At 29.2% G+C, this 230,686-nt stretch carries 233 protein-coding genes and 1 riboswitch (2 of these 234 cut by a window edge); of the genes, 126 read left to right on the forward strand and 107 right to left on the reverse strand.

Translation table 11 applies throughout. The annotated features are described in order from the left end of the window. Window positions 1–916, forward strand: partial view of a serine hydrolase gene (locus Q0958_RS04680; protein WP_299120307.1) — the 3' portion only. Its footprint begins 731 nt before the window's first position; the window shows 916 of its 1,647 coding nt (coding positions 732–1,647); the start codon falls outside the window, past its left edge; its stop codon occupies window positions 914–916. Here Q0958_RS04680 and Q0958_RS04685 read toward each other — a convergent pair whose 3' ends face one another. Further along, window positions 917–1,690 (reverse strand): sulfite exporter TauE/SafE family protein, encoded by a 774-nt coding sequence (locus tag Q0958_RS04685; protein ID WP_299120310.1) that lies wholly within the window; start codon window positions 1,688–1,690, stop codon window positions 917–919. 107 nt (window positions 1,691–1,797) lie between these two features. Between Q0958_RS04685 and acs the strand changes: the two genes are divergently transcribed. Further along, entirely contained in the window at window positions 1,798–3,705 is a 1,908-nt protein-coding gene (acs, locus tag Q0958_RS04690; RefSeq protein ID WP_299120312.1) for an acetate--CoA ligase, read from the forward strand. Between the two features lie 216 nt (window positions 3,706–3,921). Here acs and Q0958_RS04695 read toward each other — a convergent pair whose 3' ends face one another. From Q0958_RS04695 to Q0958_RS04705, 3 genes are all read right to left on the reverse strand, one after another. After that, window positions 3,922–4,605, reverse strand: coding sequence for a response regulator (locus Q0958_RS04695; RefSeq protein WP_299120315.1), 684 nt, complete (start codon window positions 4,603–4,605; stop codon window positions 3,922–3,924). Then, the gene (locus Q0958_RS04700; RefSeq protein ID WP_299120318.1) at window positions 4,598–6,628 is read right to left on the reverse strand and encodes a tetratricopeptide repeat-containing sensor histidine kinase; all 2,031 of its coding nucleotides are present in this window, start codon (window positions 6,626–6,628) and stop codon (window positions 4,598–4,600) included. Before Q0958_RS04700 ends, Q0958_RS04695 begins: the two co-directional genes overlap by 8 nt. Before the next feature lie 74 nt (window positions 6,629–6,702). Beyond that, window positions 6,703–6,924, reverse strand: coding sequence for a hypothetical protein (locus Q0958_RS04705; RefSeq protein WP_299120320.1), 222 nt, complete (start codon window positions 6,922–6,924; stop codon window positions 6,703–6,705). 1,541 nt (window positions 6,925–8,465) lie between these two features. On the opposite strand from Q0958_RS04705, the gene Q0958_RS04710 reads away from it, so the two are divergent. From Q0958_RS04710 to Q0958_RS04720, 3 genes are all read left to right on the forward strand, one after another. Continuing rightward, window positions 8,466–9,233 (forward strand): DUF6503 family protein, encoded by a 768-nt coding sequence (locus tag Q0958_RS04710; protein ID WP_299120322.1) that lies wholly within the window; start codon window positions 8,466–8,468, stop codon window positions 9,231–9,233. 110 nt (window positions 9,234–9,343) lie between these two features. Next, a complete protein-coding gene (locus Q0958_RS04715; RefSeq protein WP_299120326.1) occupies window positions 9,344–11,185 on the forward strand; it encodes a sodium:solute symporter in 1,842 nt (613 codons plus the stop codon). After that, window positions 11,182–11,637: a GNAT family N-acetyltransferase gene (locus Q0958_RS04720; protein ID WP_299120329.1), complete on the forward strand. Its 456-nt coding sequence runs from the start codon at window positions 11,182–11,184 to the stop codon at window positions 11,635–11,637. The genes Q0958_RS04715 and Q0958_RS04720 overlap by 4 nt, the downstream gene beginning before the upstream one ends. 38 nt (window positions 11,638–11,675) lie before the next feature. Here the strand turns inward: Q0958_RS04720 and Q0958_RS04725 are convergent, their stop codons facing one another. Further along, entirely contained in the window at window positions 11,676–13,100 is a 1,425-nt protein-coding gene (locus tag Q0958_RS04725; RefSeq protein ID WP_299120331.1) for an L-serine ammonia-lyase, read from the reverse strand. Between the two features lie 89 nt (window positions 13,101–13,189). Next, window positions 13,190–13,531 (reverse strand): DUF2853 family protein, encoded by a 342-nt coding sequence (locus tag Q0958_RS04730; protein WP_299120334.1) that lies wholly within the window; start codon window positions 13,529–13,531, stop codon window positions 13,190–13,192. A gap of 207 nt (window positions 13,532–13,738) precedes the next feature. On the opposite strand from Q0958_RS04730, the gene Q0958_RS04735 reads away from it, so the two are divergent. Then, window positions 13,739–15,109, forward strand: coding sequence for a tetratricopeptide repeat protein (locus Q0958_RS04735; protein ID WP_299120337.1), 1,371 nt, complete (start codon window positions 13,739–13,741; stop codon window positions 15,107–15,109). Window positions 15,110–15,166: 57 nt separating this feature from the next. Here the strand turns inward: Q0958_RS04735 and Q0958_RS04740 are convergent, their stop codons facing one another. Beyond that, a complete protein-coding gene (locus Q0958_RS04740; protein ID WP_299120339.1) occupies window positions 15,167–16,894 on the reverse strand; it encodes a sodium:solute symporter family protein in 1,728 nt (575 codons plus the stop codon). A gap of 128 nt (window positions 16,895–17,022) precedes the next feature. On the opposite strand from Q0958_RS04740, the gene pfkA reads away from it, so the two are divergent. From pfkA to Q0958_RS04760, 4 genes are all read left to right on the forward strand, one after another. Beyond that, window positions 17,023–18,006: a 6-phosphofructokinase gene (gene pfkA / locus Q0958_RS04745; protein ID WP_272148821.1), complete on the forward strand. Its 984-nt coding sequence runs from the start codon at window positions 17,023–17,025 to the stop codon at window positions 18,004–18,006. Window positions 18,007–18,030: 24 nt separating this feature from the next. Beyond that, window positions 18,031–19,023, forward strand: a complete 993-nt coding sequence (gene gap, locus Q0958_RS04750) for a type I glyceraldehyde-3-phosphate dehydrogenase (RefSeq protein ID WP_299120344.1) — start codon at window positions 18,031–18,033, stop codon at window positions 19,021–19,023. Between the two features lie 154 nt (window positions 19,024–19,177). Next, window positions 19,178–20,170 (forward strand): type I glyceraldehyde-3-phosphate dehydrogenase, encoded by a 993-nt coding sequence (gap, locus tag Q0958_RS04755; RefSeq protein WP_299120346.1) that lies wholly within the window; start codon window positions 19,178–19,180, stop codon window positions 20,168–20,170. A 69-nt stretch (window positions 20,171–20,239) separates the two neighbouring features. Further along, on the forward strand, window positions 20,240–20,602 hold the full coding sequence (locus tag Q0958_RS04760) for a methylglyoxal synthase (protein WP_150899033.1): 363 nt from the start codon (window positions 20,240–20,242) through the stop codon (window positions 20,600–20,602). A 121-nt stretch (window positions 20,603–20,723) separates the two neighbouring features. Here Q0958_RS04760 and Q0958_RS04765 read toward each other — a convergent pair whose 3' ends face one another. The 3 genes from Q0958_RS04765 to Q0958_RS04775 form a co-directional block, all read right to left on the reverse strand. Continuing rightward, window positions 20,724–21,404, reverse strand: a complete 681-nt coding sequence (locus tag Q0958_RS04765) for a YceI family protein (protein WP_299120351.1) — start codon at window positions 21,402–21,404, stop codon at window positions 20,724–20,726. A 200-nt stretch (window positions 21,405–21,604) separates the two neighbouring features. Beyond that, window positions 21,605–21,985, reverse strand: a complete 381-nt coding sequence (locus tag Q0958_RS04770) for a RidA family protein (protein WP_299120354.1) — start codon at window positions 21,983–21,985, stop codon at window positions 21,605–21,607. A gap of 28 nt (window positions 21,986–22,013) precedes the next feature. Beyond that, window positions 22,014–24,704, reverse strand: coding sequence for a putative LPS assembly protein LptD (locus tag Q0958_RS04775; RefSeq protein ID WP_299120357.1), 2,691 nt, complete (start codon window positions 24,702–24,704; stop codon window positions 22,014–22,016). Window positions 24,705–24,797: 93 nt separating this feature from the next. On the opposite strand from Q0958_RS04775, the gene Q0958_RS04780 reads away from it, so the two are divergent. The 10 genes from Q0958_RS04780 (at window position 24,798) to Q0958_RS04825 (ending at window position 34,619) form a co-directional block, all read left to right on the forward strand. Then, window positions 24,798–26,054 carry an N-acetylmuramoyl-L-alanine amidase gene (locus tag Q0958_RS04780; protein ID WP_299120360.1) on the forward strand — a complete coding sequence of 419 codons (1,257 nt, stop codon included), beginning with the start codon at window positions 24,798–24,800 and terminating at the stop codon, window positions 26,052–26,054. Between the two features lie 69 nt (window positions 26,055–26,123). Beyond that, window positions 26,124–27,089 (forward strand): MlaD family protein, encoded by a 966-nt coding sequence (locus tag Q0958_RS04785; RefSeq protein WP_272148831.1) that lies wholly within the window; start codon window positions 26,124–26,126, stop codon window positions 27,087–27,089. A gap of 89 nt (window positions 27,090–27,178) precedes the next feature. Then, window positions 27,179–28,495, forward strand: coding sequence for a (Fe-S)-binding protein (locus Q0958_RS04790; protein ID WP_150899027.1), 1,317 nt, complete (start codon window positions 27,179–27,181; stop codon window positions 28,493–28,495). Window positions 28,496–28,584: 89 nt separating this feature from the next. Next, the gene (locus Q0958_RS04795) at window positions 28,585–29,364 is read left to right on the forward strand and encodes a (Fe-S)-binding protein (RefSeq protein ID WP_299120364.1); all 780 of its coding nucleotides are present in this window, start codon (window positions 28,585–28,587) and stop codon (window positions 29,362–29,364) included. A gap of 57 nt (window positions 29,365–29,421) precedes the next feature. Next, the gene (menA, locus tag Q0958_RS04800) at window positions 29,422–30,360 is read left to right on the forward strand and encodes a 1,4-dihydroxy-2-naphthoate octaprenyltransferase (protein WP_299120366.1); all 939 of its coding nucleotides are present in this window, start codon (window positions 29,422–29,424) and stop codon (window positions 30,358–30,360) included. Window positions 30,361–30,391: 31 nt separating this feature from the next. Continuing rightward, the gene (locus Q0958_RS04805) at window positions 30,392–31,069 is read left to right on the forward strand and encodes a metal-dependent hydrolase (protein WP_299120369.1); all 678 of its coding nucleotides are present in this window, start codon (window positions 30,392–30,394) and stop codon (window positions 31,067–31,069) included. A 4-nt stretch (window positions 31,070–31,073) separates the two neighbouring features. Continuing rightward, entirely contained in the window at window positions 31,074–31,589 is a 516-nt protein-coding gene (locus Q0958_RS04810; RefSeq protein ID WP_299120370.1) for an SRPBCC family protein, read from the forward strand. Window positions 31,590–31,598: 9 nt separating this feature from the next. Beyond that, window positions 31,599–32,639 (forward strand): o-succinylbenzoate synthase, encoded by a 1,041-nt coding sequence (locus Q0958_RS04815; RefSeq protein WP_299120372.1) that lies wholly within the window; start codon window positions 31,599–31,601, stop codon window positions 32,637–32,639. After that, the gene (locus Q0958_RS04820) at window positions 32,639–33,586 is read left to right on the forward strand and encodes a CPBP family intramembrane glutamic endopeptidase (RefSeq protein WP_299120375.1); all 948 of its coding nucleotides are present in this window, start codon (window positions 32,639–32,641) and stop codon (window positions 33,584–33,586) included. Before Q0958_RS04815 ends, Q0958_RS04820 begins: the two co-directional genes overlap by 1 nt. Next, the gene (locus Q0958_RS04825) at window positions 33,573–34,619 is read left to right on the forward strand and encodes an AMP-binding protein (RefSeq protein WP_299120378.1); all 1,047 of its coding nucleotides are present in this window, start codon (window positions 33,573–33,575) and stop codon (window positions 34,617–34,619) included. Before Q0958_RS04820 ends, Q0958_RS04825 begins: the two co-directional genes overlap by 14 nt. Before the next feature lie 905 nt (window positions 34,620–35,524). On the opposite strand, the gene Q0958_RS04830 is transcribed toward Q0958_RS04825, so the two are convergent. Beyond that, window positions 35,525–35,677 (reverse strand): hypothetical protein, encoded by a 153-nt coding sequence (locus Q0958_RS04830; RefSeq protein ID WP_299120381.1) that lies wholly within the window; start codon window positions 35,675–35,677, stop codon window positions 35,525–35,527. Between the two features lie 107 nt (window positions 35,678–35,784). Here Q0958_RS04830 and Q0958_RS04835 point away from each other — a divergent pair, with 107 nt between their 5' ends. Continuing rightward, a complete protein-coding gene (locus tag Q0958_RS04835) occupies window positions 35,785–36,822 on the forward strand; it encodes a hypothetical protein (RefSeq protein WP_299120383.1) in 1,038 nt (345 codons plus the stop codon). A 42-nt stretch (window positions 36,823–36,864) separates the two neighbouring features. Here the strand turns inward: Q0958_RS04835 and Q0958_RS04840 are convergent, their stop codons facing one another. From Q0958_RS04840 to Q0958_RS04880, 9 genes are all read right to left on the reverse strand, one after another. After that, window positions 36,865–37,026 (reverse strand): hypothetical protein, encoded by a 162-nt coding sequence (locus tag Q0958_RS04840; protein ID WP_299120386.1) that lies wholly within the window; start codon window positions 37,024–37,026, stop codon window positions 36,865–36,867. A gap of 501 nt (window positions 37,027–37,527) precedes the next feature. Then, window positions 37,528–39,273: an efflux RND transporter periplasmic adaptor subunit gene (locus Q0958_RS04845; RefSeq protein ID WP_299120389.1), complete on the reverse strand. Its 1,746-nt coding sequence runs from the start codon at window positions 39,271–39,273 to the stop codon at window positions 37,528–37,530. Window positions 39,274–39,398: 125 nt separating this feature from the next. Beyond that, window positions 39,399–39,653, reverse strand: a complete 255-nt coding sequence (locus Q0958_RS04850; RefSeq protein ID WP_299120391.1) for a heavy metal-binding domain-containing protein — start codon at window positions 39,651–39,653, stop codon at window positions 39,399–39,401. A 35-nt stretch (window positions 39,654–39,688) separates the two neighbouring features. Further along, window positions 39,689–40,924 carry a TolC family protein gene (locus Q0958_RS04855; RefSeq protein ID WP_299120394.1) on the reverse strand — a complete coding sequence of 412 codons (1,236 nt, stop codon included), beginning with the start codon at window positions 40,922–40,924 and terminating at the stop codon, window positions 39,689–39,691. Further along, window positions 40,914–44,678: an efflux RND transporter permease subunit gene (locus Q0958_RS04860; RefSeq protein WP_299120397.1), complete on the reverse strand. Its 3,765-nt coding sequence runs from the start codon at window positions 44,676–44,678 to the stop codon at window positions 40,914–40,916. The genes Q0958_RS04855 and Q0958_RS04860 overlap by 11 nt, the downstream gene beginning before the upstream one ends. Window positions 44,679–44,788: 110 nt before the next feature. After that, entirely contained in the window at window positions 44,789–45,202 is a 414-nt protein-coding gene (locus Q0958_RS04865) for a hypothetical protein (protein ID WP_299120400.1), read from the reverse strand. A gap of 131 nt (window positions 45,203–45,333) precedes the next feature. Next, the gene (locus Q0958_RS04870; protein WP_299120403.1) at window positions 45,334–45,516 is read right to left on the reverse strand and encodes a hypothetical protein; all 183 of its coding nucleotides are present in this window, start codon (window positions 45,514–45,516) and stop codon (window positions 45,334–45,336) included. Window positions 45,517–45,742: 226 nt separating this feature from the next. Next, window positions 45,743–45,922, reverse strand: a complete 180-nt coding sequence (locus Q0958_RS04875) for a hypothetical protein (RefSeq protein WP_299120405.1) — start codon at window positions 45,920–45,922, stop codon at window positions 45,743–45,745. A gap of 368 nt (window positions 45,923–46,290) precedes the next feature. Then, window positions 46,291–46,446, reverse strand: coding sequence for a hypothetical protein (locus tag Q0958_RS04880; RefSeq protein ID WP_299120407.1), 156 nt, complete (start codon window positions 46,444–46,446; stop codon window positions 46,291–46,293). Between the two features lie 666 nt (window positions 46,447–47,112). On the opposite strand from Q0958_RS04880, the gene Q0958_RS04885 reads away from it, so the two are divergent. Continuing rightward, window positions 47,113–48,510 carry a hypothetical protein gene (locus tag Q0958_RS04885; RefSeq protein WP_299120410.1) on the forward strand — a complete coding sequence of 466 codons (1,398 nt, stop codon included), beginning with the start codon at window positions 47,113–47,115 and terminating at the stop codon, window positions 48,508–48,510. Between the two features lie 85 nt (window positions 48,511–48,595). On the opposite strand, the gene Q0958_RS04890 is transcribed toward Q0958_RS04885, so the two are convergent. The 5 genes from Q0958_RS04890 to Q0958_RS04910 form a co-directional block, all read right to left on the reverse strand. Next, window positions 48,596–48,781 carry a hypothetical protein gene (locus tag Q0958_RS04890; protein WP_299120414.1) on the reverse strand — a complete coding sequence of 62 codons (186 nt, stop codon included), beginning with the start codon at window positions 48,779–48,781 and terminating at the stop codon, window positions 48,596–48,598. Window positions 48,782–49,617: 836 nt separating this feature from the next. Further along, window positions 49,618–49,839, reverse strand: a complete 222-nt coding sequence (locus Q0958_RS04895) for a hypothetical protein (RefSeq protein ID WP_299120417.1) — start codon at window positions 49,837–49,839, stop codon at window positions 49,618–49,620. Window positions 49,840–49,975: 136 nt separating this feature from the next. Continuing rightward, window positions 49,976–51,895 carry a DUF3857 domain-containing protein gene (locus Q0958_RS04900; protein ID WP_299120420.1) on the reverse strand — a complete coding sequence of 640 codons (1,920 nt, stop codon included), beginning with the start codon at window positions 51,893–51,895 and terminating at the stop codon, window positions 49,976–49,978. Window positions 51,896–51,899: 4 nt separating this feature from the next. Further along, entirely contained in the window at window positions 51,900–53,834 is a 1,935-nt protein-coding gene (locus Q0958_RS04905) for a transglutaminase domain-containing protein (protein WP_299120422.1), read from the reverse strand. A gap of 415 nt (window positions 53,835–54,249) precedes the next feature. Beyond that, on the reverse strand, window positions 54,250–54,477 hold the full coding sequence (locus Q0958_RS04910; protein WP_299120425.1) for a hypothetical protein: 228 nt from the start codon (window positions 54,475–54,477) through the stop codon (window positions 54,250–54,252). Between the two features lie 194 nt (window positions 54,478–54,671). Here Q0958_RS04910 and Q0958_RS04915 point away from each other — a divergent pair, with 194 nt between their 5' ends. Beyond that, complete coding sequence (locus Q0958_RS04915; RefSeq protein WP_299120427.1) at window positions 54,672–56,066, forward strand: GyrI-like domain-containing protein; 1,395 nt, start codon at window positions 54,672–54,674, stop codon at window positions 56,064–56,066. A 39-nt stretch (window positions 56,067–56,105) separates the two neighbouring features. On the opposite strand, the gene Q0958_RS04920 is transcribed toward Q0958_RS04915, so the two are convergent. After that, the gene (locus Q0958_RS04920; protein ID WP_299120430.1) at window positions 56,106–56,303 is read right to left on the reverse strand and encodes a hypothetical protein; all 198 of its coding nucleotides are present in this window, start codon (window positions 56,301–56,303) and stop codon (window positions 56,106–56,108) included. A gap of 288 nt (window positions 56,304–56,591) precedes the next feature. Continuing rightward, the gene (locus Q0958_RS04925; protein ID WP_299120433.1) at window positions 56,592–56,804 is read right to left on the reverse strand and encodes a hypothetical protein; all 213 of its coding nucleotides are present in this window, start codon (window positions 56,802–56,804) and stop codon (window positions 56,592–56,594) included. Between the two features lie 277 nt (window positions 56,805–57,081). Here Q0958_RS04925 and Q0958_RS04930 point away from each other — a divergent pair, with 277 nt between their 5' ends. Beyond that, window positions 57,082–57,600 carry a hypothetical protein gene (locus tag Q0958_RS04930; protein WP_299120437.1) on the forward strand — a complete coding sequence of 173 codons (519 nt, stop codon included), beginning with the start codon at window positions 57,082–57,084 and terminating at the stop codon, window positions 57,598–57,600. Between the two features lie 301 nt (window positions 57,601–57,901). On the opposite strand, the gene Q0958_RS04935 is transcribed toward Q0958_RS04930, so the two are convergent. The 4 genes from Q0958_RS04935 to Q0958_RS04950 form a co-directional block, all read right to left on the reverse strand. Then, window positions 57,902–58,147 carry a hypothetical protein gene (locus Q0958_RS04935; RefSeq protein WP_299120440.1) on the reverse strand — a complete coding sequence of 82 codons (246 nt, stop codon included), beginning with the start codon at window positions 58,145–58,147 and terminating at the stop codon, window positions 57,902–57,904. A gap of 338 nt (window positions 58,148–58,485) precedes the next feature. Then, entirely contained in the window at window positions 58,486–58,647 is a 162-nt protein-coding gene (locus Q0958_RS04940; protein WP_299120443.1) for a hypothetical protein, read from the reverse strand. 496 nt (window positions 58,648–59,143) lie between these two features. Further along, the gene (locus tag Q0958_RS04945) at window positions 59,144–59,539 is read right to left on the reverse strand and encodes a hypothetical protein (protein WP_299120445.1); all 396 of its coding nucleotides are present in this window, start codon (window positions 59,537–59,539) and stop codon (window positions 59,144–59,146) included. A gap of 179 nt (window positions 59,540–59,718) precedes the next feature. After that, window positions 59,719–59,922, reverse strand: coding sequence for a hypothetical protein (locus tag Q0958_RS04950; protein WP_299120448.1), 204 nt, complete (start codon window positions 59,920–59,922; stop codon window positions 59,719–59,721). Between the two features lie 263 nt (window positions 59,923–60,185). Here Q0958_RS04950 and Q0958_RS04955 point away from each other — a divergent pair, with 263 nt between their 5' ends. Further along, window positions 60,186–60,512, forward strand: coding sequence for a gamma-glutamylcyclotransferase (locus Q0958_RS04955; RefSeq protein WP_299120450.1), 327 nt, complete (start codon window positions 60,186–60,188; stop codon window positions 60,510–60,512). Window positions 60,513–60,633: 121 nt separating this feature from the next. Here the strand turns inward: Q0958_RS04955 and Q0958_RS04960 are convergent, their stop codons facing one another. After that, window positions 60,634–60,783, reverse strand: a complete 150-nt coding sequence (locus Q0958_RS04960; protein ID WP_299120453.1) for a hypothetical protein — start codon at window positions 60,781–60,783, stop codon at window positions 60,634–60,636. 1,399 nt (window positions 60,784–62,182) lie between these two features. Between Q0958_RS04960 and Q0958_RS04965 the strand changes: the two genes are divergently transcribed. Continuing rightward, window positions 62,183–62,818, forward strand: coding sequence for a CPBP family intramembrane glutamic endopeptidase (locus tag Q0958_RS04965; protein WP_299120455.1), 636 nt, complete (start codon window positions 62,183–62,185; stop codon window positions 62,816–62,818). A gap of 254 nt (window positions 62,819–63,072) precedes the next feature. Here Q0958_RS04965 and Q0958_RS04970 read toward each other — a convergent pair whose 3' ends face one another. Together Q0958_RS04970 and Q0958_RS04975 are read right to left on the reverse strand one after the other, a co-directional pair. Beyond that, a complete protein-coding gene (locus tag Q0958_RS04970) occupies window positions 63,073–63,231 on the reverse strand; it encodes a hypothetical protein (protein WP_299120460.1) in 159 nt (52 codons plus the stop codon). Between the two features lie 123 nt (window positions 63,232–63,354). Further along, window positions 63,355–63,549 carry a hypothetical protein gene (locus tag Q0958_RS04975; RefSeq protein ID WP_299120463.1) on the reverse strand — a complete coding sequence of 65 codons (195 nt, stop codon included), beginning with the start codon at window positions 63,547–63,549 and terminating at the stop codon, window positions 63,355–63,357. A gap of 243 nt (window positions 63,550–63,792) precedes the next feature. On the opposite strand from Q0958_RS04975, the gene Q0958_RS04980 reads away from it, so the two are divergent. Further along, window positions 63,793–64,230, forward strand: a complete 438-nt coding sequence (locus Q0958_RS04980; protein ID WP_299120466.1) for a hypothetical protein — start codon at window positions 63,793–63,795, stop codon at window positions 64,228–64,230. A gap of 233 nt (window positions 64,231–64,463) precedes the next feature. On the opposite strand, the gene Q0958_RS04985 is transcribed toward Q0958_RS04980, so the two are convergent. The 4 genes from Q0958_RS04985 to Q0958_RS05000 all read right to left on the reverse strand — a co-directional run bounded on the left by Q0958_RS04985 (window position 64,464) and on the right by Q0958_RS05000 (window position 67,365). After that, on the reverse strand, window positions 64,464–64,706 hold the full coding sequence (locus Q0958_RS04985) for a hypothetical protein (RefSeq protein ID WP_299120469.1): 243 nt from the start codon (window positions 64,704–64,706) through the stop codon (window positions 64,464–64,466). Window positions 64,707–65,395: 689 nt separating this feature from the next. Further along, complete coding sequence (locus Q0958_RS04990; protein ID WP_299120471.1) at window positions 65,396–65,545, reverse strand: hypothetical protein; 150 nt, start codon at window positions 65,543–65,545, stop codon at window positions 65,396–65,398. 173 nt (window positions 65,546–65,718) lie between these two features. Beyond that, a complete protein-coding gene (locus Q0958_RS04995) occupies window positions 65,719–65,883 on the reverse strand; it encodes a hypothetical protein (protein ID WP_299120473.1) in 165 nt (54 codons plus the stop codon). Between the two features lie 1,131 nt (window positions 65,884–67,014). After that, window positions 67,015–67,365 (reverse strand): DUF4352 domain-containing protein, encoded by a 351-nt coding sequence (locus Q0958_RS05000; protein WP_299120474.1) that lies wholly within the window; start codon window positions 67,363–67,365, stop codon window positions 67,015–67,017. 410 nt (window positions 67,366–67,775) lie between these two features. Between Q0958_RS05000 and Q0958_RS05005 the strand changes: the two genes are divergently transcribed. The 4 genes from Q0958_RS05005 (at window position 67,776) to Q0958_RS05020 (ending at window position 69,049) form a co-directional block, all read left to right on the forward strand. Continuing rightward, complete coding sequence (locus Q0958_RS05005) at window positions 67,776–67,982, forward strand: hypothetical protein (protein ID WP_299120476.1); 207 nt, start codon at window positions 67,776–67,778, stop codon at window positions 67,980–67,982. Window positions 67,983–68,097: 115 nt separating this feature from the next. Continuing rightward, on the forward strand, window positions 68,098–68,562 hold the full coding sequence (locus Q0958_RS05010; RefSeq protein ID WP_299120478.1) for a hypothetical protein: 465 nt from the start codon (window positions 68,098–68,100) through the stop codon (window positions 68,560–68,562). A 98-nt stretch (window positions 68,563–68,660) separates the two neighbouring features. Then, window positions 68,661–68,798 (forward strand): hypothetical protein, encoded by a 138-nt coding sequence (locus Q0958_RS05015; RefSeq protein WP_299120480.1) that lies wholly within the window; start codon window positions 68,661–68,663, stop codon window positions 68,796–68,798. A 77-nt stretch (window positions 68,799–68,875) separates the two neighbouring features. Then, window positions 68,876–69,049, forward strand: a complete 174-nt coding sequence (locus Q0958_RS05020) for a hypothetical protein (RefSeq protein ID WP_299120482.1) — start codon at window positions 68,876–68,878, stop codon at window positions 69,047–69,049. On the opposite strand, the gene Q0958_RS05025 is transcribed toward Q0958_RS05020, so the two are convergent. Further along, window positions 69,050–69,268 carry a hypothetical protein gene (locus Q0958_RS05025; RefSeq protein WP_299120483.1) on the reverse strand — a complete coding sequence of 73 codons (219 nt, stop codon included), beginning with the start codon at window positions 69,266–69,268 and terminating at the stop codon, window positions 69,050–69,052. It abuts the gene before it with no gap. A 267-nt stretch (window positions 69,269–69,535) separates the two neighbouring features. On the opposite strand from Q0958_RS05025, the gene Q0958_RS05030 reads away from it, so the two are divergent. After that, the gene (locus Q0958_RS05030; protein WP_299120485.1) at window positions 69,536–69,778 is read left to right on the forward strand and encodes a hypothetical protein; all 243 of its coding nucleotides are present in this window, start codon (window positions 69,536–69,538) and stop codon (window positions 69,776–69,778) included. 7 nt (window positions 69,779–69,785) lie between these two features. Here Q0958_RS05030 and Q0958_RS05035 read toward each other — a convergent pair whose 3' ends face one another. From Q0958_RS05035 to Q0958_RS05055, 5 genes are all read right to left on the reverse strand, one after another. Then, window positions 69,786–69,950, reverse strand: coding sequence for a hypothetical protein (locus tag Q0958_RS05035; protein WP_299120487.1), 165 nt, complete (start codon window positions 69,948–69,950; stop codon window positions 69,786–69,788). A 335-nt stretch (window positions 69,951–70,285) separates the two neighbouring features. Beyond that, window positions 70,286–71,008, reverse strand: coding sequence for a YebC/PmpR family DNA-binding transcriptional regulator (locus Q0958_RS05040; RefSeq protein WP_272148881.1), 723 nt, complete (start codon window positions 71,006–71,008; stop codon window positions 70,286–70,288). A gap of 58 nt (window positions 71,009–71,066) precedes the next feature. Next, window positions 71,067–73,064 carry a DUF3352 domain-containing protein gene (locus tag Q0958_RS05045; protein ID WP_299120490.1) on the reverse strand — a complete coding sequence of 666 codons (1,998 nt, stop codon included), beginning with the start codon at window positions 73,062–73,064 and terminating at the stop codon, window positions 71,067–71,069. A 17-nt stretch (window positions 73,065–73,081) separates the two neighbouring features. Further along, complete coding sequence (locus Q0958_RS05050; protein WP_150898983.1) at window positions 73,082–74,710, reverse strand: carboxyl transferase domain-containing protein; 1,629 nt, start codon at window positions 74,708–74,710, stop codon at window positions 73,082–73,084. Window positions 74,711–74,769: 59 nt separating this feature from the next. After that, window positions 74,770–76,248 (reverse strand): helix-turn-helix transcriptional regulator, encoded by a 1,479-nt coding sequence (locus tag Q0958_RS05055; protein ID WP_299120492.1) that lies wholly within the window; start codon window positions 76,246–76,248, stop codon window positions 74,770–74,772. Between the two features lie 150 nt (window positions 76,249–76,398). Here Q0958_RS05055 and aceB point away from each other — a divergent pair, with 150 nt between their 5' ends. Both aceB and Q0958_RS05065 read left to right on the forward strand, forming a co-directional pair. Continuing rightward, window positions 76,399–77,994 (forward strand): malate synthase A, encoded by a 1,596-nt coding sequence (aceB, locus tag Q0958_RS05060; protein WP_299120493.1) that lies wholly within the window; start codon window positions 76,399–76,401, stop codon window positions 77,992–77,994. A gap of 82 nt (window positions 77,995–78,076) precedes the next feature. Beyond that, entirely contained in the window at window positions 78,077–79,705 is a 1,629-nt protein-coding gene (locus tag Q0958_RS05065) for an isocitrate lyase (RefSeq protein WP_299120495.1), read from the forward strand. A 155-nt stretch (window positions 79,706–79,860) separates the two neighbouring features. Here Q0958_RS05065 and Q0958_RS18945 read toward each other — a convergent pair whose 3' ends face one another. Continuing rightward, the gene (locus Q0958_RS18945; RefSeq protein WP_333909533.1) at window positions 79,861–80,820 is read right to left on the reverse strand and encodes a bifunctional helix-turn-helix transcriptional regulator/GNAT family N-acetyltransferase; all 960 of its coding nucleotides are present in this window, start codon (window positions 80,818–80,820) and stop codon (window positions 79,861–79,863) included. Between the two features lie 161 nt (window positions 80,821–80,981). Here Q0958_RS18945 and Q0958_RS05080 point away from each other — a divergent pair, with 161 nt between their 5' ends. The 7 genes from Q0958_RS05080 to Q0958_RS05110 all read left to right on the forward strand — a co-directional run bounded on the left by Q0958_RS05080 (window position 80,982) and on the right by Q0958_RS05110 (window position 84,551). Next, window positions 80,982–81,338 carry a DoxX family protein gene (locus tag Q0958_RS05080; RefSeq protein ID WP_299120497.1) on the forward strand — a complete coding sequence of 119 codons (357 nt, stop codon included), beginning with the start codon at window positions 80,982–80,984 and terminating at the stop codon, window positions 81,336–81,338. Then, window positions 81,331–81,738 carry an OsmC family protein gene (locus Q0958_RS05085; RefSeq protein ID WP_150898977.1) on the forward strand — a complete coding sequence of 136 codons (408 nt, stop codon included), beginning with the start codon at window positions 81,331–81,333 and terminating at the stop codon, window positions 81,736–81,738. Before Q0958_RS05080 ends, Q0958_RS05085 begins: the two co-directional genes overlap by 8 nt. Before the next feature lie 4 nt (window positions 81,739–81,742). Continuing rightward, window positions 81,743–82,273 (forward strand): NAD(P)H-dependent oxidoreductase, encoded by a 531-nt coding sequence (locus tag Q0958_RS05090; RefSeq protein ID WP_299120500.1) that lies wholly within the window; start codon window positions 81,743–81,745, stop codon window positions 82,271–82,273. A 17-nt stretch (window positions 82,274–82,290) separates the two neighbouring features. Beyond that, complete coding sequence (locus tag Q0958_RS05095; RefSeq protein ID WP_299120502.1) at window positions 82,291–82,722, forward strand: (4Fe-4S)-binding protein; 432 nt, start codon at window positions 82,291–82,293, stop codon at window positions 82,720–82,722. 108 nt (window positions 82,723–82,830) lie between these two features. After that, window positions 82,831–83,079: a glutaredoxin domain-containing protein gene (locus tag Q0958_RS05100; protein WP_150898974.1), complete on the forward strand. Its 249-nt coding sequence runs from the start codon at window positions 82,831–82,833 to the stop codon at window positions 83,077–83,079. 5 nt (window positions 83,080–83,084) lie between these two features. Then, entirely contained in the window at window positions 83,085–83,522 is a 438-nt protein-coding gene (locus tag Q0958_RS05105) for a MarR family transcriptional regulator (protein ID WP_299120537.1), read from the forward strand. 159 nt (window positions 83,523–83,681) lie between these two features. Then, the gene (locus tag Q0958_RS05110) at window positions 83,682–84,551 is read left to right on the forward strand and encodes a pirin family protein (protein WP_299120540.1); all 870 of its coding nucleotides are present in this window, start codon (window positions 83,682–83,684) and stop codon (window positions 84,549–84,551) included. Between the two features lie 191 nt (window positions 84,552–84,742). Here the strand turns inward: Q0958_RS05110 and Q0958_RS05115 are convergent, their stop codons facing one another. From Q0958_RS05115 to Q0958_RS05125, 3 genes are all read right to left on the reverse strand, one after another. After that, window positions 84,743–85,393, reverse strand: a complete 651-nt coding sequence (locus Q0958_RS05115; protein WP_299120543.1) for a YceI family protein — start codon at window positions 85,391–85,393, stop codon at window positions 84,743–84,745. A 92-nt stretch (window positions 85,394–85,485) separates the two neighbouring features. After that, a complete protein-coding gene (locus Q0958_RS05120) occupies window positions 85,486–86,520 on the reverse strand; it encodes a helix-turn-helix domain-containing protein (RefSeq protein WP_299120545.1) in 1,035 nt (344 codons plus the stop codon). A 117-nt stretch (window positions 86,521–86,637) separates the two neighbouring features. Next, window positions 86,638–87,297: a hypothetical protein gene (locus Q0958_RS05125; RefSeq protein ID WP_299120548.1), complete on the reverse strand. Its 660-nt coding sequence runs from the start codon at window positions 87,295–87,297 to the stop codon at window positions 86,638–86,640. A gap of 121 nt (window positions 87,298–87,418) precedes the next feature. On the opposite strand from Q0958_RS05125, the gene Q0958_RS05130 reads away from it, so the two are divergent. Then, window positions 87,419–88,360: a nitronate monooxygenase gene (locus Q0958_RS05130; protein ID WP_299120551.1), complete on the forward strand. Its 942-nt coding sequence runs from the start codon at window positions 87,419–87,421 to the stop codon at window positions 88,358–88,360. A gap of 124 nt (window positions 88,361–88,484) precedes the next feature. Next, window positions 88,485–90,512 carry an NADPH-dependent 2,4-dienoyl-CoA reductase gene (locus Q0958_RS05135; protein ID WP_299120554.1) on the forward strand — a complete coding sequence of 676 codons (2,028 nt, stop codon included), beginning with the start codon at window positions 88,485–88,487 and terminating at the stop codon, window positions 90,510–90,512. On the opposite strand, the gene Q0958_RS05140 is transcribed toward Q0958_RS05135, so the two are convergent. Both Q0958_RS05140 and Q0958_RS05145 read right to left on the reverse strand, forming a co-directional pair. Then, window positions 90,513–91,475, reverse strand: a complete 963-nt coding sequence (locus tag Q0958_RS05140; RefSeq protein ID WP_299120556.1) for a glycogen-binding domain-containing protein — start codon at window positions 91,473–91,475, stop codon at window positions 90,513–90,515. Window positions 91,476–91,521: 46 nt separating this feature from the next. Then, complete coding sequence (locus tag Q0958_RS05145) at window positions 91,522–92,493, reverse strand: aspartyl protease family protein (RefSeq protein WP_299120558.1); 972 nt, start codon at window positions 92,491–92,493, stop codon at window positions 91,522–91,524. 181 nt (window positions 92,494–92,674) lie between these two features. Between Q0958_RS05145 and Q0958_RS05150 the strand changes: the two genes are divergently transcribed. Then, window positions 92,675–92,851, forward strand: coding sequence for a CAL67264 family membrane protein (locus Q0958_RS05150; RefSeq protein WP_175578649.1), 177 nt, complete (start codon window positions 92,675–92,677; stop codon window positions 92,849–92,851). Between the two features lie 21 nt (window positions 92,852–92,872). Further along, entirely contained in the window at window positions 92,873–94,564 is a 1,692-nt protein-coding gene (gene ettA, locus Q0958_RS05155) for an energy-dependent translational throttle protein EttA (RefSeq protein WP_299120562.1), read from the forward strand. A 271-nt stretch (window positions 94,565–94,835) separates the two neighbouring features. On the opposite strand, the gene Q0958_RS05160 is transcribed toward ettA, so the two are convergent. Continuing rightward, entirely contained in the window at window positions 94,836–95,543 is a 708-nt protein-coding gene (locus Q0958_RS05160) for a LytTR family DNA-binding domain-containing protein (RefSeq protein ID WP_299120565.1), read from the reverse strand. Window positions 95,544–95,545: 2 nt separating this feature from the next. Next, a complete protein-coding gene (locus Q0958_RS05165) occupies window positions 95,546–96,592 on the reverse strand; it encodes a histidine kinase (RefSeq protein WP_299120568.1) in 1,047 nt (348 codons plus the stop codon). Between the two features lie 209 nt (window positions 96,593–96,801). Here Q0958_RS05165 and Q0958_RS05170 point away from each other — a divergent pair, with 209 nt between their 5' ends. Then, the gene (locus Q0958_RS05170; protein WP_299120571.1) at window positions 96,802–97,674 is read left to right on the forward strand and encodes a DUF5694 domain-containing protein; all 873 of its coding nucleotides are present in this window, start codon (window positions 96,802–96,804) and stop codon (window positions 97,672–97,674) included. A gap of 11 nt (window positions 97,675–97,685) precedes the next feature. After that, the gene (locus Q0958_RS05175) at window positions 97,686–98,546 is read left to right on the forward strand and encodes a DUF5694 domain-containing protein (protein WP_299120573.1); all 861 of its coding nucleotides are present in this window, start codon (window positions 97,686–97,688) and stop codon (window positions 98,544–98,546) included. A gap of 624 nt (window positions 98,547–99,170) precedes the next feature. On the opposite strand, the gene Q0958_RS05180 is transcribed toward Q0958_RS05175, so the two are convergent. The 6 genes from Q0958_RS05180 to argS all read right to left on the reverse strand — a co-directional run bounded on the left by Q0958_RS05180 (window position 99,171) and on the right by argS (window position 105,509). Next, window positions 99,171–99,626: a heavy metal-binding domain-containing protein gene (locus Q0958_RS05180; RefSeq protein ID WP_299120576.1), complete on the reverse strand. Its 456-nt coding sequence runs from the start codon at window positions 99,624–99,626 to the stop codon at window positions 99,171–99,173. A gap of 48 nt (window positions 99,627–99,674) precedes the next feature. Then, window positions 99,675–100,949 carry a S41 family peptidase gene (locus tag Q0958_RS05185; RefSeq protein WP_299120580.1) on the reverse strand — a complete coding sequence of 425 codons (1,275 nt, stop codon included), beginning with the start codon at window positions 100,947–100,949 and terminating at the stop codon, window positions 99,675–99,677. Window positions 100,950–101,042: 93 nt separating this feature from the next. Beyond that, window positions 101,043–102,431 carry a dihydrolipoyl dehydrogenase gene (gene lpdA, locus Q0958_RS05190; RefSeq protein ID WP_299120583.1) on the reverse strand — a complete coding sequence of 463 codons (1,389 nt, stop codon included), beginning with the start codon at window positions 102,429–102,431 and terminating at the stop codon, window positions 101,043–101,045. Window positions 102,432–102,457: 26 nt separating this feature from the next. Further along, window positions 102,458–103,027, reverse strand: a complete 570-nt coding sequence (locus Q0958_RS05195; protein WP_299120586.1) for a hypothetical protein — start codon at window positions 103,025–103,027, stop codon at window positions 102,458–102,460. 83 nt (window positions 103,028–103,110) lie between these two features. Beyond that, window positions 103,111–103,722: a hypothetical protein gene (locus tag Q0958_RS05200; protein WP_299120589.1), complete on the reverse strand. Its 612-nt coding sequence runs from the start codon at window positions 103,720–103,722 to the stop codon at window positions 103,111–103,113. Window positions 103,723–103,733: 11 nt separating this feature from the next. After that, entirely contained in the window at window positions 103,734–105,509 is a 1,776-nt protein-coding gene (gene argS / locus Q0958_RS05205) for an arginine--tRNA ligase (RefSeq protein WP_299120592.1), read from the reverse strand. 108 nt (window positions 105,510–105,617) lie between these two features. Here argS and Q0958_RS05210 point away from each other — a divergent pair, with 108 nt between their 5' ends. The 3 genes from Q0958_RS05210 to Q0958_RS05220 are packed head-to-tail and all read left to right on the forward strand — an operon-like array spanning window position 105,618 to window position 107,645. Continuing rightward, window positions 105,618–106,367 carry a hypothetical protein gene (locus Q0958_RS05210; RefSeq protein WP_299120595.1) on the forward strand — a complete coding sequence of 250 codons (750 nt, stop codon included), beginning with the start codon at window positions 105,618–105,620 and terminating at the stop codon, window positions 106,365–106,367. A gap of 19 nt (window positions 106,368–106,386) precedes the next feature. Next, window positions 106,387–106,929 (forward strand): YkgJ family cysteine cluster protein, encoded by a 543-nt coding sequence (locus Q0958_RS05215; RefSeq protein WP_299120598.1) that lies wholly within the window; start codon window positions 106,387–106,389, stop codon window positions 106,927–106,929. Window positions 106,930–106,967: 38 nt separating this feature from the next. Then, window positions 106,968–107,645 carry a class I SAM-dependent methyltransferase gene (locus Q0958_RS05220; protein WP_299120601.1) on the forward strand — a complete coding sequence of 226 codons (678 nt, stop codon included), beginning with the start codon at window positions 106,968–106,970 and terminating at the stop codon, window positions 107,643–107,645. 103 nt (window positions 107,646–107,748) lie between these two features. Here the strand turns inward: Q0958_RS05220 and Q0958_RS05225 are convergent, their stop codons facing one another. After that, window positions 107,749–108,141, reverse strand: a complete 393-nt coding sequence (locus tag Q0958_RS05225; protein ID WP_299120603.1) for a hypothetical protein — start codon at window positions 108,139–108,141, stop codon at window positions 107,749–107,751. A 197-nt stretch (window positions 108,142–108,338) separates the two neighbouring features. Here Q0958_RS05225 and Q0958_RS05230 point away from each other — a divergent pair, with 197 nt between their 5' ends. Further along, a complete protein-coding gene (locus tag Q0958_RS05230; protein WP_299120605.1) occupies window positions 108,339–109,175 on the forward strand; it encodes a sterol desaturase family protein in 837 nt (278 codons plus the stop codon). 47 nt (window positions 109,176–109,222) lie between these two features. On the opposite strand, the gene Q0958_RS05235 is transcribed toward Q0958_RS05230, so the two are convergent. The 3 genes from Q0958_RS05235 to Q0958_RS05245 all read right to left on the reverse strand — a co-directional run bounded on the left by Q0958_RS05235 (window position 109,223) and on the right by Q0958_RS05245 (window position 111,207). Next, window positions 109,223–109,456 carry a hypothetical protein gene (locus tag Q0958_RS05235; protein ID WP_150898954.1) on the reverse strand — a complete coding sequence of 78 codons (234 nt, stop codon included), beginning with the start codon at window positions 109,454–109,456 and terminating at the stop codon, window positions 109,223–109,225. Window positions 109,457–109,571: 115 nt separating this feature from the next. Beyond that, window positions 109,572–110,627, reverse strand: a complete 1,056-nt coding sequence (locus tag Q0958_RS05240; RefSeq protein ID WP_299120611.1) for a serine hydrolase domain-containing protein — start codon at window positions 110,625–110,627, stop codon at window positions 109,572–109,574. 4 nt (window positions 110,628–110,631) lie between these two features. Beyond that, window positions 110,632–111,207 (reverse strand): adenylosuccinate lyase, encoded by a 576-nt coding sequence (locus Q0958_RS05245; protein WP_299120614.1) that lies wholly within the window; start codon window positions 111,205–111,207, stop codon window positions 110,632–110,634. A gap of 63 nt (window positions 111,208–111,270) precedes the next feature. On the opposite strand from Q0958_RS05245, the gene Q0958_RS05250 reads away from it, so the two are divergent. The 4 genes from Q0958_RS05250 to Q0958_RS05265 all read left to right on the forward strand — a co-directional run bounded on the left by Q0958_RS05250 (window position 111,271) and on the right by Q0958_RS05265 (window position 114,952). Then, window positions 111,271–111,966, forward strand: coding sequence for a toxin-antitoxin system YwqK family antitoxin (locus tag Q0958_RS05250; protein ID WP_299120615.1), 696 nt, complete (start codon window positions 111,271–111,273; stop codon window positions 111,964–111,966). Between the two features lie 8 nt (window positions 111,967–111,974). Then, the gene (locus tag Q0958_RS05255; RefSeq protein ID WP_299120618.1) at window positions 111,975–112,673 is read left to right on the forward strand and encodes a hypothetical protein; all 699 of its coding nucleotides are present in this window, start codon (window positions 111,975–111,977) and stop codon (window positions 112,671–112,673) included. A 17-nt stretch (window positions 112,674–112,690) separates the two neighbouring features. After that, the gene (mnmA, locus tag Q0958_RS05260; protein ID WP_299121746.1) at window positions 112,691–113,929 is read left to right on the forward strand and encodes a tRNA 2-thiouridine(34) synthase MnmA; all 1,239 of its coding nucleotides are present in this window, start codon (window positions 112,691–112,693) and stop codon (window positions 113,927–113,929) included. A gap of 81 nt (window positions 113,930–114,010) precedes the next feature. After that, on the forward strand, window positions 114,011–114,952 hold the full coding sequence (locus Q0958_RS05265; RefSeq protein ID WP_299120621.1) for a nitronate monooxygenase: 942 nt from the start codon (window positions 114,011–114,013) through the stop codon (window positions 114,950–114,952). Window positions 114,953–115,023: 71 nt separating this feature from the next. Here the strand turns inward: Q0958_RS05265 and ribB are convergent, their stop codons facing one another. From ribB to tpx, 6 genes are all read right to left on the reverse strand, one after another. Continuing rightward, entirely contained in the window at window positions 115,024–116,166 is a 1,143-nt protein-coding gene (ribB, locus tag Q0958_RS05270) for a 3,4-dihydroxy-2-butanone-4-phosphate synthase (RefSeq protein ID WP_299120624.1), read from the reverse strand. 2 nt (window positions 116,167–116,168) lie between these two features. Next, window positions 116,169–117,614 (reverse strand): LptF/LptG family permease, encoded by a 1,446-nt coding sequence (locus Q0958_RS05275; protein ID WP_299120626.1) that lies wholly within the window; start codon window positions 117,612–117,614, stop codon window positions 116,169–116,171. 90 nt (window positions 117,615–117,704) lie between these two features. Further along, window positions 117,705–118,361, reverse strand: a complete 657-nt coding sequence (locus tag Q0958_RS05280) for an outer membrane lipoprotein carrier protein LolA (protein WP_299120629.1) — start codon at window positions 118,359–118,361, stop codon at window positions 117,705–117,707. A gap of 40 nt (window positions 118,362–118,401) precedes the next feature. Continuing rightward, window positions 118,402–120,852, reverse strand: coding sequence for a DNA translocase FtsK (locus Q0958_RS05285; protein WP_299120631.1), 2,451 nt, complete (start codon window positions 120,850–120,852; stop codon window positions 118,402–118,404). Between the two features lie 27 nt (window positions 120,853–120,879). Continuing rightward, window positions 120,880–121,260 carry a diacylglycerol kinase family protein gene (locus Q0958_RS05290; RefSeq protein ID WP_150898943.1) on the reverse strand — a complete coding sequence of 127 codons (381 nt, stop codon included), beginning with the start codon at window positions 121,258–121,260 and terminating at the stop codon, window positions 120,880–120,882. A 4-nt stretch (window positions 121,261–121,264) separates the two neighbouring features. Next, entirely contained in the window at window positions 121,265–121,762 is a 498-nt protein-coding gene (tpx, locus tag Q0958_RS05295) for a thiol peroxidase (RefSeq protein WP_299120635.1), read from the reverse strand. Between the two features lie 111 nt (window positions 121,763–121,873). On the opposite strand from tpx, the gene Q0958_RS05300 reads away from it, so the two are divergent. Together Q0958_RS05300 and Q0958_RS05305 are read left to right on the forward strand one after the other, a co-directional pair. Then, complete coding sequence (locus tag Q0958_RS05300) at window positions 121,874–123,262, forward strand: MATE family efflux transporter (protein WP_299120637.1); 1,389 nt, start codon at window positions 121,874–121,876, stop codon at window positions 123,260–123,262. Then, window positions 123,249–123,473 (forward strand): hypothetical protein, encoded by a 225-nt coding sequence (locus Q0958_RS05305; RefSeq protein WP_150898941.1) that lies wholly within the window; start codon window positions 123,249–123,251, stop codon window positions 123,471–123,473. Before Q0958_RS05300 ends, Q0958_RS05305 begins: the two co-directional genes overlap by 14 nt. Window positions 123,474–123,510: 37 nt before the next feature. Here the strand turns inward: Q0958_RS05305 and Q0958_RS05310 are convergent, their stop codons facing one another. Continuing rightward, the gene (locus Q0958_RS05310; protein WP_299120641.1) at window positions 123,511–124,788 is read right to left on the reverse strand and encodes a C1 family peptidase; all 1,278 of its coding nucleotides are present in this window, start codon (window positions 124,786–124,788) and stop codon (window positions 123,511–123,513) included. Between the two features lie 39 nt (window positions 124,789–124,827). Beyond that, window positions 124,828–125,460 carry a TetR/AcrR family transcriptional regulator gene (locus Q0958_RS05315; RefSeq protein WP_299120643.1) on the reverse strand — a complete coding sequence of 211 codons (633 nt, stop codon included), beginning with the start codon at window positions 125,458–125,460 and terminating at the stop codon, window positions 124,828–124,830. Between the two features lie 90 nt (window positions 125,461–125,550). Between Q0958_RS05315 and Q0958_RS05320 the strand changes: the two genes are divergently transcribed. Beyond that, window positions 125,551–127,335, forward strand: a complete 1,785-nt coding sequence (locus Q0958_RS05320; protein ID WP_299120646.1) for an acyl-CoA dehydrogenase family protein — start codon at window positions 125,551–125,553, stop codon at window positions 127,333–127,335. Window positions 127,336–127,405: 70 nt separating this feature from the next. Here the strand turns inward: Q0958_RS05320 and Q0958_RS05325 are convergent, their stop codons facing one another. The 3 genes from Q0958_RS05325 to Q0958_RS05335 all read right to left on the reverse strand — a co-directional run bounded on the left by Q0958_RS05325 (window position 127,406) and on the right by Q0958_RS05335 (window position 131,123). Beyond that, complete coding sequence (locus Q0958_RS05325) at window positions 127,406–127,882, reverse strand: hypothetical protein (protein ID WP_299120649.1); 477 nt, start codon at window positions 127,880–127,882, stop codon at window positions 127,406–127,408. A 13-nt stretch (window positions 127,883–127,895) separates the two neighbouring features. Next, window positions 127,896–128,825: an OmpA family protein gene (locus tag Q0958_RS05330; protein WP_299120652.1), complete on the reverse strand. Its 930-nt coding sequence runs from the start codon at window positions 128,823–128,825 to the stop codon at window positions 127,896–127,898. Between the two features lie 90 nt (window positions 128,826–128,915). Beyond that, window positions 128,916–131,123, reverse strand: coding sequence for a DNA mismatch repair protein MutS (locus Q0958_RS05335; protein WP_299120656.1), 2,208 nt, complete (start codon window positions 131,121–131,123; stop codon window positions 128,916–128,918). Window positions 131,124–131,160: 37 nt separating this feature from the next. Here Q0958_RS05335 and Q0958_RS05340 point away from each other — a divergent pair, with 37 nt between their 5' ends. Next, entirely contained in the window at window positions 131,161–131,826 is a 666-nt protein-coding gene (locus Q0958_RS05340) for a uracil-DNA glycosylase (RefSeq protein WP_299120658.1), read from the forward strand. Here Q0958_RS05340 and Q0958_RS05345 read toward each other — a convergent pair. The 6 genes from Q0958_RS05345 to Q0958_RS05370 form a co-directional block, all read right to left on the reverse strand. Next, a complete protein-coding gene (locus tag Q0958_RS05345; RefSeq protein ID WP_299120660.1) occupies window positions 131,813–132,829 on the reverse strand; it encodes a glycosyltransferase family protein in 1,017 nt (338 codons plus the stop codon). The genes Q0958_RS05340 and Q0958_RS05345 overlap by 14 nt on opposite strands. Before the next feature lie 9 nt (window positions 132,830–132,838). Further along, a complete protein-coding gene (locus Q0958_RS05350; protein WP_299120662.1) occupies window positions 132,839–133,711 on the reverse strand; it encodes a UDP-2,3-diacylglucosamine diphosphatase in 873 nt (290 codons plus the stop codon). 169 nt (window positions 133,712–133,880) lie between these two features. After that, window positions 133,881–137,231 (reverse strand): preprotein translocase subunit SecA, encoded by a 3,351-nt coding sequence (gene secA / locus Q0958_RS05355; RefSeq protein ID WP_299120665.1) that lies wholly within the window; start codon window positions 137,229–137,231, stop codon window positions 133,881–133,883. Window positions 137,232–137,355: 124 nt separating this feature from the next. Beyond that, window positions 137,356–137,577 (reverse strand): DUF2795 domain-containing protein, encoded by a 222-nt coding sequence (locus Q0958_RS05360; RefSeq protein ID WP_047789198.1) that lies wholly within the window; start codon window positions 137,575–137,577, stop codon window positions 137,356–137,358. Between the two features lie 100 nt (window positions 137,578–137,677). Further along, window positions 137,678–138,250 carry a cob(I)yrinic acid a,c-diamide adenosyltransferase gene (locus Q0958_RS05365; RefSeq protein ID WP_299120668.1) on the reverse strand — a complete coding sequence of 191 codons (573 nt, stop codon included), beginning with the start codon at window positions 138,248–138,250 and terminating at the stop codon, window positions 137,678–137,680. Window positions 138,251–138,260: 10 nt separating this feature from the next. Beyond that, a complete protein-coding gene (locus Q0958_RS05370) occupies window positions 138,261–138,674 on the reverse strand; it encodes a thioesterase family protein (RefSeq protein WP_299120671.1) in 414 nt (137 codons plus the stop codon). Window positions 138,675–138,852: 178 nt separating this feature from the next. Here Q0958_RS05370 and dnaA point away from each other — a divergent pair, with 178 nt between their 5' ends. From dnaA to Q0958_RS05385, 3 genes are read left to right on the forward strand one after another with little or no spacing between them, the layout of a single operon-like run. Continuing rightward, window positions 138,853–140,277: a chromosomal replication initiator protein DnaA gene (gene dnaA, locus Q0958_RS05375; RefSeq protein WP_150898930.1), complete on the forward strand. Its 1,425-nt coding sequence runs from the start codon at window positions 138,853–138,855 to the stop codon at window positions 140,275–140,277. Between the two features lie 9 nt (window positions 140,278–140,286). Next, window positions 140,287–140,742: a low molecular weight protein-tyrosine-phosphatase gene (locus tag Q0958_RS05380; protein WP_299120674.1), complete on the forward strand. Its 456-nt coding sequence runs from the start codon at window positions 140,287–140,289 to the stop codon at window positions 140,740–140,742. Next, on the forward strand, window positions 140,742–141,446 hold the full coding sequence (locus Q0958_RS05385) for an SAM-dependent methyltransferase (RefSeq protein ID WP_272148937.1): 705 nt from the start codon (window positions 140,742–140,744) through the stop codon (window positions 141,444–141,446). The genes Q0958_RS05380 and Q0958_RS05385 overlap by 1 nt, the downstream gene beginning before the upstream one ends. A gap of 53 nt (window positions 141,447–141,499) precedes the next feature. Here the strand turns inward: Q0958_RS05385 and Q0958_RS05390 are convergent, their stop codons facing one another. Then, window positions 141,500–142,096, reverse strand: a complete 597-nt coding sequence (locus tag Q0958_RS05390; protein ID WP_235274180.1) for a peptidoglycan-binding protein LysM — start codon at window positions 142,094–142,096, stop codon at window positions 141,500–141,502. Window positions 142,097–142,402: 306 nt separating this feature from the next. Next, on the reverse strand, window positions 142,403–142,618 hold the full coding sequence (locus Q0958_RS05395; RefSeq protein WP_299120682.1) for a helix-turn-helix transcriptional regulator: 216 nt from the start codon (window positions 142,616–142,618) through the stop codon (window positions 142,403–142,405). A gap of 199 nt (window positions 142,619–142,817) precedes the next feature. Between Q0958_RS05395 and Q0958_RS05400 the strand changes: the two genes are divergently transcribed. The 3 genes from Q0958_RS05400 to Q0958_RS05410 all read left to right on the forward strand — a co-directional run bounded on the left by Q0958_RS05400 (window position 142,818) and on the right by Q0958_RS05410 (window position 146,565). Further along, a complete protein-coding gene (locus Q0958_RS05400; RefSeq protein ID WP_299120685.1) occupies window positions 142,818–143,111 on the forward strand; it encodes a hypothetical protein in 294 nt (97 codons plus the stop codon). A 62-nt stretch (window positions 143,112–143,173) separates the two neighbouring features. Then, window positions 143,174–143,911: a GLPGLI family protein gene (locus tag Q0958_RS05405; protein ID WP_299120688.1), complete on the forward strand. Its 738-nt coding sequence runs from the start codon at window positions 143,174–143,176 to the stop codon at window positions 143,909–143,911. After that, window positions 143,899–146,565 carry a carboxypeptidase-like regulatory domain-containing protein gene (locus tag Q0958_RS05410; protein ID WP_299120691.1) on the forward strand — a complete coding sequence of 889 codons (2,667 nt, stop codon included), beginning with the start codon at window positions 143,899–143,901 and terminating at the stop codon, window positions 146,563–146,565. Before Q0958_RS05405 ends, Q0958_RS05410 begins: the two co-directional genes overlap by 13 nt. On the opposite strand, the gene mltG is transcribed toward Q0958_RS05410, so the two are convergent. Genes mltG through dapF form a run of 3 tightly spaced genes read right to left on the reverse strand, consistent with a single transcriptional unit; the run spans window position 146,566 to window position 148,884 of the window. Further along, entirely contained in the window at window positions 146,566–147,594 is a 1,029-nt protein-coding gene (mltG, locus tag Q0958_RS05415; RefSeq protein WP_299120693.1) for an endolytic transglycosylase MltG, read from the reverse strand. Then, entirely contained in the window at window positions 147,587–148,111 is a 525-nt protein-coding gene (locus tag Q0958_RS05420) for a GNAT family protein (protein WP_299120696.1), read from the reverse strand. Before Q0958_RS05420 ends, mltG begins: the two co-directional genes overlap by 8 nt. After that, window positions 148,111–148,884, reverse strand: a complete 774-nt coding sequence (gene dapF / locus Q0958_RS05425; RefSeq protein WP_299120698.1) for a diaminopimelate epimerase — start codon at window positions 148,882–148,884, stop codon at window positions 148,111–148,113. The genes Q0958_RS05420 and dapF overlap by 1 nt, the downstream gene beginning before the upstream one ends. Window positions 148,885–149,017: 133 nt before the next feature. Here dapF and Q0958_RS05430 point away from each other — a divergent pair, with 133 nt between their 5' ends. The 10 genes from Q0958_RS05430 (at window position 149,018) to Q0958_RS05475 (ending at window position 158,221) form a co-directional block, all read left to right on the forward strand. Beyond that, on the forward strand, window positions 149,018–150,391 hold the full coding sequence (locus Q0958_RS05430; protein ID WP_299120700.1) for a trypsin-like peptidase domain-containing protein: 1,374 nt from the start codon (window positions 149,018–149,020) through the stop codon (window positions 150,389–150,391). Between the two features lie 133 nt (window positions 150,392–150,524). Then, window positions 150,525–151,967: a glyceraldehyde-3-phosphate dehydrogenase gene (locus Q0958_RS05435; protein WP_272148942.1), complete on the forward strand. Its 1,443-nt coding sequence runs from the start codon at window positions 150,525–150,527 to the stop codon at window positions 151,965–151,967. A 94-nt stretch (window positions 151,968–152,061) separates the two neighbouring features. Then, window positions 152,062–152,436 carry a hypothetical protein gene (locus Q0958_RS05440; RefSeq protein WP_272148943.1) on the forward strand — a complete coding sequence of 125 codons (375 nt, stop codon included), beginning with the start codon at window positions 152,062–152,064 and terminating at the stop codon, window positions 152,434–152,436. Window positions 152,437–152,557: 121 nt separating this feature from the next. After that, on the forward strand, window positions 152,558–153,136 hold the full coding sequence (locus tag Q0958_RS05445) for a hypothetical protein (RefSeq protein WP_299120704.1): 579 nt from the start codon (window positions 152,558–152,560) through the stop codon (window positions 153,134–153,136). Continuing rightward, window positions 153,137–153,673 (forward strand): hypothetical protein, encoded by a 537-nt coding sequence (locus Q0958_RS05450; protein ID WP_299120707.1) that lies wholly within the window; start codon window positions 153,137–153,139, stop codon window positions 153,671–153,673. It begins immediately after the preceding gene. Beyond that, window positions 153,673–155,670: an NAD-dependent DNA ligase LigA gene (gene ligA / locus Q0958_RS05455; RefSeq protein WP_299120710.1), complete on the forward strand. Its 1,998-nt coding sequence runs from the start codon at window positions 153,673–153,675 to the stop codon at window positions 155,668–155,670. The genes Q0958_RS05450 and ligA overlap by 1 nt, the downstream gene beginning before the upstream one ends. 312 nt (window positions 155,671–155,982) lie before the next feature. Continuing rightward, the gene (locus Q0958_RS05460) at window positions 155,983–156,639 is read left to right on the forward strand and encodes a lysoplasmalogenase (protein WP_299120713.1); all 657 of its coding nucleotides are present in this window, start codon (window positions 155,983–155,985) and stop codon (window positions 156,637–156,639) included. Between the two features lie 7 nt (window positions 156,640–156,646). After that, window positions 156,647–157,366 carry a YafY family protein gene (locus Q0958_RS05465; RefSeq protein WP_150898916.1) on the forward strand — a complete coding sequence of 240 codons (720 nt, stop codon included), beginning with the start codon at window positions 156,647–156,649 and terminating at the stop codon, window positions 157,364–157,366. Window positions 157,367–157,405: 39 nt separating this feature from the next. Further along, entirely contained in the window at window positions 157,406–157,864 is a 459-nt protein-coding gene (locus Q0958_RS05470; RefSeq protein WP_299120725.1) for a GyrI-like domain-containing protein, read from the forward strand. Further along, on the forward strand, window positions 157,865–158,221 hold the full coding sequence (locus tag Q0958_RS05475) for a DUF1801 domain-containing protein (protein WP_299120728.1): 357 nt from the start codon (window positions 157,865–157,867) through the stop codon (window positions 158,219–158,221). A 45-nt stretch (window positions 158,222–158,266) separates the two neighbouring features. Here Q0958_RS05475 and Q0958_RS05480 read toward each other — a convergent pair whose 3' ends face one another. Then, complete coding sequence (locus Q0958_RS05480) at window positions 158,267–158,656, reverse strand: DoxX family membrane protein (RefSeq protein WP_299120731.1); 390 nt, start codon at window positions 158,654–158,656, stop codon at window positions 158,267–158,269. A gap of 136 nt (window positions 158,657–158,792) precedes the next feature. Here Q0958_RS05480 and Q0958_RS05485 point away from each other — a divergent pair, with 136 nt between their 5' ends. From Q0958_RS05485 to Q0958_RS05525, 9 genes are all read left to right on the forward strand, one after another. Continuing rightward, window positions 158,793–159,809, forward strand: a complete 1,017-nt coding sequence (locus Q0958_RS05485) for an esterase-like activity of phytase family protein (protein WP_299120734.1) — start codon at window positions 158,793–158,795, stop codon at window positions 159,807–159,809. Window positions 159,810–159,837: 28 nt separating this feature from the next. Beyond that, the gene (locus tag Q0958_RS05490) at window positions 159,838–160,350 is read left to right on the forward strand and encodes a hypothetical protein (protein ID WP_299120737.1); all 513 of its coding nucleotides are present in this window, start codon (window positions 159,838–159,840) and stop codon (window positions 160,348–160,350) included. Beyond that, window positions 160,350–161,225 carry a 4-hydroxy-tetrahydrodipicolinate synthase gene (gene dapA, locus Q0958_RS05495; protein WP_299120739.1) on the forward strand — a complete coding sequence of 292 codons (876 nt, stop codon included), beginning with the start codon at window positions 160,350–160,352 and terminating at the stop codon, window positions 161,223–161,225. The genes Q0958_RS05490 and dapA overlap by 1 nt, the downstream gene beginning before the upstream one ends. Window positions 161,226–161,308: 83 nt before the next feature. Next, on the forward strand, window positions 161,309–161,857 hold the full coding sequence (locus tag Q0958_RS05500) for a hypothetical protein (protein WP_299120742.1): 549 nt from the start codon (window positions 161,309–161,311) through the stop codon (window positions 161,855–161,857). Window positions 161,858–161,869: 12 nt separating this feature from the next. Then, on the forward strand, window positions 161,870–162,385 hold the full coding sequence (locus tag Q0958_RS05505; protein WP_299120744.1) for a ferritin: 516 nt from the start codon (window positions 161,870–161,872) through the stop codon (window positions 162,383–162,385). 121 nt (window positions 162,386–162,506) lie between these two features. Continuing rightward, window positions 162,507–163,328: an outer membrane protein assembly factor BamD gene (bamD, locus tag Q0958_RS05510; RefSeq protein ID WP_299120747.1), complete on the forward strand. Its 822-nt coding sequence runs from the start codon at window positions 162,507–162,509 to the stop codon at window positions 163,326–163,328. Window positions 163,329–163,331: 3 nt separating this feature from the next. Then, the gene (locus tag Q0958_RS05515) at window positions 163,332–163,652 is read left to right on the forward strand and encodes a DNA-directed RNA polymerase subunit omega (RefSeq protein ID WP_299120748.1); all 321 of its coding nucleotides are present in this window, start codon (window positions 163,332–163,334) and stop codon (window positions 163,650–163,652) included. A gap of 1 nt (window position 163,653) precedes the next feature. Next, entirely contained in the window at window positions 163,654–164,865 is a 1,212-nt protein-coding gene (coaBC, locus tag Q0958_RS05520) for a bifunctional phosphopantothenoylcysteine decarboxylase/phosphopantothenate--cysteine ligase CoaBC (protein WP_299121748.1), read from the forward strand. Beyond that, entirely contained in the window at window positions 164,858–165,748 is an 891-nt protein-coding gene (locus Q0958_RS05525) for a DUF4835 family protein (protein WP_299120750.1), read from the forward strand. Before coaBC ends, Q0958_RS05525 begins: the two co-directional genes overlap by 8 nt. Before the next feature lie 73 nt (window positions 165,749–165,821). On the opposite strand, the gene Q0958_RS05530 is transcribed toward Q0958_RS05525, so the two are convergent. Continuing rightward, window positions 165,822–166,031 (reverse strand): helix-turn-helix transcriptional regulator, encoded by a 210-nt coding sequence (locus tag Q0958_RS05530; protein WP_299120752.1) that lies wholly within the window; start codon window positions 166,029–166,031, stop codon window positions 165,822–165,824. A 337-nt stretch (window positions 166,032–166,368) separates the two neighbouring features. Here Q0958_RS05530 and Q0958_RS05535 point away from each other — a divergent pair, with 337 nt between their 5' ends. The 8 genes from Q0958_RS05535 (at window position 166,369) to Q0958_RS05570 (ending at window position 173,635) form a co-directional block, all read left to right on the forward strand. Then, window positions 166,369–166,563 carry a hypothetical protein gene (locus Q0958_RS05535; protein ID WP_299120755.1) on the forward strand — a complete coding sequence of 65 codons (195 nt, stop codon included), beginning with the start codon at window positions 166,369–166,371 and terminating at the stop codon, window positions 166,561–166,563. Between the two features lie 12 nt (window positions 166,564–166,575). Beyond that, window positions 166,576–166,779 (forward strand): hypothetical protein, encoded by a 204-nt coding sequence (locus Q0958_RS05540; RefSeq protein WP_299120758.1) that lies wholly within the window; start codon window positions 166,576–166,578, stop codon window positions 166,777–166,779. A 246-nt stretch (window positions 166,780–167,025) separates the two neighbouring features. Next, window positions 167,026–167,190, forward strand: a complete 165-nt coding sequence (locus tag Q0958_RS05545) for a hypothetical protein (RefSeq protein WP_299120760.1) — start codon at window positions 167,026–167,028, stop codon at window positions 167,188–167,190. 1,577 nt (window positions 167,191–168,767) lie between these two features. Next, complete coding sequence (locus Q0958_RS05550) at window positions 168,768–169,184, forward strand: hypothetical protein (RefSeq protein WP_299120762.1); 417 nt, start codon at window positions 168,768–168,770, stop codon at window positions 169,182–169,184. A 135-nt stretch (window positions 169,185–169,319) separates the two neighbouring features. After that, a complete protein-coding gene (gene recN, locus Q0958_RS05555) occupies window positions 169,320–170,972 on the forward strand; it encodes a DNA repair protein RecN (protein ID WP_150898896.1) in 1,653 nt (550 codons plus the stop codon). Window positions 170,973–171,022: 50 nt separating this feature from the next. Further along, window positions 171,023–171,835: an SDR family oxidoreductase gene (locus Q0958_RS05560; protein WP_150898895.1), complete on the forward strand. Its 813-nt coding sequence runs from the start codon at window positions 171,023–171,025 to the stop codon at window positions 171,833–171,835. A 67-nt stretch (window positions 171,836–171,902) separates the two neighbouring features. Then, window positions 171,903–172,682 (forward strand): DUF3050 domain-containing protein, encoded by a 780-nt coding sequence (locus Q0958_RS05565; RefSeq protein ID WP_299120765.1) that lies wholly within the window; start codon window positions 171,903–171,905, stop codon window positions 172,680–172,682. Then, entirely contained in the window at window positions 172,682–173,635 is a 954-nt protein-coding gene (locus Q0958_RS05570; RefSeq protein ID WP_299120767.1) for a glycosyltransferase, read from the forward strand. The genes Q0958_RS05565 and Q0958_RS05570 overlap by 1 nt, the downstream gene beginning before the upstream one ends. 48 nt (window positions 173,636–173,683) lie before the next feature. Here the strand turns inward: Q0958_RS05570 and Q0958_RS05575 are convergent, their stop codons facing one another. The 3 genes from Q0958_RS05575 to prfB all read right to left on the reverse strand — a co-directional run bounded on the left by Q0958_RS05575 (window position 173,684) and on the right by prfB (window position 178,060). Continuing rightward, window positions 173,684–176,512 (reverse strand): pitrilysin family protein, encoded by a 2,829-nt coding sequence (locus tag Q0958_RS05575; RefSeq protein WP_299120770.1) that lies wholly within the window; start codon window positions 176,510–176,512, stop codon window positions 173,684–173,686. Window positions 176,513–176,624: 112 nt separating this feature from the next. Then, window positions 176,625–176,966: an arsenate reductase (glutaredoxin) gene (gene arsC / locus Q0958_RS05580; protein ID WP_299120773.1), complete on the reverse strand. Its 342-nt coding sequence runs from the start codon at window positions 176,964–176,966 to the stop codon at window positions 176,625–176,627. After that, entirely contained in the window at window positions 176,966–178,060 is a 1,095-nt protein-coding gene (gene prfB, locus Q0958_RS05585; protein WP_150898890.1) for a peptide chain release factor 2, read from the reverse strand. Before prfB ends, arsC begins: the two co-directional genes overlap by 1 nt. 34 nt (window positions 178,061–178,094) lie before the next feature. On the opposite strand from prfB, the gene Q0958_RS05590 reads away from it, so the two are divergent. Then, window positions 178,095–179,114, forward strand: coding sequence for a GntG family PLP-dependent aldolase (locus Q0958_RS05590; protein WP_299120776.1), 1,020 nt, complete (start codon window positions 178,095–178,097; stop codon window positions 179,112–179,114). A gap of 35 nt (window positions 179,115–179,149) precedes the next feature. On the opposite strand, the gene Q0958_RS05595 is transcribed toward Q0958_RS05590, so the two are convergent. After that, complete coding sequence (locus tag Q0958_RS05595) at window positions 179,150–179,800, reverse strand: hypothetical protein (RefSeq protein ID WP_299120780.1); 651 nt, start codon at window positions 179,798–179,800, stop codon at window positions 179,150–179,152. Window positions 179,801–179,806: 6 nt separating this feature from the next. After that, the gene (locus Q0958_RS05600) at window positions 179,807–180,301 is read right to left on the reverse strand and encodes an RNA polymerase sigma factor (protein ID WP_235273750.1); all 495 of its coding nucleotides are present in this window, start codon (window positions 180,299–180,301) and stop codon (window positions 179,807–179,809) included. Between the two features lie 150 nt (window positions 180,302–180,451). On the opposite strand from Q0958_RS05600, the gene Q0958_RS05605 reads away from it, so the two are divergent. From Q0958_RS05605 to Q0958_RS05640, 8 genes are read left to right on the forward strand one after another with little or no spacing between them, the layout of a single operon-like run. After that, entirely contained in the window at window positions 180,452–180,868 is a 417-nt protein-coding gene (locus Q0958_RS05605) for a DUF2141 domain-containing protein (protein WP_299120787.1), read from the forward strand. A gap of 23 nt (window positions 180,869–180,891) precedes the next feature. Next, window positions 180,892–182,259 carry a 2TM domain-containing protein gene (locus Q0958_RS05610; RefSeq protein ID WP_299120790.1) on the forward strand — a complete coding sequence of 456 codons (1,368 nt, stop codon included), beginning with the start codon at window positions 180,892–180,894 and terminating at the stop codon, window positions 182,257–182,259. Window position 182,260: 1 nt separating this feature from the next. Then, entirely contained in the window at window positions 182,261–182,548 is a 288-nt protein-coding gene (locus tag Q0958_RS05615) for a 2TM domain-containing protein (RefSeq protein WP_299120793.1), read from the forward strand. A 2-nt stretch (window positions 182,549–182,550) separates the two neighbouring features. Then, window positions 182,551–182,838 (forward strand): 2TM domain-containing protein, encoded by a 288-nt coding sequence (locus tag Q0958_RS05620; protein ID WP_299120796.1) that lies wholly within the window; start codon window positions 182,551–182,553, stop codon window positions 182,836–182,838. 1 nt (window position 182,839) lies between these two features. Further along, window positions 182,840–183,169: a 2TM domain-containing protein gene (locus Q0958_RS05625; RefSeq protein WP_299120799.1), complete on the forward strand. Its 330-nt coding sequence runs from the start codon at window positions 182,840–182,842 to the stop codon at window positions 183,167–183,169. Continuing rightward, entirely contained in the window at window positions 183,153–183,464 is a 312-nt protein-coding gene (locus Q0958_RS05630) for a 2TM domain-containing protein (RefSeq protein WP_299120802.1), read from the forward strand. The genes Q0958_RS05625 and Q0958_RS05630 overlap by 17 nt, the downstream gene beginning before the upstream one ends. 6 nt (window positions 183,465–183,470) lie before the next feature. After that, window positions 183,471–183,779, forward strand: a complete 309-nt coding sequence (locus Q0958_RS05635; protein ID WP_299120804.1) for a 2TM domain-containing protein — start codon at window positions 183,471–183,473, stop codon at window positions 183,777–183,779. A 9-nt stretch (window positions 183,780–183,788) separates the two neighbouring features. Continuing rightward, window positions 183,789–184,544, forward strand: a complete 756-nt coding sequence (locus Q0958_RS05640) for a LytTR family DNA-binding domain-containing protein (protein WP_299120806.1) — start codon at window positions 183,789–183,791, stop codon at window positions 184,542–184,544. Here Q0958_RS05640 and Q0958_RS05645 read toward each other — a convergent pair. From Q0958_RS05645 to hutI, 4 genes are all read right to left on the reverse strand, one after another. Beyond that, window positions 184,541–185,332 (reverse strand): AraC family transcriptional regulator, encoded by a 792-nt coding sequence (locus Q0958_RS05645; RefSeq protein WP_299120808.1) that lies wholly within the window; start codon window positions 185,330–185,332, stop codon window positions 184,541–184,543. The two genes, Q0958_RS05640 and Q0958_RS05645, sit on opposite strands and share 4 nt — an antisense overlap. A gap of 7 nt (window positions 185,333–185,339) precedes the next feature. Beyond that, window positions 185,340–185,618 carry a putative quinol monooxygenase gene (locus Q0958_RS05650; protein WP_299120811.1) on the reverse strand — a complete coding sequence of 93 codons (279 nt, stop codon included), beginning with the start codon at window positions 185,616–185,618 and terminating at the stop codon, window positions 185,340–185,342. Between the two features lie 68 nt (window positions 185,619–185,686). Further along, the gene (locus tag Q0958_RS05655) at window positions 185,687–186,697 is read right to left on the reverse strand and encodes a formimidoylglutamase (protein WP_299120814.1); all 1,011 of its coding nucleotides are present in this window, start codon (window positions 186,695–186,697) and stop codon (window positions 185,687–185,689) included. A gap of 2 nt (window positions 186,698–186,699) precedes the next feature. Beyond that, the gene (gene hutI, locus Q0958_RS05660; RefSeq protein WP_299120817.1) at window positions 186,700–187,932 is read right to left on the reverse strand and encodes an imidazolonepropionase; all 1,233 of its coding nucleotides are present in this window, start codon (window positions 187,930–187,932) and stop codon (window positions 186,700–186,702) included. A 50-nt stretch (window positions 187,933–187,982) separates the two neighbouring features. Here hutI and Q0958_RS05665 point away from each other — a divergent pair, with 50 nt between their 5' ends. Next, complete coding sequence (locus Q0958_RS05665; protein ID WP_299120820.1) at window positions 187,983–188,408, forward strand: DUF3995 domain-containing protein; 426 nt, start codon at window positions 187,983–187,985, stop codon at window positions 188,406–188,408. Window positions 188,409–188,467: 59 nt separating this feature from the next. On the opposite strand, the gene Q0958_RS05670 is transcribed toward Q0958_RS05665, so the two are convergent. Beyond that, a complete protein-coding gene (locus tag Q0958_RS05670; protein WP_299120823.1) occupies window positions 188,468–189,115 on the reverse strand; it encodes a DUF937 domain-containing protein in 648 nt (215 codons plus the stop codon). 188 nt (window positions 189,116–189,303) lie between these two features. On the opposite strand from Q0958_RS05670, the gene Q0958_RS05675 reads away from it, so the two are divergent. The 7 genes from Q0958_RS05675 to Q0958_RS05705 all read left to right on the forward strand — a co-directional run bounded on the left by Q0958_RS05675 (window position 189,304) and on the right by Q0958_RS05705 (window position 199,359). Then, a complete protein-coding gene (locus Q0958_RS05675) occupies window positions 189,304–193,569 on the forward strand; it encodes an immunoglobulin-like domain-containing protein (protein WP_299120825.1) in 4,266 nt (1,421 codons plus the stop codon). A 127-nt stretch (window positions 193,570–193,696) separates the two neighbouring features. Further along, window positions 193,697–195,022, forward strand: a complete 1,326-nt coding sequence (locus Q0958_RS05680) for a dicarboxylate/amino acid:cation symporter (protein WP_299120828.1) — start codon at window positions 193,697–193,699, stop codon at window positions 195,020–195,022. A gap of 126 nt (window positions 195,023–195,148) precedes the next feature. After that, the gene (gene gshB / locus Q0958_RS05685; protein WP_299120831.1) at window positions 195,149–196,183 is read left to right on the forward strand and encodes a glutathione synthase; all 1,035 of its coding nucleotides are present in this window, start codon (window positions 195,149–195,151) and stop codon (window positions 196,181–196,183) included. Then, the gene (locus tag Q0958_RS05690) at window positions 196,173–197,012 is read left to right on the forward strand and encodes a sulfurtransferase (protein ID WP_299120832.1); all 840 of its coding nucleotides are present in this window, start codon (window positions 196,173–196,175) and stop codon (window positions 197,010–197,012) included. Before gshB ends, Q0958_RS05690 begins: the two co-directional genes overlap by 11 nt. Continuing rightward, window positions 197,013–197,339: a hypothetical protein gene (locus Q0958_RS05695; protein ID WP_150898872.1), complete on the forward strand. Its 327-nt coding sequence runs from the start codon at window positions 197,013–197,015 to the stop codon at window positions 197,337–197,339. Between the two features lies 1 nt (window position 197,340). Further along, window positions 197,341–198,171: an N-formylglutamate amidohydrolase gene (locus Q0958_RS05700; RefSeq protein ID WP_299120835.1), complete on the forward strand. Its 831-nt coding sequence runs from the start codon at window positions 197,341–197,343 to the stop codon at window positions 198,169–198,171. A gap of 30 nt (window positions 198,172–198,201) precedes the next feature. Beyond that, the gene (locus Q0958_RS05705) at window positions 198,202–199,359 is read left to right on the forward strand and encodes a tyrosine/phenylalanine carboxypeptidase domain-containing protein (protein ID WP_299120838.1); all 1,158 of its coding nucleotides are present in this window, start codon (window positions 198,202–198,204) and stop codon (window positions 199,357–199,359) included. Window positions 199,360–199,376: 17 nt separating this feature from the next. Here the strand turns inward: Q0958_RS05705 and Q0958_RS05710 are convergent, their stop codons facing one another. Next, entirely contained in the window at window positions 199,377–199,889 is a 513-nt protein-coding gene (locus Q0958_RS05710) for a hypothetical protein (RefSeq protein WP_299120840.1), read from the reverse strand. Between the two features lie 172 nt (window positions 199,890–200,061). Here Q0958_RS05710 and Q0958_RS05715 point away from each other — a divergent pair, with 172 nt between their 5' ends. Genes Q0958_RS05715 through murA form a run of 3 tightly spaced genes read left to right on the forward strand, consistent with a single transcriptional unit; the run spans window position 200,062 to window position 204,391 of the window. Then, window positions 200,062–202,386, forward strand: a complete 2,325-nt coding sequence (locus Q0958_RS05715; protein ID WP_299120843.1) for a UvrD-helicase domain-containing protein — start codon at window positions 200,062–200,064, stop codon at window positions 202,384–202,386. A gap of 46 nt (window positions 202,387–202,432) precedes the next feature. Further along, window positions 202,433–203,077, forward strand: a complete 645-nt coding sequence (locus tag Q0958_RS05720; protein WP_299120846.1) for a DUF4290 domain-containing protein — start codon at window positions 202,433–202,435, stop codon at window positions 203,075–203,077. Further along, the gene (gene murA, locus Q0958_RS05725; protein WP_299120849.1) at window positions 203,078–204,391 is read left to right on the forward strand and encodes a UDP-N-acetylglucosamine 1-carboxyvinyltransferase; all 1,314 of its coding nucleotides are present in this window, start codon (window positions 203,078–203,080) and stop codon (window positions 204,389–204,391) included. Window positions 204,392–204,470: 79 nt separating this feature from the next. Here the strand turns inward: murA and Q0958_RS05730 are convergent, their stop codons facing one another. Beyond that, complete coding sequence (locus tag Q0958_RS05730; protein ID WP_299120851.1) at window positions 204,471–204,977, reverse strand: hypothetical protein; 507 nt, start codon at window positions 204,975–204,977, stop codon at window positions 204,471–204,473. A 193-nt stretch (window positions 204,978–205,170) separates the two neighbouring features. On the opposite strand from Q0958_RS05730, the gene Q0958_RS05735 reads away from it, so the two are divergent. The 3 genes from Q0958_RS05735 (at window position 205,171) to Q0958_RS05745 (ending at window position 209,567) form a co-directional block, all read left to right on the forward strand. Continuing rightward, entirely contained in the window at window positions 205,171–207,618 is a 2,448-nt protein-coding gene (locus tag Q0958_RS05735; RefSeq protein WP_299120853.1) for a M1 family metallopeptidase, read from the forward strand. Between the two features lie 82 nt (window positions 207,619–207,700). Then, window positions 207,701–208,897 (forward strand): hypothetical protein, encoded by a 1,197-nt coding sequence (locus tag Q0958_RS05740; RefSeq protein WP_299120855.1) that lies wholly within the window; start codon window positions 207,701–207,703, stop codon window positions 208,895–208,897. Between the two features lie 61 nt (window positions 208,898–208,958). Next, window positions 208,959–209,567, forward strand: a complete 609-nt coding sequence (locus Q0958_RS05745) for an alpha-ketoglutarate-dependent dioxygenase AlkB (RefSeq protein WP_299120856.1) — start codon at window positions 208,959–208,961, stop codon at window positions 209,565–209,567. Here the strand turns inward: Q0958_RS05745 and Q0958_RS05750 are convergent, their stop codons facing one another. Genes Q0958_RS05750 through Q0958_RS05770 form a run of 5 tightly spaced genes read right to left on the reverse strand, consistent with a single transcriptional unit; the run spans window position 209,568 to window position 213,529 of the window. Beyond that, window positions 209,568–210,686, reverse strand: a complete 1,119-nt coding sequence (locus Q0958_RS05750; RefSeq protein ID WP_299120859.1) for an ABC transporter substrate-binding protein — start codon at window positions 210,684–210,686, stop codon at window positions 209,568–209,570. It lies immediately after the preceding gene. Window positions 210,687–210,691: 5 nt separating this feature from the next. Next, a complete protein-coding gene (gene cobC, locus Q0958_RS05755) occupies window positions 210,692–211,219 on the reverse strand; it encodes an alpha-ribazole phosphatase (protein ID WP_299120861.1) in 528 nt (175 codons plus the stop codon). Beyond that, entirely contained in the window at window positions 211,204–211,971 is a 768-nt protein-coding gene (locus Q0958_RS05760; RefSeq protein WP_299120863.1) for an adenosylcobinamide-GDP ribazoletransferase, read from the reverse strand. The genes cobC and Q0958_RS05760 overlap by 16 nt, the downstream gene beginning before the upstream one ends. A gap of 7 nt (window positions 211,972–211,978) precedes the next feature. Continuing rightward, entirely contained in the window at window positions 211,979–213,019 is a 1,041-nt protein-coding gene (gene cobT / locus Q0958_RS05765; protein WP_299120865.1) for a nicotinate-nucleotide--dimethylbenzimidazole phosphoribosyltransferase, read from the reverse strand. A 6-nt stretch (window positions 213,020–213,025) separates the two neighbouring features. Next, a complete protein-coding gene (locus tag Q0958_RS05770) occupies window positions 213,026–213,529 on the reverse strand; it encodes a bifunctional adenosylcobinamide kinase/adenosylcobinamide-phosphate guanylyltransferase (protein ID WP_299120867.1) in 504 nt (167 codons plus the stop codon). 100 nt (window positions 213,530–213,629) lie between these two features. On the opposite strand from Q0958_RS05770, the gene Q0958_RS05775 reads away from it, so the two are divergent. Both Q0958_RS05775 and Q0958_RS05780 read left to right on the forward strand, forming a co-directional pair. Then, entirely contained in the window at window positions 213,630–214,568 is a 939-nt protein-coding gene (locus Q0958_RS05775; protein WP_299120869.1) for an ABC transporter substrate-binding protein, read from the forward strand. A 9-nt stretch (window positions 214,569–214,577) separates the two neighbouring features. Beyond that, a riboswitch (cobalamin riboswitch) is annotated at window positions 214,578–214,771 on the forward strand. Window positions 214,772–214,852: 81 nt separating this feature from the next. Beyond that, entirely contained in the window at window positions 214,853–216,751 is a 1,899-nt protein-coding gene (locus Q0958_RS05780) for a TonB-dependent receptor (RefSeq protein WP_299120872.1), read from the forward strand. A 50-nt stretch (window positions 216,752–216,801) separates the two neighbouring features. On the opposite strand, the gene Q0958_RS05785 is transcribed toward Q0958_RS05780, so the two are convergent. Beyond that, entirely contained in the window at window positions 216,802–217,218 is a 417-nt protein-coding gene (locus Q0958_RS05785) for a thiol-disulfide oxidoreductase DCC family protein (protein ID WP_299120875.1), read from the reverse strand. Window positions 217,219–217,378: 160 nt separating this feature from the next. Here Q0958_RS05785 and Q0958_RS05790 point away from each other — a divergent pair, with 160 nt between their 5' ends. The 4 genes from Q0958_RS05790 to Q0958_RS05805 are packed head-to-tail and all read left to right on the forward strand — an operon-like array spanning window position 217,379 to window position 221,703. Further along, a complete protein-coding gene (locus Q0958_RS05790; RefSeq protein ID WP_299120878.1) occupies window positions 217,379–218,086 on the forward strand; it encodes an ABC transporter ATP-binding protein in 708 nt (235 codons plus the stop codon). Window positions 218,087–218,088: 2 nt separating this feature from the next. After that, window positions 218,089–219,318 carry an ABC transporter permease gene (locus Q0958_RS05795; protein ID WP_299120896.1) on the forward strand — a complete coding sequence of 410 codons (1,230 nt, stop codon included), beginning with the start codon at window positions 218,089–218,091 and terminating at the stop codon, window positions 219,316–219,318. A 2-nt stretch (window positions 219,319–219,320) separates the two neighbouring features. Beyond that, window positions 219,321–220,538: an ABC transporter permease gene (locus Q0958_RS05800; RefSeq protein ID WP_299120898.1), complete on the forward strand. Its 1,218-nt coding sequence runs from the start codon at window positions 219,321–219,323 to the stop codon at window positions 220,536–220,538. Between the two features lie 37 nt (window positions 220,539–220,575). Next, a complete protein-coding gene (locus Q0958_RS05805; RefSeq protein WP_299120900.1) occupies window positions 220,576–221,703 on the forward strand; it encodes an efflux RND transporter periplasmic adaptor subunit in 1,128 nt (375 codons plus the stop codon). Between the two features lie 70 nt (window positions 221,704–221,773). Here Q0958_RS05805 and gcvT read toward each other — a convergent pair whose 3' ends face one another. Beyond that, window positions 221,774–222,856: a glycine cleavage system aminomethyltransferase GcvT gene (gcvT, locus tag Q0958_RS05810; protein ID WP_299120902.1), complete on the reverse strand. Its 1,083-nt coding sequence runs from the start codon at window positions 222,854–222,856 to the stop codon at window positions 221,774–221,776. 163 nt (window positions 222,857–223,019) lie between these two features. On the opposite strand from gcvT, the gene Q0958_RS05815 reads away from it, so the two are divergent. The 3 genes from Q0958_RS05815 to Q0958_RS05825 are packed head-to-tail and all read left to right on the forward strand — an operon-like array spanning window position 223,020 to window position 225,437. Further along, the gene (locus tag Q0958_RS05815; RefSeq protein WP_299120905.1) at window positions 223,020–224,642 is read left to right on the forward strand and encodes an aminopeptidase P family protein; all 1,623 of its coding nucleotides are present in this window, start codon (window positions 223,020–223,022) and stop codon (window positions 224,640–224,642) included. Next, window positions 224,642–225,187: a TlpA disulfide reductase family protein gene (locus Q0958_RS05820; protein WP_299120908.1), complete on the forward strand. Its 546-nt coding sequence runs from the start codon at window positions 224,642–224,644 to the stop codon at window positions 225,185–225,187. The genes Q0958_RS05815 and Q0958_RS05820 overlap by 1 nt, the downstream gene beginning before the upstream one ends. Before the next feature lie 31 nt (window positions 225,188–225,218). After that, the gene (locus Q0958_RS05825; protein ID WP_150898846.1) at window positions 225,219–225,437 is read left to right on the forward strand and encodes a VF530 family protein; all 219 of its coding nucleotides are present in this window, start codon (window positions 225,219–225,221) and stop codon (window positions 225,435–225,437) included. 7 nt (window positions 225,438–225,444) lie between these two features. Here the strand turns inward: Q0958_RS05825 and Q0958_RS05830 are convergent, their stop codons facing one another. After that, window positions 225,445–226,296, reverse strand: a complete 852-nt coding sequence (locus Q0958_RS05830; protein WP_299120913.1) for an alpha/beta hydrolase — start codon at window positions 226,294–226,296, stop codon at window positions 225,445–225,447. A gap of 57 nt (window positions 226,297–226,353) precedes the next feature. On the opposite strand from Q0958_RS05830, the gene Q0958_RS05835 reads away from it, so the two are divergent. After that, window positions 226,354–227,055, forward strand: a complete 702-nt coding sequence (locus tag Q0958_RS05835; protein ID WP_299120917.1) for a hypothetical protein — start codon at window positions 226,354–226,356, stop codon at window positions 227,053–227,055. Then, window positions 227,055–229,499, forward strand: a complete 2,445-nt coding sequence (gene priA / locus Q0958_RS05840) for a primosomal protein N' (protein WP_299120920.1) — start codon at window positions 227,055–227,057, stop codon at window positions 229,497–229,499. The genes Q0958_RS05835 and priA overlap by 1 nt, the downstream gene beginning before the upstream one ends. A 73-nt stretch (window positions 229,500–229,572) precedes the next feature. On the opposite strand, the gene Q0958_RS05845 is transcribed toward priA, so the two are convergent. Further along, window positions 229,573–230,686: the 3' portion of a SusD/RagB family nutrient-binding outer membrane lipoprotein gene (locus Q0958_RS05845; protein ID WP_299120923.1), read on the reverse strand. Its footprint extends 308 nt past the window's final position; the window shows 1,114 of its 1,422 coding nt (coding positions 309–1,422); the start codon falls outside the window, past its right edge; it ends in the stop codon at window positions 229,573–229,575.

A 230,686-nucleotide genomic window follows, 5' to 3' on the forward strand; every position in this document is an offset into this window, starting at 1 on the left:
TTATGCAGCAGGATCAATAATGTCTAATATAGATGATATGTTAAAATGGCAATCAGCTATAACAAATAATACATTGGTAAAAAAAGAAACAATAGCTAAGGCTTTTAAAAATTACACTCTAAACAATGGAGAGAAGATAAACTATGGATATGGTTGGAGTTTAGATGAAATCAAAGATGTTCCAACAATAGAGCATGGAGGGGCTATACCAGGATATATATCAATGGGGATTTATGTGCCAAGTAAAAATGTATACGTAATAGCATTTTCAAACTGTGGATGTATCTCACCAAGAAATAGCGCTACAGAAATTGCAGCTTTGGTAATAGGTAAACCTAAGTTTGACAAAAATAATGTGATTAAATTATCTACTGAAGAATTGAAAAAATGGGTTGGAGCTTACCAATTTGATAATGATGTTGTAAGATATATTACATTAAAAGATAACCAATTGTATAGTAAAAGAGAAGGTAGTAGTAAAGACTTTAAAATTTATCCAACCTCAGCAACTAATTTTTCTTTTGAAGATGGATTTATAGAGTATGAATTTTCTGATAAAGGAGGAAAAAAAGAAGCACATTTCAAGAATAGAATTAATAAAGAAAAAGGAGTGTGGATAAATAAAAAAGCTCCAAAAGAGAAAAAAGAAATAAAAGTAGCAGCTGATATTTTAAAAAAATATGAAGGAGCTTATGAGTTACAACCGAATTTTATAATTACAATAAGAACTAAAAATAATCAAATATTTGCACAGGCAACAGGGCAACCTGAGTTTGAGATATTTGCTGAAACTAACAAGGAATTCTTTTTAAAAGTAGTAAAAGCAAGTATAGAGTTTCATACTAATGATGCTGGAGTAATTGATGCATTAACCTTATATCAAGGAGGAAGAGCAATGAAAGCGAAAAAGAAATAGTTAAAACAAGTATTTAAGTAAAATACGAATACTAACAAAGGCAATCAGTAAAGCGGTTGCCTTTTTTAATTGAATAGGACTAAATAGTCTAGTACTCATTCTACTACCAATTTGACCACCAATAAAAACAGTGATTAATAAAATAGAAGTCAAATGCCAATTGATTGTAAATTCAGGATTTGTATACTGTCCAATTAATCCAGCAATAGAATTCAATAAAATAAAAAAACTAGCAGTGGCAGCAATTTTTTTAGGGCTATCCCAATTAGTTAAATGAAGTAAAGGTGCTAAGAAAATTCCACCACCAATACCTACCATACCAGAAATAAAACCAATAATACCACCGTAACTAGCATTTTTTGAAATACTTAAAGATTTTGACTCAGTTTCAGAAGAAACTATTTTTTTAGAAATCCACATGGTAATCGCGGCAAATAACAAAGTAAATCCTAGAAGTATAAAAAAGAAGGTTTGACTTATACGTAAATAGCCTCCAATAAAAGCTAAAGGAACACTAAATAATACTAATGGAAGTACTTTTTTCCAATTGTATTTTTTGCTTTGGATGTATAAAAAAACATTTCCACTTACAACCATTATATTACACAATAAAGCTGTAGCTCTAATTTGAGAAAAAGCTAAACCAGTTAACGCCAAAATGGCTAAATAACTTGAACCTCCACCAAAGCCTACAGATGAGTATAACACAGCAACTGTAAAGAATAACAAAACGATATGCCAGTTTTGTAAAAATGTTAGTATGAGAAAATCCATAGAAAATCGAAAATAATAAAATAGCGTTTCTTAAAAGCTTTTTTAGATAAAAACTATTATAAAATTTTAAAAAATTGTAGATTAGTTCGCCAAAAAAATAGCAAATAATGAGTAACTACCATGTAAAAACCTTAGAGGAATATTTTCAAGTTTACAGAAGATCAGTACGAAACCCTGAATTATTTTGGGAAGAAATAGCTGAAGAACACTTTGTTTGGAGGAAAAAATGGGATTCTGTTTTAGAATACGATTTTTCAAAACCAGAAGTAAAATGGTTTGATGGAGCAGAATTAAATATAACTGAAAACTGTATCGATCGTCATTTACAAATTAGAGGAGATAAAACAGCAATTCTTTTTGAACCCAATGATCCCAAAGAAGAAGCAGAGCATATTACATATAAAGAATTATATAAGAGAGTATGTAAGTTTGCTAATGTTTTAAAAGAAAATGGCGTACAAAAAGGAGATAGAGTTTGTATTTATTTACCAATGATTCCAGAGTTAGCTATCTCTGTATTAGCATGTGCTAGAATTGGAGCCGTACATTCGGTAGTATTTGCAGGTTTTTCATCAACAGCGTTATCAACTAGAATAAATGATTGTGAAGCGAAAATGGTAATTACTTCTGATGGATCTTACAGAGGAGCAAAAACAATCGATTTAAAAGGAATTGTAGATGAAGCGTTGAACGATTGTGAATGTGTTGAAACTGTACTGGTAGCAAAAAGGATTAATTCTGACATTCAAATGAAAGAAGGTCGCGATAAATGGTTACAACCGTTATTAGAAGAAGCATCAGATTTTTGTGAGCCAGAAATAGTAAAAGCAGAAGATCCTTTATTTATCTTATATACTTCAGGTTCAACAGGAAGTCCAAAGGGAATGTTACATACCACAGCAGGATATATGATATATTCAGCATATACTTTTAAAAATGTATTTAACTATAAAGAAAATGATGTGTATTGGTGTACTGCCGATATTGGTTGGATTACTGGGCATAGTTATATAGTATATGGGCCTTTGGCTAATGGAGCAACTACAGTAATGTTTGAAGGAGTACCAAGTTACCCAGATTTTGGGCGTTTTTGGGAAATAGTAGAAAAACATAAAGTAAGCCAGTTTTATACTGCACCAACAGCTATTAGAGCTTTAGCAAAAGAGAAGTTAGAATTTGTTGATAAGTACGATTTATCTTCTCTAAAAGTTTTAGGAACCGTAGGAGAACCTATAAATGAAGAGGCGTGGCATTGGTATAATGACAATGTAGGGAAAAAGAAAAGTCCTATTGTAGATACTTGGTGGCAAACAGAAACAGGAGGAATGATGATTTCTCCAATTCCTTATGTGACACCTACAAAGCCAACTTATGCAACTTTACCATTACCAGGAGTGCAATTAGCGTTAATGGACGAAAATGGAAAAGAAATAGTAGGAAACCAAGTAGATGGGCGTTTGTGTGTAAAATATCCGTGGCCATCAATGGCAAGAACTATCTGGGGAAATCACCAACGTTATAAAGAAACCTATTTCTCTGCTTTTGAAAACAAGTATTTTACAGGAGATGGAGCTTTACGTGATGAAGTTGGGTATTACAGAATAACGGGTAGAGTAGATGATGTAATTATTGTGTCAGGACATAATTTAGGAACAGCACCGATAGAAGATGCTATCAATGAGCATCCAGCTGTAGCAGAAAGCGCTATTGTAGGATATCCGCATGATGTAAAAGGAAACGCATTGTATGGTTATGTAATATTAAAAGATGTAGGAGAGGGGAGAAATCACGATAATTTACGTAAGGAAATTAACCAAATTATAACCGAGCATATAGGGCCTATTGCCAAATTGAATAAAATCCAATTCACTATAGGATTGCCAAAAACACGTTCAGGTAAAATTATGCGAAGAATTTTGCGTAAAATAGCGCACAACGAATTAGATAATTTAGGAGATGTTTCTACTTTGTTAAACCCAGAAGTGGTACAAAGTATTATCGACGAACGATTGTAATAAATTATTAGAGTAAATAATAAAACAGCTACAGTTTGATTTCCTATTGAACTGTGGCTTTTTTTATTGTTGAAATGATAGAGTAGAAGTTTTTAAAGTAAGAGTACCTTAAAAAATTAAAAGTTTAGAGAAGAGATGACTATACTCATGGGGGACGCACTAACTTCTTTTAAATAGGTTAGCATGAGGTAGACGTGTTAAAAATGCTTAAAAAGCTTAAATAAAGCCTTTGTCTCTAGCTATTAGAATAAGATCTTTGTCATCAGAGCTATTTACACCAAACATTTGTTTAATTTGACGTTTTCTTTTTTCAATACCAGCAAAAGAAAGCGGAATAATATCAGGTAAATCTTTCATTTTTGTACCAATAGACAGCTCATATAGCATTTTTCTATCTAAATCGTCAATAAGATATTCACTAGTAACTTCATTTCTAAGAAGTTTCGTAATAGTTTTGCTATAGTATGGAGGATCGTTTAAAACTTCTTGTATAGCAGTTACTAACTCTTGAGGAGTAATATCATTTTTAACTAAAAAACCATCAGGGTTTATGCTTTTAAAAATGCTATGTACTCTATAATTATCGTTAAAAGTAGTAGAAACAATTATTCTAGCATCAGGTAGCATTGTGTTTATTTTTAAACCTAAGTCTTCACCAGATAAAATAGTGCCATCAGAAGAAGCTGGTAATCGCATGTCTAAAAAAATGATATCTACTTTTTTAGAGGTATCAGCATGTTGTTTTATAAGCTTATAAGCTTCATCGCAATTGTGAGCAACGTGGATTTCAAAGGCAATATGTTCGTTTTGTTGATCAATGTAATTAAAGGCACTTTTGTAGGCTTCAGAAATTAATGGATGATCATCAATAATTAAAGCAGTGTATTGTTTACTATTCATTATTCATTTTATAAGGGGTTGAAATTAAAAGGGCAGTACCTTTACCTACTTCCGATAAAAACTGTACTGTTCCGTTTAATTTGTCTACTCTAGATTTTATGTTTTTCATTCCAATACCTTTTTTACCCTTTTTAGGATTAAAGCCAATGCCGTCGTCTTTTAAATTGATAATAAGGTTTTGGTTTTCGTTAGAGAATACTAAAGTAACGTTTTTTGCTTTTGCATGTTTTATAATATTTTGCAAAGCTTCTTGTATAATTCTATAAATATTAGCTTTGGTAATTTCATTAATGTTTTTCCAAACAATATTTTTATCAAAAGAAAATTTATAGTTAAAGTTACCAATGGTACTTTTATCTTTTAGTAATTGTTCTATAATACTGGTAAAGTTAATATTAGAGCTATCAAAATTATCGCTCAGTTTGTGAGATACGTCTCTAATTTCCTTTTCAATTTCTTGAAGTTCATCTAAAAAAGATTGGTGTTTTTCAAGGGTTTGTTCATCACCTTTAAGAGGTAAAAAACCTAAGCCAAAACGAGTTCCAAACAGTTTACCTAGAATACCATCATGAAGTTCTTCGGAAATTCTGTTACGTTCTTTAACTTTTTCTTCTTCTAGTTTGGCTTGTTGTTGTAGGGTTAATACATATACTTCTTCGTTAGCTTTTTGCTGTTCAGCTTCTAGGCTAAGTTTTTCGTTTTTTACCTTTTGAACACGTAAAAAATATAGTAAACTTAAAATAAGGATTCCACCAATACTGGTAACAATAATCCAAATACGTTGTTGGTTTAAACGTTTAGTTTCTTCTATGTATTCATCAGTTTCAAACTCAATACGTGTAAATTTATTTTGAGTTCTACGTTCAGCGCTAATTAAACTATCATTAAACACTATATAGCGATCTAAGTATTTTTTAGAATTTTGTTTGTCTAAATTGGCTAGTTGTTTTAAAGAAGTTAAATAATCGCCACCATTTTTTATTTGTTTGGCTAAAGTATTGGCTTCTTTGGCATATTTTAAGGCATTGATAGTGTCTTTATTGTATTTAAAGTAATCGGATATGCATATCTTAGAGTTTAAGATATTAGTTTTGTCACCAATACTATCTCTAATGGATAAAGCTTTAAAAAAATCTTTCTTTATACCAGTAGTATCTTTCATTAATAGTTTACAATAGGCTTTGTTGTTAAGTAATATAGCATATTGACTTCTGTTTATCTTTTTGTTATTTAAATCTTTATTATAGTATTTAAGGGCGGTTTGATAGTCTTTTTTTTCTTGATAAGCATGCCCTATATTGTTATATATTATAATATAGCTTTTTACTCTAGTTTTTTTAGGGATTTTATCAAAATACTCTAGGGCTTTTATATAATACTCTATGGCTTTATCATATTCTTTTATATCATATTGTAATAAACCTAAATGGTTATATGAATCGTAAAGTTTTTTATGATTTTTTAATTCCTTAAATAATTCTATTACTTTAATATTTAAAATTTCACTACCAATATAATCTTTATAGCGTCCTTTAATACGTGTCATTCCCCATAAAACTGTAGAAGCTTCTTTTTTATGATTTTCTTTAATAAAGTTTTCATAAGCTTTGTTAAAATGAAAGTATGCTTTATCAAATATTTCTAGTTTTACGTAATAACTAGCATAATTCCAATGAGCATCTGCTGTAGCATATGTATGTTTATTTTTTATAGCAGAGTTAAGAGCTTTTTTATTTACTTTAAAAAATGAAGTAGTATCTTTCAATCTATAGAACTCATAGGCTATAGAACTGAGTTCTAAAGGGAATTGTTTGTTGTGGTTTAAAATATAATTGTAAGATTTTACTAAAAGTTGAGATCTGGAAGTACTATCTAGTTTTTTATTTTTAGCTTTTTTTAACCAAGTTTTTATACTATCGTTTTTTAGTTTAAACACAGTATGTTTATTAGAGGAAGAAAAGCATAGTTGATTTCCTATGGATAAGAAAAATATAAATGCTGCAATTTTTTTTAAAGCTTTCAAATAATCTGATTTTAAGCAAAGCTAAAAAAAAAGCCTTTAACATTTGTTAAAGGCTTGTATTTATAAAAAAATGATTAAGATCCAGCACCACGACCATTTCCTTTACCTCCATCATCATTACCTCCATCATTACCACCACCAGTATCGCCTCCGTAGATATTATCATCATCGCCTATACCAGTTGTTAATTCTGTATTGTTTTTTTCAGGAACTAAATCGTCTTTTGTTAAGTCTGTACAACTTGTAGTTAAAAGGATTAGCATGCTGATTAGTAAAGTAGTTTTTAAAGTTTTCATAATTTTCAATTTTTAATATTTGACATTAGTTTTCCATGCCGCATATGCAGCAGTAATAGCATCGAATTGGTTATGTTCGATTTTTTTTGAGCCTTGGTAAAATCAAGGCAATAGTCATCTAGCCCAAGTAATTTGGGTAGTTAGTAGAATTAAGTTGATATGGAACATCAACTCGTGAAGACTCATTACTACTAAGGCCTATTGAGTACAACAGACTTCAGGAATTCTACATTGTCATAAATAAAGGAAGCGTTTTTGCAATTTTTAATGAACGCTAGTTGATTCTGTCACTAAAATAGTGACATAGATTGTGTAAACGAACACAATTTTAGTAAGCGTTGTTGTTTAATGAGTAAACGTCCTTTTTCATTTAGTTTGTGCAATTTTAATATAATCATAGCTTTCAATTTCGTTCAATTAAGATAGTGAAAAATAACGAATTACACAAGTTTTTTAATACTTTTTTTACTGTGTTCGTTTTTATTTTTTGGAATAAAAAAAGGCGCCCTTTTAAGGCGCCTTTTGTATATATACTATATTAATGACTTGTTGTTAACTCATCTTTAAATATTGCTTCTTACAATAAACATCCTTACTCATTTTTATATAACTGCCATCACCTCCTATAATTAGTCTTTCGATGATTGGGTTTAAATAAAATAGTTTCATAATCTTTAAATATTAATTTGTTAAATAATCATTCAAATACTTCTGAATGATTACGGTACAAATATACAAAATATTTTAATAAAAACAAGGAAAATAACGAGTTATTTTATTGGTAATCAGTAAGTTAAGTTGTTTTTAAGGTAGGAAGGTCCTGTCCAGATATTATCTAGATTTTAGCTATTTAGCAACAGTTTGTAATTCAGTTCTTTACGAGTCAAAGTGTGTTTTTTGTATGTTTAAATTAAAAATGTCATTTTTTAAAAAAAATTATAAAAAAAGCGTCCAATTTATAGTTGGACGCTTTATATATTGTTAATTTATGTATTGAATCATATTCGAAAATTGTCAGAAATAAACACATTACGTCCGTTTTTATAAAATTGTCCATCAACAACTTCACGAAAACTGCAAGTTGGCTTCATTAGCCCATTAGCGATATGTAAATTTATATTCATCATTTAAGAGGCAAATATACATTATTTTTTGAAATGTTAAAGAAATGCTAATATCAGAAGTTTAAGTACTGTAAACTAGTTTGTTTTGAGTGTTTTTATAAAAAAGTAAGTGTTTCACTTACTAAAAGTAAGTGAAACACTTACCAGTTTGTTAAAAGGATAAAATATCTTTGTAGTGGTTAAAAATTAAACTCTCGCTAGAGTTAGATATGGATGGGGGTCCGTATCGCGTCGTCAGGGAAAATTATATGAAAAAAGAAAACAAAATGAATGTTTTACTCTAACCAAAGTAAAAAATTTAAAATGCATGTCACAAAAACGCCTAATCGGGCGTTTTTTGTTTTTTATATTCATAAACTTATGTAAGTTTACCTTCAATATACGACGTATGTTGCATCAACATAAACATTATTTAAAATGAAAAAACTAGTTTTATTAGTCGCTATTGCTATTGTTTCCATAGCATGTAAGAACGAGCCTAAGAAAGAAACTCAAAAAGTAGAAGCTACATCAACAGAGGTTAAAGAGAAAAAATATCCTAAAGAATTAGCAGAAGTTTTTAAAAAGCATGGTGGAATTGAGGAGTGGAATAAAATGAAAACTTTATCATATACACTTAATAAAGAAGAACACACAGTTGATTTACATTCTAGAAAAACTGTAATAAATTCACCAGAATATTCTTTAGGTTACAACGGTAAAGATATTTGGGTATCTGATACTACTGCTTATAAAAAAGATCCTAAGTTTTATTATAATTTATATTTCTATTTTTATGCTATGCCATTTGTTTTGGCTGATGATGGAATTGTATATTCTGAAACTTCACCAATTGAGTTTGAAGGAAAGAAATACCCAGGAATTAAAATATCTTATAAAGGAGCTATAGGTTCTTCTCCAGATGATAACTATTTTATATATTACGATCCAACAACTAAAGAAATGACTTGGTTAGGGTATACAGTTACTTATTTTAGTAAAAAACCTTCTGATAAGTTTAGTCTAATAAGATATAACGATTGGGAAAATGTTAACGGTTTCTTATTACCAAAATCAATAACTTGGTACCAGAAAAATGAAGAAGGTAATCCTACTGTACCTAGAGGAGAACCAACTGAATTCAAATTACCATTATTAAGTCAAGCATCATTGGCTGATAGTTTTTTCGATAAACCAAACAAATAAATGAGTCAACAAAAATATACTTGGAAAAAAGAGTACACGCTAGTACTGTTTGCAAATCTGATTTATATATCAATATTTTATATCATCACAAATTTATATACTAGTTAATTATGCAAACAATTGATTGGATTGTACTCTCTTTAACATTATTGTTTATTGTATTTTATGGAGTATGGAAAACACGAGGAAGCAAAAATGTAGAAGAGTATATTAAAGGTGGAAACGAAAGTAAATGGTGGACCATAGGTCTATCTGTAATGGCAACTCAAGCGAGTGCCATTACTTTTTTATCAACTCCAGGGCAAGCATTTCACAGTGGGATGGGCTTTGTGCAATTCTATTTTGGATTGCCTATTGCTATGGTTATTATTTGCTTAGTTTTTATTCCTATTTATCATAAATTAAAGGTTTATACGGCCTATGAATATTTAGAAGGTCGTTTTGATAAAAAAACAAGAACGCTTACCGCAATTTTATTTTTAATTCAAAGAGGTTTAGCAGCAGGGATTACCATTTTTGCACCAGCTATTATTTTATCGGCTGTTTTAGGATGGGATTTGATAACACTAAATATTATCATAGGGTTTTTAGTAATTGTTTATACAGTTTCTGGAGGAACAAAAGCAGTAAGTGTTACACAAAAGCAACAAATGGCTGTAATCTTTGCAGGAATGTTTATTGCTTTTTACTTAATATTACAATATTTACCTGACGAAATTACATTTACAAAAGCTTTAGAAATAGCAGGGGCTTCAGATAAAATGAAGGTGCTTGATTTTTCTTGGGATTTGAACAATCGTTATACTGTTTGGACAGGTATTTTAGGAGGTACTTTTTTAATGCTTTCTTATTTTGGTACTGATCAAAGTCAGGTACAACGATATTTGTCAGGAAAATCAGCTAGAGAAAGTCAATTGGGTTTAATTTTTAACGGTTTGTTAAAAGTTCCAATGCAGTTTTTTATTCTGTTAGTAGGGGTAATGGTATTTGTTTTTTATCAGTTTAATACCTCACCTTTAAACTTTAATCCAAAAGCAAACGAAGTTGTAGAGAAATCTCAATATGCTAATGAATATAAAGAACTACAATTAAAACATATTCAAATAGAGAATAGTAAAAAGACATTAATATTTGAAGGTTTAACAGAAGAGAACAAAAAACAACTTCAAGAGTTAAATGAACAGGACAAGAGTTTAAAAGCTGATGCAAAAGCTATAATTAAAAAGGCAAATGCAGAGGTAGAAACAAATGATAAAGACTATGTTTTTATTCACTTTATATTACACAACTTACCTAAAGGGTTAATAGGTTTATTGTTGGCAGTAATCTTATCGGCAGCTATGTCGTCTACAGCATCAGAATTAAATGCTTTAGCATCTACCACAGCAATCGATTTATACAAGCGTAATGTAACTAAAGAATACAGTGAAGAGCATTATGTAAAAATGTCTAAGTGGTTTACACTAGGGTGGGGAGTATTAGCTATTCTAGTTGCTTGTGTCGCCAATTTATTTGATAATTTAATCCAGTTGGTAAATATTATTGGGTCCATTTTTTATGGAAATGTATTGGGGATTTTCTTATTAGCGTTTTTCTTTAAAAAAGTAAAAGGAAATTCGGTGTTTGGAGGTGCGTTGTTGACTCAGATTATAATTTGTTTAATATATTATTTTGGTATTTATAAATTAGAGCAAGGAGGAGGACAGCCAATAATAAGTTATTTATGGTTAAACTTTATAGGTTGTATTTTAGTTCTATATTTCTCTCTGATGTCTATTATAAAATCAATAGACAAGAAAAGTAAAATCACTTTATTATTAATTTCAATAGGTATTTTAAAGATTATATACGATTTATTTAATGACAGTCCATTAAGTGTATTACATGTAGTTTATTTAATAATCTTATTTATTTACCTTGGATTTATTAATGTTGAAAAAGATAAAGAATGATTACAACAAGAAAAGCAAATTTAGAAGACTTACCTATTTTACTCGATTTTGAACAAGAGTTAATTAAGGCAGAGCGCCCTTTTGATGAAACATTAAAAGAAGGAAAAATATCTTATTATGATATTAAAGCGATGATTTTGTCTGATGAAGTTGAGGTGATGGTAGCGGTTGAAAACGATGAAATAATAGGCTCAGGTTATGCTAGAATTGTGATACCAAAATCGTACTTCAAATTTGATAAGTTTGCTTATTTAGGTTTTATGTATGTAAAACCTACTCATAGAGGAAAAGGAGTGAACAAAAAAGTAGTTGAAGCTTTAAATACATGGATACTTTCAAGAAATGTTTTTGAAGTAAGACTTGATGTATATGCAGAAAATCACGGAGCAATTAGAGCTTACGAAAAAGTAAATTTCAAAAAGAACTTGATAAATATGAGAATGAGTTTATAAGAAGTGCTATTTCTTATAAACTCATTTTACATATAATTTTAGCAATCTGCTAAACCAACAGTAACAGCTAAACCTCCTTCAGAGGTTTCTTTATAGTTACGGTTCATATCTTTAGCAGTTTCCCACATGGTATCAATAACTTTGTCTAGAGGAACTAAAGATTCTTTAGGATTGGTTTCTAAAGCCATTTCAGCAGCATTAATAGCCTTAATAGCTCCCATAGCATTACGTTCTATACAAGGTACTTGTACCAATCCTCCAATAGGATCGCAAGTAAGTCCTAAATGGTGTTCCATTGCTATTTCAGCAGCAACTAAACATTGTCCAGGTGTACCTCCTAATAATTCAGTAAGAGCAGCAGCGGCCATTGCAGAAGAAACACCTATTTCGGCTTGACATCCACCCATAGCAGCAGAAATAGTTGCGTTTTTCTTAAAAATACTACCAATTTCTCCAGCAACTAGTAAGAACTTTTTAATATGTTCAAAATCTCCATCATGATTTTCAATTACAAGGTAGTACATTAAAACAGCAGGAATTACTCCCGCACTTCCATTTGTAGGAGCGGTAACAACTCTACCTAGAGAAGCATTTACTTCGTTTACTGATAAAGCTAAACAACTAACCCATTTAAGTATTTCTCTAAATTTTACCTCAGTACCTCTAATAGCGGTAAGCCATTCTTCTTTACTGTTATAAGTAGCCTCTTTTATTAATTTTTGATGAGTTTCAAAGGCTCTTCTTTTTACGTTTAAACCTCCTGGTAAAACTCCTTCAGTATGGCATCCTATATACATGCATTCAAGCATTGTATCCCAAACGCGTTTTAATTCAGAATTTATATGATTCTCGTCGTTTAGAATTAATTCATTTTGAAAAACTATATCAGAAATATTTTTTCCTTTGTTTTCACAATACTCTTCTAGTTCAGTAGCTCTATTTATAGGAAAAGGAAAGTTCTTTTTGTTTATTTCTGTATCAGCAGATTCACTTACCTCTTCTTGAACAACAAAACCACCACCAATAGAGTAATACGTTTCTGTAGATATTTCTTTTCCTTTAGAAAAACCTCTAAAGGTTAAACCGTTTGAATGAAATGGTAAAAAGTCTTTATTAAAAACAACATTATCAGTAGAAAAAATAATTGTTTTCTCTGCATTGAAATCTAAACGAGTAGTAGTTTTTATTTTATTGATAATAGTGTCTATATCATCTACAGGAATGTACTCAGGATCGGTACCGCTTAACCCTAATAATACAGATAAATCGGTAGCGTGTCCTTTCCCTGTTAAAGATAAGGAACCATATAAATCAATTCTAATACCATCAATGTTATCAAAAAGATTGTTGTCTTTTAACTTTTTAATCCATTGTTGTGCGGCTCTCCATGGCCCTAAAGTATGAGAACTAGAGGGACCAACGCCAATTTTTAGCATATCGAAAACACTAATAAATTGCGACATAATATAGGTTGTTTGTTGACGGCTAAAATAGAAAAAGTCCTGTATTTATTGAATACAGGACTTTATTTTTTATATCAATGAAGAAAATTTTACATTCCGTAAATAGATTCTTTATCAAATTTCTTAGTAAGCATGTAGTATACAACTGCACGATACTTGTTTCTTTCAGATCTTCCAATTCTTTCCATAACGTCATCGATAGCTTTGTCTAATTCAGGACTATCATCTAATCCTAATTTTTTCATTAAGAAGTTCTTCTTAACAGTTTCCAATTCTTTAGGGTCTGAACCAGAAACAGTTTCAGCATCTTTTTTATAAATAGATGGCCCTAAACCTTTTGTCACAGCTTTTAATAAATCAGTGTTAGAACGGATATCTCTATCGTCCATAAACTTTTTATACAGTTCTACTTTTTCGTCAAATTTACTCATGATTTTTTGTTTAAAATTAGATTTTAATTTTTTGTAGATTTCTTTAATCCTTTCAAATATAGAAAAATAATTTGTTCTTTCAAATACCTAAAATAGCAAGGGAATTCCTAGTTAAAATTGTTAATTAAATTGTTGAAAACAAAAAGAGGATTGAGTAAAAAGGCACTGTTCTTGTAGTAAATTTATATAAATTCAAATCTGTTGCCTATGTCATTATCAAAATTTGAATCAATGTTAAAGACCAATGATGTATATTTTTTTGATGCTGCTGAGTTTGAAACAATTATAGAGCATTACTTAAATATAGGTAAACATTCATTGGCAAAAAAAGCTGTACAGCTGGGGTTAGAACAGCATCCTACTTCAATTCAACTTAAACTCATGAAAGTTGAACTTTTAATATTTGAAGATGAATTAGAGGAAGCTGTAAAGATGTTAACAAACATTGAAGCAGTAGAACCTCATAACGATGAGGTATACATTCAGAAAGCTGTTATTTTATCAAAAAAGAAAAAGCATATAGAAGCTATTTCAATACTAAAAGAGTCTTTACAATATATTGAAGACCCTGTAGATATATGGTCTATGCTGGGAATGGAATATTTGTATTTAGACGATTTTGAAAATGCTCGTTTAAACTTTGCTAAATGTATTGATGTTGATTATGAAGATTATTCTTCATTGTATAACATTGTGTATTGTTTTGATATGCAAGGAAACCATGAAGATGCTATAAAATTCTTAAATTCTTATTTAGATAAAAATCCTTATTGTGAAGTCGCTTGGCATCAATTAGGAAGACAATATTTTGAAATAGGAATGTTTAAAGAAGCCTTAACTTCATTTGATTATGCTGTACTTATAGATGATAGCTTTATTGGAGGGTATTTAGAGAAAGCCAAAACTTTAGAAAAACTAGATCGTTTTGAAGAGGCTATTGAAAATTATTTAATAACATTAGAATTAGATGATCCTACTGCTTACGCTTATGTAAGAATAGGGGAGTGTTATGAAAAGTTAAATAACATTCATACAGCAATTCATTTCTATAAAAAAGCAGTACATGAAGATCCTCTTTTAGATAGAGGGTGGATTCTGTTAACAAATGCTTGTTATAGTAATGAAAATTTTCAAAAGGCATTATACTACATTAATAAAGCAATTCAAATAGATGAAAGTAATGCTCTATATTGGAGGAAGTATGGAGATATTAATTTAAAATTAAACTTTTACGAAGAGGCTGTAAAAGCTTTTTATAACTGTATAGAGTTAGGAGATAAAGAGATTGAAATATACATAGCTTTAACAGATATCTTATTGTTCTTAGGAGAATTTAATCAAGCTTTAAAAGTTTTAATTAAAGCTAAAAAGATATATAAAGAATTTGCAGAGGTTGAATATCGCCTATGTGGGTTGTTTATGATTTTAGATAAAGAGGAATATAGTTTAACGCATTTGAAAAATGCCTTAGCTATAGATTATGAATATCATTCAATCATAAAAGAGTTGTATCCTTCAGTTTATGAAAAAGAAAGGGTACAGGAAATTATATCCAATTACAAAAAAGTAATAAAGTAAAAGAAAAGCTCCAAAATGTAAATCTTGGAGCTTTTTTATTGTTTGTTATATGTTAACTTAAGAAATATGTTTCCATATTTTACGTAAAATTATAATACAACCTAGTGTTAAAACAGAGAGTATAGTAGCAATTAAAGTTTTTCCGTAAATCCAGTTTCCAGTTGCAAATAGAAAACTATATACTCCAATAGTACCAGTTACAAATCCAACAATTTTAGCACCAATGTTTTTAAACTTATCTTCTCCTTCAAAAATTAATTGATTAAAGTTATTTATTGTGCTTTGATCAGTTGGAGAAGTTAAAAAAGTAACTAAAATCCATCCGATAGTAGTAATAAGCACACCTATAATTAATTGCCAATAACCAGCTATTTCAATCATAGGAGTTTCCATTTTACCATTGATAAAAAAGAAAACAGCAATAAAGAAAGAGATAGCCATTGCTGCTATTTCACTATAAGGATTTATTCTACTCCAAAACCATCGTAAAATAAATAGTAAGCCTGTTCCAGCACCAATTTGAAGTAGTAAATCAAAAACATCTTTTGCCGATTGTAAATAAAAAGAAAAAAGAGCGGCAAATAGCATTAATAAAGCTGTTGATATTCTTCCGATGACTACTTTTTGTTTTTCTGAAGCATCTTTATTGATAAATCGGCTATAAAAATCATTTACTAAATAAGAACTTCCCCAGTTTAATTGAGTAGAAATAGTACTCATAAAAGCAGCGATTAATGATGTTAATACAATACCTAATAAACCAGCAGGTAAATAAGTCATCATTGCAGCATATCCAACATCGTGACCTTGCATTTCAGCAGATAGGCTAGGAAAAGCCTGATTCATACTTTCTAATGAAGGAAATATAATTAATGAAGCTAAACCAACTATAATCCACGGCCAAGGACGTAAAGCATAGTGCGCAAAGTTGAAAAATAAAGTAGCCCAAGTAGCATTTTTTTCATCTTTAGCAGCTAGCATTCGTTGAGCAATATAACCACCTCCACCAGGTTCAGCTCCAGGGTACCAAGTACTCCACCATTGAACGGCAAAAGGAATGATAAATAATGTAATTAAAGCTTCTGTATTAGAAAAATCAGGTAACATTGCTAATTTAGAACTAACATTTGGATGCGATAATAAGTTAGAAAGACCATTGATTTCTGGAAGGTTTACAATATATACAGTAGCCCATACAGAACCTACCATGGCAATTAAAAATTGAACAAAATCGGTAAGTAACACACCTTTTAAACCTCCTAATGAGGAATAAATCACTACAATTATAGAAGAATATAAAAGCATTTCTCCTTGAGAAATACCTAATAATATGTTTGCAATTTTTGCTCCAGCTAAACAAACCCCAGCCATGGTTATAATATTGAAGATAACTCCTAAATAGATAGCCCTAAATCCTCGTAAAAAACTAGCTGTTTTACCAGAGTATCGCAATTCATAAAATTCTAAATCGGTTGTAATACCCGATTTTCTCCAAAGCTTAGCATAGAAGAAAACAGTAAGCATACCAGTAAGTAACATGGCCCACCATACCCAGTTACCAGAAACACCATTTTTTCTAACAAGTTCAGTAACTAGTCCAGGAGTATCTGCGGCAAAGGTCGTTGCAACCATAGATACTCCTAATAACCACCAAGGCATATTTCTACCAGATAAAAAGAATTCGGAACTATTTTTTCCTGCAGATTTAGAAGCCCAAACTCCTATAAGTAAAGAGATTATAAAAAATCCTACAATGATTATATAATCAATAGTGGTTAAAGTCATAATTTTTTGGTTTATTGGCTAATGTAATTAAATATTTTCAAACGTTAAATTGCTATTAAAGTCGAAAACGATTTCGCAGTTTTTTGTTAGAGAAGCACTATATTTATTTAATTTTGAACCTGAGATTTATGAGAAAAATAAAAAAAATAGCAGTAATGACTTCTGGTGGAGACTCGCCAGGAATGAATGCAGCAATTAGATCAGTTGTTAGAGCTTGTGCTTATTATAGAACTGAATGTGTAGGAATATATAGAGGATATCAAGGAATGATTGAAGGAGATATGATTCCTTTAACAGCAAGAAGTGTAAACAATATAGTTCATAAAGGAGGTACTATATTAAAGTCTGCAAGATCTAAAGAATTTAGAACAGAAGAAGGACGTAAAAAAGCATACGAAAACCTACTAGAAAATAATGTTGATGCTCTTGTTGTAATTGGAGGAGATGGATCTTTTACAGGAGGGGTAGTGTTTAATAAAGAGTATAACTTCCCAATCATAGGAATCCCAGGAACTATTGATAACGATATTTTTGGAACTACTCACACTTTAGGTTATGATACCGCTTTAAATACAGCTGTAGACGCTATAGATAAAATTAGAGATACTGCATCTTCACATAATAGGTTGTTTTTTGTTGAGGTTATGGGGCGTGATGCAGGTTTTATAGCATTAAATGCAGGTGTTGGAGCAGGTGCTGAAGAGATTTTAATACCAGAAGAAGATTTAGGATTAGATAGGTTATTAGAATCTTTAAAAAAGAGTAGAAGAGCAGGAAAGTCTTCTAGTATTGTAGTAGTTTCAGAAGGAGATAAAACAGGTAAAAATGTTTTTGAATTAGCAGACTATGTAGAAGAGAATTTAGAAGACTATGAAGTAAGAGTATCTGTTTTAGGGCATATGCAAAGAGGAGGAACCCCATCTTGTTTTGATAGAGTTTTAGCAAGTAGGATGGGAGTAAAAGCTGTTGAGTTGTTAATCGATGGAAAAACAAATTTAATGGTTGGACTCAACAATAATGAAATAGAAACGATAGATTTAGAGAAAGCAATAAAAGGTCAAAATGAAATTAATAAGGAACTTTTAAGAGTTTCTGATATAATGACCACGTAAAATTTAGTAATTAAAATAGTAAGTATGATAAAAATAGGAATTAATGGATTCGGTAGGATAGGAAGAATCGCCTTTAGAGCAGCAATAAATAGAGCTAATGTAGAAGTAGTTGCAATAAACGATTTACTAGATGTAGATTATTTAGCATATTTATTAAAGTATGATTCTGTTCACGGGCGTTTTGATGGTGATGTTGAGGTAAAAGACGGTCAATTAATTGTTAATGGAAAACAAATAAGAGTAACAGCAGAAAGAAACCCTGAAAATTTAAAATGGGATGAAGCTGGAGCTGAATATGTTATAGAGTCTACAGGTTTCTTCTTAACAAAAGAAGCAGCAGGTTTACATTTAAAAGGAGGAGCTAAGAAAGTATTCATTTCAGCACCATCTAAAGATGCTAAGATGTATGTGATGGGAGTAAACCACACAGAAATGACTGCTGATGAAACTGTAATGTCTAATGCGTCTTGTACAACAAACTGTTTAGCACCATTATCTAAGGTGTTAGATGAAAACTTCGGAATTGTAGAAGGATTAATGACTACAGTACACGCTGCAACTTCTGGTCAAGGAGTAGTAGATGGACCAAACAAAGATAGAAGAAGAGGAAGATCAGTTCTTAATAACTTAATTCCTGCTTCTACAGGAGCAGCAAAAGCAGTAACAAAAGTAATTCCTGCCTTAGAAGGTAAATTAACAGGTATGGCTGTAAGAGTTCCTGTAGCAGACGTTTCTTTAGTAGATTTAACATTTAGAACTGAAAAAGCTACTTCTTTAGAAGAAATTAAAAAAGCTTTAAAAGAAGCTTCAGAAGGAAAGTTAAAAGGAATTTTAGGTTATACAGAGGATGAAGTTGTATCACAAGATTTTGTTTCTGATGCAAGAACTTCAATAGTAGATGCTGATGCAAGTTTAGAGTTAAATAGTAACTTCTTTAAAGTAGTATCTTGGTATGATAATGAATTTGGATATGCTACTAAAATTGTTGACTTATTAGAATATTCAGCATCTTTATAAAAATTTGTTAAATTCAAAACATTAACCTGATAGTTTTTAAAGCTATCAGGTTTTTTTATTCGGATAAGTTTTATATTTGTAGGTTCACTTTATTAAGCAAGTGGGGCGTATAAAATTAAAAAAAACGACCCATAGAACACAAAAATAGAAACAAATGATTAAAATAGGGATTAACGGATTTGGAAGGATTGGTAGACTAGCTTTCCGTTCGGCAATTAATAGAGATAACATAGAGATAGTTGGGATTAATGATTTATTAGATGTCGATTATTTAGCTTATTTATTAAAGTATGATTCTGTTCACGGACGTTTTGATGGTGATGTTGAGGTAAAGGATGGGAATTTAGTGGTAAATGGTAAGGTTATTCGTGTTACAGCTGATAGAAATCCTGAAAACTTAAAGTGGAACGAAGTAGGAGCTGAGTATGTTATAGAATCTACTGGTTTTTTTACAGATAAAGAAAAAGCAGAGCTACATATAAAAGGAGGGGCTAAAAAAGTAATTATTTCGGCGCCATCAAAAGATGCAAAAATGTATGTGATGGGAGTAAATCATACTGAAATGACAGCTGAAGAAACTATCATTTCAAATGCTTCTTGTACTACAAATTGTTTAGCGCCATTAGTAAAAGTTATTAATGATGCTTATGGAATGACAGAAGGTTTAATGACTACTGTACATGCAGCTACATCTACTCAGAATACTGTAGACGGACCTAATAAAAAATGGAGAAGAGGTCGTTCAGTTGTAAATAATATTATTCCAACTTCTACAGGTGCAGCAAAAGCAGTAACCAAGGTAATTCCGGAAATGTTAGGAAAGTTAACAGGAATGGCTGTAAGAGTTCCAGTAGCAGATGTGTCTTTGGTAGATTTAACATTTAGAACTGAAAAATCAACTTCTTTAAAAGATATCTTAGCAACATTGAAAGAAGCTTCAGAAGGAGAGTTGAAAGGAATTTTAGGTTATACAGAAGATGAGGTTGTATCTCAGGATTTTGTGTCTGAAACAAGAACTTCAGTTATTGATGCTGATGCAAGTTTGGAATTAAATGAGAACTTTTTTAAAATTATATCTTGGTATGACAATGAGTTTGGATATGCAACTAAAATTGTTGATTTATTAGAATATTCTGCATCGTTATAAAAGCATAAAATATTTTGTAAATTGTATTCCCGCATCAAATGCGGGAATTTTTTATTTAATATAGATTATATGGAAATAGCAATTATAGCACATGATGGTAAGAAAGCTGAAATGGTTCAATTTTTAAATGAGAATCAAGTAATTCTTCAGCAAAAGAATATAAAATTAATATCAACAGGAACTACGGGGTCAAAAGTTGAAAAGGCAGGCTTTGAAGTAACAAAATATTTATCTGGTCCTTATGGAGGTGATGCACAAATAGCCAGTAGAGTTGCGGAAGGTAAATGTAATATGGTGTTGTTTTTTAGAGACCCACATGAGAAACACCCACATGAACCAGATATTTCTATGTTATTACGTTTATGTGATGTTCATGATGTTCCATTAGCTACAAATCCAGCAACAGCCGAATTATTGATAAAAGCTGTTTAAAATTTCAAATAAAAAACCGAAACAATTTGTTTCGGTTTTTTGTTGTTATTTTTTAAAGGGATTAAGGGGTGTTAAAAAATAACAACATCTTTAAAAATTATCAAAAATTAAAGAAAAAGCATTACTCAATAACTAAAGAAATAATTAAATCAAATTGGTCTTTAATTATGTTGTCTCCTAAGTTTTTGAAAAAAGAACCAGAGCCATATTTTATTCCAAAGTCGGTTCTGTTAATTTTAATATGAGCTTTTAGTGTTTGTGCAGTAATGGTAGCATCAAAAGAGATTTCTTTCGTAATTCCTTTAATAGTCATATCTCCTTTTATTTTATAAGAGTTACCATTATTAGTAGCTTCTTTAATTGTAAAAGTTGCTTCTGGGTATTTGTTAACATCAAAAAAATCTTCATTTTTTAAGTGGTTAGCTAAATCATCTCTATCATCGTGCTCTTCTCCTTCATTATTTTCTTCTTCCTCTTCATTATCATCTCCATCTTTCATAAGTTCAACAGCTTTAATCGTATTCATATCTACAATAAAACTTCCTTTAGTTAAAGTGCCATTGTTAAAAGTTAATCCAGCATTTTTTAATTTAATTTCACCAGTATGGCTACCTAATATTTTATGGCCTTTCCAAATAATAGTACTTTTATCAATGTTAATTGATTTATTGCCAGAAAGGGGAGTTTCTGTTGTTTGAGTAACTTCTTTTTGGGTTGCTTTGTTTTCGGCTTGATTTTCTTTGTTGTTTTTACATGATAACATTATGAATGCAATCAAAAGAATCGAATAGAAGTATTTCATTATTTCTGTTTTAATAGATTACAAGTTTGCGTTATAAAAATCAAACCATCAAAATAAATCTATAAACAACAGAAGTAATATGGTAAACAACAATAAAGGGTAAGGTTGAGGTTTTTATCAAAAAGACTAAAAAAAGCGTTAAGAAAATAATTCTCAACGCTTGTGAATATGATAATGAATTGATAGTTATTCTAATAAAGTTATTTAATAGCTATCATGCTTATTTCAACATTAACAAACTTAGGTAAGTTTGCTACTTCAACAGTTTCTCTAGCAGGAGCAGTATTTTCATCGAAATATTCTGCGTATACCGCATTAATTTTAGAAAAGTTATGCATGTCTGAAATGAAAATAGAAGTTTTTACTACATTTTCAAAAGTCATTTCAGCAGCAGCTAAAACTTCTTTCATGTTTTCCATTACTTGTTTAGTTTCAGCTTCAATAGAGTCTTGAACTAGCTCACCAGTTTCAGGATTAATTGCGATTTGACCAGATGTATAAAGTGTATTACCACTTAATACAGCTTGGTTATATGGTCCAATAGGAGCAGGTGCTTTTGTTGTTGTAATTATTTTTTTCATTGTGTTTGATATTATAAATTAACTAAGATTAGAATAAAACTCTATCAGGAGGTCTGTTTTTATCCCATTTTAAATCGCTTAAAGCAGAAGATTTTACTCCTATAAAAAAGTAATATGAAGTATTAGGTCCAAATGGTGTCCAGTTAAAATTAAAACGCCAACTATCTAGGTCTCTTGAAAAGCTAAGTCTAGTATATGTGAAAGCATTGTTTTTAATATCATAACCAGATGAAAAACCAACATTCCATTTAGGAGATAGTTCTACATCACCGCTAAACATCAACGAATTACTACCAATGTTACTTGTTAATCCATTATTGTTGTAATTCATAGCATATGCTAAATTTAGAGTCCAAGGAATTTTTAGTCTATATAATTCGGTGTTTTTTGTATCACTTTTATTTTGCTTATTCTGAGGATTGTTAGCAAATGTATTAGTAGGATTTATATTTTGACCAAACACATCAGGCGTGTCTTGGGCTCCATTTCCATTTTTGTTATTTTGTTTTTCTTGTTTTTGAAAGTCTTTACTAGATATAGTGTAATTAGCTGTGACTCCTAAATTAGTAAGTCTTAAAATTCCGTCATTAAATTGGTTTATTCTTTGTCCTTTACTATTTACTTGATAAGGGTCGAATGTAGCGTTTGCATTTAAAGCTAATTTATCTTTAAAGAGTCGAGTACCTGCATTTACATTAAGAGGACTCCATCTTAAACTATCTGCAGCAATATTATAGCTGGTACTAAAATTTAAATTATTAAGAATGGTTATTTTCTTATCCTCTTCGTCACTATCCGGGTCTTTAGGAGCAACCTTAGCTTCAAGAACATTATTAACAGAAATTCCAATAGAATTTGTGATACCATTCCCTGGGGTTCCATAAATTCCATTTTCAAAAGGAGAATAAGTTAATAAATCATTTGGATCAGAGCTTTGTTGTACTTGGAGGTTGTAATTTTGAGCAAAATTAGGTCTGTATCCATAAGAAATTGTTGGTCTAATTGTATGTCTAATAGCTTTTAATCGTCCTTTTTTAAATTTAAAAGTACCGTATATGTTTGTAGATAAAGACATTCCAAAATTATATTCATGAAAACGATTAAATCCACTAATAGTATCGTTAACAACAGCACCTACGTTACCATTAGAATTAATGGCTGTAGGGTCGTATCTTTTATTAATTTTATCAAAATACCAAACATCTTTATAGGTAACATTTGGAGATAGTGTAAAATATTTAAATGCTTTTATATTAGTATTTGTACTTATGTTATGTTGGATACCTTTTTGAGCTGTTCTAAACATTTTTGGAGTAAAAAACTCATCATCTGTAGTGTTAATCCTATATTCTCCTTGTAAGCTATAATTCAATCCCATTTTTTGAATAGGGTTCCTCTTAATGCCTCCTTTACCTGCAAAAGGATATATACGATCCATATTTAATTGCAATGAAGGTAGAGTCATTGTAATTGATTGATTATTGGTGTTTTGAGAATGTGTGGCAGTTACATTCATATTAAAAGGAGTACCTACAAATTTTTTATAATATGAAATAGATGAATTTAAAGTGTTTGTTAAAAATTGAGAGCTGTTAAATTCATTTAAAGATTGCCTATAATATGTACTACTACCAAGATTAACAGAGGCTGAAAAGCGTGAGTTTGGATTAGATTTTGAATCTTGTGAATGACTCCAACGAATATTAAAGTTTGTAGATTTACTAAAATCGCTTAAACCTTTAATTCCTTGTATAATGTTTTCAAAACGGACACTAAAATTACCACTAAATTTATAGCGGACATAATAATTTGAATCAGCTCTTAATCCCCAACTTCCATTTGTATATATGTCACCTAGAAGAGTTAAATCAAAATAATCATTTATAGCAAAATAGTAACCACCATTTTGTAAAAAGAAACCTTGGCTATTACTATCTCCCCAAGATGGAATTATAAAACCAGAAGTTCTTTTATCTGTTAAAGGAAAGTAAGCAAATGGTAAATAAACAGGAGTTGGTACATCAGCTAATACTAAGTTACTTCCTCCAACAATTATTTTTTTTCCTGGTACTAATTTAGCTTTATTCGTTTGAATATAATAATCAGGACGTTTCTTTTTAGAGGTCGTAAAACGTAATCTACGCATATATATAGTAGAGTCATTAACACGCTTTGTTTTTTGAGCATAGGTTATAATTCCACTTTGTTCAGTTTTTACACCATATACCAATGCTTTTTTAGTTTTAAAGTTAAAAAGAATAGAATCTTGTTCAGACTCTTGTCCTCCTTGTTTAAAAATTGGTCTTTGATGATAACCTAAACTATCTTTAATTCCCTTAGCATATACAGTGTTGTTCTTATAATCTAAAATTATAATACCAGCTTGTAAGTCTATATTGGTATAGGTAACTCTAGCTTTGTTAAATAAAGTAACAGTTTTGTTTTTAGCATTTTGAATAGTATAATCCTCAGCATCATGTGTTATGATTCCATCAATAACTTCTTTAGGTTTAATAGAATCATTAGCAATAGTGTCTTTTTTTATGTTTAAAGCTTTTCTGTTTTTTAAATTAATCAAAGTATCTTTTGAGGTATTTAAAACAGGCTTTTTTTTAGCTTTTTGATTTGGAATACCCTTATCTCCAAACTCTTGTGCATTACCTATTTGAAAACAAAAAAGATAGAAAGCTAAAAGTATGTAAGTTAGATTTGCTCGCAATATTATAAATACTATTTTTGTGTTATATTTAAAACTTTGGCGTGTTATTTGAATGCCTATATTTTAGAAACCAAAAATAGTTAAATTTTATTGATGCAATTCTTAAAATTACCTAAATATAATCTTAGAAAAAAAACTCTTTTATTTTTAATCCTTTTCTTTATTTCCATAAGCTTTAATACAGAGGTTTATGCTCAGAAAAAGTATACCGTTGTTTTGGATGCTGGACATGGAGGAAAAGACTCGGGTAATATCGGAAATGGATATAGAGAAAAAAAAATAGCGTTGCGCGTTGCTTTAGATGTAGGGAAAGAGTTATTAACAGCTAAAGATGTTAATGTTGTTTATACAAGAAAAACAGATGTTTTTGTAGAGTTACACAACAGAGCTAAAATAGCGAATACCAAAAAAGCAGATTTATTTGTATCAATACATTGTGATGCTTTTACAAAAGAACATCCTCATGGTGCAAGTACTTTTGTGTTGGGTTTAAATGGTAATAAAGAAAATTTAGAGATTTCTAAAAGAGAGAATGCCGTAATTTTATTAGAGGATAATTATAAACAGAACTATAATTACGACCCTAATTCTCCTGAGTCAGTAATAGGATTATCCGTACTTCAAGAAGGAAACTTAGATAATAGTTTGAACATTGCAGGGATGATTCAAGATAATTTTGTTTCCTTGAGAAGAAATAACAGAAGGGTAAAACAAGCTAACTTCTTAGTGCTCAGAGAAACCGTTATGCCAAGTGTTTTAGTTGAGTTAGGTTTTTTAACAAATGTAAAAGAAGGAAGATTTTTAAATACAAGATCAGGGCAAATAAAAATGGCTAAAGCAATTGCTGAAGCTATTAAAAAATATATTAATGTATTAAAATTGAATAGAGTTAGAGATAACTCAAGTTCAGTAAATACTATTGCTGAAACACCAAAAAAGAAAGAAACCCCAAAGGTAACACCTAAAAAAGTTGTTCAAAAACCAAAGTCTGTTAAAAAAGATACTAAGGTTGTTACAAAAAAGGTCGTAACTAAAGCTCCTGAAAAGAAACCAGTAAAAAAGCTTTCAACAAAAATAATAGCTAAAAAACCGAGTTCAAAAGTAGAATTTAGAGTGCAAATTGCAGCTTCAAGAAAATTTATTTCTGAAAAGAACTTTAAAAATCTGAAAAACGTAAAGTATTTAATAATAGATGATTATTATAAATATTTTTATGGAAGTTCAGGAAGTTTGGCGGGTATAAAAAAACATTTGGCTACAGCAAGATCGGTTGGTTATAAAGATGCTTGGATAGTTGCTTTTAAAAATGGAAAAAAGATATCTATTAAAGAGGCCTTGAAAAACCAGTAATTTAGAGGTAATCTATCTTATTACTCTCAAAATATTTAGTATTTTCGCTGGTATAATTTTACTATGTTTATGTCAAAGGAATTAAAAACAGGAATTGTAACGGTAATAATTATAGCTTTATTTATATGGGGATATAATTTTTTAAAGGGGCAAGATTTATTCAGTGCAAATAGTAGGCACTTTTTTGTGGAATATAAAAACATCAATGGACTTAATACTGCTAGTTTAGTAACTATTAATGGCTTAAAAGTAGGAAAGGTTGATGATATTTCTTTTAATTCGAAGTCTGATAAAAGAGGAAGCTTAATAGTAAAAATATCATTAGAAAACGATTTTAAGTTTTCTAAAAATAGTGTAGCAAAAATTTACTCTGCAAGCTTAATGGGAGGGCAAAATTTAGCTATTGTACCAAAGTATGATGGAGAAACTGCTGTTTCTGGCGATTATCTAAAAGGTGAAGTAGAATCTGATATTTTTTCTTCGGTAGGAGAGAAGTTAAATCCAATTCAAGCAAAGTTAGAAAATGTATTAGTTGGAGCAGATTCATTATTAATAGGTTTCAACCAAGTTTTAAATCAAAAATCACGTAAAAGTTTAAATAGAAGTATACTTGGATTAGAAGGAACTATTTCTGATGTAAGAAAAACACTTTCTTCAGTAAATAGTTTATTAGCAGATAATAAGGTGAATTTAGATTCAACTATGATTAATGCTAAAAAAATTACAAAGAACTTTTCTAAAGTATCTGATGATTTAGCAAAAGCTGATTTTGGAGCAACTGTTAAAAAATTAGAAACAACATTAACTAACGTAAATGGATTGTTGGCTAATATGAAAGAAGGAAAAGGAACTCTAGGTAAATTGATGACGGATGATAAGATGTATACTAACTTAACAAATGCATCTAAAGAAATGGCAGAGTTATTAAGAGAGATGAAATTAAATCCAAAGCGATTTGTACATTTTTCATTGTTTGGTAAGAAACCTAAGCCTTACAATGAAGAAAACAATAAAAACAACACAAGCAACAACTAAACAATAAACAACTATAATATTAATTCATAAAAATCCTATAAAGAAAGAAGACAACGATTAACAAAAATTAATAATTTTATTTAAACACAATGGAGAAATACCTACCAAACATCATTTTTGCAATTATTCTAATTGCAGGTATAGGATATTTTGTAATGAATGTTAGAAAGCTTATCCGAAATATTAAGCTAGGAAAAGATATTGACAGAAACGATAGAAAGCCAGAGCGCTGGAAAAATATGGCTAAAATAGCTTTAGGTCAATACAAAATGGTTCGTCGTCCACTTTCAGGAATATTACATATAGTAGTATATGTAGGTTTTATTTTGATTAATATCGAAATGTTGGAAATCGTAATCGATGGATTGTTTGGAACACATCGAGTATTCCAACCAATACTAGGTAACGCTATTTATGGATTTTTAATAGGAAACTTTGAAGTGCTAGCTGCATTAGTATTTGTTGCTGTAGTTATTTTCTGGTTACGAAGAAATATTCAACGTGTTAAGCGTTTTTGGAATAAAGAAATGACAGGATGGCCTAAGAATGATGGAAACATTATTTTATATTTTGAAATGGTGTTAATGTCTTTATTCTTAGTGATGAATGCTACCGATGTTCCTTTTCAAGAAGCAGGAGCAGGAAATGTTATTTCACAATTTATAGCTCCTTGGTTTGATGGAAATTCACCAGAAGCATTACATACAATTGAAAAGACAGCTTGGTGGTTACACATTGTAGGAATTTTAATTTTCTTAAACTATTTATATTATTCTAAGCATTTACACATTTTATTAGCTTTCCCTAATACTTTTTATGCAAAGCTTGAGCCAAAAGGGCAGCTAGATAACTTGGAAGCTGTGACTAATGAGGTAAAAATGATGATGGATCCGGATGCAGATCCATATGCAATGCCAGAAGAAGGAGCAGAAGATGAAGTGCCAGCAAAGTTTGGAGCATCTGATGTAACCGATTTAAACTGGGTGCAGCTTATGAATGCATATACTTGTACAGAATGCGGACGTTGTACATCTTCTTGTCCAGCAAATCTTACAGGAAAAGAATTATCGCCACGTGCTATTATGATGAAAACACGTGACCGTTTAGAAGAAGTAGGTAAAAATATTGATGCTAACGGTGGTGAGTTTAAAGACGATGGAAAACAATTATTAAACGATTATATATCACCAGAAGAATTATGGGCGTGTACTAGTTGTAACGCTTGTGTACAGGAATGTCCTATTGGTATAGACCCTTTATCTATTATTATGGAAATGCGTCGTTATTTGGTAATGGAAGAATCTGCAGCTCCACAAGAGTTGAATATGATGATGACCAATATTGAAAATAACGGAGCTCCATGGCAGTATAGTCAGATGGATAGATTAAATTGGAAAGACGAATAGAAAATAATTTTTAATTAAAAGTTTTTAATTAAGAGTTATTTAAAAAATCTAAACTCTAGAATAAAGACTTAAAACTCAAACTTAGAGATATGAACGTACCAACAATGGCAGATATGATGGCTCAAGGAAAACAACCAGAAGTGTTGTTTTGGGTAGGAGCAGCAGGAAGTTATGACGATAGAGCAAAGAAAATAACAAAAGCGTTTGTTAAAATATTAAACATGGCAGGAGTAGATTTTGCTGTGTTAGGAACTGAAGAAAGTTCAACAGGAGATGCAGCAAAAAGAGCAGGAAATGAATTTTTATTTCAAATGCAGGCTGTAACTAATATAGAAGTATTAAATGCTTATGAGGTAAAAACAATAGTTACTTGCGACCCTCATTCATTCAATACATTAAAAAATGAATACCCAGGATTGGGAGGTAAATATGAAGTTTTCCACCATACACAATATATAAGTAAATTAATTAAAGAAGGACGCTTATCTATTGAAGGAGAAAATTTAAAAGGAAAACGATTAACATACCACGATCCTTGTTATTTAGGACGTGCAAACGATGTTTATGAAACTCCAAGAGATTTAATTCGTCGATTAGGAGTAAAAATGACTGAAATGAAGCGACATAAATCTACAGCTTTATGTTGTGGAGCTGGAGGAGCGCAAATGTTCAAGGAGCCAGAAAAAGGAGATATGGATATCAATGTACTTCGAACTGAAGATGCTTTAGAAACAAATCCACAAATTATAGCAACAGGATGTCCTTATTGTAATACAATGATGACAGATGGTGTGAAATTCAAATTAAAAGAAGACCAGATTGTTGTTAAAGATATTGCAGAATTAATAGCTGAGGCTAATAATTTATAAAAGCAAGATATAATATAATGTTTATTCCCGCGTAAGCGGGAATCTTATTTTTAAAGAATGATTAAAAATTATATAAAAGCAGCACGTTTAAGAACTTTACCGTTATCAGTATCAGGTATTATTGTTGGTGCATGTTTAGGATTGAATGATTATTTAAAATCACCAAATGTTTTTGCTGGATGCTTTGGTGAGCCAACAGTTTTAAATAGTGATATTTTCTGGCTAGCAATTCTAACAACCATAGGTTTTCAAGTACTATCAAATTTTGCTAATGATTATGGAGATGGAGTAAAAGGAACTGATGATAATAGAGAAGGAGAAGCACGTATGGTTTCTTCTGGGGCTATTACACCAAAGCAAATGAAAATAGCAATGATTATTACTGGAGCTATTACCTTAGTAATTGCTTTGCTATTAATTTATGTAGCATTTGGAAAGGATAACTTTTTATATTCAGTAATTTTCTTCGGATTAGGTATTGCCTCAATTATAGCAGCAATTAAATATACCGTAGGAAAATCAGCTTATGGTTATAGTGGGTTTGGTGATGTATTCGTGTTTGTATTTTTTGGTTTATTAGCAGTGGTAGGAACTTACTTTTTATATACTAAAGAATTAAACTTAACAATCTTTCTACCAGCAATTACAATAGGATTATTAAGTACAGCAGTATTGAACTTAAATAATATGCGAGATAGAGTAAATGATGCTAAATCAGGAAAGAATACATTAGTGGTAAAAATGGGAGCTAAAGCTGCAAAAAACTATCACTATTTGTTAATAGGAGTATCATTTTTATGCGCATTATCATATGTGTTTCTTAAGTATGAATCGCCATATCAATTCTTATTTATAATTGCTTACATACCCATTTTAAAACACATAGTTTTTGTATCTAAAAATAAAGAGGAAGCATTACTTGATGGAGAATTAAAAAAAGTAGCATTAAGTACTTTTTTATTTTCAATACTTTTTGGACTAGGACAAGTTTTGTAACTTGCCTATAAACTAACTTCAGAATATTATTATGAATATTACATTTTACGGACATGCATGTTTTGGTATCGAAATAAACGGAACACATGTATTAGTAGACCCATTTATAACAGGAAACCCTTTAGCATCAGAAATTAAAGTAGAAGATATAAAAGCAGATTATATCTTGTTAACTCATGCACATCAAGATCATATATTAGATGTAGAACTAATTGCAGAGCGAACAGGAGCAACAATAATTTCAAATTATGAAATTGTTATGCATTATGGAGCTAAAAATTTAAAAGGACATCCAGTAAATCATGGAGGAACTTTTAAAACAGAAGCTTTTTCAGCAAAATATGTAAATGCTATACATACATCTTCATTTCCTGATGGAACTTATGGAGGACAACCAGGAGGTTTTGTAATTTCAGCAGGAGATAAATCATTATACATAGCAGGAGATACTGCAGTTACCATGGATATGAAGTTAATACCGATGACAACAAAGTTATCTGCCTCAATTTTACCAATAGGAGATAACTTTACTATGGGAGTAGATGATGCAATTATAGCTAGTGATTTTGTAGAATGTGATAAAGTTATTGGTTGTCATTTTAATACATTTCCACCAATAGAAATTAATGTAGAAGAAGCAAAAGAAGCATTTACAAAAGCAAGTAAAGAGTTAACTATTATTGAAATAGGAAAAACAATAAGCATATAATCCAATGAAAGGCGTAAAAATAGTTTTAGGAATAATATCGGCATTAATAGTTATATTTTTCTCAACAGGGTTAGTCATTTCTGAAGTAAAATATACTACCGAAGTAGAAATAAATAAACCAGTAAATGAAGTTTTTGCTGATTTTGAGAATATTGAATTGATGAAAGAATGGATGCCAGAACTAAAGTCAATTCAAGTTTTAGAAGAAAAACCAGGAAAGGTTGGAAGTACTTATAAAATAGAAATAGACAATCAAGGAAGGTTGATAACTATGACAGAGAAAGTGCTAGCTTATGAGATGAATAAACGAATTAGCTTTCATTTTGATGCTGAAAATATGTTAAAAACAGACGATTATGTATTCACATCAAATGGTAATACTACAAAAATAGTACAAGAGTCAATTTGTACTAGTGACTCTTACATAATGAGATGTTTATTTCCTTATTTCAAAGGAGAATTAAAAAGGATAAGTCAAACATATTTAGACGCATTTAAAAAAGCATCTGAAGCTCAATAAACACGAATATTGATAACAGCAACTTACAAGAAGTATATTCTTAATTTTAAGCAGGCTAGTGGAACCTCACGAGGAGTTTTAAGAACCAAAGAAACATGGTTTTTAATGTTATCTGAAAAAGGTAAAAAAGGCTATGGTGAATGTGGTTTGTTTAGAGGCTTGAGCGCAGATGATAGAGATGATTATGAAGAAAAGCTTCAATGGGTTTGTCAAAATATTCATTTAGGATTAGAAAAGTTATTAGTTGAAACGATAAAATTTCCATCAATTCAATTTGGACTAGAGCAAGCGTTTTTGTCCTTAAAAGGAGATAATTCATTTGAATTGTATCCATCAAAATTTAGTCAAGGAATAGACAATATTTCTATTAATGGATTAATATGGATGGGTGATAAATCTTTTATGCAACAGCAAATAAAAGATAAATTGCAACAAGGCTTTACAACGATTAAAATGAAAATTGGTGCTATAGATTTTGATACTGAAATTGAATTATTAAAATCAATAAGAAAAGAGTTTTCACCAAAAGAAATAGAATTACGTGTAGATGCTAATGGTGCTTTTACTCCAGAGAATGCTTTAGGAAAATTAGAACGATTGTCTGAATTAGAAATGCATTCTATAGAGCAACCTATAAAGCAGGGGCAATGGCAAGAGATGGCAAAACTGTGCGAAAAAACACCTTTAGCCATAGCGTTGGATGAAGAGTTAATTGGAGTTTTTTCAAAAGAGGACAAAGAAAAATGTATTGAAACAATCAAGCCTCAGTATATTATTTTAAAACCAAGTTTAGTTGGAGGTTTTAAAGGAAGTGAAGAATGGATTTCTATAGCAAATAAATATAAAGCGGGAAATTGGATAACTTCAGCTTTGGAAAGTAATATTGGTTTAAATGCCATTGCTCAATGGACATATACATTAAATAACGCATTACCTCAAGGATTAGGAACTGGGAGTTTATTTACAAATAATATAGAAAGCCCATTAGAAGTTTCTAAAGGTAGTTTAGGATACAATAATAAAAAAGATTGGCAATTTAATTTAGAATAATGAATTTTATACAACAAGCATATAAAGGAAAAAACGATTGGTTTTATTATTTAGGAGTACTGTTTTTAGTATTGATTTGTTGGCAGTTTATAGGTGTTATACCACTAGCAATTACAGCTGTTTTACATGCAGAAAACATGGATGAATTTTTAATGGCTGCTAACGATAATTTCATGACTTTAGGAATAAATAAAAGCTTGTTTTTATTTATGATGATTTTAATGTTTGCAATTGGATTGGCTGCATTATTATTTTCAATTAAATACATCCATAAAAGAGCAATAAAAACCCTTGTAACAAGTAGAGAAAAAATAGATTGGAAACGATTTTGGTTTGGTTTTTTTACTTGGGGAATTGTTGCCATAGTAGTCATAGGAGCTGGAATAGTATTAGAACCAGACAACTATACATGGAATTTTAAACCAATCCCATTTTTTACATTAGTTTTAGTTTCTTTTTTGTTTTTACCACTACAAACAAGTTTCGAAGAATTGTTATTTAGAGGGTATTTTATGCAAGGTTTGGGTACTTGGTTTAAAAATAGATGGCTTCCATTAATAATTACATCAGTTGCATTCGGATTGCTACATGGAGCGAATCCAGAAGTTGAAAAACTGGGATACATTTCAATGGTATTTTATATAGGTACAGGATTCTTTTTTGGAATCACAACTTTAATGGACGAAGGAACAGAGCTAGCATTAGGATTACATGCAATAAATAATATAGTAGCAGCTTTCTTGGTAACAACAGATTGGACTGTTTTTCAAACAGATGCTTTATTTATTGATACTTCAGAACCATCAGTAGGGATAGAAATGTTTTTACCTGTTTTTGTTTTATATCCGTTAATGCTATTGTTATTTTCAAAAAAATATGGTTGGAAAAATTGGAAAGAAAAATTATTTGGAACAATAGAAAAACCATTAACTATTGAAGAATACTAGCTTCCATAAAAGATTTAAATTAAATAGTAAATCCTTTTCAGATAAGGATGAGTTGTTAGACTTTTCAAAAGATATTTCACAATCAATATTTAGTTTTTTAAACGATTGGTTTAATACGAACAATTTTGTAGTAGTTAATACATCTGGATCAACCGGAACTCCTAAGCCTATAAAGCTAAAAAAAGAGTTTATGAAAAACTCAGCAATAGCTACGGGCACATTTTTTAATTTAAGAGAAAGAACCACAGCTTTATTATGCTTATCAACCGATTATATAGCGGGAAAAATGATGTTGGTTAGAGCTTTAACACTTGGATGGGAAATAGATATAGTAGCTCCAGTTTCAAATCCTTTAGAAGGCTTAAAAAAGAAATATGATTTTTCAGCAATGGTTCCAATGCAATTAAGGAACTCATTAAATGAATTATATAAAATAGATAAATTAATTGTTGGAGGAGGAGTAGTATCGAATGATTTAATAGAGGAAATTCAAGAGAAAGAAACAAAAATATATGCCACTTATGGTATGACTGAGACTATTACTCATGTAGCCATCAAAAAACTTAATCATGTTGTGTTATCTGATTGTAATACATATGAAGCACTTCCAAATGTAAACTTTTCAAAAGATTCACGTAATTGTTTGGTGATAGAAGCTCCTAAAGTAACAGAAGAGAAACTTATAACAAATGATGTAGTTTCATTGATTTCAAGCAAAGAGTTTGACTGGTTGGGGCGTTTTGATAATGTAATTAATTCGGGAGGTGTAAAATTGCATCCAGAGAAGATAGAGGAGAAGCTATCAAAAATAATTTCAGAACGTTTTTTTGTAATTGGAGTTCCAGATACTATTTTAGGAGAAAAACTAATATTAATTGTTGAAGGAAAAAAGAAAAGTATACTTCTTAATAGTTTACAAGATTTATCTAAATATGAAGTACCTAAAGAGGTTTACTTTTTAGATAAGTTTATAGAAACAGAAACTAAAAAAATTCGACGAAAGAAAACACTAGATTTAACTTATAGAAGTTAGTTAAAATTAGAGTGAAACAAAAAAAGAAAAGAAGTTATCACATACAGACACTCCTTTTCTTAAAACTAACTAATCAATCAAATTGTTTATAATAAAAAAGAAAAAACTTTCAAATTATACTTCAAAGATAGTTTAGATTAATAGGTGTAATTTCAAAAATTAGATGAGAAAAGCTTTAGTAACGATGAAATGCGTTTTCCTATAAACGAAGTTAAATTATTATAAAAAACAAGTATTTATTAAGGAATAAAAAAAGCTCCCGAAGGAGCCACACATCCCTTGGCGGAATAAAATAAATTATCAAAATTTCAGCCGGGGGTAAGTTTCTACTTCGATAATTTACACAGTAATTAATTATTATAGGGGATTTCATTAATTACACTACAAATGTATGATGTAGATGTGATGTATATGTCTAATGAAGTGTAAGTGAAGTAGCTATTTTTAGAATAATTCTTATATTCAAAACTACTACATAAATAAAAAGGCTCCCTAAGGAGCCCATACACAAGGGGATAGTAAAACGAATCGTATACTTTAAAATTAAAGAGTTTTTTGTTTCAAAATAGTAATTGTAGGGTCAAAAGTTTTTTGATTTAGTTTAAAAGACAAAAAGTAAGGATAAAAGAAGTATAGATTAAGTTGCTATTCGTTTAATGGATTCTAGAAATGAAAGTTGAAATCTAACAAATTGATGTAATAAAAAAGAAAAGAAGTAATCCTCCCCAAGATACTTCTTTCCAATAATCGTTATAAAACTTTATATAGAGCCCCTCGCTCTCTATATGTGATAAAAGTAATGAGATATAGCTTATAATTATTTGATAATTAGACGATTTGAAGGTATCTTTAGATGAAATGTTAGCTTCTTAATATGAAAGTATTAAATAGTAGTGTAAGTTCTTTTAATCAAAATCGAAAAATTCACCATCATTATCATTTTCATATAAGTGAAAATCGATATCTGTATCATTTGGTAAATTGTTAAAAACCAAAACAATGATTATGAAGCCTATAATTATAGAAATAAACAATACATAATCCCAAGGAATGTTCATAAGAAAGCCATGTTTAATTGAGTAATAAAAATAATAAAACAAAACAAAGCAGTGTAACAATTGCTCAATAAGATTGTCTTTTATTTTGAAATCAACTAATTAACCATATGAGAAATTTATTAATAGCTTATTTGCTGGTTTTTTTATGCTATTCTTGTAAAACCAAAAAAGATGAAGAAGTACAAGTAGGTCAAAAATCTGTATTATTTATAGATGAATCAAGAAATAGACCTTTGGCAACAGAAATATGGTATCCTACTTTTGACAGTATTACTAAACAAGAAAAAAAGGAGAAGAAAAAGGAATTGTTTAAGACTATAGAAACAATTTCAAATGCCAGTATTACAAAGAAAAAACATCCATTATTATTAATCTCTCACGGTACAGGTGGGAATAGGTTTTCACTAACCTGGTTTATCGAAAAAATGGTAAAAGAAGGTTACATTGTTGTATCTCTTGATCATTATGGAAATTCTACATTTAATAAAATACCCAGAGAGTTTGTAAAATGGTGGGAGAGGGTCATTGATGTTCAATTTGTATTAACAGAAGTGTTAGAGGATAAAGAAATAGGAACAAAAATTGATACCTCAAAAATTGGAGGAGTAGGTTTTTCGTTAGGAGGATATACAAATATAGCTTTGGCTGGAGGGTACGTAGATAGAACTGTTAGAGAAAATGAAAAAGAAGAAGATAGAAAAATTCCTCCTGAGTTTCCAAAAACCGATGAGATTATTGATTTTGAAAAAGATAGTCTAATAGTTTCATCATATAATAAGTATAAAGATGTAGTTAAGGATAAAAGAATTAAGTCATTTTTTGTAATGGCACCTGCTATAGGTTTTGGTTTTCATACAAAAGAGCAAACAAAAAGCATTGATTCACCTATTTTTATTGTTGCTGGGAAGGGAGATAAAAACACACCGATTAAAAACAATGCAGAAAATTATCATAATTTAATAAATACAAGTCAATTATACTTATTTGATGAAAACGTTGGACATTATGTGTTTTTAAATGAAGCTACAGAGTTCGGTAAAAAAGTACTTCCTGAAATTACAATAGATAAGCCTTTAGTTGATAGAAAAAAAATCCATGATAAAACTTTAGAGTTGGCATTGGATTTCTTCCAAAAAACATTGTAAATAATTAAAAAATAAAAGCGAACATTAGTTCGCTTTTGTATTTTATAAACAAGGAGAGTTCATAGGAAGAGCACATAATATACCTCCCCATTCACCACCACATCTAAGACATTGCTCTTTAGTTGTTGGCCAAAAACCACCTTTAATTGTTTGTTGTTCCGATTTGTTTAAGATAGAACCTAAGTTTGAAATATTTTTTAGCATAACATATAAAATTTAAATTACTCAAACTTATATATAAATAACTAATAAAAGCTCAGAAAAACCGTAATATATGTAAGGTAACTCCTTTAAAATTAAATCTATAAATAAAAAAGGAAGTTGCCTCTTTAGACAACTTCCTTTCGATTCCCCCAAATCATATATTTTACTATTTTATTTGTATCGTTTTTTAATTATACAGTAAAAGTACTAATGAATAAGCGTTTAAATTTTCCCTTTTAGATGAAGAGGAATAAAGTATAGTTAAGCTGTAAATTTGTATGGTTAAGAATAGTTTTAACGAAATGTAACTTGTAAGTTGTTTTTAAAACTGTTGTAAAAAAAAAGAACCCACTCAAAAGAATTGAGTGGGAAAATTGCTATGAAAAAGAACTTAAGACGTCTCTTAAGTGGTGCAAATATAATAAGAATAAATTAAATAGTATAATATTTTTTTCTTTTTTTAATGATAGATAGAATTTTAATGAAAAATTAACTAAAAAATCATTCTAAAGTTTCTTTAATACTACCACAGCCTAACATTCCTCCACCAAAGTATGGATTGACTATTTTTTCTTCATTACTTAACCAATAAGCTCCTTTGTTATTATCAGCCATCGGACAAAATTGATGATATACCTTTTTATTAATACCAAATATTTGAATGGCAGCTTTAAAAGATGTAGTTAATTTGTTGAAGTAAATTTTCTGCTCTTTTACATCTGAGTTTTCTATTATAGAATTTATAGAAGAAGTAATTTCTTTATGAAGTTTCATCCATTTATTATGAGAATCTTTTTTTAATAATTTCATGTCAACTTCATCTAAGCTAATTAATAGTTTTTTAGCCTGAGTTATTATTTCTTTAGAATTATCGGTTAGTAATGTATCTTTTAAGTTGATATACTGGTTGAAAGTTTTATTTAACTGTTCTTGAAATTTAGAAGAAACTTTGATTCTTTCAATATTTTTAGAATCATGGGTTTGCATTCCCATATGTTCTTCATGCCCAGTCATAGTTTTACCACCATTTTTATTCATCATCGATTTTTTACCTTGTAATTGAGCAGCAGCATCGACTGTAAAAGTACCATTGGTTACTATAGCGTCACCAGTTTTCAATCCTTCTAAAACTTCATAATAATTACCTAAAGAAGTTCCTAATTTTACTTCTCTCATTTCAAAAATGGGTTTATCTGGGTTAGGTTTTAGATATACTACAGATTTTTTACCTGTCCATAAAATAGCTGAAGCGGGAATACTTATTGTTTGTGTTTTATTTGACTTTATGTTCTCAATTTTTCCTTCAACAAACATTCCTGGTTTAAAAATGTTCTTTTTATTATTTAAAACAGCTCTTAAAGAGGTGGTTCTAGTTTTAGTATTTAAAATAGGGTCTATAAACGAAACTGTAGCTTCAAACTTTTGGTTTGGATACGCATTGGTAGTAATAGAAATATTTTGACCTTCTTTAAATAAACTGATTTGATTTTCATAAACATCAAAATTTGCCCATACAGTACTTAAGTTTGATATTTTTAGTAGTGGCTGTCCTTGTTTTACAGATTCTCCTTGCGATACTAGTTTTTCATTAACTGTACCCGAAACAGTTGCATAAATAGGGAAGTTTGCTTTTGCTTTTCCAGATTTTTCTATTTGGTTAATTTGTTTTTCCGTCAATTTCCATAATTTCAGTTTATTTCGAACTGCTTTGTATAAAGCTGGTTGCGATTCTTTTAATGCTAAAGTGGTTAGTAACTCTTGTTGAGCAGCAAATAATTCAGGTGAATAAATAGTAGCTAATAGTTGTCCTTTGTGTACTTTTTCACCAGTAAAGTTTATGTTTAAACGTTCAATTCTACCAGAAAAGTAACTTACTTGTACAACATTTTTTTCTTCATTTTCTAAAATTTTTCCAGATAACTTAATGCTGTTATTCTCAATTTCATTATTACCTACAATAGAAGTTTGAATGTCAGCTAAGGCTATAGCATTTTTAGTAAGTTTAAATTGATCAGGAGCCAAACCATCAGCATTTGCTTCTGCAGGAATTAAATCCATACCACAAATAGGGCAGTCTCCAGACTCAGGTTGCATAATTTGAGGATGCATTGAGCAAGTCCACATTTGATTAACTTCTGTGGTTGAATTATGCTTATGAGAGTTATCATTATTTTGATTATTGAAAATAAAACTTCCTAGAAGTATTCCAATAACCAATATGATAATATATATGATATATTTTTTCATTTTATAACGTTTTTAATCGTTCTGTATAAATTATATTAACATGTATAAATTTAAAATGCTGTAAAATTTTTAAAAGTATAGCAACATTAGAATACATAAATTTAATGTTACTATACTTTAAGTAATTACATTTTTTTCTTGTAATCTTTGTTTTTTACATAGTCCATGTTACAAGTTGGACATTTACCTTCCTTGTCACTACCGCTACCTTTACAATGCATTGGGCAAACGTATGCAGATGTATACTCTTTACCTTTTTCTTTACTTTGTGTTTGTTCGGTTGTAGTTTTAGGTGTAGTAGAGTTTTCTTTCTGATTATTTTTACATGATATGGTAATGAATAATAATCCTATTGCTAAAATTTTGAAAGTTGCTTTCATTTTAAATCTATATTTAAGTTAATTAATAATTGTTTTTAGTTTGTTAAATAATTTATGATTGATGTTGTTGAATAATATTTTTGAACAGCTTCTATTTGATTCATTTGAAATTTTAATTGTAATTCCTGAATATCTAATAGGTCATTAAAGTTTATAGTACCGGTCTCATAGTTTTTAATTAAAATACTTTCAGCATCTTTAGCTTGCTTTAAATTCTTAACCTGAGTATCGTAACTAATTTTTGCAGAAGCTCGATTGTTAATAGCTTTATCTAATATTGTTTGTAAAGCATTAAAACGGTCTTGTTTTTGAGCTGTTATTTCTTGTTGTTTCAATTCGTTTTGCCTTGTTTTCGACTTGTGTTTTTTATTAAAAATTGGAATTGATAAAGAAACCATTGGCATTACAATATCTTTTCCATTATCACTAAAATTCATATTTGGACGTTCAGATACTGCTACATAATCTAACCCTAAACCAAACATCGGTTTACTTTCTTTTTGATTTACTAACTCTGATTGCTCAATGGATTTATAAAGCTTATCATATTTGGTTAATTCTGGATGAATTTTTAAGTTTTCAGAGATAATTAAATCGTCTTGTAGAGGAATACTTAACAGGTCCACTATATTAATTTTAATCGCTTTATCTCTATTTAAAAGCTTATTAAAAGTAGTTTGTTCAGCTAAGTACTGCTGTGTTAAGATTTGTTTTAATTGTTCAAGTTCATTTTGACGCATTTGTAAACGTAAAACATCAACAGCAGAAGCTTTACCAACTTCTACAGAAGTTAAAGCTAAGGTTTCGTAGGTTTTAAGTAAAGTAATGTTTTCAGACAAAACCTTTTGCTTAGCTCTCATGCTATATAAATTATAATAAGATTGAGATACAGAAGCTATTAATTTTCGTTTTGTAATAAGAATATCTTCATATTTTGCATTTGCAAGAGAATTTATATAGTTTTCTCTAGCTGTTATAGTTCCAAACCAAGGAAGCATTTGCTTAGCAGATATTTTAAAACGTTGCGCTCCGGTTCTAGTTTCAGGTTCACTTAAAAAATAACCGAATCCAAATTCTGTATTAGGAAGTGTGTTTACTTCTTTTATTTTTTCTGAAGCTATTTTATATTTTAATTCAAACCTTTGAATTTTTGGATTGTTAGCTAAAGCTTCATCAACTAAAGTTGTTAATTGTTGAGAGTTCATCAAATGACTCAAGAAAATAGTTACTAGAGTCAAGATTGTTTTTATATGTAATCTATTATTCTTCATCACTTAAAAATGTTTTATGATTCATTTTCAGTTTTCCATTTTTTATTTCTTCTCTCCAACTATATAAAACAGGAACAATAAAATAAGAGGTTATATCTATAATCATTCCTCCAAAAATCGGAATTGCCATTGGTATCATTATATCACTTCCTCTTCCTGTAGATGTTAGAACTGGAAGTAAAGCTAAAATTGTAGTTACTGTAGTCATTAAACAAGGTCTGATACGTTTATTAGCTGCTTCTAAAGAAGCTAATCGAATGGAATTTTTATCGGTAGGTTGTTTTTCTTTAAATACTTGAGTTAGATATGTTGCCATAATAACACCATCATCAGTAGCAATACCAAAAAGTGCTATAAAACCTACCCAAACGGCCACACTTAAATTAATGGTTTTCATATTAAAGAGCTCTCTAATGTTTTCTCCTAAAAAGTTGAAGTTTAAAAACCAATCTTGTCCATATAACCATATCATAACAAAACCACCTGCAAAAGCAACAGTAATTCCTGTAAAAATCATTAACGAAGTACTTATAGAACGAAATTGAAAATAGAGTATTAAAAAAATTATTAATAAAGCTAGAGGAACTACAATAGCTAAAGTTTTCTCTGCTCGTAATTGGTTTTCATAAGTTCCAGTAAATTGATAATTAATACCTTTTGGTATTGATAATTCACCAGAATCTAATTTTTGTTGTATTAATTTTTGTGCATTTTCGACTACATCTACTTCAGCAAAATCTTCCAATTTATCAAATAGAACATATCCAACTAAAAAGGTGTCTTCACTTTTTATAACCTGTGGACCTTGTTCATATTGGATACTAGCTAACTCACTTAAAGGAATTGGACTACCTTTTTCAACAGGAATATAAATTTGTTCTAAATCGGTTGGATTAGCTCTTAATTCTCTTGGATATCGTACACGAATTCCATAGCGTTCACGCCCTTCAACTGTTTGAGTAATTTGCATACCACCGACAGCTACTTTTAAAACGTTTTGAACTTTTTCAATTGAAATTCCATAACGAGCTATTTTTTCTCTATCAATGTTTATTAATAAGTATGGTTTCCCTACAATCCGATCGGCAAAAACAGCTTCTTTTTTTACTCCTTCTACTTGTTTTAAAATGTGTTCTAGTTCTACTCCAAAAGCTTCAATTTGTTTTAAATCTTGACCTTTTACTTTAACCCCCATTGGAGCACGCATACCTGTTTGTAACATAACCAAACGTGTTTCTATAGGCTGTAGTTTAGGAGCAGATGTAACACCTGGTAGTTTAGTTACTCTAACAATTTCATTCCAAATATCATTAGGAGTTTTTATAGCAGGTCTCCAATTACGATAAAATTCACCATTGGTATCTTCAATTAGTTGTTGACTGATTATTTCAGAATTTATAGTTGCTTTATCTTTAGTATTGTTAGGATTAGCTATAAAACTTCCATTTTTTAATTGGAATAATCCCTCATTATTAACTTTGTAGCGTTGTCGTTCACCATGTGAGTTTAACATGTATTCTGGCTTATACAGAATAATGTTTTCATACATTGAGAGTGGGGCAGGGTCTAAAGCCGATTCAGTTCTTCCTGCTTTACCAACTACAGTTTTGATTTCAGGAATACTAGCTACTGCCATATCTAATTGCTGAAGTACTCGTTTATTTTCTTCAACTCCAGAATGTGGCATTGAAGTTGGCATTAGTAGAAAAGAACCTTCATTTAAAGAAGGCATAAACTCTTTTCCTGTATTTTTCATAATATAAAATCCGAAGACTACAATTGATGTTGGAATGGTTAAAAAAGCTAACTTGTTTTCTAGTGCCCATTGTAAAATTCGAGTATAATATTTTTGAAATAGGCTAAAGGTTCCTAACAATCCGAAGCAGATAATTGAAACGAAGACAAGATTTACAAAAATACTTTTATCAACACCTAAGGGTCTCCAATAACTAGCTAAAAGGAATACAATAGCTATTACACAAATAATAATATTAATTACGTTTTTAGAAATTGTATAACTAAAATTGGAAAAAGAAATTTGAAAAGCTTCTTGTTTAATGATAGTAGTAATTCCAAAACCTACTATTACTAATCCTAACCAATTTTCATATATAAGAATAAGAATTCCTAATACAATTAAAAGTCCACCAATAATATATTTAGAGGTTTTTCTAATCTCTCTTTTTCTAAATAGATAGGCTGCAAAAGGAGGAATTAAAAATAGAGCAATTACCAATGCAGCAATTAGAGCAAAAGTTTTAGTAAAAGCCAAAGGTCTAAAAAGTTTTCCCTCAGCTCCAATCATTGTAAATACAGGTACAAAACTTATAATTGTAGTCATTACGGCAGTAACTATAGCCCCAGAAACTTCTGCTGTAGCATTATAAACAATAGTATTTATAGGTAGTTTTTTAGTGTCTTCATTTAAATGTCGAATTACATTTTCAGAGAGAATAACACCAACATCAACCATGGTACCAATTGCAATAGCAATACCAGATAAAGCTACAATGTTTGCATCAACATTAAATAGCTTCATTGCTATAAAAACCATTAAAACAGCTACGGGCAATAATCCAGAGATGAGTATGGAAGCACGGAGATTAAACACCATTACAATGATTACAAAAATGGTGATTAAAATTTCTAAAGTTAGTGCTTCATTAAGTGTTCCTAATGTTTCTTGTATAAGCTCAGTTCTGTCATAAAAAGGTACAATGGTAACTTGTGATGTTTTTCCATTAGACAAAACTTTAGAGGGTAATCCAGTGCTTAACTCATCAATTTTTTTCTTAACATTGTTAATCACTTCCATTGGATTTGCTCCATATCTAGCTACTACAACACCTCCTACAACTTCTGCACCTTCTTTGTCTAAAATTCCTCTTCGGGTAGCAGGACCTAAAGAAACTTTAGCAATGTCTTTAATCTTAATAGCAGTATAGTTTTCTGAAGTAACAACAGCGTTTTCTATATCAGAAATTGATTTGATATAACCTAAACCACGAACTAAATATTCAACTTGATTAATTTCTAAAGTCTGTGCGCCAATATCTTTATTACTTTCCTTAATGGTTTTTACAATTTGGCTTAAACTAATCTTGTATTGACGCATCAATTCTGGATTTACATCTATTTGATATTCTTGAACATATCCACCAATAGAAGCAACTTCCGAAACCCCACTCGCTGAGGATAAAGCATACTTTACATAATAATCTTGAATACTACGTAACTCATGTAAATCCCAACCACCAGTAACATTTCCGTCTTCATCACGTCCCTCAAGAGTATACCAATATATTTGTCCTAAACCAGTTGCATCTGGTCCTAGCGTTGGATTTACATCTTTGGGTAATAAATTGCTAGGTAAGGAATTTAGTTTTTCAAGAATTCGACTTCGACTCCAATAAAATTCAATATCTTCTTCGAAGATGATATAGATACTAGAAAAACCAAACATTGAAGAACTACGTATGGTTTTTACTCCAGGAATTCCCAATAAAGAAGTAGTTAAAGGATATGTTATTTGATCTTCAATATCTTGAGGAGAACGACCATCCCATTTTGTGAAGATTATTTGTTGATTTTCACCAATATCTGGTATGGCATCAACAGCTACCGGATTATTAGGAAGAAAACCTAAGTTCCAATTAAAAGGTGTATTTATTACTCCCCATCCTAAAAAAAGGATAAGTAATAGTATGGCTATGAGTTTGTTTTCTATTAGAAATTTGATGCTCTTATTTAGCATTGCTTGTAATTTTTAAACTTTAGAAAATAGGTGCTTATAAAACACCGAATACAAAAAAGTACTCCAATGAATTAGTATTCATTAGAATAAAAGGATCTAAAATTTAAAAATCATATTAAATAAGTTTCGTCTAGCTTATAAATAGCCTTGACGACCAGTGGAGGAGTGTAATCTTTATAAGAGTTGTTATTGTTAGACTCTTTTATGAAAAGATTAGCATAAGTGTATACAAATGAAAGTGCAAATAATTGTTGTTTTTTTGTAAGAAAATCAAAAGATGTTTTTAATTCATCTTGGCCTTCAACACTAATTTGTTTATCGTTACAACAGTTTTTTTTAGAAATAGAACATTCTTTAGTAGAAGTTTTTTCCATTTCCATTCCGCAATTAGTAGCAGAACCAAACATGGTAGAGTCAACTAAAGTATCACCACAATAATGCATATCAATACTAAATGACATAGTAGAGAATACTACTACAAATGCCATTAAAAAAGATAACATTTTATGACCTGTTGATTTCATAAGTGATTACAAAGGTATAAACTTTTAAATTAATAATTAAAAAAATATGTTAAATAGCAATAAATAGAGAAGAAAAAGATAGTGTTTTAATAAAAAAGTGGGATAATCCCACTTTCAATTATTGTTACGACTTAAAAAGAAGAATCTCCGCCACATACTTGAACAAGTTCACAACGTACCTGATCTACATGACATTCACATCCTGGAGGACACCATAAGTAGTTTAAATTACATTGCGTGGATTTTCCTCCATTAATACTTTGTTGTTCTTTTTTGTTTAAAGTAGTACCTAAGTTTGAAATATTTTTTAACATATTATAAATTTAATTTTCTCAAACTTATATAAAAACAAAAAAAAAGATTAAGAAAAAACCGTAATAAAAGTAAGGGGTACCCATCATTTTGTAATAGTGAAATATGATTGATATTAAAAAAGAAGACTCCCTAAGGAATCTTCTTTTTAAATAAAGAGGAAAGTATTATACACTAATATTTAAACAATTAGAATTATAATTACCCTACTCAATTAAAGTGAATTTATTATAACAAAATACATCCACCCCATGCATAACATCTACATGGCTCTCTTAGTTCGTGTCCACCAGGTAGTGTAAGGCAACAAGTTGAAGGACCACATTGTTGCCAACCAATACCACCATTGATTGTTTTTTGTTCTTTTTTGTTTAAGATCGTACCTAAGTTTGAAACGTTTTTTAACATGATTAGTTTTTTTAAGTTTCTCAAATCTAGGTAGTTAATTTTTTAAATAGACTTAAAAAACCATAATAAAAGTATGGATTTACCTTACTTTTTTATATGGATGAAATTAATTTAAACAAATAAAAATGAAAAGAAGCTGTCCCCCCGGAGCACTTCTTTTCCTATTTTAACTAACTAATCAATCAATTTATTAAAAATGAAAAAACAAAACTTTTAAAATTATACTTCAAAGATAATAGGAGATAGAAGTGTAATTATTGATGTTTAGATGAAAGAACCAAAGATATAGATGAAGGAACTTTAAGGTTATTTGAAAATCTAGTTAGGCTTTAAAAAATAAAAGCGGGATAATCCCGCTTAAAAACTTTTTAAAATGGTTGTGGACAACCTTGTGGTAAGTGACAACACCAATCAGTACTTGAATCCGCACTAAAAGTACAATCAATTATAGTAAAACCTCCATTGATAGTTTTTTGTTCTGTTTTGTCTAGAATAGTTCCTAAGTTTGAAATGTTTTTTAACATATTATATAATTTTAATTTTTTCAAAACTATAAAATGAATGTAGGCTGAATGATGCTAATTCAAAAAAGCAAGTAACTAATGCATAAACGAGACTAAAGTTTAATTTGGTATGAAATAGAATAAAAAGCAATGAGGTATATTGTTAATTAATTTTAGGTGAATTCTCATTTTTATTCCCTTAAAACTCTGTGAAGTTATTCACCTAATTAATAATTAAAAAAACTCATTAATGAATTTTTTTTTGAAACTTTATAAAAATAGATTTTATGTATAAAGCTTTTAAAATTTTAATTTAATCAGGGGACCAAATTTAATTTATCCACACCTCATTGCCAGATAAATATAGTAAAAAAAGAATACACTTTTTATAAAAAGATAAAAAAGATTTAATAAGTATAAAAAAGAAAAGAAGTAATCCGTTTTTAAAGGATACTTCTTTTCCAAACTAACTAATCAAATAAACAAACTATAATGAAACTTTTATTTCGTAATCTATATGGTAAAGATACAATAGGGAGGTAGTTTGTATAAGTATTATTCGATAAGATGAATAAAGGTATAGGTGAAATGTATTTAAATTTAAGTGAATAGAAAATACTTTATATATAGATAATGGTAATTGGTAAGAATCGATATTTTTGTTTTATTAATTAATAAAAAAATATTATGAAAAGGACAATTAAAATTACAGCTATTATTGTAATTGGATTTAGTTTAGTCGTTAATGCTCAAGACAAAGTTTCTACTGAGAATGGAAATAAAACAGATTTTGTTTATAATAATGGAAAGGTAGGAATAGGAATAAGCACTCCAGATAAAAAGTTGACAGTGCTAGATAATATAAAAATTTTAAAATCAGGAAGTGGAAGGACTCAAGGAGATAAAGCAGAATTAATTTTTGGAGAAAAAAACTTAAATACTTATACAGGAAGTATAAGATTAGAAAATACAAATTCAAATCCAGGTTATGTGAATCCAAAAATGGTTTTTTCACTTCAAGAAAGAAATACATCAGAACTTAGCGAAGTTATTGATAGAATGACAATATCCCCTAGAGGTTATGTAGGAATTGGAACTTCAGATCCAAAATCTCAATTTCAAATAGCAGGAGGTTCAAATAACTGGGATGAATTTAAACAAGGTCATGTTTTAGGTACAATTCATTTAGATCCAGAGAATACTAGTGATAATTATGGGAATGCTATAACTTTTGGGGCTTCCGATGCTTATGATGGAGAAACAGCGCAAGCTGGAATTTATGTTAGAAGTGATGGAAGTTATGGTACAAAAATGTACTTTTCAACAACAAACTCTTATGTGGCTGGACCAAAAACAGCTATGACTATTGATGCAAATGGTAAGGTGGGAATTGGATTAGGAGCTTTTAACCCTAAATCTCAACTGTACGTTACTGGAGGTTCAAATGATTGGAACGAATTAAGTCAGGGACATGCTTTAGGAACTATTCACTTAGATCCAGAAAATACTAGTGATAATCATGGTAATGCTATAACATTTGGAGCTTCTGATGCTTATGATGGAGAAACAGCGCAAGCTGGAATTTATGTTAGAAGTGATGGGAGTTATGGTACAAAAATGTATTTTTCCACAACAAATTCTTATGTAGCAGGACCAAAAACAGCAATGTCTATTGATGCTTATGGAAGAATAGGAATTGGAACTACTACAACTGGAAACCATAAATTAGCAGTTGAAGGTTCAATAGGAGCTAGAGAAATTAAAGTAGAGTCATCAGGATGGTCAGATTTTGTTTTTTATAAGGATTATAAATTACCAAGTTTAAAAGAGGTAGAAAATCATATTAAAGAGAAAGGGCATTTAAAGGATATTCCAAGTGCAAAAGAGATAGAGGAGAATGGGTTTTATTTAGGAAAAATGGATGCAAAATTGTTACAGAAAATCGAAGAGTTAACTTTATATACAATACAACAAGAAAAGAAAATTCTAAGTTTAGAAAAACAAAAAGTAAAATTACAAAAGCAAGAAAAACAAATAGAAGAGCTAAAATTGTTAGTTAAAAAACTTCTTGAAAAGAAAAATTAATTTAGAGATAAAATAGGATAAACAAAAAATCAGCATTTTTATAAATGCTGATTTTTTTTATAAAGTAACCATGCTAATTAAATATTTAGCATTTTTGAAAGAATCCTTCTACACAACAATAAGCATGAATTGTAATACAGTGTACAGGGCTTGGAAACATACTATTACATCTTTTTCCTTCGCTTGGACATATACTTGAAAGTCCACCATTAATACTTTTTTGTTCAGTTGCTTTTAAAATAGAACCTAAGTTTGTAATGTTTTTTAACATGATGTTAGTTTTTTAAGTTTCTCAAAATTAGATATAAAGAAATCTAGAAACGTATAAAAAACCATAGTAAAAGTAAGGATATTCCATAATTCTTAACCCAAAAAAAGGAGTTCAATAAAGAACTCCTTCAAATTGTTAAATTAACTCATTAGTATTATCCCCATAGCACTAACAAAGTATATTAGTAAGACACTATAAAAAATAAAAAGTCACAAAATAAAAAAAAGCTCCCTGGGGAGCCATGAAAAATAAGGGGTGTCACAATTTTATATACATAAGACACAGTTATTTATGTTAAGTCACATATTGTTTAAAAAAGAAAAGAAGTTATCACCTCCAGACACTTCTTTTCTTATAATTAATTTATTTTAATGGGAAAACAAAACCTTTAATTACACTACAAAGATAATATTGGTTTGAGTTTTGTATTTATAAAATTAGTTGAAGAGTATTAAAGTATAGATGAATGAAGTGATTCTGATAATAAAAACGAGTTTTAACTCATACATAATTTAGGTTGTAGTATTTTATGCGTTTTTTTAGAAAGATTAAAATTTTAAGAAAAATATTATGATTTTAAGAAAAATATATTGTATATTGTATTTGTCTTATTGAGACGTCTTTAAGACTTCTTTTTCATAGCAATTTTCCCACTCAATTCTTTTGAGTGGGTTTTTATTTTTAAAATAGTTTTCTTTTTGATTAAGTATTATCTCTTAATAATTCTAGATATTTCTAATACTTGATTGTTGTCAAGATAGGTTGGGGTAACGCTATGTTATAGCTATTTTAGTATAAGGTATTATTCAAGAGATTAAAATATGTGAAAAATTAATTTAAAACTGCGGTAATACACTAAGTTCGTTCTCAACACAAAAAAATTCATTATTACTTATAAGTGATTGTACGTAGTAATCATAGTTAGCTTTTAGCTTATTATTCTCTTCTTGAAAATCTTTTTTTGTTTGAAGAATAATAACAACATCTGTTTCAGTTTCAAAAGGGTTTTTATTTGTATTAGAGTCGTAACCTAACTGTTCACCAATTTGATATTTCATAATAATATTTTTTTTACTATGCTCAAAAATAGGATATTGTAAAAAAAATAAAAAAGGAAAAACCGTAATTATAGTATGGTTTTTCCTTAATTATAAAGTACTTAAAAAAATATATTGTTTAAATAGATAAACAAATCTAATTTTCTATTTTCTCGAATAGAATAATTTTTTTTGAAAAATCAAAAGCAGAATTAACAACATCTTTATATAAATCATAGTATTTCTTATCAATCTCTATTAAGGGATACTTTTCCGAAATTGTTATATTTAATATGTTTTCATCAACTTTATAATTAGAAACGAATTGAGCAGCTAATTTTTCATTGACTTTGAAAGAAGAAGAGTCTTTTAGTTTTTCAAGGTTTTTAATAGTATACCCATTAGGAATATGAACCTTAATATTATATTTATATTCATTAGGGTAAGATAATTCTATAGGATTTATACGTTTTTCTTCTTGGTATAATTCACTTTGATTTCCTATTAATTTCCCTATATTAAAAATATAATTACCATTAACTTCTTCTAAATATTCTTCTGAAGAATATTCATAATCTATAATAAATGGGGTATTATTAATATTTAATTTAGGCTTATGGTTTTTCACAGAAAACTGAGTAAATTCAGCATCATTAATTCCAGAAGCAGCTTCCATATCTCTAAACTTTTCTATGTTATTTTTTATAAAATATTGATATGCCATTCTAGAGTTGTTGGCTCTATAACCTGTAGTGGTATATGTACCTTTTACTTTTACATTCAAAAGATCAAAGTCAAGATTAGTTTCAATTTTTCTATCTATTAAAGTATGTTTTATATCTCCAGTTGGTATATGGTCAAATTCATAATTATCGCTATTAATAAAAATTCCTTCATTATTACTATAACGCACAGGAGGATAACCTAATGAATGGTTATTTATAGATGGACATAAGAATTTCTTATTATGAGGGAAAAATAGCATAGCTATTTCTAAATTAGTATTTGTAAAAAAATCTTTATCAAACTTGTTATAAAACCTATTTGAAGTTAAAACAATTTTATAAGGAATTTTATAATAATTAAATAAAGAGGTGTAAATTTTAATTATACCTATTTGACTTCCCTTTTTTTGTTTAAAAATAGTTTTAATATTTTCAAAAATACTACCTCCTCTTTCTATTGTATAATTTTTATTTACATAATCAGAAACAGCAACAATTAAACTGTCTTTGTTATTAGTATTTGGAGAGTTTTTTTCAAAATCTGAAATTAGCTTCTTATATTTTTTTGGACGAACATTTATTAGATTATTCCTAACGGTAAAAGCAAAACTATTCCACTCATCATCAACACCTACTAAAGCAGGTTTGGTTAAATAGACTACTTTCATTCGATTGGCATCTGAAGTAGATTGTTTTTCGTCTATCATTGCAGGAATGTTTTCTGCAATAGCAGTATATGCATACTTCTTACCTGGAACTTTCTTTTTTTCTAGAGAAGGAAAACCATTATAACTTTTTACATTAGTAACAAAAAAAAATGGCTTTCTAATAATTACTTCAGCATTGTTTATCTTATAATCTTTTTGAACTAAAATAGTTCCAAGGGTAGATAGGTTTTTTCTTAAGGTATAAATAATTTCTAGTTGAGTATTTTTCTCAACTCCTTCAATAGCAAAAATTTTATAACGTCCATAACCTTTTACATCCTTAAGCTCTTTAATGTTTTTTTTATTTAAATTTATAATTCTTCCGTCAGGAAAAATAACACGGGCTTTTATATCTATAATTTTTTCAACACTTCTCATAGGAATGTATACTCTGTTATGTCGTTTTATTCCTTTGTCATTATTTACTCTAACAATTCGATGGTGTGTATCGTATAAAGCTAATGGACCTATAAGAGGTTTGTGGTATTGAATTAAATGCTTTTCTTTAATTGCTACAGAAGAGAGTTTTTTATCTTCTTCCGAAAGTTTATGAAAAATAGGAGTTTTATCCCAATCATGAGATTTATATAATTGAGCAGATACTGTTACATTTATAAATAATAGTAATAGAAGTATTTTTTTCATAGGATTATAATTTTTTTAAGATGATAGATTTTTTATTGTTTCTAGATAGTTTTTTAATAAATGTATTCCATGTATCAATTTCTTCAACGGTAATTTTAAGTGTATTTATATAGATCTTTTTTTCTAAGATTATATAGTTGTTATCTATTTTGTAGTTTATTTCAAAACCAAACTTAGGGTTTTCAAAAGAACTGTTTTTAGGAATAAATTCATTAATATATCCTTCAGGTATTTTAAAAGAAGTTAGATATTTAGTTACGTATTTATAGTCTATTTTTTTTGCATATTTTTTTCGTTCATGTTTCACTAATTCTTTGGTGAGCAATTTATCTGTATTTAATTTGATAAATAACTGATTATCAATTTTACGAACATGATTTTTAAAATTACTTTCAAATTGAATTTGAACGGTATCATTTTTTAGTGATAAACCAGAGAGTTTTTTTGTAGTAAATGTTGTTTTATGATTACCAAGTTTAAAAAAGGTTCTAATAAAGTCTTTATCTTTATCTTTTTTTCTATCAAAAGCATGACTAAAATCTAACTTTTTGTAGCCAGTAGTTTTAGCAACATGTTTTCCTTTTAGATTAAAATCTTCGTTAAAGTTGAATTCGGACTTAATTTCAGAATAGTTTTTTTCTTTTTCTACTTCTTCTACAACAGAAATTTTAAAATCATTTTTTGATATTCCAATTAAAGCTTCTTTTCCTTGAATGAAAGGAGAGGGGTATCCAAAAGGAAGATACTCAGCAGTTGCATCTAAAAATAAAAATTTGTTATTCACTTTAACAGTGGTAATCATATGATTATCTGTATAAGTAGTAGGGAGTTCATAATAACTATATGGTTTAGAGCGTGTACCAATCCAAGTTAAAAAAGAAGGGATATTTGCATATTTCAGCATTTCATTTAAAATATTAGCCATGTCTTTACAATCACCATATTTTTTGGTAAATACATTAGCTGCATCTCTAGGAATAAAACCATTTAATCCATCTTCAAAAGCGATATAATTAATCTTTTCTTGGACAAAATAATAAATAGCTTTTATTTTTTCTTCATCAGTTTTTAAGCCTTTTATTAAGTTTGCTGTAATGTTTTTTATTTCTTCCTGGTTCGTTTTATTTATGTTGGTAATTAAAGATTGATACCATCCATATAAATCACTTACATTATTTAAAACATTCTTCTTTTCTCCATTTATTTCATAAGATTTTACAAACACTGCTATTTGTGGAAGGTAATAAACAGGAGAGAAATCGTAATTAAATTTAGCTTTAGGAATATTTAAAAATTTCCATTTGTAAGTTGTAGTAGAATTTTCATTTACTTTTTTTGAATATTCTACATTTATGGTATCTAAGTTATAGCTTTTATAAGCTATTTCAATACCTTTTTGGACAGTTACAGAAAATTCAGCATTAGCAATAGGAAAGTTATTAGAAAGATAAAAAGGATGGATAAAATGTGGATCTAGAGTGTTAATACTATAATCAAGATTTGTAATTGATTTTTCAGTTACAGCAGGAAAAGTAAATGTTTTTTGTTTTTGATCTCCAAAAAATATACCGTTTGATATAATATCTTTATCGGAATAGTCATCTACCTTCCAAATATGATTATTTCTACGACTTCTATTTCTTAAATCATTGTTTATATTATTTGTTGAAGCTTCAATTTTATAGATTTCATGAAAATTATCATAATAAACCCCTGTGTTAGCAGAAGATTTTTTTTCATTTGTTATATAAAGCTTTCGTTTATTTACTACTCGTTTTATATCTAGTTTATTTTTTTTTAAGGAGATAAATAAATGTTCAGAAAGATTTAATCCAACAACATCTTCGTTAGGGTATTTTTGAATTAACTTATTTATATCTTGGCTACTTACCGATTTTATTATAAGAAAAATCAGTGCTAAAAAAAGTTTGTTTTTCAAAGCAATTTATACATTTTTACATCTTCTGATATGACTTAAATCTTATCAATACCTTTAAGATGCCCTTATTTAAAAGGATAGTTTAAGGTTTGTTTTCTTTATTTCTATTTTTAAATAGAAGCGCAAAATTATTGTTTTTTTCTAGTTGAGACAAATAGATTTAATTCTTTGTTTTTGTTGTAATTAAATGGAAGGTTATTCTGTTTTTTACAGAATATTGTAGAGTTATAAATTATATAAAAGAATTATAAAATTTCTAAAAGCAGTTAACTATAAAAAGAGTTTGATAAAGTAAAAAAAATAGCAAGAACAAGTAAATAATTTTTTCCCTTAAATTCTTATTTAAATTAAAAAGTAGAACCATATTTAAGGTTCTACTTTAAATTTTTATCTCAAGGGACTTTCTAATAATTAATTATGTATTAACACAAGTTCCAGAAGTACAAGCGTCATCATCACATTTACATAGTTGACCAGTTGGACATAAATTACTTAGTGAACAAGTATCACCACTTAAAGGTTGCTTTGGGTTACCAATAGCTATTCCTATAGATCCATTGTTAAATTGACCAAATGCTCCTTTAATGGATTGCTGTTCTTTTTTTGTAAGTACTATACCAAGATTTGATATGTTTTTAAACATTTTTATAAAAATTAAAGTTAAGTACTCTAAAATAAATTTGATTTCTTCAAAATACAGTATCTCTTTCCTAACACAATTAATTTATTTCCAAAGTATATAAGAGAGGTGGCAATTCTTTTTAAAAGAAGGAAATCATAAATAAGTTATTTAGTATTTTTAAATAATATATTTGTTTAAGCACTAAAAGAACTGTGATGCGTGAGACAAAACGAGAGTATATAAAACGAGTTAATTTTATTTTAGACTTTATTGAAAATAATTTAGATTCTAATTTATCACTAGATAGTTTATCTAAAAAAGCTCATTATTCACCGTATCATTTTCATAGAGTATTTTCAACAGTAGTAAATGAAAGATTAAATGAGTTTATTCAAAGAAAACGAATTGAACGGATAGCTTCAATTATACTTGTTGATTCTGAAGTTTCTTTAAAAGAGTTATTATATAAGTACGGTTTTAGTAGTGATAGTTCATTTTCGAGAGCTTTTAGAATATATTATGGTGTTACCCCTACTAAATTTAAATCTGAAGGGAAACAAATACTTCGCAAGATTGGTATAGAAACTTTTTCATCTGAAAAATACATTTGTTCCATTACTAATATTAAACATTGGATTAAAATGAATGCACAAATAACAATAAAAGAGTTTCCAGAAATACAACTTGCTAGTATATCAGACATAGGAAAATTTGAAGAGACTGGAAATATGTTTCAAAAGTTAATGAAGTGGGGAAATGAAAAAAGAGTATTAGATTTTTCTAATTTCAAAGCAATTACGGTTTATCACGATAATCCAAATGTTACTGAGAAATCTAAAGTACGATTTAGTGCTGGCGTAACTATTAATCAAAATATAAATTCAGAAGGAGAAATTAGACAACTAACTTTAAAAAAAGGTATTTATGCCGTTGGGTGTTTTGAAATTAAGGCAGAAGAAATTTCAAAAGCCTGGAAGAGTATGTGTATTTGGGTTATTGAAAAAGGCTATGAATTTAGAGACGGAGATTTTTTTGAAATATATCATAATGATTCTAAAGCTCATCCAGAGCAAAAATTTATTATAGATATTTGTATTCCTCTTTATAAAATGGAGAATAGAAAGGAAAAGGAGAGGTCAAGTTTTTCAAGCTCAGAAAATGATAACAATAGTAATCCTAAAAGTTTAGGTTATCATCAGTTAATTAATTACATGAAAGAACTAAGGGCTTTTTTTAATAAAGAGTATGAAACAATATTTAGGCTTGGAAAAATTTATAAAGAAAACCCTGATTATTCTTATTTTTCATTAACAACAGCAGAATTAAAAAAGCAAAAACTTAAATATGTTATTGTTTTAAATCATAAAACATTATGTTTTTCGATTTGTTTATCAGGACAAAATAAAGAAGTTCGAAAAAAGTATTGGAGAATGTTTAAAGAAAGTGATTGGACAAAATATAACTTAACAGAAACAATAGATAATAGTTTAGAGATAATAAATCATGTAATTGAGGAAGAACCTAATTTTGATAATACAAAGAATTTAACTCAGAAAATAGAAGAAGAATCAATTAAGTTCATAAAAGAATTTGAAGGTATACTAGAGTAATAAAATGATAATAAGCTACCCAAATAAACTTTTATTGTACTAAATAATAATAGAATGATGCGTTTTATTTTTAGATGCTTTGTATTTAGCTTTTTCGTCTTTGGGACTACACATAAAACAACTACAAGGTTTACCAGTAGTTTTAAGAACATAATGCTCGGTATCGGTGAAGCCGTAATTTTTTAATCGTTTTTTGTATTTATAAAATCCTTTTAGACGTCTTTGAAATTTATTCATAAATAGTCGTTTAAAACAAAAATACTAAATTCAAAACTGTAGAAAAAGGAGCCTCTTTCCCGAACTCCTTTTATCTACATCGCGTGTCGTCCCCACAACACAATAATTCAAAATTAAGATATTAATAATTGTGAATAAAGAGATGAAGTGTAATTGTATAGTATAAAAGACGGAAAATATAAAAGAAAGATAGAGGAATTATTAAAAAAGACAGTAGTAAAACTTGTTTGTTTTCTATAGTGAAGAATATATTTATAGCGCTTGTCGTTTTTTTGAAAACAATAATAATTAGAGTAATTTGAAAGAAGTATTTTTATCAATAAACTGAATAAATTCTGTAATTACATTATCATTTAAGTTTTGTCTTTCTTCTAATTCTACTTTATATAAACCATTTCTTTGAATAATTGTAGTAATAACAAGATTAGACTTTTTTGAAAAAAGCGAAGCGGTTTCAATAAATTCTCTTAAATGAGAATGTTCAAAATAAAAAGTGTTCATACTTATGTTTGATGAAAAAGATTAGTTGTGAGATTTTTTTGAGTTATTTAGTATTATGATTTTAAATGTTATCATTAAATATAATGAAAATAAATTTTATTTAATTAAATATATCAAATTCAAAAACTAACAACTGTAATAAAACCGTAAAATAAGTAAGGTAGAGTAGTAAATTTAAAGTAAAAAAGCTGACTTAATACTTTTAATCTAGAAGTTTTATGGTATACTTTTTGGTGAAAAAATAGAATATTTATACTTAATTTTTAAATAATAAATAATGTTAAAATTGCTAAGATTTGTACCAATAGTTTTCTTGTTTTTAATAGGATGTAATAATGTAAAAGTTAAAGAAGGACAAGAAAAAACAGTAAAAGGAATATATTTAAGTTTAAAAGATATATCCAAAAGTCAATTGGATATTCATGATCCTTCTCATGCATTATTTCGTACGTCAATAAAATCTGCTATCAAAAATTTAAATGAAAAAGATTTATCATCCCTTTTTGACATGTTTTTGGCTAAGAATAAACAAGGAACTGTGCCTTTTGTTGTGTGTGATGAAATAGTAAATAAGTTAGGGCAAAAAAAGACAAAAGAAGCAGCAAATCAATTAATCAAAATATATTTTAAACACAGAGTTTTTTTTGATGGGGAAATGGCATTGAATTTAAGATGTGCATTTAAAAACTTAGGTACTGTAGGATTGAATGCTTTGGAGAAAGAAGAAAAAGCTCAAAAGGATAGGTTTCTTGAAGATATAAAAAAAATGATAATTAATAATGAAGCCTGTATATAGTAAAGTATTAGTCTGTTTAATATTTTTAAAATATTAATTACCTTTTTAAATAATTTGTCTAAAAAAAGAGAAGAAGTAATTTTATAAAAATTAACTCTTCTCAAATTTAACTATTATGTAAATAAAATTATTACTTCAACTTCAATTTACTAGCTTAAGATAATTTTAGAAAATAAGATAAGTATAAAATATAAAATAAATCGATCTCTATTTTGATTAGTTATTTAATATATAAGTTTAAAATACTCATTATTAGCCCAGATTTTATTGTTTAATTAATAAGAACAAAAAAATGATAGACTTATGAAGCCTCGAGTAAGGATATTCTTTTATTTATTTTCTCAAGATTTGTTAACTGCTCAATTAAGAGTTTTTGATGTTTACTTTTTAGGAGTTCATCGGTAGTTTTATCTACAATATTAAAATGATAATTAAAAGATTCCATATGTTGCTCAGCAATATTATTGAGACGGAACAGTTTAGGATACACAATTAATTTTTTAATTTTTGTAATTACATGCAGTAAAAATGATTTTAAATTTTTCATAATTCAGAAGCTTTTATATTAATAACAGTTAAATTGCTAAAAGCCCTAATTAAAAGCGCATATTGAAAAATATAATTAATAATAGAAAGAGGAAAGTGAGTTAAGTTTTTAATCTTACTGAATAAATTTTATTGATATAATTTATAAGAGTGAATGTCAATGTTTATTCTTTATTCATAATTGAATAATAAATTAAGAATAAAGTGAAGGTGGATATAAAAAGGAAATTCTTAGTAAAAAGAAAATATTGTTATAATAATATTGATGGCATTCTATTATAGAAATAATAATTAATGATAAAAAAATCCCCTCGAAACATTCGAGGGGATAAATTAATACTAGACACAGTCATTAAATAAAGCAGTGGCAACTTGAGTACAACCACCTCTATAATTTAAACAATGACCAGCAGGACAATATCCTTGTTCGTTTCCTCCTTTAATAGATTTTTGGTCTAATTTACTTAATGATTTACCTAGTGTTGAAATGTTCTTTAACATAATAATAGTTTTTAAGTTTTTCAAACTTAGAAATTAATGAAAAAAGTAAAGTAGATAAAACCGTAATATTAGTAAGGTTTTTCCTTATTTAACTATAATTAACATTAAAAAATAATAAGCAATATATTTTTTATTTACATAGAATTTTATGGTAAAAAACTAAAAATGATAGTTAAGTTTAATAGAGTAGCATGGGGTATAAGTAAAAGAAAAACAAACTAAAGTCCGATTATAGATTATTATGAGTTGCTTTTTTACTCATTGGATAGACCAAAATCACGTGATTCATTAATATTACACGACATAAGTGGGAAACAACGATGTTTAACTATAATTGAATGGAGCTATAAAAGAATTGTTTTAAAGAGTGTATAAAAAGAAAAGCTTCTTTAGAAGCTTTTCTTCATTAAACAAAAATAGCTTTACCCCTAAAGTTGTTTTTGTATATATAAAACGAGTTAAGTTGGTTTTACCCTAAAAAAGAGTATAATAAAGGTTATTTTCTTTTATATGTATAGGTAAATGTTTTCCCGTTTTCTTTGTCTGTAAATGAGAAAGTATTATTGTTATCTTTAAAAGTAAGTTCTCTAAGGCTTGGAGAAGAATCTTCTGTTAAAGTAATTCCATAGGTATTACCATTGTGTTTACTCCATTTACCAGAAGCGGTCCCGTCATCAATACATTTATTTTCATATTCTTCAAAAGAAGAAATAGAAATATTACCATTTTCTTCTACATTAAAAGTAGTTTTCTTTTCGCAATCACTTACTTCTTTTCCTTGGTAAGAAAATTTATACCAGTTACCAATAAAAGGATCTTTCATATCTTGATTAGAATCAGTACATGATAAAAATGAAATAAAAGTAAATGTTAAGATTAATAGTTTTTTCATAATAATAGTTTTTTAAGTTTGCGAAAGTATTAAAAATTGACAGGAAATTAAATGAAAAATAATTTTAATAGTCGTATTATGAAGAGAGTAAAATAGAAAACCTATAATAAATTCTATTTTGATATAAATAACGAGAATTTTAAAATTCCCGTTATTTAAAAATAATAAAGTTAATTATATTAAAGTGTACATCTACCAAAACTATTAATATAAAAAGGGAAACGACAATCACGACCATCTCTATCCGTATCGCAATTTGGATTAAAGCTAACATCAGAGTCAAAATCATCACAGTATCCTTCTGGCAACCAATTACTACCTTTAATGTTTTTTTGCTCTTGTTTACTAATTGTTTTTCCTAAATTCTTAAATTTTTCTAACATAATATATAATTTAAAAGTTTTTTAAACATATAAACTATAGAATAAAAAAGAATCTAAAAATCCGTAATAAAAGTAAGGCTTTACCTTGTTTAACTAAAGTTAACATTTTTAATGTTTTAGGCTCTTAAATTTTCAAAACAGATAGATGATTTATGGTAAATAAATTTCTACTTTAGCTTAATGCTTATTAAGAAGCATACATGTATTAACTTCAATGATAAAAAGTCTTAAATAACAAAAAACAGATTAAAAAGAATATTGAAATGGAAAAACTATTTGTGTATGGTACTTTAGGACCAGAAAGACCAAATGAGCATATATTGAAAAATATAGGAGGAGAGTGGAAAGAAGGATATGTTTTTGGGAAATTATATAAAGAAGGTTGGGGGGCTGATGTAGGTTTTCCGGGAATACGACTTGAAGATAAAGTTGAAAAGGTTGAAGGGTTCGTATTTTATTCAGATAAATTAGAAAATAGTTGGAAGGACTTAGATGAATTTGAAGGAGAAGCATACCAAAGAATAAAAACAAAAGTGATATTAAAAGATACAGAAGAAGAAATTGAGGCTTATGTTTATTCTTTAAAATAAACTTTAGAGAATAATTTCCTTAAGGCACCTTCAGATATTTAAGTTCTTAAACTTAAAATTTAAGAAATATCAAAAAAAATATAAAATAAGCGAACCGAAGTCCGCTTATTTTTTTGATTTATTAAGGACAAGGATCAATATATGGCATACAAGTATTGATATATCCTCCAATACATTCGAAATATTTGTAGCATGATCTACGACCACCGTTAATAGAAATTTGTTCATCTTTTTTTAATAATGAACCTAAGTTAGAAATGTTTTTTAACATGATTTAAGGATTTTAATTTCTTAAAATTAAATAGTTAATAATTAAATCAGCTATATAAAACCTTAGAAAAAGTAAGGTTTTTCCTTACTTAATTTAAAAAAAAACAGTAAAAAAACTTTAAAATAGTAGTTTAATCATCATCGCTATCAAATGAATCAAAATATTGATCATTAGTCTTGTATTTTTCAAAATCAAGATCATCAGTTTTTTGAGAATATCTACGATATGATTTTAGGAGGAAGAAATATTCCTCCAAGAATAATTATTAAAATTACAATAAAGGTTTCCATTATCTCGGCAATTTTCATAAATATAAAGAATAACTTTAGTTAGAGTTTCTCAACAGATATACATAGGTCAAGAAGAAATAGTTAGTGGAGGGTATAGGTCCTCGCGATGTGAGAGATTTATGGTATAAAAGTTTAGGCGATGTAAAACTAAGGGGTAAAATACTAAAAAAGGATCCTATTAGATAGGATCCATTTAATTTTTATAATTGAGTTTCCCTACTCGCTATAAAGTAGGTTTGTCTCTTTTATTTATGAACCTTACAAAATGAATCAAAAAAAAATAAATAATAGAAAAAGCAACAAAAGAAAATTCGAAAAATAAGTTTAAAGAGGAGGGGAAATTTATCCCAATATAAATAAATCAAAGATAAAACAGTTTTGAGATTTTGAAAATTGAAACACCAACATTTAAAAATCACATATTTTAAATGATATTAAGAGGCTTGAGGATTAACAAATGAACTTATAATGGTTATTACTTTACTTCCGATGAAACTGAAAACATTGTAGAAAAAATGTTATTAGAAGCAAAGTTGATGATGCTATAAAAGATATATTATATGAAAGTTTAGGCGATGCAAAACGGGGAGTTTATAATTAAGTATTAATAACTCAGGAGTAAAATACTAAAAAAGGACCCTATTAGATAGAGTCCATTTAATTTTTATAATTGAGTTTCCCTACTCGCTATAAAGTAGGTTTGTCTCTTTTATTTGTTAACCTTACAGATTGAGTCAAAAAAAATAAATAATAGAAAAAGTGACAAAAGAAAATTTGAAAAATTAGTTTAAAGAGGGGTAGAGGCTTATTCCAATTTGAGTAAATCAAAAAATAAAGTAGCTTTTTGGGGTTTTTGAAAACTGAAAAATTCATTGATATAATTGTCTTAAATAAAGTAAGTTTTATTTCTAATGAATAGAATTTTACTTATAAAGAAATATAAAAATTTCTGTTACTGGAAGTATCAATCTGAGAAACAATATATTTGTTTTGATATAACTAGTTACAATTAATATAATATGACGAGAATAATAGTTGAAAGTTTACTTCAATTAATAATTATATTGCCGATTCTTCTATTGACTTTGAAAAATAAGAAAATTTCAACATTGAAAATTTTAATAGTATTTGTTATTTTTTTTCTTTTTAATAAAATTTTATGCTCTTTACCGATTATTTATCCTGAAGTAAGAATTAACAATTGGAATGCTAATTGGAATTGGACTGGAAAAATCTACGCAATAATCGGAACAATAATATTCTTATTAATCTACAGAAAATATCCGTTATCTGACTATTTTTTTACTTTTAAGCAAAACAAAAAATTTCTTAAAAAAGGTGTTTTTTTAATCATTTCGATTTTATTAATTCAAATTGTAACAGCATTTTATTCGTCTTCTAAACCATTAAGTTTAGAAACACTTTTTTTTCAATATTCAATACCAGGAATAGATGAAGAAATTGCATATAGAGGAATAATGCTTGGGTTATTGGTTAAAGTTTTAAAAAGTAAAAATCTGATTTTGAATCCCTCTGTTTGGATAACAGCAATATTATTTGGAATGGTACACGGATTTTTCCTTTCAAAAAATTTTGAAGTTATTTTTGAATTTCAACCATTTTTATGGACTACGGTATATGGTTTGATTTGGGGTTGGATGACTATTAAAAGCGGTAGTATTTTATTAGCTTTAATTTCTCATAACTTAGGAAATGGAACATTAAGTTTAATTCAGATGAGATAACATATAGGTAGTTCTAGTTTACTTGCGAAAATTTTAGGTGATTTACTATTAGGCTTGCACTTATTAATTTAGTTACTCAATCAAACAAGCAGCGAAATTATATTTTAGTGCGTTAAAATATTGCCTATCATATATCAATATTTGTAAAGTGTTGATTTTTTATATCTGAAAAATAGAAAATGAATTATAAATTAATTGTAGCACGAAGATTATAAGAAAAAGAAAAGCGAACCGAAGTCCGCTTGAGTTGTTAATTATGATAAACCTAGTACACAATCACAATTTTCGTCTCTGTGATAACCTTCTGGACAAGGTATTGTTATTAAAAGGCAATCTTCATTGAATCCTCCATTAATAGATTGTTGTTCTGATTTGTTTAAGGTTGTACCTAAGTTTGAAATGTTCTTTAACATAATTTGAATTTTAAATTTCTCAAATCTAAGTAATGAAAATTAACATAACCGATAAAAAACCGTAATAAAACTAAGGATTCACCTTACTTAACTAAAATTAACAAATAATATAAATAGTGTAGCTTATTTAATAGGGCTCAAACAACCAAATGCATGATAATAAGTTACAATATGATTGTAATCAAACTCATTAATGAGCTCGGCTAAAGGAATAAATGTAAAAATTATAGCGAAGAAAATAGCAAAGTATTTAATTCTGAGAGAAACTTTTTTAGTTTCTACATATTCGATATTAAGTTGGTCATAGCTGTTTTTCATAGAGTAAAAATAGTAAAAACAAAATAAAGTAAAAGTGTAGTAGCTCAGCTCTATTAAAAAACTGAAAGAAGCTCATTGATATAATGGTAGTAAATAGTTATTTCTCTAACTTAGCTTGAAAGAAAAAGAGATATAAATACGCAGATTTCTTTACCAAATTAGGTGTATAACGACGTATTTTATGTGTATGTAAACAAATTGCCAATAATACCTAAAACATAAACCAGAACTAATTTTAACTGAATGGAATTTTCAAAGGATTATAAAGAACTTGGAGAAATAATCGTAAAAAAATTACGAGATGAAAACTTTAAATATTATTCCGAAAAGAGAGATTTTGGGAAATCTATGACTGCAAAAGAATACTCTGAATTACCAAGAAATCCGAATTTAGCGCCTGAATTACAACAATTGGAAGATGAACGATTTGAGTTTTTTAACGGATTAAACGAAAGGCAAACGGAAATTTTAAACCGATTTATTCTAAATGTTTTGGATTCTACCGCATTTAATTTCTTGAGAGAAATTGAAGAGAACCTAAACAATAACGAAAGTATCGGACTAACTATAAATGGACAAAAAGTTGAGAATTTAACGACCGAATTATTATCTGGAAGTTTATTCGGAGAATATTTTTTATGGACTGAAAAGAGTAGCGAATTTGGAGAGTTTCAACAATAATAAAAAAGTACTACAGGCAACAAAGCATATAAAAAATGCTGCTTTTAATTTTAACCAATGCTAGTTTCTTGTTTGTTATCTTATGATTTTCCTTTGGAAAACCCTCGCATAAAAACACATAACTTTTTATATACAAACTGTTGTCATTCATTGAGAAGCAATACTAAAGAAACACCTTTTTAAAGTGTTTTTTATATTAAAAAATTACAAAATGAATATTAAAATAAGTGTAATTAATTTAATTGGGGTAGTGCTTTAAACTGTAAAGGTTCTAGTGGGTATGGCTGGTCCCAACCTACTAAACAAGTATATACTGTTTGGGGAGCTGCGTAATTATAATCTAACACATCAACAAATTCAGCTAATGGAATGAGAACAAAAATTAGTATTAAAAGAAAAGTTGTGTATTTAACAAAAGAAGAAACTTTTTTAGTTTCTACATATTCGATATTAAGTTGGTCATAGCTGTTTTTCATAAAGTAAAATTAATAAAAACAAAATAAAGTAAAAGTGTAGATTATTTAATTATTCTTTCTTTTTCGATAGTAGTCATAAAAAATATGCAATAGAATCAAACTTATAGATACTGTTAGAATTAAGGGTAAGTTAAAAAAATACATGAATCGAGTATACAAATTTTAAAACAGTAGAAAAAAGGAGCATAAAAATGCTCCCTTCAAAATCTAAAAGAAATCCCCCTAGTAAATCAATTTCTGTTCTTAATTATAGACGAGGAATTATTGGGAGCTTACAAAATTTATTTAAAAAAAAAACTGTAATATTTTAAATATGCGTAAAGATTTTTATACAAAAAAAACAATTATATCAATAGAGATTTTCACATCATTGATACCAAAATTAAAATAAGAATTAATTAAAGATTTTCATAGGGAAGTAAATATACTTTGGTTTAGTTTTTCCTATTGTAGAATTCCTTTTTAAAACATAAAACTGTAGAATTAAGAGAATTTATAATACAAAGCTATTATTAAAATGATGATTACAATTACAATCCACCCCTTTCTGGTGTTAAGTAAAAGATCAAAAATAAATTCTATAAATGTGTTCATGAGAACAAATATAAACAATAAAAATAGTGTAGTATGAAGAATGTGAATAATCAAAGCGAACTTTAGTTCACTTTGATTTAACAATTCATTGTTGCTTATTCACGACAATAACAACAATTATTATCAGGAGTACAAGGTAATTGAGCAGATTTACATACATCACAGATTCCTAGTTCTCCTCCATTGATAGTTCGTTGCTCTCTTTTGTTTAGGATGGTACCTAAGTTTGAAATGTTCTTTAACATAATTTGAGTTTTAAATTTCTCAAATCTAAGTAGTAAATGATAAGAAGATTAATTAAAAACCATAAAAAAAGTAAGGATATACCTTACTTAACTAAAATTAACAAATAACATAAATAGTGTAGAAATCATGAGAAATAAAGAGAAGAAAAAAGCGACCCGAAAGTCGCTAGTAATTAGCATGCTTCTCCACATGCTTCTACTCGATCTGGACCACATGCAATAACAATGTCACCAGTTAAGCATTTACAGTAATAGCAATCAGGACTGTTACCTCCTGATATATTACGTTGTTTAGTTTTAGATAATTCGTTTCCTAATTTAGAAATGTTTTTTAACATAATTTGAGGTTTAAATTTCTCAAAACTAAGTAGTAAATGATAAGAAGGTTAAATAAAAGCCGTAAAAAAAGTAAGGTTTTATCGTAAAATATTAAGAAGTAGAAAAACTGTAGTTAATCTTCTTTGTCCATTTCCTTGTTGTCAAGATATTCTGCAAGGGCTGGAAAAATGATTCCTAAAACGATAAATGAGATTAACCACCACATAATACAAAAGTATTAAAAGCAAAATAATAGTAGGTGTTTTAATCAAAATAATGAAGAATGATAAATGTAGTGCTTAATATACCTAATGTAATTATAACCCATAGTTTATACTTTTTAGTTTTTTTATCTATAAAAGCGGGAGGATAAATATTACTAGATATTAAGAAAATTATTATTAAGAATAATAAAGCATTTTTCATAGTTAAACAATTTGAGCAAATATAAAAAACTAAAAATAATTGTAGTTAAGATAGGAATATTGCGTAGATGAATATACCAACGAAATATAAGATTCGTGAAATATTACGAGCAAGTTTTCTGTAAATATCTTCAACGAAATAATAAATAATTAAATTGATAGCAATAAGTATAATTAAACCATAAAGGAACCCTTCATATTTCATGAAGCGAAAATAGGAAAAACAAAATAAAGTAAAAGTGTAGAAAATAAGCAATGAAGCTAGGAGCCATTTCTATTTACAGGAAGTATTTACTGATTTATTTCCAATAATTAAAGCAAAGTCAAACCTTCCAGTAGATGCTAAAGTTTATTGCAGACTAGGGAATTAATTAAAGTACTAAGGATTTATGGGAATTATAAGGTTAACCCTAAGAAGTATAAAGAATACTTTACTGAAGGGATAGAAGAAAAAGAGATTATTTTAGAATTATAATAACTATAATTGTATTCAAGTTTAAATGAGACGTCATTAAACTTTCTTTTTCATAGCAATTTCCCACTCAATCTTAGAGTGGGTTTTTTGTTAATCTTTGTTGCACTAAAGCAAGTTTGTAAATTTCACGTGCTTCTGAAAATACTGTATTTACTGGGTTTGTTCTGTTATAGTAGTGTTGCAACAATAAATATAATTTTTGTTGCATCTTGTTGCGAACTGTTGCTTGAAACTAAAAAACTATAGTATTATTAATTAATTTTAAATTTATTTTTATCAATATGAAGCCCAACAGGCGTTTCATTTTTTGGAAATTCAAAATAAAGGTTTCTTCTTACTCTTTTACCAGGTTTAAGTTTTAACTTTCTATTTGAAAATCCATAAAAAGAATGAAAAGAAAATTTATCTCCAAATTCATCAGATACAAAAACTTTATCAAAATCAATATTAATTATATTTTCACCTTGATTTGTCAATTTTAATTTGACCAATATAAAAGTCATTCCATCTTCTGCATATTTTCCAAAAAAACGCATATTAGAATGGCCAAAATAAGATCCAACAACTCGGGTTTTAATTATCTTTACCTTTAAATTTTTCAATCCTGATTTTTGTGAAAAAGAAAAAAAACTTATGGATAAAAAAAATGCAACTAGAATTCCTTTCATTTCAATTTATTTTAAATTTTAAAAGGCAAAAATAAATAATATGACTTACTATAACTGTGTTAAAAACTTTTAAATATGAGAATCTAAAAACTATAGTATTTATAATCTACCAGTAAAAAACTTAAAAACTCTTAAAGCTAATAATAGAACGATGATAAGTGTAATTTCTGTGCTTAGGTATTGCTTAATAAAGTAAAATACAATTAAGCAAATCGATATGGTTGTAAAAGTAGTTAGTAAGATTTTAATGGCTTTGGTAGAATTCATTCAACAAATATAAAGAAAGTAAAAACAGTAGGTTTTAAGAGGTGAAGTATTTAAACCAGTACAGGAGAATTAGTATAATGATAGCGTATGAAAAATATTTAAAAAACAATTTGAAAGCTTTAAAAACACCATCTTTTTCAGCAAATGCTGTTTTGTTTTTTATGTGGTATCGTTGGAGTTTGTCAACGGATAAATTTCCTGCAATTCTAGTGAAGAAGAAGCCAAACAGCATAAAAACTGTATTTGTAAATACTATAATATATTCTTTCATGAGTCAAAATTAATAAAAACAAAACAAAGTAAAAGTGTAGTTAATCGCACTACTTAAAAGCGATAAAAGTTCATTGACATAATTGTGGTAAGCTGAATAGAAATGATTCCTATATTTGTTTTTTAGATATGAAGAAATTTATTAAAATAATGCCTTTTATTTTTATGCTAGCTAGTTGTAGCCATCATAAATCTGGAGCTAGATCGAAATCTAAAACCATTGAAGATTCGAAAGAGAGAGGTACTTTTATTCAGGAATTAGACTATAAAATAGTTCCAGACACGATTAAATTAGCGCCTAATACTTCTTTTTATTTGGAGAAAGGCTTTCGTTATGGAGATTTTAGTTCATCATCATTAAAAGAGAATACAGAACCTTTATTATCGTCAGATGATTATACCTGCCAAATAGTTAAGAACCCATTGTCTGGAGAATATTTTGAAGGTCACTTTTTAATCGGTCGAGGAGGAGATAAAGGGCTGTTTCATAGGATGAAAGATACGATAAGAAGTAATATCGTAACAAAAGTTCCTCAATATGATAGTATTTACAAAGTAGGTGAATTACTATTATTTAAAAAATATCAGAAATAATCTACAGGAGGATATATGAACTTACCACAAAACACCTTTTTTCAAGGTGTTTTTTATGTTAAAAATTTAAAAGTAAATATTAAAATAAGTGTAGTAAAATGAACGAATCTAAAATAATTGAAATAATTAAGAAGCACTCTTGGTATTTTGAACATGAAAATGGTACAAGGCTATACAGTTTACCAGCAAGAAAATGGTGTAATGTGGCTAAAGAAATAATTAATCAAATTAAATAACAGTAGAATTAATAATATTAGTCTCGGAAAGAATCGATTTTCTGGCCACCATTATAAACACTAGTTAAAAAGAGGATATGACATTAAAAGAAATTAAAAAAAATGTTCAGTTATGGTCTGGTTTTCCATTAGAAGGAGAAACAGAAGGTGAGTTGATTTCAAATATTGAAACTATTGGAGATAACTTATTAAATGAAGTTTCAGATAAGCAAAGTAGATACGAACAATTGATTAAATCATTAAATCTGTAGTTAGAATAGAAATTCATAAATGATGAAAATAATTGCTATTCCTAAAGAGAATATAATCATTCGCTTTACTGCTTGTCTTTCTTTTATAGGAATATCTAAATCATCAAATAATTTATTTAAAGAATTTGAGTTAATCGGAAAAGATTTTAGAGTCCTGAAAAACAGAAGGATATAAACAATGATATAAATAGCTAATAGTATAAAAAAAATGGTACTCATTGTGGTAAATATACATTAACTAAAACTGTTGTTATCCTTCAATTATTTTAACTATTAAGATTATGAAGCCAGAAAAGATTAAACCTATTCCTAGTATAATAAAGAATATACCAAAAGGTAAAAAGTCTATCCAAACAAGAGCATTAATAATGTAACCTAATAACATTAGAATAAGCTAAGATAATTCTTTAGCGATTTTTTTCATAATGAAGCAAAAGTATGAAATGGAAAATAAAATTAACAAATAATATAAATAGTGTAGTAATCATGATAAATACAAAACTATCAGAAATAGAACGAAAGACTTTATTAAATGAATTGCTTGGGGTTTCAACTTGTGAAAATGGAGTTGTTTATGATGAAGATGGAGACGAGTTTTATGGTTGTTCAGATAATGATAAGTATGATTTTGGAACTCTAAAAGGTATAATTGAATACGTCAAGGATGAATCATTTCAGTCTGGAGTTAGACATAGTCAAAGAGAAATTAAAAAAGTATTAAACCTGTAGTGTAGTATTAAAATAAATCATCAAAAAAAGAGAAGTCGTCGTTGTCAATTGTAGGGTTAATAGAATTGTTTTTAAAGCCTAATAAGTATCTAATTAAAGAAATTATTAAACCTATTAACAATACAAAAGAGGTAAATATTATAGCAACAATTAGTTCTTCTCCTAAACTCATGCTGTAAAAATATAAATTAATAATTAACTGTTGTTTTTTTATGTCTAAAGTTTGGTAAAAGAAAATTAATATACCTGTATTTTTAGAGTTATTTTTATTCACAAAAAATAATTATACTATGAAATATTTATTAATTCTGAATTAGGATTAATTACATCAATTTCATTCAGTGAAAATTTTTCAAAAGAAAAAGAAGAAATTCAATATACTGATCCTAATGATGATGGAATAGAGGATGAAAATCCTCAAGAAGAGGGAAAGTCTATATAGCGTAAAAAAACAAAACCCTCTAGTAAAATAGAGGGTTATAGTTGATTTTATTGATATTGTTGAGTTTACTCTTGCATTGAGTGGTAAACTGTGTTTACGTCATCATCTTCTTCTAAACGTTCTAAAAGCTTGTTTACATCTTCTTTTTGCTCGTCAGAAATAGCAGTAGTAGTTGTTGGAATTCTTTCAAACTCAGAAGAAAGAATCTCAATATTGTTTTCCTCTAAGTATTTCTGAATAGAACCAAACTGACCAAATGGAGCATATAGCATAACAGAGCTATCTTCCTCGTCGGCAAAAACTTCTTCCACTTCAAAGTCAATCATCTCCATTTCAAACTCTTCTAAATCCATTCCTAAAGTATCCTCTTTTACTTTAAAGTTTACTACATGGTCAAACATAAAAGCAACCGAACCAGAAGTTCCTAAGTTACCATTACATTTATTAAAAGCAGCTCTTACGTTTGCTACAGTTCTATTATTGTTGTTTGTTGCAGTTTCTACTAAAACAGCAATTCCGTGTGGTGCATATCCTTCAAATAAAACTTCCTTATAGTTCGCTGTATCTTTATCAGATGCTTTTTTAATAGCGCGTTGTACATTATCCTTAGGCATGTTTGCAGCCTTCGCATTTTGTATTACAACACGTAAACGAGAGTTTGTTTCAGGGTTTGGACCTCCTTCTTTTACTGCCATTACAATGTCTTTACCAATTCTGGTAAAAGTTTTAGCCATAGCAGACCAACGTTTCATTTTTCTCGCTTTCCTAAATTCAAATGCTCTTCCCATTTCTTAAAAATTATGTTTACGCAATGGCAAATGTAACTATTGCGTTAAATATTTACAATTAAAATCTTTTTTTGAAAATTTGTTTTCCTTCTTTGTCACTATAGGCACGCCAAGTACCTGCTTTTTTTCCGTTTTTAAACTGTCCTTTCAGTTTTAAATTACCACTAGAATAATATAGTTTAAAGCTACCGTCTAAAACGCCATCGTCTAATTCAACTTCAAATTTTAATTGCTTGTCATCGTAATACTCTTTGTATTCTTTTGCGCTTAAATCTGATGGATGAATTGCTTGGATATTAAAAATAGTCTCTGCAGTTTCTACAATAACAGAATCTTTTTCAGGTATTAGTTTTTTATATAATTCTTCCTTTAAAGCAGTTTCTTTGTTTTGATGACTGGATAACTCTTCTTCTGATTGATATGAAAGCGTAATATTACTTTCAAACAAGTCACCTTTAGAAATTAACTGAATACCAACCTGCGAAAATGAATTAAAATACTTTTTGTTTTTTTTGAGTTGTTGCTGTGTTTTATAATCTAATAAACTCAACAAATCGTTGTATGAATTTGCAGTTTCAGCATAGGCAAAAACACTCGATTTATTTTCAAAATGATAATTAAATTCTTCAAACCTCTCAGATTCAGCTAAAGTGTATTCAACCAAATGATTGTTAATAATCTCTTTTAAGGTATTAGGGCTCGTGCTAAATACCACAAAATCATCAATAATGGTAAAATATGGTTTTTCCATTTTAGCAAAAGTTTTCCCTGCCAACATCTTAAAAAATCCTTTTAAGTCAAAAAAGTGAATAGGGTAGCCTTTGTAGTTAATTTGCTTAAACTTTAAAGGCGTATTTTCTTTAATTTTAGAGAGAATGAAATCTAAATTTTCTTTAGCATCATCAATATCATCTGCTTTAATAACTGCAGCAATATCTTTTTTGTTTTTAGATAAGTCTGAATTAAAATGTAGTAACCCCACTTCGTTACCAATCCAGCTATATATATGTTTTTGAATATCAATTTCTAACTGGTCTTCAATACTCTTAATTTGATTGGTGTAAGTTTTAAAAGTAGCAGCATTGTCTTTTTCTAAAGCTTCTAAATTGGTGTGAAAAGCATCAAAACTATCAAAAGAAAAACTTAGGTATAAAGAAGTATTTCTAGGAGCAATTTTGGCAATACTGCGTTTACCTTTTCCAGAATTTTGAAGTGCTTTTAAAAAGGTTTGGGAAGTCTGATTTACATTCGTGTAACCAAGTGCTTGCAAAGTAACTCCTTCCATAATAGAAATGTCAAAACCAGAATAAAATAAAGCGTTTTGTACATTTTTAAAGCTTTTAAGGTTTGAAGAGTTTGTAAAACAAGCTAAGTACTGGTCGAAGTATTCATATTGAATATATACATTAAAAAAACCGTCGTTTCCAGTTTCTTTCTTTATTTCAACAAAGTTCAAATCGCGACCAATTACTGGCTCCAAATATTGATTTATTGATTGCTCAACTAGTACATGCGTATAAGAAGCAATTAATTGATTTTTAATGAATGATAAATAAAGAGTTTCTCTGTTGCTTTTATTGTAAAGCTCAATAATTTCATGCTCCTTGTAGGTTCTTTGAGTAACCTTAAAGTTGCTATCTGCCAATTTTTGAATGGCACTTTTTAAAAAGCGAAGTTTGGCTAGTTTTTGAAGGTCGATTACATAAAGTAAACCGTATTTTTTAGGTTTATAGCTATGAATAGATATTAAAAGATCTCTTTCGCCTATAAAATCAATTACATCTTTCTGATCCTTAAAAAGTTTATTAAAACCGCTAATGTCTTTGGTAACTTCTTTGAAGTAAGAATTGGTTTGAAAGTGTTTCCAAATTTCACTCGAACTTATTTCGTCCCAAGTGTCAATAGGTCTTTCTGTATCTAAAACAATGGCAGCATTTTTAGGAATTAGATAAATAGGGTTAATGTTATCTTCATCAGCTAAGGTAAAAATGTAAGCTTGATATCCTATAAAACTAAAAAGGGCTATTAGAATAGCCCATATAATCTTTTTTTTCATAACTAGTTGTATGCAAATTATACTTGAATAACACCTAAATTAAAAGGTTTTTCAATAGGAGCGTGGTTTGCAGCTTCTATTCCCATAGAAATCCAGGTTCTTGTATCTAATGGATTGATAACAGCATCTGTCCATATTCTTGCAGCAGCATAGTATGGAGAGATTTGGTTATCGTAACGTGATTTTATTTTATCAAATAACTCAGCTTCTTTTTCTGGAGTAATTTCTTCTCCACGTTTCTTTAATGAAGCTGTTTCAATTTGTAGTAATACTTTTGCAGCAGAGTTACCACTCATTACCGCTAGTTCAGCACTTGGCCAAGCAGCAATTAATCTAGGGTCGTATGCTTTACCACACATAGCATAGTTACCTGCACCATAAGAGTTACCAATAACAATGGTGAATTTTGGAACTACAGAATTTGATACGGCATTTACCATTTTGGCACCGTCTTTAATAATTCCACCATGTTCTGATTTAGAACCTACCATAAATCCAGTTACGTCTTGTAAGAAAACTAAAGGGATTTTTTTCTGATTACAGTTGGCAATAAAACGAGTAGCTTTATCGGCAGAATCGTTGTAAATAACACCACCAAACTGCATTTCTCCTTTTTTAGTTTTTACTAAAGTACGTTGGTTTGCAACAATACCAACAGCCCAACCGTCTATGCGACCGTAACCAGTAATAATGGTTTGTCCATAACCTTCTTTATATTGCTCAAATTCAGAATTATCAACCAAACGTTTGATAATTTCTAACATATCATATTGAGCATTTCTTTCTCTTGGAAGAATTCCAAAAATATCATCTTCATTTTCTTTTGGAGGAAATGATTCTTTACGGTTAAAACCAGCTTTGTCATAATCTCCAATTTTATCCATTAAGTTTTTAATGGTAGTTAAGGCATCTTTATCGTCCTTAGCTTTATAATCGGTAACACCTGAGATTTCACAATGTGTAGTTGCACCACCTAAAGTTTCATTGTCTATAGTTTCACCAATAGCAGCTTTTACTAAGTAACTTCCAGCTAAGAAAATACTTCCAGTTTTATCTACAATTAAAGCTTCATCACTCATAATTGGTAAATAAGCACCTCCTGCTACACAACTTCCCATAACAGCAGCAATTTGAGTAATACCCATGCTACTCATTACTGCATTGTTTCTAAAAATTCTTCCAAAGTGTTCTTTGTCTGGAAAAATTTCATCTTGCATTGGTAAATATACTCCTGCCGAATCTACTAAGTAAATAATAGGAAGTTTGTTTTCAATAGCAATTTCTTGAGCTCTTAAATTTTTCTTACCTGTAATAGGAAACCAAGCACCTGCTTTTACAGTAGCATCGTTTGCAACAACGATACATTGCTTACCGCTTACGTATCCCATTTTAACAACAACTCCACCAGAAGGACATCCTCCATGCTCTTCATACATTCCTTCTCCTGCAAAGGCACCAATTTCTATAGATTTAGTGTCTTTGTCTAAAAGAAAATCAATACGTTCTCTGGCAGTTAATTTTCCTTTTTCGTGATGTTTGTCAATACGTTTTTGTCCGCCTCCTAATTTTACTTTTACTAAGCGTTGGCGTAAGTCTGAAGCTAAAAGTTTATTGTGGTCTTCGTTTTTATTGAAGTTAAGATCCATTGTAAGTTATTTGTTTTGCGTTTGCTAAAATAAGAAAATCAAGGTAGAATACAAGGTGTTTACTTGTATGATTCAAGGATGTTTTCTACCGTTTTTTCTATTTCTAAATTTCTTAATTGTTTGTTTAAAATTCGTGGCTCAGCTACCCGTTCTTTACAGTTTTTTACACCACAAGATTCACAGGTAACGCCTACAGTTTTTTTGGTAAAAGTATCTTCTTTAAAGAATTGAATTTTTTTCTTTAAATGTGGAGATAATAGCATACCAATACTCACGCTTCTATTAATGTTGTCTTTGAAAGGGTCGGAAGTAGCAGCCGATAAAACTAAGTACTCATTTTTAGAGTTCTCATAAGATGATATTTGAATACCGTAACTAGATTTTTTACCAGTGTTTTTTTCTAGGTCTTCAATTGTCTTTAAAGAAACCCATCTTCTGCAATAGTGTTCGTTATTACGATTTGCATGTGGTGTTTGTTGCTGAGTAATATGCAGCTCTTTTGAAAGCCTATATATGGATGAGTTTTCCTTGTGTGTAAAACGTAAAAAGAATAAGTTTTTTATATTAAAATGCTTGGGTAATATATTTGTTAATCGTTGGTAAAAAGTTTCATCAGAACAATGAAAGCTTTTAATGATTTTATGCAATTGAATAGGTTGCCAATCTTGTAAAGAAAATAAATGAGTTAGTTTGTTAACTAGATTTTCTTTTGGAATAATAAGTGCTCCAGCAAAGTAGGAAGCAATAAAATTATTCAAAACCTGATCAAAACTTTCAAATTTTATCCAAGGAAAGGTGTATAATCGATTTTCAATATTTAAATAATTGTAAGCAATTTCTTTAGCGTAAATAAATGTTTTTTGTGCTTCACTAATATCATCAAAAAGAAGTAGTGTTTTGTTCTTTGGAATGTAAATATTTCTTAATTCTGATAGTTTCTGATGTTTAGAAAGTTCTTCAGTATTAATAGTGTATCCATATTCTTGAATTAAAATATCTTCTAATTCTTTTGATTTTATAGGTTTACTTAAATCAACATGATAAGATTTAGCAAAGGAAATAACATTATTCTCAATGTCCTCAAAATAATTATTATGTGCTTCTTGGTACGAACGTAAAGAAGCTAAAAAGAAACTTTCTCTTGTTAAGTTATAGTTTTGAGATATCTTTATAATAGTGCTAATAAAAGCATTCACTTTCGCAGGTGCATTAGCAACAATATCAATAAGATTGTTTTCTTTAATACCAAATAGCTCTAACGGAATTTCTTTTAAAATTTTCGACTGTAAGATTTCACCAATTGGAGCTAAGTTTTTATCCAATTTTAAAGAAACCAAATGATCATATGGAACTTCTAGCTTTTCAGAAAGTATTACAATCTTATCTGTTTTTGGGTATTTTTTTCCTTTTTCAATTTCATTTAAATACGATTTGGATAAGCCTGTTAATTTGGCTAATCCGAAGAGTGATAGGTTTTTATCTGTACGTATTTGTTTGAGTTTTAAACCAAAAACAAGTCTAATATATTCTTCTTCCAAAGTATTTTATTAAAAGATTCGCAATTCAAAGGTATAAAAATTAGCGAATTAATAAAAATTAGCAAAAAATAAACTTTTAGCGAACGTTCGCTTTTTGTTTTGAGTTCTTTTTTTTAATATTGAAGTGTCAATAATTAAAAATAAGTTATTATGAATCAAGATGTTCTAATCAAACAAATTCAGTTTAAAGGTTTTGAAGCTGTTCAATATAAAAGCATTTTAACTAAAGAAGCTAGTGCTTTTTTAATTCAACTTCATGAGAGATTTAATGAAAGAAGACTTCAATTATTAGAAGAGAGAGAAATAGAACAGGCATATTTTGATGCAGGTAACTTTCCAAGTTTTCCAGAAGAAACAAAGTTAGTAAGAGAAGATGATTGGGTATGTGAGCGATTGCCAAAAGATTTACTAGATAGGAGGGTAGAAATAACTGGACCAGTTGAGAGAAAAATGATTATCAATGCATTGAATTCTGGCGCAAAGACATTTATGGCTGATTTTGAAGATAGCAATTCTCCTACAATTACTAATATTCTAGACGGGCAAGTAAATTTAAGAGATGCAGTAAACAAAACGATTTCCTTTTATAATGAAAAGAAGGATAAAACGTATAAACTAAATGACAAGGTAGCTACATTATTGGTTCGTCCTAGAGGGTTGCATTTAAATGAAAAACATTTTGTTGTAGAAGGAGAAGAGATGTCTGGTTCTTTAGTAGATTTTGGATTGTATTTTTTCCATAATATTAAAAACTTACTAGGTCAAGGAAGTGCTACTTATTTTTATTTACCGAAGTTAGAACACTATGAAGAAGCTCGATGGTGGAATGATGTTTTTGTATTTGCGCAAGATTATCTTGGGATTTCTCAAAAAACAATTAAAGCAACTGTTTTGATAGAAACCATTACAGCTAGTTTTCAATTAGATGAAATTATTTATGAGTTGAAAGATCATATGGCTGGTTTAAACTGTGGTCGTTGGGATTATATTTTCTCATATATCAAAAAGTTTAGAAATCACAATGGGTTTATAGTACCAAACCGAGCTCAGGTTACTATGAGTAGTCCTTTTATGAAGGCTTATTCGTTAAGAGTAATCCAAACATGTCATAAACGAGGTGTACATGCTATGGGAGGAATGGCTGCACAAATACCAGTTAAAAATGACGATAAAGCTAATGAGTTGGCTTTTTCAAAAGTATATAATGACAAGTTGCAAGAGGTAAAAAATGGTCATGATGGAACTTGGGTTGCACATCCAGGATTGGTAAAAGTAGCGATGGATGTTTTTAATGAGTATATGCCGAAAGCAAATCAAATAGATAAAAAGTTAGAAGATATATCTATAACAGAACAAGCGTTGGTTGATTTACCTGAAGGAACAATTACTGAAGAAGGAATCAGAGAAAACATAAACGTTGGTATTTTATATATAGAATCTTGGTTAATGCAACAGGGAGCAGCAGCGCTGTATAATTTAATGGAAGATGCTGCTACAGCTGAGATATCAAGAACTCAGGTTTGGCAATGGTTACATAAAAATGTGTTATTAGAAGATGGAAGAACATTTACTAAAGACATGTACTTACAATATAAAAAAGAAGAAATTAAAAAGATTAAAACGTATGTGGGAGAAGAAAGATATAAGCAAGGGAAATTTGATACAGCTATCCAGTTGTTTGATGATTTAATTCTTAATGAAGACTTTGTAGAATTCTTAACCTTACCAGCATATAAATATTTATAAAAAAAAGCCCTACTAAATGCGGCAACATTTAATAGGGTAAGCTATCAATAAAATTAAATAACTTATTTAACAACACAAATTTATGAAAAATTTAGCTCAAGGAAGTTATAATTCAGCTTTAGAAACAGTTAAAAACCTTAAGAAAAAGTTTGGAAGCAACTGGAATGCTATAAGTCCAGAGAATGCAGCAAGAATGGTAACTCAAAACCGATTTAAAACAGGTTTGGATATTGCAAAATATACAGCTGCTATTATGCGTAAAGATATGGCTGAGTATGATGCAAATACATCAAATTATACACAATCATTAGGATGTTGGCATGGATTTGTTGCGCAACAAAAAATGATTGCTGTAAAAAAGCATCATAAAACAACAAGCAAACGTTACTTGTATCTTTCTGGGTGGATGGTGGCTGCATTGAGATCAGAATTTGGGCCGTTACCAGATCAGTCAATGCATGAAAAAACTGCTGTACCTGCTTTGATAAAAGAGATTTATGATTTTTTAAGACAGGCAGATGCTGTTGAACTAAATGATTTATTTAAACAATTGGAAAATGGGGAAGATGTACAAGATCAGATAGATAATTTTGAAACACATATAGTACCAATTATAGCTGATATTGATGCAGGTTTTGGTAATGAAGAAGCAACTTATTTATTGGCTAAAAAAATGATACAAGCAGGAGCTTGTGCTATTCAAATAGAAAATCAAGTTTCTGATGCTAAACAATGCGGACATCAAGACGGAAAGGTAACGGTACCACATGAAGATTTTATAGCTAAGTTGAATGCTATTCGATACGCATTTTTAGAGTTAGGGGTAGAAGATGGAATTATTGTCGCTAGAACAGATTCTGAAGGAGCTGGTTTAACGCAAAAATTACCAGTAAGTCAGGAGCCAGGAGATTTAGCCTCTCAATACTTAGCATTTGTTGAAGCTGAAGAAATAGCTATTGAAAATGCAAAGGAAGACGATGTTTTGCTTAAAAGAGATGGAAAGTTAGTACGTCCGGTTAGATTGTCTAACGGATTATATAAATTCAAAGAAGGTTCAAATATCGATAGAGTTGTGTTGGATTGTATTGTTAGTTTGAAGAATGGTGCAGATTTATTATGGATTGAAACACCAACGCCAAATGTTAGTCAAATAGCACATATGGTAAATAGAGTAAAAGAAGTAGTGCCAAATGCCAAGTTGGTTTATAATAATTCACCATCTTTTAATTGGACATTAAATTTCCGTAATCAGGTTTACGATACGATGCTTATAGAAGGTGAAGATGTGTCTATGTACGATAGAAATAATTTAATGGATGCTACATATGACGGTTCTGAATTATGTTTAAGAGCCGATGAGAAAATTAAAACTTTTCAAGCAGACGCAGCTAAAGAAGCAGGAGTATTCCATCATTTAATAACCTTACCAACATATCATACTACAGCACTTCATATGAATGATTTAACTGAAGGGTATTTTGGAGAAGAAGGCATGTTGTCTTATGTAAAAGAAGTACAACGAAAAGAAATTAGAAAAGGAGTTTCTTGTGTAAAGCATCAAAGAATGGCAGGTTCTGATTTAGGTGATGACCATAAAACTTTCTTTGCTGGTGATAAGGCTTTAAAAGCTGGAGGAGCAAAAAATACTTCTAACCAGTTTGAATCCAACAAACAAATTTCTAAACAAGTAGTAGCAGAATTGGAAGTGTAAAGTAATTATTAGTAGGCAAGTTTCCCGTTTATGTGGTTTGTAAAAGGTTGTTTGTTTGCATATCGGGAAACTTTATAAAAGCATAAATTTATAGTTAGCGGTTTATAAATTTTATTTTGAAGTAAAAACTCCAGCTTAATGCTGGAGTTTTTTATTTATTTTGTTTTTAATTCCATTTTAATATCACTTCTAATGTACGGTGAGTTTTCTTCAACTGGAATTTCAATAAAACCATATTTTCTATAAATATAAATAGCGTTTTCTAATTTAGTGTTAGAGTATAATACCAGTTTGTCAAATTCATTCTCTTTGGCAAAATTGATACATTGTTGCATTAATTTCTGACCAATTTTAAAGCCTCTATGTTTAGGAGAAACCGCCATTTTTGTAAGTTCGTAAACGTTCTCTTCCTTCATAGGCATCAGCGCTACAGTACCTACTATTTCGTTATCTAATTTTGCAAAAAAGATATGTCCACCTTTATCAATAATATATTTATCAGGATTACTTAAAACTTCTTCATCATAAGGTTCAACGTAAAAAAATGTTTTAAGCCATTCAATATTTAAATCATAAAAATGAACAGCATATTCCTTTTTGAATTCTTCAATCTGTAGGTTGTGTTTTTTTATTGTATTCATTTGTATATGTTCTATAATAGCTTCGCTAAAAGCTTTTTTGTTAAATTTTTCTTCTAAAATGTTTAAATGCTCTACTAAAGAATTAGAGCTAATAGTTGTGTAGTCTTTTATAATTTGTTCTATACTATTCCATATTGGAGTAACATTCTTTACTAGGTTTTTACCTTTTTCAGAAAGAAATATTACTTTTTTTCGCTTATCTATTTTATCCTCTTTTAAAATTATGAGTTCTTTTTTTAGTAGCTTGTTTATTACTTGTGTTGTTGCAGGTTGCGATATTAGTAGACTGTTAGTTATTTCAGCATTAGTAACTCCTTTCTTATTCTTTATGATTTTAAAAGTAGGGAAGAGGTAAGGATCAAAATCAATATTATACCTGTCATATACCAATTGGGTTTCTCTCATCATATATTCACTTACTCTCTTTAATCGAGAGCCCATTCCTATTTCACCAAAACCTTTTAAAGCGTCCATAATATTTAAAATAACTATTTATATAAGTACTTATGCAAATATACAAATATTTCTAAATAATTTAATAATAAGATAATAGTAAATATATACCTAGAAAATATATTCCATGGTAAATAAAAATATTTTTTATATCTTTGTAAAGAATTTAAAACCAAATTATAATGAAAAGAGACAAAATTATTTATTATGTAGCAACAGGATTATTAAGTTTATTAATGTTGTTTTCTGCTGGAATGTACTTTGTAAATAATGCTGAAGTATCAAAAATGTATGAAGCATTCGGTTATCCAACCTATATTATTTATCCATATGGAATAGCTAAGATTTTAGGATTAGTAGCTATATGGTTTTTAAGAGATACATTTTTGAAAGAATGGGCATACGCTGGTTTCTTCTTTGCTTTTATACTTGCATTTTTTGCACATGTTATGATAAGTGATGGACAACAAACGGGAGCAATCGTGGCAATGATTTTATTAGTAACCTCATACATATATAATAAAAAGATAAATGCCTAAAAATATCACTTCAGAAGTTAAACTAACCAATCGTAATTATTTAGCAGAAGCAAAAATGAGAAATCATTTTGTAATGATAGATGAACCGGTTAATAAAGGAGGAGACGATAATGCTCCAACACCAGTAGAGTATTTGTTAACAGCAATAGGAGGTTGTGTGTCTATGACATTACGTATGTATGCTGAAAAGAAAAATTGGGATTTAGGTGAGATTACTGTTAAAGTAAGTCAAAAACAGGCATTAACTTCTGAAGGAATAAAAAAATCGTTAGTAGAGGAAATCTCTTTTGAAAAAGAAGTAACCGAAGAACAACGAGAAAAATTATTGGCAATGGCAGCTCAATGTCCTATTGCTAAAATGATAAAAGGAGAAACAGAAATAAGTAGTAAAATAATATAACAAGATGAAAAAAATAGCAGCATTTGCAGGTAGTACAAGTACTACATCAATTAACAAACAATTAGCAACTTATGCAGCAAGTCAATTGGAGAATGTATCTTTTGATGTATTAGATTTAAACGATTACACGACACCCGTTTTTAGTGAAGATATAGAAAGAGATGAAGAATATCCAGAAGGAGCAGCTAAGTTTAATGAAGCTTTAGATAAATATGATGGATTTATAGTTTCTCTAGCTGAACATAACGGATCGTATTCAGCAGCATTTAAAAATATTTTCGACTGGGCTTCAAGAAAAGACAGGAAAGTATTTAGAGACAAACCAGTTTTAGTAATGGCAGCATCACCAGGAGGTAGAGGAGGCGCAGGAGTTTTGGCTTCAGCATTAGGAACTTTTCCTCATATGGGAGCCAATGTAGCTTCTAATTTCTCATTACCAGTATTTTATGATAACTTTAAAGAGGGAAGTATTGTAAATGAAGAGTTAAATAAAAAACTTAAAGAAGCAGTTACAACTTTCGAAAATGTAGTATAAATAAAAACATTTTAGTTATGTCTGATAAGCAAAAAGAGCTAGTAAAAAAATACAGTAATGATGATATTACTGTAGTTTGGAAACCAAAAACTTGTATTCACGCTAAGAAGTGTTGGAAAGAATTAATTCAGGTTTTTGATCCAAGAAATAAACCATGGGTAAACATGGAAGGAGCAACTACAGAAAGGATTAAAAAACAAGTAGAAGCTTGTCCATCTGGTGCATTATCATACATATCAAAAGGTAAAAGTAAGGAAAAAGCATATACAGAGACTAAGATTGAAGTTTTAGCAAATGGACCATTGTTAGTGTATGGAACTTTACATATAACTAACTCAGATGGAAAATTAGAGAAAAAAAACAAAACAACAGCTTTTTGTAGATGTGGAGCTTCAAAAAATAAGCCTTATTGTGATGGAGCACATGTAAAGGAAGGTTTTATAGGATAAGAAGGAATTGTATTCTTACCAATACTGCCAAATGAAATAAATGCTCTTACATTAGTTTCCTTGGAAATAAAAAGCGATTTAACTAATTTTGTACTAAGAAAGAAAAAGATGAAAATTACTTTATACGGTAGAAAAGGGCATGCACATTCAGTTGCGTTTAAAAACTTTTTAAAATCTACAGAAATAGCTTTTGATTACAAAGATGTATCAACGGATGAACAAGCCAGAGAACATAGTAAAGAGCTGTATGAAGGTACAGTTAAATACCCAACATTATTTATTAATGAAGAGGTCTATTTAACACCAACATCAGATTTGTTCAATAAGTTAATGAAGGATTTAAAATTAAGAGGGTAGATACAATGGGAGATATTTCAAAAGACATTAATTCAACATTTCCAAATAACAAAGTGAAAGCTTTTATAAATATAAAATATACAGCAAATTGGATTCTTAGTAAAGAAAATGAATTTTTCCGCCCTTATGGAATCTCACCACAGCAGTATAATATTCTTAGAATCCTTAGAGGAGCCAAAGAACCTATAAAAGTTCAGGTTATTAAAGACAGAATGATTGAAAGAGCTCCTAATGCCACTCGATTAATGGACAAATTATGCGATAAGAAATTAATTAATCGTATGAGGTGCGATCACGATAGGAGAGTTGTATTTATAAACATAACCAATCAAGGATTAGAGTTACTTGAAACCATAGACAGTAATATTGATGTAGACTTTATTGAAAATATTACTGATGAAGAAGCAATTCAGTTAAGTAATTTATTAGACAAAATTAGATAGGAATAAAAATATATTGAAAATAACAAAAATTTTATCGATATATTTTCCATGGAAAATAATTTAAATGTGATGATTTTAAAATACAAGAAGCAGAAAATACCGAACAACTTTATTTACTAGGTAAATTAAAAGTAGAAGTATCATTTGAATTAAAAAAACATGAAAACATTAAAAACAATAGCGCATAAAGTAGGGAGTCCACTTGTAAGCATGGGACCAGTAAGGTTAAGACAACCCATACCAACAGAAGGAATAGATATGGTAGATCCATTTTTATTGCTACATCATTATGGACCTTATGCAATAAGTCCGTTTAATAATCCTTTTGATTTAGGACCACATCCCCATAGAGGTTTTGAACCAATAACATTATTATTTAAAGGTGAGCAATTGCATAGAGATTCTTTAGGAAATGAAATGTTAGTAAAGGCAGGAGATGTTCAATGGACTACAGCAGGTAGAGGTATTATTCATGCAGAAGGACCATCAAAAGAGTTTGTAGAAAGAGGAGGAGAGTTAGAAGGAATACAATTATGGCTTAATCTTCCAGCAGCAAAAAAAATGATGCCTGCAAATTATCAGCATTTAAAAAGTGAAGATATTCCTGTTGTAACAAATGAAGATAAGAGTATAGAATTAAAAGTTGTAGCTGGAGAACTAGAAGAAAGAAAAGGACTGATTAAAACTCAAACAGCAGTTAATGTGTTTACGGTTAAAACTCAAGAGAAAGGAAAAATGAATATTAGTATTCCAACATCACATAAATCCTTGGTGTATTTGTTAGATGGTGAAGTACTGATTAATGATGAAGCAACTTTAAAAAAAGGAGCAACTCAAATGATTACTTTTCATCAAGATGGTGATGGTATACAAATAGAAGCGAAAAAAGAAAGTACTTTGTTAATATTATCAGGAGAGCCTATAAATGAAAAAGTAGCTTCTTGGGGACCTTATGTTATGAATACTCAAACAGAGATAATGGAAGCATTACGAGATTATCAGAAAGGGAAAATGGGTTATTTGTATTAACATTGATGACTTCTAGCCTTACAGAAGTAATTTTTAGTGTATAGTATATAATATTAAAATTATATGCTATACACTTATTTTAAGGTTTGCACATTGTAAAACTTTCAAATCCATCATCGGTTTCTCCATTAAATACCTTCCAATTCAAAAGAGAGATAATTGATATAAATATCTTAATTAAAAGGAGATTTTTAATCCAAATCTCCTTTTAAATTAAATTCAATTTCAATATTATCTTTAATTAAATTGTCTTTAAGATTCTTAAAAAAGGATCCTGAATCATATATAATTCCCCACTTAGTTCTATCTATGTTAAAAGGTTTACTAATAATAGAAATTTTAGTGCTATTCTTTTTTATAGTTTTTACAGGAATTAATATACTATTTGTTTTACCTTTTAGAGTAAAATCACCTTCAATATAAGTTACATCATTTTTAATAATAAAGTTTGTTACTATAAAATTACTTGAAGGGAACTTTTTGACATCGAAAAAGTCAGGGTTTTTAAGATGTGTAACTAATTCTTTTTTTTCTTTATCATTTTTGATATCTGAATTTTCTATTGTATTCATATCAATGATAAAATTTCCTGCTGTAATTTTATTGTTTTTAAATTCTATAATTCCATTAGATAATTTAATGACTCCATCATGTCCATCTCCTACTATAGGCGTGAAACCTTTCCATTTGATGATACTATTTTTAATATCTATTTTATATTTAGCATTAATAGATGTAATTGTCGTTTCTTTTTCTGATTGAGTTTTTGTTTTGTTCTCAACTTTTTTACATGATAAAAGTATTAATACTAATAATATGAGTATCAAATCGTTTTTTTTCATCTTCTTAAATTATTATGTTTTTAAATTTTGGAAAAACAAAAGTACATGCTAATTAAGTATTCGTTTAAATTATTAAGTCCTACAAAAAGGTATTAAGACTTCTTAATTGACTTTAAATACTGGTTAGGAGTGATACCTTCCATCAATTTAAAAACTCTATAAAAAGATGATTTAGAGCCAAAACCAGACTCTAAAGCCAAACCTAGTAAAGACATATGTTTAACTTTTTTTGAAGAGACTAATTTTTTGAATTTTTCTATTCGAAATTGATTCATGAATTGATAAAAATTCTTGTTAGTATGAATTTTTATCAATTTAGTAAGTTCTTTTTCTTTAATGTTTAATTGTTTTGATAAAGTATAAAGGTCAATATCTGCATTTAAAAATAATTGTTCTCGTTGAATTATTTCAGTTAAGTTTTTAAATTGTTCTTCAGTATTATTTTTTAGTGAAGAATCATTTACATTCACAATATTATTTTTATTATAATCAATTGTGTTTATAAAAATTTCTGGTTGAGAAAAGCCCTTGTAACCAATCCAATATATTATTAACAATGTCATTATAGAAGATATTTGAGAAAAATACATTGTTATCATTTTGTTTTGATAAGTTATTATATCTTCTATACCCCAAAACAAATAAAAAAATAAGTAAGTATATACTATCGTTTTTATCCAACTTAATGTTTTATTTTCAATATTAGAATGAAAATCACCCAATTTCATTTTATGAATAGCTATTATTCTTAGTATAATTATCAAGAAAAGTATATCAAACCCACTATAAATGTAATCAGACTTTATTCTGAATATAACAAATATTAAAGGTAATAATAGTAATAACATGTACCTTTTTCTTATTTGATAGTTTAAAGTTTTAATTATATAGAGAAACAATAAAGGGATAGTTATAACACCTGTAGAGGGGTAGCTAAATTTATCCAGTTTAACATTATCTAAAAAAGTAGATAATACTTCCATAGATAAAGACATTAAAAAAAGTCCTAAAAAGAGATTAGCTATATTATTTTTAGATTTAGAAACAATAAAGAACAAGCCAAATAAAAAAGAAGTTCCTATTGATAATATATCAATGATATTAATGTAATTAAATTCAATATTCATAAAAGTAAAAATAGTAAAATGAAGGAAAGTACATGGTCAAATATGTGGTGATGAATTTAAGTTTTTTCATGAACTATCCTTCCAATTCATAAAAGAGATAATTGATATAAAGTTATTTTAATTAATCATTTCCATTATTGAGTACTTTTCATCTTCTTTAATATATCCATCAAAAATCAAACATTGTTTTTTTGTTTTTTCATTATAGATATAAGTCAATTTCTCACCATGTAAAAAATTAAAATAAATAGAACTAAGTTCTTTCTCCGATTTAGAATTCATTAGAGATATTTTCTTTTTAGCAAATGCACACATTGCAGATGGAATAAAGCTATAATAGTTTGTGTTTTTATTTGATGAAATTGGTTGAGAATATAAATCTAATACTGCATTCACACTATCATTTACTTTTGAAATATAATTGTATCTAACAACTCCTTTTTTAGGAGCGTTAATAGGTTGAATATCATAAAAACCGCAAGGATTAATTGTAATTATATATTCAATGTTCTCCTTAAACTTAAGTAAACTTAAACTATATTTTTTATCATTTTTTAAGCATACTAATGTATCATAGTCCGTTTTATTAATTTCTATTTTATGTTTTTCTTTATTGGGAATAATTTTTAGCCCATTTATAATGAAATTTATTTTATGATTTTTCAAATATTTAGTTTTAAAACTAATAATAGCTTCAGTTGATTGACTATATGTATTTGAATTTATTAGCAATAATAACAGTAAGAAAATAGGGAGAGTATGGTTTTTAAATGTCATTTTAGAGTTTGTTATAGCACAGTTATAACGAATATACTTAAAAGTTAATTGTCTTTTTGTCTTATAAAAAATCGTATCTTGCAATTTATTATGCGCGCATAATAAATTTAAAACTTCAAATATGTCAAATCTTAAAGATATCTTAGGTGTTAAACACCCAATAATTATGGCACCAATGTTTTTAGTGTCAAATACTAAAATGGTCATTGAAGGTATGAAAGCAGGAGTAGCTGGTTGTATCCCTGCATTGAATTATAGAACCTTAGAAGAACTAAGAGCAGCTATTAAAGAATTAAAAGAGCATAAAGTAGAAGGAGGTTCTTTTGGTTTTAATTTAATTGTGAATAAATCTAATGTTAAATATAAAGGACAATTAGAAGTACTGTGTGAAGAAGGAGTAGATTTTATTATAACTTCTTTGGGAAGTCCAGAAGAAACTATTAGAGAAGCACATAAAAAAGGAATCAAAGTATTTTGTGACGTTACCGATTTAAAATTTGCAAAAAAAGTAGAGTCGTTAAAAGCGGATGCTTTAATTGCTGTAAATAATGAAGCAGGAGGACACAGAGGTAATTTTACTCCTAAAGAGTTAATAGAAGAGTTAACAAATAACTGTAATATACCAGTTATTTCAGCCGGAGGGGTAGGTAATAAAGCACAATTAGAAGAAATGTTGTCTTATGGAGCTATAGGTGTATCAGTTGGAAGTCCTTTTATTGCATCTACAGAGTCGGACGTAACCAAAGAATATAAGGAAGCTTGTGTTACTTATGGAGAGAAAGACATTATAATGACAAAGAGAATTTCTGGAACACCCTGTACAGTAATTAATACTCCTTATGTACAAAAAATAGGTACAGAAGAAAGTTGGCTAGAAAAGCTTTTAAATAAAAATAGAAAATTGAAAAAGTGGGTAAAAATGATCCGTTTTTCAATAGGAATGAAAGCTACTGAAAAGGCAGCCATGAAAGCTACTTATAAAACTGTATGGGTAGCTGGACCAAGTATAGAGCATACCAAAGATGTTTTACCAGTTAATCAGATAGTAGCTAAATTTATTTAGAAAAATAATAAATATTAGAATAAGGCAGTCATAAAATGGCTGCCTTATTTATTTTTTAAGAAAATTAATGTATTTTGCATTTATTATGCATGCATAATAAATTTCAACTAAAACTATCAAAACAATGACAAAGTATAAACATATTTTCGAGCCCCTAGACTTAGGTTTTACTACTATTAAAAATAGAATTTTAATGGGATCTATGCATACTGGTTTAGAAGAAGAAAAAAATGGTATTGAAAAAATAGCTGCTTATTATGCAGAACGAGCAAAAGGAGGAGTAGGATTGATAGTTTCAGGAGGAATTGCACCTAATATTCAAGGATGGACTGCGCCTTTCTCTGCAAGAATGAGTACTAAAAAGCATGCTAGAGAACATAAAAAAATTACAGAAGCGGTACATAAAGAAGGTGGTAAAATATGTATGCAAATTTTACATTCTGGACGTTATGGATATCACCCAATTAGTGTAGCTCCTTCAAAAATCCAAGCACCTATAAATCCTTTTAAACCATTTGCCTTAAAGCAATCTGGTATTAGAAGAACTGTAAAAGATTTTGTGAACTGTGCTAAGTTATCTCAAGAAGCTGGATATGATGGAGTAGAAATAATGGGGTCTGAAGGATATTTAATTAATCAGTTCATTGTTAAAAGAACAAATAAAAGAACTGATAATTATGGAGGAGATTATGAAAATAGAATCCGTTTAGCTGTTGAAATAGTTCAAAAAACAAGAGAAGCAGTAGGAGAAAACTTTATTATTATTTATCGTTTGTCAATGCTAGATCTTGTTGAACAAGGAAGTTCTTGGGAAGAGGTAGTTCAGTTAGGAAAAGAAATAGAAAAAGCGGGAGCTACTATTATAAATACAGGAATTGGTTGGCACGAAGCTAGAATCCCAACTATAGCCACATCGGTACCTAGAGCAGCATTTACTTGGGTTACTCAAAAAATGAAAGAAGAATTGTCAATTCCATTAGTAACTTCTAATAGAATTAACATGCCTGAAACTGCAGAAAAGGTATTAAAAGAAGGACACGCCGATATGATTTCTATGGCGCGCCCATTTTTAGCAGATTCAGAATGGGTAAATAAAGCAAAGGAAGAAAGAGAAGATGAAATAAATACTTGTATTGCTTGTAATCAGGCTTGTTTAGATCACGCTTTTCAAAAGAAAGTAGCTAGCTGTTTGGTAAATCCAAGAGCATGTCATGAAACAGAATTAAATTACATTCCAACTGAAAATAAAAAGAAAATAGCTGTTGTAGGAGCTGGGCCAGCAGGTTTAGCGGCAGCAACTGTAGCAGCACAGAGAGGTCATGAAGTAACTCTTTATGATGCCGATAAAGAAACAGGAGGGCAGTTTAATATTGCCAAACAAATTCCTGGAAAGGAAGAGTTTTATGAAACTATTCGTTATTTCAACAAACAAATAGAGCTACACAACGTAAACCTACAATTAAATACAAGAGTTAATGCTGAAGATTTAGCCCAAGGAAACTTTGATGAGGTTATCTTAGCTACAGGTATTACTCCTCGTACACCACGTATTGATGGAATTGATCATGAAAAAGTATTGAGCTATATCGATGTTATCAAACTTAAAAAAGAAGTAGGTAAAAAGGTAGCGGTTATTGGAGCAGGAGGAATTGGTTTTGATGTGTCTGAATATTTAGCACATGAAGGTGAAAGTACTTCACAAAATATAGATGCATGGTTACAAGAATGGGGAATTGATAAATCTTTAAAAGCACGCGCAGGAATAGAAGGAATACAACCAGATTTTCACCCATCTCCAAGAGAAATATTTATGCTAAAGCGTAGTAAAGGAAAGTTTGGTGGTAAATTAGGGAAAACTACAGGTTGGATTCATAGAGCTGTATTAAAAAAGAAAAAAGTACAGTTTATTAATGAAGTTCAATACACTAAAATAGATGATAAAGGGCTTCACTATACACAAAATGAAGAGCAAAAAGTATTAGAGGTAGATAATATTATTATTTGTGCAGGGCAATTACCTTACAAAGAATTATTAGAACCATTAGAAGCTAAAGGAATTAAAACTCATATAATTGGTGGGGCTGATGTGGCAGCAGAATTGGATGCTAAAAGAGCAATAGACCAAGGAAGTAGATTAGCAGCGAAAATTTAATTATTTCACCATTTTTACAGAATTGATATTACCATGTCCATCAAATTCTTTTACAGGGTTTGATGGATCTACTTTCCAATTTCCATCTACTATAAATTTATAATGATGTTTTCCAGAAGGTAGTTTTGTTGAATATGTCCAACCATTCTTTACTCTATTCATTTTTAAAGAATGTTCAGACCAATCATTAAAAGATCCGGCTAAAATTACTTCTTTGGCGTCTTCATAACCATATAAAAAGAATTTTACCTTCACAGAAATATCAATTACAGAATTGTATTCTCCAAATTCGTTAGAAATTTTCATAGGGTTAATTGGATCTTCAATCCAAGCACCATCAACAATAAATCGGTATTCATATTTATCTGGATTTAATTGGAGTGTTAACTCCCAACCACTATCGGTTTTTTCCATTTCAAAAAGTTGTTCGTTCCATTTATTAAAAGAACCCGTAACAATTACTTTTTTAGCATTTTCATAACCTTTAAGTCTAAATTTAGCATTTCCGTTTTTACTAGGATAGGCACTATACATTTTTAAATTATAGGTGTAATAATTGAAGAATCCATCTCTAGCAGGAGTAATATTACTTATATTTTCAGAGGGTTCAGCCCATATGCGATTATTTATAACAAATTTGAATTCCCAGTCAAAATCATCTTTAAAATCGGTAATTCTTTTTCTTAATTCATATATGTTTTTGGAAACCTTAGTCATTTTCCAACTGTCTCTAGACCATGAATTAAAATTACCCGAAACAACAACATTTTTTATATCAAAATCATCAAAATCAAGTTTCTCTTTTGTGTGTTCATTGGTAGCTTCTGTATAGTCTCTTTTATCAAATGTAAAAACAACATAATCTCCTTCTATTTTATAACCTTTTATTGCTTTTTTCTGAGAAAAAATGTTGAGGTTACTAAAACAAATTAGGAATAAAGTTATTTTTAATAAATGCTTCATGCTATACTATAATACAATCAAATGATTTTTTTTAAAAGAGGTAAAACTATCTTATAAGTGGGTAATTAATAAAATAAAGCTTCTCTTTTTTATAATTGATTATAACCCTTTTTTGTGCAAAAAAGTCATGTCCTAATATACCATCTAAATTTGTGCCAAAGGCTTTGTTCATGTTATGAAGGCTGGTAAGTATGGTTTTCATAGGTCCAAAATATATCTTGTCACTAAGTTTTATTCGGAATAAATCTCCATATAAAACTTCAATTTTTCTTTTGCTTGCCCCCACAAGTTTTACACGTTTTTTAGGATAAAAATGCTTTAAAGCTTTTTTGTTAATTCTTTTATGCAACTGATTAAATTCGGCACCAGTATCTAAACCAAATTTTATTTTCTGTTTACCAATATAACCATTTAAAACAATAGTGTGTTTTTCTAGTTTAAAGTCAATAGTATCAACTATCTTTTCCAGATATACATTTTTGTTTAAAGTATTACCTAATGAATCTATTTTGGTTAAAGTGATCTGATTCAGGTATAAATCGACAAAAACTTCATAATCTTTTAAAATACTGTAACCAATGATTCCTAATAATTTAATTTTTTTACTTTTTTCTATATGAGATAAATCAATAATATCAGATTTCTTATTATGAAGAGTAATTTCTTTTAGCGATAGTTTTTTTATCTTTTTTTCAAAAAGGTTATCTACATTATTAATAACTCCTGTTGTAGTTTTTTTTTCTTTTTGAAAAGGATAAGTTTTAAAATGCGCTTTGTTCAAAATCATGGTTTCAGAACCTGTATCAATAATAAAATTCCCTTTTTTATCTTTTATGTTACCTTCAATAACAATAAGTCTATCAATTAACTTAAAAGGAATTCGAGTAGAATATTCATTTATAACTTTTGCATTCTTAAAATGAATAGGAACAGAGTTGATAATGATTTCATTATCATTTGTAGCATAGGTGAATTTACAAACTGATAAAAAGAATAATATGTACAATATGTTACGCATATTATAAAGACGCATTTTAGAATACTAAGTTACATTTTTTCTAAAAATAGAGAGGTAAAAGACATGGTAAATTTAAATCTATAATGAATAATAAGCTTTTGCTCTAAAACTTAATATTGTTAAATCTAAATAAATACCGATATTTGTAGTTCACATTTTTTGTAAAAAGTAAATTATGTCAATGAATAAAAACACAGTCCTAGGTTGGGCAACGCTTATAATGGTTTTAATGGGTATTTTATTAGTAGCATTAGCTGTATTTAAATACGATGAAATAGCAGGATATGGTTTTGGAGCTGTAGGTCTAGGTTTTTTTGCAAATGCTTGGGTGTTTAACGCCCTTAAAGGAAGAGTTTAAATAATAAAAAATAGCAATTAAATGTCAGACGATAAGAAAGTAATTTTTTCAATGAATAAGGTCTCTAAGACCTATCAAAGCACCGGGAAACAAGTTTTAAAAGATATTTATTTAAGCTTTTTTTACGGAGCTAAAATTGGTATTCTAGGACTTAATGGATCTGGTAAATCAACATTGTTAAAAATAATAGCTGGAGTAGAAAAAAACTTCCAAGGAGATGTAACTTTTTCACCAGGGTATAAAGTTGGTTATTTAGAGCAAGAACCACAATTAGATGAGAATAAAACAGTTTTAGAAGTTGTTAAAGAAGGTGTTGCAGAAACTGTAGCTGTTTTAGATGAGTATAACAAAATCAACGATATGTTTGGTTTAGAAGAAGTATACTCTGATGCTGATAAAATGGAGAAGTTAATGGCTAGACAAGCCGAACTTCAAGATAAAATTGATGCTTCTAATGCTTGGGAATTAGACACCAAGTTAGAAATAGCAATGGATGCTTTACGTACACCAGATTCTGATAAGAAGATTGGAGTGTTATCTGGAGGAGAGCGTCGTAGAGTTGCATTATGTAGATTATTATTACAAGAGCCTGAAATATTATTATTAGATGAGCCTACCAACCACTTAGATGCAGAATCTGTACACTGGTTAGAGCATCATTTAGCACAATACAAAGGAACTGTTATTGCTGTAACACACGATAGATATTTCTTAGATAATGTTGCAGGATGGATTTTAGAATTAGATAGAGGAGAGGGAATTCCTTGGAAAGGAAACTACTCGTCTTGGTTAGATCAAAAATCGAAAAGATTAGCTCAAGAAAGTAAAACGGCATCTAAACGTCAAAAGACATTAGAACGAGAGTTAGATTGGGTTAGACAAGGAGCAAAAGGTCGTCAAACAAAGCAAAAAGCACGTTTGAAGAATTATGAGAAATTAATGAGTCAAGACCAAAAGCAAACTGAGGAAAAATTAGAGATTTACATTCCTAATGGGCCTCGTTTAGGTACGAATGTTATTGAAGCAACTGGTGTATCAAAAGCTTTTGGAGATAAATTATTATATGAAAATTTAGAATTCAATCTTCCACAAGCAGGAATTGTTGGTATTATTGGACCAAACGGTGCTGGTAAGACTACAATTTTTAAAATGATTATGGGAGAAGAGACTCCAGATTCTGGAAGTTTTAAAGTAGGAGAGACAGCTAAAATTGCTTATGTAGATCAAGCACACTCGAACATAGATCCAGAAAAATCTATTTGGGAGAATTTCTCAGAGGGTCAAGATTTAGTAATGATGGGAGGAAAGCAAGTAAACTCTCGTGCATATTTAAGTCGTTTTAATTTTGGAGGTAGCGAGCAAAATAAGAAAGTAAATACACTTTCTGGTGGAGAACGCAACCGTTTGCATTTAGCAATGACTTTAAAGGAAGAGGGTAATGTTTTACTACTAGATGAGCCTACAAACGATTTAGATGTAAATACTTTAAGAGCACTAGAAGAAGGTTTAGAAAACTTTGCAGGTTGTGCTGTGGTAATTTCTCACGATAGATGGTTCTTAGATAGAATTTGTACACATATCTTAGCTTTTGAAGGAGATAGTCAAGTGTATTTCTTTGAAGGTTCTTTCTCAGATTATGAAGAGAACAAGAAGAAACGTTTAGGAGGTGATTTAATGCCGAAACGTATTAAATATAAAAAGTTAATTAGATAATTAATTTTACATTCTTTATAAAAATAAAAACTCGAAGTTAGCATACTTCGAGTTTTTTTCTTTCCTTTTCATTTAACAATTCTCCCATCAATAAAAACTGTGTAGTAGATAGTTTTCCATAGTTTGTGATTAAAATGTTAAAGCAATGTTAAAACAATTATCGTGCCGAAAATTATAAATTTTAACATATTTATTGCTAAGGTTAAAAATATTTTAAAATTCAATTGTTAAATATTTAATAATTAGGGAACTATTAAGAATAATTAGAAGTTTATAATATTAATTTATTAATCTTTTCAAAAAAGTTTTTTTTATACGTATCTCCTATAGGTAAATTTTTACCGTTGGTTAAGTATACAGAAAGAGAATCCGTTTTTGCTATGTGCTGAATAGCAACAATGTAAGATTTGTGAATTTTTATAAAGCTTTTAGAAGATAGTTCAGTATCAAAATGCTTTAAAGTGCTATAGGTAATAATCTCTTTATTTTTTAAATGAAGAGAAACATAGTTTTTTAAACTTTCAATATAGAGAATTTCGTTTGTATACACTTTTTCAAAATTATTTTTACCATCCGTTTTTATAAAAATAAATTCATCCGTTTTGCTAATTGGTTTTATATCTTCTTTAGGTTTTACTTTTAAAATAGCGTTATAAAAACGTTCAAACTCAAAAGGTTTTAAAAGGTAGTCAATAGCATTGAGTTCATAACTTTCAATAGCAAATTGAGGATAAGCAGTTGTAAAAATTACGTTAACCTTATCTTTTATAATTTTAGAAAGTTGAATTCCTGTAATGGTTGGCATTTGTATGTCTAAGAATACCAAGTCTAAGTCTTCTTTTTCAATAATACTAATAGCTTCTATAGGGTCTGTAGTAGATCCAACCAGTTCTAAAAAAGATACTTTTTTTACATAAGATTCTAGTAATCTTATCGCAGGAGCTTCGTCATCTACAATTAAACATTTTAAAGTATTCATAGTTAGTTGGCTTTGATTGGTATTTTTAAATATGTAGTATATATACTATTTAGTTCTTTATGATTAAAAATAAATTCTTTGTCAAAAAGTAACTCTAACCGTTTTTTTAAGTTTTCTCTTCCAATTCCTGTACTGCTGTAGTTTTTAACAGTAGAAATTTTATTTTGTGTTTTGAGCTCTAAAGAATTTGTATTAATTGTAATAGAAATATCAGCTGGGTTGTTTTTATCATTGATAATACCATGTTTGCAGATATTTTCAATAAAATGAACCAAAACCAAAGAAGGTATTTGTTGTTCTGCTACATTTCCTTTTATAGATAGATTTAGAAACAAGTTATTTTCAAACCTTTTTTCATAAAAATAAATATAATCCTTAATAAACTTTATTTCTCTTTTTAAAGGCATGTAATCCTTTTGAGCTTCATAAGTAAGGTATCTCAATAGTTCAGAAAGTTTGTAAATTCCTTTAGCAGTTTCTGGTTGGGTATCTGCCAATTCAGAATAGAAAACATTTAAAGTGTTAAATAGAAAATGAGGTTCTAATTGTGTTTTTAAAGCATCTAATTCTGCTTGTTGATGCTCTAGTTTAAGTTCATGAATTTTGTTTTTATTCTCAAGAAAACGGAATAATAAAAATATGAAAGTACTGAATAAAATTATCTGTAAACTATAATAAGAATTGTCAAAAATATAATACCAAAAGGTTCTAGTGCTTTCATGATAATTATGAAATCCAGCAATATTGTATACTATTATTTCTTCTAATAAATAGCGAATCCCAGCAAAAATGAAAAACAGAGATATTTGGCCTAAAATGAAATAAACAAGATTGTTTTTAGCTAAGGTTTTAGGACAAATAATACCAACATTAATAGCATAAACACTAAAAAACGTCATGTAGAAAGTAGTTTTTAAAACAATCCCTACAAGATTATATTTTTCTATAAAATATGTATGTCCACCAGTAATATAACTTCTAAAAAGATCCATTCCAACAATAATGAATCCAAGAATGAGGTGATATTTAAAAGTCTTTTTTAATTCCATAGTTCAAAAGTAGCTATAAAGGTAACTTTCTTTTTCTTTTTAAGACGTAGTTTCTGTTTTTTAGGACAAACTAGTAAAACTACACAACGAAATTTGTGATATAATTTTTTGATGAGTTGGTACGGTACACACTAGTGTTGGTTGAAATTAGAGTTTTTAGCTAGCTTAAGTAAATACTTTTGGAGTATCGAATTCAAAACTATAGAATCATGAAAACTAGAATTTTATTTATCGTTTTATTTATAACAAGTGTTGTATTTGCTCAAAAAACTCAAATAGATGAACATTTTAAAAATATAAAATCATCAGATTTATTAATCTTAGGGTCATTTCATTTTGCAAATCCACAATTAGATAGTTATAAACCAAAATATACTGTCGATATTTTTTCAGAGAAACGTCAAAAGGAATTAAGAGAGTTACTCAATATTATAAAAAAATATGGACCTACTAAGATTGGAGTAGAGTGGAAAGCAACCAAGCAGAAAAAGTTAGACTCTTTATACAATGCCTATTTGGAAGGAAAGTTTAGATTAAAATCAAATGAAATATACCAAGTAGCTTTCAGATTAGGAAAAGAGTTAGGACACAAAAAACTCTATGCTGTTGACGCTCCGTCAAGAAACTTTAAAAGCGATTTAACTCAAAAAGAATTTAAAGCTAAGAAGAACTACTATGCTCAAAAAGCAGGAATGGAAATGATTAAAAGAGAAATGAATATTAATGATACTTATTTTAGTTTATATGAAAAAGGGGATAAGTTAAAAACAGAAATGTCATTAGTAGAGTACTTTAAAATAATGAATAATCCAGATGTAGTAAGTCATAACCATGGACATTATTTAATAGGTGAATTTAAAATGGGTGAAGCTGAGAAAGGAGATTATTTTGGAGCAGACAATTCAATTTGGTGGTACAGTAGAAACCTAAGAATTTTTCAAAACATTCTAAAGATGAACAAAGCAGGAGAGGATAAAGTATTTGTTTTAATGGGAGCTGGACATTTATCAATTCTGAATTTCTTAGCAAAATCATCGGTAGATTTTAATTTAAAAAACTTTGAAGAAATAACTAAACTATAATTAAAAATAAAATGAGAAGAATATATTTAATACTTGTAATAACAATTTTGTCAACTGTTTCATGTGCTAAACAAAAGACTAACGAAGAAAAAGAAAATAAGGTTTCAGAAGTAAAAAAAGAAACAAATTCTGATTTAAAGAAAATCCCAGTTTTAAACTTTGGAACTTTTCATATGGGACAAACTTCTGACGCTACTAAAACTGAGTTTGACGAACACGATAAAAAGAATCAGAAAGAAGTTCATAAAATAGCGGAAATGCTTGCTGAATTTAAGCCAACTGTTATTATTGTAGAAACTCCGCTAACATATAATGAAAAACTCCAAACTCTATATAAGCAGTACGTAGCAAATCCTGAAATGGAATTTAAAAAGCCAGATGAAGTAGAATTATTAGCTTATGAATTAGGAAGATTATCTAATACAAAACGAATTTATGGAATAGATTATAGGATGGGATATAATTATAATATTGGAAGAGAAATTAAGAATGAAATAGATCCTGTTTGGCATGATAAGTATTATAAAAACCCATTAAAATTTTACCCAGAAGTTAACTATGATGAAAACAAACTAAATCTTTTAGATAAATTAAAACAAACAAATCACGATAGATTTCTTGACTTTTTAATAACTGTAAATGCGGATATGCTAACCCATGTGGGGACTAAAGATAATTTTGAAGGAGCCGATGAAGCAGCAAAATATTATCAAAGAAATTTAAGAATGTATTCAAATTTAAATAGAATTGAACTTACAGAAAATGACCGTGTATTTATATTGATGGGAGCAAGTCATACAGCTTTTTTTAGAGACTTTATAAGCAGAAGCCCAAAATATGTAATGGTGAATACTTTCGATTATTTGAAATAAATAATTGCTAATGTTATAAAAAAAGAGTCGAAGTATTCTATTTTACTTCAGTTTTTTAATATAAAAGTTATAGTATGAATTATATGATTAATAAAGCTTTTAAGAAGCTTTATTAATCTCATAAGCTAAGTATGGACTTAAAGGATAGGCTATCGTTGATGTTAATATAAGTAGAACGAAAAGACTAATATTTTTTTTAACTTTTATAAAAGAATAGAGAAGAGAATAACTATATAAAGCAGATAAAGTAAAAATAAATAAGTTAAAATACATTAAAGGTCTGTATAAATAAGCAAATAAAATTCTAAAACCAAAGGAAATAGATAAAACCAAAATTATAAAATCGAATATGATAAGACCAGTAATAAATTTAGGTAATCTTTTAAAATTTTTTTTAGGATTTTTATGAAAATTATGAGAAAACCTAACAAGCCATAATATTTGTAGAATAAAATGTATTAATAAGAAATCTTCAAGGCTAGATGCTAAAATAAGTAGTAAGCTAAAAAAGAAAAGAATAACAAATATATATTGTTCTATTATTAAATTATTTTTCATTTTCAATTAAAAATAAAACCTCACCAAAACAAGGTAAGGTTTAAATATTAAAAATTTTGTAAACTTTTAGCTATGATAAGCAGCATTATGTTCTAAGTCGGCAGTACAACTTCTACATTTACCGGCTGTATCTTCACCACCAGCGCAACCGTTTTTACATTTATAATGATACTCGCCATTAGCATTTGGACCAGAGGCTGGTTTTGTTACAGGCGTTGACATTGGTGAACTGGAAGTACTCGCTGGTTTATTATGAAAAGCTTGGTTATGAGCTAATGCTGAGTTACATACAGGACAAGCTCCTTTTTCACTAGAAGTTCCTCCTTTACATCTTTTAGGACAGATATAATGTGCGCCTCCTACAACACCACCACTTAACATATTGTTATTTGGAAGAGTAGGTATAGGTCGTTCATTTAAAGGAAGGCTTAAAGGATGTATAGGTGTTTTCTTTTCTTCTTTTTTACAAGAAGAAAAACACGTCATTAATAAAATTACGAATAGTGGGAAAAATTTTTTCATGTTCAAAGATAAAAAAACCTCACCAAAGTGGTGAGGTTTTATCTTTTCTTATTGTTTTTTAACATATTCAAAAATAGGATCTATTCCTTTTTTAAAATCATCATATTTTGTTTTTATAAGAACATCTGGGGTAATTGTCTTTTCATTTTTATCACTCAACTTGTAAAAATCTGAAGAAAAGGTTACTTTAATTCTTGAATAAGGAAGGGTAAATGATTTAATGTTTCCATAATGATTTGGTTTGCCTCCAGTTTCTTCACCAATTATAATTGCATTAGTATTATTTTTAAAATCAACAGTATTAAAAATAGCAGATGAAAAAGTATCATTACCTACCACAACAAAAAGTTTTCCTTTCTGATTGATCTTTTTATTATTAGCAATTTCTTTAATTAAGTTTTCAGCTAAATAAGAACTCCCACCTTTATTAAACCTCATATCAAAAATAAGTTTGTCAATGTTTTTGTTTTCATTTAACTCTTTTAAAACTTTAGCTTCAAATTTTTTAAAAGAAGGAAATCTGTAGGCAAATTCCTTTTTTCCATATTTTTCAACAGTTTCTCTACTAACGCATTTATTATATTGAACGAAATAAATTTTTTCTTCAGGGAAATATTTCTCTTTAAAAATTTTACGACTACCATTCAGATAAAACGGTTTTTGTGCATTTACTCTCATGTAAATTTTATTTCTATATCTTCTCGTAGGAATATCTACCTCTTTAAGTTTATAATTAGTTATTTTACCTGATTGATCGGTTAATTTTAAATTGTAAATACTATCGTTAGGTTTAGCAAAACCAAAATGCTTTAATAAGACATGTTTAGGTAATAATCTTTTACTATTTTGATTAATAACAGCTCTGTTTTCAGGAACAAATAATGTTTTTAAACTGTCGATAATTGTCTCAATTTTATAGTTGTTAATAGCAATTAATTTTTTGTCTAAAATTTCATAATTATCTTTTGAGGTAGCATTTATATACAATCCATCTTCAAACCAAATAAAACCTAAAGGAAGTGTTTTTCTTTTTCTTAGTAAATGAGATATACTTAAGTTAGTATGTGTATCGCCTACTTTAGCAATTAATTGGGTAAGTTTTATTGAGGTTTCAATATTACTATCTTTTTCTAAAGAATTTATTATGGATTCAATTTCTTTTTCAAAATCTTGCTTACTTATTTTAAAAAATAAGTTCTTATGTTTCTTAGCCAATTCTGTTTTTAAAAAATTTAAATCAGTAGCCCAATCTTCATTGGATATTTGTTGAGCGTAAGAATAACAGCAAATAATTACTAAAAAGGAAAATAAAATTTTTTTCATAGTTTTTTTATTGATAATTAATTTTCAAAGTCAAATTAAAAATAAAAACCTCACCCAATAGGTGAGGTTTTAGTTAAAAAATATATAATCTTTTTATAGGTGAATTACTTCGTCATAAGCATCAGCTACAGCTTCCATTACTGCTTCACTCATTGTTGGGTGAGGATGGATAGCTTTTAATACTTCGTGTCCAGTAGTTTCTAATTTACGTCCTAAAACAGCTTCAGCAATCATATCAGTTACACCAGCACCAATCATATGACATCCTAACCATTCACCGTACTTAGCATCAAAAATTACTTTAACAAATCCGTCAGGAGTTCCAGCTGCTTTTGCTTTTCCTGAAGCAGAGAATGGGAATTTACCAACTTTTAACTCGTAACCAGCTTCTTTTGCTTTTTCTTCAGTTAAACCAACAGATGCAATTTCTGGAGTCGCATAAGTACAACCAGGAATGTTTCCGTAATCGATAGCTTCTGTATGAACACCAGCAATCTTTTCAACACATGTAATTCCTTCCGCAGAAGCAACGTGTGCTAAAGCAGGACCAGGAGTAACATCACCAATAGCATAGTATCCAGGAATATTAGTTTGATACCAGTCGTTTACTAAAATTTTATCTCTATCAGTAATAATTCCAACATCTTCTAATCCGATGTTTTCAATATTTGTTTTAATTCCAACAGCCGATAAAACGATATCAGCTTCTAAAATTTGTTCTCCTTTTTTAGTTTTAACAGTCGCTTTCACTCCGTTACCAGAAGTATCAACAGACTCTACAGAAGAGCTAGTCATTACTTTAATTCCAGCTTTCTTAAAAGAACGCTCCATTTGCTTAGAAACATCTTTATCTTCAACTGGTACAATGTTTGGCATAAATTCAACAACAGTAACCTCAGTTCCCATTGAATTGTAGAAGTGAGCAAACTCAACTCCAATAGCTCCAGAACCAACAACAATCATAGATTTTGGTTGTGTAGGTAAACTCATAGCTTCACGGTAACCAATTACTTTTTTACCATCTTGTGGTAAGTTTGGTAACTCACGAGAACGAGCTCCAGTAGCTATAATAATATGGTCTGCACTGTATTCAGTTACTTTACCATTTTTATCAGTAACATCAACTTTTTTTCCAGGTTTTACCTTTCCAAATCCGTCAATAATATCAATTTTGTTTTTCTTCATTAAGAATTGAACACCTTTGCTCATTCCTTCAGCAACACCACGACTACGTTTAATTACAGCATCAAAATCTTTATCGATTGCTTCTGCTTTTAATCCGTACTCATCAACATGTTTTAAATAATCATATACTTGAGCAGATTTTAATAATGCTTTTGTAGGAATACATCCCCAGTTTAAACAAATCCCACCTAAGTTTTCTTTTTCTACTACTGCAACTTTAAATCCTAATTGAGAAGCTCTAATAGCAGTTACATAACCACCAGGACCACTTCCGATTATTAATACGTCGTATTTCATGTCGTTTATTTTTACTTGTTGTTTGTTTATTCTTTACAATTATTATTAATATAATTTATTATGCTAACAATATTGGAATCAAAGTTAGACCTTATACTTTTTTTATCTTGAATTTTGTCTAAAAACTTTTTACAGTTGGGAGCATATTCAGTGATAAATTTTCTAAAACGTTTTTTTTTAAGGTTAGATGGAATGGAGTTTACAAAATCATTACCTTTTTTTCCAAGGTAAAAGTTCATAGACATGCTTGCCCCTGAACCATCTGAAAAACCTGACCTATCTGTAAAACCCGAAAAATATGAAGCCAAAGAATATAATTCTAAGGGACCACTAACTTCTCTTTTTAATAATAATATTGTTTTTTTTCTTTTCTTATAATGATGTTCTATTGAATCATTAAAGACTACTTTAGTTACAAGGTTATGGTCAAAGCCTTTTTTTGAATCGTTTTTTTTCAATACAATTCTATGATGTTTTATAATTTTAATATCTCCAGTAATAATAGATCCATCTTTAAGATAGATACTACCCGCTTTATATTGGCTAAATAAAGCAAAAGAAATAAAACAAAAAATAATAAAAAGCTTTTCACTCATAAATAAATAAATAAATAAATAATTTTTACATTCAGATTGACAGATTAAAAAATAATCAAATCAATTTTATTGTTGTTTGTTTTTTATTTACAATTTTCATTGTAGTAATTGATAATGTCTTTTACAGATTTATTTTCTAAAAACTTTTTATCATTAAGTTTTTCTGTAAAAGGTTTACATTTAGATGTATACTTTGATAATATCTTTTTAAATTTTTTACTTTTTATTTTTTTAGGAAGCTTTGTTACTTTCACACTATAAGGAGGAGCCACATAATATGTTTGATAAGATGATGAACCATTTATAGTACCAAAAACAAAACTACTATTATATTCTCTTGAATGATCTTTAGCATATAATCTGAGTTTTCCTTTTGAAATAACACTTCTTAAAGTTAAGATTTTACTGTCTAAACTTTTAAAGTAATAATCGGTACTATCGTTAACTTTATTATCTTTAGTATGATATTTCCTAATTTTTTCTATTTCATTAAATCCATTTCTAACAAAAACACCATTTTTCTTAGTAAATTTAATTTTAGGTTTTTGCAATACATTTGTTGAAGTAACCCACTTATAATTTACTACTTCCTGTGTTCCATTTCTAAAAAAAATTTTACCTAAATGATCGTTTTGAGATCTAAGGTCAACAGTTTTTACAAATAAAATTAATAATACAAATAGTTTCTTTTTCATAATTTTAGTTTTTACATTCTTTCAGGAACTTGAATTCCTAATAAACTGAATGCTGATTTTATAGTATCTCCTATCTTTTTAGATAGTTGTACTCTAAATACTTTTTTATCTTGGTTTTCTTCTCCTAAAATATGTATGTTTTGATAAAACGAGTTAAACTCTTTTACTAAGTCGTACGTGTAATTAGCAATTATAGCAGGAGAGTAGTTCTTAGCTGCTTGCTGAATTGTTTCAGGATATAATTCTAACAACTTAATTAATTCTTTTTCTTTTGCATGTAATTCAATCGAAACAGGGTTTGAATAATCAAAATTTGCTTTTCTTAAAATTGATTGAATTCTAGCATAAGTATATTGGATAAAAGGTCCTGTGTTTCCTTGGAAATCAACAGAAGCTTTAGGGTCAAACAAAATTCTCTTTTTAGGGTCTACTTTTAAGATAAAGTATTTTAAAGCTCCTAATCCAATAATTTTATATAACTCTTCTTTTTCTTCTTCAGAATACCCTTCTAACTTTCCTAATTCTTGTGAAATTGTACGAGCAGTATCGGTCATTTCAGTCATTAAATCATCAGCATCTACTACAGTTCCTTCACGAGATTTCATTTTTCCAGAAGGTAAATCAACCATACCATAACTTAAGTGATATAATTGTTCAGCCCAAGAATAGCCTAATTTCTTAAGAATTAAGAATAATACTTTAAAGTGATAGTCTTGTTCGTTACCAACGGTATAAACCATTCCTCCAACATCTGGCATATCTTTAGCACGTTGAATAGCTGTACCAATGTCTTGAGTCATATATACAGCAGTTCCATCAGAACGTAGCACTAATTTTTCATCTAAGCCTTCATCAGATAAATCACACCAAACAGAACCATCTTCCTTTTTAAAGAAAACACCTTTTTTCATACCATCTTCTATAACATCCTTTCCTAAAAGGTAGGTGTTACTTTCATAATATAACTTATCGAAATCTACTCCAATACTTTTATAGGTTACATCAAATCCTGCGTAAACCCAAGAGTTCATTGTTTCCCATAGGGCGACAACTTCTTTATCTCCAGCTTCCCATTTACGCAACATTTCTTGTGCTTCAAGAAATAAAGGTGCCTGTTTTTTAGCATCATCTTCAGAAGAACCGTCAGCAATTAAATCAGCGATTTCTTTTTTGTATTCTTGATCAAACTTTACATAATAATTACCAACTAATTTGTCTCCTTTTAAACCAGTTGAATCAGGAGTTTCACCATTACCAAACTTTTGCCAAGCTAGCATTGACTTACAAATATGAATACCTCTATCGTTTATGATTTGAGTTTTGTAAACCTTTTTTCCTGAAGCTTTTAAAATTTCAGAAACAGCATATCCTAATAATACATTACGAACATGTCCTAAGTGTAATGGTTTGTTGGTATTAGGAGAAGAATATTCAACCATTCTTGATGATTCATCTGCTGAAGGTGTAACAAATCCATAAGTAGTTTCTTTAGCAATTTCATTAAAGAATTTTGTATAAAAACTATCGTTAATAACTAAGTTTAAAAAACCTTTAACTACGTTATAACTACTAATATCTTCAACATTTTCTACTAAGTAAGCTCCTAAATCCTCACCAATTTGTACAGGGTTTCCTTTCTTGTACCTTAAAAGAGGAAATACCACAACAGTGATGTCTCCTTCAAAATCTTTACGGGTTGCTTGAAACTCAACACTTGGAATTTCAATATTATACAAGGTTAAAAAACCTTCCTTTACTTTAGTTTCTATTAAGGTTTGTATGCTCATTAGTTATTAAAAATTGAAGTGCAAAATTACATAATTTATTTGGATGATATTTAAACTGATTCTAACAATTTATATAGGTATTTTTGCGAAGTGTTTTATTTAAAAAAGATGTTAGAGAATATTGTTAAATTGTGTAGTCTTTTCTTACTATTTAGTTGTACTAAGATTAAGAAGAACGACAAGATTTCAGTATTAGATACTATAAAAAAAGTTAGATTAGAAACTAAGGAGGATACAATTTTAGAAAAGAACAATCCAGAGTTTTTAGATTTATCAATTCATCAAATATTTATTGATACAACAAGAAGTTCAAAGTTTTATAAAAATATTATTGATTGGAAAGAGAGTAAAATAGATAAGGAATTGATAAACTTAACAGTAAAAGAATTAAAAAAACACAAAAAATATGTTATCGACTATGCTGATAACTTTCCAAACCATTTTATAACTTTAAGAAAACTTAATAATGAATTCGTACTGTATGATAGATGTGATGGTATAGACTCAAGGTTTACTATTAACAATGGACTATTTATTTTTTATGGACCACTTGAATCTCATGCAGAGTTGATTACCAATATAAAAGTTATATCTAAGAATAAAATTAAGTTACTATTAAAAACTGATAAAGGATTATCTTATGATGAAAAATCCATTATTGAAATAGAGAAGAAAAGTAATTTCTTATATGTAATGAAATATAAGAATGAAAGTTATGACGAAATTATTCATTTAACTTCTGTTGAATATATTAAAAATTTTGACCTGATAGTTAATCATTGTCCAGAGATGAAAATGCCTGAGATAGTTAATAGATTTGATGATTTTCAAGAAACTGAAGTAATAGAGGTAGAGTAAAATTTAGAAAAAATAATTAATGGATAAAGATCTAGAAAACTTACAAAAGTTAGCACAAGATGTAGAAAAAGAGAATAAAAAATATTTTGCTACATTAAAAAAACGTACGCCTAAAAACTTAGATGTTGTAATGCAAGAGTTGCATGATAAAGAGTTTGAACGTACCGATTGTTTAACATGTGGTAACTGCTGTAAAACTACGAGTCCAATTTTTACCGATAAAGACATTGAACGTATTTCTAAGCATTTAAGAATGAAGGTTCGTGATTTTACTAACCAATATTTAGAACGTGATTCGGACGATTTTATGGTGTTAAAATCTGCTCCTTGTACTTTTTTGGATGAACGAGATAATACTTGTTTTATTTATGATGTACGTCCTAAAGCTTGTGCCGAATATCCACATACCAATCGTAGAAAGTTTATTCAGTTAACAGATTTGACAGTTAAAAATACTGAGGTTTGTCCGGCTACTTATAGAATTGTTGAAGAATTAAAGAAGCGTATACCATTACAATCAAATAAGAAGGTCAGAAGATCATCTAGGGAGAAAAAGTCTTAAAAATGTTTTTAAGGTTTTCTATTTCTAGAAAACTATTCATGAAAAAGAAAGCAATGGAACCTAAAAAGCAAAAGAAACCATGGCCTACTAAAGATGCTATGATACAAGTTTATGAAAAGAATCTTTGGGGTGGTAATGCTTCAGAGTTTTATTCAGGAGATGGTTCTCATGATGTTAACATTGTAAAACCTTATATAGAAGTAGTAACTTCCTTTCTAAATTCTTTAAAAAATGGTTTAATTGTATGTGATTTAGGCTGTGGTGATTTTAATATAGGAAAACAGTTGGTTAAGCAGACCAAAAAATATATTGCAATAGATATTGTACCGAATCTAATAGCTTATAATAAAGAACAGTTTAAAGAAGAAAATTTAGAATTTCGTTGTTTAGACATTGCAAAAGAAGAATTACCAACTGCTGATTGTTTGATAATTCGGCAAGTGTTACAACACTTATCAAATGCTGAAGTACAACGAATAGTTGCTAAATTATCGGCTTTTAAATACATTATTTTAACCGAGCATTTACCAGGGGGAGATTTTGAACCAAATAAAGATATTATTTCAGGACAAGGTATCAGACTAAAAAAGAAAAGTGGCTTAAATTTATTAGCACCTCCGTTTAATTTTAAAATTAAACAACAACAACAATTATTATCTATTCCTTTAAAAAATAATAAAGGTGTTATTGTTACGACTCTTTTAAAGGTTTTTTAATTGTGAATTAATGTAAGTTTTTTGTTGTTAGGCTATTGTTTAGTCATTTAGTCTAACTTTAACTTTATAAGTGTATATAGTTACTTACCTTATAAAGTAGAAATTATTGAATAATTTCTACTTTATAATTTATGTTTCTTCCAGAACTTGTATTATTTCCAGTGACTTTTGTACTCAACGAATATTCAGCAAATATTTTTTTGTTTTTTCTCCTTATATAAGGCATTTTAACAATCCTACTTTGACCTCTAATTAATAAATTGTTGTTAGGACTTTTTGTTCTTGTTCTACCTACATATACGATAATATCATTTTCTACTTCAACCCACATAATTCTGCGTGTAATATCAGTATCTAAGATATTATTATTAAAATAACTAACATTAGCTCTATAAAAGCCATCTTCTAAAATTCTTATATGATTTGAATCTTTTGAAGTTTGAGAATTTAGATTAATAGAGTAAAATAAGACAAAGAATATAACTTTTTTTAACATACTTTTTTAAGTATTATTAGCAAAAAATATGCCATATTATATATTGTGTGATTGGTGAATAGTTTTTAAAAGTAAATTAGATATTATTTTAATACCTATTTATAATTTAAAAAGCATAAAGTAAAGTGAAAATGCTTATTTAAGATGAAGATAAACTACTCAAAACTTTTTCTTATTTTTAGAAAAAATATTTCATATTGGAGACTATAGTTAATTATTTTGAAACAATTCCATCAAGTCATCGAAGTATAATTCTAGTAGGAGGAATCACTTTTTTTTGGCTAATAGAAAGTGCTGTTCCTTTGTTTAAGTTCAAATATAATAAATGGAAGCATGCATGGCCTAATTTGTTTTTCACAGGGACAACAGTTATTATAAATTTTACACTTGCTTTTTTATTACTAAAAACTGCCGATTGGGTTCAAGCTAATAATTTTGGTTTGATTAATTGGTTGCCTACAATGCCTTTATGGTTGTATGTAGTTTTAGGAGTATTGTTTTTAGATTTTTTTGGAGCTTATTTGGCACATTATGTAGAACACAAGGTAAAACCTTTATGGATGGTACATTTAGTACATCATTCAGATCATAAAGTAGACACTACTACTGCAAATAGACATCATCCTTTAGAAAGTGTAATACGTTTTACATTTACTTTGTTAGGAGTTTTTTTAGTGGGAACCCCGATTGCAATTATTATGTTGTATCAATCAATGTCATTAATATTTACACAATTAACACACGCAAATATTAAAATGCCTAGAAAGCTTGATAAAATATTGAGTTATGTATTGGTTTCACCCGATATGCATAAAGTACATCATCATAATTTATTACCCTATACTGATTCTAACTACGGAAATATTTTTTCTATATGGGATCGATTATTTGGAACTTATATGGAATTAGATCGTGAAAAAATAATATATGGTGTAGATACTTTTCCTGATGAAGAAAAAAATTCTAGTTTAAAAGAGTTGTTAAAACAACCATTTGCAGGATATAGAAAGCCTACAAATATAGAAGAGATTTAATAAGGAATAATAAAAAAGCGAGCATATAGCTCGCTTTTCTTTTGTCTTTAAAACATCATAACATCATGCCCTGGTCCAGGTGTACCAAAATCAATAGTACTACTTTGTGTACTATTACATATTACACCATCACCTGAAACATTAATACTAGAATCGAAACTTCCACTCGAATCATAACAAACATAAGGATATGTTCCAGTTGCTTGCCCTCCTGAAATTTGTTTCATTGTTTCATTGTTAAGCTTTTTCACATCATTTAATTTTAAAATTTTTTTCGGCATAATTTTATAGTTTAATTATTAATATTGATTTTAAAATATGATTATTTACACCGATATTTTTGTATAAATTTTCAAGATAAGTGATTAATCTTCCGAATGAAGTAGGTAAAAAATATTATTGAATAAATATATTTTCTAGTCCTTTTATATAATCACGCATTTTTACTCTAGATAAATTGGTAAGAATAGAAATTACAATTTCTTCCTCAGGATAAATTAGTAACATAGAAGAAGCTCCAATACCACCTCCTGAATGACTTAATTTAGTTGTGTTATTTTTAGTTTTACGGACGCTTATACCAATTCCATAATTTGTTTTTTTACCATTATTCGTTTTATTAGAAGTAGTAAGTTTAGCTAATGAATTTTTTGTTATTATTTGTGGATTTATAAATTCATTTCCAAATAAAATTAAATCTTCAGAAGTAGATAAAAAACCACCACCAGCAGCTTTAAATTCATTATTTACTTTAGGACCAATAACTATTTTTCCTCTTCTTTTTAAATAGAATAGAGTTCTATTTATATTTTCTTTATCAGATTCATCTAGGATAGTTTTAGTCATTTTTAAAGGTACAAAAACTTCATCATTCATAAAGTCAAAAAAATCTTTATTACTAGCGTTTTGAATAACAACACTCAGCAAATTCCATCCATAAGTACTATACTTAAAATCGGTTCCTGGTTTAAAGAGTAAATCAGACTCTTTAAATATATCTAAGCCTTCAACAATAGACATTTTATCATTTATCAAAAATTCTGAACCTTTATAATGCCTAATTCCAGCTGTGTGTCCTGCAATTTGACGAATGGTAAAGTCGTAATCTTTTTTAGGAAAATCAGGAACATAAGTATATAAGCTATTGTTTAAGTTCAATTTATTATCATCAATAAGTTTTGCTAAAGCAACAGCTGTTAGTGTTTTTGAAATACTAGCAATTCTAAATTGAGTGTTTTTGGGAGATACTTTTGTCTTACTACTAAGGTCTGAATAACCAAATCCTTCAGACCAAATAATTTTACCTTTTTTTGATACTGAAATTGAGAGCCCAGGAATTTTTTGTTCCTCCATAAAATTTTGAGTCAAAAGTGTAGCATCTTCTTTAAATTGAGCGTTTGATAATATTGTAAAACAAAGAAATAGGAATAATAAGTTAATTCGTGTTTTCATAGGTTTATTTTGTTTTTTCAATCATTTCTAAAATTTTCTTACCACGAGCTTTGCAACCTTTACTTTCATGAATTATTTTAGAACTAATTAAATGTTTTAATTCAGGATGAACCCATTCTTTTTCTAAGCCAAATAAATACAAAGAAGTCATAGTATAGGCTCTAACTGCTATTTTTTGATCGGTAATTAACCAGTCGAATCCAGCTTCAATAATACTTTCAATATGCTTTTGAGTTAATATTTTTTGAGTATTGTTTTCTTTTTTAGAAGTATAAGCAACTGCCAAATGTTCACAAATTTTAGCACAAGGTCTAATAGCACTATCAAAATGTACTTTAGAAATATTTTCAGTAAAGAAATTTAGATAAGGGTGGATATGTTCAATACCATGATGTGTACAAATCCATTCCAATACCCATGCTGCTTTGATAGACAATTTATTATCAGTATCAAAAGTTAAATCAACTAAAGATTTTATTAATTTTGGCTGCTCTAATACAATAATAGCAGCATTGTTTCTGTTTACCCTAGCAGGGTTCTCCATATCATTTAAAACAGAAACTAAAAAATCAATACTCATATTGGTATGGTTTATGTATTTTTGAAATAAGTAAGTTATACAACTAAATAAAAAGAATTATCAATGCTAAATATAAAAAGGATATTTTCAATTGCACTTTTATTATCAGCTTTTTTTATTGTTTCTACTGAAGCACAAAAAATAAATCGATTTGATGCAAATGGAAAACGAACAGGTGTATGGAAGAAATTTTATGACAATGGTAGGGTTCGTTATTCTGGACAGTTTAAGAATGGTAAAGAAGTTGGAGTTTTTAAGTTTTATTCTAATACTTCTTCTACACAACCAGTAATTGTAAAAACGTATAATAAGGATATAGCTACGGTTAAGTTTTATAACGATTTAGGAAAGTTGAAGAGTGAAGGTAAAATGTTAGGAAAAAAGCGTATTGGAAAATGGATATATTATTTTACTAATGGAAAGTTATTTTCTGAAGAAGAATATAAAGATGGTAAGTTAGATGGTATTCTTAAAAACTATTATCCTAATGGAAAGGTAACTCAAGAAACTTCTTATATGGATGGGAAAAAAAATGGAGTTTCTAAAACTTTTACAGAGTCTGGTATTTTAATTGAAGATGTTTTTTATAAAGATGGAAAGTTAGAAGGAGAAGGGAAATATTATGACTTAAAAGGAGGAATAAAAGAGAAAGGAATGTATAAAGATGGAAAGAGAATAGGGAAGTGGGAGTTTTATATGGATGGAGAAGTAATAAATAAAAAGAAGCGAATGAAACTGTCAGAGCTTAAGAACAAATAAAAAAGAATATGCATAGGAGTTTTATTTTACTATTAACACTAAGTTTCTTGGTTTCCTGTAATGAAAATAAAGAAACTAATAAGTTTACTGGACTTTGGTTAGTAAAAAAAGTAAAAGTAGGTAAGCAAGAAATGACTCCTAATGCTCGATGGATGAATTTTAAAGAAGATTCTACTCAAATATCTGGTAATGGATGGTTACAGCATTCTTATGGAACTTGGAGTTTAAAAGATAACAGACTTAAAATTTCGAATAAAAATGGAGTGACCGATGTAGCTGAGCCTTTTAAAGTTGAATTGAAAGAGAATAAAATGTTATGGGAAAGGAAAGAAGAAGGTCAGGATGTTACAGTATATTTAGAAAGAATCAATAAAATTCCTACTTCAGAAGGAAATAAATTACTTGGACTATGGGAATTAAAATCTAAAAAGACAGATAGTATTGATTCAAAAAAAGTAGTAAATCCGAAATCGACGCTGTATTTAAGATGGGATAACACTTATGTTATAGAGAATTCTTTAAAGAATAAAAAATATGGTGTCTATAAAATTCATGGACATAAGCCAGAACTACAAATGGTAAATTATGGAGAAACACCAAAATTCAAATTCTATAAATTTACAGTAGAAAAAGATAAACTTACATTAAGGTCGACAGATAATAAGGAGGAATTAAGTTATGTAAGAGTACATCAATTTCTTCAATAGCTTCATCAATTCTTTCCATAGTAAATAATGGAAAGGATTTCGTAAATTTGCACCTTCAAAAAGAAAGAATGAAAAGAGTAATAGTAGGACTTTCAGGAGGTGTAGATAGTAGTGTAACAGCATACTTACTAAAAGAGCAAGGTTATGAAGTTATAGGCTTGTTTATGAAAAACTGGCATGACGATTCGGTAACTATTTCCGATGAATGTCCTTGGTTAGAAGATAGCAACGATGCAATGATTGTTGCAGAAAAATTAGGAATACCTTTCCAAACTGTAGACTTAAGTGAACAATATAAAGAACGTATAGTAGATTATATGTTCAATGAGTATGAGAAAGGTCGTACTCCAAATCCAGATGTTTTATGTAATCGAGAAATTAAGTTTGATGTATTTATGGATATTGCATTAGGTTTAGGAGCAGATTACGTAGCTACTGGTCACTATTGTAGAAAATCAGAAGAAATAATTGACGGAAAGCCAGTATATAAATTATTAGCAGGAAAAGATACTAATAAAGATCAGTCCTACTTTTTGTGTCAGTTGTCTCAAAAACAATTATCAAAAGCATTATTTCCAATAGGTGAGTTAACAAAGCCAGAAGTTAGAGAAATAGCAAAAGAGGCTGATTTAATTACAGCAGATAAAAAGGATTCTCAAGGATTATGTTTTATAGGTAAGGTAAGATTACCAGATTTTTTGCAACAAAAATTACAACCTAAAGAGGGGCAAATCATAAGAATACCGAACAGTTTTGAGCAATATAATAGAGTAGCTCCAAAATTTGAAAATAAAGAAGCAGAATTAGAGTATTTATCAACTAAATTTTCATACAAAAAAGAAGATGGAGATGTGGTAGGTAAACACCAAGGAGCTCATTATTTTACCAAAGGACAACGTAAAGGATTAGCTGTTGGAGGAACAAAAGAACCATTATTTGTTATTGAGACTGATGTAGATGAGAATATAATTTATACTGGAGAAGGTAAAAATCATTCAGGTTTATATAGAAACGTTTTATTTGTTTCTAATGAGGAGCTACATTGGGTACGTACCGATTTAGCATTAAATCCAGGTGAAGAAATGGAAGTTGAAGCGAGGATACGTTATCGTCAGAAATTAGAAAAAGCAAGATTATATAGTGTAGAAAAAGGCTTATATGTTGCCTTTGAAAATCCACAATCAGCTATTCAAGAAGGACAATTTGTTGCTTGGTATAAAGATGAAGAACTTTTAGGTTCTGGTGTCATTTCTTAAAAAGTAATTTATTATAAAATTAAGCCTCGAATTATTCGAGGTTTTTTTGTGCTTACTATTTAATGATTGTACATTTACCTTATGCAAAATAAGATTACTAAATTATTTAATATACAATACCCAATTATTCAAGGAGGAATGATTTGGGTTTCAGGATGGAAGTTAGCATCTGCTGTATCTAATGCAGGTGGTTTAGGTTTAATTGGAGCTGGATCGATGTATCCGGAAGTGCTAAGAGAACACATACAGAAGTGTAAAAAAGCAACAGACAAACCTTTTGGAGTTAATGTACCAATGTTATATCCAGATATCGAAAAGATTATGGATATTATTGTTGAAGAAGGAGTGAAGATTGTTTTTACTTCAGCTGGAAACCCAAAAACATGGACTAACTTTTTAAAAGAAAAAGGAATTACAGTAGTCCATGTAGTAAGTTCGGTAAAGTTTGCATTAAAATCGGAAGCTGCTGGTGTTGATGCGGTAGTTTGTGAAGGCTTTGAAGCTGGTGGTCATAATGGTAGAGAAGAGACAACTACATTTACGTTAATACCAATGGTAAAAGAACAGGTAAGCATACCAGTTATATCTGCAGGAGGAATAGGAACAGGAAGAGGTATGTTGGCAGCAATGGTTTTAGGTGCTGATGGAGTTCAAATAGGAAGTCGCTTTGCAGCAACAAAAGAATCTTCTGCTCACGATAATTTTAAACAAACTATTCTTGGGGTTAAAGATGGTGATACTCATTTAACCTTGAAAGAACTGGCACCAGTACGTTTGGTTAAAAATAAGTTTTACAATGAAGTTCAAGAATTGTATCAACAAAATCCTTCAATAGAGGAAATAAAAGAGTTATTAGGTAGAGCTAGAGCTAAAAAAGGAATGTTTGAAGGAGATTTGGAAGAAGGAGAGTTAGAAATAGGACAAGTAGCTGGATTAATCCATGAAATAAAACCTGCAAAAGAAGTTTTAGAAAGTATAATAGCAGAGTTTAATGAAGTTAAAATCTCAATGGACTCATTGTAGTTTGAAAATTTTACTTGTATATAAAAAAGAGGAAGTTTAAACTTCCTCTTTTTTATTTGGTTTATAATCTTTTAATAATTCACATAATCTACAATTTCTAATCCGTAACCAATCATACCAACTCTCTTAGTCTGTTCAGTATTAGAAATTAAACGTAATTTATGAATATGTAAGTCGTGTAATATTTGAGCCCCAATACCAAAATCTCTGTTATCCATGGTTACTTTAGGAGCTTTCATTATTCCTTTAGCTTGATTTTCTTTTAAACCACGTAAACGGTTTAATAAATTTAAAGCCTGACTCTGTTGGTTTATAAAAATAATAGCACCTTTACCTTCGTCATTCACAACTTTAAACATCTGATCCAATTTCTTGTCAGCATTATTGGTTAAAGTTCCAAGAATATCATTATTAACAAGGGTTGAGTTTATTCTTGTTAAAATTGGTTCGTCCTTGCTCCAAGTTCCTTTGGTTAATGCAATATGGATTTGTTTATTTGTAGTTTGTTGGTAGGCACGTAAACGAAAATCTCCAAAACGAGTTTCAATATTAAAGTCTTCCTTTTTTTCAATTAAAGAATCGTGCTCCATTCTATAAGCTACCAAATCTTCAATAGAAACTATTTTTAAATCAAAGTTCTTAGCAACTTCTAATAATTGAGGTAAACGAGCCATTGTACCATCCTCGTTCATAATTTCAACAATTACTCCGGCAGGTTCTAAGCCAGCTAATCGAGCAAAATCTATGGCAGCTTCAGTATGTCCTGTTCTTCTTAAAACACCTCCGTTTTTTGCTTTTAAAGGGAAGATGTGTCCAGGTCTGGCAAGTTCAAAAGGTTTAGTTTCAGGATCTACTAGAGCTTGTATAGTTTTAGCTCTATCAGAAGCAGAAATACCAGTAGTAACACCTTTACCTCGTAAGTCTACAGATACAGTGAAAGCAGTTTCCATAGGATCAGTATTGTTGTTTACCATCATTCCTAACTCTAATTCTTTACATCTGTCTTCAGTAAGAGGAGTACAAATTAATCCTCTTCCATGAGTTGCCATAAAGTTGATCATTTCTGGTGTAACTTTATTAGCAGCGGCAAGAAAATCACCTTCATTTTCACGATCTTCATCATCAACGACAATAATAACTTTACCGTTTTTTATGTCTTCAATAGCTTCTTCAATCGTGTTTAATTTAACTTTAGCTGTTGTGTGTGTTGTCATTTTTATGTTGTTTTCTCTTTTTTAGAGAATAGGTTGTTAAAAAAACTGAATAGTTTTGTAAAAAGCCCTTTTATATCAAAAAGCCCTTTGTCTTTAGTTGCTCTTATTGTTAATGTTAATGCCAAAGGTAGCATTAAAAATACACTTAGCCAAGATCCAGTTATAGCTGTAAGAGAGCTTTCTTCTGCTAAATTTCTTCCAAAAGTATTACTGAAAAAATAGGTTACATAAACTCCTATAGCTAAAATCATAGGCAGTCCCATACCTCCTTTTCGTATAATAGAACCAAGAGGGGCTCCAATAAAGAAAAGTAATAAACAAGAGAAAGAAAAAGCTACCCTGTTATAAAACTCAATATCGTATAGGTTAAGATACTTTCTTTTGTTCTTTAAGGTTTGTTTATTAGATTTATTATTACTTATTGTACGTTTTATTTTTGAGATTGAACTATTGAGAATACTTTGTTGTTCTTTAAGTTCAAAGTTTTCTAGTAGGTTAAGAGAAAGATCTTTACTGATTAATGAATCTGGATAGGAATGTAAATTATCAATGTCTATGTTTAAGAAAAGGTTTTTAGCTCTATTAGAAATAAAATCATCGTAATTTTCTTTCATAGTAGGCAATGTATCTTTCAATTGATTTAAACTTAACATGTTATATTGCCTAGTGTATCTTTCAGTTTCAACACTATCTCCAGCCAAAGATGAAATATCAATATTAATAATATATTCATCAAAATAAGCATGAGAAGCAGGCATTTTATCTTTATCTATTGGGGAATTATTTTTTATATGACGTTCAAAATAATAACCATCTTCTAAGATTAATGTCATATATCTACTTCCTTCTTCAGTAATAATTTTACCTTTTTCAGCAGTTATAATCTTGTTATTACCTTTTTTAGCAGATAAATCATAAATCATTACCTTTTTTAAAAGGTTTTCATCTTCACCATATTTTTCATCAAACTTAATTTGAAAATTAGGCAACTCACTATTAAAACTACCAGCTACTAGCGCAATTGCAGGTTGTTTCTTTTTGATGTTAATTTTCATATTTAACTGTTTTAACATAGCATATGGGTATACATTGTTTAAAAACAAGAAGTTAATACCACTTAATATGAATGTTAAAAAAATTAATGGGCGTACCATTCGAGGTAAAGAAACTCCAGCAGATTTACTAGCAGCAAACTCATAATTTTCAGATAAACTTCCTAAAGTCATGATTGATGAAAGTAATACTCCAATAGGTAGAGCCTGAGGAGCCATTAAAAGAGTTGTATACCAAAGAAATTTTAAAATAATTGGAACACTAATACCCTTACCTGCAAAATTATCAAAAGCAAGCCACATGGCTTGCATTACTAATACAAATAAAATGATTAGGAAAGTTGCTAAAAAAGGTCTTAAAAAACTTTTTAAAATATATCTGTCTAGTATTTTCACAGATGCAAAGTTAGTAGGTTAGGTGAATAAAAAAACAAAAGTTTTGTTAATGATTTTAAAAGTAATATTAACAAAACTTGATTTTAAGCATTAATCGATATAATATCCTTGTTTTAAATACTTTTCTTTGTCAAAAGAGAATAAGTTTTTAGAAATAGGCTGGTTGCTTTTAAACTTTGTAATAGTAAATGTTGTTTCTGCACCATTAGAACCTATTTGAACTAATTTATAAATGTGTTTTGTTTTTGCATCTATACCTAGCTGTACTTTAACAATATCAGAATTACTATCAATAGGAGTTAAATCTACAAATTGAATTTTTCTACCATTATTATTTTTCAATTTCCCCATAGAGAAATTATAACCTTCTTTATAAAAAGTTAGTAATTTAGAAGGATAAATAAATCCATCTTCTTCATCTAAATCACCATTGGTAACACTAATTTCTTTTTCTTCTTGATTGATAACAACTAATTTTTTTCCATCAAAAAGAAAATGATTTCCTAAATAATCTAAGTTATATTTTTCTCCAGAAAGTGTAATTTTCCCTCTAATAGGTGGATCATTTGTAATACCTGCTTCTCGGTTTACTAAGGAAGAGTTAAAACCAATAATCATATTTTTATAAGCCCCCATCTTAGTAGATACTTCATCTAAAAGACTTTTAGCTTTTGAAGAAGTGTTTTGCCCAACTATGGTATTTAAGCTAATAAATAATCCAATAAATAATAATCCAACTTTTTTCATTTTATTGTTTTGCTTCCGTTTTTCGGAATTTTTTTAATTGTTATTTTTTTTCGTTTTCTAATAATTGTTCTAGTGCAACAAAATCAGGAACTAATACTTGTCTGGCTTTACTACCTTCGAAAGGACCAACAATTCCTGCTGCTTCTAATTGATCAATTAATCTACCTGCTCTGTTGTAACCTAGTTTCAATTTTCGTTGTAATAAAGAAGCTGAACCTTGCTGTGCTGTTACAATTACTTCAGCCGCTTCTCTAAAGAGCTTATCACGGTCTGCTATGTCTATATCAACATTTGTGCCACCTTCTTCGCCGACGTATTCTGGTAATAGATGAGCTTCTGGATAAGCACGTTGTGAACCAATAAAATCGGTTATTTTTTCTACTTCAGGAGTGTCAACAAATGCACATTGAATACGGGTAATATCGTTTCCTCCAGAATACAACATATCTCCACGACCAATTAACTGATCAGCACCAGGTGCATCTAAAATAGTTCTTGAATCTATTTTTGAAGTTACTCTAAATGCTATTCTGGCAGGGAAGTTGGCTTTAATAATACCAGTAATTACATTTACAGATGGACGTTGTGTTGCTACTATTAAGTGAATTCCAATAGCACGTGCTAGTTGTGCTAAACGAGCAATAGGAGTTTCTACTTCTTTACCAGCAGTCATAATTAAGTCAGCAAATTCATCAATAACTAAAACGATGTATGGTAAAAATTTATGTCCATTCTCAGGATTTAATTTACGAGCTCTAAACTTAGCATTGTATTCCTTAATATTACGTACCATTGCTGTTTTCAACAGGTCGTAACGAGCGTCCATTTCGATACAAAGTGAATTTAAAGTATTTACTACTTTGGTGGTATCTGTAATAATAGCATCATCAGTATCTGGTAATTTAGCTAAATAATGACGCTCAATTTTATTAAATAAAGTAAGTTCTACTTTCTTTGGGTCAACTAACACGAACTTTACTTCAGCTGGATGTTTTCTATATAAAAGTGAGGTTAATACTGCATTTAATCCTACAGACTTTCCTTGACCAGTAGCACCTGCCATTAACAAGTGTGGCATTTTAGCTAAATCAACCACAAGAGTTTCGTTAGCAATTGTTTTACCTAATGCAATAGGTAGCTCCATTTGACTTTCTTGGAATTTCTTTGAAGAAATAACAGAATGCATTGAAACGATAGTAGATTTTTTATTTGGTACTTCAATACCAATCGTTCCTTTACCAGGAATTGGAGCAATAATACGAATCCCTAATGCCGAAAGTGATAAAGCAATATCGTCTTCTAGATTTTTAATTTTTGAAATTCGAATACCTGCTTCGGGTACAATTTCATATAATGTAATTGTTGGACCTACAGTAGCTTTAATTTGAGCAATACCAATTTTGTAGTTTTTAAGTGTTTCTACAATTCGGTTTTTATTGGCTTCAAGTTCCTCAGGGTCTATTGAAATTGTTTCGTTATACTCTTTTAATAAGTTGAATGTTGGGAATTTATAATTACCTAATTCTAAAGTAGGATCAAATTCACCAAAATCCTTCACTAATTGGTTCGATAGGTTCTCAGTAACACTTTTTTCTTCTGAAACTTTTTCGATAGCTACTTCAACTTCTTTCTTTGTTTCTTCAGAAACCGTTAAAGTTGGTTCATTATCTATATTAGGGTCTAAAACAACTTCCTCTTTATTTACAGTAGGAGGGGGAGTTGAAGTTTGTGTTTCTGAATGTTTAGAAATTGTTGGCTGTAAATCTTCAACTGAAATTTCGAAACTAGATTTTTTACTTTCTATTTCAGTCTTCTCTTCTTCTTTAATTTTTTCTGAAGCTTTTTCTTTTGCAGCTATTTCAGCAGCTGCTTTTTTAGCATCCTGTTTTTCCTTATTTGACTTTATTTGCTCGTTTATTTTCTCAGGTGTAATGCTAAATCGTGTAATTAAGTAAGTGATTAAGAAGAATAATAATAATATTATGACACCGGTTTTACCTAAAAACGTTTGTAAGTATTCATTAAGCTCAAACCCAATAACACCTGATAATAATGCATTCTTTTTTTCTACAAATCCTAAGGCTGTAGAAATCCAAAGCATTATTAATAATCCCCAGTTCCAAGAAGGCAATATTCTTTTTAGGTTTGCTTGAAGTAAAACTCTAGAGCCAGTTAAAAATAAAGTAAGAGGGATAAGAAAAGACCCCAATCCAAAACCTTTATAAATAAAAAAGTTGCTCAATTTAGCTCCTATTTTACCTAGTAAGTTCTTAGTCGGAATTTTTTTATCTGCAAATTGAGTTAAAGTGCTTTGATCTTCTTGCCAAGAAAAGAAAAAAGAGATGAAAGCAACTGTTAAAAATATTGAAAACAGTATTAAAAATGCACCAGTAATAGTTTGATTTTGTCTATTAGAAAAGAAAGACGAAACCTTTTTAAATAAATTGGTTTTAGGTTGTTTTTTTTGAACAGTTGTCTTTTTTTTTGCCATGTATTTTTGTTAGAAATAAATTGAACGCTACAATATAGCTATTATTTTAGGAAGATAGATAATACCAGCAATTACTAGTGATATTAAAGCAGCAAAAGCAGGTGCTCCAGCTGCGATGTCTTTTATAAAACCAATTTTTTTGTGGTAATCTGGATGAATGAAATCTGCAACCTTTTCAACCGCAGTATTTAAAGCTTCAGCAACTAAAACCATACCAATTGCTAAACATTGAAACATCCATTCAGAAGCAGAAATATCAAAGTAAAAACCAACAATAGTAGCTATGATAGCAATACTAAATTGTGCTTTAATACTATCTTCTGTGGTAATTAATAACCACATTCCTTTTAAGGCAAACTTCATACTACGGAGTCTGCCTTTAAAATATCCATCATTCGGGTTTTTCATAAATCTATAGAGCTTTTAAAGCAGCTTCATAATTTGGCTCATCAACAATTTCTGAAACTTGTTCAGTATATGTAACGTTACCTTCTTCATTTATAATAACAATACAACGAGAGTGTAATCCAGAAAGAGGCCCATCTTTAATTTCTAAACCATAATCTTTACCAAAACTACCTGTAGAAAAATCAGATAACATTACAACGTTTTCTATTCCTTCAGCTCCACAAAAACGTCCTTGTGCAAAAGGTAAATCTCTAGAAATACATAAAACTTTAGTGTTTTCTAAGCTAGATGCTTTTTTATTGAATTCTCTAACCGAAGTAGCACATGTTCCAGTGTCAACACTTGGAAAAATATTTAAAATTAATCGGCTTCCCGAAAAATCATTTAAACTTTTGATTGATAAATCTGTTGCTGCTAATGAAAAATCCATTGCTTTATTTCCAGTTTCAGGTAAGTTACCTACTGTTTCTACTGGGTTTCCTTGTAATGTTATTGAAGCCATTTTTTTCAGTTTTTAAGAAAATCAAAGGTAATTAAATTTATTAAAAAATTAAGAAGATAAAGGTAGTAGACTATTAAAAAGTTATCTTCGCCTCTCGAAATAATATAAGTTTTGAATTTACAACAATATACATCTGAATTTAAGTACAATTGGAAATTAGCTGCGCCAGTAATGCTAGGAATGTTGGGACATACTTTTGTAAGTTTTGTTGATAATATTATGGTAGGGCAGTTGGGGACAGCTGAGTTAGCAGCGGTTTCTTTAGGAAACAGTTTTATTTTTATAGCAATGTCTTTAGGAATTGGTTTTTCTACTGCAATTACACCTTTAATTGCTGAAGCAGATTCTTCTAATAATTTTACACAAGCAAAATCTACTTTCAAACATGGGTTATTTTTGTGTATTACTATTGGAATATTAATGTTTTTAATGGTTTTCTTTTCCAAACCTTTAATGTATTTAATGAAACAACCAGTAGAGGTTGTTGAATTAGCAATTCCATATCTAGATTTAGTAGCATTTTCATTAATACCTATGATTGCTTTTCAAGCGTTTAAGCAATTTAGTGATGGAATGTCTATGACAAGATATCCAATGTATGCAACTATTGTAGCCAATGTTTTAAATGTGATATTTAATTATCTATTAATTTTTGGAAAGTTTGGATTTCCTGAGTTAGGTATAATCGGAGCTGCGTACGGAACTTTATTATCACGATTTGTAATGGTATTCTATTTATGGTGGTTATTAACAAAAAAAGAACGTTCTAAGCGATTGGTAACTAACATTAAATTATTTGTGTTAGATAAATTAATGATTAAAAAGCTAATCAATCTTGGAGCACCTAGTGCTATGCAAATGTTTTTTGAAGTAGCCATATTTACTGCAGCTATTTGGTTAAGTGGTTTATTAGGAAAGAATCCTCAAGCAGCTAATCAGATTGCCTTAAATTTATCTTCTATGACATTTATGGTAGCCATGGGACTAAGTGTGGCCTCTATGATTAGAGTAGGAAATCAAAAAGGATTACAAGATTATAAAGCGTTGAGAAGAATTGCTTTCTCAATATTTTTATTAGGGATTATTTTAGCAATTGGTTTTGCAACAATCTTTTTTGTATTTCATAAAAGTTTACCGAATTTGTATGTAGATTTAAGCGATGCTACCAATTATGCAGATAATATGGAAGTAATGAAAATAGCCGCGAATTTATTAATTGCAGCCGCTATTTTTCAAATATCTGATAGTATTCAAGTAATGGTTTTAGGAGCTTTACGTGGTTTACAAGATGTAAAAATACCAACAGTAATAACCTTTATTTCGTATTGGGTAGTAGGATTTCCAGTAAGCTACTTTTTTGGTTCAGAAGAAAAATATGGAAGTTTTGGTATTTGGTTAGGTTTACTTGCTGGACTTACCACGGCTTCAATTCTATTATTCATACGATTTAATAAACTAACTTTAAAATTGATTAAAACAAAACATAATGAACTTACCTAAATTTTTATTAGCAGATAATAGCAATCATCCTGATGATATTTTTGTGTTGCATACTGAATTTCCTCGTTTTTTGATTAATTTAAAAGATGATGAAATTGAGTGGTTTGAAGATTTAACAGGAGAAAGAGAAGATGATATTACAACAGAACTAGCTAGTTTAATGGATAAGGCTGGAGAGTTTTATGATGAAGAAATGAAAAAATACGAATAAAAAAAACACGAAGTTTTAACTTCGTGTTTTTTTTATTTTAATGCATGACTCCAGGAAATCCTCCTCCGTTGGATATATATATATTTAATTCTTTCCATTCAGACCAGGAATTTCCTCTTCTACCTCTAACTTTAACTTTTACGATACCACTTGTTTTAGGTGATATTAATATACTAGATGAATAATTCGTGTTGATTTGATTTCTGTTGTATGTTGGAACATTAAAATTCCATTGCCACTCATCTACTAATGTAGTTGAATTTATAAAGGCTTTTGAATATAAAATACCTCCAATGTGTGCATAATGTAAATCGACAACTAAAGTCCCATTTAATGAAAAAGGAGGACATTGAATACTAGGATTTACTTGAAATGGGGTAGAAGTAGAGGAAATATTATTTTTTTTAACCCCTTCAACTTGTGCTAATTGTATAGTGCCATTGCTAATCATCGATAAAAAGTCATTATCACTTAAAATAGAAGGATGAGTTTTTATAATTTTAGATTTATTTCTCCAGCTATCTTTTAATATCCAACTAGTTTGATTTCCTATGTTTTCCCATCCGATTAATAAATAGGCATGGAACCCTGTCTTTTGAAGTTCTTCATGAGTATAATCGTCTTTTCTGAATTTTGCAAGGGTATAAGTATTATTATTTAAAGTATTATTAACTTTAATAATAACAGGTTTGTTTAGAATTAAATTTTTTAAATAATTTGTATTAACTACATTAATTTTATTAATTTCTATTAATGATGTTACTGATAAGTACGTGTTATTTTTAATATTTTGACCACAATTATTGAAGTTAAATACTTTTCCATTATTTTCAACAGAGGTCAATAAAAAATCTTTTTGTTCATTAACACATTTTAAAGGGGTCACTCCAGTAGCAGGATTTGGATTTCTAATGCCAACATATTTTGGGTCGTTTGACCTGTCATTAGAAGATATGTATTCATTTTTTAATGCAGATGTTCCAAGTTTACTAGGTATTAAAAAACCACTTTCTAAAACTTCTTTGTATTGGTGAAATTCACCTTCCCAAACTTTAATATCTAAGTAGGCAGGATAAATTTTAATAGCCTGTGTTGTGTTGTGTTCAATCATATACATTGATTCTATAGCTGAACTTACAGCGTAGGACATACAAGGACCGTTAAAAGGCTGAGCAATCGGATTTGTAATAAATTTTTTATAACCGTTGTTTGTGGCTACATTTTCCCAGCTAAATTGACATGGTAGATTTGTTTGAGAAAAAATAGATAAAAAATTTAATAAAAAAATTGATAAAAGGAATAATGTTTTTTTCATAGTCTAAATTTTAATTTCTGATAAATTTAAGAATATTTTTCAATTTATTGTATTGTTATAAACAAATGAAAATGAATCTCTTCCTTTTTTTGTAAGCGAAGAGTCTATCATAGCAAATAATAATTGAATATAATACTTAGAGCTCTTGCTTGCAGATGAAGGTTTGTCATAAAATACAGCCAAGTCTACAGTCCATGAATTAAATATAATCAATAAACCATGTATTTTCTTTTTTAAAAGTTTTTCATCGTTTGAAGGAGTCATATAGCCATTTTCCATTAAAAACTTAGAAATTCGATAAATTACATTATGATATACTTTAGCTCTCTCTATAGTTTTTTCCTTAATTCTCGGATATTTAGTAGTAATATCATAACTGTTTAGAAGAAAGAAACGGTATTTTAAAGTCAAATCCATTAACTGCTTTAAGCTTTTCAACATAAAATCAAATTCAAAAATTTCACCTTCAAGATTTTGAATAGACTCATCCATTTCATCAAGTAAGTTTTGATGTAGTCGCATAACAATATCATCTTTTTTAGGAAAGTGATAGCATAAATTACCATAACTCATACCAATCTCTTCACTAATTTTTTTACTTGATATATTTGAGTAACCTTCTTTATTAAAAAGAGTTAGAGCGGTTTCTAGGATGCGTTGCTTTGTATTCATTTTTCAAATTTAGGCATTTAAGCCTATTTTTTGAAATATATTTATATATTTGTCTAGGCATTTTTGCCTAATTACTGAAAAATATTATAAATGAACACAGCAGTCGACACTAAAAAAGGAGGAGCTTTTTTATTTCAGAATGAAAATTTAGATACTTTTTATATTCCTGAAATAAAAAGTCAAGAATCGGAAATGATTCAAGAATCAGCAAAACAATTTTTAAAAACAGAAATAGAAACTCGTAAAGAAGAGTTAGAAACTATTTCTGGGATTGAAGAAACTCCTGAGTTACTTAAAAAATGTGGAGAGTTAGGTTTTTTAGGACTAGAAGTGTCAGAAGAGTATGGAGGAATTAATGTTTCATTAAAAGAAGTATTACATTTTGTAGAAGCTTTTAGTAAAGGACATTCTTTTGCAGGTGCTATTGGTGTTCAAACAAGTATAGGTATAGCTCCAATTTTATTATATGGTACAGAATTTTTAAAAGAAAAGTATGTAGCCAAAATGATGCAAGGGGAGTTGATTTCTGCTTTTGCTTTAACCGAACCAAATGCAGGAAGTGATGCTAACTCAGGAAAAACGTTGGCTACGATTAATGAAAATGGAGATTATGTGATTAGTGGTCAAAAAGCATGGATTTCTAATGCTGGTATTGCTGATATTTTTATAGTGTTTGCTAAGATTGAAGATGATAAAAATCTTTCAGCTTTTGTTGTTGATAAAGATTTCGGAGGTATCAGTTTAGGTCCAGAAGAAAAGAAGATGGGGTTGTCTGGATGGAGTACAAGACAGGTGTTTTTGGAAAAAACAGTGGTTCCAGCTACTCATCTTTTAGGAGAAAGAAATAAAGGTTTAAAAATAGCTTTAAATACCCTAAATACTGGGAGAATTAAATTAGGAGCTTCATGTATTGGTATTGGTAAGAAGGCATTATTACATTCTGTAGAGTATGCTTTACAAAGAGAACAATTTAAAAAGCCAATAATAGATTTTGGAGCTATTAGAGAGAAAATATCTAAAATAACAACGAATATTTTCGTAAACGAAGCAATTGTATATCGAGTAGCTAATGATATTGATATGCTTACTGATGAATTAGCTGGAAATGGAATGGCTTTTTCTAATGCTAAAATAGAAGCTTTAAAAGAATATAGTATTGAATGTGCTATAGCTAAAGTTTATGGATCAGAAGTACAAGATACTATTGTAGATGAAAGTGTTCAGATTTATGGAGGAATGGGTTTTTCTGCTGAGTCTCCAGTTGAACATTTATATAGAAGCGCTCGTATAAGTAGGATTTTTGAAGGAACAAATGAGATAAATCGTTTAGTAATTATAAAAGAGTTTTTGAAAAAAGGAATGAAAGGGGAGTTAGACTTCTTTTCTCCTTATACTCAAATAACTTCTGGTTTATCAAACCCTATCGAATCATTTTCTGCTGATGTGATTGAACAATACGAACAAGTAGTTCAGAACTTAAAAGATTTGACAGTAATTACATCAGGAGTATGTATGCAAACATTCATGGCAGAGTTAGCTGAAGAGCAAGAAATATCAATGCATATAGCGGACTTGCTTATTAATGTATATGCTTTAGAGAGTGTGTTGCTAAGAATAAAGAAGTTACAAAAGATAGGTAAATTAGATACTTCAATTCATTATGCTATCTTAAAAATAGTAGGTTTTGATTCGTTTAATTCAGTAGAAAATTCAATTAAAAATCTTGTAGCAAGTTTTGATAATGAAAAAGATGCTGAAATTATTAATTCTGCCTTCAAAAAGTATGGTCACTTACCACATTACAATATAAAAAATGAACGAAGAACCGTTTGTTCATTTGTACAAGACACAAAAGGGGTTTATAGTTTGAATTAAACTATAAAAGAATTTTGTTGTTAGTTATAGTTGAAAATCTCGAGGCCTTTTGGTCTCGAGATTTTATTTTTTATGATTTATTTAAAAGTTTTTTGGCTTGACCTTTCCAGTCGTCTCTAACAATTCTGCCAGGAAAAAACTGAATCAAATCGGTAACAGTTTCTATATCCTCCAAAGTTAAGTTAGTAATTTGTTTGTAGGTATAAATTCCAATACTGTTAAGTTTGGTTTCAATAAAGGTACCTACACCTTTAATTTGTGTTAAATCGTCTTTTTCGTCTTCTGAAGCTTCGCCAATAGCTTTTAAGTTAAGCTGTTTAGGTTGTTTTATCTCTATACCACCACGTTCAACCGTTTTCTTTGCTCTTATGGTAGATTGCATTTCGTCTCTTAACTCTGAAATGGTTTGAGTACTTTCTGTTAGTTCTGATTCATATTTGTTTTTGTAGTAAAACCAAGAAAATATATAGCCTATTAAAAAGGCACCAAGCATCCAAAAGAATAGTTCTAAAAGATGCATTGTTTGATTAGTGATAAATAAAGTCATTTTTAACGGGGAGTTAGTTGATTAAAATTTCAATTCTTCTGTTTTTAGCTCTGCCTTCTCTAGTGCTATTATCAGCAATAGGAGCTGTTTCTCCTTTAGAAGTAGAATTGATTATTGTTTTGTCGATACCTTGTTTAACAAAGTAATCAGAAACGTTTTTGGCACGTTCCAAGCCAATCCAATTATTAGCTTCTTCTTCACCAAAATTGTCGGTGTGTCCAATAATTGTGATTTTTTTATTTGGGTGTTTAAGTAAGTAGTTTTTTACCTCTTTTGTGTAAGAATATAAGGTTCTGTCTGGCTTAAAAGAATTATTACCAAAGTAGGAATATAGTGTCTTGTTGGTTATCTCTTTTTCTATGTTAGCTATTTTGTTGCTAGGCATAGTGTTAAAAGCGATAGTAATTCCTTCTGCATAAAAACCTTCTGGGTCATATTCATATTCGTCAACGATACTTTCAATATTAATTCTTTTTGGATTAACTCCATACTGAACAAGTTTCTTCTTTAAATATAAAGCTCTCTCGTTTCCAAAATTAGAATTATTGTTAAGTAATTCGTTTTTTAAATAAGTTGCTTTAATTGTAATTTCTTTTTGAGGGTTGTTGTTTAAGAAATTAAAAATTGAATCTTTGAAATAGTAAAATTTTTTAGGAAAAAGAACTCGAGTATTATGAGAGCTAGTGATAAATTTATCGTTGAAAGGAAGTGTTGTAATTACCTTTTTTAGAGGTTCTTTCTGCTTTTCTTTGTGAATTTGAATTGTATCTTTCTCTTTATTCTGGGAAGTTGTGGTTTTATTAGTAACAAGAGGTTTTTTCTCTATTTTTACGTTACTCGCAACATTTTCTTCTACATCATCATTTAAAGTATGATTATGTATTAATAAGGCTGTTGTAGCCCAACACAGAAATAAGAGAAAAGCTTTTAAAAAGTTTCTCATAGTTTTAAGGGGATAGTTAATTAACCCTATAAATGTATAAAAAACTTTTTAACAAATAAAATACGAGTTATTTCTATGTAAAAGAGAGAGTTATTTCTTAGCTTTTTCTACTAATTCTAATTGTTCAATTTTAGCTTTTGTAGTAAACAAACCGTAATTGATAAAAACGTTTTTCTTTTCAATTTTATCAATTGTTCCTACCGAATTTCCGTCTGTTAAACGTACTCTGTCGTTCACTTTAAAAACATAAGCTGCTTTTTCTTTAGCAACTTTTTCAGCTATTTTTTTCTTTTCTTCTCTAACTTTTACAACCTTTTGTAAAACTTCTTTCTCTACTTTAGTAATAATTTCTTTTTGCTTTTTAACAAGCTCTAAATCCTTTTTCTTTTCTTGTTTTGTTTTCTTTTTAGGTGGGTTTTTCTTTATGTGCTTTGTTTTTTCAGCCATTACCCATTTAAAAAAGTTAGCAGAAAGTTCTTTTTTGTTATTGGTTTGGAAATACTTATTTAAAAGTTCATTAATCTTTCTTCCAAGAGAGAGCATTCGTTGGTTGTTATCATATAATTCTTGAAAACCAGAAAGTTTATCTTGTAACTTTTGTTCTTTTTCTTGTAGGCTTTCAATATGTTCTTTCCCTTTTGTTTTTTGTTTTACTAAGCTATCTGAAGTTTTTTGTAAACGATTACGTTCTTTTTGAAGTTTAGAAATGGTTTTATCTAAACGAACTTTCTCAGTTTCAACACGCTTTTTTGCTCGATTAATTAAACTAAAAGGAATTCCATTTTTTTGAGCAACCTCAAAAGTAAAAGAACTACCAGCTTGTCCTATAAACAATTTATAAAGCGGTTCTAAAGTACGTTCGTCAAATTGCATGTTAGCATTAGTAACATTGTCTAATTCGTTGGCTAATACCTTTAAATTAGCATAGTGAGTGGTGATAATACCAAAAGCTTTGTTTTCGTAAAATTCTTCTAAGAAAATTTCGGCTAAAGCACCACCTAACTCGGGATCAGAACCAGTACCAAACTCATCAATTAAAAATAAAGTGTTGTCGTTACATTTTTTTAAGAAATAACGCATGTTCTTTAATCGATAACTATAAGTACTTAATTGGTTTTCTATAGATTGATTATCACCGATATCAGTTAATATAGTATTAAAAAGAGTTGTTTCACTTCGTTCATGTACGGGGATTAATAATCCACTTTGTAACATAAGTTGAAGAAGTCCAATTGTTTTTAATGTAATACTTTTTCCACCAGCATTTGGACCAGAAATAACAATTATTTGTTGTTTTTCGTCTAGTCTAATGGTTTGTGAAATAGTTTTAATGTTTTGTTCATTATTTTTCTTCCATAAAACAGGATGAAAAGCATCTTTTAAAAATACTTTTTTCTCTTTCGTAATTTTAGGAAGTAAACCATTAATACTATGTGCGTATTTAGCTTTAGAGGCCACCACATCTAAATGAGTTAGAAAGTCTACATACTCGTTTAGTAAAGAAGTGTAAGGGCGAATTTCATCTGCTAAAGCTCTTAATATTTTTACAATTTCTTGTTTCTCTTCGTATACTAAATTTTGCAGCTCTCTACTATAAGCTAAAGTGGCTTGTGGAGCAATATAAACGATGCTTCCTGATTTAGATGAACCTAACAAACTTCCTTTAACTTTTCTACGATGCATAGCAGTAACCGCTAAAACACGTTGGTTGTCAATAATTGTTTCTTTAATATCATCTAAATAACCACTGGTTAAGTTTCTACTTAGCGCTCTAGAAAAACTTTCTGAAATTTTTCCACGAACACTATTAATATCTTTTCTTATTTGTTTTAAAACAGGAGAGGCGTTATCTGCGACTTCACCATAAGAAGTAATTATTTTTTTGATGCTATCGGAAACAAAAGTAGTAAACTCAATATTTTCACTTAAAGTAAAAAGAGTAGGGTAGTAGGTTTCAAATTTTTTTAGAAACTTTTTTTGTTCGTTTACTGTGTCAGAAACTGTTGCTACTTTTAAAAAAGCTTCTGTTTCTAAAAAGCTATTTTCTATAGCTAAACGTTTGGTTTCTTCAGTAATATCCTCAAAATAATGATTTGGAATCCTATTTTCATTTTCAAAAGAAGAAAGATATTCATTTACAAGGTTTAGTTCGAAAAATAATTTTCTTTTATTGGAAATAGGCTGTATTTGTAAGGTTTTTTCCTTACCTAAATTTGAAATACTGTATTCCGCAACTTGTTCTAAAACTGTTGTAAATTCTAAATCTTGAAGTGTCTTTTCTGAAATATTTTTAGCCAAAATAGTATATTTGAAACCAAAGCAAAAATAGGAAAGAATGCAAGTAAAAATAGCAGATAGTTGGAAAAATATTTTACAGTCTGAATTTGAAAAAGATTATTTCAAAAACTTAACATCGTTTGTTAAGAACGAATACAGTACAAGAGTATGTTATCCTAAAGGGTCAGAAGTTTTTGCAGCATTTGATGCTTGTTCATTGGATGATTTGAAAGTTGTTATCTTAGGACAAGATCCTTATCATGGAAAAGGACAGGCAAATGGTTTGTGTTTTTCAGTACATGATCAAATTCAACATCCACCATCATTAATTAATATATTTAAAGAAATTGAAACTGACTTAGGAATTCCTTATCCTAAATCAGGTGATTTATCTCGTTGGGCAAAGCAAGGTGTTTTATTGTTGAATGCTACTTTAACAGTAAGAGAATCAGAAGCTGGAAGCCATCAAAAACAAGGGTGGGAAGAGTTTACAGATGCAGTAATTAGAAAAGTTTCTGATGAGAAAAAAGATGTGGTTTTTTTACTTTGGGGAGGCTTTGCTAAAAAGAAGGTAAAGTTAATTGATACTAAAAAACATCATGTATTAACATCTGGACATCCTTCCCCTTTAAGTGCAAATAGAGGTTATTGGTTTGGAAATAAACATTTTTCTAAAACGAATGCCATTTTAAAAGATTTAAATTTAGCTACTATACAATGGTAATTTGCGGTAAAATTGTTTGATTATAATAAGGTAAAATTAAGGCTTCAAGAATATCTTCTGTAACATCTGGATAATTTACTTCTACAATTTTTTTAGAATTTACCCATTTAGATATTTTGGGTAATTGTTTTTTATTGAATTTTTTCAATACAGGCACTCCAATTTGCTTTAATGCTAGAGCATTACATTGTTGTTCGTATTGGTTTTTCATTGGGATAACAAGTAGTTTTTTTCTTAAAAATAAAGCCTCTGCTGGAGTTTCAAATCCCGCGCCACAGATAACTCCTTTAGAAGAACTAATACTTTTTATAAAGTCGTTTCCGTTAATGGGTTTTATAATAATGTTATTTTTAAAAATATGTTTTTTAGTGTGTTTAGAAAACACTTCCCATTTAACGTCTTCTATTTGAGATAATACTTTTATAATTTTTTTATCCCCATATGCTGGAAGATAAACTGTATAATGACCTTTTTTAGTTACGTTGCTATATCTTATCTTTTTTCGAATTATAGGAGGGAAGGTAGCTGACGAGTATGTGCTAAAATGAAAACCAAATTTTACTTTAGCTGGTGCATAGTATTTTAAAATTAATCGTTCAAATCTATATGTTCCGTATTTAGGTGCGTTTTTGTCCAATACTGCATTTTGATGACTTAAAGATATGATTGGGGTATTTTTAAGTATAGCAGCCCAAGCTGTAACAGGTTCAAAATCATTAATTACTAAATCATAGCTTTCTAAAGGGACAGATTTGATTTCTGAATATAGGTTTTTAAGCTTAGCTTTTTTTAAAGTATTCAAGAAATCAATACCACCTTTTTTTCCAAATATAAAGCTCAATCCGTAGTATTTATATTTTATTTCAAAAGGAAGCTGAAGTTCACATTGGTAGCCACTAATTAGGACATCTACTTCTGCTTTTTGTTGTAAATAAGGAATTATTTCTATTGCTCTACTAGCATGTCCGTTACCTGTTCCTTGAAAAGCGTATAAAATTTTCATAATTATCTCTTAGTGTTTTTCAATATTGAATTCTTTTAAAAGTTCTTCAAATAGCATACTGTTGCTGCTTTCGGAAGCAATAAATTCAGCATCATTTACTTGTAGATTTATATGTTGATTTTGTACAAGCTCATCTTTTTCATATTCATACAATGACCAGGATTTATTATGATATTCTAAAGCAGATAAATTTTCTATCCAGTCGCCAGAGTTTAAATATGTTGTATGGCCATTTTCGTTTTCAATGTGTTTAATTTCGGGATGGTGAATATGTCCACAAACAACATAATCATATCCTTTAGAAATGGCTATATCTGAAGCTGTTTCTTCAAAATTATTAATAAACTTTACAGCGCTTTTAACACTGTTTTTTATTTTTTTTGAAAAAGACAATCTACCGTATCCTAATTGTTTGCTAAACCAATTAACAGCAGTGTTTATAATAATTAAAGTATCGTAACCAATGCTACCTAATTTTGCTAACCATTTTGAATGCTGCATAGTTACATCAAAAACATCTCCATGGAAAAACCATCCTTTTTTGCCGTCAAGGTCTAAAACCACTTTATTAACTATTTCAAAGCTTCCAAGTCTAAAGCCTTTAAACTTACGAAGCATTTCATCGTGGTTTCCTGTAATGTAGTACACTTTAGTACCTGAAGTTATAAAAGACATTATTTGTTTTATAATCTTCATGTGTGGTTTAGGAAAATAACGCTTTTTAAATTGCCAGATGTCTATGATATCTCCATTTAAAATTAAAATCTTTGGATTGATCGTTTTTAAATAATTATGAAGTTCCGAAGCTCTGCAACCATAAGTGCCTAAATGAACATCGGAAATAACAACAACATCTAGTTTACGTTTTTTATTTTTCTTCATTCTAAAATGTACTATTGCGTTTAAACAAATGTACTTTTCAAATGTTTTTGAATGTTAAACTAATTGTAAACTGTTGGTAATTAGAAAATCATTAATCTGTAATGGGAAAGTTATGTAAAAGTAAAAAGCTCGGAATGTCCGAGCTTTTTTATGATGTGTTCTAAAAGTATTATCTGTTATGTAATACCCAAGTTCCTTGTTCTAGTAAAGGAAGTGCTTGTTTGTACTTTACTTCTTTTTCTTCACCAGTCATTACATTTTTGATGGTAACTCTTTCGTTTCTACCAATTTTTGGTTGCTCACGAACAATAGTTTCTACAACTTGTTGTTCTTGAGTTTGCTGATTTCTAGCTCTACTCATTGCTTGTTGAGTTGAGTTTTGAACTTCATCTTTACGAGTATCTAATTGCTCACGTTTTTGTTCACGAGCTTCAGATACTTGTGATGCATCTTGACTTGGTAATTGACCTTTGAATAAGAAAGATAATACTTCTTTATTTACCTTATCTATAGTTTCTTGGAATAACTCAAAAGCTTCAAATTTATAAACTAATAATGGGTCTTTTTGCTCATATGTAGCATTTTGAACAGTTTGTTTTAACTCGTCCATTTTACGTAAATGATCTTTCCAGTTTTCATCTATAATTGATAAAGTAATGTTCTTTTCAAAATCGTTTACTAATGATTTTCCTTCAGATTCGTATGCTTCTTTTAAGTTAGTAACTACTTGTAATGTTTTAGTACCATCCGTAAATGGAACCACAATACGCTCGTAACGATCACCTTCAGTTTCAAAAACATTTTTAATAACTGGGAAAGCATTGTGTGCGTGTCTTTCAGTATCGTTTTTATAATGTTCAGAAACAATAACGTATAATTTATCTACTAACTCTTGCTCTGATAATTTATTAAACTCTTCTTCTGAGAAAGGAGAAGTCATTGATGAAAAACGAATTAATTCAAACTCAAAGTTTTGATAATCGCTATTCATTTTGTTTTGTTTTACAATTGAATCACAAGTATCATAAATCATGTTTGCAATATCAATCTGTAAACGTTGTCCATCTAATGCATGACGACGACGTTTGTAAACAAATTCACGTTGCGCATTCATAATATCATCATATTCTAATAAACGCTTACGAATACCAAAGTTGTTTTCTTCTACTTTCTTTTGCGCTCTTTCAATAGATTTTGAAATCATAGAATGTTGAATTACTTCACCTTCTTTTAATCCCATTCTATCCATCATTTTAGCAATTCTATCAGAACCAAATAAACGCATTAAGTTATCGTCTAAGGCAACATAAAATTGTGATGAACCTACATCTCCTTGACGTCCTGCACGACCACGTAACTGACGGTCAACACGACGAGAATCATGACGCTCTGTACCTACAATAGCTAAACCACCAGCGGCTTTTACTTCGTCTGATAATTTAATATCCGTACCACGACCTGCCATATTGGTTGCAATTGTTACAACTCCCGGTTTACCAGCTTCAGCAACTACATCCGCTTCACGTTTGTGTAATTTTGCATTTAATATATTGTGAGGAATTTTACGCATTTGTAACATTCTTCCTAATAGCTCTGAAATTTCTACCGAAGTTGTTCCAATTAAAACTGGACGTCCTTGTTTAGATAATTCAACAACGTCTTCAATAACAGCGTTGTATTTTTCTCTTGTTGTTTTATAAACTAAATCTTGTTTATCATCACGAGCAATTGGTTTATTAGTAGGAATTTCAACTACATCTAATTTATAGATTTCCCAGAATTCACCAGCTTCCGTAATTGCCGTACCTGTCATTCCAGATAACTTACGGTACATTCTAAAGTAGTTTTGTAATGTAACAGTAGCAAAAGTTTGAGTAGCATCTTCAATTTTTACATTTTCTTTTGCTTCAATTGCTTGGTGTAATCCATCTGAGTAACGACGACCGTCCATAATACGACCTGTTTGCTCATCTACAATCATTACTTTGTTGTCCATTACTACGTATTCAACATCTTTTTCAAAAACAGTATATGCTTTTAAAAGTTGATTCATAGTATGAATACGCTCACTCTTTACACTAAAATCTCTGTATAATTCTTCTTTTTGGTTTGCTTTTTCTTCTGGAGTAACATCACTATTGTCAATTTCTCCAACTTTAACACTAATATCAGGTAAAACAAAGAAAGTGTTGTTTTGAGTTTTTTCTGATAAATGAGCAATACCTTTATCGGTTAAATCAATTTGATTGTTTTTTTCTTCAACAGTAAACCATAATTCAGCATCTACTTCTGGCATTAACTTATTGTTATCTTGCATGTAGAAGTTTTCAGTCTTTTGAAGAATTTGTTTAATTCCCTCTTGAGATAAGAATTTGATTAAAGCTTTGTTTTTTGGTAAGCCTCTGTAAACTCTTAATAATAAGAATCCACCTTCTTTAGTATCTCCTTCTTTTAATAAAGCTTTAGCTTCCGCTAATACACCAACTAAATATTTGTTTTGTAAAGAAACTAAGTCAGCTACTAAAGGTTTTAATTCGTTAAATTCATGACGGTCTCCTTGAGGAACTGGTCCAGAAATAATTAAAGGAGTACGAGCGTCATCAACTAAAACCGAGTCAACTTCATCAATAATTGCGTAGTTAGGAGCTCTTTGTACTAAATCCTTTTTAGAACTAGCCATATTATCACGTAAATAATCGAAACCAAATTCGTTATTTGTACCGTAAGTAATGTCTGCGTTATATGCTTTCCTACGTTCTTCAGAATTTGGTTGATGGAAATCAATACAATCTGTAGATAATCCATGGAACTCAAATATAGGAGCCATCCAAGCACGGTCACGTTTTGCTAAGTAATCATTTACAGTTACTACGTGAACTCCGTTACCTGTTAAAGCGTTTAAGTATACTGGTAGGGTAGATACTAATGTTTTTCCTTCCCCTGTCATCATCTCTGCAATTTTACCTTGGTGTAAAACAGAACCACCAATTAATTGCACATCATAATGAATCATATCCCAAGTAACTTCTTTACCAGCAGCATCCCATGAATTAGCCCAGTAAGCTTTATCGTCTTCTAGACTTACGTGCTCTCTAGTTGCAGATAATTCTCTATCAAAAGCAGTTGCAGTAACTTCTAATTCTTCGTTTTTGGTAAAACGTCTAGCTGTTTCTTTTACAAGAGCAAAAGCTTCAGGCATAATGTCTAATAATACAGCTTCAGAAGCTTCATAAGCTTCGTCTTTTAATTTGTCAATTTCTGCATAAATTTCTTCTTGACGATCTATGTCTGCATTTAAAGCTTCTTCTTCTAAAGTAGCTATAGAATCGTTGAATGATTTAGTAGCTTCTTTTATTTTAGATTTAAATTCGATTGTTTTTGCCCGAAGGTCATCATTAGATAAATTGTTTAATGAACTCTCAAAAGATCGTACTTTTTCAACGATCGGTTGTAGAGACTTTAAGTCTTTTTGTTGTTTATCACCAACAAATAGTTTTAGAATCGAATTTAAAACGCTCATTTGTAAAATATTGTTTTATAGTAGATTAAATATGTTTTTAATCTACTGCTGTATGTTTATAATTTATGTGCTTAAAAGTAAGCAAAAAAAAAGCCTCTAATAGAGACTTTTTATGGTTGTATTTTTAGTATTCGTCTTCGTTCCAAAGATAATCTTCTTCAGTCGGATAATCTGGCCAGATTTCAATTATAGAATCGTATGCCTCACCTTCATCTTCAATATCCTGTAAATTTTCTACCACTTCTAAGGGTGCTCCAGTACGAATAGCGTAATCGATTAATTCGTCTTTAGTTGCAGGCCAAGGTGCATCTGCTAAATATGATGCTAGTTCAAGTGTCCAATACATTTCTTTATCTGTTTATTAAGATTTTCGCAAAAATAATTTTTTTTTGTAAAAAGTCAAGTTTTTTTTAAAAAATGTTAAATCAATAAAAAAAAGAACTTAGTTATAATTTTTCCGGAATCCATTTAATTTCATCCGCTTTTAAATCTTGGGTCAACTTTCGTGCCAGTACAAAAAGGTAGTCAGAAAGTCTGTTTAAATACATTAAAATACTGTCATTAATGGTTTCTTCTTCGTTTAGAGCTACTGATAAACGCTCGGCTCTACGGCATACACATCGTGCTATGTGACAAAATGACACGGTTTGATGTCCTCCAGGTAAAATAAAATGAGTCATTTGAGGTAATGTTTTGTTCATTAAATCAATTTCATTTTCTAAAAACTGGATAGAATCATCAGATATTTTATAAATATTTAATCGTTCTTTTCCACTTTTTAAAGTTTCTTTTTCTGGAGGTGTAGCTAACATAGCTCCTAAAGTAAATAAATCACTTTGGATTCTATTAAGTGTACTTTTTGATAAGGTATCAATATCTTGATCTCTAATTAAACCAATATAAGAATTAAGTTCGTCTACAGTACCATAACTTTCTATTCTTAAATGATGTTTAGGAACTCGAGTTCCTCCAAAAAGAGAAGTAGAACCTTTGTCACCTGTTTTAGTGTATATTTTCATTAATTGTTTTTTAATATTCGTGTTCGTATTTATTTAACTTTTCCATTATATATTCTGGGCAACGAATTGGCTTTTTTGTTTTCATATTAATAAAAGCCAAAATAGTATTACCAGTACATATTAACTCTCCTTCTTGGTTTGTAACTTCATAGTCAAATTCTATTTTTATAGAAGGTGTTTTTTTAATGAATGTACTAATAGTTAATTCATCATCATATAAGGCTGATTTTTTAAATTTACAAGATAATGAAATTACTGGAAGCATCACACCTGTTTTTTCCATATATTTGTATGTAACGCCTAAAGAGCGTAGCCACTCGGTTCGGCCAATTTCAAAAAATTGCGCATAATTACCATGGTAAACAACGCCCATTTGATCGGTTTCTGCATATCGTACTCGAACCGAAGTTTTATGTTTTTTCAAAATGTTTTTTGTATTTTAATTATAATTAACGTTACGGAAAAAATAATTAAAAATCAATAGCAATTTGATTTTTTTATACTGAATTTTATTCACACTTTTGTTCAGCCAGACGGAGAGTCTGGAGTCCCCAATAGATCTGAATAAAAATTTAACAACTTTAAAATAGTTTTTAACTCAAATGACAAAAACTGCTGATTCAGTTTGGATGGAATGTTTATCTTTTATAAAAGATAATATTAAACCCCAAGCATACAAAACTTGGTTCGAACCTATTAAGCCTATAAAATTGGCTGGGGAAGCGCTTACGGTACAAGTGCCAAGTAAATTTTTTTATGAATGGTTAGAGGAACATTATATTAAGTTATTAAGAGTAGCTCTAGTTCGTGAATTAGGAAATGATGCTAAACTGATTTATGATGTTCGTATGGAAAATACATACAGCAGTAATAGTCCACAAACAGTTAAAATTCCAAGTTCTAATCGTAACCCATTGAAACCTCAAAAGGTAACAATGCCTTTGGAGTCTAAAAGAGAATTAAAAAATCCTTTTATAATTCCTGGATTACAAAAAGTTAAGATAGAATCTCAATTAAATCCAAACTATAATTTTGCAAATTTTGTAGAGGGTGATTCTAATAGATTAGCTCGTTCTGCCAGTATGGCAGTTGCTAACAAGCCTGGAGGAACTTCATTTAATCCATTATTAATATATGGTGGCGTTGGATTAGGTAAAACACATTTAGGTCACGCTATTGGTGTTGAAATAAAAGATAAATACCCAGATAAGACAGTTTTATATATTTCTTCTGAGAAATTTACACAACAGTTTATCGATTCGGTAAAATCGAATACTAGAAATGATTTTATTCATTTCTATCAAATGATTGATGTATTAATTATTGATGATGTACAATTCCTTTCAGGAAAAGCTGGAACACAAGATGTGTTTTTCCATATATTCAATCACTTACATCAAAATGGTAAACAGGTAATTTTAACTTCTGATAAAGCGCCTGTTGATATGCAAGATATTGAGCAGCGATTATTATCTCGTTTTAAATGGGGATTATCTGCTGAACTACAATCTCCAGATTTTGAAACTCGTATTTCTATACTTCAGAATAAGTTATATAGAGATGGAGTAGAAATGCCTGAAGAAATTGTTGAATATATTGCAAAGAATATTAAATCGAATGTTCGTGAATTAGAAGGTGTTATTATTTCTATGATTGCACAAGCTTCTTTTAATAGAAAAGAATTTACAATTGAGTTAGCGAAACAAATTGTAGATAAGTTTGTGAAGAATACTAAGAAAGAACTTTCTATAGATTACATTCAAAAAGTAGTATCTAAATATTTTGATATGGATGTTGCTACTTTACAGTCAAAAACACGTAAAAGACATATAGTTCAAGCGCGTCAATTAGCAATGTATTTTGCAAAGCGTATGACCAAGTCATCTTTAGCTAGTATTGGAAGTCAAATAGGGAAGAGAGATCATGCTACTGTATTACATGCTTGTAAAACAGTTGATAACTTAACTGAGACAGATAAGCAGTTTAAGAAATACGTAGAAGATTTAAGAAAGAAATTAACTTTATAATACGATTTTATGAAAAAAATACTGATGGTTTGTTTAGGGAATATATGTCGTTCCCCTCTAGCCGAAGGTATTTTACAATCTAAATTATCGTCACAATCATTTTTTGTTGATTCTGCAGGTACTGCTGGTTACCATGTAGGTGAATTACCTGATAGAAGATCAATTGAAGTAGCAAAGAAATATGGTATTGATATTACCAATCAACGATCGAGAAAGTTTGTTAAATCAGATTTTGAAGATTTTGATTTAATCTATGCTATGGATGAGAGTAATTATAGTAACATCGTTTCTATGACTGATGATTATAATGAAACTCAGAAAGTAAAAATGATTTTGAACGAGTTATATCCTAATGAAAATAGGAGTGTGCCTGATCCATACTACGGAGGAGATCAAGGTTTCGAGAATGTATATAGAATGTTAGATGAAGCATGTAGTATTGTTGCATCAAAATTAGAGAAATAATGAAAGGGAAATTATACTTAATTCCTACTACATTAGGAGATACAGAACCTTTAGAGGTAATGCCACTATCGGTAAAAAAAGTAATTGAACATCTTGATTATTTTATTGTTGAAAATGAAAAATCAGCAAGAAGATTCATAAAAAGAATTACACCAACAAAAGCTCAATCTTCATTACAATTAATGTTATTAGATAAGTATTCTGATGATTTTGAAACACAAAATTATTTAGATATTTGTGATAAAGGAGTTTCTATAGGTTTGTTATCTGAAGCAGGAGTTCCTGCAGTTGCAGATCCTGGAGCTACAATTGTAAAATTAGCACATGAAAAAGGAGTGCAAGTGGTACCATTAGTAGGACCTTCTTCTATTTTATTAGCAATGATGGGGTCTGGAATGAATGGACAAAACTTTGCTTTTAATGGGTATTTACCTATAGATAAATCAGATAGAAAGAGAGCTATTAAAGATTTAGAAAAGCTTTCCAGGGATAAAAATCAATCTCAAATTTTTATTGAAACGCCTTATAGAAATGAAAAAATGTTAGACGATTTGCGCGCTACCTTATCTCCAGATACTCGTATTTGTGTGGCTTGTGATATAACATTACCATCTGAGTATATTAAAACACATACTGCAAAACAATGGAAGAGTGTAAAGCCAGATTTACACAAACGACCTACGATATTTATAATTCATAAATAAAAAAAAGACATCTTATCAAGATGTCTTTTTTTATAACATTAATTAATTTTGGTTTATACAGTGGGCTTTTTATTTGCTGTAATGTTTGAAACATCATAACCAGCAAACTTCTTCATATACGATTGTATAGAAGTACCAAATGCATCATTGAATTGAAACACTCCATTTGAGCGTAAATACTTTTTAACATTACCTGCACCACTTAAATGTGCTGCAGCTAAAATACCAGACTCGGTTATTTTTACACCATTAATAGTTTTTCCGACACTTCTTCTAATGTCTTTTCTAAGAATCCATTTATTTACTTTACAGTAAGCTATAAAAGCTTTTTCTTGTAATTCTGGATTTTTTAGAAACTGATTAGTGTTGTAAATTCTAAACCTTTTTAAAGTTTCTTTTCCGAATTGATACTTACCTAAGTAACCAAGCTTATTAATAACTCGGTACCTTCCTTGAGATTCTTTAAAAGCTAATGCTTCTTTAAAACCAACAAAATCTTTTAATAAAAAAGGTATGTTAACACCAGTAGTTCGATATTCGACTATTGGTGTAGTAGTGGTAGTAATCTCTTTTTCTTTTTTTTCCCCTGGTGTTGTAAAACTAGCAAATAATACAAAACCGATAAATACAAATATTAAATATCTGATAATTAGTTACTTTCTGTTCAGCGCTGCAAATATACAACTATTTCTTGTAACTAATTATAATTCAATGCGTTAGGGTGTTTTGTAAATTGTCAAAACAAAAATATTTCTGTTTTATTTATGTGAATAAAATAAGAAAAAACCTGTTTTATTGATTTATCTTTAGAATTTAAGATTTTTTTATGAAAATAATTTTTTGTTAAAATTATCGTCTTATAGCTCTTTAACTAACCCATTTTTGATACTTAATAGTATTTAAGATATCTTGGAAAAGTTACGGAAGATAAAAGGAAAAGTGTGTTTAAAATAAAGTTAAAAAAAAGATTTAGGATCCATTTCTAAAACTTTACAAATAGTTAGAAATCTAAATAAGTCTAACTTAGTTTTACCTGTTTCTACTTTAAAATAAGCATTTTGACTTAAGCCAATTTTTTCACCAAAATCATATTGTGACATTTCTCTTTTTATTCTTTCTTCTTTAATTTTTTTCAAAACTAATTTAAGATTATTTTCAGTAGAAACTTTCATTTTAATTTTTAAAAATAGCTTTTTCGATTAAGTAAAAACCCTATTATATCATAGGGTTTACCCTTAGTCGAAAAAGGAGTTGTCTTTTTTTAAAAAGTTAACTTTAAATTAAATACATTTGAAAACATTGCAATGTGGTCAATAAGCTATGATTGACTATAAATATTCCATAGATTTAACATTTATAAAATTTAAACGTATGAAAAAAGTATTTTTGGCACTTTTATTTTTAGGTGCTTTTACAACAGTAAATGCAACTGATTTAGAAAAAAAGGATGATAAAAACATTAAATCATCTAAAATAGAAAGTTTTGTGAAAAAAAATAACGAAACTATTTCTACTGTAAAATATGATAAATTACAAGGTGATTGTCATATAAAAATTACAAATAATAAAACAGGTAAAACAGTACTTAATATAACTGTAAAGACTGAAACAGCTGATGATTGTAGAAGATTACTATCTCATTTATTAGATGGATTAAATAAATAATAATTAACTTTTAGGATTTTATGTGTTTACATGCATAAAATCCTTTTTTTTATAATAAAAAAATGAGATTCCTTTTAATATTATTTATACCGTTATTATCATTCTCTCAACAGAATAAAATAACTGTTGAATATGATTTTTATGATAACTTTAGATATAAAGAAACAATAGCTATATTAAATTGCGATAATGAAGAGGCGATATATAAAACTTTCTTAGAAAGATTAAATACGGGGCAAAAAGCTGAATCTAATTCATCTAATATGATAACAATAGGAGGTGATAGAATAGATATTTACAGGTTAACCGATAAAAAAAAGAATACACTCGTTAGTTATGACATTAGAAAAAATACTATTTATCAAATAGTTGAAGAAGTTCCGAAAATGAACTGGAGAATTGATTATACAGAGACGAAAAAAATAGCTAATTATAATTGTAATAAAGCTACAGTAAGTTTTAGAGGTAGAGATTATACAGCTTGGTATTCAATAAAATTACCTTTTACTTTTGGACCATGGAAGTTTAATGGATTGCCAGGTTTAATTCTTGAAATATCAGATAATACAGATACTTTTAAATGGAGTGCAAATAAAATTAAATATCCTGCAGATACGTTGTTGGAGGTACCCTATAAAAAAACGAAAAAAGTATCTTTAAAAGAACTCATAAAGATTGAAGAAGAGAATATGAAGATAAGAAGAGCTAAGATAATGAGTTTGTTACCCAAAGATGCGATTGTAACCATACCTAAAAATGATAGAAACGATATTGAATTGGTATATGAATGGGAAAAATAAGTCTATTTATTACTGTTTATTTAGTTTTTTTTATTGGTAGTTGTTTTTCTCAATCTAAGATTCATGGGTATATAAAGAATAGTAATAAAGAGAATATTAATAGTGTTGTTGTTGTTTTAAAGGATAAAAATACCAAAAGTATTGTGTCTTATTGTTATTCAAATGAGAAAGGATATTTTTCTTTAGATAAAATTAAGGAAGGGGAATATCATTTAACATTTTCCTCTTTACCTTACAAAGAATTAACAGCTGATTTGATTGTTGCTAAAGGGAAGACAATTATAGAAAAAAATGTTGTTCTTGAAGATAATAAAATAACATTAGATGAAGTAATTGTAAAAAGTAAACGCTCAATTATTGTTAAAAAAGATACTGTACTTTTTAATGTATCATCTTTTACAGATGGTAGTGAGTCTTCGGTAGAAGATTTACTAAAGAAAATACCTGGGCTTTCTATAGATAATGAAGGAACTATTAAAGTAGGAGACAGGGAAATAGAAAAGTTAATGGTAGATGGCGATGATTTCTTTGAGAAAGGTTACAAAGTATTGTCCAAGAATATGCCTTCTTATGCTATAAAAGAAGTAGAAGTATTAAAAAGGTTCTCTAATAATCGTTTGTTAAAAGGAATTGAAAATAGTGAAAAAGTTGCTTTAAATTTAAAATTAGATGAAAATTCAAAAAGAATTTGGTTTGGTAATTTTAAAGCTAGCGTAGGCAATAGTAATTTTTATCATTTCAAAGGTAATTTGATGAACTTTGGTAAAAAGAATAAGTATTATTTCCTTACTAACTTAAACAATTTAGGATATGATGCAGTAGGTGATGTACAAGAGCTAATAAACCCATACAGATTAGATGAACCTGGTAGTATTGGAGATGATCAAAAAGCAAAAAACTTATTAGAATTATCAAGTGTAAATCTAAGCTTTAATAAAAATCGAACTAATTTTAATAAAGCAAAGTTATTATCAATAAATACTATTTTTAATCCTACAGATAAGCTTAAGATAAAAGCTTTAGGTTTTTTTAATAGTGATTTAGTAAGTTTTACAAAGAACAGTATTGAGATTGTTAATGTAAATAATATTAGTTTTGAGAATAAAGAAAACTATAAACTAGCAAAAAAAAATAAAATTGCTTTTGGTAAATTAGATTTGACTTATAATATATCTAAAAACCAAATGTTAAAATCCTCTATAAAGTATAATCATGGAGATTTTGATAACAGGGCTAATTTAGTTTTTAATGGTAATACAACAATAGAAGGATTAGAATCAAAAAATAAATTATTTGACCAGAAAATAACGTATACCTATAAGTTAGGAGAAAAAAAAGTATTGCTATTAACAGGACGGTACATAAATGAAAAAAAGCCTCAAAACTATAAGGTAAATAGATTTTTATTTGATGAATTATTTACAAATACTAACCAAGTTAACAATGTAAAACAATATAGTAAGAACAATATGCAATTTGCGGGTGTAAGTGCTCATTTGTTAAATAGAAATAAAAATGGAAATTTATTAGAGCTGCAGCTGGGTAATAAATTTAGAGGAGATAAGATTAGTTCTAGCTTCTTTTTACAAGAGGATGCTAATATTATAAGCACACCAGTCGATTATCAAAATAAAACTACTTATAGAGTAAATGATTTGTATTTTAAAAGTAAATACCTTTATAAGCTTAAAAAAATTAAATTATCAGGAGAACTAAATTTTCATCAAGTTTTTAATTTTTTACAAAATGTAACTAGTGTAAAAGAACAAACCCCTTTTTTTATAAATCCAAAAATAGGGTTTAGTTGGACAATAAATGATAGAAATAAGTTTTCATCTTATTATTCTTATAATAAAACAAATGCAGGCATACTTGATGTTTATAGTAATTATTTATTAACTGGTTTTCGAACTTTTTCTAGAGGAATCAATCAATTAAATCAATTAAGTACATCTAACTTAAGATTCAACTACAATTTAGGCAATTGGAGTGATCGTTTTTTTGCTAATGTTTCAATGTTTTATAATGTTAATCATGATTTTTATTCCTCAAATGTTAATTTAAATCAGAATTACGTTCAATTAAATAAAGTTTTAATAAAAGATAGAAAATTAATAGGAATAGTAGCAAATGCAGACTATTACTTTAAGTTTATTAATTCAATTATAAAATTTAAAACAGGTTATGTTAAAAGTGAATATAAAAACACAATTAACAATTCTAATTTAAGAAAAATAATAACAAAGAATTATAATTATGGTTTAGAATTACGTTCTAGTTTTCGAGGTATTTTTAATTACCATGTAGGAACAGAATGGAAAGATATTCAAGTTAAAATCATAGAAAATAATTCTTTTATAGACAATATAAGTTTTGTTGATTTATCTTTTGTGTTTAATAAGAAGTTTAATTCTAAAATAAAATTAGAGCATTATTCTTTTGGGAATTTAAAGGTAAATAATAAATATACTTTTTTAGATTTTGAAAGTATTTACACGTTAGTTAAAAATAAACTTACATTGGAGCTAGTAGGTAGGAATTTGTTTGATGTAAAGCAATTTCGAGATTCTAACATAAATGATATTGGAACATCGACAACAGAGTATAATCTGTTGCTAAGGTCTATATTATTTGGTTTAGAATATAGGTTCTAATTATCGTCTTATACCTCTTTGACTAATCCATTTTTGATACTTAGCTGCATTTCTGTTATGTTGCGCTAATGACTTTGCAAAATCGTGAAAACCAATTTTTTCTGTACTAGCACACATGTAATAATAATTGTGTTTTTTATAGTTTAAAACAGCATCTATAGAAGAAACATCAGGCATTGCAATTAAAGACGGTGGAAGTCCTGTATGCATATAAGTATTGTAGGGAGATTTTATTTCTTTATCTTTATTTAACACACGTTTTACAACAAAATCCTGACCTTTTAATTGTTTTATAGCGTATATAAGAGTTGGGTCGGCTTGTAATGGCCAATTATCTTTTAATCGATTTAGATATAATCCAGCTACAATAGGACGCTCGCTTTTTTGAGCTGTTTCTTTTTGTACAATTGAAGCAAGCGCTATAACTTCACTTTTAGTTAAGTTTAGTTTTTTAGCCTTATCTAGTCTTGATTGATTCCAAAAACGTTTGTATTCACGGAACATTTTATCGCGAAACTTATTGGCAGAAGTATTCCAGTAAAATTGATAGCTATTTGGAATATAGATTTCTAGAGCAGTTTGTTTGTTGAATCCGTTTTTAGTTAAGAAAGCTTCATCTGTCATAGCTTGAAGCAAAGAAATAGAATCGGATTCAATTTGCTGCGCAATTCTTCCAGCTAATTTCTCTAAAGTATCTTGATTGTTGAAAGAAACTTTTACAGGGGTTTGATTGCCGCTTCTTAATAAGTTTACAACATCATTCATGTTCATTCCTTTTTTAAGAATGTACTTGCCTCCTTTAGGTTTGGTAAATTTCTTCTTTTCGGCAACCCAAATAAAATTTTCAGGTTTGTTAATGTATTCGGTCAAAAGCTTTTTTACATCCATTAGATGGTAGTTGGAACCAATATAAATGGCTCCATCTTTTTTTACTGCGTTTCCAAATATTTTTTGGTAAAAGTTAAAACCAATAATTCCACCAACTACAAATAAGATGGTAATTACTCCGTATATTATTTTTTTATTCATTGATTAATTGAAATAAAATTTCGTCTTTATAAGTTCCTTTGTTTAAAATCCAATCTTTTTTGATACCAATTTTCTGAAAGCTATGTTTCGAAAAAAGAGCTATACTGTTAGTATTATCAAAAGTAATATTAGCATACAATTGATGTAGTTGCAAATGTGTAAAACTATAATTAATTAAAAGATGAAGAGCTTCTGAAGCAAACCCGTTTTTTTGAAAGTCAGGGTGAATTAAGATACCTATTCCTGCTCTTTTGTGTAAAGGATTAAAATCAAAGAGATCAATCATCCCTATAGGTTTTAATGAAATTTGATTTTCAATAACTAAACGTAGTTGTTTTGCTTCAAAAATATCTAAGTGAGCATTTTCTAAATATTGTTTTAAAAGATATTTAGAAAACGGTGCTTGTGTATGACTCACTTCCCAAAAAGCTTCATTATTTTCAATTTGAAACAAAAATTCCAAGTCTTCAGGTTCAAGAGCTCTTAAGTTTATATGTGTACCTTTTAAAGTATTCATTATAATTCTATTTCACCTTTGAATACACAAACAGCTGGTCCTTCTAAAAATATATTAGAATAATTACCATTGTTTTCTTCAAAATGAACTTTTAATAAACCACCTTCAACAGGAAGGTTAATTGAGGTTTCAGTTGTTTTTTTAGTGGCATGCATAGCAATAGCAACAGCAGTAACGCCAGTGCCACAAGCTAAGGTTTCGTCTTCAACACCTTTTTCATAGGTTCTAACTCTAAAAGTATCGGTGGTAAGTTGCTCAACAAAATTAACATTACTACCAGTTTCACCATATATATTATAACGAATGTCTTTCCCTTTTTCAAAAACAGGAAAGTTATCTAAGTTGTCTACCATTTCTACATGGTGTTGAGTACCAGTGTTCGCAAATGTATAGGTGTCTTTTACGATTACTTCATTAACATCTATCATATGAAGAGAAACTAATCCATTGTTTATTTCAGCATAATGCTTACCATCAAAAGCAGTAAACGTTGTTTTAGAATCAATAATGTTTAACTGTTTTGCAAAAGCAACTGCACATCTTCCACCATTACCACACATAGTTTCACTACCATCGGCATTAAAATAAATCATTCTAAAATCTGTAGTAGTATCATTTTCTAAAAGAATCATACCATCGGCACCAATTCCAAAATGTCTGTCACATAATTTAGTAATAATGTCAACGTTATTTTTTGGAAAGGTTTTTGTTCTATTATCGACTATAATAAAGTCATTTCCTGTTCCTTGATATTTGTAAAATGTCATCTTCATACGAGGCAAAGATACATATTTTCTTTGTTGAGCGGCAGTGTTAAATAGCGGTTAAAATCAGTTAAAAAGAAGTTAAACAGATTTGACGAAAATGTTAAAATAGTATATTTGAGATATTAAATTTTGTAAGAATATGAAAAAAGTATTTAGAACCTTAGGGATAGCGTTTTTTGGTGGAGTTGTTGCACTTGCAGGATATAAAATAGCCATTGAGAAACCTCAAGTAATAGTAGAAAAAACTGTAGAACCAACTTTACAAACAGTAAAAGCAAGTTATACACCAACTGTAATTAATTCATCGTCTAAACCAACTGACTTTACAGAAGCAGCTGAAAAAACGGTAAATGCGGTAGTACACGTAAAAAATACAGCAATTAGAACGCAACAAAATCCATGGGCAGAATTGTTTTATGGAAATGGAAGTGGAACTAAAAAATACCAACAAGTAGGAACAGGAAGTGGAGTAATAATTTCTCCTGATGGATATATTGTAACAAACAATCATGTAATTGAAGGAGCAAGTGAAATTGAAATAACATTAAATAACCGTAAGAAATTAAAAGCTGAGTTAATAGGTGCTGATAAAACTAATGATATTGCTCTGTTAAAAGTAGAAGCAGACGAGGATTTACCTAATTTACCATTTGGGAATTCAGATAACGCCAAAGTAGGAGAATGGGTACTGGCAGTTGGAAATCCATATAATTTAACATCAACAGTAACAGCTGGAATTGTAAGTGCAAAAGGAAGAGATTTAGAAGGTAATAATAATGTTGAAGCTTTTATACAAACTGATGCAGCAGTAAATCCAGGAAATAGTGGAGGTGCTTTGGTAAATACTAGAGGTGAATTGGTAGGAATCAATACAGCAATTACTTCAAAAACAGGTTCTTTTATTGGGTATTCTTTTGCTGTGCCATCTAATATTGCTAAGAAAATTGTAGATGATTTGTTAGAATATGGAATGGTCCAACAAGCTCTTATAGGAATTAATTATAATGAAGTTGAAGAAGGAGTAGAAATTACATCAGTTTCTGAAAAAGGTGGAGCAAAAAAAGCAGGATTAAAAAAAGGAGATGTTATTACAAAAATTAATAATGTTAAAATAGGTAAGTTTTCTGAGCTAAAAGGTCAGTTAACAGCAAAAAGGCCTGGGGATTATATTAATGTGACGGTAGATAGAGATGGAGAAGAATTAACAAAGGTTGTGAAATTAACTAAGCTAGTTAAATTACCTATAAGTAGATATTTAGGAACTGAGTTTGAGGATGTGAATTCTAAAGATAAGAAGAAGTTTGATATTGATGGAGGGGCAAAAATTAAGAGAACTCAAAACAGACACTTTAAAGAGTATGGAATAGGAGAAGGCTATATCTTAACAAAAATTAATGGAAAAAAGATTTCTTCAGCTGCTGAAGCAGTTAGAATATTAGATAGTAATACTAATAGAAGATTTCTTATAGAAATGATTAGTCCTTCAGGAGAAATAGAAAGATTTAGATATTAAGATTTATAATTAATAGAATAAACAAAATCTCGTTAAATAATTTTAACGAGATTTTTTATTTATAAACGTTTACGAAATCGTTTGAAATAAGTATTTTTGCAGCAAATTTTAAAATTTTAGTTAACACACAACTATGTCAACAATAACAAATTACGAAAAAGAAGTAGTAAGTCAAGCGCAAGTTCGAAGAGCTACGGTTGAGTTTATTAACATCGTTAACGATTTATGGTACGATAAGTCTATCGAATTAGTTTTATTTAGAAATCCATTAGTAGATAAAAGAGCTAGTGAAGTTTTAAATTTAGTTGATTACGCAAAAGAATTCGTAGCAAAACCAATTTCAATTAGCGATGCTTTAGAAATAGCAAAAGCAATTCAGTCGATCGATTTACCACCATCAAAATTAGATATCGGTAAATTAGCTTATGAGTATCATTTGCAAGATGACGAGAATGCTGACAAAATTTCATTTGTACAAAATCAATTAAGTGATGCTACAGAAGCAGAAAGTATTCAGCCAAAAGATGTAGTATTATATGGTTTTGGACGTATTGGACGTTTATTAGCTCGTGAGTTAATGACTAAAATGGGTAAAGGTTCTCAGTTAAGATTAAGAGCTGTAGTTACTCGTGGTGAAATTAACGAAGCGGTATTAGAAAAAAGAGCTTCTTTATTAAGTATTGATTCTGTTCATGGAGATTTCTTAGGAACTGTTCAAGTTGATGCTGATAATAACGCATTAATTATTAACGGAACTACTGTATATATGATTTCTGCTGCTAAACCAGAAGATATCGACTATACAGCTTATGGAATTAACGATGCTTTAATTATTGATAATACAGGTGCTTTTAGAGATGATAAAGCTTTAGCAAGACACTTAGTGCCTAATGGGGCAAGTAAAGTATTGTTAACAGCGCCAGGAAAAGGAATTCCTAACATTGTACATGGTGTAAACCATAAAGAAAACAATCCTGATAACGTGGATATTTTCTCAGCAGCATCTTGTACAACAAATGCAATTACCCCTATCTTAAAAGTTTTAGAAGATAATTTCGGAATTAAGAAAGGGCATTTAGAAACAATTCATGCATATACAAATGATCAGAATTTAGTTGATAATATGCATAATAAATACCGTAGAGGAAGAGCGGCAGCTTTAAATATGGTAATTACAGAAACTGGAGCAGGTAAAGCAGTAGCAAAAGCATTGCCAGCATTAGAAGGGAAATTAACTTCAAGTGCTATTCGTGTACCAGTACCAAATGGGTCGTTAGCAATTTTAAACTTACAATTAAATTCAAATACAACTGTAGAAGCAGTAAACGCTATAATGAAGCAGTATGCATTAGAAGGAGATTTGGTGGAGCAAATTCAGTATTCATTAAGTAATGAATTAGTTTCTTCTGATATTGTAGGAACAACTGCACCATCAATTTTTGATAGTAAAGCTACAATTGCAGATGGAAATACAATCGTAATATATATATGGTATGATAATGAATATGGGTATTCTCACCAAGTAATGCGTTTAGCTAAACACATAGCTAAAGTTCGTCGTTATACATATTATTAGAATATTAAGAAATCAATAATAAAGGCCGAAACATTTGTTTGTTTCGGCTTTTTTTTTATTTTTGGGTAGATTAATTCCCTAAAACCCCCTAAAAATGAAAAAAGTAATCGCACTTTTTGTGTTGATACTTAGCTTCGCCTCTGTATCTTATTCTCAAGAAATTAACGAAATGGATTTTTTAACTTCAGGAAAATGGTTTGTAGAAACTGTTCAGATTGGAGATGAAATTCAAGAGTTTTCAAAAAATGATAGTTGGATGGTTTTCACTAAAGACGGAAACTATCAAGTGGTTATGAGTAACCATAAAAAGAAAGGTCATTGGAAGTTAGATGAAGGGCATAAAGTAATTGAACTAGAGGAAGAGGAAAGTAAAGCGACTGGTTTAAAAATTGAAATCTTAAACGAAACAAAGCTTTTATTTTCAGCAACCGATGGAGATGTTGCCTATTCAATGAAGTTGAGTAAGTAAAAATTTTCTAAAAATCTATTAAAAAGTCGAAGTCTAAACTTCGACTTTTTTGTTTATAAGATGTTTTTAAGGAGTTAAAATCTAAAAATCTTTTCCTTAATTTAGCAATTAAACAACGTATATGAGAACACTAATAACAACACTATTATTTTTATTAATTACAAAAACTATGAATTCACAAGAACTACCTTATTATGAGATTCCCCAAGCACCTAAAGAATACACAGAAGGAACCGTAGCAAGTAGAATGATAGATGGATTAGGGTTTCGTTATTATTGGGCTACTGAAGGGTTAAAAGAAAAAGATTTACAATACAAGCCAAGTAAAGAGGCTAGAAATATGTTTGATACTCTTGATCATATTTTAGTGTTGTCAATAATGACTTTAAGTGCTGTTGAAGAAACAGAAATGAAGTTTCCAAAAGAAGGATCGTTAACGTTTGCTGAGATGCGTAAACTAACATTAGAAAATTTTAAAAAGTCAAGTGATATTTTAAGAACATCTAATAATCTTTCAAAATATATAATGAAGATAAATAGAGGGAATGGAAAAGTACAAGAATATCCATTTTGGAATCAATTAAACGGCCCAATAGCTGATGCAATTTGGCACGTAGGACAAGTAGTTTCTTTCAGACGTACAGCTGGTAATCCATTACCAAAAGGACCTAGTTTTTTAACAGGGACAGTTAGGAAATAAATGAAAGTAGTTTCTTTCTTTGTATTAGTTTTTTTATTTTATGCTTGTGAGCAGAGTAGAAATAGAACTGATAAAGTTTTATCAAGTATTAATAAGCAAGAGATAAGTGAAGTAAAAGAAAAAAGAGTTCTGTATTTTTTTACGTCGTTTGATAAAATAAGAATAGAGAACTATAGTTTATCAATAAAAAACAAAGAAAAATATACTGTTTATTTCTATGAAAATCTTGATGATAGAAAAAAGAATATCATTCTTAGGTTTAATAATAAAGAAAAAACTTTAAATTTTGGTTCGCAATTTTTTACAAAAAAAGAAGGAGAGCTTTTAGTTAAGGAGACTAAAAATAAGTTTAATTTTTATTGGCAAGGAATTAATGCTAGCCACCAAACTCAACCAATTTTATTTAATGAAGAGTATGGAGTTTTAGGTATTTATAATTCTTATGGGCCAGATTTAGTGTTTTTAAAAGAAAAGACTAAAAAATCGGATTTACTGAAAGGTATTTTAATCTCAATGGAGAACTTTAATCCAAATTAATGACAACTGAACAAAAAATACAACAATTAAGAGAGGAATTAAGAGAACATAATCATAACTATTATGTATTGGATAATGCAACAATATCTGATTATGAGTTTGATATAAAATTAAAAGAACTAGAAAAGCTAGAGGAAGAAAATCCACAGTTTTTTGATGCAAACTCACCAACACAAAGAGTTGGAGGAGGAATTACTAAAAACTTTGAAACGCTTACTCATAAAAACAGAATGTATTCTTTAGATAATTCTTATTCAAAAGAAGATTTGTTAGACTGGGAAAAGCGAATTCAAAAGATTTTAGGAACAGAAGATATTGAGTATACCTGTGAATTAAAATATGATGGGGCTTCTATAAATTTAACTTTTGAAAAAGGAGAGTTTGTAAAGGCAGTAACTCGTGGAGATGGTTTTCAAGGTGATAATGTAACGACTAATATTCGTACCATAAAATCAATTCCGCTGAAACCAAAAGGTGATTTTGTTTCTGATTTTGAAATGAGAGGAGAAATTATTTTACCACTCGATGGGTTTAATAAAATGAATGAAGAGCGTTTAGTAAAAGGAGAAGAAGCTTATAGAAATCCTAGAAATACAGCAAGTGGAAGTTTGAAACTGCAAGATAGCGCTGAAGTAGCAAAACGTCCGTTAGATTGTTTGTTGTATCAAGTAGTTACTGATGAACGTAAATATAAAACACATTTTGAAAGTTTAGAAAATGCAAGGAAAGTTGGATTTAAAGTTCCAAAAACAATTGCATTGGCAAAATCGATAGATGAAGTTTTTGAGTTTGTTAATCATTGGGATGAAAAGCGACATGATTTACCTTATGAAACAGATGGAGTTGTAATCAAAGTAAATAATTTACAGCAGCAAGAAGAGTTAGGATATACAGCAAAGGCACCACGTTGGGCTATAGCATATAAGTTTAAAGCAGAACAGGTTTCTACAGTTTTAAATGAAATTACTTATCAAGTAGGAAGAACAGGAGCTATTACTCCAGTAGCAAATTTAGAGCCTGTAGAATTAGCAGGAACAATTGTTAAAAGAGCTTCATTACATAATGCTGATCAGATAGAGAAACTAGATATTCGAATAAATGATACCGTTTTTGTAGAAAAAGGAGGGGAAATTATTCCTAAAATTATTAAGGTAGATTTATCAAAAAGACCAGCAGATTCAGAACCTACCAAATACGCTACAAATTGCCCTGAATGCGATACTGAGTTGATAAGAACAGAAGGTGATGCTAAGCATTATTGTCCAAATGAGTTTGGTTGTGCACCACAAATAACAGGAAGAATCCAGCATTATATCAGTAGAAAAGCAATGGATATTGATGGTTTAGGAGGAGAAACTGTTGATTTATTACGTAAAGAAGGTTTGATTCAGAATTATGCCGATTTATATGATTTAAAGGTTGAGCAAGTAATTCCTTTAGAGAGAATGGCAGAAAAGTCAGCTCAGAATATGGTAGATGGCATAGAGAAGTCGAAAGAAATTCCATTTGAAAAAGTATTATTTGCATTAGGAATTCGATTTGTAGGAGAAACAGTAGCAAAAAAATTAGCAAAGCACTTTAAGTCGATAGATAACTTAATGACTGCCGATTTTGAAACGTTAGTCGCTGTTGATGAAATAGGAGATAGAATAGCCCAAAGTATTATTGATTTTTCTAATGATTTAGGAAATATTCAGTTGATAGATCGATTAAAAGCTTATGGAGTGCAATTGGAAGTTTCAGCAAAAAGTTTAGAAAATCAAACCGATAAATTACAAGGAAAAGTGTTTGTAGTTTCAGGAGTTTTTCATCAAATGAGCCGAAATGAATTGAAAAAAGCAATTGAAGATAACGGAGGTAAGGTAAGTTCATCAATTTCTAAAAAAACAACATATATAGTAGCAGGAGATAATATGGGACCTAGCAAGCTAACAAAAGCAGAAAATTTAGGAATTCCGATTGTTTCAGAACAAGATTTTATTGATATGATTAAATAGTATTTAGTTTTGAATAGAAATTATATAAATAAGGCTTTTATTTGTTCAATTTGGAGTTTGTTATTTTTATTATCAGGTATTTGTTTAATATTTATATTTCCAATATTTGTTATGATTTGGTTAACTCTATTTTTTTTATTTGTTGCTTTTGTTTTTAGTGTTGTTAGTTTATTCTTCTTGTTAAAAGAGAGAAAAACTAATGAAAAATTTAAAAAATGGTTTAGTTATATAATTTCTGTTCCAACAATTCTTCTTTTTTTAGTGTTTATTTTTATGCTGTATATTAATCTATAAACTTTTTAAATTTAACTTATGACCAAACAAACCAAAATCGCTATTACATCAATATTATTTTTATTAGTAGCCATAGCAGATGTATATGCAGTAATAACAGAAACTAAAAGTTTAGAAATAATTTTTAAACCATTATTAATGACAACACTAGCAATAGTGTATTTGGTTTCAGTAAAAAAGCCTAATTTTTGGCTGGTTTCCGCTTTGTTTTTCTCATTTTGGGGAGATGTATTTTTGTTAGATGAAGCAAATTATTTTGTGTTTGGACTAGGGTCATTTTTAATAGCACATATAATGTATATCAAAATGACATCGCAGCTTTTAAAAAAGCCATCTATAAATAAAATACTAAAAGCAGCAATTATTTTTATAGCATTATTTGGAGGAGTATTATTCTTAATTATTGATAATTTAGGAGAGATGTTGTTACCAGTAATAGTGTATGGTGTGGCAATTTCAGCATTTGGAACGAGTGCTTTATTAAATTATCAACAAGAAAAATCAACAGAAAACACCTGGTTATTATTAGGAGCAATTTTATTTATTGCCTCAGATAGTTTAATCGCTTTAAATAATTTCTATGCACCTAAAAAATTATTCGTAATAGCTATTATAGTATTATATGTGGTATCTCAATACTTAATAGTAAAAGCTATGATAGCTAAAAAACAGTAGTTTTAAAATGGAAAAGCCAAGACTTTCTCGGTTAACACAATTAGTAACAATGTTACAATCTAAACGATTGATAACAGCAAGAGAGTTGGCAGAAAAGTTCAATGTAAGTATCCGAACTATTTATAGAGATATTAGAACTTTAGAAAATTCAGGAGTGCCTATTGTTACTGAGGAAGGAAAAGGATATTTTTTACAGGAAGGATATCAGTTACCGCCAGTAATGTTTTCGGAAGAAGAAGCAAATGCTTTAATTACAGCAGAACAATTAATTATAAAAAACAAGGATACCTCATTTGTAGAAAACTATTCAAATGCAATTACTAAAATAAAAGCTGTTTTAAAATATTCGCAAAAGGATAAAGCAGATTTACTTTCAAAAAGAATTGTATTTCGATTTAATCAAGAAAAAGAGCAATCGAGTAATTATTTGATGCAGTTACAAACAGCAATTACAAATTTTCAGTTGTTAGAAATAGAATATCATTCACTTCAAAATAAAACAACCAAAAGATTTGTTGAACCATTTGCCATGTATAGTACCAATTTAAATTGGTTGTTAATAGCTTTTTGTAGGTTGCGTAATGAATTTAGAGCATTTCGAATAGATTGTATACAAAAAGTTGTTGTAACTGGAGAACACTTTGAATCTCATAATATGACTTTGGAAGACTATTTTAAGATGTATATTCAAAAATATTCTGATACCCCTGACAAACCTTTGTCATAAGCTGCTTTTATTTTTGTGTAAACATTAAAAAATATAACAATGAACACATTAAAAAAAGAAGCATTTTATGTAGTTGGAATTTCAATAAGAACTACAAATGAAAACGGAAAAGCAATGCAAGATATTCCTGCATTATGGCAACGATTTATGAAAGAAGGTGTTATAAACAAGCTTTCAAATAGAGTAGGAGATGAAAGTTATGCTGTTTATACAGATTACGAAAAAGATCATACAAAACCCTATACAATGATTTTAGGCTATGAAGTAGAAAACTTAGAAAACATCCCAGAAGGAATGATTGGTAAAAAAATTGAAGCATCTAGTTATGAAAAATTTATAGCTAAGGGTGATTTAACAAAAACAGCAGTTGTTGACGAATGGATGAAAATTTGGAATTCGGATATCAACAGAACTTATACATCCGATTTTGAAGTCTACGGAAGCAAAACTCAAGACCCAACAAATGGAGAAGCAGAAATATTTATAGCTATTCAATAAATGACAAATTTAGATAACTTTTATTTCGATAAAGAAGAACCAGTTAAAGGTTGTTTGTTGGCGTTAAAAAGTATTATCCAAAATTATCATCCAGATTTGAAAGAACAATGGAAGTATCGCCTACCTTGTTTTATGTTAGGGAATAAAATATTTTGTTATCTATGGGTAGATAGAAAAACTCAGTTCCCGTATATAGCTATAGGAAATGGAGTTAAAATAGAACATCCAGACTTGATTCAAGGAAATAGAACTTTTGTAAAGTTGTTACTAATAAATCCGAATGAAGATATTCCCATAGAAAAGATTCATCAAATTTTTGATATGGCAATGAAATTATATAAAAAAAAGCGAGTTTAGAAAGTTCTAAACTCGCTTTTCAGTTAACAAATTCAAAAAAGGAAATTATAATTTGTTTCCTATAAAAGGAATATCTTTTCTATTTATAATAAGTAAAATAATACCAGCTATAAACGTAATTACTGCACAAATAAACAAAGCACCTCCATCATTATTATGTTCAATGCCCAATTTTGTTAAATGTCCCATAATAGCACCACCCATAAGACCAACGGTTAAAATAGCTCCTAACCATGTTCTCTTAGGAATGAATAATAAAATTGAAGCTATCAACTCTAAAACTCCGGTTCCTATTCTCATACTAGCTTCATTTTCTCCAGCTAGTTTAGTAAATAAATCGATACTTTCTTGAGCACCAGAGAATTTAAAAAACAAAGTTTGAAGCATAATAATAGCAGCTATCAACTTTAAAATAAGTGGTAAATATTTTTTCATTATTATTGGTTTTGTTGTTTTAGACGAGCTCTTTTTTATTCCTTACATATACATAAAGTACTATTTTTGCTTTATGAGAAAAATTATATTTTACCTACTAGTATTTTCGGTATTAACAGGATGCAAAACCGAAAAAATGTCATTAAATTTTTTGAACGAATTTATTGTTAAAGATTCTTTACAGTTTGAAAATGCAATTGTTGGAGGAATTTCAGGAATAGATTATTATAATAATGAGTATTATATGGTAGTTGACGATGCCAGAAACCCAAGAATTTTAGTTGGAGATATACTTATTGAAAAAGATTCAATAAAATCGGTAGAATTCAAACAAACAATTGAAATAAAAGATACGACAAGTTCTTTTTATAAGAATAATGTGTTGGATTTAGAATCTGTTTTCGTATACAATAATCAGTTTAATTTAGTTAGTGAAGGTTCTATAAGAAGAGGGAAAAATCCATCGATATTTGCAACAAATATGCAAGGTGAATTTCAAAAAGAAATAACAATACCAAGTTACTTTGAAGCAAATTCTAAAGCAAAACCAAAACATAACGGAGCTTTTGAAAGTTCATCTAAAAGTTTTGATAACAAAGGGTTTTGGGCAGCAATGGAAGCACCGTTAGAAGCAGATGGAGAAGAACCAACATTTCATGAAACAAAATCACCTATTAGAATTACTTATTTTGACAATGTAACTCAAAAAGCAACTAAACAGTTTGCGTATCAGCTAGAAAAAATTGATAAACCAGCGAAAGGAAAAATAAATTTAAATGGAGCTACTGCTATTTTAGAGTATGCTGAAAATAGTTTTTTTATTGTTGAAAGGATATACCAAAGTGGTTATGGAAGCTTTGGAAATACGATTAGAATTTTCAAAGCTACAATAACAAAAGAATCAACAAATACTCTAAATATGTCATCGTTGAAAAATGAAAAATATGTGCCTTTAAAAAAAGAATTGCTTTTCGATTTCAACAGTGTTAAAGATCAGTTGAGAGAAGGATTTATAGACAATGTAGAAGGTATTACTTTAGGACCTAAATTATCTAATGGTAATCAATCATTAATTTTAGTAGCTGATGATAATTTTCAATTATATGGAAAACAACTAAATCAGTTTTTATTATTAGAAATAGTAGATAAATAATGTACATTAGCGTTCGCAATTTTTTAAAATGATAAGTAAATTCAAATATAAATCGATTCAGAAGGCTTATGATGGTTTTGTAGACAAGAAAATACATAAAAATCATAAAGATAGTTTAATAAAAAAGGTTGCTATTTTATTAGATAATGAGTCTCTGGTTAATGTAATGATATCTAATTTAACAAGTAAATTTCCTTTTAAAAAAGAAAATATTACAGTACTAATATTTAGAGAGTATTCTAAAAAAGACGAAGAGTCACCTTTGTTTTTTACCGATAATGATTTTGGCTTTAATGCGAGTTTAAAATCAGACAATTTAAAAGAGTTCGTTAAAAAAGAGTATGATTTACTTATTAATTATACAAAGACTCCTAATTTATATGCGAATATGGTAACTTTGTTGTCACAATCTGATTTGAAGGCAGGTTTTGCGAATATTGACGATAGATTATATGATATTGTTATATCAGACGAAGGTCAAAATGAAGCAATTTTAAATCAGGAACTAAAAAAATATTTAACGATTTTAAATAAAATATAATGCAAAAATTTGTTGGTACTGGAGTTGCATTAGTTACTCCTTTTAACGAAGATTTAAGTGTAGATTTCGATGCACTTAGAAGGTTAGTAAACTTTAATATTGATAACGGAATTAATTATCTGGTTATTAATGGAACAACCGGAGAAAGCGGTACTATAACAAAACAAGAAAAGGAAGAAATTATAAAGGTAATAGTTGAAGAAAACAAAGGACGATTACCTTTAGTGTTAGGAGTAGGTGGAAATAATACTCAAGTAGTTGTAGATGAGTTAAAATCGCTAGATTTATCAGAGATAGATGCAATTTTATCAGTAGCACCTTATTACAGTAAACCTACACAAGAAGGTTTTTACCAACATTACAAAGCAATTTCATTAGCAAGTCCAAAGCCAATTATTTTATATAATGTACCAGGTAGGACAGCAAAAAATATGGAACCAGCAACTACGTTACGTTTAGCGAATGATTTTGAAAATATTATAGCGGTAAAAGAAGCAGGAAATAATCAACAACAATATCTAGAATTATTAAAAAATAAACCAGAAGACTTTTTAATCATTTCTGGTGATGATGATTTAGCCTTAGGAGTTGTATTAGCAGGAGGGTCAGGAGTAATTTCTGTAATAGGACAAGGATTACCAAAAGAATTCTCTAGAATGATTCAATTAGGGTTAGAAGGAAAAAATAAAGAAGGGTATGAGATTCATTACAAATTAATGGATATTGTAAATTATATTTTTGAAGAAAATAATCCAGCAGGAATAAAAGCAGTATTAGCAAAACAAGGAATTTGTTTAGATGAAGTACGCTTACCTTTGGTTACTGCCACAGAAGAGTTACAAACTAAAATTTCAGACTTTATAGATAATCTATAATTTGTCTAAAGAAAAATAAATTTTAAAAAAGACTACAATTATTTAATTGTAGTCTTTTTTATCATCTTTGTAAAAAAAAAGCTATGAAACATTTTAAAATAATATTTAAGATTTCATTTATAATTATCTTTTTAATTTCTTGTAATAAAAATTCAGAAGATATAGTAGAACAAGAGTCTTTTATTATAGTAAACGGAGAAAAGTCAAAAATTGAAAATGCATTTTGGTTTAAGAATAATCTTGGTGGTATATCCATGATATTTTTAAATGGATCTGTTGAAATTAAAGAAGGTGATGTTTATTTGGGGAATAATGTAGTTAAAGATAGGCTAGGTTATTTAGAAATAAATTTATCAATAAATAATCTTTATCATGGAGACTATAATTTTCCTATAGAATTAAAACATTTATATGGGTATATTTGTATTTCGAGTGGAGGAGGCAGCTATCCTTGTAACGATTATGTTAATATAACAGGTGTTCATGTAGATAAAGATAAAGTTACAGCTAAAGTTCAAATAAAAGAAGGGACTGATGGAGACATTGTAATAGATGTTAATGCTGATGATGGAAATAATAGAAAAATATCAGGATTTTTTAAAGGGAAAATAAATCAATTAATTTTAAATTAAGATAAAAACATTATGTTATCAAAAAAAATAGAAAAAGCTTTAAATGAGCAAATAAAAATAGAGGCAGAATCATCACAGGTATATTTATCAATGGCATGTTGGGCAGAAATTCAAGGATTTGAAGGAGTTGCGCAATTTATGTATGCTCATTCAGATGAGGAGCGTATGCATATGTTAAAATTGGTGAAGTTTGTAAATGAAAGAGGTGGACATGCGAAAGTATCGGCATTAGCAGCTCCTCCAATTGAGTTTGGTTCATTTAAAGATATGTTTCAAACATTATTTGACCACGAAGTAATGGTATCAAAGTCAATAAACGATTTAGTACATATTACATTGGAGGAAAGAGATTATGCAACACATAATTTCTTACAATGGTATGTTTCTGAACAAATAGAAGAAGAAGCGTTAGCAAGAACTATTTTAGATAAAATCAATTTAATTGGTGATGATAAAGGTGGTTTATATTTGTTTGATAATGATGTAAAGCAGATAGTTGTTCAAGGAGCTGATAACACGGCAGAGTAAGATTAACAAACATTTAGGAAATCTTTGGATTTTTTATAACAGATTTTATAGTTTATTGCAATGCTCTATTTAGAGAAAAAAATCGTTTTAATAATCCATAAATAATCATTAATTTTGCCAGATGCAAAAAATTAAAAATTTAGCGTACTTATTTGTAATGCTTTTAGTATTGTCTTCTTGTGGAGAATACCAAAAAGTGTTAAATAAAGGAACTGTAGAAGAACAATATAAAATGGCTGTGAAAATGTACGAAGCGCAAAAGTACAGTAGAGCCTTACGTTTATTTGAAAAAGTTACACCATCTTACAGAGGAAAACCACAAATGGAACGTATACAGTTTATGGTTGCTCAGTCAAGTTTTAATGTAAAAGATTATACTTCTGCAGGATATTATTTCAAAAGATTTACAAGGAATTATCCAAAAAGTTCAAAAAAGGAAGAGTCTGCTTTTTTATCAGCATTAAGTTATTATAAAGCATCTCCTCGTTTTAGTTTAGATTCTTCAGATACAAAGAAAGCTTTAGAATCTTTTCAAGAATTTATAGATAATTACCCTGATTCAGAAAAATTAGAAGAGGCTAATAAGTATTATGCTGAATTGCGCGGTAAATTAGAAAAGAAAGCTTTTGAAATAGCAAAAACATATTACCGTACGGCAGATTATGATTCAAGAAATTATAGAGCAGCAATAGTTGCTTTTGATAATTTGTTGTCAGATTATTTAGGAACAAAATATAAAGAAGAGGCTTTGTTTTATCGTTTGAAAGCTGCGCATGATTTTGTTTTAAAAAGTACATCGCGTAGAAAAGGAGCTAGAATCAAGACCGCAATTAAGGCCTATGAGAAATTAAAGAAGAACTTTCCTGAATCTAAATTCATGAAAGAATCTAATATAATGTTATCTACATTAAATAAAGAACAAGAACAATTAGTTAAAAGTTAGAAAATGGATTATAAAGAAACGAAAGCAGCATTAAGTACTATAACTTATGATAAAGAAGCTATCGAAGCTCCAACTGATAATATCTATGAAGCTATTTCAATTATAGCTAAGAGAGCTACACAAATTAATTCTGATTTAAAGAAAGAATTGGTAGATAAGTTAGACGAATTTGCTACTTATAATGACAGTTTAGAAGAAATTTTTGAAAATAAAGAACAAATTGAAGTTTCTAAGTTTTACGAGCGTTTACCAAAACCACACGCAATTGCAGTGGAAGAATGGTTAAATGACAAAGTATATCACAGAACTCCAGACGCAGAATAATATGTCTGTATTAAGCGGTAAAAAAGTTTTACTTGGCGTTACCGCTGGTATAGCTGCATACAAAACAGCGAACTTAGTTCGTTTATTTATAAAATCAGGCGCAGAAGTCAAAGTAGTAATGACTCCTGCGTCTAAAGATTTTATTACACCTCTTACCTTATCTACATTATCTAAAAATCCAGTTCATTCAACTTTTTATGAAAAAGAAGATGAAAATGAACTTTGGAATAATCACGTCGATTTAGGATTGTGGGCAGATTTAATGATAATTGCCCCAGCAACTGCAAATACCTTGTCTAAAATGACTAATGGTACTTGCGATAATTTGTTGTTAGCAACTTATTTATCGGCAAAATGTCCAGTATATTTTGCACCTGCAATGGATTTAGATATGTATCAACATCCATCAACAAAAGACAGTATAAATAGCTTAGAGAGTTTTGGTAATATATTAATACCAGCAGCTTCAGGTGAGCTGGCTAGTGGACTTGTAGGAGAGGGACGTATGGCTGAACCAGAGGATATAGTATCGTTTATTGAAAATGATATTGTTTCAAAATTACCACTCCGAGGAAAAAAAGTATTGTTAACAGCTGGCCCTACCTATGAGGCAATAGATCCTGTTCGTTTTATAGGAAATCATTCCTCAGGAAAAATGGGGTTTGAAGTAGCCAAAACAGCAGCTAATTTAGGGGCAGAAGTTTATTTAGTGTCTGGTCCTTCACATCAAAAGGTAAATCATTCATTTATTCATAGAATAGATGTAAAGTCGGCACAAGACATGTATGAGGCTTGTCATAAATACTATAAAGAGGTAGATATTGCTATTTTATCTGCAGCTGTTGCTGATTATAGACCAAAAAATATAGCTTCTCAGAAAATAAAAAAGAAAGAAACAGCGTTAACAATTGAGTTAGAACCAACAAAAGATATTTTAAAATCATTAGGTGAGATAAAAGAAAATCAATTGTTGGTAGGATTTGCATTAGAAACAAATAATGAAGTAGAAAATGCAAAAAGTAAAATTGCACGTAAAAATTTAGATTTAATTGTATTAAATTCGTTACAAGATAAAGGTGCTGGTTTTGCTACCGATACTAATAAGATAACTATAATTGATGCCGATTTTAACGAGAAATCATTTGATTTAAAATCGAAGAAGGAAGTATCAAAAGATATAATTAACGAAATAATACATAAACTAAATGCGTAAGTTTCTTTTTTTAATTTTTATTTTATCATCAGTTTTTACAATTCAATCACAAGAATTAAATGCATTAGTAACTATTAATGCCGATAAGGTTCAGAGTAGTAATAAACAAGTATATGAAACATTGCAAAAAGCATTAACAGAATTTATTAATGATAAGCAATGGACAAATAAAAAATTTAAACAACAGGAACGTATTAATTGTGCATTTACAATTATAGTAGACGAGCAAAGCGGAAATAATTTTAAAGCTAGCTTACAAATACAATCTACGCGACCAGTTTATAATTCAACCTATGCATCGCCAATTTTAAATATTAACGATACCAATTTTAATTTTCGTTATAATGAATTTGATCCGTTAAACTTTAATCCTAATATTTATGAATCAAATTTAATATCTACCATAGCATTTTATGTATATGTTATTTTAGGAGTTGATGCAGATACCTTTGCTTTAAAAGGAGGAACCAATTATTTGCAACAAGCCGAAAATGTAATGTTACAAGCTCAATCAAATGGAGAAACAGGTTGGCAAAATCAAGTAGGAAAGCAAAATAGGTTTGCATTGATAGATAATTTATTATCTTCAAATTTTACTCCTTTGCGTACTATTTATTATGATTATCATAGAAAAGGTTTTGATAATTTTTCTGATAATCCTGATGGAGCAAAAGAAGTTATAGAATCGAGTGTTATAAACTTAGATAAATTACATAATCTAGCTATTGGAAATTATATGATTCGTGTTTTCTTAGATGCTAAAGGAGATGAAATAGCAAGAATATTTACAGATGGTAAGCCAACTAGAAAAGTTCAAGAAATGAGAAGCGTACTAGAAAAAGTAGCACCAACTTATAAAGATAAGTGGAGAAAAATAGAATAAAAACTTAGTACAAACTAAGATTATTATAAAAGCTATAATGTATTAATCATTATAGCTTTTTTTATGATGTTATTTATCCTAAAAATAGTTTTTCAAAAGGTATTTCTAATACTCTAGCTATTTGATGCAAGCGAATAATAGTTAAGGTTGTTTTACCGCTTTCTATCTTACTGTAAGCATTTTGACTAATTTGAAGTAGATTAGCCATCTTATCTTGAGAGAGTCCTTTCCTTAAACGTTCTAAGCGTATATTTTCTGTAATAATTTTAATATTCTCATCCATACTTTTCAATATGTCTTAATATATCAAGACAATAAATAATTAGTTTGTATAAGTTGGGAGAATATAGTCTAACAAATTTATTAAATTAAAGTTTATAAAAACAGTTTAAAAAGCGAATTTTAAGAAAATCAAAACTTTAGGCTATATTTTAAAACTACAAGCTATTATTTAAAACCTGAGGATTTTGTGTAAAATAAAATAAAGTTTGAAATTTATCCTAGTTATTGCAATGACATGTCATAAAGCTATGAGTGACATAAAAGAAATCGTAGAATGTTATGAATTTAAAATACTATAAAATGATAATTAATAGTGTTTTATTAAAAACTATTTAAGTATGAAAAAATTAGAATTAAATCAGATGGAAAACCTTCAGGGAGCTCTTGGTTGTGGATCTTTATTTGGCTTAGCTACAGCAGGTGCTATAGGAGGATTGTTATTGGCAGCATCAGGCCCAATTGGCTGGGGAGCTGCACTTTATTTAGCATCAGGTGCTAGTATTTGGGGAACAGGAGTATTCTGTGAAGATTAAAAATTAAAAATCATGAAAGAATTAACTTTAAATCAAATGGAACTTTTAGAAGGACAAGGGTTCTGGGGTGGATTATGTGTCGGTATGGGAGCTGTTTCTGTAGGTGTAGGAATTGCTGCTACTTTTTTCTCTTGGATCCCAATTGGATGGGTTGGAGGTGCAATATTAGCTGCTGATGCTGCTTGTGTTGTATACGGCTTCAGTCAACTTGATTAAATATGGGGAAAAGAAAAAACCTTTTGATAATAGCTATAATAATTATAGCAACAACAACTGTTTTACTTTTCTTTGATTTGCTAGGATTTATTAAAAACAAATATATGCCTATGTTCGGATATGTAATAATACTACTTGGCACTGCATTTGTATTTTATAAAAGCAATAAAAAAAAGTTCTAAACTATAACCCAATAATAATTTAAACTATTATTGGATAAAATTAACAGACTAATTTAAAAAATAAATGAAAGTATATATAATGATTGTAATTATAGCAATACTGATTATTATAAATAAGTATTTGAATTTTATTGAATTACCTAAGTTTTTGTATGCAATTTCTTATGTAGTTACAGGAACAAGTTTATTTGTAGTTACATGTCTAAAAAAACAAAGAAAGAGGAATTAAATTAGTATAGACATAGATTGCTATTCCCTAGATATCCTTGTTTTTGTATTTTTAACTGATATCTATAAAATGAATAGCTATTAGTCTTTTAAGTAGATAAAAAATATTAGAAAAAGTTGAAGAACTTTACTTCCTAAATTGATTAAATAAAAGTTTATCATAATCAACAAGTAGGGTAGTTTAAAACCAATAAGTTGTATTTTAAAACTACAGGCTATTATTTAAAATTATATGTTTTAATATGAAAAAAATAAAAATATTTGATATAATTTTCTCAATACCTTTCATTTATTATGTTACAAGAATGATTTTTTTTCAAGCAAAGTAAATAAATGGGATTACATATTATTATTTATTAGTATAATATATTTAATTTTTAGAGATTGGAAAAGAGGATAAATAATTTTAAATTCTTTTTCTTCTACATACTTTCTGTTTTTATTAATAATTATTCCTTGTAACTATAAAGATACTGATTATTATAAATAAGTGTTTGAATTTTATTGAATTACCTAAGTTTTTGTATGCAATTTCTTATGTAGTTACATATCTAAAAAAACAAAGAAAGAGGAATTAAATTAGTATAGACATAGATTGCTATTCTCTAGATATCCTTGTTTTTGTATTTTTAATTGATATCTATAGAATAAATAGCTATTAGTCTTTTAAGTAGATGAAAAATATTAGCAAAAGTTGAAGAACTTTACTTCGTAAATTGATTAAATAAAAGTTAATCATAATCAACAAATTGAATAGTTTAAAACCAATAGTTGTATTTTAAAACTACAAGCTATTATTTAAAACCTAAGTGTTTTGTGTAAAACAAAATAAAGTTTGAAATTTATCCTAGTTATTGCAATGGCAAGTCATAAGGCTATGAGTGACATAAAAGAAATCGTAGAATGTTATGAATTTAAAATACGATAAAATGATAAAAATTGTATTGTTTATAATGTTGTATTTGTTTAAAAATATTTTAAAATGAAAAATTTAGAGTTGGATAAAAAGCCCCTTTATTTAATCACATATATCATTTACTTATTAGTTATATTAAATTACTTTTTATATTTATTCATTTATGAAGATAAGGTTGATATTTCTTTGATATTTTTAATGTTAGGTGGAGTTTTGATACTAATGAATAGATGTTTAGTTCGTAAAAGAATAAATATGAATTCCAAAAAATAAAATTGTTGGTTATCAGGTAGGTAAGTGTTGTATATAGAAACAGACTTTATTTTTATGAAACCAACATCAAAATTTATACAACTATTACAATAGGAGTTGTTATTTTAATAGTTTTTACAATTGCATATATGGAATATGTTATAATTAGTAAAAAAAAAAATCTTATAAACATACTTATATCTCTCTCGTTGATAATTATTTCTCTTATAATTAGTTTAATTGACAATAAGAGAAGTAATAATCAGTAGGGGTAGTAAAGTTGAAAACGCATCTTTTGAAATAATTTAAAAAGTGTCCTAATATTTAGAATGCATTTTATACGGCCATTTTTAGTTTAAGAGAGATTTATAAAGTTTAGTAGTGATTTCTATATTTTAAAATCCAAAGAAATGATGAATAAAAAGCTTGTTTTAAAAAGAAATGGAGAATTGAATAATAGAGCTAGGAGCTATAAATTATTTATTAATGACGAATACTTTGAAGATATTAATAGAAATGAAGAAAAAATTATTGTAGTAAATTCTAATACAGTCAATTTGGTTCTTAAAATAGATTGGTGTAAATCTAAAAAACATGAAATTAAGTTTAGAGATAATGAAAATCAAAAAGAATTTGAAATAAGTAGTTCAATTTCGAATAAACTTTGGAATTTAATAGTTGCAGGAATGATATTTTCGATACTTTTATTTTTTATTTTAAGAATTAATTTTTTTGGAATTTTGGCTGTAGGTTTTGTATTAATACCTTTTTATAAAATTACAATTGATAGAAATAATTATCTAATTGTTAAAGAGGTTAAAACTTAAATAAGAAGATTCTTATTGTTCAACTCCCTAGTATTTTTCTAATTTTATATTAGAATCACTTTATTATTCTTTCTATAAAAATGAATTTTTAATTCCCTCAAAATCCTTACTTTTATTTTTTCTAAAAAGTAAGATTTGTTAACACATTTATCTATACATAATTACGCGTTAATCAATCAATTATCGATTGATTACACAAAAGGCTTATCAATAATAACAGGTGAAACAGGAGCCGGAAAATCCATTTTATTAGGAGCTTTAGGCTTGGTAATGGGAAATCGTGCCGATTTATCATCTTTAAAGAATACAGAAAAGAAATGTGTAATAGAAGCACAGTTTGATGTAGAAGGTTATTCTTTACAAAACTTATTTAAGAAGTTAGATCTTGATTATGAAGCGGAGACTATTATAAGAAGAGAGATTTTACCTTCAGGAAAATCAAGAGCATTTGTAAATGATACGCCAGTTACTTTATCGGTATTAACTTCCTTAAAAGGAAGATTGATAGATATTCATTCACAGCATCAGACTATGGAATTATCTGATGTAGGTTTTCAGTTCTCTGTAATTGATGCTTTGGCTAAAAATCAAGCAAAAGTAGCATCCTACCAAAGAGGAATGGTGAAGTATAATTCTCTTAAAAAAGAATTAAAAACACTTCAAGAAGAAACTGAAAAATCTAAAGAACAATACGAATATAACTTACACTTATTTAAAGAACTTGAAGAGGCTGATTTAAAAGAAGGGGAGCAGGAAGTTTTAGAAGAAAAGCTTGATAAATTAAATAATATTGAAGAGATAAAATTAAATTTATCAGAAGCTTTACAAACTTCTATCAACGAAGAAATAGGAATTCAGAGTTTGCTTCACTCATTAGAAAATAACTTACAGAAAATTAGTTCTTTTTCTAAAAATTATGAAGAACTATCTAATAGAATCTCTAGTGTAAAGATAGAATTAGACGATGTTATTTCTGAATTAGAAACAGCGAATGAAGATGTTGAGTTTAATCCTAATGAGATAGAGGAATTAAATGATAGATTGCAATTAATTTATAATTTACAAAAAAAGCATTCGGTAGATTCTATAAAAGAGTTATTAGCTATTTATGAATCGTTGTCAGAAAAAGTAGCTCAAGTTGAAGATGCAGGAGGTTTACTAGAAGCAAAAAAATCAGAAATTAATGAGGTTGCTAAAAAGCTCGATGAAGTAGCAGCCATGATTACAAAATCTAGAAATAAAGCGATTCCTAAATTACAAAAGGAGTTAGAATTTTTATTAGCAGAGTTAGGAATGCCAAATGCTCGTTTTTCAATAGAGTTAACCGATTCTGAAGCTTATTTATCAAACGGAAAAGATAATTTAGCATTCTTATTTTCGGCAAACAAAGGAGGGAATTTTGGAGAGCTTAAAAAAGTAGCATCTGGAGGTGAACTTTCTAGAATTATGTTATCGATTAAAAAAATATTATCAAAAAATATACAATTACCAACCATTATTTTTGATGAAATTGATACAGGAGTATCCGGTGAAGTATCTAACAAAATTGCAAAGATTATGGAAGATATGGGTGCTAACATGCAGGTAATTACAATAACACACTTGCCACAAATAGCAGCAAAAGGAGCAAGACATTACAAAGTATTTAAAGGAGAAGAAAAAGGAGTTACGACTTCTAACTTAAAAGTACTGTCTGAAGAAGAGCGTATTGTGGAAATAGCAGAGATGTTAAGCGGGAAAGATATTTCAGAAAGCGCCTTAACCCACGCAAAAGAATTATTAAATTAAGGTATATTTGCTGAACAAACGAACAACTATATTTAAAAATATAAAATAATATGTATAACTTATTAAAAGGTAAGAAAGGAATTATTTTTGGAGCATTAGACGAAAATTCTATTGCTTGGAAAGTTGCGGAGCGTGCTCATGAAGAAGGAGCAGAATTTGTTTTAACTAATGCACCTATAGCAATGCGTATGGGGCAAATTAAAGAGTTAGCAGCAAAAACTGGATCTGAAATTATTCCTGCAGATGCTACTTCTATGGAAGATTTAACAAACTTAGTTGAAAAGTCTATGGAAATTTTAGGAGGAAAAATAGATTTTGTATTACACTCTATAGGAATGTCGGTAAATGTACGTAAAGGACGTCATTATACTGATTCTAAATATGATTTTACAACAAAAGGATGGGACGTTTCGGCTGTGTCATTTCACAAAGTAATGAACGTTTTATACAACAAGCAAGCGATGAATGAATGGGGAAGTATTGTTGCATTAACTTATATGGCAGCACAAAGAGTATTCCCTGATTATAATGATATGGCTGATAATAAAGCTTATTTAGAGTCTATTGCTCGTAGTTTTGGATACTTCTTTGGAAGAGATCATAAAGTACGTGTAAATACAATTTCTCAGTCACCTACACCAACAACAGCTGGGCAAGGAGTTAAAGGTTTTGATGGATTTATTTCTTATGCAGAAAAAATGTCTCCATTAGGAAATGCTACTGCTTTAGAGTGTGCTGATTATACAATTTCATTATTCTCAGATTTAACAAAGAAAGTAACGTTACAAAACTTATTTCATGATGGAGGATTCTCTAACATGGGAGTTAGTGATGCAGTAATGGAAAAATTTACTGAAGAGTAATTTTTAGATAAATAGATAAATAAAATGCAAATCGTTAGATTTGCATTTTTTATTGATATATACAGTTATGAACACAATTTTACACATTGAGAAAGAGCTTGAATCATTAAGGCAAGAGTTAAAAACACATGATTTATATACATCGTTAAAAGATATTGAAGATGTAAAAACATTTATGGAATCTCACGTATTTGCAGTTTGGGATTTTATGTCGTTGTTAAAAGCATTGCAACAAAATTTAACTTGTGTTAATTTACCATGGCTTCCAGTAGCAAACTCGACTACAGCTCAATTTATAAATGAAATTGTATTAGGAGAAGAGACAGATGTAAATGAGTTAGGAGAGCCTAAAAGTCATTTCGAGATGTATATCGATGCTATGAGACAAGCAGGAGCAGATACTTCTCAAATAGCTAAATTTATATCAAAACTTATTGATGGTGAAAATGTTCAAGAAGCCTTACAAAGTGTAAATGCTATTGATGAAGTAAAAGACTTTATAAACTTTACTTTTGAAGTAATAGCAACTTCTGAACCTCATATTATAGCTTCAAGTTTTACATTTGGTAGAGAAGATGTAATACCAGATATGTTTTTAGAAATAGTAAAAAATACTGAAGAAAAAGAAAGTTCAAATTATAGTAAACTTACTTATTACTTGAATAGACATATTGAATTAGATGGAGATGAACATGGCCCTTTATCATTAAAAATGATTGAAGAATTATGTGGTACAGATCAACAAAAGTGGGATGATGTATTGTACTATGCAAAAGAATCTTTAGCAAAAAGAATCAATCTTTGGAAAGGTATTACTAAACAAATAAATGAAAGTGTTTTAGTATAATGAAATTAAAGTTTTCTATAATAGTTCCGGTATATAATCGGCCAAAAGAAATTGATGAATTATTAGAAAGTCTTACCAAACAAGATTTTCAGCATAATTTTGAAGTTCTTATTATAGAAGATGGATCTGATAATTCTTCTGAGACTATAGTTGATAGCTATAAAGAGAAATTAAATCTTCATTATTTTTTTAAAGAGAATAGTGGAGCAGGAGCTAGTAGAAATTACGGAATGGAAAAAGCTTCTGGAAACTATTTTCTTATACTTGATTCTGATGTGATTGTTCCTCATCAGTATTTATCTGAAGTTCATCAAAGATTAGAAGAAAAATATACTGATGCTTTTGGAGGGCCTGATGCTGCACACGAAAGTTTTACAACACTTCAAAAAGCAATAAACTATTCGATGACTTCTATTTTAACAACAGGAGGAATTAGAGGAAAGAAAAAAGGAGTTGGGAAATTTCAACCAAGGAGTTTTAATTTTGGATTGTCAAAAAAAGCTTTTCTAACAACCAAAGGTTTTTCTAAAATGAAAACTGGAGAAGATATTGATTTAAGTTTTCGATTATGGGAAGAAGGTTTTGAAACTCAATTGATAGAAACAGCTTATGTTTACCATAAGAGAAGAAGTACTATTAAGCAATTTTTTAAACAAACTTTTTCTTTTGGAACGGCAAGGCCTATCTTAAACAAAAAATACCCAGAAACAGCTAAAATAACTTTTTGGTTTCCTAGTTTATTCATTATTGGATTAGACATTGCTATTATAGCAGCCTTATTTGGAATATGGCAATTTTTAGCTTTTTATGGAGTTTATTTTACTTTTCTATTCATAGATTCTTTATTTCAAAATAAAAGCCTTAAAGTAGCTTTTTTTAGTGTTATAACTACACTTACACAGTTTTATGGATATGGTTTGGGATTTCTTCAATCTCAATTTATAAAAAAATAAAAGCTCCCAATTTCATGAGAGCTTTTTTTATTTATCTACTAATCAATATTATTTTTCAGGATTTAATACTCCTAAAATATAACCATTGGTTAAATATTTTTTAGCAACTTTCTGAATATCTTTTTTAGTCAAAGCATTTACGCGATCTTCAAAAGATGTAGCATCAGAATCATCATTCTTTTGGTAGTCGACATTTTTAATTGTTCTTAACCAAAAACGATTTTTCTTAAGATCTTCTTTATGATCAGCAATCATTGCTTTTTTAGTTTTCATTAAATCTTCTTCAGTTGGACCATTTTTAACAATATCAGCAACTTGATCAACAGAAATTGTTTTTAATTTCTCAACATTTTCTGGAGCACAAGGGAATGAAATATTAAAGCGGTACCATCCGTATGGCATTTTTGAAATGCGTCCTCTAGTTCTAGAAGAATAAACTCCTCCTTCTTTTTCACGTAATTTTTCAGTTAACTTAATACTTACGATTTCTCCTAAACTAGAAAAAGCTAAGGCATCTTTTTTATTGTATTTAGCTTTACCTTGGTAAGTAATATTTACATTACTCTTAGGATCTTTACCTTTTAATACAGTTTTAGAATGTGATCCAGATAAAGGTCTGAAAGAACTTACTTTGTATGATTCATTAGAATTTTTGCCAGGTAAACTCGCTATGTATTTCTTAGAAAATTCTGCAAGTTTATTCTCATCAACATTACCTACAAAATAGAAGTTAAAATCACCAGCATCAGCAAAACGCTCTTGGTATTTTTTATAAGCTAGATTATAATCAGCTTTATCATATTTTTCAGGTGTTGGAAAACCAGTATAACGAGTATTTCCTTCATTCATAAATTCTGACATTTCTTTTTGAAAGAAGAAGTTTGGACTAGCTAATAAATTCCCTAAGAATCCTTTTTGCTTATTAACATATGATTTGAATGCTTTTTCATCTTTATTTAAAGAAGTAAAATATAAATGAACCATTTGGAAAAGCTCTTCTAAGTTTTTAGGAGAAGCAGAACCTCTAAATCCTTCACTTAAACCACTAATGTATGGATTAACACGTACAATTTTACCAGACATCATTTTAGATAAGTCATTTTTAGAATAGTTGTTAATTCCAGCTTGTGATAATGCTCCATTAGCAAAAGAAGTAGCTTTTAACTCTTCATCTGAGTATAAAGAAGTACCTCCAAAACTGAATGCATCAAATAAAATTTCGTCATTTTTAAAATCAGTCTTTTTGAAAGTAACTTTAGCACCGTTGCTTAATACAAATGTTTTCGTACCTAATTTTTTGTTTTCAGTTGTTTTAACAATTGTTCCAGCAGTAGGAGCTTTAGTAATTAAAGAAGTAGCTACGGCTTTATCTTCATACGGCTTTAAATCTTTTGTTTTTACATTGTTTAAAGCGTCTAAAACTTGTTGTTCAGTTACTACTTTTTTAGGTCCTGTAATAACAACTACACGGTTATCATCATGTAAAAAGTTTTTAATAATGTTGTTAACTTCATCAAGTTGAACTGAAGGTAATAACATTTGGTGAGCTTTGTATTCCCAATCAATACTAGGGATTGGCTCTTTGTCTAAATAGTTACTTACGTATTCACCAACAATTCTGTTAGACTCTCTTTTATCTTTGTCTTTAAAAGCTTTTTCAATACGAGCAACTACGTTCTTTTTAGCTCTATCTAATTCACCTTGTTTAAATCCATATCTCTTTACACGCTCACTTTCGTCTAGTAAAGCTTGTAATCCTTTTAATTGACCATCTGCACTAGTTCCAGCCATAGATTGGTAAGCATTTTTACCTCTAGCCCAAGTACCTCCATGGTAACTAAATCCATAAACAAAAGGTGGTTTTTCGCTGTTACGTAATTCGTCCAAACGATTGTTTAACATTTGAGCAAATAAAGACTTCACTAAAGAATTTCTATAGTCACCAACAGTAACTTCTGGTTTAGCTTCGTCATAATCTTTGTACATTAATTGTACTCTAGAAAAAGGAGCTTCTTTATCAGCTTCAATAGCGATAAAAGTCTCTTTATGATTCTTTAAAGGAGCTACCTCTCTTTTTCTTGGGTTTTTAGCCGCAGGAATTTTACCGAAGTGTGATTTAATTTTTTCCTCTAAGATTTTTACATCAACATCTCCAACAGCAACTACAGCCATTAAATCTGGACGATACCAATCTTTATGAAAACGACGAATACTTTCATGTTTAAAGTTTTCGATACTTTCTTTAGTTCCAATAGGTAATCTTTGAGCATATTTAGAACCATGCATTACCTTAGGTAAGTATTTTTCTAACATACGGCTGTCTGCACCTCTACGAGAACGGTATTCTTCTAAAACAACACCGCGCTCTTCATCAATGTCTTTTCCTTCTAATAATGCTCCATGTGCCCAGTCTTCAAGAATTTGAAAACCTTTTTCTAACTTAGTTTCATCATCACTTGGAATAGGTAAAATGTATACTGTTTCATCAAAACCAGTATAAGCATTTAAGTGTGCACCAAATTTTACACCTATAGATTGTAAATAATCTACTAATTCATTTTTCTTAAAGTTTTTAGTACCATTAAAGTTCATGTGCTCCATGAAGTGAGCTAAACCTAATTGATCATTATCTTCAAGAATAGATCCGGCGTTAACAGCTAAGCGTAATTCAACTTTGTTAGCTGGTTTAGGGTTTTGTTTAATGTAATATGTAATTCCGTTTGATAGTTTACCTATCTTAACTGAAGGGTCAGTGGGAATTTTCATAGAACGAATTTTTTCTTTTTTAGAAAGCTGTTGCTTTCTCTCTTTGGCAATTTGGCTATAGCCAGAAGTGGCTATTAAAGCGAGGGATAACCCCCATAAAATTTTTCTCATAGTATTATCTATAAATTGATTGAATTGCTAATATACTATGATAAAGTTAGAAACTAAAAGTTTAGTTGTTAATTAGTGTTAAAAAAGGCTCTCAAAAACTGAGAGCCTTTTCTTAAATAATATCTAAAATATTTTCTGGTGGACGTCCAATAACTGCTTTATTTCCATTAACAACAATAGGGCGTTCTATAAGTTTAGGATTAGTTATCATTGCATCTATAATTTCTGCGTCAGACAAATCTTTTCCTTTAAACTCTTCTTTCCAAATTTTTTCGTTTTTTCGAACTAATTCAATAGGAGATATGTTAAGCAAGTTAATCACTTCTGTTAATTCTTCTTTACTAGGAACATTATCCAAGTATTTTACTATCTCAAATTCTTTCCCAGATTCTTCCAAAATTTGTAAACCGTTACGAGATTTACTACATCTATTGTTATGGTATATTTTTATCATTATTTTTCTTTTTGTCCGTTTAACATTAAATAAGCCTTTAAAAAAGGATTGATATTTCCATCCATTACAGCATCTACATTTCCAGTTTCGTGAGCTGTACGTACATCTTTTACAAGTTTGTATGGATGCATTACATAGTTACGTATTTGACTTCCCCATTCATTCTTCATCTTATTGGCTTCAATATCGGCACGAGCTGCTAAACGTTTTTGTAACTCAATTTCATATAATTGTGATTTAAGCATTTGTAAAGCAGTAGCTCTATTATCGTGTTGAGAGCGTGAATTAGAACATTGAATTTGAATTCCAGTTGGTTTATGGTGTAGTTGAACTTTAGTTTCTACTTTGTTTACATTTTGTCCACCAGCACCACTTGAACGTGCAGTTGTAATTTCAATGTCTGCAGGATTTATTTCAATTTCTATAGAATCATCAGCAACAGGATACACATATACAGAAGCAAAAGATGTATGACGCTTCGCATTGCTATCAAAAGGAGAAATTCTAACTAAACGATGTACACCGTTTTCACCTTTTAACCATCCGAAAGCATAATCGCCCTCAACTTCAATTGTTACAGTTTTAATACCAGCGGTATCTCCAGCCTGATAGTTTAAAGTTTTTAATTTAAAACCTTGTTTTTCTGCCCACATGGTATACATACGAAATAACATCTCGGTCCAATCACAACTTTCAGTACCTCCAGCACCTGCTGTTATTTGTATGGTAGCACTTAAACTATCTCCTTCATCAGATAGCATATTTTTAAATTCAATATCTTCTAAGTAAGTAGCGGTTTTTTCAAACTGTTCAACAACTTCAGCTTCTTCAACATCTCCTTCTTTATAAAAATCATATAAAACAGTAAGATCTTCATTCATTGTAACAATTGAATTATAATCATTTACCCATTTCTTTTTAAAACGAAGTGATTTCATTAATATCTCTGCTTCTTTCGGATTGTTCCAAAAGTCAGGATCCGCAGTTTTTTCTTCTTCATTGTTAATTTCAATTAACTTCTTGTCAATTTCTAAATAACCTTTTAACTTGCCGATTCGTTCAGTAACATTTTTTAACTGTTCGTGTGTAATCATAATGCAAAAATACATTTAAAAATCGTAGTTAAAAATGGAAATAAACTTAATAAGCGATACAGTAACAAAACCAACTAAAGGAATGCTAGAAGCAATGATGAATGCTGAAGTTGGGGATGATGTTTTTGGAGCTGATCCTACTGTAAATTTATTACAAGAAAAGGTTGCCAAATTATTTGGAATGGAGGCGGCTTTATTTTTCCCGTCAGGAACCATGGCAAATCAAGCAGCTATAAAGATACATACGCAACCAGGTGATAGAATGTTTTGCGATAAGTGGGCACATGTGTATAATTACGAAGGTGGTGGAGCAGCTTTTAATTCAGGTGTAACTTCATATTTAATTGATGGAAACAGAGGAATGTTTACAGCTGAAGAACTAGAAAGTGCTGTGTCTGGTAGGGCTGATATCCATGTTCCTTTTAATCGATTAGTATGTATTGAAAATACTACTAATAAAGGAGGAGGTGCTTGCTGGGATTTTGAAGAATTAGTAAAAATAGGTAAAGTAACCAGAGATTATAATTTAGCATATCATTTAGATGGTGCTCGTTTGTTCAATGCATTAGTTGCTAAAAATGAAACTTCTCAACAATATGGTGAATTGTTTGATACGATTTCTATTTGTTTATCAAAAGGATTAGGAGCACCAGTGGGGTCAGTTTTAGTAGGAAGTAAAGAGCATATAGAAAAAGCATTACGTGTACGTAAGCTATTTGGAGGAGGAATGCGACAAGCAGGTTTTTTAGCTGCTGCTGGAATTTATGCATTGGATAACTTAGTAGATCGTTTAGCTGATGATCATTCAAGAGCAAAAGCAATAGGTGAGGTTTTAGAAAATTGTTCGTATGTAAAAAAAGTAGAGCCTATTGAAACCAATATTGTTATCTTTTATGTAAATGATACTATTGATTCAATAGATTTTATTGAAAAAATGAAACAAAAAGGTATTTTGTTAATTTCCATGGGAGAAGGCAAATTACGAATTGTTACACATCTTGATTTTACAGATGAGATGTTAACCATTTTACTAGGTGAATTAAAATCATTTTAATAAAAAAGAGGAAGTTAAAAACTTCCTCTTTTTTATTAGTTTAAATCTTCGAGTTTAGATAACTCTTTATAGTTTTTATTTAACTTTCTTAATAGAACTCCATAGATTATTTTATAGAATAACCAGAGAATAAGTACCATAAACCCTAATAAGAAAACAGTAGCTATAACTAATGAAATTAATAAATGTTGTTTATTGTCCGGGGTTGCAATTCCTTGACTGTTATAGTATTCTATTAATAAATCTAAATCTGAGAATATAAAGCATAGTAGGAGAATATTTGAAAAAACTAAAAATAAAAGATTAAAATAAACGTAGTATTTTACTGTTTTTCTTGTTTTTAAAATTTTCTTTAGCAAAACTTTAGTAGTATCAGAAATAGAAATTGATTTATAATTTTTATAGAAAAAGTATAGGAATATAATTATAACGAAGTAATGAAGATATATACTTATTTTTACAAAGGTATTTAAATGTAATTGTTCATATACTTCTGTGTAAGATGATTCAATAAAAAATATGTTTAATCCAGCCCAAAATAAGAGCTCTAATACTCCAATAATAAAAATCCATTTAACAATAGATGACGATTTGGAGTGTGCCATCTTGTAGATATCAACTTTAGAAACTCTATCGGTTTCCTCTGGCTGATTATCCCATGCTTTTTTATACTTATCTAAATCCATTTATTATTATGGGTTTAATGTTTTTTTTAATTTTTCTTTAGCTCTGTTCATTTTTACTCTTGCATTTACTTCACTAATACCTAATGTTTCTGATATTTCTTTGTAAGGTTTGTCTTCTAAATACAAAAAGATAAGAGCTTTATCAATATCGTTTAGTTTTCTAATAGCATTATATAATGCTTTCAGTTGTAATTCTTCAGTCTCATCATAATCTTCAGCCTTAATTTTAAAAGTGTAGTCGGTAATGTCTTGAGTTTTTACAGTTCTGGTAGATTTTCTGTATAAAGAAATAGCAGTATTTAATGCTACTCGATACATCCAGGTACTAAATTTAGCATCACCTCTAAACTTACTATAGTTTTTCCATAACTGAATTGTTATCTCTTGAAATAAATCATTGTGTGCATCTTGATTGGTAGTGTATATCCTACATACCTTATGTACAATGTTTTGATTTGCTTCAAAATCAGATAAAAATTTATTTTCTAGTTTCTTTTCCACTAAGTTTAGTCTAGTTGATAAATTATAAGTAGCTCAAAAATACAAATTGTTACAGTTCATCCTAAAAAAATTACAATTGAGTTTTTTTTAATTTCAAAAACATCATCACCTCTAGATATTTGTAGTGTATTAATCAACAAATTAAAAGAGATGAAATTTTTTACAACAGTTTTTTTAGTGAGTTTATTTTTTATTGTAGGAAAAATATCAGCACAAAATAGAACAGTAACAGCTACAGTAACGAATGCTACATCAGATGAAGGTAAAATAAGTTACGCATTATTTACTAAAGACAATTTTAGAAAAGACCCCGTTTTAGCAAAAACGTCAAAAATTACTAAAGGAAAAAGTACGGTGATTTTTGAAAATGTACCAGAAGGTGAATATGCACTTATTTGTTTTCATGATAAAAATAATAATGATAAAATGGACTTTGAACCGAATGGTATGCCAATGGAAGATTACGGAGTCTCTACTAATAATATTAATAGGTATGGACCACCTCAATATGATCAAATCAAATTTTTAGTTGATGATAAAAATGTATCTTTAGAAATTAGATTTTAATTACAATATTTAGAAGACAAAAGATGAAAAAAAAGTCAGAAATATTCATATTCTCTCCAAAAGAGTTAAAAAAAGGTATTTTATTAGCTTTAAAAATTACATTAATCTTTGGAGTATTCTTTTTCTTAGTAGGAGGAGGGAGTTATACGGTTAAAGGTTTTCTAATGTCGTTAGGTATATCTGCTTTATATTCTTTTGTGTTAGGTTTTGGACAAGGACTTTTAAACGATTATTTAAGTACTAAGTGGGATTGGGTAACTAAAACAAATACACGTGTTTGGGTAGGTATAATAGCTACTTTTTTATATACAGTACCAGCTATTTTAATAATAGATTATATACTGTTTATAATAATACAAGGACGAGACATAGCATTGTTTTTTAAGAGCCCTTTATTATGGATTCACTTATTTTGGATACAATTTTCTTTTGGCGTTTCTGCTTTTTTACATGCAAGAGGTTTCATGTTAGAATGGAAAAGAGCGGCAAATAAAGAAACTACACAGCATGAAATAGTAGCAAAGACTGAAACAGCGAAGTTTGAAACATTAAAAAGTCAATTAGATCCTCACTTTTTATTCAATAGTTTAAATGTATTAACCTCTTTAATAGGAGAAAATACTAGACAAGCAGAAAGGTTTACTACTAAGCTATCAAAAGTTTATCGATATGTTTTAGAGCAAAGGAATAAAGAATTAGTACCGATAAAAGAAGAGTTACAATTTGCTAGAACATATATGGAATTGTTACAAATGCGTTTTGAAGATGCTGTCAAATTTACAATACCAAGTGAAATAAGTAATCCAGAATTAAAAATAGTACCATTATCATTACAATTGTTACTAGAGAATGCAGTAAAGCATAATGTGGTTTCTTCAGCAAAACCTTTAGATATAAAAATTTTTGAAGAAAATGGATTTTTACAAATTCAGAATAATATAAACCCTAAAGAAGCAATAGGCAAGAGTACTAAAGTAGGGTTAAGGAATATAGCAGATCGTTATGGTTTAATAACGGACAGAGCTGTTGAAATAAAAAATAATAATAAAACATTTACAGTGAGTTTACCACTGTTAACAAAATCAAATACAATGAATTATAACACAAAAGATTTAGAGAATAGTAAGTATGTAAAGGCAGTTGAAAGAGTAGAGAAGTTAAAAGAGTTTTACCAAAACTTAATATCATACTGTTTAGTAATACCTTTTTTAATATTTATCAATTTAAAGACGTACTCAGGTTTTCAGTGGTTTTGGTTTCCAATGATAGGTTGGGGTATAGGATTAGTTTTTCATTTTTTAGAAGTAAATAATTACAATTTATTCTTAGGTAAAAATTGGGAAGAACGTAAAATCAATGAAATTTTAAAGGACGAAGAAAAATATAGATAAGATGGATAAAGAAAGTACAGAGGGATACAGATATGCCAGAGCAAAAAAGAAGGTAGAAAAGATAAAAGGCTTATATATTCATTTAATAGTAACAGTTTTAATAATTCCAGTCTTAATTTTTATCAACTTAAAGTTTGTACCTGATCATCACTGGTTTTATTACCCAATAATAGGAATGTCAGCAGGGTTATTTTTTCATTGGATGGGGGTTTTTGGATTTGAAAGAATAGGATTTGGAAAAGATTGGGAAGAACAAAAAATTAAAGAGTTTTTAAAAGAAGAAAAATAATTATGGATACTAAATATATAGAAGAGAAAAAATACTTAGCAGCCAAAAAAAGACTCAAAGAAATTAAAGGTTTTTATGCACATCTTTTGGTAAACATCTTATCAATTATAATTATAGTATCGGTAAACTTAATTTTCTCTCCTTACTATCATTGGTTTTGGTTTGCTGTAGTTGGAATATGTATTGCAACATTTATCCACTGGGTAGTAGTTTTTGGAAAAGAAACTTTTGGTTTTGGAAAAGATTGGGAGGATAAGAAAATTAAAGAATATTTAGAAAAAAAGAAATAAAATGGAAAGAAATTATACAGAAGAACATAAATACATGTTAGCTAAGAAAAAAGTAGAAAAAATAAAAGGTTTCTACTGGCACTTAGCAGCGTATATAGTGGTAAATGTTTTTATATCAACAATTATTATTATAGGACTAACAACAGAAGATAATGAACCTTTTATAGACGCTATAACTAATTTTGGGGTATATGCAACTTGGCTTTTTTGGGGAATAGGTTTATTTTTTCATTGGCTAGGAACATTTGGAACAAATATCTTTTTTAATAAAGATTGGGAAAACAGAAAGATTGAAGAATATATAAAGGAGTTTGATGAAAAAAGAAGATAAATATTTACAGGCTCAAAAGAAAGTAGCTAAGCAAAAGAATTTTTATAACCACTTACAGGTGTTTGTGATAATGATGATTGTAATTATTGTTTTTTCAGATACAATATTCAATTTTTTTGAAGAGCATATTTCTAATCAAAATACTTTAAAATGGATAAGAACTAATATTTGGATAAATTTATTGTTATGGGCATTTGGCCTTCTAATCCATGGTATTTATGCATTTAAAAACAAGATTTCTATTATAGAAAACTGGGAAAAGAAAAAAATAGAAGATATTATGAATGAAAATTAACTAACTATGGACTCAAAACAACAATCGGAAAAATATTTAAAAGCCAAAAAAAGAGTAGAGGATATAAAGAAGTTTTACAAGCATTTAACATTCTATATTTTAATTAATTTAGTTTTCATAGGATATAGGATTTTTAAAGATATTGATTATGGTAGTACTTTTATAGAAGCTTTTACAGATATTAGCAATTATAAAATCTTTTTTTGGTGGGGTGTGATTTTAATACTACATGGAGTTAGTGTTTTTGGAAAAGATTTACTTTTTAATAAAGAGTGGGAAGAAAAGAAAGTTAGAGAATACATGGATAAAAATTAAAAATTGATAATGAAAGTATTAATAATTGAAGATGAAAAACCAGCAGCTAGGAGGTTAAATAGAATGTTAGCTGAATTAGGAATAGAAGTAGAAACAATGTTGCATTCTGTAGAAGAATCTATTAATTGGTTTCAAAATAATGAGCATCCTGATTTAATTTTTTTAGACATTCAACTATCTGACGGTTTATCATTCGAAATTTTTGAAGAAGTAGAAGTAAAATCGGCAATAATTTTTACTACGGCTTATGATGAATATGCGTTAAAGGCGTTTAAATTAAACTCCATAGATTATTTATTAAAACCAATTGATGAGGACGAATTAAAAGTTGCTGTTGATAAATTTAAAGAAAACCAACCTAAGCAATCGGATGTTCAAGTTAATATTGATGATATTAGAAAGTTATTAATTAATCCAGTTGATAGGAAATTCAAAAAGCGTTTTACAATAAAAGTAGGGCAACACATAAAAATTATACATGTAGATGAAATAGAGTGCTTTTATTCAGAAAATAAATCAACTTACATTCATACTAATTCAAATAGAAATTACTTGATAGACCAATCACTAGAACATTGGCAAGAACAACTAGATCCTGAGCAATTCTTTCGAGTAAATAGAACTTATATTATTCATATAAACGCTATAAAAGATATTATATCGTATACTAATTCACGCTTAAAATTAGTGCTCCATTCATTTAATGAAGCAGAAATAATTGTTAGTAGAGAGCGAGTAAAAGATTTTAAAAATTGGATAGATTAATCTAGTGGTTTATAATAGAAATGGTTTTCTAAATTGTCTATAATAAAATAATCTGTAGGTTTTATACCTGTAAAGTTTTTAAATTCTTTGATGAAATGACTTTGATCAAAGTAACCATTATCAAGAGCAGTGTACAAATAATGTGTTTTTTTTTGAAGGAGAATTTCTTTAACAGTTTTTTGTAATCGAGTAATTTGTTGAAACTTTTTAGGAGTTATTCCAAAGTTTTGTTTAAAAACACGTTCATATTGGCGAAAACTTAAGTTACAATCGTTAGCTAACTGATGTAAAGTAACTTTATTGAAGTTTTTGTATAAAGTTTTTATAGAAGCATCCCAGTTAATACTTTTTATTAATTGATGTTTATTTAGTTGGCGTAATAAAAAAGATTCTATTAATTGTATTTTTTGTAGAATAGAGTTAGTGTCAAAAATTTCATTTAAAAATTCTACACCCTCTTTTTGCCAAATATCTTCAACGGTTAAAAAATTATTTATTACATATTTATGTGGAATGTTGGTAAAATGTCTAAAAGAACCACTATGAAATCTAACAGAAATATAATTTACAGTATTGGTTTTGTTAAACAGTAAACGTTCTCTAGGGCAAATAGTATGAGCAGAACTTAACGTTTTGTTATTAATGGCTAAAGGTTTGTCAAGATGAAATAAAAGCTCTAAACCTGTGCCGGGTAAAATTAAAGGCAAACTTTTGGTTTGAGTACAAACAAAATACCTATCGATGTAATTAGATAGGTATTTTGAAGGTTTAAAATGTATTCTATTCATTTGATAACTAATAGTTATTGATAATAGGTTCTTCTATTAAAAGAGAAGTAATGTTATTTATAAACCAATTAAAATGGTCTGAATTATTATGAAAATCCCTAGCTGTTTTGCTTATATACTCTTCATAAAAAAGGTATCTCCCTTGATTATAAATATCTTTATGTAGTCTATAAGATATACAACCCTGTTCTTTATTACTTTTCTCTACCATTATTTTAGCTAGGTCTAAAAAACTAGCTTCATGTTTTTTTTGAACGTTCAATTGTGCCACTATTATTTTTTTCATACTTATTTTAGTTTTCTATGACAAAAATAATTTGATGTTAATGACTATAATTGTAAAAAAACGACACTTTAAGATTTAGCTTTAATAAAATCAGAAATTAAATAACTTATAAATTTACCTACTTGTCCTGCGGCTATTTCATTATTCATTACAGCTGGAGCTCCTTCACAAATATGTATATAAGAAGCATTCGGGTTTTTACCAAAAAAATGTACAAACTGTCTAGCTTGTAAAGAGGTAAAACCACTAGGAGTCATAGCACTACTAGGAAAGTTTTGAATACAATCTAAATCTATTTCAATACCAAAAGGTTTATCTTGAATAAAATTTGAAGCACGCTCAAGTTCACTCTCAAAAGAAAGGCTTTTATAAACTTCTAATTCTTCGTAGGTATTATAATCAATGTTGGATTTGTCTTGCATGTAATCAAAAATATACTGAGGCGTATAATTTTCATGCAAACCAAACATAAAATATTTATCTAGATAATTATGTTCTATAGCATAAGAAAATCCATTACCACTATGACGTTCTTCTAATTGACGTAAATCGGTATGTGCATCTAAATTGACAACGTTAATAGCTTGTTGTTTGGCTTCAGAAAAACCTTTTAAATTTCCGTAGGAATTGTTATGTCCACCACCAATAATAATAGGAATTTTATCAGCTTCAATAATCAATTTAATAACTTCTGAAAGCTTTTGATCAATAGTTTTTACAAGTAAATCACCTTTATTTCGATTGCTTTTATCAAAATGAGAAACATCTTCTAAATAGTCTAAGTATCCTAATACAAAAATATTTCCTCCGTTGATAAATTGATTTTCTTGCGTACTTAAGAATGCTTTTAAAGCAGGAGTAAAAGCTGTGTGAGCACCACCATTTCCATAATTCATTTTTACACCAATATCTTCAGGTACTCCAAGAATTACAAATTTAGCAGATGAATTATTTAGTTCTTCAATAATGCTAATGCTAGAATTATCAGATATGGTTTGTATTAACTCACCAATTTTAGTTTCTCCTTTTCTAAGACTAACAAAATTTTTGATGTCGTGTTCTGAAAATGTACGTAACATAATTAAATAGCTTTTCCATTAATAAAAACGGAATCAATTAATATTGATCCAAAATTATAAGGAATAGCCCCATAACTTAAAATTTCTTTTGTAATAATAAAGTTTGCTTTTTTTCCTTTAGTAATACTCCCAACTTCATCAGAAAGGTTCATGGCATAAGCACCATTAATGGTTGCGGCGTTAATAGCTTCTTCCGGAGTCATCTTCATCTTAATACATGCAGTAGCTACAACAAAATTCATATTACCAGAAGGAGTAGAACCAGGATTAAAATCTGTAGCTAAGGCTAATGGTAAACCAGCGTTTATAATATCGCGAGCAGGTGTATAAGGAATACTTAGAAAATAAGAACAAGAAGGTAAAGCAACAGGCATTGTTTCCGAACCTTTTAATGTTTCAATATCATCGACATTCATAACTTCTAAATGATCAACAGATAAAGCATCGTGTTTAACACTTACCTGAACTCCACCTATAGTAGTAAATTGATTTACATGTACTTTTGGAGTTAAACCATATTGTTTTCCAGCTGATAAAACTCTGTCAGTATCTTCAACAGAGAAATAACCAGTTTCACAAAAAGCATCTATAAATTCAGCTAAATTTTCCGATGCTATTTTAGGAAGCATTTCATTAATAATTAAATTAATGTATCCTTCTTTATTGTTTTTATATTCAGAAGGAAAAGCATGAGCACCTAAGAATGTTGCTTTGATAGGTAAGTTATAATTCTCTCTTAATTTTTTTATAACACGTAACATTTTTAGTTCAGCATCAACAGTTAAACCATATCCAGATTTAATTTCAACTGCACCTGTACCTTGTTTCATAACTTCTTCTAAGCGAACAGAAGATTGATTATATAGTTCTTCTTCAGAAGTTTCTTGCAGCTTTTTTGCTGAATTTAAAATACCTCCACCGTTATTAGCTATCTCTTCATAAGATAAACCATTAATACGATCAACAAACTCTTGTTCTCTGTTTCCTGCATATACAATGTGTGTATGAGAATCGCACCAAGTAGGAAGTATCATTTTACCAGTACAATCAACAGTTTCATCAGCAGAAATAGATAATTCATTCATAGGGCCAAAGTCAACAATTCTATCATCTTTTAAAAGTAAAAAAGCATTTTTTATAGTGGGTAAATCTTTCATTTCATTACCACTTACTTTTTTTATAGAGTGATCTCTCACTTGAATTAATTCCTTGATATTTATCAATAATGTTGTCATATGTTGTTCTTAAATTTGGCTAAAACAAATTTACACTAAAACGATTAATTATGGTTTATTTTTTAGGATTGATTAGCTTTTTAATACTCACATTTATTTCACTAATTCATTTGTATTGGTTTGCAGGAGGAAAATGGGGATTTAGTCAAGTAATACCAACAAAATTAAATGGGGAGGTAGTATTAAAACCAAAATGGATTGATAGCTTATTTGTAGGTGTTCTTTTATTAGTTACAGCAATACTCTTTGCTATTAAAGCAAATATTTTTCAAATAGAAATGATACCTGAATGGTTTTTAAAGTATGGACTATATTTAGTTTCTGGCGTTTTTATACTACGTGCTATAGGAGAGTTTAAGTATGTTGGTTTTTTTAAGAAAGTAACAGAAACAAAATTTGCAAAAAACGATTCTAAATATTTTTCTCCTTTGTGTTTATTTTTAGGAGTAATTGGTATCTTGATAGAAGTATATTAGATATAAAAAAAAGCGCAAAATATTAGTTTTGCGCTTTTTTGTTATTATAAGGAATAAGATTATTTTTTTCCGAAAATACCACCTAATAGTCCACCAAGTAAACCACCAGATTTTTGTTGACTACTACCACCACCTAAAACCATTCCAGCAACATCATCTACAATACTTCCATCTCCATCTGCATCTAAAATTTGTTCTAAAAAGCTTTGTTCTTTTTGAGCAGAACTTCCGCCAAGTAATCCACCTAATAAACCACCAAGGTCACTAGAGTTACTTACATTGTTTTGTCTAGATTGTTTTCCTAAAACTCCCATTAAGATTGGAGCAGCTGTTTTTAAAATATCACCAACAGCGCCAGCATCCATTCCAGATTTTTGTCCAATAACTTGTTCAACACCTTGTTGCTTATTTCCTAATACGTGTCCTAAAATTTTACTACCGTCTTGTAAAACGTCAGCGTTAACTCCTCCTTTAAATAAATCACCTAAATTATCTAAAATACCACCATCGTGTTTATTTAAAGCTCCCATTAATCCTTCTGCCCCTTGTGAAGAAGCTGAATTACGTTGCATTGCTTTCATTAATACAGGTAAAGCCATTGTTAATACGCTACTAGTTTTGTTAGTGTCTTGACCTGTTGAGCCTGCTACACCAGATATAATTGTTTTTCCTAAGTCGCTGTTTAATAAATCTAAAATTCCTGCCATTTTTTATTATAATAAGATTAGTAAATAGTTTTCAATAATTGAGACACAAGTTACAAATTAAAAGTCACATGTTTTTCTTATTATTTTTTATGAAATTTTTAAAAAAAAAAGAAAAAAAAGTAGGGACAACTATGATTCATTGGTTTTAGAATAGCAAAATTAACCCCCCCCCCTTTAATAAGTTTGATATGAACATAAAATTACTTCCCTTTTTTCTGTTGTTTTTAACAACAGTCACTTACTCACAAAATAAAATATTTTGGAATAAAATAGATGTAGTAAAAAGAGCATCTGAGAATAATGAAGAATCTTTTTACCGTTTAAACATAGAAGGATTTAAAAAACAATTAAAAGAAACTTTAAGCAAGAATAAAAGAAAAAATAATGTAATAATCAGTTTTCCTAATGTTACAGGAGATATTCTTTATTATAAAATAAATGAATACAATATAATGCATCCAAAATTGGCAGCAAAATACCCTAAAATAAAATCTTACAAAGGAATTAATATAAAGAATCCATTAGATAAGATTTATTTTAGTATTTCACCTAAAGGATTGCAAAGTATGACTTTACTAGATGGAGCTAAAGATATATTTATAGTACCAGTAAAAAAGAAAAAAAATGTTTATAGAGTTTATCATAGAAAAGGAAATAAAGAAAGTTTTGAATGTAAAACGATAGATGAACTAAATAAAAAAAGAGAAAAGAATGAAACTCATGGAAGAAATGCAAATGATGGTATTTTAAGAACATACAGAGCGGCTGTATCTGTAACGGGAGAATATACAGATTATCATGGAGGGACACGGGCATTGGCTATGGCAGCGATAAATGCTACTATGACTAGAGTTAATGCAGTTTTTGAAAAAGATTTTAATGTAAGAATGCAGCTTATAGCTAATAATGATCGACTAATTTATTTAGATAGAAATACTGATCCGTACGCATGGGATTATAATTCTGATTTACAAGATACACTAACAGCAGAAATAGGAGAGAATAATTATGATATAGGACATTTACTAACAGCTGGAGGTAATAATGGAAATGCTGGCTGTATTGGCTGTGTTTGTGAAGATGGAAGAAAAGGAAGTGGTTATTCATCACACAATAACCCTGAAGGTGATAATTTTGATATAGATTATGTAAGTCATGAAATAGGTCATCAGTTTGGAGCTAATCATACATGGTCACATAGAGGCTCAGAAGGAAGAGGAGTGCATATGGAACCAGGAACTGGTTCTACCATAATGGGGTATGCAGGTATTGGAGGAAATGCTAATGTACAATTACATAGTGATCCGTATTTTCATGCAGCATCGATAAGACAAGTAACTAATGTAGTAAAAGGAACAATGTGCCAAGTAGATGTTAATACAGGTAATAATATTCCTGTAGTAAATGCAGGAGGTAATTATACAGTTCCAAAAGGAACTCCTTTTGTATTAACAGGAGAAGCAAATGACGCTGATGTTGGAGATATGTTAACCTATTGTTGGGAACAAATAGATGATAATAGAGGAGGAAGTACATATCCTTCTCCAACTAGGACTAGAGGAGTAGCATTTAGATCGTATGAACCTACTATAGAAAATAAAAGATACTTTCCAAACCTTTCTACTATTAAGGAAGGAAAAATATCTTGGAAATGGGAAGCTTTAGCAAATGTTTCAAGATCATATAATTTTAGGTTAACTGTTAGAGACAATAGAGGTACCAATAATAGCGATGATACAGAAATTAGAGTGAATGAAGCAGCAGGGCCGTTTGTAGTCAATTATCCAAATAGTGAAAATATTACGTGGAATGTAGGTTCTTTTGAAATTATAGAATGGGATGTTGCAGGAACAGATGGTAATGGAATAAATGAGGCTAATGTAGATATATTACTTTCAACAGACGGAGGAAATACATATCCTATAGAGTTAGCAACTGGAGTAGCAAATGATGGTAGAGCAAGAATCATTGTTCCAGATATGATAGGAAATAATAATAGAGTAATGATAAAAGCAGCGAATAATGTGTTTTTTGATATCTCAAATAAAGATTTTTCTATAGAGCCAGCAGTTGTTTGTGTTGCATCCAAACCTACAAATTTTAATGTGTCTAATATTCAAGGAACATCTGCTATAATTAATTGGGACGAAATAGGAGGTGCAATATTTAGAGTTAGATATAGATCAGTAGCTACAGGCGATTCTTTTATTAAAACAATAACATCTAACACTACGAATTTAACTGATTTAGTACCCAATACAGAATATGAAATAAGGGTTAAAACTAGATGCACAGGGGCTGTGGGTAATGTAGATTCTGACTTTACAGATGTAATAAGATTTAGAACTACTCATAATTATTGTGCATTAGAGAGTGAGAGTGAAAGAGGAGGATTTATTTCGAAATTAGAGTTAGGAACTATTTCGAATTCATCAGGAAGTAGTATTTACACAAATTACAACCATATTTCAACTAATTTAAGGAAAGGAGTAGAACAAGAACTTAAAATTACACCTAATAAAAGATCCTTTTTTGCTAGATATAGATATATAGTTTGGATAGATTATAATAGGGATGGTGATTTTAATGATCCTAATGAAAGAGTTATTAGAACAGACAGAATTAGAGATAACAGTATTACAGAAAAATTCACGATTCCTAATACTGTAGCAGACGGATATGCAAAAATGCGAGTGGCTATGGTAGAAGGAAATACAGGACCTTGTGGAACTTTTTTTGCAGGAGAAGTAGAAGATTATGCAATAAATATTACAAGTATAGTTGATAACGAAATTCCTATAATTACTTTATTAGGTAATGCATTGGTTGAAGTTGAGTCTGGAAGCGTTTATAATGATTCAGGAGCAACAGCAATAGATAATATAGACGGGAATTTAACAGGGGCAATTATAACAGCAAATAATGTTAATACATCAGTTTTAGGAGATTACCAAGTAAGGTATAATGTAGTTGATAGTTCAGGGAATAATGCTATAGAAGTCATTAGAACAGTTAGGGTTATTGATACACAAATTCCAGTAATTATCTTGAATAATAATGTATTGGTTGAAGTTGAAGCAGGGAGTATTTATAATGATTTAGGGGCAACAGCAATAGATAATATAGATGGAAATTTAACAGGAGCAATTGTAACAGCAAATAATGTTAATACATCAGTTTTAGGAGATTACCAAGTAAGGTATAATGTAGTTGATAGTTCAGGGAATAATGCTATAGAAGTCATTAGAACAGTTAGAGTTATTGATACACAAATTCCAGTAATTACCTTAAATAATAATGTATTGGTTGAAGTTGAAGCAGGAAGTGTTTATAATGATTCAGGAGCAACAGCAATAGATAATATAGATGGAAATTTAACAGGGGCAATTATAACAGCAAATAATGTTAATACATCAGTTTTAGGAGATTATCAAGTAAGGTATAATGTAGTCGATAGTTCAGGGAACAATGCTATAGAAGTCATTAGAACAGTTAGAGTTGTTGATACACAGATTCCAGTAATTACCTTGAATAATAATGTATTGGTTGAAGTTGAAGCAGGAAGTGTTTATAATGATTCAGGAGCAACAGCAATAGATAATATAGATGGAAGTTTAACAGGAGTAATTGTAACAGTAAATAATGTTGATACATCAGTTTTAGGAGATTATCAAGTAAGGTATAATGTAGTTGATAGTTCAGGGAATAATGCTATAGAAGTCATTAGAACAGTTAGAGTTGTTGATACACAGATTCCAGTAATTACCTTGAATAATAATGTATTGGTTGAAGTTGAAGCAGGAAGTGTTTATAATGATTTAGGGGCAACAGCAACAGATAATATAGATGGAAACTTAACAGGGGCAATTATAACAGTAAATAATGTTGATACATCAGTTTTAGGAGATTACCAAGTAAGGTATAATGTAGTTGATAGTTCAGGGAATAACGCTATTGAAGTTATTAGAACAGTTAGAGTTGTTGATACACAAAATCCAGTAATAATCTTAACAGGTAATGAAATAGAAGAGATTGATTTCGGGGGTAGTTTTAATGATTCAGGAGCAACAGCAATAGATAATTTAGATGGAGATATTACGAAACAAATTATAATTTCAGGAAATGTTGATACAAATATTATAGGAGTACATATAATAAAATATAACGTAACAGATTCATCTGGTAATAAAGCTATAGAGGTTAGAAGAGAGGTGAGAGTTAAATCAAAAAAAATTATCGTATATCCTAATCCAGTAGAGACTAATTTTATTAAAATCGTTTTTCCAGAAAAAGAGTCAAGTTATTTCATAAGCGATTTTTCAGGTAGAAAATTATTAGAAGGAAAAATGAAAGATGGAGGAGAGATAAATATAGAGAGTTTAAGTTCAGGTGTTTATCATATAAGTTTAATCTTGAATAATAAAGTAAAGACTGTAAAGTTTTTGAAAAAATGATAAAAAAATGAGGTGTTTTAAACACCTCATTTTTTGTACTAAAATCTTTATGCTGTTTACTAAAATAGATTTCTATATATTTACTTCCGTTTAATTAGAATAACAAAGAAAACAGTTTTAAATATATATGAGGAATTTAGCGTTACACTGGCAAATTTTAATAGGAATGGTTCTAGGTATCCTTTTTGGATTAGGGATGACTTTTGTAGATGGAGGAAGTACATTTGTAGGAGATTGGATAAAACCTTTAGGGACCATATTCGTAAAACTATTAAAGTTAATTGCTGTACCATTAATTATAGCATCTTTAATTAAAGGAATATCTGATTTAAAGGATATTTCTAAGTTTAAGAACATCGGGCTTCGAACTATTGTAACTTATGTAGGGACTACAGTAATAGCTATAACTATAGGGTTAATTTTAGTAAATGTTGTGCAACCTGGTAATGGAATTTCAGAAGAAACAATTACTAAACTTACCGAAACCTATGCAAATAGTGGTGGTGTTCAAGCTAAAATAGCAGAGGCAAGTAAGCAAAAAGCGAGTGGACCTTTACAGTTTTTAGTAGATATGGTGCCAGACAATGCTTTAAAAGCAATGGGAAATAACAAATCGATGTTACAGGTTATTTTCTTTACTATTTTCTTAGGGATTTCAATGTTATTGGTAGGAGAAAAGAAATCTAAACCATTAAAAAAGTTTTTTGACTCACTAAATGAGGTGGTATTAAAAATGGTAGATTTAATTATGTTATCTGCACCTTATGCAGTATTTGCTTTATTAGCAAATGTAGTGGTGTCTTCTAATGATCCAGATTTATTATTAGCCCTATTAAAATATGCTTTAACAGTTATTGGAGGATTATTATTGATGGTGGCTTTCTATATGGTTTTAGTTAGTGTCTTTACAAAGAAAAACCCATTATGGTTCTTAAAACAAATAAGTCCAGCGCAATTATTAGCGTTTTCAACAAGTTCAAGTGCAGCAACTTTACCAGTAACTATGGAACGAGTAGAAGAACATGTAGGGGTAGATAAAGAAGTATCTAGTTTTGTATTACCTGTTGGAGCTACTATTAATATGGATGGAACAAGTTTATATCAAGCAGTAGCAGCAGTTTTTATAGCACAAGCATTAAGTTTTGATTTATCCTTTGGAGATCAATTAACTATTATTTTAACAGCATTATTAGCTTCAATAGGTTCAGCAGCTGTACCAGGAGCTGGAATGGTAATGTTAGTAATCGTATTAGAAGCTGTAGGTTTTCCAGCAGATAAATTAGCAATAGGTTTAGCGTTAATTTTTGCGGTTGATAGACCTTTAGATATGTGTAGAACAGTTATCAATGTAACAGGAGACGCAACGGTTGCTTCATTAGTAGCAAAATCAGTTGGGAAGTTAGGAAAACCAAATCCAAAAAACTGGGATGATAATTATGATGAGGTAAAATAAATTTTCACCTTATTTATATAAAAAAACATTACTTTTATAAACACCATTGTAGCTTTTACATTGGTGTTTATTTGTCTAATAAGACTAATAAAAACTAACTAAATTAACTTAATACAATTATATTAAATGAACGTTTGTTTTTTAATGTATCCATGGAATAGTATCAAATCGCCAGAACATGATACTTCGTTAACACTAATTCATGAATGTGCTAAAAGAGGACATGGTGTTGCCATTTGTACTCCTTCTAATTTAACAATTCGTAATAGCGTAACAAATGCTTTTTGTACAATTTTAAACAGATCAGAGAAGGTTTCAAGTAGTATAAAATCTTTTTATAAAAACACTACTACAAGAGAAGAAATGTTACCATTAGCTGGATTTGATGCTATTTTTATGAGAGCAGAACCGCCATTAGACCCGTTGATGTTGAATTTTTTAGATTCAGTTAAAGATGATGTTGTTATTGTAAATTCGGTACAAGGAATGCGAGAAGCCAATAATAAGTTATATACAGCAGTTTTTGACGATCCTAATAATGAAATAATTCCAGTAACTCACGTTTCAAAAAATAAGAATTATTTAATTCAAATGATTGAAGAATCAGAAGCAGATAAAATGATTCTAAAGCCTTTAAATGGTTTTGGAGGTTCTGGAGTAATTTTGATAGAAAAATCGGCAATGGGAAATATTAATTCTCTGTTAGATTTTTACATTAATAAAAGTGATGGTTCTTCAGATTATGTAATACTTCAAGAATATATAAAAGGAGCAGAGAAAGGAGATGTTAGAATTCTTTTATTAAATGGAATTCCTATAGGAGCTATGAAAAGAATTCCTGGAGAGAAAGACCACCGTTCTAATGTATCAGCAGGAGGAAGAATAGAAAAACATAAGTTAACTCCTGAAGAAAAATTATTATGTAAAAAGATAGGACCTAAATTAGTCAAAGACGGATTGTTTTTTGTTGGGATTGATGTAATCGGAGGGAAATTGGTAGAGGTAAATGTAATGAGCCCAGGAGGTATAACATATATCAACAAAATATATAAAACAAAATTACAGGAAAAGGTTGTTGATTTTTTAGAAAGTAAAGTATTAGAAAAAAATGCAGCTTTTAGAAGAATGACTGATTTAAAAAGAAGAGTAGATGAAGCTTAATGTAAAGGAAGCAATTGTTTCTACTGAATGGTTATATCAAAATTTAAAAGCAGAAAACTTAGTAATATTAGACGCTACCATAACTAAAGTAGGAACTGCAGGAAATAAAACGCAAGTTAAACAACAAATACCCAATGCTGTTTTTTTTGATTTAAAAAATGTTTTTTTAGATAAAAATAAAGAGTTTCCTAATACCATCCCTTCAGAAAAATATTTCCAAGAAGAAGTACAGAAGTTAGGAATAAACAAGGATAGTTGTATTGTTGTTTATGACGATTTAGGAGTGTATTCAGCTCCTAGAGTGTGGTGGTTGTTTAAAACTTTTGGTTTTGATAACATAGCAGTATTGAATGGAGGGCTACCAAACTGGTTAAAACATGATTTTTCAGTTGAGGTTCCAAAATTTAAAGAAATCGTTAAAGGTGATTTTACTGCAAATTATAAAAGTGAAAAAGTAGGTTTTGTAAAAGATGTATTAGAAGCATCAAATAAAGAAGAACTAATATTAGATGCACGCTCAAATGGAAGATTTCACGCCATAGTACCAGAACCTAGAACAGATTTAAGAGGAGGTCATATTCCAAATTCTAAAAGTTTGCCATATTCAGAATTGCAAAGAGAAGGAATGATGAAGTCAAAAGAAGAGCTTCAAGAAATATTTCAAAAGTTAAATCCTAAAAATGAAGAAGCTATTTTTTCATGTGGATCAGGAATAACGGCTTGTATTTTGGCATTAGGAAGCGAAATATCAGGAAATAAAAATTATAAAGTATACGATGGTTCATGGACAGAATGGGCCAGTAAAATAGAATTACCAATAGAGAAATAGATGAGTTTAGATTGGACGAAAAGAGAGTTTGAAGTGTATGTTTTATTATACGCAGCACACTGTAATCATATTGAAACAAAAGAAGAACGAGCATATATATTATCGAAAGTAGATGAAGCTACTTTTAATAAAATGCATACTGAGATTGTGGTAGAAACAGAGCATCAAAATTTAGAAAAAATACAAACCTATTTGAATGAAAACTCATATTCTATTCAGGATAAAAGAGAATTAATTCAAGATATAAAAGAAGTTTTTTTTGCTGATGGAACTGTAGATGCAGTTGAAAAGAAAGTATTTTCATTGTTGCAGAAAATTTTAAGTTAGTATGGTAAAACTTACTATTGAAGAGATTATTCAAAAAATTCAAAATGAAGAAATTTTTGAAGCAGTATCAAGCGATTATTCTTTTACTCTAAAAATAGAAGAATATGTACCTTATGTGTGTGGAGCAGTTCATGATGGGCATCAATTCAGAAAGGAATTGTGGGAAAACTGCATACATACAGAATATGAAAGATGGTACGAAGAAGATCCAGCAACTAAAGCTATGGTTCAATCGCATCCAATAGTAATAGCAGGTTTAGATTCTCGTTTTGAATACGATTTAAATAGATCTCCAGAAACAGCGATTTATAACGATGCTTGGGGGAAACAATTATGGAAAGAACCTCTTTCAGAAGAAAATAGAAATATAAGCCTAGCAAAGCATACTAATTTTTACAAAGTAGTATCCAGCCTTATTTCTAAAATAGAAGAAAAATTTGGCTGTTGTATAGTATACGATATGCATTCTTATAATTGGCAACGTTGGGATAGAGAAGTACCTACTTGGAACCTGGGTACTAAAAACGTAAACAATGAAAGATATGGTGATTTTATAGAGTCATGGAGAGAAACTTTAGAAAAAACACCAATGCCTAATGAGATCCAATCTACTTCTAAAATTAATGATACCTTTCAAGGAAATGGTTATTTTTTAAAACACATAACTAACAATTTTACGAATACATTAGTACTTGCAACAGAAATAGCGAAAGTATATTGTGATGAATTAACAAAGGTTATGTACCCAGAAGTTGTAATTGCAGTAGAAGATTACTTAAAAACAGCGTTAAAAAAGCATGCTGAAGCTTTTTATAAAGTACACAAGTTGTAAATTTGTACCACTTTTTGAAAACGAATAATGATGAATGAGACTCAAGTAGATAAGAAGTCACTTATTGAAATAGATAATTACATAGATGCTTTAGTAAAAAAAATAGAGTTATTAAGTTATGTAAATCCAGTAAATATAGAAGAGGAAAAACAAAAGTTTTTTGCATCAAAATATTTAAAAGATCCACAGTTTAAGTATCCTAAAAGAGATTTCGATAAGTTTAAATTACATCGTAAGTTTTTTACCTTACCGTTAGAGTCGATTGAAGATGAGACAATTCGTAATTTATATGAAGAAATAATTTATTCTTATTCGGGTTTAATTCAATGTATAGAAACAATAGGAGAGGGTAAAAAGTTTTATTATAACAGCTTACGATCATTTGGAACACCAACAGAAGATGATGTAGAAAATGCAAAGTTTATTTTACATTTTGAAGATGAGGTGGATGTAGATAATATTTTTGCCCCGAAATATAGCCCAGAAGAAGCAGAAAAGATATTTAGGGAATATAGTACTAACTATGAGTTTGATTATAATATCAAACAATCAACAACTATGAGTGCCATTGCTATGGTTTTAAACAATATTAAAACCTTAGTTATAAATGGAAATCATACATTTTCAGAAAATGAAATGGCTATTTTAACTCACCATGAAATTGGAGTGCATATGGTTACTACAATGAATGGCTTAGAGCATTCACTAAAGATTTTTTCACATGGATTTCCTAATAATGTAGAAACCCAAGAAGGTTTAGCCGTTTTTAGTGAATACATGTCTGGAAACTTAACACTTAAAAGGTTAAAAGAATTAGCATATAGAGTGTTAGCTGTAAATGGACTAGCGAAAGGTTACTCTTTTTCAAAAACATTTAGGTCATTACATAATACCTATGATTTAGATAGAGAGCAAGCCTTTTATATTACGGTAAGAGCTTATAGAGGAGGAGGATTCACAAAAGATTATTTGTACTTAACAGGTTTAAAGAAAATTTACGATTATTACCAATCAGGAAAGGATTTGAGTCTGCTATTAACAGGAAAAGTGTCGTTAGATTTTATTAGCGATATAGAGTACTTGATGAAAAATAATTATGCAGTAAAATCTAAACATGTAACAAAAGCGTATTCTCAAAATTTAAATAAGAATACAACCATAGATTTTATTCTAAAAAACTTAAAATAAGAAAAATAAAAAAGCTGTTATATCAGCTTTTTTACTTCTTGTTTTAAAAATGTTATTGAGGCTTGTGTTGGATTTTCATTCTGAGAATAATCAATCAAAATATTTTCACGAAAATCTTTGGCAGTTTCAGCAGTTTCAGCAGTTTTTCTAAATTTAGCAATAATACCAAGTTTTGCAGCTAAAATAGCTTTCCAACTATCTTCAGAAACATATAATTGTTGTACTAAGTTGTGTTCAAATTCTTGTTCTATGTTGGCAATTAATAATTGTAAATAATTATTAGTGTCATCACCAATAGGTTTAACACGAGTTAATAATTTTGTCGGATTAATACGTTCACAAAACAATAGTAAACGCTCATAAGCTTGAAGCTTAATAGGCAAACTTTCACGTTTTTTCTCAACTAAAGCCTGAAATTTTCTCTCGCTATTATCTTGCTCAATAAATCGGCTTAAAATTAAATAAGCAACACCTCCAGTAATTAAAGCAGGTAAGGCATAAGCTAATCCTTCTAAAATTTGATCTTCCATTTTTTATTATAATAATTCGAAAGGCTAAGATACAAGTCTTCTTTAAAAAGAAGATGTACAAGTGATATAAAAAATAGAATTATATTTGTGAATAAAAAAAGGCGTACATTCTTTATAAAACCTAAAAGAATGGTTAATTTTCCGTTTTCAAAATTCTTTCAACTTTTTTCTATTGAATACTTATTTAGAACAACTTAACGAACCACAAAGAGCAGCCGTTTTACAAAAAGATGGCCCAATGATAATTATTGCAGGTGCAGGATCAGGAAAAACAAGAGTTTTAACCTACCGTATTGCACATATGATGCAACAAGGAGTAGATTCTTTCAATATTTTATCGTTAACCTTTACAAATAAGGCAGCACGTGAAATGAAAGAGCGTATTGCAGGAGTTGTAGGACATAGCGAAGCGAAAAATTTATGGATGGGAACATTCCACTCGGTTTTTGCAAGAATATTACGTTCAGAAGCAGACCGTTTAGGATATCCATCTAATTTTACCATATACGATTCACAAGATTCAGTCCGATTGATTTCAACAATAATCAGAGAAATGAAATTGGATAAAGACCGTTATAAACCAAAGCAAATTTTAAGTAGAATATCTTCATTTAAAAATAGCTTAATAACGGTAAGAGCATATTTTAATAATTCAGATTTACAGCAAGCAGATTTAGAGGCTAGTAGACCTAGAGTAGGAGATATTTATAAGGCATATGTCGATAGATGCTTTAAGTCTGGAGCAATGGATTTTGATGATTTATTATTGAGAACGAATGAATTATTGACACGTTTCCCAGAAGTTTTAGCAAAATATCAAGATCGTTTTAGATATATCATGGTAGATGAGTACCAAGATACAAACCACTCACAATATTTAATTGTTAGAGCATTAGCAGATCGTTTTCAAAACATTTGTGTAGTAGGGGATGATTCACAGAGTATTTATAGCTTCCGTGGGGCAAATATTAATAATATTTTAAATTTCCAGAAAGACTATCCAGATGTTAAAACGTTCAAGTTAGAACAAAATTACCGATCAACAGGAAACATAGTAGAAGCTGCAAATAGCGTAATAGACAAGAATAAAACAAAGTTAGATAAGGAAGTTTGGACGGCAAATGATGCAGGAGAAAGCATTAAAATAATGCGAACAATTTCAGATGGAGAAGAAGGACGTTTTGTAGCACAATCAATATGGGAAAACCAAATAAATAATCAGCTAACAAGCGATTCATTTGCTATATTATATCGTACTAATGCACAATCAAGAGCAATAGAGGATGCATTACGAAAGAAAGATATAAAATATAAAATCTACGGAGGAATATCGTTTTATCAAAGAAAGGAAATCAAAGATTTGTTATCATATTTACGTATGCTAATAAATCCAAATGATGAAGAAGCTTTAAAAAGGATTATCAATTATCCAGCTCGTGGAATTGGAGCAACAACGGTAGATAAATTAGCAATAGCTGCAAATCATTATAAAAAATCAATTTTTGAAATCTTACTGAATTTAGATAAGGTAGATATTAAGATAAATTCAGGAACAAAAAACAAACTTGAGAATTTTGTTAGAATGATACAGCGTTTTCAAATTGAAGCTCAAAAGATGAATGCTTTTGAAGTTGCAGATTTGGTTGTAAAACAAACGCAGTTAGTAAAAGACTTACAAAAAGACGGTACCCCAGAAGGAGTAAATAAGGTAGAAAATGTTCAGGAATTACTGAATGGAGTAAAAGACTTTATAACCGATAAAATAGAAACGGGAGAAGATGCATCATTAACATCATTCTTAGAAGACGTAGCACTTGCAACCGATTTTGATAGTGAAAAAGACGATACACCTTGTGTATCTTTAATGACTATTCACTTATCAAAAGGACTTGAATATCCATATGTGTACATAGTTGGTTTAGAAGAAAGTTTATTTCCTTCGGCAATGAGTATGAATACACGAAGTGAATTAGAAGAAGAACGACGTTTATTCTATGTAGCCTTGACAAGAGCGGAAAAAGTAGCGTATTTAACTTATGCACAAACGCGTTATCGTTGGGGAAAACTTACTGATGGAGAACCAAGTCGTTTCTTAGAAGAAATAGATGATAAATTTGTAGAGCATTTAGCACCAAAAGCGCCAGAACCATCGGCAAACAGATTTATAGATGCTAGTTTATTTGATGATACACCAAATAAAATTCGTTTTCAAAAACCAATTCAGAAAAAGCGAAAAGAGTTCTTATCGAAAAAGGAAAGGCCTAATTTAGTACCACCAAAAAGCAAGATGAAAAAGGTTTCGGAAGTAAATTCAAAAATGAATTTATTTGATGGTGAAATAGTGGTAGGAAACTTTGTAGAGCACAATCGATTTGGAACAGGAGAAGTAATAGCTTTAGAAGGTAAAGGCCCTAATAAAAAAGCAGAAATTAAATTTGGTACAGTAGGGAAGAAGAAATTATTACTACAATTCGCAAAATTAAAAGTAATCGGATAGTTAATTCATAATAATTACCTATTTTGCGTATATAAATAAAGAGAAAATGACGTTTGATTTAGAATATAATTCGGAAAGGGATAATTTAATAATTCCCGAATACGGAAGACATATACAGAAATTAGTAGATCATTGTGTAGCTTTAGAAACAAAAGAAGAAAGAAACACAATGGCTAAAGCTATTATAGATGTAATGGGGAATTTACAACCTCATTTACGTGATGTTCCAGATTTTAAACACAAATTATGGGATCAGCTTCATATTATTGCCGATTTTAAATTGGATGTAGATTCGTCTTATGAAACACCATCAAAAGAAGAATTAACAGAAAAGCCAGCAAAATTAGCATATCCAAAATCAGCTTCAAGATATCGTTATTATGGAAATAACATTCAAACCATGATAGACATTGCATTAACATGGGAAGAAGGAGATAAAAGAGAAGCTTTAGTGTTTACAATAGCAAACCATATGAAAAAATGCTATTTAAACTGGAACAAAGACACGGTTGAAGATGCCGTTATTTTTAAGCATTTATATGATTTATCTGGTAAAAAAATAGACTTAAGAGATTCGGAAGAAGTATTATCAGAGAGTAAAAACTTGCTTAGAAAAAGAAACAATCAAGGACAGAACAAAGGGCATCAAAAAGGAAAATCTAACTACAGTAATAAATATAGAAAAAAGTAAATGGCATCATTTAAAATTGAAGGAGGTCACAAATTAAACGGAGTAATTACACCTCAGGGAGCGAAAAATGAAGCATTACAAATTATATGCGCAGTCTTATTAACTTCAGAAAAAGTAATCATTAATAATATTCCTGATATTATTGATGTAAATAAGTTAATTTTTATCTTAGGAGAGTTAGGTGTTAAAATTGAAAAATTAGGACCAAACTCATACAGTTTTCAAGCAGACGATATTAATTTAGGATACTTAGAGTCAGCTGAATTTAAGAGAGATGGAAGTTCGTTAAGAGGGTCAATTATGATAGTTGGACCATTATTAGCGCGTTTTGGAAAAGGATATATTCCACGTCCAGGAGGAGATAAAATTGGTCGTAGAAGATTAGATACACACTTCGAAGGGTTTATAAATTTAGGAGCAAAATTCCGTTATAATAAAGAAGAATATTTCTACGGAGTAGAAACAGAAACAGGATTAGTAGGAACAGATATGTTACTTGATGAGGCATCTGTAACAGGGACAGCAAATATTGTTATGGCAGCAGTATTAGCTAAAGGAACTACTACAATTTATAATGCAGCCTGCGAACCATATATTCAACAATTATCAAAAATGTTGAACTCAATGGGAGCGAAAATTTCAGGAGTTGGATCTAACTTATTAACTATTGAAGGAGTAGAGTCTTTAGGAGGTTGTGAGCATAGAGTACTACCTGATATGATTGAAATAGGGAGTTGGGTTGGTATGGCAGCTATGACACGATCTGAATTAACTATTAAAGATGTTAGTTGGAAGGATTTGGGTCAAATACCAAGTGTATTTAGAAAATTAGGAATCAATTTAGAAAAAAGAGGTGACGATATTTTCATCCCAGAGCAAGAGAGTTATGAAATTCAAAACTATATAGATGGATCTGTATTAACAGTTTCTGATGCACCTTGGCCAGGATTTACTCCAGATTTATTAAGTATCGTATTAGTGGTAGCTACTCAAGCAAAAGGAACAGTTTTGATACATCAAAAAATGTTTGAAAGTCGCTTATTTTTTGTAGATAAATTAATTGATATGGGAGCTAAAGTAATTTTATGTGATCCTCATAGAGCTACTGTTATTGGACATAACTTCGAATCGCAATTAAAAGCAACTAAGATGACTTCACCTGATATTAGAGCTGGTATTTCATTGTTAATAGCAGCATTATCAGCAAAAGGAACTAGTATTATTAATAATATTGAGCAAATAGATAGAGGGTACGAAAATATTGAAGCTCGTTTAAAATCTATTGGAGCTAGAATAGAAAGAATTGAAGATTAGTTTATTTTAATCAGGCAAAAATACATTTAGAGTTAAAAAAAATCGTGTCTACTAGACACGATTTTTTTATTGGCTTTTTTTAATGATGATCGTGATCGTTATGCTTTGATTTTTCTTCAGACATCATTTTATGATCTTCTTTTTTTATAGTGTTGTGCTCTCTTACTATTTTTTTATGATCTTCAATCATTTTCTTCTGCTCATCTTGGATTTTTTTATGATCCTTCATCATTTGTTCCAAAGAAATTTTACCCGTCATGTGATTTTCCTCAAGAGCTTTATGCTCATTAATTAACCTTGTATGATTACTTATTAATACATCATGAGATTTTAAAATGCTAGCATGTGCTTTTTCGTTTTCTAAATGCAACGAATCATTTATTATATCTTTATGAGAATTCATCATATGAGAATGGTCATGACTCATGTGATTATGTGTTTTTTCCATTTCCTCATGTATTTTAAGCATTCTTTTATATTCAACAATAAATGCTTTATGTTCATCAGAATCGGATGGGTTTTGTTTACAGGATAAGGTTGTTAAAATAAATAAAAACAAAAATGTTTTTTCTAAGATTGATTTCATAAGGGGTAAAATTAGAGCTACAAGATAAAAAAATAAGCTTGTATAATATTGATAATAAAAGAATATTGAAGAATTTGTCTTCGTATTAAACTAAAAATAGGATGATAAAATTTTTGATAATTTTCTTTTTAACGGCTCATTAACAAGCCTACCAATAGATTTTCCTATTTTTGAAAAACAAAGAAAAGAATTTATGAAGTTTCAAAAACCCTTTACATTATTAATTATCTTTTTTACTATAACACTATTTTCACAAACAAGTGATATATACAGAGGAGAAAAAGATAAAGTCCATGACTTGATTCATACCAAATTAAAAGTAGATTTTAATTTTGAAAATAAAGAGTTAAACGGGGAAGAATGGGTGACTTTAAAACCTCATTTTTATGAAACTTCAAAAGTAACATTAGATGCGAAAGCAATGCTTATTCATAAGGTATCTATGAATAACAAACCACTAGAATATAATTATGATAATTTTGAGCTAATTATTGATTTGCCTCGTACATATAAAAGAGATGAACAGTTTACAATTTATATAAAGTATACAGCACGTCCGGAAAAAGTTAAGCAAAAAGGAAGTGCAGCAATAACTTCTGCAAAAGGATTGTATTTCATAAATCCAACAGGATTAGATAAAAATAAGCCTACTCAAATTTGGACACAAGGAGAAACTGAGGCGAGTAGTTGCTGGTTTCCAACAATAGATGCACCAAATCAAAAAACATCACAAGAAATTTATATAACAGTACCTAATAAGTTTGTTACGCTTTCAAATGGAAAATTAGAAAAGCAAACTAATAATGCTAATGGTACTAGAACAGACTATTGGAACTTTACTCAAAAACACGCACCATATTTATTTTTTATGGGAATTGGAGAATATGAAATAGTAAAAGATACTTATAAAAATATTCCAGTTGATTATTATGTAGAAAAAAAATATGCTCCATATGCAAAAGAGATTTTTGGAAATACACCAGAAATGCTTGCTTTTTTCTCTAAAATAACTGGAATAGAATATCCTTGGAATAAGTATGCTCAGATAGTTGGACGCGATTATGTTAGTGGAGCAATGGAGAATACTACAGCTGTTATTCATGGAGAAAAGGCTTATCAAGTACCAGGTCAGTTAATTGACGATAACGTACAAGAAAACACAATAGCACATGAAGCGTTTCATCATTGGTTTGGAGATTTGGTAACAGCAGAAAGTTGGAGTAACCTAACAGTAAATGAGAGTTTTGCTAACTACAGTGAATACTTATGGAGAGAGTATAAATATGGAAAAGAAGATGCAGATTCACATTTGTTTGAAGATACAGAAGCTTATAAAAATGGTCAGAATTTCGACAAACATTTAGTACGTTTTAACTATGATGACAAAGAAGATATGTTTGATGCTGTTAGTTATAACAAAGGAGGAGCTATTTTACATATGTTACGAAAATACTTAGGAGACGAAGCTTTTTATGCAGGTTTAAATAAATATTTAACAACAAATAAGTATGGAGCAGCAGAAGCTCATCAATTACGTTTAGCATTTGAAGAAGTTACAGGGAAAGATTTAAACTGGTTTTTTAACCAATGGTATTTTAATAGTGGACATCCAAAGTTAGAAATATCATATGATTATAATAAATTAAGAAAAACAGTAACAGTTAATATTATTCAAAATCAAGCAAATGAATTTAAATTTCCTTTTGCAATAGATATTTTTGAAGGAAATAAACGTACACGTCATAATGTATTTGTAGAAGGAAAAGATGCATCGTTTACTTTTCCTTTTGTAAAGCACCCAGATTTAATTCAGGTAAATGCAGATGGAGTTTTACTATGTGATGTAATTGAAAATAAAGTTTTAAGTGATTATATACATCAACTAAAACATGCAGAAAATTATATACATAAAAGAGAAGCTTTATTAGAAGTAGCAAAAAAGCAAGATGATAAAAAAGCTTTTAATGCAATAGCTAATGCTATGAGTGATGATTTTTATAAAATAAGAATTTTAGCATTAGAAAATATAAACTTAATTAATAAATATACTAAAAAGAGGGTTATTGATAAGATTAAGCAAATAGCAATGAATGACCCGAAAACATTAGTACAAGCGGCAGCTATTGAAACCTTAGGGAAGTTAACAGACCCAGAATTGAAGCCAGTTTTTGAAAAAGGTTTAAAAAGCAAATCATATTCTGTTTTAGGAAAGTCGTTAGTTGGAATGTATTATATAGACAAAGCCTTAGCTATTCAAAAATCTAAAACATTACCTATAGAGGTAAAGAAAATTATAGCAACTCCATTAACTAGAATTTATTTAGAAGAGAATGATGATGAGGAATTAACATTTATTGCTGGTAATGTAATGTCGGGTATGTTTTTAAGTCAGAATAAAAAAATACAGAAATTATACAAGAAAGCATTCGATAAAATAGCAAAAAGCAATAAAACGGAAGCGATTCAGAATTTAGCAGACGATATAGTAGCAAAAGGATTACAGTACAAGCAATATAATTTTGATAAAGTAGGTGTAAATTTACTACGTCAAATAGCTCAAAAGCAAAAGAAAGAAAAGTTAAGCAATCAAGAAAAAAACATTGCAATCGTAAGAATTGCTATGGCAAAATTACTAGAGTAAAAAGTAAAAAAATAGAATTTAAATAAAAAAGAATCCTTAGTTTTGGCACAATAGTTGTCTTTCCTATCGAAACTTAAATTTTATGAACAAAACTACTTTACTACTACTATTTTCAGCCTTAATTATACTTTCATGTAGCAGTGTAAAAACTACAGAAAAAGCAATTAATTCTGGTGATTATGAAAAAGCAATTTCATTATCTATAAAAAACTTAGCAAGAAATAAGTATAAGAAAAAGAATCAGCCTTATGTTATCATGCTTAAGAATGCTTTTAATAAAGCAGTAGATAGAGATGTATCTAAAATAGAATTTTTAGAAAAGGAGAATAATCCAGAAAATTTGGAAGCTATTTATACTTTATATCAGCGATTAAATAATAGACAAGAGCGAATCAAACCATTACTGCCTTTAAAAGATGTAATATCAGGTAATAATGTGAGTTTTAGAATTGTAAATTATGATGATCAAATTATAACTTCAAAAGAAAATTATTCAAACTTTTTATATCAAAAAGCTAAAGATTTGCTAGTAAATGGAAGTTATAACAAAATGAATTATAGAAGAGCTTTTGATGAGTTTCAATACTTAGATAAAATCAATCCAAACTATAAAAACACGAGGAATTTAATAGAGGAAGCACATGCGAAAGGAACTGATTTTGTTTTCTTATCGGTACATAATGAAACAAGACAAATTATTCCTAGAAGATTAGAAAATGATTTATTAGCAATTGATACTTATGGGTTAAATGATTTATGGACAGTATACCATTCAAAAAGAGACTCAAGAGTAAAATATGACTTTGATTTAGAATTAAACCTAAGAAATATCGATGTTTCTCCTGAACAAATTAGAGAAAAAGAAATTGTTAAAGAAAGACGAATCAAAGACGGTTTTAAATATTTAAAAAACGATCAAGGAGCGTTTGTAAAAGATAGTTTAGGAAATAAAATTAAAGTAGATAAATATAGAAAAGTAAGATGTCACTTATATAAATTTACTCAGTTTAAAAGTAGTAAAGTGAGTGGTGTTGTTAAATATATAGACAATGCAAATAATCAATTAGTAGAAAGATTTCCTATTCAAAGTGAATTTGTTTTTGAACATGTTTATGCAGATTATGATGGAGACAAAAGAGCTTTAGATGATACGTTTTTAGGATTAATTAAAGTTAGAGCAGTACGTTTTCCTTCAAATGAACAAATGGTTTATGATACAGGAAGGGATTTGAAGCAAAGACTTAAAGCCATTGTAACACGTAATAAGTTCAGACATTAAAATAAGAATTAAATACTATTAAACTCTCGCATTAAGCGGGAGTTTTTTATTTTTATACTCTATGGACTTATTTTCTCAATTTACCAATTCACCTATTAATCTACTTCCTAAAGACGGAACAGTAAACTACCATGGTATTGTTTTAAGTAGGGAAGAGGCTGATAAATATTATGATGTTCTTTTAAATTCTATAGCTTGGAAAAATGATGAAGCTATTGTTTTCGGAAAATTAATAACTACAAAACGAAAAGTAGCTTGGTATGCAGAAAAACCATTTGAATATTCGTATTCAAATAGAACCAAAACAGCACTTATTTTCAATGAAGAATTATTAGCGTTAAAAGAATTGGTTGAAAAAGAAACTAAAGAAACCTATAATTCATGCTTACTGAATTTATATCATGATGGTTCTGAAGGAATGGCTTGGCATTCGGATGGAGAAAAAGATTTAAAGAAAAATGGAGCAATAGCATCGTTAACTTTAGGAGCAGAGCGTAAGTTTGGGTTTAAACACAAAGAAACTAAAGAAACAGTTTATAAAGTCTTAGAGCATGGTTCTTTGCTGGTGATGAAAGATGAAACACAAACACATTGGTTACATAGATTACCACCAACAAAAAAAGTACATAGGCCCAGAATAAATTTAACCTTTAGAACAATAGAGAAATAATTACTTCAATTGATCAAAAAAAGTTAGTTTATAATCAGGTAATAATTTTGGATTGGTAATTTTTATAAAATCTTTTAAAACTAAATCAGGTCTAACAGGAGCCAATTCAAAGTATAAAAAACCACCAGTTTTTCCTCTTTTACTTCCAATAGTATAAACATTCCCATTATTTAAAGCATCAAATTCTTTATAATGATTATTTGCACTTACTAATTGTTCTTTGGTTTCAAATAAACCACAACCTATCCAGTAATCGGCATGTTTACCTTTATCTAAAATACTTTCAAAACTCAATTGTAAACTACCAGTACCTTTAGTGCCTTTCCATAAATAATTTAAATTAGCATCTTTTAAATAAGTTGCCATAAAACTTTCTCCTGCAGGAACATTCCATACATTTTTAAACATACTTCCAGATAAAACTGTAGGTTGTTTGCCTTTATTGTTTTTAGCTATTCCTTTAGCCTCTAAATAATTTTGCTCAATAGTTTTAAAGATACTATCAGCTTCTTTTTCTTTATTAAGTAAAGCACCAAAAAATTTAATCCATTCAGCTCTCCCTAAAGGAGTTTCTTCTAGCCAATCTCCATTAAAAATAACAGGTATTCCTGTTTTTTTTATATTCTCATATAATTTATTATTAGGATGTAATGAGAAAGCAATAACTAATTCAGGATGTAATTCCATTAACTTTTCAGTATTCATATTTTGCTCAGAACCTAGCTCAACAATTTTACCTTCTTCAATTCGCTTTCTAGTTTTTTCTGAAGAAATATATTTTGTGTGAGGAAAGCCTATTAACTTTTCTTCACTACTTAACAGCTCTAACATAGGTACATGAGTAGTACTTGTAACAACGAACCTTTCAATAGGAGTTTTTATTTCATTTTTAGAAATATTAGTACTATTACTAAGAGTATAAACAAATTGCTTTTTTGAGTTTTGAAATACTCTTTTAAATACTAGTTTTTTTTGCCCATCTTGTGTGATAATATCAAAACCTTTGGCGTATTTGATAGGGCTAATAATTGTTTCTGATTTAGAAATTTCTTTATTCTCTGATTTCTTACATTGAAGAAATAAAAAAGAAATGACGATAAGTAAAGTATTATATTTCATTTTAATTATAATGTGAATTTTATAATGTGACCGTAATTTAATTTTAAATCGAAAGATTTATCTAAAGGAGTTTTATTTATATAAGCCGATAAACTTCTTATAACACCAGCATGTGTTACAATAACAATTCGTTCTTTATTTAGTAATAATATTTCATTTAAAAAATTAACTGTTCTTGTATGTAAATCAAGATATGATTCTCCATTTGTAGCAGGAATGTTAACAAAATCATTCATCCAAATATCAAGCTCTTCTTTGTTAATATCGTTCCATTTTTTTAATTCCCAATCACCAAAATCAAGTTCTTTTAAACGATCGTCAAAGTTAATTGTATTACTTAATTCTTTAGCTAATAGCTTACAACGTTTCAGTGGACTGGAAAAAAAGAGTGTATCAGAGTCATTTGAATTAATTTCTTTTAGAATAGGTTGAATTTCTTTACCAAATGTCTTAGCTACAGGAATATCTGCTTGTCCATAACAAACTCCTTTTTCTATATCTGGCGTTGTATGACGAATTAAAATAATTTCCATATGACTAATAATGATAAATAAAAAACTACTTCTGAAACTTGCTGTAAAGCACCTGCACAATCTCCTGTTTGACCACCAATCCATTTTTTAAAAAAATGCCCCATGTATAAATAAATGATTATTAATGGAATTAGTACACCAAAGATTTTAAAGTTTTCAAAAAATAAAAGCGGTAAAAGACCAAAAAAACCAGAAATGATAATTGATTTAGTACTCATTTTCTGAGTTGTAGGTTTTACTTTAGAACTATCAATATCTCTAACATATTCATGAGTATATAATAACACTGTAGCTATAAATCTACTGATAGTATGTCCAGCAATTATAATTAAAGGAATATTTTTTGAGCTTATGCTAAGTTCATATAAACTTACTGTTTTTAATGAAAGTATAGAGACCAAACCAACAACTCCAAAAGTACCTAACCTAGAATCTTTCATTATTGTTAGAATTTTTTCTTTAGTCCAGCCTCCACCAAAACCATCACAAACATCAGCAAAACCATCTTCATGAAAAGCTCCTGTGGCCCAGATTGAAGCAACAATGCTAAGTATAATAGAAATAGCTGGATTGAAAATATGAGAAGCGCCATAATATATAGCTGCAGAAATAGCTCCAATAAGTGTCCCTACTAAAGAAAAATATCGACTACTTTTATTTAAAATTTCTGGCGAGTGATCAACCCATTTAGGACAAGGAATTCTCGTGAAAAATAACACAGCAGTTAAAAAATAGTGAACTTGTTTTTTCATAATAAATTTAAGCTTCTGAAACATTAGCACTCTTAAAAGTGGCCATCTCATTTAAAAAACTAATAGCAGATTTAACAATAGGAAAAGCAATTGCAGCACCTGTTCCTTCACCTAAACGTAATCCAATATTTAGTAAAGGTTTTACATTTAAAAAATCGAGCATTTTTTCATGTCCTTGTTCACCTGACGTATGGCAAAATATACAATAATCTAATACGTTTTTATCGATAGCTTTTGCTGCTAGTAATGCTGAAGTAACAATAAAACCATCAATTAGAATGGTCATTTTTAAAGATGCAGCTTCTAAAATAGCACCACACATCATTACAATTTCAAAACCACCAAAAGAAGATAAGGCGTCAATTGGAGATTGTATTTGATTGATATGTAAATTAAATACTTTACGAAGAATTTCTGCCTTTTTAATTACACCTTCATCATTTAAACCTGTTCCTTTACCAACACACTTTTCAATTGGAATAGTAGTGAAATAACTCATTAAAAGAGAAGCAGCTGAAGTATTACCTATTCCCATTTCACCAAAGCCAATAACATTGGTACCGTTCTTAAATATTTCTTGAATAATTTGTTTTCCTTTTTCTAATGCTAATAAGCATTCTTCAGTACTCATTGCTTTTTCTACACTATAGTCTTTAGTTCCTTTTGAAATTTTAGCATCTATTAGATTAGGAGAAGTCTCAAAATTAGCATTTACACCTGCATCTACTATTTTTAGCTCTATGTTGTTTTGGTTACAAAAAGTATTAATAGCAGCTCCATTGTTTAAAAAGTTATGTACCATTTGTTGCGTAACTTCTTGCGGATATGGAGTAACTGAACTAGAATTTACAATACCATGATCACCAGCAAAAACAACTATTGAAGGCTTTGATAGGGTAGGAGAAACAGTATTTTGAATTAATCCTATTTGTAAGGCAATATTTTCTAATACCCCTAAAGAGCCTATAGGTTTTGTTTTAAAATCAATTTTTTCTTGTAATTGTCCTTTAATATTTTCTGATAAAGGAGTTATGTTAGTAGTATACATTGGTAGTTATTTTAAAGTTAAAGGCAAACCAGATACCATGAATGTGGCTTTATCTGCTTTTTTTGCTATATATTGATTTACCCAACCTTGTAGTTCTGTAAATTTTCTTCCAGATTCAGAATTAGCATGTAATCCCATACCAATTTCATTAGAAATAATAATAATTTTTGCATCTATTTCTGCCAAAGCATCAATTTCCTCCTTAGCTAATTTTAATGCTTGTTCAATATCATATTTAGTATCTACAAAAAAGTTGGTAAGCCATAAAGTAACACAATCAATAACTACAGTCATTTCTTTAGTAATTTTTGTACTGATTAGTTTTTCTTCTTCAATAGTAGTCCAACGTTCATCTCTATCTGAAACATGCCTGTCTACTCGTTTTTTAAAATCATCATCCCAAATTCTAGAAGTAGCCAAATAATATGGAGTATTTGATAATGATTCAGCTAATTGTTGAGCATAACTACTTTTCCCTGAGCGTTCGCCTCCTGTTATGTAATAAATCATGTTGAAGAAATAAATTGTAAGCAAATATTGGAAAGATTTTTTAGAAAAAGAAAATTATAAATGATAACTGTGTATTTTTGCGAACCAAATTTGAATATCTATGAAAGTATCTTCTTTTATGCCAGCTGTAACTCAAATGATTTATGATATGGGGTTACACGATTATTTAGAGGGCATTACATTTGAGTGTCCAGCAATTGCTTTACAAGAAAAGAAGGTTGCTGTGAGGTACAAATTAGAAGGTAAAACATTAACAAGTAAAGAAATTACTGCTATTTTTTCAAAGACTAAAGCCGAAGGAGGTACTTTATATTATGTAGATGAACCAGTTTTAGAGAGTATAGCACCAGATATTATTTTTACGCAAGATGTATGTGATGTTTGTCAAATAGATACCGAATCGGTAGCAAAATCAGCATATAAATTAAAAAAGACTCCAGAGTTAATTTCTATAACACCAAATTCTTTAGAAGATGTATTTGATAATGCGCTTACTATAGCTAGAGCTATGAATAAAGAAGAAGTCGGAGTTAATTATGTAAATAAACTAAGAGAGCGAATTTATAATATTGTAGATGTTCAAAGAGCTAACAGAATTCAATCTAAAAGTGTAATGTTGCTCGAATGGATAGATCCATTATTTAATTGTGGACATTGGATTCCTCATCAAATAGGTTATGCAGGAGGAATAGATTTATTATCACATCCTTCTGGAGATAGTATTGTTATTTCATGGGATAAAATTGTAAAATATGACCCAGAAGTATTGGTAATAGCTCCGTGTGGTTATGGAATTGAAAGAACGTTAGAAGATATGACGTTTTTAGAAGAAAAACCAGAATGGAAAACTTTAAAGGCTGTTAAAAATGGAGAAGTTTATATAGCAGACTTTGCTATGTTTACACAATCATCAGCTGGTACTTTAGTAGATGGAATAGAATGTTTGGCATCAATGATACATCCTAAATATTACAATATTTCCGATAATCTAAAAAGAAAATTCTCAAAATATAATGATTTAATTGGAGATAATTTATAATAAAGTTATAAATTTGCCCCGATTTTTGGTTTTTCTCTATTTTCAATAGAGAAAATTAAAAGGGAATTCAGTTAAAATCTGAAGCTGTTCCCGCAACTGTAAGCTATAAAGCTTGTAACTAAAACTTTTTGCCACTGTTTATTAACGGGAAGGTAAGTTACAAGACGCAAGCCAGGAGACCTGCCAAGAAAAATATGTAAGACTTTCGGGATAAAAGTTAGCGTACTTAAAACTTTTTTGTACAAAAATTTAACCTGATTAATTGTAAAATTAAATCATTATCAATGAAAAAACAATTACTAATTGTTGGTGCGGTAGCATTATCTTTTGCTAGCACAAAATCTTTTGCTCAAGAGCAAGAAAAATCAGAAATTTTAGATGAAGTGGTAATCACAGATTCAAGGTTTAAATTAAAAAAGGAAAATTCGGGGAAAGTTGTTCATAAGATAACAGCAGAAACTATTAAGAAAAATCAAGGGAGAAATTTAGTTGATTTAATTAATACTGTAGCAGGTATTGAAGTTAATGGTAATACAAGTTCTAATGGACAAAATTTAGGACTCTTTATTAGAGGAGGGAAAACAAAAGAAGTTGTAGTATTAATTGATGGAATTCAAGTTTCAAATCCAGCAGGAGTTTCAGGAGGTTACGATTTAAGATTGTTAGACTTAAACGAAGTAGAATCTGTAGAAATTATTAAGGGAGCAGCAAGTACATTATATGGTACAGGTGCAACTACAGCTGTAATTAATATTAAATTGAAAGAAGCCAAAAGTGGTCATGTTAATACAGATTTAGCTTTGCTTTTGGGAACAAATAATACACAGAAATCAGAAAATGGAACTATTGTCCAAACAAATGCTAATGTAAACGGTAAAATTAATAAATTTAATTATTTAGTTGGTTTTTCATCATTACAAGCAAATGGATTTTCAGCAGCAAAATCAGAAAATGCAAACCAAAACTTTAATCCTGATGCTTTTCAAAGAGTTGGAACTAATTTAAAATTAGGTTATAGATTTAATAACAAATTTAAAATTAACGCTTTTGGTAGTTACAGTGAGTTTGATAATAACTATGATGCAGGCGCATTTACAGATGCAAATAACTTTTCAGAAGACGTAAGTTATAGAGTTGGTATAGCTCCTGAATATAAATATGAAAATGGAAGTATTCATTTAAACGCTGCTTATAGTAAATATAAAAGTGATAGAACGGCAACATCATCTCCAGGTAGAAGCTATGGAGAGAACTATATCATTGATGCATATGTAAAGCATAAATTTGATAAATTATACTTAGTTGGAGGTATTAACTATCAAGATAATAGTATTGAAACTTATGCAACACCTTTTGGGAAAACTGAAATTGTTAAAACGGTATATAATGAAAAACCAATAGCTAGATTAATAGACCCATATGTAAACGCAGTATATGTATCTGATTTTGGATTAAACATAAACGCTGGTGTTAGATTAAATAACCACAATAAATATGGAAATCACTTTGTATACAATGCAAACCCATCTTATACTATAAAACAAGACAATGGATATGTTAAGTTCTTAGGATCATATAGCACTGCATTTTTAGCACCATCAGTTCAAGAATTATATGCATCATGGGGAAATATTGATTTGAAGCCTCAAGAAAGTACTACTTATGAAGGAGGAGTAGAATATAAATATAATTCGCTTGTATTAAATGCAGTTTATTTTAACAGAGATGTGAAAAATATTATAGCATTTAATTCAACAGCTTTTAAAATGGATAATTTTGGAGATACTACTATTAAAGGTTTAGAGTTTACTGCAAATTACTCTGTAACTAAGGATTTACAATTAAATGCTAATTATGCTTATACTAAAAATGATGATTTAGCAGTTAGAGTTCCAAAGCATAAAATTAATGCTGGTGTAAACTATACTTATAAAGCAACAAACCTAGGGTTAAACTACCAATTTGTAAGTGATAGAGATGATACAGATTTTAGATCTTTTCCAGGAGTTAATAGAGTTTTAGAATCATATTCTCTTTTAGATTTTTCAGCTAATCATAAATTAAATAATAATATTAGATTAATGTTTAATGTATCTAATATTTTGAATGAAGATTATCAAGAAGTTTTCGGATTCTCAACAAGAGGTAGAAACTTTAAATTTGGATTAGGATTCAATTTCTAATAAAAAGACAAATACTTAAAATGAAAAACGCACTTAAAAGTGCGTTTTTTTTATTCTAAAAATTTTTCTCGAATTTCTTTAGTAGGAATCATGCATTCTTCTTTTTTACCAAACCATTTATATCTATTCTTAGCAATATAATCGTACACCAAATTGCGTAAACCTTCAGGAAATACCATTAAAAAACTTGCAATTTGCCAAAAACCACCAAATTCAGCCATAACTTTTAAAGCTGCAGTCGATTTTATATAATAGGCATTACTTGGTTCATAAAGTATTATAGAATCAATTTTTGAAGTATCAATACCTAAATAATTTGTGATTTTTTTACCAACTTCAGATTGTAATGACGCAAAAACAAATTGATTTTTTTTATCATAATTAATGGTTTTTAGCACAGCATTATTACAAAAGTTACAAATGCCATCAAATAAAATTATCTTCTTATTTTTAGGTAAATCAATCATTTATGTGAAATAAAGTTGGGTTAATTTATAAATAATTTTAAAATATTGTAACATTAATCAAAATTAAGCGTCTAGTAGAAAAGTAAATAAGGATTTAACATTTTATTATCAATAAAAAGATGAATCAGTATTTATTTTAGTAAAAAAATAAACTAACGCAATGATTCGAATAGAAAACTTACACAAATCTTATCCTATAGGGAAAGACTCACTTCACGTTTTAAAGGGATTAGATTTACACATTAAGGAAGGAGAATTTGTATCAATTATGGGATCTTCAGGATCTGGAAAATCTACCTTATTAAATATTGTAGGATTATTAGATACGCATGATGAAGGAAATTATTATTTAAATGGTCAATTAATTGAAAATTTAAATGAAAAGAAAGCAGCAGTTTTACGTAATAAATTTTTAGGATTTGTATTCCAATCATTTAATTTAATTTCATACAAAACAGCTTTAGAAAACGTAGCATTGCCTCTTTATTATAAGGGTGTAGGAAGAAAAGAACGTTCAGAAAAAGCATTAGAATATTTAGAGAAAGTTGGTTTAAAAGAATGGGCAAACCATTTACCAAATGAGCTTTCAGGAGGACAAAAACAGCGTGTGGCTATTGCAAGAGCTTTGGTAACAAAACCAAAAGTAGTATTAGCAGATGAGCCAACAGGAGCCTTAGATTCTACTACAACAGATTCTGTAATGGATTTGTTAAAAGAGATTAATGATGAAGGTATGACCGTTTTTGTAATTACACACGAGGAAGAAGTAGCTGAACAAACTAATAGAATTGTTCGACTAAAAGACGGTGTTATTATAAGTGATGAGTATACATCTAATGAAAAATCTAAAAAGGCTAAAGCAGTTTAATTATGTTTGATTTAGATCGTTGGAGAGAAATATTCCAAAGTATTAGTAAAAATAAGTTGCGTTCTGCCTTATCTGGATTTACTGTAGCTTTTGCTATTTTACTTTTTACGTTACTTTTTGGAATAGGTAATGGACTTCAAAATACATTTAAAAATGAGTTTGCAAAAGATGCAATTAACTCAATCTATATTTGGTCAAATAGAACAACAAAAGCTTATAAAGGAAATCAAGTAGGGAGAAGGATTCAATTTAAAGATGATGATTTTGAGTTTCTGAAAGAAAAATACGGGGATAAGATTCAAATGATTAGCCCCAGATTACAGAGAAATGCAAAAGTTGTTTACAAAACAGAAGAAGATAATTACACTATTAGAGGAGTTTATCCAAAATATGATTTATTAGAATCTGCTGAAGTAACTGAAGGACGTTTTCTAAATATTAGAGATTTAAAAGAAAAGTCTAAAGTAGCGGTAATAGGTCGAATGGTTGAAAAAGATTTATTTGGTCAAGTTAGTGCTTATGGGAAACAATTAAACATTGGTGGAATTATTTATAAAATAATAGGTGTTTTTTCAGACCCAGGAGGTGATAGTGATGAACGTTACATTTACATACCTTTTACTACCATGCAACAAATCTATGGTAACAATGACCATATTGATGAGTTTGGTATGACTTATAATCCTGAGTTAAGCATTGAAGAAGCAATAGCTTTTAGTAATGACATGCGTAGGGAATTAAAAAAGAAGCATGAAATAGCACCATTAGATCAAAGAGGAATAAGGATACGTAATTATGCCTCAGATAACAAGCAAGTTTCGAATATGATGGTAGGACTTGGTATACTAATTTTAATTATTGGTTTCGGAACATTAATTGCCGGAGTTGTTGGAATTAGTAATATAATGGTATATATAGTAAAAGAAAGAACAAAAGAGCTAGGAATTAGAAAAGCTATTGGTGCTACACCAAGATCAATTGTATTAATGATTATGTTAGAAGCAATTTTAATTACAGCAATATCTGGATATTTAGGTTTAACATTAGGTGTAGGAATATTAAAAGCAGTAGGACCTAGTTTAAAACAATATTTTATATTAAATCCAGGTGTTTCAACTCCTGTTGTTGTTGGAGCCACAATAACATTAATTATAGCAGGAATGATAGCGGGGTATTTACCAGCAAAAAGAGCGGCAAAAATTAAACCAATAGTAGCTTTAAGAGCAGATTAATTATGAAATTTTTATTTGACAAAGATACTTGGCAAGAGATTTACGGAAGTATTCGTAAAAACAAAACAAGAACTGCAATTACAATTTTTGGAGCATTCTGGGGAATACTATTATTAGTAGGGTTATTAGGAGCAGCTAAAGGAATTGAAAATGGTTTTAACAGCATGTTTGGTGATTTTGCAACCAATAGTGTTTTTATGGCTGGTGGGCGAACATCAAAACCATTTAAAGGTTTCCAAGAAGGTAGACAAATAACGTTAACAACTAGCGATGTAGATAAAATTAGAAATGAAGTAAATGGAGTAGAGTTTGTTGTTCCTAGAAACGTTACCGGAGGTTTAGTAGTAAATGGTTTAAAAACGGCAAACCTTACAATTTTTGGAGATTATCCGTTATTAGATAAAATTCAAAAGAAAAATCTTACAGAAGGAAGGTTTATAAATCAAAATGATATTGATGAGAATAAAAAGGTTTGTGTTATAAGTACAGAAGTATACAAACAATTATTCGATAGAAAAGAAGAGGCTTTAGGAACTTATATAAAAATTAATGATATTGGATATAAAGTTATTGGTATATATAAACCAGGTAGGTTTGAAGGACCTAATAATATCCATATCCCTTTTAGTACCTTTAAATTAGTTTATAACAGAGGAAATAAATTCCAATGGATGGTAGTAACAGGAAAACCAGAGTTTAATATAGAGCAAGTAGAATCTGATGTAAAAGTATTACTTAGAAGTATTCATAAGATTCATCCTGAAGATAATAGAGCCTTTAATGGATTTAATTTAGGAAAAGAAATAGCCAAAGTAACAGGTTTTTTAACAGGGATGCAGTTTTTAACATGGTTTGTTGGAATAGCAACCTTAATAGCAGGAGTATTTGCCATAGGTAACATTCTTTTAATTACAGTAAAAGAACGTACAAAAGAAATTGGAATTAGAAGAGCTTTAGGTGCAACACCAGCTAAAATTAGACAACAAATTATATTAGAGTCAGTATTTTTAACATTATTAGCAGGCTCATTAGGAATTATAGCCGGAGGAGGAGTATTGATGATTATAGATAAATTGGATTTACTAACCAATCCAACTGTTGATATCCCTATAGTTTTAATAGCATATACAGTATTAATAGTGTTAGGAACATTAATTGGATTTATACCAGCCTATATGGCTACCATAATTCAACCAATAGAAGCATTAAGAGAAGAGTAACAATAAAATCGATTAACAAGAATATAAATAAATACAAATGAAAAAAATAATCATTTTTGGCGGAATAGCGTTAGCATTAGTAGTAGTGTTAATATGGTTTGGGAAAAAGAATAGCGCATCCCCAATTGAATATGAAACAGAAAAAGCATTCAAAGCTACAATTGTAAAAAAGAGTGTTGCTACAGGAAAAGTAATTCCTTTAGAAGAAGTTGAAATAAAACCTCAAATTACAGGAATCGTAGATAAAATTCTTGTAGAAGAAGGAGCTATTGTAAAAACTGGAGATTTAATAGCAACAGTTAGAGTAGTACCAAATGTAGCTTCTTTAAATAGAGCAAATGGTAGTGTTAAAAATGCAAAATTATCATTTAACAATGCTAAAGTTCAATTTGATAGAAATAAAAAATTATTTGATAGAGGAGTAATCTCTCGTCAAGCTTTTGAAAATTCAGAATTGAATTATAATAATGCCAAACAAGCATTATCAAATGCACAATCTGATATGGATATCATTAGAAAAGGAACAACATCTGGATTAGGAAATGCAGCTAATACTAGTATTAGAGCAACAACATCTGGTATGATTGTAGAAATTCCGGTAAAAAAAGGATATCAAGTTACACAAACAAATGATTTTAACGCAGGAACTACAATTGCTCGTATTGCTGATATGACGAAAATGATTTTCGAAGGAAAAGTAGATGAATCAGAAGTAGGAAAACTAATCAAAGGAACTAATATTGATGTTGCTATTGGAGCAATAGAGGATAAAAAGTTTCCAGCGGTATTAAATTTCATTGCACCTAAAGGAACAGATGAGGGAGGAGCAGTTCAATTTAAAATTAAAGCAGACGTATCTTTAGATGATAAATATTTTATTAGAGCAGGGTATAGTGCAAATGCTGAAATTGTTTTAGCAAAAAAGGATAGTGTTTTATCTATAAAAGAAGCATTATTACAATTTGATAGAAAAACAGAAAAACCTTATGTAGAAATTAAGGTAGGAGATCAGAAATTTGAAAGAAAAGACCTTAAATTAGGATTGTCTGATGGAGTAAATGTTGAAATCTTAGAAGGAGTAACTAATGCAGATGAAATTAAAATCTGGAATAAAATTTCTAAAAAGGATAAGAACAACAATAATGATGACGATGATGATTTCTAGAAATAACTCTAGATTGTATTTATAAAAAAAGCAGCTCATTGAGCTGCTTTTTTTATTATTTAGGTTAAAATTATCCTTTATAAAAAGGCAATTTAACAACCTTAGCTGGTATTTGCTTTTTACGCACTTGTATGAAGATTTCAGAATCAACTTTTGATAATTCCTTAGGAACATAACCTAAACCAATTCCTTTACCTAAAGAAGGACTCATTGTTCCAGAAGTAACTCTTCCTATTTTGTTTCCTTCAGCATCTACAATGTCATAATCATGACGAGGAATACCACGTTCAGTTAATTCAAAAGCAACTAGTTTTCTAGTAACTCCAGCTTCTTTTTGAGCTTTTAAAGCTTCAGCATTTACAAAGTCTTTAGTAAACTTAGTAATCCATCCTAAACCAGCTTCAAGAGGAGAAGTAGTATCATCAATATCATTACCATATAAACAGTATCCCATTTCTAAACGTAAAGTATCACGAGCAGCTAAACCAATAGGCTTAATTCCCCAATCGGCACCAGCTTCAAAAACCTTATTCCATACAGCTTCTACATCTTCGTTCTTAACGTAAATTTCAAATCCACCAGAACCTGTATATCCAGTAGCAGATACAATAACATTAGGTAAACCAGCAAAATCAGTAATTTCAAAAGTATAAAACTTAATAGCAGATAAATCTACAGAAGTTAACGATTGCATTGCCTCAGCGGCCTTAGGTCCCTGAATTGCTAATAAAGACCAATCATCAGAACGGTCTTCCATTTCAACATTTAAATCGTTATGCTGAGAAATCCAATTCCAATCTTTTTCAATATTGGAAGCATTTACAACTAACATATATTCGTTTTCGCTAATCATGTAAATGATTAAATCATCAACAATTCCACCATCAGCGTTAGGCATACAACTATACTGCGCTTTACCAGGTACTAATTTTGAAGCATCATTAGATGATATTTTTTGAATTAAAGCCAAAGCATTTTCTCCTTTTAAGAAAAACTCACCCATGTGACTTACATCAAAAACACCAACACCTTTTCTTACAGTTTCGTGTTCAATATTTACACCTTCATATTGTACAGGCATGTTATAACCAGCGAAAGGAACTAGTTTTGCTCCTAAGCCTTCATGAATATGTGTTAAAGCAGTATTTTTCATTTTAAAATTGTTTGTTTTAAAGTATCGCTAAAGTATTGAAAAATTGAGAAACAAATAGTCAGATTTTGTTTAATATTTCAATGAATTATTACCTAAATATATGTTAATATTTCCTTATTATAAATGAAAGAATCTTACATTTGAGTGTAATAAAACCAAAAAAATGTTAAAGAAAATTCTATTTGTTTGTTTATTAGGAACTCTTAATGCTGTAATAGCTCAAACTCCGATTGATTATTTACCAGCAGATTTTCATAAAAGTAGAAGAGAAATACTACGTTCTAAAATGCCTAAAAACTCTGTAGCAGTAGTATTTGCTAATCCAATTAGAAATAGAGCAAATGATGTTGATTATGTTTTTCATCAAGATCCAAATTTTTATTATTTAACGGGATATCGCGAGCCTAATGCAGTTTTAGTATTGTTTTCAGAAAACCAAACGGATGTTAAAGGCAAGACTTATAATGAAGTTTTATACGTACAAAAGAATAATCCTAGAGCAGAAATGTGGAATGGTAAACGATTGGGAATAGAAGGCGCTAAAAAAGAATTAGGTTTTAAGGTTGCTAAAAATGCTGAAGATTTTATTTCAGATAAATTAAATTTTAAAAAGTTTGATAAGATTTTTATAGAAAAATTTAAAGACGATTATAGAAACTCAGAAAGAAATAAAGCTGAAATATATGACCTTGTTAATGAGTTTAAAAATAAATCGGGATATAGTGCATCATCACTTTTATCAAAAGAAAAGAGGTATGTGTATGAGTTAATAAAATCTACACCTATAGAAAATAGTGCTAATGTTGCTCAAGTAATAGGAAAAGCAATTACATACTACCCAAGTTTTAAGAATGATGAATTATTAATGGGGTATAAAAATGCTACAAACAACAAGCTTAAAAAAGAATTTCAAGAGAAAGCAGCTGTAAAGCTTAATTTGAAATCTAATGTTGATATTCAGTTTTTACCAACTCGATTTGCAGAAATGAGAGAAGTAAAGACACCAGAAGAAATGAAGTTGTTAACCAAAGCAATTCGTATTTCGGCAATAGGACAAATTGAAATGATGAAAGCTATGAAACCTGAAATGTCTGAAACAGAGATTCAAGGAATTCATGAGTTTGTATATAAAAAGTACGGAGCAGAATACGAAGGATATCCATCAATAGTTGGAGCAGGGAACAATGGATGTATTTTACATTATATAGAGAATAATAAAACTAGAGTAAACGACGAGTTAGTATTAATGGATTTAGGAGCTGAATATAGAGGTTATACTGCCGATGTAACTAGAACTATTCCTGCTAATGGTAAATTTTCTCCTGAACAAAAAGCAATTTATAATATTGTTTTAAAAGCTCAAGATGCTGGTATAGCAGTTTCTAAAGTTGGAAACCAATTTTGGCAACCAGGTCAAGAAGCAAAACAAGTTATTAATCAAGGTTTATTAGATTTAGGAATTATCAATTCATTAGATGAGAAACATATGTATTTTCCTCACGGTACATCGCATCATATTGGATTAGATGTACATGACCCTGGAACTTATGGAAAGTTTCAAGAGAATATGGTTATTACTGTAGAACCAGGTATTTATATACCAGAAGGAAGTAAGTGTGATAAGAAATGGTGGGGGATTGCTGTTCGTATTGAGGATGATATTTTGATAACTAAAAATGGTCCTGTGAACTTATCAGAAGAAGCTCCGAGAACTGTAAAAGCAATTGAAAAAATGATGGCAAAGAAAAGTGTGTTGAACGATTTTGTGTTGCCAAATTTAGATTAATGAAGTTTACCAAAAAATCAATTTCAAATATTGTATTTGTTATCATTATTGGATTACTAATATATCCACCTACTAAGGTGTATTTTATTAGGTTAATATCTTTTTCTCCATCTACTATCAAAGTAGAAAAAAGAGAGCAATTAAAAACATACAATTGGAATTTAAAAGGCTTAAATACTGAAAGCATAGATTTTAATAAGGTAAAAAATAAAGTAGTTTTTGTTAGTTTTTGGGCTACTTGGTGCCCTCCTTGTAGGGCAGAAATGCCAAGTATTCAGAAGTTATACAATGATTATAAAGATAAAGTTGAATTTATTTTTGTGAGTAGCGAAGATTGGAATACTATCTCTGATTTTTATAAGAAAAACAATTACAAATTACCTACGTATAGACCTTTAAGTAAAAGGCCAGTAGAGTTTAATAGTCAAACAATACCAGCCACGTTTATTGTAGATAAAAAAGGAGCTATAGCCATGATGAAAAAAGGACCAGCAGATTGGAATAGTACAAAAGTTAGAGAATTATTAGATAAATTGACTGAGTAAAACTATTACTTTTGCAATCTTTAAATCAAATATGAGTCAAGAGCAACCAAATAACCCATTACACGGAATAAAATTAGCAACAATGCTAGAAGAACTATATTTAGAATATGGTTGGGAAGAAATGGGAGAGATGTTAAACATTAATGTTTTTAAAAAGAATCCAACGTATAAATCGAGTTTAAAGTTTTTAAGAACAACTCCTTGGGCAAGAGCAAAAGTTGAAAAGTTATATTTAAAAATGATCAGCTAAAACTTTATTAGCTTAAAACCAGTTCACTCCATTCTTTTGGATTTTCAAGCATAGGGAAGTGTCCTGTACTTTTTAACCATACTAATTTGTTATTAGGAATTTCTTTATGCAGTTGTTCACCAATAGCTTTAACAGCAATAGGATCGTGAGTAGCCCAAACTATTTTGGTAGGGATTTCAGTATTAGTTAATGCACCAATCCAACGATTCCAAAAGAAGTAACGTTCGTTAATATAATTGCTCAATAGGTGGATTACATTCCTACCATTGTTATAATTAATTTGCAACCACATTTCATCTAGTTCCTGTTGAGTTACTTTGGATTTATCAAAATAAATTTTTCGAATATTTCTATTGAAAATAGCTTGATTAGCCAATTTAGCAACCCATTTACCAGTTAGTTTATTTTTTAGCAATTTCTGAATAGTCCTTAGTTTGGCTAATTCAATATGCATGCTACCATTGCATAAAATAAGTTTATCAATTGTAATTTTTAATTGATGTTGATTGCTTCTAGCAATTATTTCAGTTGCTACACTAGTTCCATAGTCATGTGCTAAGAGAGTTATATTTTCCAGATTTAATTTTTCCCATAGCAAAAGAGCTATATCCGCTTGTTCAATTAAAGAATAAGAGTAATTTAAAGGCTTGTCAGAAAAACCAAAACCTAAATGATCGTGAATAATTACTCTATAATGTTTGGTTAAATATGGAAGTACTTTATAGTAATCAAAAGAGGAGGTAGGATATCCATGTAGTATAACAAGAGTATTATCAGATGTGCCTTCATCTATTACAAAAACTTGTTGATTATTAACTGTTAATAATTTTCCTTTGTTTTTCCATTCTAATGAAGTCATAAATACACTGATTTTTCTGTTTACAATGTAGTGATTTTTGTGTAGTTTTGATGTTAGATGAAAAAGCTTCAAGTATTTATAATACCTGTTTTATTAGTAGTGATACTTTCCTGTTCAAAAACTCCAAAAGAAAGAGTTTTAACAAAGAAAGATGTTTTTCCTACTCAAAAAAACACGGATTCAACTTTTGTTTTTTCTTTTGATACAATATATGGTTTTAAAGATTCTCCTGAAAAATTCAAGTATTATGAAGAAATAGCAAGTAAAAATCAATTTATTAGGTTAAATAATAAAGATTTACCAATAAATATTAATCTAGTTATTTCTTGTAATTTACCTACATTTTGCCCTAAATATAGAAATACAATTTGGTTAGAAGGTGATTATAAGGAAGATAGAACTTTTTTTGAGGATAATCAAGTTCTAACAGTTGAAATTTTTGATGACTATTTACAGAAACAGTTATTAAATTGGGGGAAAAATCCAAGTTATAGCGACAATCCGAGTAAAAGCTTAATCATCATTAAATATCGTAATTTTGAAAAAAAATCAAAAGAAAGAATATCTAATGTACTAGATACTATTTCTAAATCCTATTTTAATTTTATTAAGAGTTTTCAAAAACAAAACGTAGATTCTTTAAAGAAAATTTATCCTCTTCAAATATTATTAGAAAAAGACTTCAGGTTTTTTGATAAAAATGGTAATATTATTTACCCTAAACCACCGCCTCCAACACCTTTAGAAATAATAGAATAATGTCATATTTCATCGACGTCATATTACCCATTCCTCTACAAAAAACCTTTACTTATTCGGTAACAGAAGCAGAGTTTTCGTTCCTTAAAAAAGGAATGCGGGTAGCAGTATCTTTTGGAAAAAGTAAAATTTATACAGCCTTGGTGTTTGATATACATCAGAATGCGCCAGAATTGTACGAAGCAAAAGATATTCAGCAAATATTAGATGATAAGCCTATTGTAAATGAACTACAATTAAAACATTGGCAGTGGATTTCTAATTATTATTTGTGTTCTTTAGGAGATGTATATAGAGCTGCATTACCATCTGCATTTTTATTAGAAAGTGAAACTATTATTTATAAAAATGAATCTTTTACAGAAGAAGATACTTTAACAGATGAAGAGTTTTTAATTTTTGAAGCTTTACAACATCATTCTCAATTAACTATTCATCAAGTTGCTGATATATTAGGGAAGAAAACAGTTTTGCCCATTATTAATGGGCTGATTGAAAAAAGCGCCGTTTACATTAAAGAAGAAATTTACGAAACATATAAGCCTAAGCTGGTTAAATATGTTCGATTAAATGCTTTATATAATTCTAATGAGGCACTTCAAGGTTTATTAGAAGAACTTTCAAGAGCTAAAAAACAACGAGAAGCTGTTCTTACATATTTTCAATTAGCAGCTTCTAAAAAGCCAATAAAAGCAAAAGAATTAGAAGAAAAATCAGGAGTTTCTTCTGCTGTTTTAAAAGCTTTAGTAGAAAAGGATATTTTAGAATTCTATCAAATACAAACAGATAGAATTAATTACCAAGGAGAAACGAATGAGACCAAAGCATTAAATGAGTTTCAAGAACAAGCGTTTAACGAAGTAAAAACTTCTTTTGAAAATCAAAATGTTACTTTATTGCATGGGGTAACAGGCTCAGGGAAAACAGAGATATATGTAAAGTTGATTAAGGAAGTTATTGCTTCTGGAAAACAAGTATTGTTTTTATTGCCAGAAATAGCTTTGACTACCCAAATAATAACTCGTTTACAAAATTACTTTGGTAATTTTATATCGGTATTTCATTCAAAGTATTCAATGAATGAACGTGTAGAAGTGTGGAATAACGTGTTAGATAATAAGCCGAAAGCACAAATAATTTTAGGAGCACGTTCTTCAGGTTTTTTACCTTTTTCAAATTTAGGATTAATTGTAGTTGATGAAGAACATGAATCTTCTTACAAACAGTTTGAACCTTCACCAAGATATAATGCACGAGATGCAGCCGTAGTTTTAGGACATTTGCATAAAGCAAAAGTATTATTAGGATCGGCAACACCATCTTTAGAAAGTTACTATAATGCTACTCAAAATAAGTATGGTTTCGTTGAATTAACAAGACGTTTTGGTAATATTCAGTTACCAAAAATTGAACTGATTGATGTCAAAGAGAAGCATCGAAAAAAGGAAATGAATGGGCACTTTTCCGATCGTTTATTAAAAATGATGAACGAAGCTTTAGAGGAAAAAGAGCAAGTTATATTATTTCAAAATAGGAGAGGTTTCTCGCCTGTAGTAGAATGTACTACTTGTGGAGTATCTCCTCAATGTCCTAATTGTGATGTAAGTTTAACTTATCATAAATTCCGAAAAGAATTAAAATGTCATTATTGCCATTATCAAAGAGCAATGCCTCATAATTGTGGAGCTTGTGGTAGTAATACCTTAGATACTAAAGGGTTTGGAACAGAACAAATAGAGTTGGAGCTAAAAGAGCTATTCCCAAATCATAATATTGGGAGAATGGATTTAGACACGACTCGGGGTAAGTATGGGTATCAAAAAATAATTGGTGCTTTTGAGGCTCAAGAAATTGATATTTTGGTAGGAACTCAAATGCTTTCAAAAGGGTTAGATTTTGAAAATGTATCGTTGGTAGGTGTATTGAATGCTGATTCTATGTTGAATTTCCCTGACTTTAGAGCGCATGAACGTGCGTATCAGTTAATGGTACAAGTATCGGGTAGGGCAGGACGAACAAAGAAACAAGGTAATGTTGCGATACAAACATACAATCCATATCATCAAATATTACAGCAAGTTTCTACAACTAACTATGCAGAAATGTATAAGGAACAATTACAAGATAGATGGCAGTTTCATTATCCTCCTTATTATAGATTGATTAAAATTACCTTGAAACATAAAGATTATACGAGGGTAGATAGTGGTATAAACTGGTTAGCAAAGTCATTACAAAATATATTTCAAGAAAATGTTTTAGGACCAACAGCACCAGCAGTTTCTCGTATTCGAAATCAGTATATTAAGAATTTAGTGATAAAAATTCCACCGAAACAGTCACTAGGAAAAACAAAAGAGCAGTTGATGAAAGTTAAAAATACTTTTGAAGCTGTAAAAGATTTTAGACCTATCCGTTTTATTATTGATGTAGATGCTTACTAAATAGTTACATTAGTTTATTAAAAAAAATCTTAAAGAAGATAAGATTACCTTCTTTAAGATTAATTAGTAGACTTTATTTAGCCCACCAAAGTTTGGTATCTAAATTATCAGGTCCTTGAGCAGCAATTGCAGCATCATAGTTAACCTTATTGATATTTGGAGTAGTAGTAGCGTATGCTTGTCTTTGTGGTATATCTGTACCTTGTAATAAAATTGCTGGTTTTACAATGGTAGCAGGTCCTCCAATTCTTCTCCATTCTGCCCAAGATTCATAACCTTGCATAAATAAAGCTATCCACTTTTGTTCTGCTATCGATTGCATTCCATTGTATGGATAATTATTAACAAAATTGTCAGCATCAGCTGTAGATACCTTCCATTGTATCATAGATTCTTTTATACCATTTTTAAAATAAGTTTCAGCATTACCAGTCATCCATCCAAGTTCTACAGCTTCAGCCATAGAAAACTGTATCTGTGCAGCTGTAAATATAATACCTGGGGCTGTTGCGTTATAAATGATATCTTTAGTAATGAAAGAGAAATTATCAACTAAATCATTTCCACTCCCATAATCAGCGCCAATAAATCTTGTGCCATTACCAACAGAAGAACTTACAGCAGGATCTGCATATTTGGCTAATCTAGGATCTTGAGGAGCTGTATCAGTACCGTTTCCTATCATATAATTAACAATTACATCAGACATTAAATAATCTTTACGAGTTTCAAAAGCATCTTGCCAAGGATTATCATTGTTATCATTTGCTAAAAAAGTATAGTAAATATTATCACCAGACTGTTTTATTGCACCAGTAATAGCTTCGTTAAATTTAGATTTAGCGTATCCTCCCAATTCAGTATCTCTTTTAGATAAACGAAGGGCCATAATCACTTTTAAAGTGTTTCCAAATTGTCTCCATCGATCCATATTACCATTAAATATAATATCTCCTTCTGGCACTCCAGAAGTTATTTTTGAGAGTGCATTATCAATCTCTTGAATTAGTCCTTTATAAACAGTTTCTTGAGAATCTAAACGGGGTTTTATTAAATCAAGACCTTTAAGAGCATCTGTATATGGTATATATCCCCATCTGTCTGTCATGGTATGTAATAGGTATACACGAGCTAAAGTAGCAACAACAACAGTATTTGTTGAATTTGAACTAGAATTAGCTTCATTT

The organism is uncultured Tenacibaculum sp. (assembly GCF_947499065.1).
Lineage (GTDB): Bacteria > Bacteroidota > Bacteroidia > Flavobacteriales > Flavobacteriaceae > Polaribacter.

What these genes read in the sequence shown, in the direction of transcription:
- Q0958_RS04685 (WP_299120310.1), bottom strand. Translation starts at nt 1,690, where the DNA reads ATGGATTTTCTCATACTAACATTTTTACAAAACTGGCATATCGTTTTG.
- acs (WP_299120312.1), top strand. Translation starts at nt 1,798, where the DNA reads ATGAGTAACTACCATGTAAAAACCTTAGAGGAATATTTTCAAGTTTAC.
- Q0958_RS04695 (WP_299120315.1), bottom strand. Translation starts at nt 4,605, where the DNA reads ATGAATAGTAAACAATACACTGCTTTAATTATTGATGATCATCCATTA.
- Q0958_RS04705 (WP_299120320.1), bottom strand. Translation starts at nt 6,924, where the DNA reads ATGAAAACTTTAAAAACTACTTTACTAATCAGCATGCTAATCCTTTTA.
- Q0958_RS04710 (WP_299120322.1), top strand. Translation starts at nt 8,466, where the DNA reads ATGAAAAAACTAGTTTTATTAGTCGCTATTGCTATTGTTTCCATAGCA.
- Q0958_RS04715 (WP_299120326.1), top strand. Translation starts at nt 9,344, where the DNA reads ATGCAAACAATTGATTGGATTGTACTCTCTTTAACATTATTGTTTATT.
- Q0958_RS04720 (WP_299120329.1), top strand. Translation starts at nt 11,182, where the DNA reads ATGATTACAACAAGAAAAGCAAATTTAGAAGACTTACCTATTTTACTC.
- Q0958_RS04725 (WP_299120331.1), bottom strand. Translation starts at nt 13,100, where the DNA reads ATGTCGCAATTTATTAGTGTTTTCGATATGCTAAAAATTGGCGTTGGT.
- Q0958_RS04730 (WP_299120334.1), bottom strand. Translation starts at nt 13,531, where the DNA reads ATGAGTAAATTTGACGAAAAAGTAGAACTGTATAAAAAGTTTATGGAC.
- Q0958_RS04735 (WP_299120337.1), top strand. Translation starts at nt 13,739, where the DNA reads ATGTCATTATCAAAATTTGAATCAATGTTAAAGACCAATGATGTATAT.
- Q0958_RS04740 (WP_299120339.1), bottom strand. Translation starts at nt 16,894, where the DNA reads ATGACTTTAACCACTATTGATTATATAATCATTGTAGGATTTTTTATA.
- pfkA (WP_272148821.1), top strand. Translation starts at nt 17,023, where the DNA reads ATGAGAAAAATAAAAAAAATAGCAGTAATGACTTCTGGTGGAGACTCG.
- gap (WP_299120344.1), top strand. Translation starts at nt 18,031, where the DNA reads ATGATAAAAATAGGAATTAATGGATTCGGTAGGATAGGAAGAATCGCC.
- gap (WP_299120346.1), top strand. Translation starts at nt 19,178, where the DNA reads ATGATTAAAATAGGGATTAACGGATTTGGAAGGATTGGTAGACTAGCT.
- Q0958_RS04760 (WP_150899033.1), top strand. Translation starts at nt 20,240, where the DNA reads ATGGAAATAGCAATTATAGCACATGATGGTAAGAAAGCTGAAATGGTT.
- Q0958_RS04765 (WP_299120351.1), bottom strand. Translation starts at nt 21,404, where the DNA reads ATGAAATACTTCTATTCGATTCTTTTGATTGCATTCATAATGTTATCA.
- Q0958_RS04770 (WP_299120354.1), bottom strand. Translation starts at nt 21,985, where the DNA reads ATGAAAAAAATAATTACAACAACAAAAGCACCTGCTCCTATTGGACCA.
- Q0958_RS04780 (WP_299120360.1), top strand. Translation starts at nt 24,798, where the DNA reads ATGCAATTCTTAAAATTACCTAAATATAATCTTAGAAAAAAAACTCTT.
- Q0958_RS04785 (WP_272148831.1), top strand. Translation starts at nt 26,124, where the DNA reads ATGTCAAAGGAATTAAAAACAGGAATTGTAACGGTAATAATTATAGCT.
- Q0958_RS04790 (WP_150899027.1), top strand. Translation starts at nt 27,179, where the DNA reads ATGGAGAAATACCTACCAAACATCATTTTTGCAATTATTCTAATTGCA.
- Q0958_RS04795 (WP_299120364.1), top strand. Translation starts at nt 28,585, where the DNA reads ATGAACGTACCAACAATGGCAGATATGATGGCTCAAGGAAAACAACCA.
- menA (WP_299120366.1), top strand. Translation starts at nt 29,422, where the DNA reads ATGATTAAAAATTATATAAAAGCAGCACGTTTAAGAACTTTACCGTTA.
- Q0958_RS04805 (WP_299120369.1), top strand. Translation starts at nt 30,392, where the DNA reads ATGAATATTACATTTTACGGACATGCATGTTTTGGTATCGAAATAAAC.
- Q0958_RS04810 (WP_299120370.1), top strand. Translation starts at nt 31,074, where the DNA reads ATGAAAGGCGTAAAAATAGTTTTAGGAATAATATCGGCATTAATAGTT.
- Q0958_RS04820 (WP_299120375.1), top strand. Translation starts at nt 32,639, where the DNA reads ATGAATTTTATACAACAAGCATATAAAGGAAAAAACGATTGGTTTTAT.
- Q0958_RS04830 (WP_299120381.1), bottom strand. Translation starts at nt 35,677, where the DNA reads ATGAACATTCCTTGGGATTATGTATTGTTTATTTCTATAATTATAGGC.
- Q0958_RS04835 (WP_299120383.1), top strand. Translation starts at nt 35,785, where the DNA reads ATGAGAAATTTATTAATAGCTTATTTGCTGGTTTTTTTATGCTATTCT.
- Q0958_RS04840 (WP_299120386.1), bottom strand. Translation starts at nt 37,026, where the DNA reads ATGCTAAAAAATATTTCAAACTTAGGTTCTATCTTAAACAAATCGGAA.
- Q0958_RS04845 (WP_299120389.1), bottom strand. Translation starts at nt 39,273, where the DNA reads ATGAAAAAATATATCATATATATTATCATATTGGTTATTGGAATACTT.
- Q0958_RS04850 (WP_299120391.1), bottom strand. Translation starts at nt 39,653, where the DNA reads ATGAAAGCAACTTTCAAAATTTTAGCAATAGGATTATTATTCATTACC.
- Q0958_RS04855 (WP_299120394.1), bottom strand. Translation starts at nt 40,924, where the DNA reads ATGAAGAATAATAGATTACATATAAAAACAATCTTGACTCTAGTAACT.
- Q0958_RS04860 (WP_299120397.1), bottom strand. Translation starts at nt 44,678, where the DNA reads ATGCTAAATAAGAGCATCAAATTTCTAATAGAAAACAAACTCATAGCC.
- Q0958_RS04865 (WP_299120400.1), bottom strand. Translation starts at nt 45,202, where the DNA reads ATGAAATCAACAGGTCATAAAATGTTATCTTTTTTAATGGCATTTGTA.
- Q0958_RS04870 (WP_299120403.1), bottom strand. Translation starts at nt 45,516, where the DNA reads ATGTTAAAAAATATTTCAAACTTAGGTACTACTTTAAACAAAAAAGAA.
- Q0958_RS04875 (WP_299120405.1), bottom strand. Translation starts at nt 45,922, where the DNA reads ATGTTAAAAAACGTTTCAAACTTAGGTACGATCTTAAACAAAAAAGAA.
- Q0958_RS04880 (WP_299120407.1), bottom strand. Translation starts at nt 46,446, where the DNA reads ATGTTAAAAAACATTTCAAACTTAGGAACTATTCTAGACAAAACAGAA.
- Q0958_RS04885 (WP_299120410.1), top strand. Translation starts at nt 47,113, where the DNA reads ATGAAAAGGACAATTAAAATTACAGCTATTATTGTAATTGGATTTAGT.
- Q0958_RS04890 (WP_299120414.1), bottom strand. Translation starts at nt 48,781, where the DNA reads ATGTTAAAAAACATTACAAACTTAGGTTCTATTTTAAAAGCAACTGAA.
- Q0958_RS04895 (WP_299120417.1), bottom strand. Translation starts at nt 49,839, where the DNA reads ATGAAATATCAAATTGGTGAACAGTTAGGTTACGACTCTAATACAAAT.
- Q0958_RS04900 (WP_299120420.1), bottom strand. Translation starts at nt 51,895, where the DNA reads ATGAAAAAAATACTTCTATTACTATTATTTATAAATGTAACAGTATCT.
- Q0958_RS04910 (WP_299120425.1), bottom strand. Translation starts at nt 54,477, where the DNA reads ATGTTTAAAAACATATCAAATCTTGGTATAGTACTTACAAAAAAAGAA.
- Q0958_RS04915 (WP_299120427.1), top strand. Translation starts at nt 54,672, where the DNA reads ATGCGTGAGACAAAACGAGAGTATATAAAACGAGTTAATTTTATTTTA.
- Q0958_RS04920 (WP_299120430.1), bottom strand. Translation starts at nt 56,303, where the DNA reads ATGAATAAATTTCAAAGACGTCTAAAAGGATTTTATAAATACAAAAAA.
- Q0958_RS04925 (WP_299120433.1), bottom strand. Translation starts at nt 56,804, where the DNA reads ATGAACACTTTTTATTTTGAACATTCTCATTTAAGAGAATTTATTGAA.
- Q0958_RS04930 (WP_299120437.1), top strand. Translation starts at nt 57,082, where the DNA reads ATGTTAAAATTGCTAAGATTTGTACCAATAGTTTTCTTGTTTTTAATA.
- Q0958_RS04935 (WP_299120440.1), bottom strand. Translation starts at nt 58,147, where the DNA reads ATGAAAAATTTAAAATCATTTTTACTGCATGTAATTACAAAAATTAAA.
- Q0958_RS04940 (WP_299120443.1), bottom strand. Translation starts at nt 58,647, where the DNA reads ATGTTAAAGAACATTTCAACACTAGGTAAATCATTAAGTAAATTAGAC.
- Q0958_RS04945 (WP_299120445.1), bottom strand. Translation starts at nt 59,539, where the DNA reads ATGAAAAAACTATTAATCTTAACATTTACTTTTATTTCATTTTTATCA.
- Q0958_RS04950 (WP_299120448.1), bottom strand. Translation starts at nt 59,922, where the DNA reads ATGTTAGAAAAATTTAAGAATTTAGGAAAAACAATTAGTAAACAAGAG.
- Q0958_RS04955 (WP_299120450.1), top strand. Translation starts at nt 60,186, where the DNA reads ATGGAAAAACTATTTGTGTATGGTACTTTAGGACCAGAAAGACCAAAT.
- Q0958_RS04960 (WP_299120453.1), bottom strand. Translation starts at nt 60,783, where the DNA reads ATGTTAAAAAACATTTCTAACTTAGGTTCATTATTAAAAAAAGATGAA.
- Q0958_RS04970 (WP_299120460.1), bottom strand. Translation starts at nt 63,231, where the DNA reads ATGTTAAAGAACATTTCAAACTTAGGTACAACCTTAAACAAATCAGAA.
- Q0958_RS04975 (WP_299120463.1), bottom strand. Translation starts at nt 63,549, where the DNA reads ATGAAAAACAGCTATGACCAACTTAATATCGAATATGTAGAAACTAAA.
- Q0958_RS04980 (WP_299120466.1), top strand. Translation starts at nt 63,793, where the DNA reads ATGGAATTTTCAAAGGATTATAAAGAACTTGGAGAAATAATCGTAAAA.
- Q0958_RS04985 (WP_299120469.1), bottom strand. Translation starts at nt 64,706, where the DNA reads ATGAAAAACAGCTATGACCAACTTAATATCGAATATGTAGAAACTAAA.
- Q0958_RS04990 (WP_299120471.1), bottom strand. Translation starts at nt 65,545, where the DNA reads ATGTTAAAGAACATTTCAAACTTAGGTACCATCCTAAACAAAAGAGAG.
- Q0958_RS04995 (WP_299120473.1), bottom strand. Translation starts at nt 65,883, where the DNA reads ATGTTAAAAAACATTTCTAAATTAGGAAACGAATTATCTAAAACTAAA.
- Q0958_RS05005 (WP_299120476.1), top strand. Translation starts at nt 67,776, where the DNA reads ATGATAGCGTATGAAAAATATTTAAAAAACAATTTGAAAGCTTTAAAA.
- Q0958_RS05010 (WP_299120478.1), top strand. Translation starts at nt 68,098, where the DNA reads ATGAAGAAATTTATTAAAATAATGCCTTTTATTTTTATGCTAGCTAGT.
- Q0958_RS05015 (WP_299120480.1), top strand. Translation starts at nt 68,661, where the DNA reads ATGAACGAATCTAAAATAATTGAAATAATTAAGAAGCACTCTTGGTAT.
- Q0958_RS05020 (WP_299120482.1), top strand. Translation starts at nt 68,876, where the DNA reads ATGACATTAAAAGAAATTAAAAAAAATGTTCAGTTATGGTCTGGTTTT.
- Q0958_RS05025 (WP_299120483.1), bottom strand. Translation starts at nt 69,268, where the DNA reads ATGAGTACCATTTTTTTTATACTATTAGCTATTTATATCATTGTTTAT.
- Q0958_RS05030 (WP_299120485.1), top strand. Translation starts at nt 69,536, where the DNA reads ATGATAAATACAAAACTATCAGAAATAGAACGAAAGACTTTATTAAAT.
- Q0958_RS05035 (WP_299120487.1), bottom strand. Translation starts at nt 69,950, where the DNA reads ATGAGTTTAGGAGAAGAACTAATTGTTGCTATAATATTTACCTCTTTT.
- Q0958_RS05040 (WP_272148881.1), bottom strand. Translation starts at nt 71,008, where the DNA reads ATGGGAAGAGCATTTGAATTTAGGAAAGCGAGAAAAATGAAACGTTGG.
- Q0958_RS05045 (WP_299120490.1), bottom strand. Translation starts at nt 73,064, where the DNA reads ATGAAAAAAAAGATTATATGGGCTATTCTAATAGCCCTTTTTAGTTTT.
- Q0958_RS05050 (WP_150898983.1), bottom strand. Translation starts at nt 74,710, where the DNA reads ATGGATCTTAACTTCAATAAAAACGAAGACCACAATAAACTTTTAGCT.
- aceB (WP_299120493.1), top strand. Translation starts at nt 76,399, where the DNA reads ATGAATCAAGATGTTCTAATCAAACAAATTCAGTTTAAAGGTTTTGAA.
- Q0958_RS05065 (WP_299120495.1), top strand. Translation starts at nt 78,077, where the DNA reads ATGAAAAATTTAGCTCAAGGAAGTTATAATTCAGCTTTAGAAACAGTT.
- Q0958_RS18945 (WP_333909533.1), bottom strand. Translation starts at nt 80,820, where the DNA reads ATGGACGCTTTAAAAGGTTTTGGTGAAATAGGAATGGGCTCTCGATTA.
- Q0958_RS05080 (WP_299120497.1), top strand. Translation starts at nt 80,982, where the DNA reads ATGAAAAGAGACAAAATTATTTATTATGTAGCAACAGGATTATTAAGT.
- Q0958_RS05085 (WP_150898977.1), top strand. Translation starts at nt 81,331, where the DNA reads ATGCCTAAAAATATCACTTCAGAAGTTAAACTAACCAATCGTAATTAT.
- Q0958_RS05090 (WP_299120500.1), top strand. Translation starts at nt 81,743, where the DNA reads ATGAAAAAAATAGCAGCATTTGCAGGTAGTACAAGTACTACATCAATT.
- Q0958_RS05095 (WP_299120502.1), top strand. Translation starts at nt 82,291, where the DNA reads ATGTCTGATAAGCAAAAAGAGCTAGTAAAAAAATACAGTAATGATGAT.
- Q0958_RS05100 (WP_150898974.1), top strand. Translation starts at nt 82,831, where the DNA reads ATGAAAATTACTTTATACGGTAGAAAAGGGCATGCACATTCAGTTGCG.
- Q0958_RS05105 (WP_299120537.1), top strand. Translation starts at nt 83,085, where the DNA reads ATGGGAGATATTTCAAAAGACATTAATTCAACATTTCCAAATAACAAA.
- Q0958_RS05110 (WP_299120540.1), top strand. Translation starts at nt 83,682, where the DNA reads ATGAAAACATTAAAAACAATAGCGCATAAAGTAGGGAGTCCACTTGTA.
- Q0958_RS05115 (WP_299120543.1), bottom strand. Translation starts at nt 85,393, where the DNA reads ATGAAAAAAAACGATTTGATACTCATATTATTAGTATTAATACTTTTA.
- Q0958_RS05120 (WP_299120545.1), bottom strand. Translation starts at nt 86,520, where the DNA reads ATGAATATTGAATTTAATTACATTAATATCATTGATATATTATCAATA.
- Q0958_RS05125 (WP_299120548.1), bottom strand. Translation starts at nt 87,297, where the DNA reads ATGACATTTAAAAACCATACTCTCCCTATTTTCTTACTGTTATTATTG.
- Q0958_RS05130 (WP_299120551.1), top strand. Translation starts at nt 87,419, where the DNA reads ATGTCAAATCTTAAAGATATCTTAGGTGTTAAACACCCAATAATTATG.
- Q0958_RS05135 (WP_299120554.1), top strand. Translation starts at nt 88,485, where the DNA reads ATGACAAAGTATAAACATATTTTCGAGCCCCTAGACTTAGGTTTTACT.
- Q0958_RS05140 (WP_299120556.1), bottom strand. Translation starts at nt 91,475, where the DNA reads ATGAAGCATTTATTAAAAATAACTTTATTCCTAATTTGTTTTAGTAAC.
- Q0958_RS05145 (WP_299120558.1), bottom strand. Translation starts at nt 92,493, where the DNA reads ATGCGTAACATATTGTACATATTATTCTTTTTATCAGTTTGTAAATTC.
- Q0958_RS05150 (WP_175578649.1), top strand. Translation starts at nt 92,675, where the DNA reads ATGAATAAAAACACAGTCCTAGGTTGGGCAACGCTTATAATGGTTTTA.
- ettA (WP_299120562.1), top strand. Translation starts at nt 92,873, where the DNA reads ATGTCAGACGATAAGAAAGTAATTTTTTCAATGAATAAGGTCTCTAAG.
- Q0958_RS05160 (WP_299120565.1), bottom strand. Translation starts at nt 95,543, where the DNA reads ATGAATACTTTAAAATGTTTAATTGTAGATGACGAAGCTCCTGCGATA.
- Q0958_RS05165 (WP_299120568.1), bottom strand. Translation starts at nt 96,592, where the DNA reads ATGGAATTAAAAAAGACTTTTAAATATCACCTCATTCTTGGATTCATT.
- Q0958_RS05170 (WP_299120571.1), top strand. Translation starts at nt 96,802, where the DNA reads ATGAAAACTAGAATTTTATTTATCGTTTTATTTATAACAAGTGTTGTA.
- Q0958_RS05175 (WP_299120573.1), top strand. Translation starts at nt 97,686, where the DNA reads ATGAGAAGAATATATTTAATACTTGTAATAACAATTTTGTCAACTGTT.
- Q0958_RS05180 (WP_299120576.1), bottom strand. Translation starts at nt 99,626, where the DNA reads ATGAAAAAATTTTTCCCACTATTCGTAATTTTATTAATGACGTGTTTT.
- Q0958_RS05185 (WP_299120580.1), bottom strand. Translation starts at nt 100,949, where the DNA reads ATGAAAAAAATTTTATTTTCCTTTTTAGTAATTATTTGCTGTTATTCT.
- lpdA (WP_299120583.1), bottom strand. Translation starts at nt 102,431, where the DNA reads ATGAAATACGACGTATTAATAATCGGAAGTGGTCCTGGTGGTTATGTA.
- Q0958_RS05195 (WP_299120586.1), bottom strand. Translation starts at nt 103,027, where the DNA reads ATGAGTGAAAAGCTTTTTATTATTTTTTGTTTTATTTCTTTTGCTTTA.
- Q0958_RS05200 (WP_299120589.1), bottom strand. Translation starts at nt 103,722, where the DNA reads ATGAAAAAGAAACTATTTGTATTATTAATTTTATTTGTAAAAACTGTT.
- argS (WP_299120592.1), bottom strand. Translation starts at nt 105,509, where the DNA reads ATGAGCATACAAACCTTAATAGAAACTAAAGTAAAGGAAGGTTTTTTA.
- Q0958_RS05210 (WP_299120595.1), top strand. Translation starts at nt 105,618, where the DNA reads ATGTTAGAGAATATTGTTAAATTGTGTAGTCTTTTCTTACTATTTAGT.
- Q0958_RS05215 (WP_299120598.1), top strand. Translation starts at nt 106,387, where the DNA reads ATGGATAAAGATCTAGAAAACTTACAAAAGTTAGCACAAGATGTAGAA.
- Q0958_RS05220 (WP_299120601.1), top strand. Translation starts at nt 106,968, where the DNA reads ATGAAAAAGAAAGCAATGGAACCTAAAAAGCAAAAGAAACCATGGCCT.
- Q0958_RS05225 (WP_299120603.1), bottom strand. Translation starts at nt 108,141, where the DNA reads ATGTTAAAAAAAGTTATATTCTTTGTCTTATTTTACTCTATTAATCTA.
- Q0958_RS05235 (WP_150898954.1), bottom strand. Translation starts at nt 109,456, where the DNA reads ATGCCGAAAAAAATTTTAAAATTAAATGATGTGAAAAAGCTTAACAAT.
- Q0958_RS05240 (WP_299120611.1), bottom strand. Translation starts at nt 110,627, where the DNA reads ATGAAAACACGAATTAACTTATTATTCCTATTTCTTTGTTTTACAATA.
- Q0958_RS05245 (WP_299120614.1), bottom strand. Translation starts at nt 111,207, where the DNA reads ATGAGTATTGATTTTTTAGTTTCTGTTTTAAATGATATGGAGAACCCT.
- Q0958_RS05250 (WP_299120615.1), top strand. Translation starts at nt 111,271, where the DNA reads ATGCTAAATATAAAAAGGATATTTTCAATTGCACTTTTATTATCAGCT.
- Q0958_RS05255 (WP_299120618.1), top strand. Translation starts at nt 111,975, where the DNA reads ATGCATAGGAGTTTTATTTTACTATTAACACTAAGTTTCTTGGTTTCC.
- Q0958_RS05265 (WP_299120621.1), top strand. Translation starts at nt 114,011, where the DNA reads ATGCAAAATAAGATTACTAAATTATTTAATATACAATACCCAATTATT.
- ribB (WP_299120624.1), bottom strand. Translation starts at nt 116,166, where the DNA reads ATGACAACACACACAACAGCTAAAGTTAAATTAAACACGATTGAAGAA.
- Q0958_RS05280 (WP_299120629.1), bottom strand. Translation starts at nt 118,361, where the DNA reads ATGAAAAAAGTTGGATTATTATTTATTGGATTATTTATTAGCTTAAAT.
- Q0958_RS05285 (WP_299120631.1), bottom strand. Translation starts at nt 120,852, where the DNA reads ATGGCAAAAAAAAAGACAACTGTTCAAAAAAAACAACCTAAAACCAAT.
- Q0958_RS05290 (WP_150898943.1), bottom strand. Translation starts at nt 121,260, where the DNA reads ATGAAAAACCCGAATGATGGATATTTTAAAGGCAGACTCCGTAGTATG.
- tpx (WP_299120635.1), bottom strand. Translation starts at nt 121,762, where the DNA reads ATGGCTTCAATAACATTACAAGGAAACCCAGTAGAAACAGTAGGTAAC.
- Q0958_RS05305 (WP_150898941.1), top strand. Translation starts at nt 123,249, where the DNA reads ATGAACTTACCTAAATTTTTATTAGCAGATAATAGCAATCATCCTGAT.
- Q0958_RS05310 (WP_299120641.1), bottom strand. Translation starts at nt 124,788, where the DNA reads ATGAAAAAAACATTATTCCTTTTATCAATTTTTTTATTAAATTTTTTA.
- Q0958_RS05315 (WP_299120643.1), bottom strand. Translation starts at nt 125,460, where the DNA reads ATGAATACAAAGCAACGCATCCTAGAAACCGCTCTAACTCTTTTTAAT.
- Q0958_RS05320 (WP_299120646.1), top strand. Translation starts at nt 125,551, where the DNA reads ATGAACACAGCAGTCGACACTAAAAAAGGAGGAGCTTTTTTATTTCAG.
- Q0958_RS05325 (WP_299120649.1), bottom strand. Translation starts at nt 127,882, where the DNA reads ATGACTTTATTTATCACTAATCAAACAATGCATCTTTTAGAACTATTC.
- Q0958_RS05330 (WP_299120652.1), bottom strand. Translation starts at nt 128,825, where the DNA reads ATGAGAAACTTTTTAAAAGCTTTTCTCTTATTTCTGTGTTGGGCTACA.
- Q0958_RS05340 (WP_299120658.1), top strand. Translation starts at nt 131,161, where the DNA reads ATGCAAGTAAAAATAGCAGATAGTTGGAAAAATATTTTACAGTCTGAA.
- Q0958_RS05345 (WP_299120660.1), bottom strand. Translation starts at nt 132,829, where the DNA reads ATGAAAATTTTATACGCTTTTCAAGGAACAGGTAACGGACATGCTAGT.
- Q0958_RS05350 (WP_299120662.1), bottom strand. Translation starts at nt 133,711, where the DNA reads ATGAAGAAAAATAAAAAACGTAAACTAGATGTTGTTGTTATTTCCGAT.
- secA (WP_299120665.1), bottom strand. Translation starts at nt 137,231, where the DNA reads ATGAGCGTTTTAAATTCGATTCTAAAACTATTTGTTGGTGATAAACAA.
- Q0958_RS05360 (WP_047789198.1), bottom strand. Translation starts at nt 137,577, where the DNA reads ATGTATTGGACACTTGAACTAGCATCATATTTAGCAGATGCACCTTGG.
- Q0958_RS05365 (WP_299120668.1), bottom strand. Translation starts at nt 138,250, where the DNA reads ATGAAAATATACACTAAAACAGGTGACAAAGGTTCTACTTCTCTTTTT.
- dnaA (WP_150898930.1), top strand. Translation starts at nt 138,853, where the DNA reads ATGACAAAAACTGCTGATTCAGTTTGGATGGAATGTTTATCTTTTATA.
- Q0958_RS05380 (WP_299120674.1), top strand. Translation starts at nt 140,287, where the DNA reads ATGAAAAAAATACTGATGGTTTGTTTAGGGAATATATGTCGTTCCCCT.
- Q0958_RS05385 (WP_272148937.1), top strand. Translation starts at nt 140,742, where the DNA reads ATGAAAGGGAAATTATACTTAATTCCTACTACATTAGGAGATACAGAA.
- Q0958_RS05395 (WP_299120682.1), bottom strand. Translation starts at nt 142,618, where the DNA reads ATGAAAGTTTCTACTGAAAATAATCTTAAATTAGTTTTGAAAAAAATT.
- Q0958_RS05400 (WP_299120685.1), top strand. Translation starts at nt 142,818, where the DNA reads ATGAAAAAAGTATTTTTGGCACTTTTATTTTTAGGTGCTTTTACAACA.
- Q0958_RS05405 (WP_299120688.1), top strand. Translation starts at nt 143,174, where the DNA reads ATGAGATTCCTTTTAATATTATTTATACCGTTATTATCATTCTCTCAA.
- Q0958_RS05410 (WP_299120691.1), top strand. Translation starts at nt 143,899, where the DNA reads ATGGGAAAAATAAGTCTATTTATTACTGTTTATTTAGTTTTTTTTATT.
- mltG (WP_299120693.1), bottom strand. Translation starts at nt 147,594, where the DNA reads ATGAATAAAAAAATAATATACGGAGTAATTACCATCTTATTTGTAGTT.
- Q0958_RS05420 (WP_299120696.1), bottom strand. Translation starts at nt 148,111, where the DNA reads ATGAATACTTTAAAAGGTACACATATAAACTTAAGAGCTCTTGAACCT.
- dapF (WP_299120698.1), bottom strand. Translation starts at nt 148,884, where the DNA reads ATGAAGATGACATTTTACAAATATCAAGGAACAGGAAATGACTTTATT.
- Q0958_RS05430 (WP_299120700.1), top strand. Translation starts at nt 149,018, where the DNA reads ATGAAAAAAGTATTTAGAACCTTAGGGATAGCGTTTTTTGGTGGAGTT.
- Q0958_RS05435 (WP_272148942.1), top strand. Translation starts at nt 150,525, where the DNA reads ATGTCAACAATAACAAATTACGAAAAAGAAGTAGTAAGTCAAGCGCAA.
- Q0958_RS05440 (WP_272148943.1), top strand. Translation starts at nt 152,062, where the DNA reads ATGAAAAAAGTAATCGCACTTTTTGTGTTGATACTTAGCTTCGCCTCT.
- Q0958_RS05445 (WP_299120704.1), top strand. Translation starts at nt 152,558, where the DNA reads ATGAGAACACTAATAACAACACTATTATTTTTATTAATTACAAAAACT.
- Q0958_RS05450 (WP_299120707.1), top strand. Translation starts at nt 153,137, where the DNA reads ATGAAAGTAGTTTCTTTCTTTGTATTAGTTTTTTTATTTTATGCTTGT.
- ligA (WP_299120710.1), top strand. Translation starts at nt 153,673, where the DNA reads ATGACAACTGAACAAAAAATACAACAATTAAGAGAGGAATTAAGAGAA.
- Q0958_RS05460 (WP_299120713.1), top strand. Translation starts at nt 155,983, where the DNA reads ATGACCAAACAAACCAAAATCGCTATTACATCAATATTATTTTTATTA.
- Q0958_RS05465 (WP_150898916.1), top strand. Translation starts at nt 156,647, where the DNA reads ATGGAAAAGCCAAGACTTTCTCGGTTAACACAATTAGTAACAATGTTA.
- Q0958_RS05470 (WP_299120725.1), top strand. Translation starts at nt 157,406, where the DNA reads ATGAACACATTAAAAAAAGAAGCATTTTATGTAGTTGGAATTTCAATA.
- Q0958_RS05475 (WP_299120728.1), top strand. Translation starts at nt 157,865, where the DNA reads ATGACAAATTTAGATAACTTTTATTTCGATAAAGAAGAACCAGTTAAA.
- Q0958_RS05480 (WP_299120731.1), bottom strand. Translation starts at nt 158,656, where the DNA reads ATGAAAAAATATTTACCACTTATTTTAAAGTTGATAGCTGCTATTATT.
- Q0958_RS05485 (WP_299120734.1), top strand. Translation starts at nt 158,793, where the DNA reads ATGTCATTAAATTTTTTGAACGAATTTATTGTTAAAGATTCTTTACAG.
- Q0958_RS05490 (WP_299120737.1), top strand. Translation starts at nt 159,838, where the DNA reads ATGATAAGTAAATTCAAATATAAATCGATTCAGAAGGCTTATGATGGT.
- dapA (WP_299120739.1), top strand. Translation starts at nt 160,350, where the DNA reads ATGCAAAAATTTGTTGGTACTGGAGTTGCATTAGTTACTCCTTTTAAC.
- Q0958_RS05500 (WP_299120742.1), top strand. Translation starts at nt 161,309, where the DNA reads ATGAAACATTTTAAAATAATATTTAAGATTTCATTTATAATTATCTTT.
- Q0958_RS05505 (WP_299120744.1), top strand. Translation starts at nt 161,870, where the DNA reads ATGTTATCAAAAAAAATAGAAAAAGCTTTAAATGAGCAAATAAAAATA.
- bamD (WP_299120747.1), top strand. Translation starts at nt 162,507, where the DNA reads ATGCAAAAAATTAAAAATTTAGCGTACTTATTTGTAATGCTTTTAGTA.
- Q0958_RS05515 (WP_299120748.1), top strand. Translation starts at nt 163,332, where the DNA reads ATGGATTATAAAGAAACGAAAGCAGCATTAAGTACTATAACTTATGAT.
- coaBC (WP_299121748.1), top strand. Translation starts at nt 163,654, where the DNA reads ATGTCTGTATTAAGCGGTAAAAAAGTTTTACTTGGCGTTACCGCTGGT.
- Q0958_RS05525 (WP_299120750.1), top strand. Translation starts at nt 164,858, where the DNA reads ATGCGTAAGTTTCTTTTTTTAATTTTTATTTTATCATCAGTTTTTACA.
- Q0958_RS05530 (WP_299120752.1), bottom strand. Translation starts at nt 166,031, where the DNA reads ATGGATGAGAATATTAAAATTATTACAGAAAATATACGCTTAGAACGT.
- Q0958_RS05535 (WP_299120755.1), top strand. Translation starts at nt 166,369, where the DNA reads ATGAAAAAATTAGAATTAAATCAGATGGAAAACCTTCAGGGAGCTCTT.
- Q0958_RS05540 (WP_299120758.1), top strand. Translation starts at nt 166,576, where the DNA reads ATGAAAGAATTAACTTTAAATCAAATGGAACTTTTAGAAGGACAAGGG.
- Q0958_RS05545 (WP_299120760.1), top strand. Translation starts at nt 167,026, where the DNA reads ATGAAAGTATATATAATGATTGTAATTATAGCAATACTGATTATTATA.
- Q0958_RS05550 (WP_299120762.1), top strand. Translation starts at nt 168,768, where the DNA reads ATGATGAATAAAAAGCTTGTTTTAAAAAGAAATGGAGAATTGAATAAT.
- Q0958_RS05560 (WP_150898895.1), top strand. Translation starts at nt 171,023, where the DNA reads ATGTATAACTTATTAAAAGGTAAGAAAGGAATTATTTTTGGAGCATTA.
- Q0958_RS05565 (WP_299120765.1), top strand. Translation starts at nt 171,903, where the DNA reads ATGAACACAATTTTACACATTGAGAAAGAGCTTGAATCATTAAGGCAA.
- Q0958_RS05570 (WP_299120767.1), top strand. Translation starts at nt 172,682, where the DNA reads ATGAAATTAAAGTTTTCTATAATAGTTCCGGTATATAATCGGCCAAAA.
- Q0958_RS05575 (WP_299120770.1), bottom strand. Translation starts at nt 176,512, where the DNA reads ATGAGAAAAATTTTATGGGGGTTATCCCTCGCTTTAATAGCCACTTCT.
- arsC (WP_299120773.1), bottom strand. Translation starts at nt 176,966, where the DNA reads ATGATAAAAATATACCATAACAATAGATGTAGTAAATCTCGTAACGGT.
- prfB (WP_150898890.1), bottom strand. Translation starts at nt 178,060, where the DNA reads ATGATTACACACGAACAGTTAAAAAATGTTACTGAACGAATCGGCAAG.
- Q0958_RS05590 (WP_299120776.1), top strand. Translation starts at nt 178,095, where the DNA reads ATGGAAATAAACTTAATAAGCGATACAGTAACAAAACCAACTAAAGGA.
- Q0958_RS05595 (WP_299120780.1), bottom strand. Translation starts at nt 179,800, where the DNA reads ATGGATTTAGATAAGTATAAAAAAGCATGGGATAATCAGCCAGAGGAA.
- Q0958_RS05605 (WP_299120787.1), top strand. Translation starts at nt 180,452, where the DNA reads ATGAAATTTTTTACAACAGTTTTTTTAGTGAGTTTATTTTTTATTGTA.
- Q0958_RS05610 (WP_299120790.1), top strand. Translation starts at nt 180,892, where the DNA reads ATGAAAAAAAAGTCAGAAATATTCATATTCTCTCCAAAAGAGTTAAAA.
- Q0958_RS05615 (WP_299120793.1), top strand. Translation starts at nt 182,261, where the DNA reads ATGGATAAAGAAAGTACAGAGGGATACAGATATGCCAGAGCAAAAAAG.
- Q0958_RS05620 (WP_299120796.1), top strand. Translation starts at nt 182,551, where the DNA reads ATGGATACTAAATATATAGAAGAGAAAAAATACTTAGCAGCCAAAAAA.
- Q0958_RS05625 (WP_299120799.1), top strand. Translation starts at nt 182,840, where the DNA reads ATGGAAAGAAATTATACAGAAGAACATAAATACATGTTAGCTAAGAAA.
- Q0958_RS05630 (WP_299120802.1), top strand. Translation starts at nt 183,153, where the DNA reads ATGAAAAAAGAAGATAAATATTTACAGGCTCAAAAGAAAGTAGCTAAG.
- Q0958_RS05635 (WP_299120804.1), top strand. Translation starts at nt 183,471, where the DNA reads ATGGACTCAAAACAACAATCGGAAAAATATTTAAAAGCCAAAAAAAGA.
- Q0958_RS05640 (WP_299120806.1), top strand. Translation starts at nt 183,789, where the DNA reads ATGAAAGTATTAATAATTGAAGATGAAAAACCAGCAGCTAGGAGGTTA.
- Q0958_RS05645 (WP_299120808.1), bottom strand. Translation starts at nt 185,332, where the DNA reads ATGAATAGAATACATTTTAAACCTTCAAAATACCTATCTAATTACATC.
- Q0958_RS05650 (WP_299120811.1), bottom strand. Translation starts at nt 185,618, where the DNA reads ATGAAAAAAATAATAGTGGCACAATTGAACGTTCAAAAAAAACATGAA.
- Q0958_RS05655 (WP_299120814.1), bottom strand. Translation starts at nt 186,697, where the DNA reads ATGTTACGTACATTTTCAGAACACGACATCAAAAATTTTGTTAGTCTT.
- hutI (WP_299120817.1), bottom strand. Translation starts at nt 187,932, where the DNA reads ATGACAACATTATTGATAAATATCAAGGAATTAATTCAAGTGAGAGAT.
- Q0958_RS05665 (WP_299120820.1), top strand. Translation starts at nt 187,983, where the DNA reads ATGGTTTATTTTTTAGGATTGATTAGCTTTTTAATACTCACATTTATT.
- Q0958_RS05670 (WP_299120823.1), bottom strand. Translation starts at nt 189,115, where the DNA reads ATGGCAGGAATTTTAGATTTATTAAACAGCGACTTAGGAAAAACAATT.
- Q0958_RS05675 (WP_299120825.1), top strand. Translation starts at nt 189,304, where the DNA reads ATGAACATAAAATTACTTCCCTTTTTTCTGTTGTTTTTAACAACAGTC.
- Q0958_RS05680 (WP_299120828.1), top strand. Translation starts at nt 193,697, where the DNA reads ATGAGGAATTTAGCGTTACACTGGCAAATTTTAATAGGAATGGTTCTA.
- gshB (WP_299120831.1), top strand. Translation starts at nt 195,149, where the DNA reads ATGAACGTTTGTTTTTTAATGTATCCATGGAATAGTATCAAATCGCCA.
- Q0958_RS05690 (WP_299120832.1), top strand. Translation starts at nt 196,173, where the DNA reads ATGAAGCTTAATGTAAAGGAAGCAATTGTTTCTACTGAATGGTTATAT.
- Q0958_RS05695 (WP_150898872.1), top strand. Translation starts at nt 197,013, where the DNA reads ATGAGTTTAGATTGGACGAAAAGAGAGTTTGAAGTGTATGTTTTATTA.
- Q0958_RS05700 (WP_299120835.1), top strand. Translation starts at nt 197,341, where the DNA reads ATGGTAAAACTTACTATTGAAGAGATTATTCAAAAAATTCAAAATGAA.
- Q0958_RS05705 (WP_299120838.1), top strand. Translation starts at nt 198,202, where the DNA reads ATGAATGAGACTCAAGTAGATAAGAAGTCACTTATTGAAATAGATAAT.
- Q0958_RS05710 (WP_299120840.1), bottom strand. Translation starts at nt 199,889, where the DNA reads ATGGAAGATCAAATTTTAGAAGGATTAGCTTATGCCTTACCTGCTTTA.
- Q0958_RS05720 (WP_299120846.1), top strand. Translation starts at nt 202,433, where the DNA reads ATGACGTTTGATTTAGAATATAATTCGGAAAGGGATAATTTAATAATT.
- murA (WP_299120849.1), top strand. Translation starts at nt 203,078, where the DNA reads ATGGCATCATTTAAAATTGAAGGAGGTCACAAATTAAACGGAGTAATT.
- Q0958_RS05730 (WP_299120851.1), bottom strand. Translation starts at nt 204,977, where the DNA reads ATGAAATCAATCTTAGAAAAAACATTTTTGTTTTTATTTATTTTAACA.
- Q0958_RS05735 (WP_299120853.1), top strand. Translation starts at nt 205,171, where the DNA reads ATGAAGTTTCAAAAACCCTTTACATTATTAATTATCTTTTTTACTATA.
- Q0958_RS05740 (WP_299120855.1), top strand. Translation starts at nt 207,701, where the DNA reads ATGAACAAAACTACTTTACTACTACTATTTTCAGCCTTAATTATACTT.
- Q0958_RS05745 (WP_299120856.1), top strand. Translation starts at nt 208,959, where the DNA reads ATGGACTTATTTTCTCAATTTACCAATTCACCTATTAATCTACTTCCT.
- Q0958_RS05750 (WP_299120859.1), bottom strand. Translation starts at nt 210,686, where the DNA reads ATGAAATATAATACTTTACTTATCGTCATTTCTTTTTTATTTCTTCAA.
- cobC (WP_299120861.1), bottom strand. Translation starts at nt 211,219, where the DNA reads ATGGAAATTATTTTAATTCGTCATACAACGCCAGATATAGAAAAAGGA.
- Q0958_RS05760 (WP_299120863.1), bottom strand. Translation starts at nt 211,971, where the DNA reads ATGAAAAAACAAGTTCACTATTTTTTAACTGCTGTGTTATTTTTCACG.
- cobT (WP_299120865.1), bottom strand. Translation starts at nt 213,019, where the DNA reads ATGTATACTACTAACATAACTCCTTTATCAGAAAATATTAAAGGACAA.
- Q0958_RS05770 (WP_299120867.1), bottom strand. Translation starts at nt 213,529, where the DNA reads ATGATTTATTACATAACAGGAGGCGAACGCTCAGGGAAAAGTAGTTAT.
- Q0958_RS05775 (WP_299120869.1), top strand. Translation starts at nt 213,630, where the DNA reads ATGAAAGTATCTTCTTTTATGCCAGCTGTAACTCAAATGATTTATGAT.
- Q0958_RS05780 (WP_299120872.1), top strand. Translation starts at nt 214,853, where the DNA reads ATGAAAAAACAATTACTAATTGTTGGTGCGGTAGCATTATCTTTTGCT.
- Q0958_RS05785 (WP_299120875.1), bottom strand. Translation starts at nt 217,218, where the DNA reads ATGATTGATTTACCTAAAAATAAGAAGATAATTTTATTTGATGGCATT.
- Q0958_RS05790 (WP_299120878.1), top strand. Translation starts at nt 217,379, where the DNA reads ATGATTCGAATAGAAAACTTACACAAATCTTATCCTATAGGGAAAGAC.
- Q0958_RS05795 (WP_299120896.1), top strand. Translation starts at nt 218,089, where the DNA reads ATGTTTGATTTAGATCGTTGGAGAGAAATATTCCAAAGTATTAGTAAA.
- Q0958_RS05800 (WP_299120898.1), top strand. Translation starts at nt 219,321, where the DNA reads ATGAAATTTTTATTTGACAAAGATACTTGGCAAGAGATTTACGGAAGT.
- Q0958_RS05805 (WP_299120900.1), top strand. Translation starts at nt 220,576, where the DNA reads ATGAAAAAAATAATCATTTTTGGCGGAATAGCGTTAGCATTAGTAGTA.
- gcvT (WP_299120902.1), bottom strand. Translation starts at nt 222,856, where the DNA reads ATGAAAAATACTGCTTTAACACATATTCATGAAGGCTTAGGAGCAAAA.
- Q0958_RS05815 (WP_299120905.1), top strand. Translation starts at nt 223,020, where the DNA reads ATGTTAAAGAAAATTCTATTTGTTTGTTTATTAGGAACTCTTAATGCT.
- Q0958_RS05820 (WP_299120908.1), top strand. Translation starts at nt 224,642, where the DNA reads ATGAAGTTTACCAAAAAATCAATTTCAAATATTGTATTTGTTATCATT.
- Q0958_RS05825 (WP_150898846.1), top strand. Translation starts at nt 225,219, where the DNA reads ATGAGTCAAGAGCAACCAAATAACCCATTACACGGAATAAAATTAGCA.
- Q0958_RS05830 (WP_299120913.1), bottom strand. Translation starts at nt 226,296, where the DNA reads ATGACTTCATTAGAATGGAAAAACAAAGGAAAATTATTAACAGTTAAT.
- Q0958_RS05835 (WP_299120917.1), top strand. Translation starts at nt 226,354, where the DNA reads ATGAAAAAGCTTCAAGTATTTATAATACCTGTTTTATTAGTAGTGATA.
- priA (WP_299120920.1), top strand. Translation starts at nt 227,055, where the DNA reads ATGTCATATTTCATCGACGTCATATTACCCATTCCTCTACAAAAAACC.